This is a genomic window from Sphingomonas paludis, assembly GCF_053502515.1.
In genome coordinates, this window is record NZ_CP187558.1 from 2,192,373 (window position 1) to 2,417,624 (window position 225,252).

A 225,252-nucleotide genomic window follows, 5' to 3' on the forward strand; every position below is an offset into this window, starting at 1 on the left:
AAACCCTGTCGCTGATCGAAACCGGCGAAGCGCTGGAACGCAATGATGAACCGTCGCCCACCCGTTCGGCGGTGCTGGTGCGGCTGAGCCATGGGCATATCCGCATCGGCATGTTCCAGCGGCTGGCCTATGAGCGGGATGCGGAGCGCATGACACGGCTGGCCAACTATGTGCTGCGCATCTATTTCGGGGAGCAGCCGGGCCACGATGCCGCCGCGCGCCTGCTGGCGCTGGTTGCCGAGCGGACCGCCCGGATGGCGGCCAGCTTCATGGCGTCCGGATTTGTGCACGGCGTCCTGAATTCGGACAATATCAACGTCACTGGCGAGAGCTTCGATTACGGGCCATGGCGCTGGACGGGCAGCTGGGACCCGGCGTTTACCGCAGCCTATTTCGACCATGCAGGCCTCTATGCCTTTGGCCGGCAGCCGGAGGCGATCCACTGGGACGTGATGCAGCTGGCTGTGGCGCTCAGGACCATTGCGCCGGCCGAGCCGCTGATCGAGGCGCTGGAAGGATTTCCGGACGCCTATCAGCGGGCGATCGCACCGGCGATCCTGTGGCGGCTTGGCGTCAAACCGGGCGATCCCGCTGACGATGCGGCACTGGTCCAGTCGATCGAACACGCCTTGCGCGAAACACAGTGGCCGATCGACCGGTTCTTCTTCGATGGATTTGGCGGCACCCTGCCCGATCATTATCCGCCGCCCTTTGCACCCGTGCGCGGTGCGCTGGACGGGCGGGTCGCCCGCAAGGATCGGGAACACCCCTATTGGTCCGACGCCGGACCGAACACGCTGCTGATCGATGAAGTCGAACAGCTATGGGCCGCAATCGATCAACGCGACGATTGGCAGCCGCTGACCGACAAGGTCGCGCAGATCCGGCGGATGGGCGACGCGCTTCGATAACGGGCATCCGGATGGGCGGCATCCGGGCGGGTGTGGCGCGCGCCGATGTTTTCTGGCAAGCGCGACAGCGGAAATGGGTTTGGACACAGGTCGATGAGCGACAAGATGTTTTCGTTCGAACCGGCAACAGGGGCAACCCTGTGGACCGGCGTTGCGGGCGATGCCGATAGCGAAGTCGCCGCAGCCCGTCAGGGCTGGGCCGCATGGGCGGCACGCCCCGTCACCTATCGCATCGAAACACTGCGGCGGTTCGCCAATGTCGTCCGCGCGAAGCACGAGGCGTTTTCCGACATCATCGCGCGCGAAACTGGCAAGCCCCTGTGGGAGGCGCGCACCGAAGTGGACACCGTGATCGCCAAGGTGGACATTTCGGTCACCAGCTATTCCGACCGGACCGGCCAGCGGCGTGTGGAACAAGCGATGGGCGGTCGGCTGGCTGTCCGGCACAAGCCGCACGGCGTGCTGGCGGTGCTCGGCCCCTATAATTTCCCTGCGCACCTGCCCAATGGCCATATCGTCCCCGCCCTGATCGCGGGCAATGCCGTGGTGTTCAAGCCATCGGAAAAGACACCGGCGACCGGCGAGTTTTTGGTCAAATGCTACCGGGAGGCGGGCGTGCCGGAGGCTTGCATCCGATTGCTTCTGGGCGGCCCCGACATGGGCAAGGCGCTGTCGGCGCATGCGGATATCGACGGCCTGTTGTTCACCGGGTCGGCCGGTACCGGCATTGCGCTCAACCGCCAGTTCGCCGAACGACCGGAAAAGATCCTTGCCCTGGAAATGGGCGGCAACAACCCCATTCTGGTATTCGACACCCCCGATCTGTACGCCGCAGCTGTGCTGGTGATCCAGTCGGCCTTTACCTCTGCGGGGCAGCGCTGCACTGCGGCCCGGCGGCTGATCGTCGACCAGAAGATCTATGATCCGCTGATGGCAGAAATCGACCGGCTGGCCGGCCGGCTGATCGTCGCGGAACCGCATGCCGACCCGCAACCCTTTATGGGCCCGGTGATCGACAATGACACGGCGGACATGCTGCAGGAAAGTTTCCTGGGGCTGCTCACCCGTGGCGGACGGCCGGTGCGGTACCTGGAGCGGCCGATCGACAACCGCCCGTTCCTGTCGCCCGCGATCATCGACATGACCGACGCGCGGGAACGCCCCGACGTCGAACTGTTCGGCCCCATCCTGCAGGTCGTCCGGACGGACAGTTTCGAAGCGGCCATCCACGAGGCAAATCAGACCCGATACGGCCTTTCTGCATCCCTGGTCAGCCAGAATCCGGGGCTGTACGACCAGTTCTGGGCCAATATCCGGGCCGGCATCGTCAACTGGAATCGCCCCACCAACGGCGCGTCGTCCGCCGCGCCCTTTGGCGGGATCGGCTGGTCCGGCAACCACCGCCCAAGCGCCTATTACGCCGCCGATTACTGCGCCTATCCGGTCGTGTCATCGGAGGTCGAGCAGGCCCGGGTATCGATCGGGATTGGCTTGCGCGACGGTTGACGATAGGTCCTGGCCCCAGAACATATCTGGTGCAGGAGGGGGCACGATGGTCACGCGGCGGGAAATGATTGCGGCGACAGCGGCAGGGGCCGCCCTGACCTCGCTGCCGGACGTGGCGTCGGGTCAGCGCCGGGCAAGTTCACCGCCGCGCGGCTTCGTCCAGCGGCAGGGCATCCGCTTCACCCTTGACGGCCAACCCTATCGATTTGTCGGGGCGAACATCTGGTACGGCGCCTATCTGGGCGCCGAGGCTGCGTTCGGCGACCGCGAACGGCTGAAGCGCGAACTCGATCGTCTGGTCGGGCTAGGGGTCACCAACCTGCGCCTGCTGGCATCGGCCGAACAGGGACCGCTAAAGGCCTCGGTCAAGCCGGGGTTCCGGGATGCCGGCTCTGTCTGGAATCCCGCACTCCTTGGGGGGCTGGACTATTGCCTGGCCGAAATGGGCAAGCGCGGGATGAAGGCAGTCCTCTATCTGACCAATTTCTGGGAATGGTCGGGGGGGATGCAGACCTATCTCTATTATGTCACCGGCCGGTATATCGACATGAACGACCCGGCTCACCCCTGGCCGGCCTTTCCCAACGCCAATGCCGCCTTTTACGGCAATGCGCGGGCGGTTGCGCTGTACCATGATTGGGTCCGGGCGCTGGTCGGGCGAACCAACGGCATTACCGGCATCGCATATCGGGACGACCCGACCATCATGAGTTGGCAGCTGTGCAACGAACCCCGCCCGGCCGGTGATGCAGCCACCGCCGCATCGTCGAAGGCCCCCTTCCTCGCCTGGGTGCAGAACACGGCCAAGCTGATCAAATCGATCGATCCGCACCACCTGGTTTCGACCGGTTCGGAAGGGGTTAAGGGAACGGTGGAGGATGGCGATCTGTATCTGCAGGAACACGCCTTTCCCGAAATCGATTACTGCACGGCCCATATCTGGCCGCTCAACTGGAGCTGGGTCAGCGACCGCGACCTGGCCGGAACCGCAGCGGCGGGCAACAGGCTGGTCGCCGACTATATCGACCAGCACAGCCGTTTCGCCAGCCAGCTGGGCAAGCCATTGGTGATCGAGGAGTTCGGATATCCGCGCGATGGCGGCGGATATGACGATCACGCGACAACGCAGTTCAAGGACGCCTATTACCGCACCATTTATGACGCGGTCGCCGCCAGCATCGCCAGGGACGGCCCGATCCAGGGCAGCAATTTCTGGGCATGGAACGGCGAAGGCCGGGCAGCGCATGGCAATCACCGCTACCGCGACGGCGACCCCTTCGTCGGCGATCCGCCGCACGAACCGCAGGGATGGTACGGCGTGTACGACAGCGACGAAACGACGCTGACGATCGTGCGGTCGCATGCAGCGCAAATCCGGGCAGCATAGCTGGACTAAAGCCGGTCAAAGCAAGCTTGCGTTGCGGTTGCCCGGACCAGGGCGCATTTCGTTTCAATGCATTGCACCTCTGCTCAATCGCCGGAACCGCGCGCCCCTGGCCAGGTGATCCTGGTCGGTGCCGGGCCGGGCGACCCGGACCTGCTGACCGTTGCTGCGTACCGGGCGATTTGCGAAGCTCGCATCGTGGTGCACGACGGACTGGTCGGACCCGACATCATGGCGTTGATCCCGGCTGATGCCCGGCGGATCAGCGTTGCGAAGCAGCGCTCACGCCATGCGCTGCCGCAGGAGGGTATCAACGACCTGCTGGTGACCTTGGCCCGGACCGGTCAGGATGTCGTTCGGCTGAAAGGCGGCGACCCATTCATCTTCGGGCGTGGCGGCGAAGAGGTGGAGGCCGTGCGCGCCGCCGGTATCGATGTCCGAGTCATCCCGGGCATTTCGGCCGCGATCGGCGGCGCGGCCGGAACGCTGCTGCCGCTGACTCACCGGGACCATTCCAGCGCCGTTACCTTTGTGGCCGGTCAATGCCGTGGCCTGTCCGATCAGAACTGGTCCGGGCTGGCGGGCAAGGGGCGGACGCTGGTCATCTATATGGGTGTCGCCACCGCGGGCGAGATTACCGAGAAACTGATTGCAGACGGGGTGTCGCCGGCCATTGCCGTCGCCGTGATCGAACGGGCCACGCGCCCGGACCAGCGGGTGCTGCGGACGCTGCTGACCGATCTGGGCGACATGATCGTGCGCGAAGGCGTGGCCAGCCCGGCGATCATCGTGGTGGGCGAGGTTGCGGCGCTGGCGCAGGCGACCGATTCGCTCGATCAATTGGCAGCCAAGGCGGAGGCGATGGCGTGAAACTGGTGACCGGAAATGACCTTGGCACTGGCGACGTGATCTGGTGGACCGGATCGGGATGGTCGCGCCATGTGGCGGACGCAGTGGACGTCGGCCCGGACGGCGAGGCGATCCTGGCCGCCGAACAGAGCGCCCGCCGCGTCAATTCCGGCTATCTCGTCGATGCCACGCCGACAGCCGATGGGCCGCGTCCCGACCATATCAAGGAACGGATCCGCGCGCTTGGCCCGACGGTCCGGCTGGATCTGAGCCTGGCTCCGGATGCCGATGTGGCGGCGGTACTGAAATGATGCGGACGCGGTTCAGCATCGTCTCGGCAATTTCGGCCTGGAACGGCCGCATCGGCGGCTCCAATCCCCTTACCCGCAACGGCCTCAACCGTCCGCGTCAGGAACAATAAGCCATGTATCGTTACGATCAGTACGACCAGTCCATCGTCGAGGCCCGCGTCGCCGAATTCAGCGACCAGGTGCGCCGCCGGCTGGCCGGGGAATTGACTGAGGACCAGTTCAAGCCGCTGCGGCTGATGAATGGCCTGTATCTGCAACTGCACGCTTATATGCTACGCGTCGCCATCCCCTATGGGACGCTGAATGGTCGGCAGATGCGGATGTTGGGCCATATCGCGCGGAAATATGATCGCGGGTACGGCCATTTCACCACGCGTCAGAACATCCAGTACAACTGGATCAAGCTGGAAGACGCGCCGGACATTCTGGCCGAGCTGGCCACGGTCGAAATGCATGCGATCCAGACCAGCGGCAACTGCATCCGCAACATTTCGTCTGACCAGTTCGCCGGCGCGGCTGCGGACGAAATCACCGATCCACGGCCCTGGGCCGAGCTGCTTCGGCAATGGAGCACCTTCCACCCCGAATTCAGCTATCTGCCGCGCAAGTTCAAGATCGCGGTGATCGCTTCGCCGGTGGATCGCGCGGCGATGCGGCTGCACGATATCGGCATCGAAATTATCGAGCGCGACGGCGCGCATGGTGCCCGCGTCTTCGTGGGCGGGGGCATGGGCCGCACGCCGATGATCGCCCATGAAATCCGCGACTTCGTTCCGTTGAGCGATCTGCTGTCGTATCTCGAGGCGTGCCTGAGGGTCTATAACCGCTATGGCCGCCGCGACAATCTGTACAAGGCGCGGATCAAGATCCTGCTGCACGAGATTGGTCCGGATGCCTATCGCCAGCAGGTCGAGGAAGAATTCGTCGCGGTGAAGGCGCTGGGGATCGACCCGCCCCAGGCGGAGTTTGATCGGATCGCGGCGTATTTTGCGCCGCCCCCGTTCGAAGCCGGCCTTGTCGATACGGTGGACCGCAGCGATCCCGACTTCGCGGTCTGGTTCGACCAGAATGTGTCCGCGCACAAGCGGCCGGGCTATGCGGTCGTGACGATCAGCCTGAAGCCGAAGGGCGGCATCCCCGGCGATGCGACGGCAGACCAGATCGACATCATGGCAGGGCTGGCGGAACGCTACAGCTTTGACGAACTGCGCGTTACCCATGCCCAGAACATCGTGCTGCCCCATGTGCGCAAGGGCGACCTTCATGCGCTGTGGCAGGCCTTGGTCGAGGCTGGGCTGGCCGAGCCGAACCTCGACCTGATCAGCGATATCATCGCCTGCCCGGGTCTCGATTATTGCTCGTTGGCGAACGCCCGGTCGATCCCCGTCGCGCAAAAGATCGCCGCCCGCTTCGCCGACATCGATCGCCAGCGCGAACTGGGCGAATTGAAGCTGAAGATTTCGGGCTGCATCAATGCCTGCGGGCACCACCATGCCGGCCATATCGGCATTCTGGGCGTCGACCGGAAAGGGGTTGAAAACTACCAGCTGCTGCTGGGCGGTTCCGGCGCCGAGGACGTCAGCCTGGCCGCGATCACCGGGCCGGGTTTTGACGAGGACGGCATCGTCAATGCGGTCGAGACCGTGACCAACGTCTATCTGCGCGACCGGCAACAGGGCGAGCGCTTTGTCGACACCTATCGCCGCATCGGCATGGCCCCGTTCAAGGAGGCGCTTTATGGCTGAGTTGCTCCGCTTTCGTGACGATCCCGCGCCACAGGAACAGCCGGTGCCGCTGGAGGCGTTCCTTGGGCAGTCCAATGCCACCGCCGTCCGGATGGAGCCGGGCGATGATGCGCGCACGCTGATCGCGCATCTGGAACGTTTGGCGCTGGTGGAAATCGCGTTTCCGACATTCCGGGATGGCCGCGGCTATTCCGCCGCCCGTATCCTGCGGGAAGCCGGGTTTGTCGGCGAATTGCGTGCCGAAGGAGACGTACTGGTCGATCAGTTGAACGTCATGCGGCGTTGCGGGTTCGACAGCTTTGCCCCGCGCGCTCCGATCGATCCGGCGGTGGCGCACCATGCGCTGACCGTCCTGCCCCATGTCTATCAGCCCGCTGCCGACGCCGCGGTGCCGGTGTGGAAGCTGCGTCATGGCTAAGGCCATTGCCGTCCGCCCGGTCGACCGGATCGACAGCGCGCCGCGGTTCGTCGCCGCCGATGCGCATCGGCTGAACAACCTGTTCCGGGGTACCGAAACCCCGGAAATGCTGCGCACCGTCCTGGGTGAGCGCATGCTGGGCGATACGGCCGTCGTGTCGTCCTTCGGGGCGGAATCGGCGGTGTTGCTGCATCTGATCGCTCAGGTGGATGCGGCGACTCCGGTCATCTTTCTGGATACGCTGAAGCATTTCCCGGAAACCATCGCCTATCGGGACACCCTGACCGCATATCTCGGCCTGAAGGATGTGCGCATCATTCAGCCCGATCCAGAAACACTGGGTAAAAAGGACGAAAGCGGCCTGCGCTGGTCCTATGATCCCGATGGGTGCTGCGAAATCCGCAAGGTCATTCCGCTGGCACGTGCCCTGGCTGATTTCGATGCCAGTATCACGGGCCGCAAGGCATTCCAGGCATCGACCCGTGCAGCACTGCCCCGGTTCGAGCTGGATGCGTCCGATGCGCAGGGGCGGATCAAGTTCAACCCGCTGGTCACCTGGACGTCCGACGACCTTCAGGCCTATCTGGCCACCCACGACCTGCCCCGGCATCCGCTGGTGGAACAGGGGTATCCCTCGATCGGATGCGCACCGTGCACTGCGCGCGTGGCACCCGGTGAAGATGCCAGGTCGGGGCGATGGTCCGGGTGGGACAAGACCGAATGCGGCATCCACCTGCCCGTGCCGGACGGCGATCCGGAACAGCCGAGCTTCTGAACGGCGGGTTCAGGGCTGAAGGGTCAGGGTTTTCTCCCGCACCCGGATGGCACGTCAGTCTCCACCGCCCGAATAGCCTGGCCCGTCATAATCGCTGAACTTGGTGATGTTCGATTCGAACCGAAGCATCACGCGGCCGGTTGAGCCGTGGCGCTGCTTGGCGACGATCAGTTCGGCCAGGCCGTGGACGCGCGACATCTGTTCGGCCCAGGCGGTATGCTTGTCGTCCCCCGGCTCGCCCGGCTCCCGCATCGCCAGATAATAATCCTCGCGATAGACGAACCAGACCATGTCGGCATCCTGTTCGATCGATCCGGATTCGCGCAGGTCCGACAGCTGGGGCCGCTTGTCCTCCCGACTTTCCACCGCACGGCTCAACTGGGAAAGCGCGATGACCGGGACATTCATTTCCTTGGCCAGCGTTTTCAGCCCGCGACTGATTTCAGAGATTTCCTGAACGCGGTTATCCCCGGAATTGCGCCCCGACCCCTGCAGCAACTGCAGATAATCGACAACGATCAGGCCCAGCTGAAAATTCAGCTTGGATTGAAGGCGGCGGACACGGGTGTGCAGCCCTGAAATCGTCAGCCCGGCCGTGTCGTCGATATACAGCGGCAGGTTGGACAGATCGACGGCGGCATCGGCCAGCTTGGCGAACTCCAGCTTGCCGATATTGCCCATGCGCAGGTCTTCGGAATTGATCCCCGACTGTTCGGCCAGGATACGCATGGCCAGCTGGTCGGCGGACATTTCCAGGCTGAAAAACGCGACCTTGGCGCCGGCCGATTTGGAAGGATCGATTCCCCGGCGCTCGTCTTCCATGAATCGCTGGGCGGCATTGAAGGCGATGTTGGTGGCCAGCGACGTCTTGCCCATGCCGGGTCGCCCGGCCAGGATGATCAGGTCGGATCGTTGCAGACCGCCGGTCCGGCCGTTGACCGATTCGAATCCGGTCGTGACACCGGACAGGCCACCGCCGGCATTGCGGGCGCGCGTGATCAGTTCGATCGCGGCCTGGCTGGCGGAATGGAAGGATTTGACCGCCTGCAGTGCGGCGCCCTCGCCCGCCACGCCGAACAAGGCGGCTTCGGCTTCGTCGATCTGCTTTTTCGGATCCACGCTTTCGCTGGTGTCCATTGCCCTTTCGACCAGCCCGCGACCGACCTGGATCAGGGCGCGCAGCATCGCCAGATCCTTGATCTGCCGCGCGAACTGCTTGGCACCGATCAACGCCGCGCCACTGCCGGTCAGCTGCGCCAGATAGCCCGGCCCGCCCAGCTGGGCCATGCCGGTATCCTCGGCGAACAGCGGGCGCATGGTCACCGGATTGGCCAGCATCCCGTCCCGGCGCAGGCCCGCGATGCGCTCGAAAATGCGGCCATGCACCGGTTCGTAGAAATGCTGCGCCTCCAGCATCTCGACCACGTCGTCGGCCAGGTTGTTGTCGATCATCATCGCACCCAGCAGCGCGGCCTCTGCCTCGACATTCTGCGGCAGCCGCTGGGTTTCGGGATCGGGGCGAACGGGGGAATCGATATCGGCCATCCTGTTCCTTTAAGGCCGGCGACCGCTGGCTCAAGCGGTGCGACCTGTGGATATCCGGCAAAACCCACGATTGATTTTGCGCGCCGATCGCGGCACGGACAATGGCCCATGGCGGACACGCGCATCATTGATATCTCGCTGGACGAGCGCACCATCCTGTGGCGCAGTGCGGAAATCGAGCAGGAGCGCCGCATCGCCATGCTCGATCTGCTCGAATCCAATCATTTCTCGCCGATGCGTGCCTATCCCGACGGATATGCCGGCCCCTATCGTATCGCGCTGCGGGTCGAGGACGGGCGGCTGGCCATCGAGATCCAGCGCGAAGACGGCGAACTGCTGGAAAGCCTGCTGCTCGGTCTGGCGCGATTTCGTCGGATAATCCGCGATTATTTCGCCATCTGCGACAGTTACTACAAGGCGCTGCGTAGTGCGACGCCGGAGCAGATCGAAACCGTCGACATGGCGCGAAGGGGAATCCACAATCAGGGTGCCGAATTGCTGATCGAGCGGCTGGCGGACAAGATCGAGGTCGATTTCGACACCGCGCGCCGATTGTTCACCCTGATTTGCGTCCTGCACATCCGCGCGTGATTGCGATGGCCAAGTCGCGCCTCCGGCCCGCAACCTGGGCATTGTTCCTGATGCTGGGCGCCGTCGTGGCGGGGGCTGCCCTGATCTGGACGGCCGCTGCAAGGTGGCGCCCGGCGTCCGACCAGTTTCCCATCCAGGGCGTCGCCGTCGACGCATCGAACGGCCCGGTCGACTGGTTTGCGGCGCGGACCGATGCCGTCGATTTTGCCTATGTCCTGGCCACCACCGGTGCCGGCATGCGCGATCCGTTGTTCGAACAGCATTGGCAGCAATTGTTCGACGCATCGATCCGGCGCGGCGCGATCCATCGGTTCTCGCCCTGCCAAGCGGTCGACGAACAGGCGCGGCTGTTCATCAGCACCGTCCCCCGCACCGCCGACGCCCTGCCCGCCATCCTGCACATCGACCGCGATCCGGCTTGCCCGCAAGCGATGGCCCGTCAGGACCTGCTGATGTCGGTGCGCACCTTTCTGAGCCTTTCCGAACGGCATCTGGGCAAGCCGATGCTGTTGTCCATCACCGCCGAGGCCGAGGACGAATGGCAGGTCAGCGCGGCGATAGAACGGCCCGTCATGGCGACCCGGCGGCTGTTCATCCCCGATTACCTCGCCCGGCCGTGGCGCATCTGGCAGGCAAGCGACACGCGGCGAATTGCGGGCGCGAAAGGGACTGTTCGCTGGCTGGCCGTTGCGCCATGACGTCGGCATGAGCGGTTCATCCATCCCCGAGCGGCTGATCGCGGCAGCCCGCGAAGCGGCGCGCAATGCCCATGCCCCCTATTCCCGATATGCCGTCGGCGCTGCCTTGCTGTTGACCGACGACACGGTCATCACCGGATGCAATTTCGAAAATGCCAGCTACGGCCTGTCGCTTTGTGCCGAAACCGTGGCGACGGCCAGTGCCAATGCACAGGGCCGGCTGGCCGATATCGTGGCGGTCGGCATCGTGGGCGGAACGATGGACGGCGGCAGCACGGATCCGGTCCGTCCATGCGGCCGCTGCCGTCAGGTGCTGAACGAGTCGGCACAGATGGGGCGCCGCGATCTGGACATCTACTGTTCGGGCCTTGATGGCGGCGCGATCGAACGGCACCGATTGTCGGAACTGCTGCCCCACGCGTTCGGCCCGGCCAGCCTGGGCATCGGCTGACACGACGTCGCACCGCTCTAATCGCCGGGTCAACCGGCGGCGTACTTGCGCACCGGAAGAAATCCAGCAAAGGGTTTGCAGCCAATCGACCGCTGGAGCGCCAATGACGATCTTGTCCGACATCTGGATCCGCGAACAGGCTCGCAATCACGGCATGATCGAGCCATTTGTCGAGGGGCAGCGGCGCGAAGGTTGTATCAGCTATGGCCTGTCCAGCTATGGCTATGACGCGCGGGTCGCAGACGAGTTCAAGATTTTCACCAATGTCGACAGCGCGGTCGTCGATCCAAAGAACTTCGCATCGAACAGCTTTGTCGATCGCCAGACCGATGTGTGCATCATTCCGCCCAACAGTTTTGCGCTGGCTCGCACCGTCGAATATTTTCGGGTGCCGCGTGATGTGCTGGTCATCTGCCTCGGCAAATCGACCTATGCGCGGTGCGGCATCATCGTGAACGTGACGCCCCTGGAACCCGAATGGGAGGGGCATGTGACGCTGGAATTTTCGAATACGACGCCGCTGCCAGCGCGCATCTATGCCAATGAAGGTGCGTGCCAGTTCCTGTTCCTGAAGGGCGATCAGCCCTGCGAAACCAGCTATGCCGACCGGGCGGGCAAATATATGGGGCAGCGCGGCGTGACCCTGCCGCGCTTATAACAAGCGGGCCGTCGGGACAGGCGGCCCTGTCCGGTCGCAGCGACGATCCGCGCCGCGACCGGCCCCCGGATTAATCAGCGTGCGGCCATGGCCCGCTGTTCGGGCTTGTCGGCCATCGCCCGCCCAGTGCGCGCAATCGCATGGGCGCTGACGATCCGACCGGCGGACAATTCCATCGGCGCGTCCGGCCCGGCCAGGATGGCGTCATACAGCGCCCGTGCCTGTGCGTAGCGGCCAGTCTGCACCATCACTGCCGCCAGATTGAGCTTGATTTCCGGCCGGTCTGGATTGAACCGCGCCTCCCGCTGCAGCGCGCGCTCCGCGCCTTCATAATCCCCCTGCATGATGGCTGCATGGGCGACGGGCAAAGCCTGTTCCTCGGCAAGCGCCGGCACCGAAACGGTCAGTGCCAGCGCTGCTGCAGGGATGAGCGACTTCCAAATAGACATGGCAATCCTTCCTACAATGACGTTGTGATTGCAGGATGATGACACATTGATGACGGTTCGCAAGCAAAATGTCATCGATATGTAACATTACGGAGATCCCATTCACGGTCGCATTTTAGGGAGGAGGGGGTAAGCCTGACAGGCTAGCGATAGGACCACCGCGCCGCGTGTCAGTCTGTGCCGGGATGAAACAGATCGGCTGAATTGACCACCGGCCAAGCCCCAGCGAGCAAGTGGCTGTCCGGGCGCCGGAACTTGAACGGTATTTAGGCTGCATCGGAAAGCCTGCCCGGCGTGGCGCATTGGCGAACCAGCAATGCAGGGCAGATGCGGAGCAGGACGGCACGCATCGTACAATCGACGTGCATGGCCTGTTCGACGAAGCCGGTTGCGATGCGCTGGATCACCATTGCACCGATTGGGGCGAGGCAATTCCTTTGGCGATTTTGAGCGTCGGCAACCGCGATCACCAACGAAAAAGGGGCGCCCGCCAGGGCACCCCTTGAACGATCAGCAGGATCGATTGAATCAGAAGTCGTTGCGGTACTGTTCGTTGCCGACGAAACCCAGCTTGGTGACGTTCGACCGCTTGATGATCGCCAGCACCTCATCGACCTTTTCATACCGCGCTTGCGCATCCGGCTGGAAATGCAGTTCGGGTTCGGGCTGGATGCTCTTCGACTGTTCCAGGTAATTGGCCAGCGTCGGTTCATCGACCGGGCTGCCGTTCCACAGGATGGTGCCGGCCGGATCGATGACGATCTTGTTCTTCTGCGTGTCGATGACATCGCGGCGATCGTTGGGATCAGGCTGCGGCAGATCGATCTTCACCGCATGAGTTTGCGGCGGGATCGTGATGATCAGCATGATCAGCAGCACCAGCATGACGTCGATCAACGGCGTCGTGTTGATTTCCATCATCGGATCGCTGGAACTGGCGCTCCCGGTGCTCATTGCCATGGCAAACTCTCCTTACTGGGCCTGCGAGCCGACGGGCGGCTGCGAGATGAAGCCGACCTTGGGGAAACCCGCCGCCTGCATGGTGTAGATGGTGCCGCCGATGCAGCGATAGGGCGTGTTCACGTCCCCGCGGATATGCACTTCCGGCAGTTCCAGATTGGGATTGCCCTTGCCACCCTGCTTTTCGATCTCGTCTTCCAGCGCCTTCACCGCGCGCTCGGTCAGTTCCTTGCTGTCGACCTGGGTCTGCAGCCAATAGACCTCGCAACCGCTGCCGTCGGGCGCGCCGCGAACGGCGAGCAACACGTTTTCCGGCTTGGTCAGGGTCGGTTCGAATGCCGTCTTCGGCAGTTCGAGTTCGACCGACTGGATCGCAACCGGGATCGCGATGAGGAAGATGATGAGGAGCACGAGCATCACGTCCACCAGAGGGGTGGTGTTGATGTCGGACATCGGCGCGCCTTCGTCGCCTCCGCCTACACTCATTGCCATTTACAAAGTTCCTGTCCTGATCGCAGCGCGCCCGGTGGCGCTTGCGAGACCGGAGCCGACGGCATCCCCGCCGCCGGCTCCGGCGTTAACGTCCTTAAACGGCGGGCTTGGCGGCCGGAGCGACCGGCTTGGCAGCAGGTGCAGCCGGTGCCTTCTTGGTCGCAACCGCCGGACGGACCGCACCGTCCGAAGCCAGGAAGCCCAGCACGTCGTTCGAGAACGCGCTCAGCTGTTCCTGGATGAACTTGTTGCGACGCTGCAGCCAGTTGTACGCCATAACCGCGGGCACGGCGACGACCAGACCCAGCGCGGTCATGATCAGGGCTTCACCCACCGGGCCGGCAACGGTGCCGATCGATGCGTCGCCCTCTGCACCGATCTTGATCAGCGCGCGGAAGATGCCGACCACCGTACCGAACAGACCGATGAACGGAGCAGTCGAACCGACGGTCGCCAGGAAGGCCAGGCCGGTGTTCAGCTGCGAGTTGATCTGACCTTCCGAACGGGCCAGCGAACCGTGCAGCCAGTCATGCGCCTCGACCGGGTCGGTCAGCTTCTTGTGCTGCTCCTGAGCATCGATGCCGTCATCGACGATCTGGCGGAACGCGGTGTTCTTTTCCAGCTTGGCCGCGCCTTCGCGCAGGTTGGAGATGTTGCTCCAGAAGGTGCCCTGAACGCGCTTCGCCTGGTTGATCACCTTCTGCTGCTCGAACAGCTTGGTGAACATGATGTACAGCGACACGAACAGCATCACCGTCAGGATGATGGCCGTCGACCAGGAAATGATGCCGCCTTCGTTCAGCGCGTGCAGGATGTCGAAATCGTTGGTTGCAGCGCCTTCGGCGTAGATGGTGGTCAGCATGTTTCAGTCTTCCTCTGAAAATCAGTCAATCGATGATCGGGCCCAGCCCGGGTTCAACAGGTTATTGCGGGATCCGCCACACGACGCGCCGCGATGAGCTGGACCGGATCGGAGCGCCGTTCTGGTCCTTCGCCGGTTCGTAGCGGCCGCGGCGCGTGATGGCCGCGCAGGCTGCACGATCCAGGGCGGCCGAGCCGCTGGAGCTGGTCACGCGGCAGTTTTCCACGCGCCCGCTTTCGTTGATGTCCCAGGAAATGGCGGTGGTGCCTTCCTCGCCGGCGTCCAGTGAGCGCGACGGATAGTCGTCGGTCGTCACCCACCTGCTGGGGTCACCCTTGGCACCGGCGGCCTTGCTGACCACAGGCTTCGGCGGTGCGGGCGGCGCCACGGGCGCTGCCGGAACCGGCGGTGCGGCGACCGGAACCGGCGCATAGTTCGGCGGCGGCGTGGTCACGGATTGAATGACGACCGGCGGCGGCGTGTTCGTCCGAACGATCGGCGGCGGCGTCACGACCGGCGGCGGCTGCGTCACTTGCTGCGGCTGCTCCGGCGGTGGAGGAGGAACTTCCTCCGGCGGCGGCGGCGGTTCCGCCACCTCGAAGACGTCGAGCTCTGTCGCCGCCTCCTTCACATATTTCATGGCGAGGCCGGTCACAAACGCATAGCCAAGAATGGCCATGAGAATGGATACCGTGACAATTGCCACGATCCGGCTGCCGCCTGCGTCCCGGTCAGCATAGGCCATTCCGCAACCACACTCCCTCTAAACCAGACATAAAAAAGGCAGAAGCCACCGATGCCCATCGGTGTCCCCGCCCCTCTCCGCGCCACAAGCCCTGACGGTCCGTTAACGCGTCGGTATTTCTCTATCGTGCCCTCCCACATGACGCAAACGCTTTGTCTGACGTAATAATCGTATAATGTCGCGTTCAGCCGGGAACGGCTATGACCCCCGCCAAACCGAAGCGCAGCGAGATGAAAATGCACGTATTTCCAACGAATCTAGGTTTGGCTGTTGCTGCCATCCTGCTGGTCCCGCCAGCCTATTCGCAGACAGCGCTGTCTATGGCCGAAATGGGGCAGGCCCCTTCCCCCTATCCGGAGATTGCCGATCTGAGCCTTCGATCGACCGTGGTGGTCGATGCCACGATTCGCAGCCTGGCCCGAATCACCGGCCCGGAAGCCGCCATGGTTCCGCCCGGTTGGCACCGCTATTACGTCACCGCCGACGTCGGTGCGCTGATCCGGGGTTCGGGAACGGTGCCCCCCCGCATCGGCTATGTGCTGGACGTGCCGCTGGATGCGCGCGGAAAGCCACCAAAGCTCAAAAAGTCGCGCGTCCTGCTGTTCGGTCGTCCCGTCGCTACCCGCCCGGATCAGCTGCAGCTGGTGGGCCTGAATGCGCAGCAGCCCTGGAGCCCGCGGGTCGATGAGATCGCCCGTTCGGTGATCCGCGAGATCCTGGACCCGGCTGCGCCGCCGGAAATCGTCCGCATCAGCAACATCTTTCACGTCCCCGGCAGCCTGCCTGGCGAAGGCGAGACTCAGATTTTCCTCGCGACAAGCACGGGCGAGCCGGTTTCGTTGCTGGTCCAGCGTCGGCCAGGCACGGAACGCCGCTGGGCCGTGGCACTGGGGGATATCGTCGATCAGGCAGCGGGGCCGCCACAGCCCGAAACGCTGCTCTATTATCGTCTCAGCTGCGGCCTTCCCCCAATGCCGCCAGCGGGCAGTCTGGCGACCGAGACGGCGGAGGCCGAACGTGCTGCGAAAGAGGATTATGCGCTGATCCGCAGCGAGCTCGGGCCGTGCGGGGCCAAACGCTGAACGCAGGGGCGATCAGTCGCGGGCGAGATGGACGAAATCCCGGTCGTACCGTGTAAGTGCCGCGCCGCCATCGACGAACAGGGTCTGGCCGGTTACGGACGGAGCGCCGACCAGAAACGCGACCGCATCGGCAATCTCGGTCGTGGTGGCCAACCGGGCGAGCGGCATCATCTGTTCCAGCCGCGCCATCTGCTGCGTGCCATATTCCGCGGTCGCCAGCGTTAGCCCAGGGGCGACCGCATTGACGCGAACGTGCGGGGCATAGGTCGTCGCCAGGGTCCGCGTCGCCTCTGCCAGCGCCTGTTTCGACACGGTATAGCCCAGCTGGTCCCTGGGGGGCTGCCGGATCCGCTGATCCAGGATATTGACCACGCTGCCCTGGACGCCAGCAGGCAAACCGGCGGCCATCGCCTGACTGAGCAGCACCGGCGCGACCAGATTTACCGCCAGATGGGCCATCAGGTCGGCATGGGTCGTCTCTGCCCCGTCCATCGCGGAAAAGCGGGACGCATTGTTGACCAGTATTGTGACCGGCCGGCCGAAATGGTCCGCCACCCGCCGGACCAGCCCGTCCGTGGCCGTCGGATCAGAGAGGTCAGCCGTAAACCAGGCATGACCGGGTGCGTGATCGGACAGCACCTCAACCAATTCGCCCTCCGGCGTGCCGTCATGCGAACCGTGCAACGCGATCGCATGGCCGGCCCTTGCCAGCCGCGCCGCGATTGCAGCGCCCAACCGTCGGCCGCTGCCGGTGACCAGCGCGACAGGCGCGTCGACCGCAGCGGGCGATGGCTGGATCATCGCCGGTGGCGGACCATGGTGATGCCGATCTGTTCGCCAGCCTCGGCAATGGCCAGCTTGACGATCTTGACCTCCACCCGCTGCACCCGGGCATCCTGGACGAACAGGGTCTGCGCGATGTGATCGGCCACCCCCTCGATCAGGGTGAAATGGACGCCGGCGGGCAGGCCGGTGGCCGCGTGTTTCAGGTCAAGGTAGCTTTTCGATGCATCCAGCGGGGTGTCGGGCGCATAATGGTCGGGGCAATCCAGATCGACGGAAATCGATATCCTGAGCGGCTGTGCCAGGTGCGTTTCTTCCGAATACACGCCGGTCAACACATCGACTTCCAGGTCGGAAACCTGCAACTGCAAACGATCCTGCACCGGCACTGCCTTTATCCCGCGAACCAAATTCGTCGCGCGAATAGGCCGAGCGGCGGTGCTCCGCAACCATCGGCAGCATAATTGCGGCATGTGGCCACCCTCCCCGATTTGAAAGCCTCTTTCGCCGCCGGTGGACGGGCGCTAAGGCGCGGCGCGCCGGGCGACCGACCCGACCGCTGAACAAAGGCCTGCGATGCCCGTGTCGTTGCTAGAACCCCTGGACCGTTTCAGCCACGCGCATCGCGAGGCGCTGCTCGACCGTGCGTTCGGACCGGACCGGCACGGGCGGACGGCCTATCGCATCCGGGCGGGCACCACGGCGATCGCATCGCTCAGCACGGGGCTGGCGGACGCGGGCGGACAACTGATCGGCATGATCCAGGCTTGGCCGGTCGCGCTGGCGCTGGATACGGGCGGATCGATCCCCATGACGATGATCGGCCCGGTGGCGGTCGATCCCGACCATCAAGGGCGCGGCATCGGGCAGGTTTTGATGGCGAAGTGCCTGGCCGCCGCCGACCAGTCATCGTTGCCGGGTACCGACGCACTGATGCTGATCGGCGATCCCGAATATTATGGCCGCTTTCACGGATTTACGGCCGACCGCACGGCACACTGGCGATTGCCGGGACCGGTCGAGGTCCGCCGGTTGCTGGCACGCGGAGCGGCCGTGCCGGATGCAACCGGATTGGTCGTACCCCGCATCGTCGCTGACTGAACGGCGCAACCACCCGGGCGAGCGGCCCTTTCCCGTAGCACGCGAAGCCGTTAGGACGACCGGGATGCCGATGCCCCCTCCCCCGGATCTTGCCAACCTGAGCATGGCCGACATCGCGCGATTGGTCGAACAGCGCGTCCTGCCGCCGGTCGATCGCTGGAATCCGCCCCATTGCGGCGACAGCGAGATGCGGATCGCCAGCGACGGCACCTGGTTTCATCAGGAACGGCCGATCCATCGCACGGAAATGGTGCGGCTGTTTTCGACGCTGTTACGGCTGGAGGCCGATGGTCGGCACGTCCTGGTCACGCCAGTGGAAAAGCTCGACATCGCGGTGGACGACGCCCCGTTCGTTGCAACCGAGATGGCAAGCGAGGGGGCTGGCGCCGAACGCCGAATCGCGTTTCGCCTGAATACCGGCGACCTAGTTCCGCTTGATGCCGATCATCCGCTGATCGTCACCGAAACCGCCGATGGCCCGCGACCCTATCTGTCGGTGCGGGGCGGGATGCGGGCGCTGATCGTCCGCCCGGTCTATTACGAGCTGGCGATGCTGGCGACCGAGGACGCCGCCGAACCGGCAGGCGTCTGGAGCCATGGCGAGCTTTTTCCGATGTTGCCAAGGTGACGGATACCTTGGCTGATCGGCTGGCGCGGGCATTGGCGGATACGGCGGACGATCCGGTCGCTACCCCGCATGCCGATGACGCCGAACCGCCATCCAGCGCCCCGCCAGTGGCGGCCGCCGTGCTGATTGCCGTAACGGACCGGCCGCAACCGGGCGTTATCCTGACCCGGCGAGCGGACCGGCTGAACCAGCATGCGGGGCAAGTCGCCTTTCCCGGCGGCCGGATCGATCCCGAGGATCGGGACGCCGTGGCCGCTGCGTTGCGCGAAGCGCAGGAGGAGGTCGCCCTGCCCCCGACTCGGGTATCGGTCGTCGGCCATATGCGAGAATATCGGACGGTCACGGGCTATGCCGTTCAACCGATCATCGGGGTGATCCCGCCCGATCTGCCCCTGATCGCAGCGGCGGCGGAAGTGGCCGATTGGTTCGAAGTGCCCCTGGATATACTGATCGACCCGAGAAGGCACCGGACCGTGCGGCGGGAATGGCAAGGGCGGATGCGCAGCTATGTCGAGATCGACTGGCCCGGCCATTATATCTGGGGAGCCACCGCCGCGATGATCGTCGCCCTGTCCAATCGCCTGCGGACATTCGCATGACCCGCCATCTGCCCGACGCGCCATGGCGCCATCGACCCGAACTGATCCGCCTGACCGAACTGCTTGGCGGTGCCGAGGGATTGTCGCGGTATGTCGGGGGAGCGGTGCGCGACACGCTGCTAGGGCTGGCGGTTGCGGATATCGACATCGCCACCCGGCTGGAGCCCGATGCGGTGCTGACCCGCCTGGCCGCAGCCGGGGTTCGCGCCGTGCCCACCGGTCTTGCACATGGCACGGTGACTGCGGTGCTGCCCGATGGCCCGATCGAGATCACGACCCTGCGGCGCGATGTCGCAACCGATGGCCGCCACGCCGTCGTCGCGTTTTCGACGGATTGGCGCGAGGACGCTGCACGCCGGGACTTCACCATCAATGCCCTGTCCGCCGAACCCCGCAGCGGGATCATCCACGATTATTTCGGTGGGCTGGACGATCTGGCCGCCGCGAGGGTCCGGTTCATCGGCGATCCTTTGACTCGCATCGCCGAGGATCATCTTCGCATCCTTCGGTTCTTTCGGTTCATGGCACGGTTCGGCGATACCCCCGATGCCGAGGGGCTGGCGGCATGTATCGTCCGTGCCAACGACCTGATGGCATTGTCGCGCGAACGCGTGGCTTCGGAATTGCTGAAACTGCTGGTTACCCCTGCGGCCGCGCAAGTGACTGCGTTGATGCAGGCCAACGGCATTTTTTCGCCGATCCTGCCCGAGATCGAGGCCAGCGGTATCGAGCGGCTGCATGCGCTGATCGGGCAGGAGGCGGCGGGCGGCGTCGCGCCGGATCCGATCCGCCGGCTGGCGGCACTGCTGCCGCCGCGTCCCGACATCGTGGCTGGCGTCGCCGCCCGCCTGCGCCTGTCCAACGCCAACCGCAAACGGATGGAAAGCGCCATCGGTCCCGTCGACGATTCGCCGCGGGGCCTCGCCTGGCGAATCGGGCCGGTGTCCGCCGTCGACCGGCTGCTGCTGAACGGTGATGCCGGATCGGTGGGCGAATTGGCGGAATGGGTGCCGCCGCGGCTTCCGGTCAATGGGGGCATATTGATCGAGATGGGGCTGACCCGCGGGCCGGATGTAGCCGCCGCGCTGCGTCGCATCGAGACGCAGTGGATCGATGCGGGCTTTCCCGATGGCGATGCCGCGCTGGTCATCGCCCGGAATGTGACGAATCAGATGTTGCGCGACCGCAGGAACGACAGCACGTCCGACGGCGGCAACGGCCGGGCATAATAATAGCCCTGCCCCATCGAACAGCCGAGCGCGGCCAGGGTCTGTTCGACCTCGCGGCTCTCAACCCCCTCGGCCGTCGTCGTCATATTGAGTGCCTGGGCCAGCGACAGGATCGCACGGACGATGGCGACCTTGTCCCGATCGGTCAGCATGTCAGTGATGAAGCTGCGGTCGATCTTGAGCGTGTCGATTGGCAGGCGCTGCAGATAGGCCAGGTTGGAATAGCCGGTGCCGAAATCGTCCATCGCCAGCGATGCGCCCAGCCCCTTCAGCGCGTCCAGTGTGGCGATTGCCCGGTCGGGATCGGCGATGATCGCGCTTTCGGTCAATTCGATGGTCAGGCGGTTGCCGTTGACCCCGTAATGCGCCAGCGCCTGTTGGACGAGGGGGACCACATCGTCGCGTTGAATCTGGATCGCGGACAGGTTGACCGCGACGGCGATGCCGCTTTCGCCGCCCATTTCGGCGTCCCATTGGGCGATCTGGCGCACCGCTTCATCAATCGCCCATCGGCCGAGCGGCACGATCAGCCCCGATTCCTCCGCAACCGGGATGAAAGTGGCCGGGGAAATCGGCCTCCCTTCTTCATCCGACCAGCGGGCCAGCGCCTCGAACGAACGGATGCCGCCGGTCGCCAGGTCGCAGATCGGCTGAAAAGCAAGCGAAAGGCCGCCATGATCGATCGCCCGGCGGAGCGCCGTTTCGATCCCGAACTCCGTATGCAGAACGGCAAAGGCACCCGGCGCGTAGATTTCGGTAACCCCGGTCTTTTTCGATCGCTTGACCGCAAACTGGGCGAACCGGATCAGCGTTTCGCCATCGCCGTCGCCCATATTGCCCAAGGCAATGCCGATCGAACAATCGATGCGGATATCGAAATCGGACAGGCGAAACGGGGTCGAAAGGGCGCTTTCGATCCGCCCGGCGACCTGCAGCGCATCGGCCGGGCCGACGTCCAGCCGCATCAGGATGGCGAATTCGTCACCGCCCGTCCTGGCCAAAACGTCGCCAGCGCGCAATGCGCCTTTCAGCCGCCGTGCGACGGAGATCAGCAATTCGTCGCCAACAATGCCGCCCATGCACGCATTGATCCGGCTGAACCGGTCCAGGTTCAGCGCCAGCACGGCAAAACGCGAGCCATCCTCCGTCCGGGCGCGATCGTCCAGCAGGTCCGCAAAGCCCGCCCGGTTCGGCAGGCCGGTCAGGCTGTCGGTCATCATTTCGCGGCGAAGCGACTGATCGGTGCGCAACTCGGCCGTGCGGTCGAGCAGCGTGATCAAAAACCGGCTGGCCATGTCGGGATCGAGGGGAGAAACCGTCACCTCGTAATGGCGGCTGTCGACGGTTTCGCCCGTCTGCCATTCAAACCGAACCGATGATCCTGCTCCATCCGCCGGTCCGTCGAACCGGTCGGCATGCTGATCCAGCAACCCCTTAAGCAAAGGGTCATCGCCAAAGACCAGCCGGAACGGGGCATTCCGCTCGGTGCAGTGCAATCCATCCGCCCGACGGTCGATCAGCGCAGCGGGCACCGGCAGCAAATCGATGAAACTGCTAGCTTCCCTCGCCCGGCGTGGCTGCAGCCATTCCTCCGACGCATCACGCGTCGACGGATCCGGGGTACGTGACCCGATCAGGCCCAGCAGGTTCATCACCCGACCGGCCTAGCCGCAATTCGTTAAGTTGCACTAAAGCCCAGGCAGCGGGATCAGTCGAAGCGGTTGTTGCGTGGAAATCCGCTGGGCGGCGTTCGCCCGGCTGCCCCCCGTGCCGCGCGCCATGCGGACAGGTCGGGTTCGGTGCGGGTCCGCCCCTGTTCCCCGCCCATGGTCCAGCTCAATCCCTGATCGAAGCGGAAGGTCCGGGCATCCGCCAGACTGCCCTCGCGGTACCGCTGCAACTGAACCCCCTGGCCGCGGGCCATTTCGGCAAGCTCGGCCAGCGGGAATACCAGCATCCTGCGGTTGTCGCCGATCACTGCGACATAATCGTCGCCCGGCGCGATCGGCCGCACGACGGCCAGCCGTCCGCCGGTGCGCGGGGACACGACCTGTTTTCCCTTGCGCGTTTCGGCCATCACGTCGCTGGTTCGCACCACAAACCCGCGACCATCGCTGGCCGAGACAAGCAGCCGTTCGCCGGCACTGGCGGGCAACAGGGCAGCGATTTCGCCCTCCAGATCGACCATCAGCTTCACCGGCTCGCCAAAGCCGCGACCGCCGGGCAGCTTGTCGGCAGCCAGCGTGTAAAACCGGCCATTATCGGCCGCCAGCAACAGCTTGTCCGTCGTCTGGGCATGAAAGGCCAGGCGCGGACCATCGCCCTCCTTGAACTTCAGCGCATCGGCGCTGCCCAGGTCGACATGGCCCTTCATCGCGCGGATCCAGCCGCGCTGGGACAGGATGACCGTGATCGGTTCGCGCTCGATCATCGCTTCCAGGGGAATGTCCCGCGCTGCGGCGGCTTCTTCGATCAGCGTGCGGCGGCGGCCCAGTTCGGTGTCGGGTCCGTACCGGTTGCGAATGGCCGTCAGGTCGCGCTTCATCCGGGTGCGCTGGCGCGCCTCGCTGCCCAGTAGGGTCGTCAGCTCGGCCTGTTCCTTTTCCAGTGCCTCCCGCTCGCGGCGAAGCTCCATTTCCTCCAACCTGCGCAGACTGCGCAGCCGCATGTTCAGGATGGCCTCGGCCTGACGATCGGTCAGCTCGAACTCGGCCATCATCACCGGTTTCGGCTCATCCTCCGTACGGATGATCTCGATCACCCGGTCCAGATTCAGGAAAGCGATGATATAGCCGCCAACAAGTTCCATGCGGTCGGCGATCCGGGCCAACCGGTGCTCCGTGCGCCGCCTGAGCACGACGAACTGATGATCGACCCATGCCCGCAACGCCTCGCCCAGACCCATGACGCGGGGGGTGCGATCCTTGTCGAGGACGTTCAGGTTCAACGGGAAGCGGTTTTCCAGATCGGTCAGGCGGAACAGGCCGTCCATCAGCACCTGAGCATCGACGGTCCGGCTGCGTGGTTCCAGCACGATGCGGATATCCTCGGCGCTCTCGTCGCGCACATCGGCCAGGATCGGCAGCTTCTTGTCGTTGATCAGGGTGGCGATCTGTTCGATCAGCTTGCCCTTCTGCACGCCGTAAGGAATCTGCGTGACCACCACCACCCAGGTGCCGCGGCCCTGATCCTCGATGCTCCACCGCGCCCGGACCCGGAACCCGCCGCGCCCCGTGGCATAGGCTTCCGCGATTGCGGCCGGACTGTCGATGATCTGGCCGCCGGTCGGAAAATCGGGCCCCTTCACATGCGCCAGCACATCGGCGTCGGGATTGTCGATCAGGCCGATGGCGGCATCCAGCAACTCGGCGGCATTGTGCGGCGGGATGCTGGTCGCCATACCCACGGCAATGCCCGCCGCGCCATTGGCCAGAAGATTGGGGAACAGCCCCGGAAACAGCTCCGGTTCCTGTTCCTCGCCATTATAGGTCGGGCGGAAATCGGCCGCGTCCTCGTCCAGCCCGGCCATCAGGTCGATGGCAACCTGGGTCAGGCGTGCCTCGGTATAGCGATAGGCTGCGGCGTTATCGCCGTCGACATTGCCGAAATTGCCCTGCCCGTCGACCAGCGGATAGCGAAGCGCGAAATCCTGGGCCAGGCGCACCATCGCATCATAGACGGACTGGTCGCCGTGCGGATGATATTTGCCGATAACGTCGCCGACCACGCGGGCCGATTTCTTGTAGGCTTGGTTGGGGTCGAGCCGCAGCTGGCGCATGGCCCACAACAGCCGCCGGTGAACCGGCTTCAATCCGTCGCGCACGTCCGGCAACGAACGCGCGGTGATCGTGGACAGGGCATAGACGAGATAGCGCTCGGACAACGCGCTGTCGAACGGGTGGTCTATGACATGATTGAAGGGGTCGGTCGGATCGCTGGGCATCTTATCCGCCCTTAACAGGGGTCAGCGCCGCGCGCGAGGGGGATGGCATTCAGTCCGCAACCTCAGTGTGGATATGCAAGTCGCCCGTCAGCGTGCGGTGCACCGGGCATTTATCCGCCACTTCGATCAGCCGCTCGCGCTGGGCGGTGGTCATCGCGCCGTGCAACGACACAGTACGCCAGATGGCCTGCATCCGTGCGCCCGGGTCGGCAGGGGCGGCCTCGCTGTCATGTTCGTGGTTGCGTTCGTGCCGCAACCGGACGGTCACCTGATCCAGCGGAATCTGCTCGCGCTCGGCGATCAGCCTGACGGTCATGCTGGTACAAGCACCCAGCGCCCCCAGCAGCAGGTCATAGGGGCCGGGCGCGGCGTTTTCGCCGCCGACATCCTCCGGCTCGTCCGCCAGCCAGTGATGATCGCGGGTGCGCAGCGTCGTGCCGAAGCGGCCATTGGCATTGCCCGCCATTACCTCGCCGGGGGCAAGATCGTCGACCATGTCCTGCTGGGTCGCAGACAGATAGCGCCCGGCCCAGGCCGCGATGATCGTGGCAGCATAGGCCGCATCGGCCTTGCCGGTCAGCAGATGGTCGGCGCTGTCCAGCGTGACGAAGCTTTTGGGATGGCGCGCGGCCTCGTAAATCTGGCGAGCGTTGTCGATGCCGACCAGTTCGTCGACCGGACTGTGCAATACCAGCAGGGCGCGGCCCAACCCACCGATATGGGTCGCAGGATCGGTCGAGCGCACCCCGTCGATGAACCGGCGGCTCAGCGTGAACTTCCGTCCGGCGATGGTCACCGGTCCCGACCCTTCCCGTTCGATCGTCGCAAGGTCGCCATCGATCCGATGAAGGACGTGCGCGGGATCGAAAGGCGCGCTGATGGTCGCCACCGCCCGCACTGACGCAATTCGGCCCGCCGCCGCCAATGCCGCTGCGCCGCCCAGCGAATGGCCGATCAAAATGGCAGGCGCACCGATCGTTTCCTCCAGATAGGTCGCGGCCGCCACCAGATCCTCGACATCGGCGGCAAATCCTGCCTCGGCAAAATCGCCTTCGCTGCCGCCCAGGCCGGTAAAGTCGAACCGCATCGTGGCGATCCCCTCTGCCGACAGCGCAGCCGTGATCCGCGTCGCGGCATGGCTGCGCATCGTGCAGGTGAAACAATGCGCGAACAGGGCCACCGCTCGCACCGGACCGACGGGCATTTCGATGGATGCCGCCAGCATGGCGCCCTGTCCCCCGGCGAATCGCACCGTCGTGGTCGCCATCCCGTCGATTCTCCCGTCCGCCGCTTGATTACGGCCAAGTTCCCCGTTCGCCGGTCACTTTGGCGCGGTTACCGGGCCAGAGCAACATGCTGAATCCGGCGCATATTCTGTCATGGTGCAATGACCATATGTCATTGCACCATGGCATTTAGTCAGGTCTTATTGACATAGACACGACTCGCTGTCATTTAGTCAGCGTTGCCTGACACAAGGTCAGGTGATAACGACACCGGAAGGACGTCGAGGTGTGGATGAAGAACCGGCTGAAAGTGCTGCGCGCCGAACGCGACTGGAGCCAGGCCGAACTTGGCGGCCGGCTCGGCGTCTCGCGCCAGGCAGTCAACGCGATCGAAACGGGGAAATACGATCCCTCGCTTCCGCTGGCGTTCCGGATCGCCCGGCTGTTCGGTCTGAATATCGAGGAGATATTCGATGATGAAAGGAGTGAAGGCGATGGCCGTTGAGCCGATGGATCCGACGCCCGGCATCGGCGAAACCGCCCAGAAGCAGCGTCGGCGCAGGATCGCCTGGATCCTTGCCGCGCTGATCGCATCGGGCTTTGCCGTCGGTTTTCTGTCCGCCCGGCTGGAAAAGCCGGATGGCGGGTTTCTGGAGGGGATACCCGCTTATTGGGCAATCGCTGCATCGGCGATCTGGTTGATCGCGGTCTGTTATGGCGGTTGGCGGCTGCACAAGGCGACGGACGAGCTGGAACGCAGCACCAACCGATTTGCCTCTGTCATCGCCCTGAACATCTATCTGGTCGGCTATCCGGTCTGGTTCTTCCTGTGGAAGGGCGCGCTGCTGCCCGAACCAAGCCACGAGGCCATTTTCGTGGTCATCTATCTGACGCTGATCCTGACCTATCTCTGGAAGAAACTGCGCACCTGAACCCGTGGGTTGCCACCCCTTATTTACTGGAGGAATGAGATGCTTCGTACGCTGCTGAATACTGGCGTTGCCCTGACGCTCGCCTATTTCCCGCCCGCCGCCCATGCCGGGCAGGCAGCCCCTGCCCCAGCCGCGCCCGCAGCGACTGAACAGGCAGCGCCGATGGAGGATGCAGACCCGGCTTTGTGGGTGGTCAAGGACGAGGATACGACGATCTACCTGTTCGGCACGTTTCACGCGCTGAAGCCGCGGCTGTCCTGGTTCGACGAGGCGGTGAAGACCGCGTTCGACACGTCCGACGAACTGGTCCTGGAAATCGTGATGCCGGGGCCAGAGGACATGGCGAAGGTGCAACAGGTGACGATGGCAAAGGGCGTAAACCCCACCGGTCCGTCGCTGACCGAAAAGCTGCCGGCCGAAAAGCGCGCGGATTATGCCAAGATGCTCGGCGAACTGGGCATTCCGGCCAATGCGCTCGACCGGCTGGACCCGTGGCTGGCATCGCTGACCGTGATGCAGGTGATGATGCCGAAAATGGGCTTTTCGCCCGAAAGCGGTGCCGAAGCGACGCTGACCGCCGCTGCAAAGGCCGCCAACAAGCCGATCAGCGCGGTGGAAACCATCGAACAGCAGCTCGGCTTTTTCGACGGCATGAGCGAGACGGCACAGCTCGCGATGCTGACCAGCATGATCGACGACCGCGACGAATTGCCGGCCGTCATGGACCGGATGCTGACGCTGTGGAAATCGGGCGATGCGGTCGAGCTGGCGAAGCTGATCGAGGAGTACAACGCCGCCTCGCCCGAAATGGCGTCGATTGTCTTTGACCAGCGCAATGCCCGCTGGGCCGATTGGATCAAGACCCGGCTGGACAAGCCCGGCACGGTGTTCATGGCGGTCGGCGCGGGCCATCTGGCGGGCGACGACAGCGTTCAGGAAAAGCTGAAGCCGATGAAGATCGAAGCCGAGCGCATCGCCTATTGATCGGCCGATCGCCCTGATTTTCCACTCACGCCGGGGCCGCTCCTGCCCCGGCGTTTCTTTCAGGCCATGCGCCGGATGCGGGTGTCGATGGCACCGCCTTCGATCCGCAATTCGTTGAAACTGGGGGGATCGGTGCGCAACCGCTCCGACAGCGTACCGGCACCGATCAGGCGGATGGTCCGCCCCTCGATTGAATGCGCGACATCGAACGGGTCGTGGACGTGACCGGTCAGCACCGCATCGGCACCGGCACGGACCAGTGCCGCCAGCGCCTCTGGACCGCGCCGGGTCCGTGCGTCCATCACCGTTCCGGCCTCGATCAAGGGATGGTGAGCGGTGACCAGGGAAACCGCGCCGGCCGGCCGTTTGCCGAGCTGATGGATCGCGCGGCCAAGGTGGCGCCGCGACACATGGCCCTTTGCCCAGTTCAGCCGCCACTGAAACCGCGCCGTCGTCCGCAACGGGACGATGGCGACGCCGTGGATGTTCAGCGGCCGTTCGATCATGCGTTCCAGCCGCAGGTATCGGCGATAGGGCATCATCATCCGGGCCAGCGGATTGAAAACCGGCAGGTCGTGATTGCCGACCTCTACCGTCACCGGAACGTTCAGGCCTTCCAGCCATTCGGCGGCCGCCGCGAACTCATGGCTGCGCGCCGATTGGGTCAGATCACCGGTCATGATGACGGCATCGGGGCGCTCATTCGCTACTGCGGCGGCAAACCAGTCCAGGGCAGACCGATCCTCTCGCCCGAAATGCAGATCGCTGACATGGAACAGGCGGATCACGCTACTTCGTCCACGGCCCTGGTCGCGACGAACCGCTCCTTGCTGAGCGCCCAGCGGATGGGGGCGCCCGGCGGCAAAGGCTGCGGCTCGCCATCGAACAATGCCAGCACCGGCTTGCGCCCGGCGACGCGCATGTCGCGGACGATCTGCTGGGTGACCGGACGGGCGGACACCCATTCTCCCGTCAGCCAATTCCAGCCGAGATCGAGGATGGCGCGCCAATCTCTTGCGTCGATGGCAGCGACATCCAGGCCGTCCATGTCCGGACGGACGAACACGGCCTGATAGCTGCCGGTCATGCCGACCACGCCACGCACCCGGATCCCGCGGCCAAAGGTGCGACGCCAGGCATAGCGGATCGCGGCGAACATTTGGCCGAATTTGCCGCGCCGCGCGCCTTCGCGTGCCCGGTACCATTGGCCGGCCGGACCAAGGATCAACCCGACAAAGGCACGGCCGACATCCGTATCGACCCAGGGCAGCGCGACCCGGCGGGCGGAGACATGGGCGGCGTGGATGATCTCGGCTGGGTCAAGGCTGTCGTGCAAAGCCTTTGCCAACAGGTTCATCGTCCCGCCCGGCAGGATCAGGAACGCACCCTCCCAGTCGTGCAGGGCACAAAGCGCGGTATTGATCGTGCCGTCGCCCGCAAACAGTACGAGCGTGTCGACCCGTTCCCCGTCCAGCTGCTCCGGCGTCGGCATGGGCTGTTCGGGAAAATCGGTCCGCCCGACCAGGGTAAGGCCGCGTTCGGCGAATACCGCGACGATCGCTTCGCATTTTTCGGCACTGGTGGTGCCGGACCCGGGATTGGTGACGAACCAAAGTCTTTCCATGCCCGCCAAACGCGCGCCGCGCCCCATGGTCGCATCGATTGCGAAACAAATTACGGGGCCGGAGCCAACGCCTTCAGCGGCGTATCGGCGTCGGCCAGCCGATCCGGCGGCACGGCCGCCGCGGTTTCGACCAGCTTGCGCCCCTGGACGTAATCCTTGGCCATGTTGACGCAATCGAGCGCAATTATTCGGCCCTGACGCAGATAGATGAGCGAAAAGCGCCCGGCGGCCGGATCGCCCCGGGTAACCGTCATGTCGTACCCGGCGGACAGGCCAACGGTCTGCAGCTTCAGATCATACTGGTTCGACCAGAACCAGGGCACGGCGTCATAGGCGAGGCCCGTCTCTCCGGTCAGCACGCGGGCAACGAGATTGGCCTGATCATGCGCATTCTGCACCGATTCCAGCCGGATGGGCGCTTCGGTTGCGGCAAAGCGATTGAGGTGGGCGGCACAGTCGCCGATCGCAAAGATGTCGGGCAGGCTGGTGCGGCATTCGCCATCCACCAGCACGCCCCCCGCTCCGCCCTGCGCCCCGGCGGCCAGAAGCGGTTCGACGGCCGGCACGATGCCGATGCCGACGACGATCATCTGCGCCGGGATGATTTCCCCATCGGCCAGCCGGACGCCCGTCGCCCGGCCATCCGTCCCCTCGATGCAGACAACGGCGCTGTTCAGGCGGAGATCGACCCCGTGGGCGCGGTGAGCCTCCTCAAAAAAGCGCGATAGCGGCTCGCCGGCCACGCGGGCGAGCACGCGGTCCAGCGCCTCGATCAGGACGACGCGGCGATCCAGCTTGGTCAGCACCGCCGCGGCCTCAAGCCCGATATAGCCGCCACCGATCACCACAATCTGCTCGACCCCCGGCAGCGCGGCGATCATCGCATCGGCATCGGCGCGGGTGCGGACGGTGAACACACCCGACAGATCGGCCCCGTCGCAGGTCAGCCGCCGGGGCGCACCACCCGTGGCCCAGACGAGCCGGCCATAGCCGATGGTTGCACCATCGGCGGTCGCCAGCGTTCTGGCGGCGGGATCGACCGACACCACGCGGCGGCCGGTCAGCATGGCAACCTGCCGTTCCTGCCAAAAGCCAGGCTGGCGGATCAGCATCCGTTCCCAGGGCTTTTCTCCGGACAGATATTCCTTGCTGAGCGGCGGGCGCTCATAGGGCTGTTCCGGTTCTTCCCCGATCAGGGCGATGGTCCCGTCATATCCGCGCTGGCGCAGCGAAATGGCGAGTTGCGCACCGCCATGGCCCGCGCCGACGATCACCGTATCATATCTGTCGTTCATTCCCGCCGCTCTATCATGTGCCAATCATCATGCCAGCAGATGCGACCCCATCCCAACCCCGTCTTGTCAGCTGGCGACCACAAAGCGGTAAGAAGGCCGTCAGTCCACCCTCTCGACGCGGACCAGCACGGTACCCTCGCTGACCTGTCCCCCTTCGGCAGCGTTCAGCTCGGCCACCGTCCCGTCGAACGGCGCGGTGAGCGCATGCTCCATCTTCATCGCCTCCAGCGTCAGCAGGCGCTGGCCCTTGGTGACGGATTGACCGGCGGTGACCTCGACGGCGGTGACCCGGCCCGGCATGGGGGCGAGGATGACACCGTCTGCGGCTGTGCCGGCGGCGGCGGCGCCCGCGCGGAATGCTTCAAACGGATGCGGCCACCCCTTTTGGACAATTAGAATCTGGCCGCCGTATTGCCAGAGTAGCGAACCCACTCCCAAGCGGGTCGATCCAATCGCAGCGCTGTGCGGCTGGCCATCGGCAAGCATCCAGACCGTCTTGTTGGCTGGCGCATTAGCGCGGAACCCCAGGAGGTCGGTCCAAGCATCGGCAAGCTCGTCACTGTATCTTTGCGGCGCGATCGCTACATCGGTGCCGCCTGCTTGCTTGAAGACATTGATCGCGCCCATTTCGAGAAGCGGTTCGGTCAGTTCGGCGCCAGCGACCAACGCATCGATATTGGCGGCAATAAAGCCAGTTGCAAGCGAGGCGGACCGGACACTGTCGTGGCGCAGCAGTGCCGACAGGAAGCCGGCATTGTTTTTCACTGGCCAAGTCAGAACAGAATCGCAGGTGTAGGCAAGGCGTTCGAGTGCCTCGGGCCGGTCCGCAGCTTTTACCACGAGCTTGGCGATCATCGGATCGTAGAAGGGCGAGACGGTGTCATGCTCCGCTACGCCAGTCTCGATCCGGGCAATGTCATCGTCGAGGTGGAAATTGCTCAGCGTGCCGGTGCTGGGAAGGAAGCCGGTGAGGGGATCTTCGGCATATAGCCGCGCTTCGATGGCATGGCCATTGATCGACAGCTCCTCCTGCCGCTTCGGCAGCGGCTCGCCGCTCGCCACGCGCAGCTGCCATTCGACCAGATCGACGCCGGTAATCTCCTCCGTCACCGGATGTTCGACCTGAAGCCGGGTGTTCATTTCCATGAACCAGGTGCGATCGGCGCGAAGGCCGTCGCTGGCGTCGGCAATGAACTCGATGGTGCCCGCACCGACATAGTCCACCGCCTGGGCCGCACGGACAGCGGCGGCGCAGATCGCGTCGCGCGCTTCGGCGCTCATCCCCGGTGCAGGGGCTTCCTCGATCACCTTCTGATGGCGGCGCTGAAGCGAGCAGTCGCGTTCGAACAGATGGACGACGTTGCCATGGGTGTCGCCGAACACCTGCACCTCGATATGGCGGGGCGACAGAATGTATTTTTCGATGATGACGCGGTCGTCGCCGAAGCTGGACGCCGCCTCGCGCTTGCAGCTGGCCAGTGCATCGGGGAAGTCGGCGCTTGCCTCGACGCGGCGCATCCCCTTTCCGCCGCCGCCCGCCACCGCCTTGATGAGCACGGGATAGCCGATCGCGTCGGCCTCGGCCTGCAGGCGGTCGGGCGATTGGTCCTCGCCGAGATAGCCGGGGGTGACCGGCACGCCCGCCGCCGCCATCAGCTTCTTCGCCGCGTCCTTCAGGCCCATGGCGCGGATCGAATGCGGCGTTGCGCCCACCCAGATCAGCCCGGCGGCGGTGACGGCTTCGGCGAACTCCGCATTTTCCGACAGAAAACCATAGCCGGGATGGATCGCCTCTGCCCCGGTGGCCTTTGCAGCAGCGATGATCTTGTCACCGCAAAGATAGCTTTCACGCGCAGGGGACGGTCCGATATGTACCGCCTGATCCGCCTGACGGACGTGCAGCGCGTTGGCATCGGCATCCGAATAGACCGCGACGGTGCGGATACCCATGGCCCGCGCGGTCCGGATGATCCTGCAGGCGATCTCGCCGCGGTTGGCGATGAGGAGGGATTGGATCATGCCGACGCCCCGTGAGAGTTGACAGTTTTGACGAAACGAATGGGTTTTGACGCGTGGTTGACAGGTGTCGGACGGGTTTCATGCGAGAGACAATGGCGGGTGAAGGGCGCGGCGGTCATGGGCGGAACCCTATCGGCTGAAGGCGGCGTAGGACAGGGCATCACTCAACCTCCCCGGCACGGGGAGGGGGACCATCCGCCATGGGCGGATGGTGGAGGGGTCTGGGGGCCTGGCAGGCTCTGACGATAACATTCACAACATCATCAGCGGATCGCATCACATCGCGCGCGGGGATGCGAAGGGTACGAAAACCACAAGCCATCAGCGTCCTGTCGCGCACCTGATCTTTGTCGAGAGCATTGCCGCGATCATGCGCCTCACCGTCAATTTCAATGGCAAGCCGAGCGCTGAGACACGCGAAATCGAGGCTGTATGGACCAATCGGATGTTGCCGCCGAAACTTGAAGCCGCCGGGGCGCAGCTTCAGTGCACGCCAGAGCAGCACTTCCGGTGGGTTGCCGGATCGACGTTCGCGACGCGCCATGCGGATGGTTTCGCGGGTTGTGGAGAAGACCCCTCCACCATGCTTCGCATGGTCCCCCTCCCCGTTCCGGGGAGGTTGATTGTCGTTCGTCACGCTCACATCCGGAACACGCCGAAGCGGGTGTCATCGACCGGTGCTTCGCGCGTGGCGGCGAGGGCGAGGCCAAGCACGTCGCGGGTCTGGACGGGATCAATGATGCCGTCGTCCCACAAGCGGCTGGTCGCGTGCCAGGGATTGCCCTCTTCCTCGTAGCGCTGGCGGATGGGGCCCTTGAAAGCTTCGGCTTCCTCCGCCGTCCACGTCGCCGCGTCGCGGTGGACGGTGGCGAGGACGCTTGCCGCCTGTTCGCCGCCCATCACGCTGATGCGGGCATTGGGCCAGGTGAACAGGAAGCGGGGGGAATAGGCGCGGCCGCACATGCCGTAATTGCCCGCACCGAAGCTGCCGCCGATCAGGACGGTGATCTTGGGGACGGTCGCAGTGGCGACGGCGGTGACCAGCTTTGCGCCATGTTTCGCAATGCCTTCCGCCTCATATTTCCCACCGACCATGAAGCCGGAGATGTTCTGCAGGAACAGGAGCGGGATACCGCGCTGCTGCGCGAGCTGAATGAAATGCGCGCCCTTCACCGCCGCTTCGCTGAACAGGACGCCGTTGTTCGCCAGGATGGCGACCGGCATCCCCCAGATATGGGCAAAGCCACAGACAAGCGTGGTGCCATAGAGCGCCTTGAACTCGTGGAATTCGGAGGCGTCGACCAGCCGGGCGATGACTTCGCGCACGTCATAGGGCGCACGCACGTCCTGGGGGATGATGCCGTACAGGTCTTCGGCCGCGTATTTGGGGGGGCGTACCACCCCTCCACCGCCCTGCGGGCGGTCCCCCTCCCCGTTCCGGGGAGGTTGCAAGTAGGAGACGATGTCGCGCACGATGGTCAGCGCGTGTTCGTCATTTTCCGCGACGTGATCGACCACGCCGGACTTGCGCCCGTGCAGATCGCCGCCGCCCAGATCCTCGGCGCTGATCTCCTCGCCCGTCGCGGCTTTCACCAGCGGGGGGCCGGCGAGGAAGATCGTGCCTTGGTTGCGGACGATGACGGTTTCGTCGGACATGGCTGGGACATAGGCACCGCCCGCCGTGCAGCTGCCCATGACGCAGGCGATCTGGGGGATGCCGCGTGCGCTCATATTGGCCTGATTGAAGAAGATGCGGCCGAAATGGTCGCGGTCGGGGAATACCTCGGCCTGGTGCGGCAGGTTGGCGCCGCCTGAATCGACCAGGTAGATGCAGGGCAGCCGGTTCTCCATCGCGATTTCCTGTGCGCGGAGATGCTTCTTGACCGTCATCGGGAAATAGGTGCCGCCCTTGACCGTCGCGTCATTGGCCAAGATCATCACCTGTCGCCCGGACACGCGGCCGATACCGGCGATCACGCCGGCGCCGGGGACATCACCATCGTAAAGGTCGAAGGCAGCAAGCTGACCGATTTCGAGGAACGGCGAGCCGGGATCGAGCAGGCGCTCCACCCGGTCGCGGGGGAGCAGCTTGCCACGGGCACTGTGCTTCGCGCGGGCGGACTCGCTGCCACCAAGCGCCGCATGGGCGACATCGGCGCGCAGCTTTTCCGCCAGCGCGCGGTTATGCGCTGCGTTGGCGCGAAAGGCTTCGCTGTCGGGCTGGATGGCGGTGGGCAGGACGGGGGCGGTCATCGGTTATTGCCTGTCCAGATGCGCCTGGAAAAAGGGCAGCACCTTCTTGCCGAACTGCTGGGCGATGCGATTGACGTGATCGCCTTCGTACAATTCCCACTCATGCTTTACGCCGAATTGCTGGAGCCCGGCTCGGAATTGCTGGACGCTGCCGAGCAGGAAATCCTTGTCGCCGATATCGATGGCGATCGCTTCATATTGGCCAAGCGCACCCAGATATTGCGGCAGCATCACCAGCGGAGCATTGGCGGAAATGCGGGCGGCAAAGACCGGATCGACGGTCCCGTCGGGGTTCAGCCCGAAATCGACATGAAAGGGAGCGTTGCCCGGCAAGGGTGCCCAGGCGGACAGGGTCGCAAATCCAGCCTTTTCGAAAAAACCGCCAGCCAGCGCCTGTTCCATCGTCATGCCCTTCATCCGGGCGAGCGCGTCGGGGACCGGAACCTGCGGCACCAGGCAGCAGGGGCTCATCGCATAGAGGCTGGAGAAGACCTGCGGATATTTCATGCCGATGCGCAGCGTGCCGTATCCGCCCATCGAATGACCGGCCAGGCCCCGGCTCTCGCGTCGCGCCAGGGTGCGATATTTGGCATCGATATGGGCCACCAGATCCTCGGCGATGAACCGCTCGAAATCGCCGGTAGTGGGCGAGTTGGAATACATGGCCCCCGCATGACGGGTGAAGGCGTCGGGCAGGACCAGGATGACCCCGCCGCCACCGTCCGCCAGCGCCGTATCCGCCGCGATGCCGCGCAAATTGTCGCGCGCGTTCGAGGTGAAGCCGTGCAGGTGATAGACGACCGGATAGCGTTTCTGCGGGTTGGTGGCATAGTCGGGCGGCAGCACCACGACGACCTCCCGATCGGCGGAGTTACCCTCCAGATTGCCTTCCAGCGATTTGCCATGGACGGTGATCGTCTCGACGATCGCTGGCGCCCTGGCGACTGACTGAGCGGTTGCGGACGAACGCGCCGCTGCCAGACCCGGCATCGCCAGCATGGCAATGCCGAGCATCATTCCGGCAGCCCGCACCCTTGATCGCATCATCATCATCCCCTGCCTTGATTGGTCATGCGCCGATCAGTTCGCGGCCGATCAGCATCCGGCGAATCTCGTTGGTGCCCGCGCCGATGTCGAGCAGCTTGGCATCGCGCAGATAGCGTTCGACCGGCCAGTCCTTGGTATAGCCCGCGCCCCCCAGCGCCTGCACCGCTTCGCCCGCTACCTTGAAGGCGTTTTCACTGGCCAGCAGGATCGCGCCCGCTGCATCGAAACGAGTGGTCCTGCCGGCATCGCACGACCGCGCGACGGCATAGACATAGGCCCGGGCGGAATTGAGCGCGACATACATGTCGGCGACCTTGGCCTGGATCAGCTGGAAACTGCCGATGGGCGTGCCGAACTGCTTGCGTTCGCGGACATAGGGGATGACGACGTCCAGACAGGCCTGCATGATGCCAAGCTGAATGCCCGCCAGCACCGCGCGTTCGTAATCCAGCCCGCTCATCAGCACGCCGACGCCGCCGTTGACCGGCCCCATCACCTGTTCGTCGGCAACGAAACAGTCGGTGAAGACCAGCTCGGACGTGGGCGAGCCGCGCATGCCCATCTTGTCGATCTTCTGACCGATGGCGAAGCCGTCGAACCCCTTTTCGATCAGAAAGGTCGTGATGCCGCGCGACCCTTCGCCGGTGCGGGCATAGACGACCAGCGTGTCGGCATAGGGCGCATTGGTGATCCAGAATTTCGTGCCGTTCAGCACATAGCCGCCATCGACGCGGTCCGCCTTCAGCTTCATGCCGACGACGTCGCTGCCCGCCCCCGCCTCAGACATGGCGAGCGAGCCGACATGCTCGCCGGAGATCAGCGGCGGCAGGTACTTCGCCTTTTGCTCGGGCGAGGCCCAGCGGGCGATCTGGTTGATGCACAGGTTGGAGTGCGCCCCATAGGACAGGCCGACCGAGGCGGAGGCGCGGCTGACCTCTTCGCACGCGATGACGTGTTCCAGATAGCCGAGGCCAAGGCCGCCATCTTCCTCCGCCACCGTGATCCCGTGCAGGCCAAGCTCGCCCATGGCGGGCCAGAGTTCGTCGCGCGGAAACCAGTCATCGGCATCCACCCGCGCGGCCAGCGGGGCGATCCGTTCGGCAGCGAAACGGGACACGCTGTCGCGGATCATGTCGGCATTTTCGCCGAGCGCGAAATCGAACTGGGGGAGGGTCAACGCATCTCTCCTGTGGTCCGTCGCCGGGCCGGTGGCCGGGCGATCGTATCATTTGTTACTACTACCCCCTAAGCGATAACCGGGCCACACCGCAACCGCGGAGCGACGATAGCGAACGCCTATTCGCCGCCCAGTCGGTCGATGCTGACATCGACGTCCAGCACCTCTTCTCCGTGCCCGATGCGCATGCCGGCAATCGGCGTCGCACTGGCGGCATCCAGGCCGATGGCGATGCGGACATAGCCCTGATCCGGCGACTTGCCGTGGGACGGATCGAAGCCGACCCAGCCCAGCCCGTCGACCCATCCCTCTACCCAGCCATGGGGACCGGGGGCGCCATGGGTGTCGGCAACGGCCAGGCTGTATCCGACGACATAGCGCGCCGGGATCGACAGTGCCCGGGCAGCGGACACGAACACCAGCGCCATGTCGCGGGCAGAGGCGGCGTCGGCGGCGAACATGGCGGCGGCATCGGTCCGGCCCGTCTTTTCAACGACATTCGGCCAGTGCGACTGCAAGGCGCGCGACAGCGCCCAGAGGCGGTTGAGCGTGCCGCCGTCCGAGGCGGTCACCCGTTCCGCGAACTCGATCAGTGCGGCATCGGGGCGGGTGGTGGGCGTGAGCCGCCGGTACAGCATCGGCGTCAAGGTTTCCGTGCTGCCCGACACCACGCCGCTGCCGTCGGTGGTCAGCACTTCGCCGGCCACGGTGATGGCGATTTCGTCCAGCGGCCCCTCGGCATAGAGCATGGTGATGGCATTGCCGAACCCGTCGGTCGCCTGGCGCAGCCGCGCATCGCAGCTGACGTCGATGCGCCAATGGACGATGGTCTGGTTGGCATCGTCCCGCGGGGTGAGTCGCAGCAACTGGACCAGACGCGCCTGCGGCTCCGAAAACCGGTAGTGCGTGGTATGTTCGATCGCCAGCCGCATCAGCCGAACCGGAACTGGCGGGCGATGACGCCGTCCAGCCTTTCGTTTTCCGCGATGAAGCCGGTCAGCCATTCGTGCAAGCCGCCGACGATCACGTCGCCGGACTTGGTCCGCTGCATCCGCGACATCCGCGCGCGGGCCATCCGGTCCGCCTCGCCCTGAAGCCCGGTGCGCCTGGCCAGCATGCTGAGCATCTCCACCGCCTCCTCCACGCACGCCGCCAGGCTGCGCGGCAATTCACCCCGCGTCATCAACAGGTCGATGACCAAAGACGGCTTCAGCCCCTCGGAATACAGCCAGCGATAGGCGGTGACCGCGGAAACCGTCTGCAGGATCGTGGTCCACTGATCGCGGTCGATCAGGCCGCCGACCTTTTCGCCCTCTGGCAGCAGCAGATGATATTTCACGTCGATCAGGCGCGCGGTGTTGTCCGCTCGCTCGATCGCGGCGCCGAGGCGGATGAACCATACCGCCTCGTTCTTCATCATGCGGTGTACGGCCCCTTCGAACCCGCGCGTTTCGGCCTTGACCGCCTCGACCAGCCCCAGCGTGACATTGGGATCGCCGGGATTTGCCGGATTGCCGAACAACAGCCAGGCGCGGTTGATCCCGGCCCATGCCTCCCGCGTCAGCGCGGTGCGGACGGCACGGGCATTGTCGCGCGCCATGTACAGGCAATGGACGATCGACCCGGAATGGGTGCCGTCGACCGTCAGGTAGCGGGCGACATCCGACGGGGACAGGCGGTGGCCGGCGGCGGCGAACCGTTCGTCGTTATAGGTGACCGCCAGCGCGCTGGCCCACGCGGCCTCCCCCGCCGGACGCGCGGACAGGGCATCGAGGCGGATCGTCGCCTCGACCAGACGCGCGGTGAAATCCGCGCGTTCGATATAGCGACCCAGCCAATAGAGCGAGGCAGCGGAGCGAGACAGCATCAACATCAGTCCGCCCCCCCGGACTGAACCTGCGACTGGGTGCCGATCGGCGTTTCGCTGACCAATGTCTGTTCCGGCACCTCGTTTTCGCTGGCCGGCAACAGGACGAAACTGTCCTTGGTGCCGCCGCCCTGGCTGGAATTGACGACGAGCGATCCCTGTTTCAGCGCGACACGGGTGAGGCCGCCGGGCACCACGCGCACCCCGTTGCTGCCGGTCAGGACAAAGGGGCGGAAATCGACATGGCGCGGGGCCAGTCCCTGTTCGGTAAAGGTGGGCACGGTGGACAGGGCCAGGGTTGGCTGGGCGATATAACGCTGCGGCTCGGCGATCAGCGCGGCTCGGAACCGTTCGATCTCTTCACGCGTGGCGGTCGGCCCGACCAGCATCCCGTATCCGCCCGACCCGTCGACCAGCTTGACCACCAGTTCGGGCAGCCGGTCGAGCACATAGGCCAGCGCCTCCGGCTCCCGGCACCGCCAGGTCTGGACGTTGGGCAGCCTGGCGTCGCTGCCCGTATAGAAGCGGACGATTTCGGGCATATAGCTGTAAATCGCCTTGTCATCCGCGATGCCGTTGCCCGGCGCGTTGATCAGCGCGACATTGCCCGCCCGGTACGCGGCCATGATCCCCGGCACGCCAAGCATGGAATCGGGGCGGAACACCAGCGGATCGAGGAAATCGTCGTCGATGCGGCGATAGATGACGTCCACCCGCACCCGGCCGCCGATCGTCTGCATATAGACGATGTCGTCGTCGACGATCAGGTCCGCCGCCTCGACCAGCGGCACGCCCATCGAATCGGCCAGAAAGCTGTGTTCATAATAGGCGGAGTTATAGTGGCCGGGGGTCAGCACCACACACAGGGGCGCGCGTTCGCGGCCGGCCGGGGCCACCGATTGCATCGTCGCCAGCAAAAGGTCCGGATAGCTGTCCACCGCAGCCACGCGAAACGCCCGGAACAATTCGGGGCACAGCCGGATCATCGCCTCGCGGTTTTCGAGCATGTAGGAGACGCCGGAGGGCGTGCGGGCATTATCCTCGAGCACGAAGAATTCGTCGGGGCCGGTGCGGACCAGATCAATGCCGCAGATATGCGCCCACACGTCGTGCGGCGGCCGCGTGCCGACGATTTCGGGGCGGAACTGTTCATTGCAGTGGATCAATTCGGGCGGGAGGATCCCGGCCCGCAAAATCTCCTGCGGCCCATAGATGTCGCGCAGAAAGGCGTTGATGGCGTCGACCCGCTGGATCAGCCCGCCGCTGAGGCTGGACCATTCGGCGGCGGTGAAGATGCGCGGCACGATATCGAACGGGATGATCCGTTCCGCCGCGTCCTGATCGCCATAGACAGCGAAGGTGATGCCGAGCTGGCGGAACATCGTTTCGGCGGCCTGCAGGCGGCGGCTGAGTTCTGCGGGCGGCGTCTGGGCCATCCAGTCGAACAGCGCGTCGAAACCGGGTCGTGCACCTGCGCCCCTGCTCAGGCCCCAGATTTCGTCGAACGCGCCGTCCACTCCCGATCGCCCCCCATTTGGCCGTTTCCACCGATAACGCCAATGCTGCACATATCGTTGCACCGCACAAGGGCCGGCGCAGGAAAATTACGGGGCAGCGCGTTCCGTCAGCATTGCCTGAGTGAGCAACTGGGGCAGTACTTCGGGCTGGGCGGCACCGGGGCCGTACCAGAGATACAGCGGCACGCCCGCCCGGCCGTTCGCCTCGATGAAGCGGCCGAGCGCAGGATCGCCATTGGTCCAGTCGCCGACCAGCACCGCCACCTTGCCGCCTGCCAGCGCATCCCGGACGGCATCGGTGTCGATGACGGCGCGCTCGTTCACCTTGCAGGTGACGCACCAGTCGGCGGTGAAATAGGCAAAGACCGGACGCCCCTCTGCCCGGAGCGCGGCCAGGCGCGCCTCGCTGAACGGTTCGGCCCCGGCAATGGCGGCGGACGGCGCGGCATCGGCGGGGGCCGGCTTGACCAGCGGCAGCGCGGCGAGCCCGGCGACCAGCGCCAGCGTGCCGGGCACCCAGGCGCGGGCGCTGAACCCCCGTTGCAAAGCCCCCGACCACCACAGGCCGAGCGCGAACAACATTGCTGCGCCCAGCCCCAGCGTCATGCCGCCAACCCCCGCCTGTTGCCCCAATACCCAGGCAAGCGCGAGCGCAGTGAGGAACATCGGCACGGACAGGATATGGCGCAGACGCACCATCCATGCCCCCGGCTTTGGCAGGCGCCGACGAAGGGCAGGCACATAGCCGAGCAGCAGAAAGGGCAGTGCCAGCCCCAGCCCCAGCCCTGCAAAGATCAGGAGGGCGACCGGCGTGGGCAGTACCAGCGCAGCGCCCAGCGCCGCCGCCATAAAGGGTCCGGTGCAGGGCGTGGCGACGAAAGCGGCGAGCGCGCCGGTCATGAAGGCATTGCCCGACCCGCCATCGGTCAGCCGGGCGAGCGGGCCGGGCAAGGTCATCTCGAACAGGCCCGCCAGATTGAGGGCGATGGCGGTGACCAGCAGCAACAGGACCAGGATCACCTGCGGATTCTGCAGCTGGAACGCCCAGCCGACACTGGCACCGCCCGCGCGCAGGGCAAGCAGCAGGCCGCCCAGCGCCAGGCAGACAGCGACGACCCCGGCGGTATAGGCCAGCGCCTCGCGCCGTGCCTGTCGCTCCTCGCCGCCGGCCTTGGCCAGGCTCAGCGCCTTGAGGCTTAGGATCGGGAACACGCAGGGCATGACGTTGAGCAGCACCCCGCCCGCCAGCGCCCCCAGGAAGGCAATCAGCGCAGCCGTCCAGTCCATCCCGCCGGATGGCAGCGCGGGCACCGGTCCGGGCGTGGCAGCGATGGCGAAGCCCCGCCCTTCGCCCGTCGACAACACGCCCTCGATACGGTCGACCGCCCCTGTCGCGCGGGTCTCGATCAGCACGCGGTCGCCGTCGCGCACGACCCGCTGGGCCGCGTCGTAATCCACGACATCGCCGGTCAGTGGAAAGAAATAGGGATCATCGAGCGGCTGATCGGCCGGAAAGGGGATCGCCAGGCGGATCGTCCGCCCCTCCCCTGCCCCTTCGAGCGCAAAGGCGGCGGGGCTGCCGATCGGCGGAGGGATGGCGCGGCGCCACGCATCGAATCGCGCGCGCATCGCCGGATCGACCGCGCCATCACCAACCGTCAGCGTGATCGACCGATCGGCCCGTTCGGGCACGCAGATCTCGTCGGTGCAGACGAGATAATCGAGCTTGACGCTGACCGGCAGCCTCGTGCCCGGAGCAAGGCCATCCGGCACCTTGAGCGTCACCAGCGGCGCGAACGGCCCTTCATAGACATAGTTCATGATGCCCGCGACGATCAGCCGGTGCGGCACAGGATAGCGCGGGGCGCCTGCCGTCACGCCCGGCGGCAGATTCCAGTCGTAGCGGGTGGCGACGCCCGCCGCGCCGGGGTTGAGCCAATATCCGTGCCATCCCGCATCCGGGCGGCTGTCGAACGCCAGCGTCACCTCGCTGCCCGGCGCGGGCCGATCGGTCTCCGCAATCAGATCGATGGCGATATGCGGACCGGGGCCGATGCCTTGCGCGGCAATCGGAGATACGAGGACGAGCGCGACGAGCGCCAGCAGCGCGCGCACTGTCATCATCCCGACATGGTTCAACCGCATTCGCCGTCCTTGCCTCATCCGCCGCACCGGCCTAGCCGTCGCGGCGATCCATCGGGAGCTTTTCTCATGCGCCGCCTGACCGCCGCCCTGCTGTGCCTGTCCGCCCTAGCGGGTTCGCCCGCCGCCGCGCAATCGGTTACCCCGGCTCCTGCAAGCGGCCCGCCGAAACTGATCGTTGCCATCTCGGTCGATCAGCTGGGCGGCGACCTGTTCGCCGGGTATCGCCAGCATTTTGCGGGCGGGCTGGCGCGATTGCAGTCGGGCGTGGTGTTCGCCGACGGGTATCAGGCGCAGTCGGCCACAGAGACCTGCCCCGGCCATTCGACGCTGCTGACCGGCAGCTATCCTGCGCGCAGCGGCATCATCGCCAACGACTGGATCGACCCGGCCAGCCCGCGCGCGGACAAGACGATCTATTGCGCCGAGGACGAGCGCGTGCCGGGCAGCACCTCGCGCAGTTACACGGTGTCGCCCGTCCACCTGAAGGTGCCGACGCTGGGTGACCGGCTGAAGGTCGCGAACCCCGCCAGCCGCACCGTCGCGGTGTCGGGCAAGGACCGGTCTGCAGTGATGATGGCCGGGCCGAACGCCGACGAAATCTGGTGGTGGGGCGGAAAGGGATTCGTCAGCTATGCCGGGCGCGCCGAGCCGTCGGCCGTCACGCGGGGCAATGCCGCCGTCGCCGCCCGGCTGGCGCAGGCGCAGGCGGCGCTGGACCTGCCCGAGCAGTGCCGCTCGCGCGACCGGGCGATCGACATTGGCGGCGGCAAGAGTGTCGGCACGGGTCGATTTGCCCGCGCCGCCGGGGACGCCCGCGCGTTTCGCGCATCGCCCGAACTGGATGCCAGCACGCTCGCCATCGCCGCCACACTGGTTCAGGACATGAAGCTGGGTAGTGGGGACGCGACGGACGTGCTGACTGTCGGGCTGGCCGCGACCGATTATGTCGGCCACACCTATGGCAATCAGGGCACGGAAATGTGCCTGAACCTGCTCTCGCTGGACCGCGACCTGGCCGGGTTCTTCGCGGTGCTCGACCGGACGGGCGTCGATTACATGGTGGTGCTGAGCGCCGATCATGGCGGGCACGACCTGCCGGAGCGGGTGCGGATGCAGGGCTTTGCCGATGCGCAGCGGGTCGATTCCGCGCTGAACCCCGTTGCCATCGGCGAGGCGGTGGCGCGCGAACTGGGCCTTACTGGCCGAATGCTGTGGGGCGGCAATAGCGGCGACCTGTGGCTGGACCCGGCGATCCCGGCAAAGGACCGTCCGCGCGCGCTGGCGGCGGCGGTTGCGAGGCTGAGCGCGCATCCGCAGGTGGAAACCGTGCTGACCCGCGAACAACTGTTCGCGATGCCGATGCCGACCGCCTCGCCGGAGCGCTGGACCATCGCCGAGCGCGCCCGCGCGACCTTTCATCCCGAGCGGTCGGGCGACCTGTTCATCGCGCTGAAGCAACGGGTGACGCCGATCGCCGACCCGACCGGCGGCTATGTGGCGACGCATGGCAGCGTGTGGGATTATGACCGCTGGGTGCCGATCCTGTTCTGGCGGCAGGGGATGCCCGCATTCGAACAGCCGCTGCCCATCGCCACCGTCGATATCCTGCCGACGCTGGCCGGGGTGCTGGGCCTGACGATCCCGGCGGGGGAGATTGACGGGGTCTGCCGCGACCTGGATGCGGGTGCGGGGACGAGTTGTCCGGCCAAATAGGACCAAGGTCCGCAACACCGCTCATGCTGAGCCTGTCGAAGCATTGTCCTGTTTGGTGCCGACAAGAGAAGGGCAGCGCTTCGACAGGCTCAGCGCGAACGGGTTGGATGTGCAGGATGAACCTCGACCGCGCTTAACGGCGGGGTGCAGCCCGGACTCCGCCCTCTCCAAACTGCGCTAGCCGCTGGATTGCTGCGCTTCGCTCGCAATGACTTATGACGGGCTTACCGCGTCTCGTACGGGCGGATGCCCTGGCCCAGCGTGTTCTGGCCGATGGCAAGCCGTTCGCCGCTGGCATTGGCGACGAAGACCGGGTTTTTCTCCACGCCGGGGGCCAGGCGGGCGTCATTGCCCTCGATCCTGAGACCAGCCGCGCGGTGTTCGCGGGCTTCCGGCGACACGGCGATGAAGGCGGTCCAGTTTTCCTTGTTCCGCCCCTGCACCATGGAGTTGCCCGCGATCACGCCGGTGCCGCCGACAGACAGGTCGATCATGTAATTGGTCTTGTCTCCGCGCGTGTCGTCGAAACTGTTGTCGCGGATGTCGACGCGCGGGCCGCGTAGCTTGATGTAATGCCCGCCCTCGCCCCGTTCGAAGCGCGACCGGGTGACGGTGATCAGGCCGGTGGTTTCCAGATAGATGGAATGCGCGCAGCTTTCGCTTTCGTCGCACTGGCCAAGGCCCGCAAAGGTCGAGCGGTCGATGGTGATGTCCCACGGCTCCTCTGTCGCGCCCAGGATCCCTTCCTGGCTATCCAGGAACATCGAATTGCGCACGATCAGGTTGCCGCGTTCGATGCGGATGCCGGCGCCATTGCCGTCGCTGACGCTGAACCCGCGAAAGACGATACCGTCCACGACCGAGGATTTCCCGCGCAGGACGAACGCCGCCTTGTCCTCGCAGGTCTCGCCCTCGAACACCACCGTCCCCGGCTCGCGCGCCTTGTAGGTAATGTTGCCGGTGATCTGCACCGTGCACTGGCGATAGACACCGGGGGCGATCAGGATGGTCGAATTGCTGTCATGCGCCTCCGTTACGGCAGCGTCGATGGTGTCGAACGCCTGGCCGGTCTGTTCGATGACGAATGCGCCCCGCGATTGCGAGACGACGGCGCTGGGCATGGTCAGGGCAAGGGCGGCGGCGAGCGGAACGGCAATGCGCATGGCGGTCTCCTGTCCGCCATCGCATGATCGCTGCCGCCCGGTTTGTGAAGGCAAATAGAGGGTTAACCGCCGCCCACGGCGCCCTTGAGTGCCTCTGCGACCAGCGGCGCGACCCGTGCGGTGACGCGTTCGATGCCGTCGGGATTGGGGTGAATGGAATCGTCCAGCATCAGCGCGCGGTCGCCGATCACGCCGTCGAGGAAAAAGGGATAGAGCGGCGCATCGTAATCCTTCGCCAGCGCAGGATAGATGGCGTCGAACCGCCGCTGATAATCAGGCCCCATGTTCGGCGCGGCGACCATGCCGGTCAGCAGCACGGGAATGTCCCGCCGCTTCAACTCGTCCAGCATCGTGCGCAGGTTGCGGTCGGTTTCCGCAGGATCAAGGCCGCGCAGCATGTCGTTACCGCCAAGACCAAGCACGACCAGATCGGGCTTTCGCGGCAACCCATCCAGCGTGAAGGCAAGCCGCTGAGCCCCCGCCTGCGTCGTATCCCCGGAAACACCGGCATTGCGGACGGTGGCGGCGATCCCCTGTTCCTTCAGCGTGCGTTCGAGGACCGAGGGAAAGCTTTGCTGTTGCAGGACGCCGTACCCGGCATAGAGGCTGTCGCCGAATGCGACGACCAGACGTGCGTCCGCTGCCTCGGCCGGGGCCGCAGCACTTGGCTGGGCAGTCGGTGCCGCGGCATTGCCCACCGCCGGCTCGCCGGAACAGGATGCCAGCAATTGCGCTGCAGCGCACAGCGCCACATATGTCGTTCCACGCCGAACCCAATTCAAACCCATGCCGGGGATTTCCTTATCCAATGCACGCACCCGTCGAGCCTGCCCATATTGCGATCCATGCGCGGAATGTCACCCTTACGCTCGGCACGAGCGCGGCCCCGACCGAGATTTTGAAGGGCATCGACCTTAGCATTCCGCTCGGCCAGAGCATCGCCATCCTTGGCCCGTCGGGTTCGGGCAAGTCGTCGCTGATGGCGATCCTGTCCGGGCTGGAGCGCGCCAGCGGCGGCGAGGTGCGCGTTGCCGACATGGATTTCGGCCCGATGGACGAGGATGGGCTGGCCCGCGCGCGGCGGGGGCGGATCGGCATCGTCCTGCAATCCTTTCACCTGCTCCCCACCATGACCGCGCTTGAAAATGTCGCGGTGCCGATGGAGCTGGCGGGCGTGGCCGATGCGTTCGAGCGCGGGCGGGCGGAACTGGAGGCGGTGGGCCTTGGCCACCGGCTGACCCATTATCCGGCGCAATTGTCGGGCGGCGAGCAGCAGCGTGTAGCCATTGCCCGCGCGGTCGCGCCCCGCCCCGCCATCCTGTTCGCCGACGAGCCGACCGGCAATCTGGACGGCGCGACCAGCGGCGCGATCGAGGACATTTTGTTCGACCGGCAGCGGGCGGCGGGCGCGACCCTGGTCATCATCACCCATGATCCCGCGCTCGCCGAACGATGCGACCGGGTGGTCGAGATGCGTGACGGCGTGATCGTGGCCGACCGGGTCCGCACATGAGTGAGCGGCTGAGCTGGGCAGCGCTGTGGCGGATTGCGCGGCGCGACCTCCATGCCGGGTTTCGCGGGCTGCGCCTGCTGTTCGTCTGCCTGTTCCTAGGCGTGGCGACGCTGGCAACGATCGGTGGACTGACCAGCGCGATTACCGGCGAGATCGCGTCCAAGGGTCAGTTGATCCTGGGCGGCGATGTCGAGATCGAGATGACCCAGCGCGAGGCGAGCGAGCCGGAAAAGGCCGCCTTCCGCACAGCCGGCCGCCTGTCGGAGACGATCCGGCTGCGCGCCATGGCGCAGCGGGTGGATGCGGGGACCAATGGTCCGTCAGCCGTGCTGACCGAGTTTAAGGGCGTGGACAACGCCTATCCGCTTTACGGTACGCTCACGCTGCAGGGCGGCGGCACGGCGCGGTTGAACGCGGACGACGTGGTGATCGGTGAGGCGCTGGCGGAGCGGCTGGCGCTGAAGCCGGGCGACACGCTTCGCTATGGCGAGGCGACTTACCGCATCCGCGACATCATCGCCGACGAACCCGACCGGGTGGGCGAAGGGTTCACGCTGGGGCCGGTGGCGCTCACCTCGCTCGACGGGCTGCGGCGCAGCGGCCTGATCCTGCCGGGCAGCCTGTATGAGAGCAAATACCGCATCCGCACGCCCGATGGCACGGACGCCAAGGCGGTGGCCGACCAGCTGAAGGCCGCGTTCCCGGAGGCCGGGCTGGACATCAAGACGCGCGATGGCGCGGCCCCAGGCACCAGCCGCTTTTTCGAGCGGATGGGGCAGTTTCTAGCACTGATCGGGCTGGCGGCGCTGGCGATTGCGGGGATCGGCGTCAGCAATGGCGTCGGCTCCTATCTGGCGATCAAGCGGAACGGCATTGCGACGCTGAAGATCCTCGGTGCATCGTCGGGCGATATTGCCCGCATCTATCTGATGCAGGTGGGCGCGGTGGCATTGCTGGCGATTGCGGCAGGGCTGGTGACAGGCATCGTCCTGCCCTTTGCACTGGTGACGGCGGTGCAGGACCTGTTGCCGGTAAAGCCGGGCTTTACCATCGCGCCGGGGGCGCTGGCGATCAGTGCGGGCTATGGCCTGTTGATCGCGCTGATCTTTACCCTGCCCCCGCTGGCGCGCGCGCGCACCCTACCCGCCGCCGCGATTTTCCGCGAGACGGTGGACCGGCGCGCGGGGATCGACCGGCGGACGCTTGGGCTGGTCGCGTTGGCCGGGGCGGCGGTGCTGGCGCTGGCGCTGGGCACGGCGCGCGATCCGCTGTTCGCGGCCGCCGTGCTGGGCGGCGTTGCGGGCACGATCCTGTTGCTGCTGGGGATCGGCGTTGCTGTCCGCTGGCTTGCCCGACGCCTGCCCTCGCCGCGCCGTCCGCTGGCGCGGCTGGCGGTGACCAACCTGTATCGGCCGGGCGCGCAGACATCGGCGCTGGTCGTGGCGCTGGGCCTTGGCCTCACCCTGTTCGTCACGCTGGCGGCGATCCAGTCGAGCCTGGCGAACGAAATCCGCAACACTGTGCCGAAAAAGGCGCCGGACCAGTTCGTGCTGGACATTCCCATCGAGCGGCAGGCGGCGTTCGGCGCGCTGGTGCAGGAACAGGCGCCGGGGGCGGCGCTTAACATCGTGCCCACCCTGCGCGGCACGATCGTCGCGTTTCGCGGGCAGCGGGTGGCGGACATGAAAACCCTGCCCGAAGGCGCATGGTTCCTGCGCGGCGAACGGGGCGTCACCTATGCCGATGTGCTGCCGGAGGGGTCGGAGCTGACGGCGGGCGAGTGGTGGCCGAAGGACTATGCCGGGCCGCCGCTGATCTCGCTGGATCAGGAAGCGGCAAAGGTGATGCAGGTCGGCGTCGGCGACACCATCACCGTATCCGTGCTGGGGCGCGAAATCGACGCGCGCATCGCCTCGCTGCGCCAGGTGAATTGGGAGACGATGGGCTTCAACTACATCATGGTGTTCACGCCATCGACGCTGAAGGCCGCGCCGCACAGCCTGGCGGCGACGATTACCCTGCCCGGCACGGTCCAGCCGGGGATGACGCGGGCGTTGCTGGCGGCATTTCCGTCGGTTTCGGTGATCGACGTGGGCGAGGTCGTGGCGCAGGTGAGCGTGTTGCTGGGCCAGATGTCGACCGCAATCCTGCTGGCCGGATCGGTCGCGATCCTGGCGGGCATTGCGGTGCTGGTGGGGGCGATTGCGGCATCGCGGCAGGCGCGGGCCTATGACAGCGTGATCCTGAAAACGCTGGGCGCGACGCGGTGGCAGGTGCTGGGCGCGCAGGCGATCGAATATGCGCTGCTGGCGAGCGTGCTGGCTGGGGTGGCGCTGGCGCTTGGCCTGGGTGCGGCATGGTTCGTGATCGTGCGGATTTTCGAGTTCGGTTGGTCGCCGGACTGGGTGCTTGTGCTCGGCACGCTGGGCGTGGGTGCGCTGGGGACGCTGGCGATCGGGCTGGCGGGGTCGATCCCGATCATGTCGGTGCGGCCCGCACAGGCGCTCAGGGGGCTGTGAGGTTGGTCCTCCTGCGAAAGCAGCAGCCCAGGGCGCAACGCGATGCCGGTGTGGCTCTGGGTTCCTGCTTTCGCAGGAACACGGTTCAATCCCTCGCCAGCATCCGGATGAGGCCGCTGAAATCCAGCGTGCCGTTTCCCTCGTCCACGAAGCGCTGATAGAGTTCGGCGGCGCGCTTGCCCATCGGCGTGGCCGCCCCCGCATCGTCGGCGGCCGCCATGGCGAGGTTCAGGTCCTTGAGCATCAGCTGGGCGGCGAACCCGCCCTGATAATCGCGGTCGGCGGGGGTTTCCGGGCCGACGCCGGGGACCGGGCAATAACTGGTCATCGACCAGCTCTGCCCCGACGAGACCGAGGCGATATCGAAGAAACGCTGCGCATCCAACCCCAGCTTTTCCGCAAGCACGAATGCTTCGCAGGTGGCGGCCATGGTCGCGCCCAGGATCATGTTGTTGCAGATCTTTGCCGCCTGACCCGCGCCGACGGCCCCTGCATGGATCACCGACTTGCCCATGGCGGACAGGATCGGCTCGGCCTTGGCAAAGGCCGCGTCCGTCCCGCCGACCATGAAAGTCAGCGTGCCGGCATTGGCCGCAGCGATGCCGCCCGATACCGGCGCATCTACCGCAAGCAGGCCGCGCGTCGCCGCCGCTTCGGCCACCGCACGGGCGGTCGCGACATCGATGGTCGAACAGTCGATCAGCAGCGTGCCGGGCGCGGCCAGAGGGATCAGCTGTTCGCGCCAGACCTGATCGACATGGGTGCCGGCGGGCAGCATGGTGACGATCGCCTCCGCCCCGCCAACCGCCTCTTCCACCGACAGCGCGACGAGGCATCCGGCAGCACGGGCGCGGTCGAGCGCGGCCTCCGACAGGTCATAGGCGCGCACGTCATGTCCGGCCCTGGCCAGATTGGCCGCCATGCCGCCGCCCATGTTGCCAAGGCCGATAAACGCGATGCTGGTCATACGATACTCCCATTCCTCGCCCCTTCAGGGGAGAGGATAGCGCAGCTTGCGAGCCCGCTCGCTAGCGAAGCCTGGAGAGGGGATTGCGCGCCTGCCCCTCGCCCAACCCTCTCCCCTGAAGGGGAGAGGGCTATTAACGCCCCGTCCACTTGCCGGGGCGCTTTTCCATGAACCCGGCCATGCCCTCTTTCTGGTCCGCCGTGCCGAACAGGCCGTTGAACAGGCGGCGTTCGAACTGAACCCCCTGAGCCAGCGTGGTTTCGAACGCGGCGTTGACCAGTTCCTTGTTCGCAAGGACCGCGAGCGGTGGCATGGCGGCGATGGCGGCAGCGGTCTTTAGCGCCTCGGCCAGCAGATCAGCGGCGGGGACGATGCGGCTGACCAGCCCTGCCCGTTCCGCTTCGGCAGCGTCCATCATCCGGCCGGTGAGGACCATTTCCATCGCCTTTGCCTTGCCCACTGCGCGGGCCAGCCGCTGCGACCCGCCCATGCCGGGGGTGACGCCCAGCTTGATCTCCGGCTGGCCGAACTTTGCGGTGTCGGCGGCAAGGATGAAGTCGCACATCATCGCCAGCTCGCAACCGCCGCCCAGCGCATAGCCGGCAACTGCGGCAATCACCGGCTTGCGGGTGCGGGTGAACGCCTCCCACCCACTGAAATGATTGCCGCCATACATGTCGGCAAAGCCCATCTCGGCCATTTCCTTGATGTCAGCACCCGCTGCGAACGCCTTTTCACTGCCGGTGATGACGGCGCAGCCCTGCGCCGGGTCGGCATCGAACGCAGCGAGCGCGGCCAGCAGATCGGCCAGCACCTGCGCGTTGAGGGCATTCAGCGCCTTTGGCCGGTTGAGCGTGATCAGCGTGACGCCGTCGGCGCGCGGTTCGACCAGGATGGTTTCGTAAGTCATTCCTGTTTTCCTTCCGTCACCCCGGCCTTGAGCCGGGCTCCCGCTTTACTGGCGGGTTGGCATGAGCTGGACCCCGGCTCAAGGCCGGGGTGACGATGAGGTCTAGACAGGCGTCCACGCCTCGTCGTCCGGCAGGGGCGCGAAGATGCGGTCGATCATGTGATCAGTCATTTCCTCGATCGCAGCGGGGTTCCATACCGGCGCATTATCCTTGTCGAGGATCAGCGCGCGGACGCCCTCGATAAAGTCGGGCCGCTGCACGACGCGGGTGGCGACGGCATATTCCTGTCGCATCTCGTCCTCGAACGTCGGCATGGTCGCCGCGTCGAGCAGCAGCTTGAGGCTGACCTTCATGGCCTGGGGCGACTTGGTACGGATCGTCGCGAGCGTGTCGCGGGCGAAATCGCTGTCGTCGGCTTCCAGCGCGGCGACGATCTCCTCCAGCCGGTCGCTGGCGAACAGGCGGTCGATGGCTTCGCGATGGGCAAGGATGCGCGGCTGTGACGCGGCGGCGGCAAGGTCGGCCAGCACCGCCTCGATCCCGGTCGGGTCGGCGATGATCAGCGCCTTGGCATCCTCCAGCGCGGTGGCGGGCAGATAGTGCGTGGCAAGGCCAAGGCCGAGGCATTCCGCGCCGTCGATCCTCACACCGGTGACCGCTAGATACTGGCCGATGCGGCCCGGCAGGCGGGAGAGATACCAGCCGCCGCCGACATCGGGGAACAGGCCGATGCCGGTTTCGGGCATGGCCAGCCGGGTGTTTTCGGTCGCCACGCGGTAGCGCGCAGGCTGGCTGATCCCGACGCCGCCACCCATGGTGATGCCGTCCATGAAGGCGACAATCGGCTTGGCATAGGCGAATAGCGCATGGTTCATGCGATATTCGATTCGAAAGAAATCGCGGGCCGCCGCGCCATCGCCGCCGCCGCTTTCCGCCAGCATCCGGATATCGCCGCCCGCGCAGAAGCCGCGGCCCTCCGCATGGTCGAGTATCACGGCGTGAACGTCGGCATCGTCCCGCCATTCGTCCAATGCGTCGAGGACGGCCTGGCACATGGCGGTGGTCAGAGCATGGATCGCTTTCGGCCGGTTGAGCCGGATGCGACCGACCGCACCGTTGCGGGTGATGAGGACGTCGCTCACTGGCGCAGCAAGTCCCGGCCAACGATCATGCGCATCACCTGGTTCGTCCCTTCCAGGATCGAATGCACGCGCAGGTCGCGCCAGAAGCGTTCGATGGGATAGTCCATCAGATAGCCGTATCCGCCGTGCAATTGCAGCGCGCGGTCGACCACGGCGCTGCCCGTGTCGGTCGCCAGCCGTTTGGCCATGGCGGCAAAGCGCGTCTTGTCCGGCGCATCCGCCGTCACCTTGGCCGCCGCCAGGTAAAGGAGCGCGCGGGCGGCCTCCAGCTCGGTGGCCATGTCGGCCAGCATGAACTGGGTGTTCTGGAAATCCGCGATCGGCTGCCCGAACTGCTTGCGGTCCTTCACATAGGCGATGCTTTCGTCGAGGCAGCGCTGCGCCCCGCCCAGCGAACAGGCGCCAATGTTGAGGCGGCCGCCGTCCAGTCCCATCATGGCGATGCGGAACCCCAGCCCCTCTGCACCCACCAGATTTTCGACCGGCACGCGCACGTCCTCCAGGATCACCTGCCGCGTCGGTTGCGAATGCCAGCCAAGCTTGCGCTCGTTCGCGCCGAAGCTGACGCCGGGCATATCCTTTTCGATGGCGAGGCAGGAAATGCCCTTCGGCCCTTCCTCCCCGGTACGGACCATGACGAGATACAGCTCGTTCTCGCCGCCTCCGGAAATGAACTGTTTGGTGCCGGTAACGACATAATGGTCGCCATCGCGCACCGCGCGGGTCTTAAGCGCCGCCGCGTCCGAGCCGGACGACGGTTCGGTCAGGCAATAGCTGGCGATCCAGTCCATCGTGACCAGCCGGGGCAGATACTTGTCCTTCACCGCGTCCGATCCGAAGCGGTCGAGCATCCACGCGGCCATGTTGTGGATGGAGATGAAGGCGCTGGTCGACGGGCAGCCATAGGCCATAGCCTCCATGATCAGCGCGGCCTCCAGCCGGCCAAGCCCGATGCCGCCCGATTCCTCGCTGACATAGATGGCGGCAAAGCCCAGTTCCGCCGCGGCCTTGATCGTGTCGCGCGGAAAAATGTGCTTTTCGTCCCATTCCGCCGCAAAGGGGGTGATGGCATCGGCGGTGAAACGGCGCGCAAGCTCCTGAATCTCGCGCTGATCGTCGGTTAGGTCGAACTGGGTCATTTTGCTTCCTTGAGCACCTGCTCCGCAAACCACCGGTTGGCGATCTCAGTGCTGTTGCCTTCATACCAGCGCGGGGGGGCCATACCCTTTTCCCACGCCAGCGCCTCGGTGAGGGTGCCCTGAGCCGAGGGCACGTCCACGGTCATGGCGAGGGGTGCGATGGGATCGGCATAGGCGGCATCGGCGGTAATGATCGTCCACCCCTTTGCCTGGAGCGCCGCAACCAGATCGGGAATGAACAGGGCGGCCAAGTCCGTCTCGTGCATCAGCATGACATGAGCGGGCGATCGGCCCAGCGTCTCGCGGGCGATGCGGTCATAGGTCTCCGCCGCGTCGACGTGCATCCGGACATAGAGATCGCGGAGCGCATCCATGTCCATCGGCTTGCCCGCCCGTTTGGCGGAAATGGTCAGCCCTTCCAGGTTCCAGTCGCTGGCGTCCGCCGTAACATAGCCGTTCGTCAGCCCGCGCTCACGCAGGCCCACGCGGACGGCATCGCGCTTCGCCTTGTCGGCGCGCCCTTCGTTGAGGAATGGGAAGCGGAACCAGGGGCGATGGCCGGGCTGTTGCTTCAACCATGCCTCGGCCCGGTCGATGTTCGCCAAATAGTCCGCCGCAGACAGGTCGGTGAGCGCCGGGTGAGAGAAGCTGTGATTGGCAAGCACATGGCCCGAGGCGACATAGGCGGCCAGCCGCGCTTCGCCCCCCTGCCCGTCCGGGTTTTCCAGAAAGCCGGGATTGACGAAGAACGCCGCCTGCTCAACGCCCGCTGCCTTTAACCCCTCGATCAGGCGCTCCGTCCGCTCGTCCGGCGTCAGGAAAGCGCCGCGGTCGCGGGGGGCATCGTCGAAGGTGATTGCGATCCGCTTGTCCTGCGCGATGGCGGGCATGGCGATGAGCAGGCAAAGGACGGAAAGCAGGCGGAACAGCATCTCTTGCTTACCCCATGGTCGGAATGACGAACGCATTGCTACCGTCAGGCGCGCCGTCGGGCCAGCGTTGCGTCACCGTCTTGACCCGGGTCCAGAACCGCACGCCCTCCATACCGTGCTGATTGACGTCGCCGAACGCGCTACGCTTCCACCCGCCAAAGCTGTGATAGGCGACCGGCACCGGGATCGGCACGTTGATGCCGACCATCCCGACATTCACGCGGGCAGCGAATTCGCGGGCGGCATGGCCGTTGCGGGTGAAGATGGCGACGCCGTTGCCGTATTGATGCTCGCTGGGCAGGCGCAGCGCCTCCTCGAAATCGGCAGCGCGGACGATCTGCAGCACCGGCCCGAAGATTTCCTCGCGGTAGCTCGCCATGTCGGGGGTGACGCGGTCGAACAGGCTGGGGCCGATGAAGAACCCTTGTTCATGCCCCTGCAGCTGAAAGCCGCGCCCGTCGATGACCAGTTCCGCGTCCTCGTCCACGCCGGTCTGGATCCATTGTTCGACCCGTGCGCGATGCGCGGCGTTGACCACCGGGCCGTAATGCGCCTCGGCATCGGTCGAAACACCGACCCGCAGCGCGTGGATGGCGGGGATCAGCTTTTCCCGCAGGCGGTCGGCCGTCTGTTCGCCGACCGGCACAACGACCGGCAGTGCCATGCAGCGTTCGCCGGCCGATCCGAATGCGGCACCGGACAGGTCAGCCACCACCTGATCCAGATCGGCATCGGGCATGACGATGCCGTGGTTCTTGGCCCCGCCCATCGCCTGCACCCGCTTGCCCGCATCGACGCCGCGCCGATAGACAGTGTGCGCGATGTCGGACGAGCCGACAAAGCTGATCGCGCCGATCGCTGGATGATCGAGGATCGCGTCGACCATTTCCTTGTCGCCATGGACGACCTGAAGGATCCCCGCCGGCGCGCCCGCCTCCAGCATCAGTTCGGCCAGGCGGACCGGGACCGAAGGGTCGCGCTCGCTGGGCTTCAGGATGAAGGCGTTGCCGCATGCGATGGCGACGCCGAACATCCACATCGGGATCATCGCGGGGAAGTTGAACGGGGTGATCCCGGCGCCGATGCCGATGGGCGTGCGCATCGAATAGACGTCGATGCCCGGCCCCGCGCCATGGGTATATTCGCCCTTCAGCGCATGGGGGATGCCACAGGCGAACTCGATCACCTCCAGCCCGCGCTGGATGTCGCCTTTGGCATCGGCAATCACCTTGCCATGTTCGGACGAAAGCAGATGCGCGAGCGCGTCCATGTTCGCCTCGACCAGTTCCTTGAAGCGGAACAGCACGCGGGCGCGGCGTTGCGGGTTGGTCGCTGCCCAGCCCGGCTGTGCCGCCTGCGCCGCCGCCACAGCGGTCTCCAGCACCGCCGCATCGCCCAGCGCCACCCGCGCCTGGACCGTGCCGGCATTGGGATCGAACACGTCGCCCCAGCGGGTGGCCGATACGGCTGGCCCAGCCAGGACATGGTCGATTATGCGCATCGCATCTTCTCCTGTGGCACCATGGCCGGTCTATCGCCGACTCATGCTCGCGTAATTTAATTGCGTTGTGCCACACCCGGCCGTGACTGTCAGCCCCGCCGGAAAGCTGATCTTTTTTCGTTCCCGCTACGTAATTTTATTTCAGCTTTGTTATGCCCGAGGCTCTGGAACGCGCAACATTGCGAGGGCGGCCAGCATGAACACGCCTGCGGCAAAGGCCATGGTCCAGATCGGCTGATTGGGAAAGAACGCCTTCATGATCGTGCCCATCACCGTCGCCACTAGCAGCTGTGGCACCACAACGAAGACGTTGAACAGGCCCATATAGATGCCGAGCTTTTGCTGCGGCAGGGCCGATGCGAGGATGGCATAGGGCATGGCCAGGATCGATGCCCAGGCGATGCCGATGCCGATTTCGCTGACGATCAGCCAGCGATGATCGGCGATGAAGAAGAAGCTGGCAAAACCCGCCGCCCCCGCCAGCAGCGCGATGATATGCGTGCGCACCCTGCCAATTCGCCGGGCCAGCATCGGCAGGAAGGTGAGCGCTGCCACCGCCGCGATGCCGTTATGAATAGCGAACAGCACGCCGGCCCAGTTGGCCCCGGCGTTGAATGCCGCGCCGCTGGTATCCGTCGCGCCGAAATAATTCGCGGCGACGACGGGCGCCGTATAGATCCACATGATGAACAGTGCCGACCAGCAGAAGAACTGGACCAGCGCCAGCCGCTTCATGATGCCGGGCATTCCCGAAAAATCGCCGACGATGCTGGCCAGCATGTTCCGGTCACGGCCCCGACGCGCCAGTGCGATCGCCGCGATGCTGGCGACGCCATAACCGATCAGCAGGCCGCCCAGCAGGAACATCTCCTTTTCCAGCGCGAACGCCTGAACCGCCGCGATCACGGCCACGCCAGCACCGACCCAGACGAGTGCGCTGCCGAAGGTACGGCTGGCCAGCGAGCGCGTCGGCTGTTCGTCGGCTTGGGCCTCGCCGTCGAAGGCGGCCATTTCGGCGGGCGAATATTCGCGGGTGGTGACGATGGTCCACAGCACTGCCAGAAACAGCGCAGCGGCCCCGGCCCAGAAACTCCAGCGCACAGTATCTGGCACCACGCCCGGCGCGGCCTCATTGGCGACACCCAGGCTGGTCAGCAGATACGGGAACATGGATCCTGCCACCGCGCCCATGCCGATGAATGCCGTCTGCACCGCGTATCCGGCGGTATGCTGATCCTTTCGCAGCATGTCGCCGACGAATGCGCGGAACGGCTCCATCGAGATGTTGAGCGAGGCGTCGAGCAGCCAGAGCATGACCGCCGCAAAGATAAGGACCTCTGCCAGCGGCATCAGGAACAGCGAGAGCGCAGCCAGCACCGCTCCGGCGAGGAAATAGGGACGGCGGCGGCCCAGTCGCCCGAGCCAGGTGCGGTCGCTCATATGACCGATAACGGGCTGGACGAGCAGCCCGGTGAGCGGGGCGGCGATCCAAAGCGCGGGCAGATTGTCGAGCGATTCCCCCAGTGTCTGGAAAATGCGGCTCATGTTCGCGTTTTGCAGTGCAAAGCCGATCTGGATGCCGAAAAAGCCGAAGCTGATGTTGAACAGGCCTGCCCAGCCCTGACGCGGCTTTTCCATGGCCCAATCCTCCCGATTATTCTGTCGTTGGCCGGGACCTTGCGAGCATTGGGTGACCAAGGGAACCGGTATTCGTATGCGCGGGGCAACGGGTGGGTCCCGGGATTGGCATCTGCGATCCAGCCTTCACGTCGGTCGCCGACCAATCTTTTCCTTGCGCGGCCATGGCTGCGGATTATGGTCGGGATGGCCATGTTCACGGTAACACGATCGACCAAGCACCCTTGGCGATGAAGGATGAGGAAGCCATGGAGCGGAACGCGACGACAGCAATTACCCGGCGCAGCCTGATGCTGGGAGTGACCGCAGCGGCTTTCCTGCCGGTCGGCTCCGGCTTCGGTCTGTTCGACGAAGCCCAGGCGGCACCGGCCGGTCGTTCGGCGATCGTCCTGATCGAAAAGGGCGTGCCGGCCAACATCCTGATCGATGGGGGTGCCGACAGCGCAGTGGACCGTGTCGCCCGCAGCTTCGCCAGCGACCTCGATCGGGTCAGCGGACGCCAGCCCGTGATGATGACCGACCGGCCCGGCACAGCGTCGCGCACGCTGGTCGTGATCGGGGTGCTGGGCCAGAGCGCCCTCATCGATCGGTTGATGGCGGACAAGCGGATCGACGCCGGCGGACTGGCCGGCGAATGGGAAGCCTATCGCCAGTTCGTCGTCGATGAACCCTTCCCCGGGATCGGACGTGCGCTGGTGATCGTCGGATCAGACCGGCGCGGCGCGGTGTTCGGCACCTACGACGTGTCGCAGCGCATGGGCGTATCGCCGTGGCACTGGTTTGCCGATGTGCCCGTCCAGCGGCGCTTCGATCTGGCGCTGACCATCGACAGCGCCGTCCAGCAACCGCAGGTTCGCTATCGCGGGTTCTTCATCAACGACGAGGCGCCGTGCCTGAGCGAATGGGCAAAGGCGAAGTTCGGCGGGGCCAATGCGGCCATGTATGCCCATGTGTTCGAGCTGCTGCTGCGGATGAAGGGCAATTATCTGTGGCCCGCCATGTGGGCGCCCCGCGCCTTTGCCGCCGACGATCCGCAGAACATGGTCCTGGCCGACGCGATGGGCGTCGTCATGGGCAATTCGCATCACGAACCGATGCTGCGCGCGCATGACGAATGGCATCGCGGCAAGGAAGCGGGCATCACCGGCGGGCCGTGGGATTATCAGAAGAATGCCGACAAGCTGCGCACCTTCTGGCGCGGCGGCATCGAGCGGATGATGCAGAAGGGCGACGGCCGGGGCTATGAAAGCGTCGTCACCATCGGGATGCGCGGCGACGGCGACGAGGCGATGTCGGAGGGCACCGCCATCCCGCTGCTGGAGCGGATCGTCGCCGACCAGCGGTCGATCATCGCGGACGTCACGGGCAAACCGGCCAGCGAAACGCCGCAGATCTGGGCGCTCTACAAGGAAGTGCAGGATTATTACGATCAGGGCATGCAGGTGCCCGACGATGTCATCCTGCTGTTCGCCGATGATAACTGGGGCCAGATCCGCCGCCTGCCCGCGCCCGGCGCCAAGCCGCGCACCGGCGGCTACGGCGTCTATTATCATTTCGATTATGTCGGCGGGCCGCGAAACTACAAATGGCTGAACACCAACCAGATCGAAAAGGTCTGGCAACAGATGGACTTGGCATACCGCCGCGACGCCCGGTCCATGTGGATCGTCAATGTCGGCGACATCAAGCCGATGGAATATCCGCTCAGTTTCTTCTTCGACATGGCATGGAATCCCGACGCGATGGGGCCTGCCGCCCTGGCCAATTATCCCAAGCGCTGGGCGGCGTCGACGTTCGGCACCGAGCACGCCGATGCGATCGGGTCGATGGTCACCCGCTACAGCCAATATGCCGCGTGGCGGAAACCCGAACTGATCGATCAGGACAGTTTCGCGCTTGGCGGCGTGACGCCAGACGGGCTGGACGGCGGGGAATTTGGCGAGATGATCGCCAAATGGGATGCGCTGGAAGCCGAAATGATCGCAGTGCGCGACCGGTTGCGGCCGGATCAGCGATCCGCCTATTTCCAGATCGTCGAACATCCCATCGCGGCGCTCGCCAACCTCTACCGGCTCTATTACGCGGCCGCGTGGAACAGGCGGCTGGCATCGTCCAACGATGCGCGGGCCAATTATTTCGCCGACCAGACCGAGGCCGCGTTCCGGCGGGACTCCGAACTGACCGACGCCTATCACCGGCTGAACGGCGGCAAATGGGACGGCATGATGGCGCAGGTGCACATGAGCTATGTCATCTGGAACGACCCCACCCAGCAGACCATGCCCAGCATCACCCGCGTCGGGGGCGATACGCCGGAGGCGCAGCGCAATCGCCGTCCGGCCTTTGTCGAGCATGCAGCGCGCCCGACCGGCGAGGTGCATGTGGCGGCGACGGCTTTCGACCGTGCGCGCGGTGGCAAAGGGCTGAGCTGGACCCCCATTGCCCATCTGGGCCGGTCAAAGGGCGCCGTCGTCGCCCTGCCCCAGGGAAGCCCGCCGACAACCGCGCAGGACGGCGTCGCGCTGGATTACCGGGTCGATGCGCCCAAAACCGGTCAGGCGAAACTGACCCTGTATCTGGCGCCGACGCTGGATACGATCGGGCCGGCCGGCGTGCGGATCGGCGTGTCATGCGACAATGGCCCGGTCCAGATCCTGCAGGCCGCGCTGGAGCCGACCGGCGGTGCACAGGACACGCCGGGCAAGAAATGGTGGGCACAGGCGGTCATCGACAATCTGGTCCGGCTGGACTGCGATCTGGGCATGGTGAGCAAGGGCGCGCATACCATCAGCGTCGTGCGCATCGACGACAATGTCGTGCTGCAGAAGCTGGTTCTGTGGATGGACGAACGGCCCACCGCCTATCTGTAGCGAAGCGGCCGGTCGGGTGCGCCGCACAAAGCGGTAGCGCCGATTGCCCGTCGCGGCTAGGCAAAGGCGGTTCCACGCACAGGATGACCGCCCCATGCCCAGTGGCCTGATTGCCCTGCTTGACGATGTTGCCGCGCTGACCAAGCTGGCGGCGACGACGATCGATGATGCCGGGGCTGCGGCGGCACGGGCGGGATCAAAGACGGTGGGCGTGGTGATCGACGATGCCGCGGTGACGCCGGGCTATGTCGTCGGCCTGCCGCCGCAGCGCGAACTGCCGATCATCGGCAAGATCGCGCTGGGATCGCTGAAAAACAAGCTGCTGTTCCTGTTGCCCGCTGCGCTGGTCATCAGCGCGTTCCTGCCCTGGCTGCTTACCCCGCTCCTGATGATCGGCGGTGCCTATCTGTGCTTCGAGGGCGCGGAGAAAGTGTTGCACAAGCTGTCCGGCCATCATGGCGGCGAGGGCGTCGAGGCGATCACCGATCCGGTCGAGTTGGAGAACCGGCAGGTTTCCGGCGCGATCCGCACCGATTTCATCCTGTCGGCAGAAATCATGGCCATCGCGCTGGCCGATATCGAAAGCGCGTCAATCGTGCAGCAGGCGATCGTGCTGGCGCTGGTCGGGGTCGCGGTTACCGTCGGCGTTTATGGCCTGGTGGCGGTGATCGTCAAAATGGACGATATCGGGCTGCATATGGCGCGGGGCGGTGGTGCGCAGGCAGCGTTCGGGCGCGGTCTGGTCGATTTCATGCCAAAGCTGCTGAAGACGCTGTCGGTCGTCGGGACGGCGGCAATGATCTGGGTCGGGGGCGGAATCATCGTCCACGGGCTGGCGGTGTTCGGGCTGGATGGGCCGGAGCACGTCATTCACGACATCGCGGTCGCAGCGGGCAGTGCGGTGCCCGCGGTTCGGGGATTGGTCGAATGGCTTGTCACGGCCATCGGCAGCGGGATCGTTGGGGCAGTAGTCGGTGCGGCGATCGTCGGCCTGTTGCACCTGTTGCCGAAGAAAAGCGATACCCAAGCGTCGGCGCATTGAGGGCCGCACGATCACCAACGCCCATCCTACCAAGCGACTGAACAACCGAAACAAATCCGCTAAGTTTTCCTGATCCTTCGAAACAAAGTATTCCAACATACTTCCAAAATGGAAGTCGATACGATATTGGAATGATCAAAGGTTATCGCGCCTGATCTGGGGGGATCATGAAAATGGCTGGCTTGATCGATCGCCGTTTCTTAAATGAAATGGGCAAGGGGAATAAGCGGACAAAAACCGTTATTGCGGTTGCGGCGGCATTGATGGTGCAAGCCTGTTCCTACAGCGTGCATGGGCCGATCCGGCCGTTCCAGGCAGGCTATCTGGGCGACACCCTGAGTTGCGACGATCCAACCGGGATACGAACGAGTGTTCTGGAGGATCGGTTTGTGGCTGCGGCATGTGCTTCGGCCGCTGCGTCATCCGATAACGATCTGGCAATTGCGATGCTGGAAACCAGTTTCAGCATGACCAACGCGCGCTGTACCGATTTTTTCGCGGACAAGGCCGGCAATCAGGCAAGAGCCAACATCGTGCGATCCAGTGTCGCGCCGGTGCTGACGTTGCTGACCGGGGTCCTTTCGATCGTGAATATCAAGAATGACGTCGACGGGGAAAAGCGGGCCGACTGGGAACGGGGCCTGACGCTGGCCTCGACCGCGACGTTGGCCGGGCTGACGGTCTATGAGGAAAACTTTCTGTTTTCAGCCGACAATATCGATGATGTAAGAGGACTGACCAAGCACGCGATGGCACAATATCGCCAGACGGTCCTGCGGATGACAAACCATACGTTCGACACCAGCGTCGATTACGCGCTGGAATATCACATGATCTGCACGCCTGGAAAAATCAAATCACTGGTCAAGCAGGCGATCAAGGACAAGAAAATCGAAGTCATCGACCGCGCTGCGCAACCCGTAGTCGCTGGCGTTGCGGCAACGCCACCCGATGCTGGGGCGAGCCTGACGATCAATTAAGCGCGGTCGGGCGCGGTGCCGGGCGATCAGCGGGGGTGATCGCTTGACCCCCGCACCTCCAGATGCACGGGCAGCACCTGATCCTGCGCGGCATCGCCGGCGATCAGGCGGATCAGCGTGTCGACCAGGGTCGCCCCCGCCGCCCGGCTGTCCTGCACCACACTGGTCAGCGGCGGCCGCGTCAGCCGAGCGGCGGTGATGTTGTCGAAGCCGACCAGCGCCACATCGCCCGGCACGTCCAGCCCCGCCGCCTGAAGCGTCCGCATCGCGCCGATGGCGATCAGATCGCTGGCACAGACCAGCGCATCGAAGCCATGGCCAGATTCGATCAGCGCAGCGGCTGCAGCCTCCCCGTCCGCCTCGTTCGACAGCGCATCCGCCTGTAGCCCAGGCTGGGCGGCCAGGCCGGCCGACGCCAATGCCGCTTCATAGCCCCGGTACCGCGCAAAGAATTCCGGGTAATGGGTGGATGCCGTGCCCAGAAACCCGATCCGGCTCCGCCCTCGTTCGATCAGGTGGCGGGTGGCGTCATGCCCGCCCTGAAAATTGTTCGATCCGATGGTGACTCCGGGCTGCCCGTCGCGGCTGGACCCCCACAGGACGAAATGCGTCCCCTGCTCCACCAGCTGTTCCAGCCGGCCGCGATAGGTTTCGTAATCGCCATAGCCGAGCAGGATGATGCCGTCCGCCTTGCGGCTGTCTTCATATTCCTTGTGCCAGTCGGTGCTGAACTGCTGGAACGAGATGAGCAGGTCATAGCCGCGCTGGGCGCAGGCACGGGTGATCGACCCCAGCATCGACAGGAAGAACGGATTGATCTGGCTGTCGTCCGGCGAGGGATCCTCGAAGAACAGCAGGGCAAGCGTATTGGAATGCTGGGAACGCAGGTTCGATGCGTTCTTGTCGACCTTGTAATTGAGCTGGGCGGCGATCGCCTCGATCCGCTTGCGCGTTTCCTCGCTGATCGCGCGACTGCCCCGCAGCGCGCGCGACACCGTCGGCTGGGAGACGCCGGCAAGCTCGGCGATGTCGAAACTGGTGATCTTTCGCGGTGCCGTCATGGCATCCTCCATCCTCCCCGGACCCGTTTCAAAAAACGGGTATGGCACCACTGGTGCCGAAAAGCCGCATCCACCCGCCCTTTGGCGGTCGTGCATACGAGTGCATAGGCGTATTCGTATGCACATTTGTTGCCCGCGCCAAGGGGCAGGCGTCATGCAGGGCCATCGGATGCATGGTGCCCGATCATGGTTCAGCACCCGCACGCGAAAGAAAAAGACACAGCACCGCCACACGAAGCGGGCCGCCGGGATCCTGGGGAGGATAGAATGAAAGTTGCAACGAATGCGCGCGGCCCGCACGGCCTGATCCGGCTTTGCCTGACCTCGAGCGCGCTGGCGATGGCACTGGCCGCCGCACCGGCCATGGCACAGGACGCAGCCCCCGCCGACGACGAGGCGGAGCAGACCGAAACCGACGAATCCATCGTCGTGGTCGGTTTTCGCGCGTCGCTGCAAAGCGCGGTTTCGGAAAAGAAGGATAGCGACCAGATCGTCGAATCGGTCACTGCCGAGGATATCGGCAAGCTGCCGGACAATTCGATCGGCGAATCCATCGCGCGCCTGCCCGGCGTCACGTCGCAGCGCGCCAATGGCCGCGCCAATGTGATCGCCATTCGTGGGTTCGGCCCCGATTTCTCCACAACGCTTTTGAACGGCCGCGAGCAAACGTCGAATGGCGACAATCGCGGGATCGAATTCGACCAGTTCCCGGCGGAAGTCGTCAATCAGGTCGTCATCTACAAATCGCCGACCGCCAATCTGATCGGCCAGGGTCTGGTCGGCACGGTGGACGTGCGCACCATCCGCCCGCTGGAATATGGCAAGAGCGTGCTGGCCGTGGGTGCTCGCGGCTCCTATGCCGATCTGGGCAAGCTCAATACCGGGTCGCGCGACCTGGGCTACCGCGTCAACGGCACGTTCGTGCGCCAGTTCGCCGAGGACACGATCGGCATCTCGCTTGCCGCATCCTATGTCGACGAGCCGTATCAGGTTCAGGAGTTCAACGCCTGGGGCTATTTCGACCCTACCGGCAACGGCAACCAGGCCCCGGCCGGGTCCAAGTCGTTCGTCACCTCGACCCAGCTCAAGCGGCTGGGGATCAACGGCACGATCCAGTATGAGCCGGCACCCAACTGGATGATCACGCTCGACGGTTTCTATTCCAAGTTCAAGGACGAGCAGATCAAGCGCGGCATCGAACTGCCCTTCAGCTTTTTCGGCACCACCTTCGATCCCACCGGCGCGACGGCCGAGGACGGCGTGTGGCGGACGGGCACGTTCCGCAACGTGCAGGGCGTGATCCGCAACGACCGGTTCGACAAGGAATCCGACCTGTATTCGGCCGGTTTCAACACCAAATATGAAGGGGACGACGGCTGGAACGCGATGATCGATTTCGGTTATTCGCGCACCAACCGCAACGAACTGTCGTTCCAGAGCTATGCCGGCACCGGCTATGACTGGGACGATCCGAACGATCCCAACGACAATTTCGCCGCCAACGATCGCACCGACACCATCCAGTTCGTCAACAACGGCCGCGGCATCTTTTTCACCCCGACGCTGAATTATGCCGACACCGGCTTGATCAAGCTGACCGATCCGCTTGGCTGGGGCGGCAGCCGCATCCAGGCGGGTTACTATAACGACCGCCGCGTCGAGGACGTGCTGAAGCAGTACCGCGTCGAAGTCGGCAAGGAGTTCGAGAACGGCAATTTCATCTCCGGCGTCCGCATGGGCCTTGCCTATACCGACCGTCTGAAGTCGCTGACCCCGGACGAGGCGTTCCTGGTGCTGCCGAACGGCGCACGCGAAGCGCCGGTGCCGCCAGGCGTGGTGCTGGAATCGACCAACCTGGCCTATCTCGGGCTGGGTCCGGTGCTGAGCTACGATCCGCGCGCACTGACCGAAAGCGGGCAGCTGCTGTTCGATCCCAACACGTCGCAGGACGTGCTGTCCAAGCTGTATTCGGTGGGCGAAGACCTGATGTCGGGTTATGTCCAGGCCGATCTGCGCAGTGAACTTGGTGGCGCGACGCTGACCGGCAATGTCGGCGTCCAGGCGATCTGGGCCGAACAGAAATCGACGGGTTTCATCTATCCGCCGACCGGGCCGGTCGTCACCACGCTTGGCACCGATTATTGGGACGTCCTGCCAAGCATGAACCTGTCGCTGCGGTTCGACAGCGATTTCGTGATCCGGTTCGCCGCGTCGCGCCAGATCATGCGCCCGCAGCTGGACGATATGCGCGTCGCAATCGGATACGGCGTCAACAACGACATCACGCCTGGCCGTCCCATCATTTCGGGCGGCGGCGGCAACCCGTATCTGCGCCCCTATCGCGCCAACGCCATCGATTTGAACTTCGAAAAATATTTCGGTCGGAACGGCTTCGTCGCAGTGCAGCTCTACTATAAGGACATCGTCAATTACATCGACGGCGGCCGGTTCACCTTCGACTATTCGGCCTTTCCGCTGCCAGCCAATGCGCCCCCGGGCCTGCCGACGATCGGGTTGCTGGATACCGAGATCAACACCGGCGGCGGGGATTTCTATGGCGCCGAGTTTGCCTTCACCCTGCCGTTCGAAGTCATCACCAGCGCGCTGGACGGCTTTGGCGTGACCGGCGGCGTCGGCTACACCGAAACCAAGGTCCAGAATGCGCAGGGGCAGATCGACCAGATCCCCGGCTATTCCAATTGGGTCGCCAACGGCACGGTGTTCTTTGAAAAATGGGGCATCAATACTCGTGGCAGCGTCCGCTATCGCTCCGGCTTCCTTGGCGATTTCGGCGCGTTCGACGGATCGATCGCCCGCAAGACCGCGCTGGAGGAACTGATCGTCGATGCGCAGGTCGGCTATGACTTCACGTCCGGCGCGCTGAACGGCCTGTCCGTCTATGTGCAGGGCCAGAACCTGACCGACGAGCCGTTCGCATCGGTGGCCGATCCGACCAAGCCCGCGACGGTGACCGATTACCAGACCTATGGTCGCCGGTTCCTGGCCGGCTTCACCTATCGGTTCTGACCCCTCCCCCACTTGCTGGACCGGGCGCATTCCGCCCGGTCCTGTGTGTTTTGAACCACCGCCCGAACAGGGGATGGCCATGCCGCATCGTTTCGCCCGCCCGCTGGCCGTACTGGCCGCCCTCAGCGCGCTGACCTCAGCCGCCCAAGCCCAGGACCTGCGCCAGCGATTGCCGCAGGACGAGGTCATCTATTTCCTGTTGCCCGACCGGTTCGAAAATGGCGACCGAACCAACGACACGGGCGGCATCCGGGGCGACCGGATGGCGCATGGCTTCGATCCTCAACACAAGGGGTTCTACCATGGCGGCGACCTGAAAGGGCTGATCCAGCGGCTGGATTATATCCAGGCGCTGGGCGCAACCGCCATTTGGGTGGCGCCGATCTTCAAGAACAAGCCGGTCCAAGGCGGACCGGGCCAGGAATCGTCGGGCTATCACGGATATTGGGTGACCGATTTCACGCAGGTCGACCCGCATTTCGGCAGCAACGCGGATTTCAAGGCGCTGGTCGATGAAGCGCATCGGCGCCGCATGAAGGTCTATATGGACATCATCGCCAACCATACGGCGGACGTGATCCAGTACCGCGAATGCGGCGGGTGCGATTACCGTTCCCGCGCGGACTATCCCTATTCGCGGCAGGGCGGCGTGACGGGCAAGCCGATCAATCCGGGCTTTGCCGGGGATCAGGTGATGACGGGCGAGAATTTCGCGCGGCTGACCGATCCGCGCTGGGCCTATACCCCCTTCGTGCCGAAAGCGGAGCGGAATGTGAAACTGCCCGCATGGCTGAACGATCCCATCCATTACCACAATCGCGGCAACACGACCTTCGAGAATGAAAGTTCGACCATGGGCGATTTCGTCGGGCTGGACGACCTGATGACCGAAAGCCCGGTGGTGGTGCAGGGGATGATCGACATTTTCGGCGGCTGGATCGACGAGTTCGGCATCGATGGATACCGCATCGATACCGCCCGCCATGTGAACCCGGAATTCTGGCAGAAGTTCGTGCCCGCGATGCGCGAGCGGGCACGCGCGAAGGGCATCCCGAATTTCCACATCTTCGGTGAAGTGGCGCTGGACGGGGTCAACCCCGGCGGCCTGGCGCGCTTTACCCATGTCGATCGCTATCCCGCAGTGCTCGACTTCGCATTCCGCAGCGCGGTGATCGAGGGGGTTGCGGGCACCGGCGGCACCGACCTGTTCGTGCGGTTGCTGGACGGCGATGCGCTCTATGCCGAGGGTGCGGACATCCTGCCCACCTTTACCGGCAATCACGATGGCGGGCGCTTCGGCCATTATGTGCGAAAGGCGTTCCCACAGGCGAGCGATGCCGAGGTGATGGCGCGCGTCGAGCTGGCCCATGCGTTCATGTTCGGCCTGCGCGGCGTGCCGACCCTGTATTCGGGCGACGAACAGGGTTTTGCCGGGGACGGCATCGACCAGGATGCGCGCGAGGATATGTTTCCAAGCCGCGTCGCCAGCTATAACGACAATCGCCTGATCGGGACCAAACGGACCACCGCCGACAGCAATTTCGATACGCAGCATCCCCTGTTCCGGGCCTTTGCCCGGCTGGCGGCGATCCGCAAGGACAGCGCGGCGCTGCGCCGGGGCAAGTCGCTGGTGCGCGCCTATGGCAAGGAACCGGGGCTGTTCGCGGTCTCGCGTTTCCATCCCGAGACGGGTGCAGAAACGCTGCTCTTGTTCAATACCAGCACCAGGCCGGTCAGCGGCAATGTCGAGATCGACCCGGCGACGCGGCAGTTCACGGCACTGCACGGGCCGTGCGCCAGCGTGACCGCACCGGGCAGCGCCCGCTATTCCCTCCCCGCGCTAGGCTATGCGATCTGCGAGGCCGCCAAGTGAGTGATGTCGACATGCCCGAATGGTGGCGCGGGGCCGCCATCTATCAAATCTATCCGCGCAGCTTCCAGGATGCGAACGGCGACGGCATTGGCGACTTGCCCGGCATCACCCAAAGGCTGGGCCATGTCGCGTCGCTTGGCGTGGACGCGATCTGGCTGTCGCCCTTCTTCACCTCGCCGATGAAGGATTTCGGCTATGACGTCAGCGATTATTGCGGCGTCGACCCGATTTTCGGGACGCTGGCCGATTTCGATGCGCTGGTCGCCCGCGCCCATGCGCTTGGCCTGAAGGTCATTATTGACCAAGTCTATTCGCACACCAGCGACGAACATCCATGGTTTGCCGAAAGCCGGTCGAGCCGGGCCAATTCCCGCGCCGACTGGTACGTCTGGGCGGACGCGCGGCCGGACGGCAGCCCGCCGTCAAACTGGCAATCCGTATTCGGCGGTCCGGCATGGACATGGGACGCCCGGCGCGGGCAATATTATCTGCACAATTTCCTGTCGAGCCAACCGCAGCTGCATGTCCATCATCCCGATGTGCAGGCGGCGCTGCTGGATACCGCCCGCTTCTGGCTGGACCGGGGGGTGGACGGATTTCGGATCGATGCGATCAACTTCGCCATGCACGACCCGGAACTGCGCGACAATCCGCCGGCGCCTGACACCGGGCGGCCGCGCACCCGGCCGTTCGATTTCCAGCAGCATCTGTACAATCAGTCGCACGCCGACATCCCGCTGTTCCTGGAGCGGCTACGTGCGGTGCTGGACGAATATGGCGCGACCTTTACGGTGGCGGAGGTCGGCGGGCCGGACCCGGATGGCGAGATGAAGGCGTTCACCGCCGGCACCGGACGGCTGAACAGCGCCTACAGCTTCGATTTCCTGTACGCCGACCGACTGGATGGCCGCCATCTGGCCGAGGCGATGGGCCGGTGGCCCCATGCTGCCGGCACGGGCTGGCCAAGCTGGGCGTTCGAGAATCACGACGCGCCGCGCGCAATCTCGCGCTGGGCCAGCCCCCAAGATGCAGCCGCGTTCGGCCAGATGAAGGCGGTGCTGCTCGCCTGTCTGCGCGGCAACGTGTTCCTCTATTTTGGCGAGGAACTGGGCCTGACCCAGGTCGATATCGCGCATGGCGACCTGCGCGATCCGGAGGCGATCGCCAACTGGCCAATGACCCTTAGCCGCGATGGCGCGCGCACGCCGATGCCGTGGGAGCAGTCGACACCGGGCCATGGCTTTTCCGATGCCAAGCCATGGCTGCCCTTTGGCGCGGATCATGCCGCGCTGGCGGTGGACAGTCAGGAGCGCGACCCCAATTCGCTGCTGGCCCGGACCCGCGCGGCGATTGCGATGCGCAACGGCCATCCGGCGCTGCGGCTGGGCGAACTGACCGTGATCGAGGCGGCAGAGGACCGGTTCATCATCGAGCGCCGGCTGAACGGCCAGCGGATGCGCTGCGCCTTCAATCTGGGCGGTCAGGCGCTGAGCTGGAGCGGCGGCAATGGCCGGGTGGCGATGAGCGTCAATGGCGCGACCGCCAGCGAGTTGCCCCCTTACGGGGCGATCGTGCTGGAATCGGATCAATAACCGTTGCAGGCATGATCGCAGCACAATCGGGGAAAAGGCTGATATGCTGGCAGTCATGCGATGGTTTATGACGATGGGAGTGGCAGCGGCGGCGATGGTGGCGATCGCCGGGCCGGCCAATGCCCAGGATCTGGCCAGCATCCGCGCGGCGGACCGCAACGGCACGCTGATCCATGTCCAGCCGATCGCATCGAAGCATACTGCCTCGCCCCGCCTGACCGTGTGGCTGCCACGCGGTTACGCGCAGAGCGGCATCCGCTACCGCGTCCTCTACATGCCCGACGGCCAGAACCTGTTCGATCCCAAGCTGTCGGGATATGGCAAGGTCTGGGCCGCGCATACCACCGCCCAGCGGCTGATCGACGAAGGCACCGTGCCGCCGTTCATCATCGTGGGTACGTGGAATGCAGAGGGCGACCGCTATCGCACCTATCTGCCCGACACGCTGTACCGCGCTGCCAGGGGCAAGGTGTGGGCGGAGATGATCCGAAGCGCGGGCGGAAATCCGGTGGTTTCGTCGGGGTACCTCAAATATCTGACCACGGAACTGAAACCGTGGGTCGACCGCAATTATCGGACGCTGGACGGCCCGGCTAATACCGCGATCATGGGGTCCAGCATGGGCGGCCTGATCTCGCTGGAGGCGCTGGCCAAACATCCCCGCGTTTTCGGCCGGGCCGGCGCATTGTCGATCCACTGGCCGATGGGCGATCCGCGCAACATGGACCCGGATGCAGCGGAGATGCAGGGGTTGTGGCGCAATTATCTGGCACGGACGGTTGGCGCGCCCAAGGGCCGCCGGCTGTGGATCGACCGGGGCACGGCAACGCTGGACCAGTATTACGGCCCCTATTTCGACCGGGGCGTTGCCACGCTGAAGGCGGCGGGATGGCGCGAGGGCAGCGATCTGAGGGCCGAGGTCTATCACGGCACCGAACATGACGAACGCGCCTGGGCGGAACGGCTGGACGAAGTGATGACCTGGGTCTGGGGCAGTCGGGAGTGAGTGAAGCCACCCACCGCATCGTCATATTGGGCGGGGGCACCGCGGGGTGGATGGCGGCGTGCCTGATCGCGCATCACTGGCGGGATCGCGGGGTCGCGGTGACGGTGGTGGAAAGCCCGGACATCGGCATCATCGGCGTGGGTGAGGGATCGACGCCGCATCTGAAGCAGTTGTTCGACACGCTGGGGATCGCCGAGCGCGACTGGATGGCGGCGTGCGACGCCACTTACAAGGCGGGCATCCGCTTTGCCGGATGGGGCAGCGCGCATGGCCCGGCGAGCTATTTTCACCCCTTTCCCACCGCCATCGATCTGCACACCGAGCGCGACTATTTCGCCGCCTGTGCCGCCAGGCGCCGCGGCGAGGACGTGCCCGCCCATCCCGATGACTGGTATCTGACCGCCTGGCTGGCAGCGCACGGCCGCGCCGCGATCGCGCCCGACCATTTCCCGTTCCGCATCGGATACGGCTATCATTTCGACGCGCACAAGGTGGGCGCTTTCCTGCGCGGCCACGCCCTTGCGCTGGGCGTCGCGCATCTGGCCCGGACGGTGGAGCGGGTGGAGGTGACCGGCGATGGCGTGGTTGCCGCATTGATGCTGGACGGTGGCGAGCGAGTGGCGGGCGAGTTCTTCATCGACTGTTCGGGCTTTCGCAGCCTGATCCATCAACAGGCGCTGGGCGTGCCATTCCGGTCCTTTGCCGACAACCTGTTCAACGACCGGGCGGTCGTGGCCCCCTCCTCGCTGCCGGACGGCGAGATCGCGCCCCAGACCGAGGCGACGGCGCTGTCCGCCGGATGGGCATGGCGCATCCCGCTGACGACCCGCGTCGGCAACGGCTATGTCCATTCCAGCCGGTACATCGACAAGAATGCGGCAGAGGCGGAGTTTCGCCGTCACCTCAATCTGCCCGACGATCAGCCGGTGCGGTTTCTGGACATGAAGGTCGGGCGCGTGGCGGACAGCTGGGTGTCGAACAGCCTGGCGGTCGGGCTGTCCCAAGGGTTTCTGGAACCACTGGAGGCGACCGCGCTCCACATCGTCCAGTCCACGCTGGAGGCGTTCATCCAGACTTATGGCGATGGCGGATTTACCCCGCGCCACCGCGATGCGTTCAATGCCAGCATCAATATGCGATATGAGGGCATCCGCGATTACATCGTCGCCCATTATGCACTGAACCGCCGCGATAGCCCGGGATATTGGCAGGATGCAGCCGGGATCGAGGCCCTGTCCGAACCGTTGAAACAGGTGATGACCGCGTGGTTCACCGGCGGCGACGTGGCCGCGACAGTCGAGCAGCTGGGCATCGCGCGCTATTACACGCCGATGAGCTGGCACGCGCTGTTCGCCGGATACGGGATCTTTCCCGAACGGCTGGTCCAACCGCGTGGCAGCGTCCGTCCGGTTGCGGAGGTGCGGTCCTTTATCGCGGCGTGTGGCCGCAACTTTCACGCGCACCGCGAAACGCTGAACCACATGGCGACCGAATAGATTACCCTGATCGGGAAAATAGGCTTGCACCACTTACCCGGTGGGGGTAATCCGCCCCGGCTATGATGACACTTGCAGGCTCAAAGATTCGCCGCTTCCGTGAGGAACGATCGCTTTCCCGCTCCGCATTCGGGGCATGGTTCGGCACGCCCGGATCGACCGTGCAGGGATGGGAAGAGGATGGCAAGCGCGCCAATCCCGCCGTCGTCAACCAGATTGCGGCCAATGGCATCGCCCATCATCAGGACTGGTATCTGGCAGCGCCCGAGCCGTCCCGCCGCACCGAATGGCGACCGGACAGCTGGACGGGCGACGCATTTCAGGCGTTGCAGATGCCGACTTACCCCGATGCCGCTGCGCTGGACGCGGCGACCACCCAGATCGCGTCGTTTCCGCCGCTGGTCTTCGCTGGCGAGGCGCGCAACCTGACCGCCGAACTGGCGCGGGTGGCCGAAGGGAAGGCATTCCTGCTTCAGGGCGGCGACTGCGCGGAAAGCTTTGCCGAGTTCCACCCGAACAACATCCGCGACACGTTCCGCGTCATCCTGCAGATGGCGGTCGTCCTGACCTTTGCCTCCAAGCTGCCGACGGTGAAGGTCGGACGGATGGCGGGCCAGTTCGCCAAGCCGCGCTCGGCCAATACCGAGACGATCGATGGCGTCGAGCTGCCCAGCTATCGCGGCGACAATGTGAACGACATCGCGTTCACGGCAGACGCCCGCATCCCCGATCCGCAGCGGATGATCCGCGGCTATTCGCAATCGGCGGCAACACTGAACCTGCTGCGGGCATTCGCCGGCGGCGGCTATGCGAACCTGCATCAGGTGCACCGCTGGACGCATGACTTCATGGGGCAAAGCGCCTGGACGGAGCGATACCGCGATGTCGCCGACCGGATCGGCGAGGCCCTGGACTTCATGGCGGCGTGCGGGATCGACGCCGACACCGTGCCGCAGTTGAAGGCGACGAGTTTCTATACCAGCCACGAGGCGCTGCTGCTCCCCTACGAACAGGCGATGACGCGGCAGGATTCGCTGACCGGCGACTGGTACGACACCAGCGCGCATATGCTGTGGATCGGCGACCGGACGCGGTTCGAGGGATCGGCCCATGTCGAGTTCCTGCGCGGCATCGGCAATCCAATCGGGATGAAGTGCGGTCCCAGCCTGGAGCCGGACGCGCTGCTGCGGTTGCTCGACGTGCTGAACCCCGGACGGGTGCCGGGGCGGATGACGCTGATCACCCGATATGGCCATGACAAGATCGAAGCCGCCCTGCCCGCCCTGGTCCGCGCGGTGAAGCGGGAGGGGCATCCGGTAGTGTGGAGCTGCGATCCGATGCACGGCAATGTCGTGAAGGCGGCCAATGGCTACAAGACGCGGCCGTTCGAGCGCATCCTGGCCGAAGTGCGCGGTTTCTTTGCCGTTCACCGGGCCGAGGGTACACACGCAGGCGGCATCCATACCGAGATGACCGGCCAGAATGTGACGGAGTGCACCGGCGGCGCGGTGGAGATTACCGAACAGGGCCTGGCCGATCGCTATCACACCCACTGCGACCCGCGGCTGAACGCCGGACAGAGCCTGGAGCTGGCATTCCTGCTGGCAGAGATGCTGAACGAGGAAATGGGCCAGCGACGGCGGGCGGCTTGACGCTTGCGGTGCTCCTGCGCAAGCAGGAGGCCAGGGCCGCGTGGACCATCGCTTGCTGCTCTGGGCTCCCGCTTTCGCGGGAGCATGGTTAGGGTGATACCGAGAAGACCTGCCATGTCGCTATACGCCATTGACGGGAAAGGGCCGGTGCTGGGTACGGACGCCTGGGTTGCGCCGAGTGCGGACCTGATCGGCGACGTCCGGCTGGGCGATGGTGCAAGCATCTGGTTCGGCGCGGTGGCTCGGGGCGACAATACCCCGATCCTGATCGGTGCGCGCAGCAATGTTCAGGAAGGCGCGATGCTGCACAGCGATCCCGGTGCCCCGCTGACCATCGGACAGGATTGCACCATCGGCCATCATGCGATCCTGCACGGGTGCACGCTGGGCAACCGAGTGCTGATCGGGATGGGGGCAATCGTGCTGAACAACGCGCATATCCCGGATGACTGCATCGTGGGTGCGGGCGCACTGGTGACCGAGGGCAAGACGTTCGAGCCGGGAACGCTGATCATCGGTTCCCCTGCCCGCGCCGTGCGGACGCTGGACGATGCCGCAAAGGCCGGGCTGATCGCATCTGCTGCGGGCTATGCTGCGCGCGCCCGGCATTATGCTGCGGGTCTGAAGCGGGTGGATTGAGTCCACCGCGCCGTCCGTCCGACACCCGAGCGGGCATCGCGCAGCCGTGCCGTAGCGGAGTCGACAGCGCCATTGCTCGCGCTAATCTCGCATCATGGCACTTCCTGCAATCCTCGACCGTCTGCGGCTTCCCGTCATCGGTTCGCCGTTGTTCATCATCTCCGGCCCCGATCTGGTCATTGCCCAATGCAAGGCCGGGATCGTCGGTTCCTTCCCGGCGCTGAACGCCCGGCCGCAAACCCAGCTGGACGAATGGCTGCACCGGATCACCGAGGAATTGGCGGCATGGGACCGGGACCATCCCGACGTGCCCGCCGCGCCCTTTGCCGTCAACCAGATCGTCCACCGATCGAACGACCGGCTGGAGGCGGACCTGATGACGTGCGCGAAGTGGAAGGTGCCGATCGTCATCACGTCGCTGGGCGCGCGCGAGGACCTGAACACCGCGGTGCATGGCTGGGGCGGCATCACCCTGCACGACGTCATTCACGACCGCTTTGCGCGAAAGGCAGTGGAAAAGGGCGCGGACGGCCTGATCCTGGTGTGCGCAGGCGCGGGCGGCCATGCGGGCACGCTCAATCCCTTCGCCTTTACGCAAGAGGTGCGGCAATGGTTCGACGGCCCGGTCGCCTTGTCGGGGGCCATCGCCAATGGCGGCGCGGTGCTGGCGGCACAGGCGGCGGGCGCTGACCTGGCCTATATCGGCTCGCCCTTCATCGCCACGATCGAGGCGCGGGCGTCGGAGGATTACAAGCAGGGCATTGTCGACGGACGGGCAGCGGACATCGTCTATTCCAACCTGTTCACCGGAGTCCACGGCAATTACCTGCGCCGCTCGATCGAGGCGGCGGGGCTTGATCCCGACAATCTGCCCGACAGCGACCCGAGCGCGATGAACTTCGGCGGCGGCGCTGCCAAGGCATGGCGCGACATCTGGGGATCGGGCCAGGGCATCGGCGCGGTGACGGCGGTGGAAAGCGTGGCCGAACGGGTCGCGCGGCTGTCGGCAGAATATGCGGCGGCGCGGGCGCGGGTGTGCAGCGCGGGTTGAGGCCACGAAAGCGGGAGACCCTCACCCTTCCCACCGCTTCGCGGCGGGCCCCTTCCCTCTCCCGTAAACGGGAGAGGGAGTGAGCGGCGTCAGCCGCGGAAGGGTGAGGGAGGCTTCTTCGACGCGGAAACGGCACTGGCGCACTGTCCCTTCATCGGATTAAGGATGATTGGACCATGTCCATCGTCTGCAACGTCCAATCCTCCGTCCTTGGCCAACCATGGCGCTGGCGCTCGCCCGCCAATGCCGCCGATCAGGGGTTTTCGCCCGATGACCTGACGACCCGGCTGCTGATGGCGCGGGGCTGCGCGCGCGAGGATGTGGAGGCGCACAAATCGCCGTCGATCCGCGCATTCATGCCGGACCCCTCCATCTTCCGCGACATGGACCGGGCCGCCGAGCGGCTGGCCGATGCGGTCGATCGGCGCGAGCAGGTGGCGGTGTTCGGCGATTACGACGTCGACGGAGCCACTTCGGCTGCGCTGCTGATCCGGCTGCTGCGCGATCTGGGCCTGGCCCCCCGCCCCTATATCCCCGACCGGCTGATGGAGGGCTATGGTCCGTCGGGCGAGGCGCTTGTCCGGTTGAAGGGCGAAGGCGCGGACCTGATCGTCACGGTCGATTGCGGGGCGCAGGCGTTCGACGCGCTGGCCATGGCGCGGGACGCCGGGGCCGAAGTGATCGTGGTGGATCACCACAAATGCGCGACCGAGCTGCCCGCCGCCTATGCGCTGGTCAATCCCAACCGTCTGGATGAGGCCGAGGGCGCAGCGCACGGCCATCTGGCGGCAGTGGGGGTGGCGTTTCTGCTCGGCGCGGCGCTGGTGCGGGTACTTCGCGGCCGTGGCTACTTTGCCAGCCGGGCGGAGCCGCGTTTGCTCGACCTGTTGGACATTGTCGCGCTGGGTACTGTGGCCGACGTCGCCGCCCTGCGGGGTCTCAATCGCGCCTTCGTGGCGCAGGGGCTGAAGGTGATGGCCGGTCGCCGCAATATCGGCCTGAATGCCCTGATCGAGGCATCGCGGCTGACACGGGCACCGAACTGTACCGATCTGGGCTTTGCGCTGGGGCCGCGCATCAATGCGGGCGGGCGGGTCGGCCGATCCGACCTGGGGGTCCGGTTGCTGACCACCAGCGATCCGGCAGAGGCGCGCAGCATTGCCGAGGAGCTCAACCTGCTGAACGAGGAACGCCGCGCGATCGAGGCCGAGGTCCAGCAGGCAGCGGAGGCAGAAGCCACGCATCATGGCGACCGGGCGGTCGCGGTCATCGCGGGCAATGGCTGGCATCCCGGCGTCATCGGGATCGTCGCGGGCAGGCTGAAGGAAAAGCTGGGACGGCCCGTGATCGTCATTGCCGTGGACGAAGCAGGCATCGGCAAGGGATCGGGGCGCAGCATCGCTGGCGTCGATCTGGGCGCGGCGATCCTGGCGGCCAAGGACATGGGCCTGCTGATCGCGGGCGGGGGCCATGCGATGGCGGCTGGCGTCACCATCGCTGCCGACCAGGTGCAGCGATTGGCCGATTTCCTGCACGAGCGGCTGTCGGCGACCGTCGATCGCGCAATGGGGGAACGCGCATTGCTGGTCGATGCGATGGTGACGCCGCGCGGATTGAACCCCGCGCTGGTCGATGCGCTGGAGGCGGCCGGCCCCTATGGCATGGGCTGGCCCGGCCCGCGCGTGGCGACCGGACCCGTCCGGATCGTCCGGTGCGACGTGGTGGGCAACGGCCATGTCCGCGCGATCGTGAACGGCGATGATGGTGCCAGCCTGAAGGCCATGGCGTTCCGTTCGGCGGACACGCCGCTGGGCCAGGCGCTGCTCGCGGCCCCTTCGCATCGCCGCCTGTGGCTGGCCGGTCGAGCGAAAACCGACGATTGGGGCAGTCGTCCGGCGGCCGAACTGCATCTGGACGATGCGGCATGGGCGAATTGAACGAAAATTTCGCTCCACCGGGTTGACCCCCGCCCGCCCCTGACATAGGGAGCGCGTCCGTCGTCTTCGACACGGCCCCTTCGTCTAGCGGTTAGGACGCGGCCCTTTCACGGCTGAAACACGGGTTCGATTCCCGTAGGGGTCACCATCGACCGGACGCCAGATCGGCGTCCTCGGGTCGCTTCATTCCGACAGCATCATCGCCGCGACCGCCATGGCGATGCCCGGCACCAGGACGCGGCCGGCACCGGGCAATCCCATTTCGCTCAACATGTTGGACAGGCCCGTCGTCATGGCGCGCTGCGGAGGTTCGCCCGGTACTTCCCATGCAGGGCGCAGCGCCGCTGCCAGCACCGGACTGCGTACGAACAGCAGGTCGACGATCGCCGGGCCGGGTTGTGCGCCCCATTCGGTCTTGTACCCGGTATCGCCGCATCCCCAGTCCACCGTTTCGACGCCCAGTGTGACGGCATGGTTCAAGGCATGGACCGTCACCAGCGCACCGGGGCTGATCCGGGCGAATGCCTGATCGTAGCTGCTGGCAACGGCATAGAGCATCGGCCCGCAAATCAGGTCGAAGGAAAAGGCAACCGGCCGCCCGTCGATCGTCAGGATCGTTGCGCACAGCCGGTCGGCCAGGTGGCGATCGCCAATCACCCGGTTCCAACAGGCAAGCGATTCCGGCTTCAGGAACTTGGCACCGCTATGATCGGTGCTGCTGCCGACCCAGCTGGCCGCTTCGATGTCGGCAAGCTGACGGAGCACGGCCGGGCTCCATTCCCGGCCTCGGACAATCCGGACGTCCGGCGTGCCGATTTCCTGGATCCGCCGCTCCGCAGTGCGCATCTTGCGCTTGAGGCTCGGACCGGGAAACGCTCCCGTGGCAAACTGCTCGGCAAGCGGCTGGCGGAAACTGACGCCAAGGCGACGTTCAAGCACCTGCCAGCCGAGCCGGCCGGCCGCGTCTCGCATCAGATTGGCCTGGCGATCGTCGGACAGCACCGGTCCGATGCGAAGCAGAGGCCCGATGCTTTGCTGGACCCGGCGTTCCCCAAGGACGGCCACCAGATGATCGACGGTCAGATCGGGGGATGCGGGAAAGCTGCGAAATGGCCAGTAACATCCCGCCATCGCCCGGCCTGCCGGGATCGAGCCATGCGCCGCCACCAACGGCAACGCAGCAAGCGGCACGCGCGACGGGCTTTCGATGAACAGGGTCTGGGATCGCTGGGCGGTGGGTCGATCGAACCAGGCACGGCGCAGGAACCGATGGCTTGGCTGGCCCTGCTCCGCCAACCGGTCGATCACCGCCGGAAAGCCCGACAACAGATGGACGACCGGCGGCCCGCAGGAAAATCTGCCAAAGTCCGATGCGGCGGGTGCCGTCGCCATGTCGTTTCTTCTTTCCCCTTACGCCCTGGCAATCCGGCCATAGCGGGGAAAGGATACCTGTTGGTAAACCCGCGATCGGAAACGAAGCCGTGGGTTTATGGCGGGTGCGGATCAGCGGCGGCGACGCGGCACCGACACAGGCTGCACCACCGGCCGGGCGGGCGCGAACGCCACTTCGCCGGGGGCAAGCGCGAACCAATTGGCCGCGACGACCCGGTTGAACCGTTCGTCATCGACCGCATCCGGCAGGATTTCGATCATCGGCGGCGGCAGTGCGCCGGGGGCCTGACGCAACAGGGCGATCGGTTGATCGGTCACCGCCACGCTGCCCCCCATTTCGGTTTCGCTGAACAGCCGCCGGGCAAATGCCAGCGGAAACCGGATGCAGCCATGCGATGCGGGATAGCCCGGCAAGGCACCGGCGTGCAGCGCGATCCCGGTCCAGGTCAGACGCTGCATATAGGGCATGGGGGCGTTGGAATAGAGATTGGACCGGTGAAACACCTTTTTCTGCAGGATGCTGAATTCGCCGATGGGCGTTTCCTTGCCCCGCTTGCCGGTGGATACCGTCGATACGCCGATCAGCGTGCCGTTGCGATAGACCAGCGCCAGTTGCATCGGGATGGACACGACCACCGCCACCGGCCCCTGGGTCGGGGCATCATCGAACCAGCGATGATCCCCCGGACGCATCCGCTCCACCCCGGCCAGGGGCACCGGCAACAGCCCGTCGGCGGCGGCCTCGGCCTGCGCCGGGCCAGTCATGGCGACCAATGCCATCGCCGCACTCAGGAGGATCAGGGACTCGCGCATGGCGCATTATTGCAAGTTTTTCGGGCCGATCCAATGCTGGTGAATGCGGCATTAACCCTGCCTGGCGCGCCGGGCCGTGCGGCTTGAGCGACCGACCGAAGGGCGCGGGGCGACTCGACCGGTACGACCTGCTACGCTGGATGCCACGGCGACGATGCGGAGCAGCATAGCGGTTTATGGCGCAGGCGGACGATTCCATTCAGCGGCGATTTGGACGACGGGAGATTCTGGCCGGCATCGGTCTGGTCGGATCGGGGCTGGTGGCGGGTTGCGCAAGTCAGCGGGCGACTGGCGCATTCAGCCTGCGCACGGCCGCCGCGCCGCACGAACCGGTGCCGGTGCCCGCAGGGGCGTTGCCCGCCGAACCGCCTGTGCTGGTCGCCAGACGGGATGCGCCGCAAGGCGTTAGGCCCGACCTGTATCGCCGTGCGCTGGCCGCGATGGAATGGCATGGACCGAAGATCGCGGTGCGCGACCGGATCGTCATCGCCGATTTCACGCCAGGTTCCGCCCGCCCCCGGTTGCAATTGATCAACCTAGAAGATGGACAGGTCCGTGAATTGCTGGTGTCGCATGGCAGCGGATCCGATCCCGGCCATACCGGTTTCCTGCAGCGTTTCTCCAACGTGCCGGACAGCGAATGCACATCGTCGGGCACCTATGTCACCCGCGATTATTATGTCGGCCAGCATGGCCATTCACAGCGGCTGATGGGACTGGATCCGACCAACAACCTGGCGTGGGAACGGGCGATCGTCATCCATGCCGCCTGGTATGCGAACGCCGACATGATCCAGAAGCACGGCAAGCTGGGCCGCAGCCAGGGCTGTTTTGCCGTGGGCGAAACCGAACTGGCCAACCTGTTCGGCGCGCTGGGCGAAGGCCGCATGATCTATGCCGGCAAATCGAACGAGGTTCAGGCCGCGGCCTGAACGGCGTTAGTGGCGCGTTCGCCACTTTGCGATTAAAGGCGGGGGATGACCGCCCTGCCCTTTTTCGACATCCATCGCCACGGCCTGATCCGCGTCGGCGCATGCACGCCGCGCGCGACGGTTGCCGATCCGATGGCGGCGGCGGAATCGATCATCGATCTGGCGCGGCGGGGCGACGCGGCCGGGGCCGATCTGCTCGTCTATCCCGAACTCAGCATCACCGGCTATGCCATCGACGATTTGCACCTGCAGGATGCGCTGTGCGATGCGACCGAACGGGCGCTGGCAGCGATCGTCGCGGCCAGCGCCGAATTGACGGCGGTGCTGGCGGTGGGCGCTGCCCTGCGCCACAACAACCGCCTGTACAATTGCGCGGTGGCCATCGCACGCGGCCGGGTGCTCGGCGTGGTGCCCAAGTCGTTCCTGCCCAATTACCGGGAATATTACGAAAAGCGCTGGTTCGCGCCCGGCAGGGGCGTGCCGATGGGAAGCATCCGGGTCGCGGGACAGGATGCACCGTTCGGCACCGACCTGATCTTTGCCGCGGACGACCATGCAGATTTCGTCTTTCACCTGGAAATCTGCGAGGATTTCTGGGCGGCCATCCCCCCGTCCAGTTACGGCGCACTGGCGGGGGCGACGATCCTGGCCAATCTGTCGGCTTCCAACATCACCATCGGCAAGGCGCGGGAACGCGCGCTGCTGTGCGCCAGCCAGTCCGCCCGCGCGGTCGGCGCCTATGTCTATTCGGCGAGCGGGCCGGGCGAAAGCACGACGGACCTTGCCTGGGACGGCCAGGGCATGATCCATGAACTGGGCGAGATGCTGGCGCAATCGGAACGGTTCGACCTGGCGAGCGAAATGGTGCTTGCCGATGTGGATGTCGAGCGTATCCGGCTGGAACGAATGCGGATGGGCACGTTCAACGACAGCGCGGCGGCCGCCGGTCATCCCGAAGCCCGGTTCACGCGCATCGCCTTCACCCACGGGGCAAGCGCGGCGGATCGCGGATTGATGCGGCACGTCCCCCGCTTCCCCTTCGTGCCCGACGATGCCGCGATGCTGGATGCCGACAGTTACGAGGCGTTCAACATCCAAGTCGAAGGGCTGCGTCAGCGGATCGTCGCATCGGGTGCGAAACGGCTGGTGATCGGCATTTCCGGTGGCCTCGATTCCACCCATGCGCTGATCGTCGCGGCAAAGGCGTTCGATCGGCTGGGCCGTCCGCGCACCGATATTCTGGGCTTCACCATGCCCGGCTTCGCGACCAGCGAGGGTACGAAAGGCAATGCCTGGGCGCTGATGCGCGCAATGGGCATTTCGGCGGAGGAAATCGACATTCGGCCCGCCGCCCGCCAGTTGCTCGGCGACATGAGCCACCCCTTTGCCAGCGGCGAGCCGGTGCATGATGTGACGTTCGAGAATGTCCAGGCAGGGCTTCGCACCGATTATCTGTTCCGGCTGGCCAATCAGCGCGAGGGGATCGTCGTCGGCACGGGCGACCTGTCCGAATTGGCGCTTGGCTGGTGCACCTACGGCGTCGGCGATCAGATGAGCCATTATGCCGTCAATGCCGGCGTGCCCAAGACGCTGATCCAGTATCTGATCCGCTGGACCATCGCCACTGGTCAGTTCGATGCGCAGACGAACAGCGTCCTGCAAGCCATTCTGAATACGGAGATATCGCCGGAGCTGGTGCCGCCCGGTGCGGATGGCGCGATCCAGAGCACGGAGTCGATCATCGGCCCCTATGCGCTCAACGATTTCTTCCTTCACCACATCGTGCGGTTCGGGATGCGGCCGTCGAAGGTCGCGTTTTTGGCCTGGCACGCATGGCACGATGCGGCTGCGGGCTCATGGCCCGCCGGTTATCCGTCGGACGGACGACCATCCTATGATCTGGCGACGATCCGGCACTGGCTGGAGAAGTTCCTGAAGCGGTTCTTCCAGACCAGCCAGTTCAAACGGTCCGCCCTGCCGAATGGGCCAAAGGTTTCGGGCGGCGGCGCCTTGTCCCCGCGCGGCGACTGGCGGGCGCCATCGGACAGTGTGGCAACGGTGTGGCTGGACGAATTGCGAAGCGGCCTGAGCGACACCTGAAAGCGTCAGCCGTTGGCGATCAGCGCGGCCAGAGCATCGCCGTCGATCGGCGGCGAACACAGGAACCCCTGATAGAGCTGGCATCCCTCTGCTGCGAGCAGGTTGCGCTGCGCCTCGCTTTCCACCCCCTCGGCGATCAGGGTCAGGCCAAGCGAGCGGGCAATGTCGATCACCCCGCGCACCACGACGCGGCCCCGCACCGATCCTTCGATGTCGAGAGTCAGCCGCCGGTCGAGCTTCAGATAATCGACCGGCAACGCCTTCAGATAGGCCAGGCTGGAATATCCCGTGCCGAAATCGTCGATCGCCACCCGGCACCCGCCGGAGCGCAGCCCCCCGAGCAGCGTCGCCGCCTGATCCAGTTCGGCGATCAGTTCACCCTCGGTCACTTCGATTGTCAGCCGGTCGCGGGGAAAGCCGCTGCGGTCGATCCGGTCGAGCAGCACGTCGGCTGTGCCCGCACGGGAAAGGTCGAGCGCGGTCAGGTTGATCGACAGGCGCAGCCCGGCCAATGAGGCTGGCCATGCGGCTGCCAGCGATAGGGCGCGGCGCTGAACATGGTCCGACAGGCTGAGGCTGACGCCGGCCCGCTCCGCCGCGGCGAACAGCGCGATGGCGCCGATTTCCCCGCGAACCGGATGTTGCCACCGGGCCAGCGCCTCCACCCCGGTGATGCGCCCGCTGGCCATTTCCACCTGCGGCTGGAACAGGATGTCGATGGCGCCGCCGTCGATGGCGGCAGTGACGTCGCGCGCCAGCTCGTCATCCGCATCCGGCCCGTCGCCCCCGCTGCCCCCGCCCTCGACCTGCGCCGCGCTCGCCCGGCGGAGCAGCGTGTCCGCCGTGTCACCGCCAACGCTCCATGCCAGGCCCGACTGGATCGCCAGCAACAGCGGGCGTTCGCTGATCAACACCGGTTCGCGCATCGTTTCGGCCAGCCGCTCGGCCGCATGGGCCGCGCGCGCATCGGTCAGTCCGGTTGCCGCCAGGATGAACCCGGCCGCGCCCTCACGCGCGATCACCATGTTGCGGCCCAGCAGTTCGCGCGCGACATGACCGATACGGCGGCCAAGGGTGGCCACGATCCGCTCGCGCGCCGCGGGACCATAGGCTTGGTCGATGGCATCGGCCTGGGCGATGGTCAGCCGCAGCGCCATGACCGGTCGCCCGTCCGCCAGTGCGCGGTCGATCCATCGATGGACAGCCGCCTCGTTCCGCGCAGCGGTCAGGGCATCGCGCAGTTCCTCGCGCGGTTGCGGGGCCGATCCCAGCGGCTCAACCAGGCAATGCCAGCGCCCCGTTGCGGCATCGTGCTGAACATGGCTGACCGTCCGACCGACGCCGATCAGCTCATGGGCAAAGGCAGTGATCCCGTCGCCGCGCAGGATGCGGCGAAAGGCGGTGCGGGCCAGCGCCCGGTCCTCCGGCGCCATACGGCGGATCAGGGCACCTGGTCCGGCATCTTCGGGCAGATCGACCAGCCTGGCGAGCGCGGGCGTCATCTGGAAACTTCGGGTCGCGGGGTCATATCGCCACCCCAGCGCATCGGTGCCGACGGTCGGGTTGCGCCAGCTGCCCCCAAGGCGCTGAACCTGGCGGCGGGCCAGATGCAATGACTGATCCAGCATCATGTCGCTGATCGGGCTGACCAGGAACTGCGTAGCGCCGGCGGCCACGAATGCCGCCAGCCTGTCATCGTCGCCGCGGGATACTAGTGCGATCAGCGCATGGCCCGCCCGTTCGATCAACGGCGCCAGTTCGGCCATGGCCCCCAGCCCGTCCTGAGCCGCGCCGCGCGCATCGACGATGGCGATGGCGGCACCGCTGGCCAGATAGCGCCGGGAAACGCCGTCGGCGCGGCGAGCCGCCGCCACCTGCCACCCCGTCCGCGCCAGTTGCTGCGCCAGTTCGTCGCGCTGCCGAAAGGACAGCAGGAACACCGGCATCGCCGCCGCCACCCCCTTGCCTGTCGCATCCTCGTCCAAAACCCGTTCCGCCCCCAACGCGCCGAATCACAGCCATAACCGCCCTTGTGCCTGCCCTCCATAGGGCCTAGCTGTTTCATTGATGGAAACGCAGTCCGCCCTTGTCGACCGGCATGGCCGGGCCATCACCTATCTGCGGCTGTCGGTGACCGATCGCTGCGACCTGCGCTGCCGATATTGCATGAGCGAGGCGATGACCTTTCTGCCGCGCCAGCAGCTGCTCGGTCTCGAGGAAATGGCGCTGATCGCCGAACGCTTCATCGCGCGCGGCGTGAAGCGCATCCGGCTGACCGGTGGCGAGCCGCTGGTCCGGCGCGACGTCGGCGACCTGATCCAGCGCCTCGGTCGCCATATCGGCACCGGCCTGGACGAACTGACGCTGACGACCAACGGGACCCAGCTGGCCACCCATGCGCCCATGCTGGCTCAGGCCGGGGTGCGGCGGATCAACGTCAGCCTGGACAGTCGCGATCCCGGGCGGTTCGCCGACATTACGCGCGGCGGCGACGTGAGCCGCGTGCTCGACGGGATCGATGCGGCACAGCAGGCGGGCATGTCGGTCAAGATCAACATGGTCGCGCTGAAGGGCGTCAACGAGGACGAGATCGCGGCGATGCTGGACTGGTGCGTGGACCGCGCGCTCGACCTGACGCTGATCGAAACCATGCCGATGGGCGATGTCGCGGGGGACCGGACCGACCAGTTCCTGCCCCTGACCGCCGTGTTCGACGGCCTAGCACAGGCATTCGAACTGGTGCCGGACGATCGCCGGACCGGTGGCCCGGCGCGGTACTGGCGAGTGGCGGGCAGCAACACCAGGATTGGCCTTATCTCGCCGCTGACCGCCAATTTCTGCGCCGGCTGCAACCGGGTCCGGCTGACGACAGAGGGAATGTTGTATCTGTGCCTGGGGCATGACGACCGGGTGGATTTGAAGGCGGCGATCCGTTCGGGCGGCCTGGCGGCGGTGGATGCCGCCATCGATATTGCCCTGGCGGCGAAACCCGCCGCCCATGCCTTTGCCATCGCCCCCGGATCGCGACCGGCAACCGCCCGTCACATGAGCGTGACCGGGGGATGAGCACCATGGTATTGCCGCAAAGCCGGGCGCTGGTCGCATCGCCCGCCCATGTCGCCAAGACGGCGCTGAACGACCTGCGCGATGCCTATGATTGGGTACCCGTCGACCGCGCCGACATCATCGTCGCGCTGGGCGGCGACGGTTTCCTGCTTCAGACGCTGCATTCGATGCTCGCCCGCCCCCGCATCGTGCCGGTGTTCGGGATGAACCGCGGCACGGTCGGTTTTCTGATGAACGACTGGCGGCTGGACGGGCTGGATGCGCGGCTGGCCCGGGCCAAGCCGTTCAAGGTCACGCCGCTGACGATGACCGCAACCACGCTTTCAGGCGAACAGGTGGTGTTGCCCGCCATCAACGAAGTGTCGATGCTGCGCGAAACGCGTCAGACGGCCAAGCTGGCGGTATCCGTGAACGGACGCCGGGTGATGCCGGAACTGGTGTGCGACGGCGTACTGGTGGCGACCCCGGCGGGATCGACCGCCTATAACCTTTCCGCCAACGGCCCCATCCTGCCGCTGGGTTCCGCATTGCTGGCGCTGACCCCGATCAGCCCGTTCCGTCCCCGGCGCTGGCGCGGCGCGATCCTGCCAGACAAGACCAGGATCACGATCGACGTGATGGAAGCGGCCAAGCGCCCGGTCAGCGCCGTGGCGGACCAGCGCGAGGTGCGCGACGTGGCGCGGGTGGAAGTGATGGTCGATCGCACGCGCGACCTGACTTTGCTGTTCGATCCCGAACATGCGCTGGACGAACGCATCACGATGGAACAGTTCATCGCCTGAAACCGCGACCGATTTTTTCGGGCATCGCCCTTGCCATGCGTCAAAACCCGCTGCTATAGGCGCGGCCTGCCCGGCGGAAGCGGGGCTGCTCCCCGATAGCTCAGCGGTAGAGCATTCGACTGTTAATCGAATGGCCGTAGGTTCGAATCCTACTCGGGGAGCCAGTTTCCTTCAGACCATGACGGAAAATATCGGCTTGGCTGCCGCCAGGCCAGACCTCCATTCGCAAGATCGCCGTCCTGCCGCTGCTTTGCGCGTTCGATCGGTTACGGGTGTACCAGCCGTCCGGCAGCGAAGTCGCGGGCGAGCGCGATGAACGCCTGAAAGGCGGCCGAGGAATTGCGGCGGTTGGAGTAATAGAGGCACAGGGGCGCGATCGGCGGTGTCCAGTCTTCCAGAATGCGGACCAGCCGTCCTGCCGCAAGGTCCTCTCGCACATCGGCTTCCATGAAATAGCCGATGCCCGTGCCATTCGTCGCTGCGATCCGGGCAAGCGACGCTTCGTCCAGCGTGATCGGTCCGTCGACGTCGATCTGCAGTTTCTCGCCGTCCTTCTCGAACCGCCACCGGAATAGCGCACCATTGGGAAGCCGGATGCGGAGACAGGGATAGGCGAGCAGATCCTGTGGCACCCGTGGAATGGGCCTGGCATCGAAAAAGGACGGGGCTGCGGCGACTGCCATGCTTCGCGCCTGGCCGAGCGGAATGGCGATCGCGTCGCTCGGCACTATGTCCGCGCTGCGGATGCCCAGGTCAAACCCGGCGGCCACGACATCGACCAGCCGCCCCTCGGTGACCAGGTCGATATGCACCTGCGGATACCGCTTCAGATAAGTCAAGACGAGGGGCGCCATGATCTCCCGCGCGGCGGTTGCAAAGGCGTTGATCCGCAGGGTGCCGGACGGCGTTTCCTGCTGGGACCGCGCCGTATTCATCGCCTTTTGAATGTCTTCCAGCGCCGGCTTGATCTGTGCGACGAAGATGCGCCCGGCATGGGTGAGCGAAACGCTGCGCGTGGTGCGGTTGAACAGGCGCACGGCAAGCTCGCGCTCAAGCTTGCCCACGGCATTGCTGATCGCCGTGGTCGACAGTCCGAGGTCCAGCGCCGCTGCCCGGAACGACCCGCACCGGACGATGGCCAGCACCGCCTCCAATTCAAGCAGCGAATGACGAATCATTATCCCGCTTTCCGTGACACGCCATGACGATTTGTCTCGATTATCAGGACCGAAGTCCATCGCTAAATTAGGTTCGTCACCAGCGAGGAGATGACCATGTCCCTGCACCTGCCCAAGCCGATCGCCGATTATGTGGGGGCAAACGCCCGGCTCGACATCGACGGCATGTTGAAGCCGTTCCATTCCGATGCCGTTTTCATCGATAACGGCAAGCTCTTTGCCGGACGGGCGGCGATCCGCCGGTTGCTCGAAACCGAGGTGATTCCGGTCAAGGCGATCTTCACGCCCGATACCGTGCGGGAAGCAGGCGACGACGTGATCGTCGATGGACCGGCGCATGGCGACTTTCCGGGCAGCCCGCTCCGCTTCACCTATCGCTTCACGCTGGCGAACGACGCCATCAAGGCGCTGGAGGTGTCGCTGTGAGCATCAAGTCAGATCCCACCGAGTTCGCCGGCAAGCGCGTCCTTGTCAGCGGCGGCACCAAGGGTCTGGGTCGCGCCACGGTCCAGCGTTTTCTGGCCGGAGGTGCGCGGGTCATCACCGCCGCCAGGGTTGTCCGGGACACCATCGACGGCGTCGACTATGTCCAGGCGGACCTGACCACGCCAGCGGGTGCCGAAACCCTGGCCGGTGCAGCGATCGACCGGCTGGGCGGTATCGACATTCTGGCCCATGTCGTCGGTGGATCGGCCTCGCCCGCCGGCGGCTTTGCGGCGCTGACCGACGCGCACTGGCTCGCCGAGCTGAACCTAAACCTGCTGGCGACCGTCCGGCTCGACCGCCTGCTGATTCCGCAGATGATCGAGCGGGGAGCAGGCGCGGTGGTCCATGTCACCTCGATCCAGTCCGTCCTGCCGCTGCCTGAATCCACGACCGGCTATGCCGCGGCCAAGGCTGCGCTCAGGACCTATAGCAAGTCGCTTTCGAAGGAGCTGGGGCCGAAGGGCGTGCGCGTCAACGCCGTATCCCCCGGCTGGATCATGACCGAAGCTGCGGATCACCTGCTACAGACCATCCAGTCCGCCCAGGGCGGCACGATCGCTGATGCGCGCCAATCCGTGCTCGATGCGCTGGGCGGCATCCCGATCGGGCGCGGCGCCGAGCCGGAAGAGGTTGCCGACCTGATCGCCTACCTCGCCGCGGACCGCGCGGCGGCGATCCACGGCGCCGAATTCGTCATCGACGGCGGGACCATCCGTACCGTCTGAACCAGACTGGCGGTCGGCCACCGGTCATGCCAGCGATCAGCCGTCGATTGCCAGCGGCCCCAGATCGCCAAGCCCAACCGTGCCACCTGCCATGGCCAGCATCCGGTCGAGGCTGCGCTTCGCCTTGATGCGCAAGCCTTCCTCGATCTCGATGCGCGGTGTCAGATCGCGCAGCGAAAGATACAGTTTTTCCATGGTGTTCAGCGCCATGTACGGACAGATATTGCAGTTGCAGTTGCCGTCGGCGCCCGGTGCACCGATGAAGCTCTTGGCGGGAAGCGCCTTTTCCATCTGGTGGATGATGTGCGGCTCGGTTGCCACGATCAGCGTGTCGCCCGGAAAATCCTGCGCAAAGGCCAGGATGCCGCTGGTCGACCCGACATAATCGGCGTGGTCCAGGATATGCGGCGGGCATTCCGGATGCGCGGCAACCGGTGCGCCGGGATGCTCAGCCTTCAGCTTCAGCAACTCCGTTTCGCTGAACGCCTCGTGCACGATGCACACGCCCGGCCAGAGCAGCATATCGCGGCCCATCTTGCGGTTGATATATCCGCCCAGATGCCGGTCGGGGCCGAAGATGATCTTCTGATCCTTCGGGATCTGGCTGAGGATCTTCTCCGCCGAGGAACTGGTGACGATGATGTCGGACAGTGCCTTCACCGCAGCCGAACAGTTGATGTAGGTCAGCGCGATGTGATCCGGGTGCTGCGCCCGGAACGCGGCGAACTGCGACGGCGGACAGCTGTCCTCCAGCGAACAGCCCGCATCGATATCCGGCAGCACCACGATCTTTTCGGGCGACAGGATCTTTGCCGTTTCCGCCATGAAGCGGACGCCGCAAAAAGCGATGACATCGGCGTCCGTGTCCGCCGCCTTGCGGCTGAGATCGAGCGAATCCCCGACGAAATCGGCCAGGTCCTGAATCTCCGGCTTCTGATAATAATGCGCGAGGATGACGGCATTGCGTTCCCGCTTCAGACGCATGATCTCGTCGAGCAGGTCGGTGCCGGTCGGCAGGGTCGGCGCGTTCATGTGGGATGCCCTCCTTGGTCGCCGCTCACATGGCCCGGATGGGCGCGGCGTTCAAGGCATTGGCGGAACCGGCGGATAGCCGAGCGGGGCGATGGCAGCACCGGGCGTGCCCGCCGTGACCGCCCGATAGACGAAGTCGCCGATCGGGCTGTACACGATCGCCTCCCATGCCAGCATGGTGCCGACAAGCGTCGCCATCCCCCACCACCAGGCCGGATGCACCCGGCCGCTTTGACGCCAGTCGGCGATCATTCCCGCGACCGAGAAGAGGAGACCGGCGGCAAAGGCGACCTGAAATCCATAAGGAATCATCAGCGGCAGGGGGAGCAGCCGCCCGATGCCGGGGCCCATCAACATTGCCATGCCGCACAGATGCAGCCGCTTGTGCCATTCGGGACGCCGCCGGTTGACGACAGCGGCGACGGTCAGCCCGGCAAAGCCCAGGACCGTCATCGGGTTGGCGATCAGGAAATGCTGGGGCGTGAAGAAGAACGGAACGGTACCGGTCTGCGCGCGCGACGCCGTGATCGCGATGCCGAGGCCCACCATCGCCACCACCCAGCCAAGCGCAACCCAGCCCAGGATACGGTGCACCCGAAGTGCGCCCGTGCCACCAAGCAGCGTTTGCACGAGGAACAGCGTCACCCAGCCAAAAAAGACCACCGCATGCGCATGCACCAGCGGCGGCGCGGCAAAGGTCGAGCGGCCAAAGGCTAGCTGCACTGAAAATCCGGCCACCATGACCGCCGTCATCACCAGTGCCGAACCGATAAAGAACCCGTCGCCGCGCCGAATCCATACGCGCTGCGCGCCAGCCAATGTCGCCATCGTTCATCCCCCCGAATGCCCATGGCCTTCTTACGATGATTCGGGGTCTTTAGCTATGCTGCGATGGACCGGTCTGGCCGACCGGCGATACCGCCGGCGCCTATTGCCGGTTGGCGAGCACTTCCTCGACAGACCGCGTCACGTCCCAGCGTTCGCCGTCGCTCGTCACCCGTTCGGGGGGAAAGGTGACGACGATCCGCGCATCGTCATAACCCAGCGCCTCAACCGGCAGCCCGACGAAGCGAATGAGCGCCCGACGGGCGTTTTCCCGCGCCTGCGCAATTCGCTCCGGCGATCGGGCGGCAGCGGTCGCCTTGCCCTGCGCGGCCACCGATGCGCGCCTGGCCAGTTGCTGGCTTGCCTCCCGCGTCACCAGGATGCCGTCCGTCCGCACCAGCGAAACCGCGCCTTCGTCGACATTGGCAGCCCCGACCATGACATCGGGCGCATTGACGATCAGCGTGCGCGATGCCGGCACCCATTCCAAATCGTCGGCACCGATGGCAGAGACATCGACGAAATAATCGACGCTATAGGGCGCCTTCATCACCTGCCCCGAACGCAGGAAACCGAACCAGCGCACGTCCTGGGCGCTCGCCTGAATGGTGCCGGACAGGGTGGCGACGCGCAGATTGCTGGTACCGGCCAAACGGGCGGTGATGACGCGAGTCACGGCCGATCCGTCGTCTTCCTGCGTCACCACGGCGCGTTCCTGATGGTCCTGCCATGCGCGCCAGCCGAGCAGCGCGACGCCAATGGCGAGCAACAGGGCGATGATCGCCAGCAGCGCGGTGCGGTTCATGCCCGCTGCCATTGCCCGTCCCTCGAAATGGCCAGCCCACGGCCGCTCAGGTCGATCAGATGGGCCAGGACCGACCGTTCGGCCGCTCCGGTCAGGCGTGGGTCCAGCCCGACATACATGCGTTCGACCATCGCGGGGACGGCGACGACGCCTTCCCCCATCAACCGAAGGATCTGTCCCTCCCGCTGCTTGCGGTGGCCGAGCAGGCCACGCACGAAGCGCTGCGGTCGCTCGATGGGGTCGCCATGCGCGGGGTAATAGACGCGGTCGTCCCGCGCCATCAGCCGTTCCAGACTGGCCATATAGGCGGTCATGTCGCCATCGGGCGGGGATACCACGCTGGTCGACCAGCCCATCACGTGATCGCCGGTGAACAACGCGCCCGCTTCCTCCAGCATGAAACACAGATGGTTCGACGTATGGCCCGGCGTCGCCAGCGCCGTCAGCGTCCAGTCCGCTCCGGCAATCCGGTCGCCGTCGGCCATCACCCGGTCAGGCACATAGTCACGGTCGAACGCGGCATCGGCGCGCGGGCCGGCATCGTCGAGCGCAAGCGGCGCGCATCCGACGATCGGCGCGCCGGTCGCGGCTTTCAACGGGCGGCTGGCCGGGCTGTGGTCGCGGTGGGTGTGGGTGCACAGGATCGCCACGAGCCGACGTCCGGCAATGGCGGCGTGGATCGCATCCAGATGGGCGGGATCGTCGGGGCCGGGATCGATGACCGCTGCGTCGGTCGCACCCCCGACCAGATAGGTCTGGGTTCCGGTATAGGTATAGGGCGAGGGATTGGGGGCCAGCACGCGCGTCACCAGCGGCTCCATCCGCATCGCCACGCCGGTGGGACGATCGGTCATGGATTGCACATGGTCACGGGGGAGCGGCGAAGCAAGGGCGGGCCGGTCGCGAGCAGCCGAACGGGGCCGACCCGCGAAGGATCGGGCCGGCCCCGCCGGAAACCGGCCAAAAGGCATCTGGGGTTGCTTTTGCTCCGGTCCCGCCCCTCCCCAGGGGTCGACGGCGCGCGCCTATTGCTCGGGCGAGCGCTGTTCCTGTTCAATCTCGCGAATGGCCTGATCGATGCCGGCCAGCGCCTCACGCTTCTGCTCGGCCGACAGGCTGTCCTGTTCCGCGATCGTCTCGCGCGCGTGCCGCAGACCCATCATGGCCGTGGACAGACCGGTCAACGCCATCACCCGGGCGCGCTCGCCATCAGCCATGGCAAGCTCGGCACGCTTCAGGGATTTGGCCGCCATGGTGTCGATACGATCGGTGCAGATCACCATCACCTGTCGCTTGCCATCGCGCTCGTTGCGGATGATTTCGGCCGTCCCCTTCTTGTCGGTACCGCATTTCTCCCGGCGCACCGCCAGCATCTCGGCATTCAGCGCCGCTGCGTCACCCGTTGTCGGGGGCACGAAGAACACGCGGGGCTTGCCATCGGGGCCGCTGCCCTGGCCGCGTTGAATGAACACCCGCCGCTTTTCCCGCCCGTCATCGGTCCGGGTGGTCGAGCTCCAGGTCCAGCTTTGGACCGGCTTGGCATCCGTCGGCGTTTCCGGGGGCATTGGCGGCGCAGGGGGCTGCGGCGCTTCCGGCACGGTGCTCGGTGGCAGCGGCGCATCCGCGACCTGGCCCGGCACCGGCGGGATCGGGATGGCGGGGCTGGACGGCGTGGTCGGTGCCAGCGGGGCGATCACAGCCGGCAGTTCGACGGCAGCCAGTTCGATGGTGGCCAGTTCGACCCCGGTCGCCTGTTCCACCCCGTCGCGCATCTTTTCGGCAGCGGCGGTCCCTGACGCGGTCAGGGCAAGCCCGGCCGTCGCCAGTCCCGCCAGTGCGATACCACCGGCCAGCAATCGGGCCTTGGGGGTCTTTTCGTGTTTCGTCAGCATTTTCAGCCTCCCTTTGACGTCATTGATCGTATGCAGGTGACATGCCGCCGAGACCGCGCCCCCATGCGCGCTCTTGACGATCGCGCGGCCATAGGCGTGCCGCAGCGATTGGGGACGGCCAGCGAGCACCAGGGCATCGCAGGCCATTTCCTGATCCGCGCGAAAGGCGCGAAACGCCCGCCACGCGACCGGATTGAACCAGTGCAGCGCGAGCACGGTCAGCGCCGCCCAGTTGGCGATCAGATCGCCGCGCGCATGGTGACCAAGCTCATGCGCCAGAGCGAGCGCGCGTTCCTGTTCGTCATAGCGTTCCGAAAAATCGCGCGGAAAGGCGATGGTCTTGCGCCAGATCCCGAACGCGAGCGGGCCGGTGGTTGCGTCGGTTTCGACCACCCGCACCGATCCTGCAGCCAGGACCGTCTGCGACCGCGCTCCGCTTAGCACTCGCGCAACGAACAGGGCATGGGCGATCAGATGATAGCCGATAAAGCCAACGGCACCGATGGCCCAGCCGAGGATCAGCCAGGGTGCGGCCTGTTCCGCCAGGCTGAGCGGCAGCGGGTCCAGCGCAATGGGCTCGACCGGCAGGACCAGCGGCGCCAGCATCGCCATCGGCACCTCGCCGCCCAGGTCGGACAGTGGCTCGACGGCGCGTTCGCGCCATTCGCCCGGCAAGGGGGGCAACACCATGCGCGCCAGCGGGATCGCCCACAGCGCATAGGCGAGCTGCGGTCCGAACCGCGCCCGCACCGGCGCGCGAATGGCGAGCACCAGCAGCATCAGCGCCGTGGTCGCGACCAGGGTTTCGACCGCCCAGCCGATCATTGCTTAAGGTCCCGCAGCAGGGCCTCGATCTCGGCAATATCGTCGGCGGTCAGTGCGTCGCGTTCGGCCATGTGCGCGACCAGCGGGGTCAGCCGTCCCCCGAACAGCCGGTCCATCAGGCGCCGGGATTCGCCAGCGACATAATCGTCGCGCGCGACCAGCGGGCGGTACCGGTATCGCCGCCCGTCCTCTTCATGACCGATGATGTTCTTGGCCAGCAACCGGCCCAGCAGCGTCTTGACGGTATTGGCGCTCCAGCCGCGATCGGCGGGCACCCGTTCCACCACATCCTGTGCCGTCAGCGGACTTTCGTCCCACAGCACCTCCATGACCGCGTGTTCGGCATCGCTGATGCGTTCGGACATGTTCGCTCCCCTACTGGACTACATCTGTAATCGTCGTGATTACATCTGTAGTCAACCGCCTGAATGCTGGATGAACGGGCGTCCGTCGAGGTTGCGGCGGCCTAGGTCATTGTGCGTTGCATCGGAGCAGGTTAGGTCGGCCCGACCGGCTCGGCCGGAGGGGCATCAGCGGATCGGAGCGACAGGAATGAATACCGAACACGTCAAGATCATACCGGTTATCCTGTCCGGCGGATCCGGAACCCGCCTGTGGCCGATGTCCCGGCCCGAAAAGCCCAAGCAGATGCTGGCGCTGACGGGCGACCATACGATGATGCAGATGACGGCACTGCGCACCGGCGCCGCCGACGGGTTCGATCGGCCGCTGGTCATCGCCAATGCCCGCCATGCCGAAATGATCGCAGCCCAGCTGGACGAGATCGGCGTCGATCCTCAGGCGATCGTCCTGGAGCCGATGGCGCGGAACACTGCCCCGGCCATCGCGCTGGCGGCGATCGCTGCCGGGCGCGGCGATGCGATGCTGCTGGTCATGCCGTCGGACCATGTGATCGCCGAACCCGCCGCCTTTCATGCCGCCATCGCGGCCGCCCGCCCGCTGGTCGAGCAGGGCTGGCTGGTGACGTTCGGCATCACTCCCGATGCCCCGGAAACCGGCTATGGCTGGATCAAGGTCGGCGAACCGGTCGGCGAAGGCGTCCACCGGGTCGAGCGGTTCGTCGAAAAGCCGCCGCTGGACAAGGCACAGGCCATGCTGGAAAGCGGCGACCATGCGTGGAACGGCGGCATTTTCCTGTTCCGCGCCGACGCCTATCTGGCCGCGCTGGATGAATTTGCCCCGGAGATGCGCGCTGCCGCACAGGCGGCGATGGAATCGGCGCAGCGCGACGGCGCAACCATTCACGCCGACGCCGAAGCCTTTGCCCGCTCTCCCTCCGATTCGATCGACTATGCCGTGATGGAACGCGCCGAGCGCGTGGCGGTGGTGCCGGTGGCGATGGGATGGAGCGATGTGGGCAGCTGGGATGCGCTGCACACGATCAGCGCCTGCGACGAGGGCGGCAATGCCTGCAAGGGCGATGTGGTGGCGATCGATGCCCGCAACTGCCTGATCCAGAGCGATGGTGCGCGGATCGCGGTGGTTGGGGTCGAGGATCTGATCGTCGTCGCCAGTGGCAACGATATCCTGATCCTGCCGCGCGGCCGCAGCCAGGAGGTCAAGCGGCTGATCGAGGCAATGAAGGACAAGGGCTGAACCGCGCGGCGTCGGGGTTTCTTACACAGCCCCTGCATCCCGCTCGCGCGTTAACCCTTTACTACCGCTGATTGTCGGCCAGCCCGGCATCTGGCACGCCGGATGCAATGCATGACGCAGCGAGCGAGCAAACGCTTCAAGGCGGGCCGTATGGTCTCTTCCGATCTCCCATCGGCCCGCCAACCCGCTCATCGACCATCCCTTTCATCGACCCTTAACGCGCAAGAAAAAAGGCCAGGCGCCTTGCCGAGCCTTTTTCGAAGTCGCTAGTGACCGGCGGGCCGTTCAATCGGCGGGCTGCGCCCCGATCAATTCCGCTAGTTCGCCGCTTTCGAACATTTCCATCATTATGTCCGATCCGCCGACGAACTCGCCCTTCACATAGAGCTGCGGGATCGTCGGCCACTCGGAATATTCCTTGATGCCCTGGCGGATGCCCTGATCCTGCAGCACGTCGACGCTTTCGAACTCGGTGTTCAGGTGGTTGAGGATCGCCACCGCCCGGCTGGAAAAACCGCATTGCGGGAACAGCGGGCTGCCCTTCATGAACAGCACTACGGGATTGGATTTGACGATGCCGTCGATGCGGCCATGGATGTCGTCGCTCATTGCTTCACTCCTTGTCGGGCACGGTCGTCGTCAGTTGCAGCGCATGGAGCACGCCGCCCATCCGGCCGCCCAGCGCGGCATAGACCGCCTGATGTTGTTTCACTCGGGGGATGCCGCGAAACGCCTCGCTCGTCACCCGCGCCGCGTAATGATCGCCGTCCCCGGCCAGATCGGTGATCTCCACGAGGGCGTCCGGCATGGCCTGACGGATCAGCGTTTCGATTTCCTGGGCGGCCATCGGCATCGAATCAGTCCTTCGCTTCCAGCAGCTGGCGACGGGCCTCGATCAGGTTCAACTCCATCGCCGCGCGGATCTCGGCATCGGTGATCTCGACGCCCGCACCGGTCAGGTCGCCCAACAGCTTGCGGATGACGTCTTCGTCGCCGGCCTCTTCGAAATCGGCCTGAACCACCGACTTGGCATAGGAATCCGCCTCTTCCGGGGTCAGCCGCATCTTTTCGGCCGCCCATTGGCCGATCAGGCGGTTGCGGCGGGCATTCACCCGGAACTGCATGTCGTTATCGTGCGCGAACTTGGCCTCGAATGCGCGTTCGCGGTCGTCGAAAGTCGTCATTAGGTCGCATCCCCTGTGCGCTGATCCTGTCACTTGTGGCAGATAGGCAGCATGGACGCCCCTGGCAACGGGCGGTTCAATCCATCGTCACCACAAGCTTGCCGACGGATTGCCGCGCTGCCATGCGGGCGATGGCATCCCCGCCCCTGGCCAGGGGAACGCGCTCGCCGATCCGGGGCGCGATCCGCCCGGCCTGCCACAGCTCGAACAGCGTGTCGACATGCGCGCGGTTGGCGGCCGGATCACGCATCGCAAAGGCGCCCCAGAACACGCCGCACACATCGCAGCTTTTGAGAAGCGTCAGATTGAGCGGCAGTTGCGGAATGCCTGCCGGAAAGCCGATGACCAGATAGCGCCCGCCCCAGGCGATGGCGCGCAGAGCCGGTTCGGCATAATCGCCGCCCACCGGATCAAAGACGATGTCCGCACCGGCGGGGCCGACCGCCGATTTGAATTGTTCGGCCAGCGCCCTGGAAGCAGCCTTGTCCAGCGGACCCTGCGGATAGATGAGGGTGGCGTCCGCCCCGGAACGGATTGCCGCCGCTGCCTTTTCCTCGCTGGAGACGGCCGCAACGACACGCGCGCCAAATGTCTTGCCCAGTTCAATGGCGGCCAGCCCCACCCCGCCCGCCGCGCCCAGCACCAACAGCGTCTCGCCCGATTTCAGCCTGCCGCGATCCATGAGCGCATGGATGGTCGTGGCATAGGTCAGGATCAATGCCGACCCCTCGGCAAAGTCCCGCCCCTCGGGCAGCCGGTAGAGCTGGTCGGCGGCAATGGAGATCCGTTCGGCCATGCCGCCATAGCCCGGCACAGCGATCACCCGGTCGCCGGGCCGCCAATCCGTCACCCCCTGCCCCACGGCTTCAATGACCCCCGCCACCTCACCGCCCGGCGAGAACGGGCGCGGCGGCTTCATCTGGTATCGATCCTCGATGATCAGGACGTCGGGGTAATTGACCGCACAGGCGCGGACTGCGATCACGACCTGACCCGGCCCCGCAACCGGATCCGGCACATCAGCCAATTCCAGTGTTTCAGGCCCGCCCGGCGCCCTCGACAGCAAGGCCCGCATCACCGCTCTCCCGCACGATCCACGGCCGCTGTGCAGCGACCATGGATTCATAATTGGTTATGGCGGCATCCCTTGCCAGCGTGAGGCCGATTTCGTCCAGCCCCTGCATCAGGCAATCCCGGCGGAACGGATCCAGCGCGAATTCAAACCGGTCCTGATACGGTGTCGTTACCGACATCGTTTCCAGATCGATGGTGACCGGATCGGTCCGCGCCACCTCGATCAGCCGATCGATCGCTTCCTGGGGCAGTTCGACGGTGATCAGCCCGTTCTTGAACGCGTTGCCGGAAAAGATGTCGGAGAAACTGGGCGCGATCACCGCCCGGATGCCCATATCGGCCATCGCCCATGCGGCGTGTTCGCGGCTGGAGCCGCAGCCGAAATTCTCGCCGGCGATCAGGATGGGCGATCCGACATGAGCAGGGTCGTCGAACACATTGCCCGGCTCGGCACGGACGGTTTCGAACGCACCCTTGCCCAACCCTTCGCGGCTGATCGTCTTCAGCCAATGGGCGGGGATGATGATATCGGTATCGATATTCTTCGCTCCCCAGGGATAGGCCCCGCCCGCAACGCGCGTCACTGGCTCCATCGGACGATCCCGCCGTCAGGCCGAAGGGTCGGCGACCGCCGGCGCGGTCGCGGCCCGGCTCTTCGCAGCCGATGCGGCATAGGCGGCGGCCATGCCGCTGATCAGGGTGCCGGCAACCAGCAGAACGATGACACGCTTCATGGACGATCCCCTCCCATCAACTCCCGAACATCGGTCAGCCGCCCGGTCACTGCCGCAGCGGCCGCCATTGCGGGCGACACGAGATGGGTTCGCGCGCCCGGCCCCTGGCGTCCTACGAAATTCCGATTCGAAGTGGAAGCGCAGCGTTCGCCCGGCGGCACTTTATCCGGGTTCATCGCCAGGCACATCGAACAGCCCGGTTCGCGCCATTCAAAGCCCGCTTCGACAAAAATGCGGTCCAGCCCCTCCGCCTCCGCCTGGCGCTTGACCAAGCCAGAGCCGGGCACGATCAGCGCCTGACGGATGCCGCTGGCCACGCGGCGGCCCTTCACCACCGATGCCGCCGCGCGCAGATCCTCGATCCGGCTGTTGGTGCAGCTGCCGATGAAGATATGCTCGACGGGCACATCCTGCATCCGCGTGCCGGGGGTCAGGCCCATATAGGCGAGCGACTTCCGCGCCGCTTCACGTTTAGACGGATCGGCGAAACTGTCCGGATCGGGCACGGTGCCGGTGATCGGCACCACATCCTCGGGGCTGGTACCCCAGGTGAGCGTGGGGGCGATTTCCTGTCCCTCGATCCGCACCACCCGGTCATATTCGGCGCCCGGATCGGTGGCGAGCGTGCGCCAATAGGCGACGGCCCGGTCCCATTGCTCGCCCTTCGGCGCCATTGGCCGCCCCTTCAGATAGGCGAAGGTCGCCTCGTCCGGTGCGATCAGGCCGGAACGCGCGCCGCCTTCGATCGACATGTTGCTGACCGTCAGCCGCCCCTCGACCGACAGATTTCGGATCACGTCGCCGGTATATTCGACGACATAGCCGGTGCCGCCCGCAGCCCCCGTGCGCCCGATGATGTGCAGCACCACGTCCTTGGCCGTGACCCCCGGACCCAGCGTGCCGTCGACGCGGATTTCCATGGTCTTGGATTGCTTCAAGAGCAGCGTCTGGGTGGCCAGCACATGCTCCACCTCGCTGGTACCGATGCCGAAGGCTAGCGCGCCCAGTGCGCCATGCGCGCTGGTATGGCTGTCGCCGCAGACCAGGGTGGTGCCCGGCAGGGTGAATCCCTGTTCCGGGCCGACGACATGGACGATCCCCTGCCGCTCGCTCAGCGCGTCGATATAATCGATGCCGAATTCCGGCGCGTTGCGGCGCAAGGCCGCCAGCTGCTGGGCAGAGGCGGCATCCGCGATGGGCAGTTCAGCGCCGCTGGTATCGACGCGTGCCGTCGTAGGCAGGTTGTGATCGGGCACCGCCAAGGTCAGGTCCGGCCGCCGCACCCGGCGTCCGTTGGCGCGCAGACCATCAAATGCCTGGGGACTGGTCACTTCGTGCACCAGATGCCGGTCGATGAAGATTAGGCAGGTGCCATCGTCCCGGCGCTCGATGACATGATCGGCCCAGATCTTTTCATAGAGGGTGAGCGGTTTCGATGCCATAATGCCGCTCCCTTAACCTTTTCGGTCGCGCGAGCAAGCATCGGAGACATTTTTGACCTACAAGCGCGGCTATTGCCCAGCCTCGACGATCGCATCGATCAGCGCCGGATAGGCCTCCGTCCCGGTCGCCCGGTTGAACAGGCCAAAGGCATGATTGGTCGGATAGCCATTGTCCCAGTACATCGGCACCAGTCCCCGCTGCCGCGCGGACCGGGTGACATAGCGGTTCCATGCGGTGCGATAGGTGCCGGCGGGATCATATTCGGTGCGCAGGATCGCGCCATATTCGCCCAGAATCACCGGCACGCCCCTGTCCAAGAACGCACTCTTCATCTTGTCGAACTGTGCGTCGGTATATGCCTCCCCGCCCCAATTCGGCGTGTTGGCCGAACTGGTCGCGCCCGAACCCCATTGCCACAGCGTGCTTTTTTCGTTCAGCGCGAAATCATAGGGGTCGTAATAATGCACCTCCATCATCATCCGTCCGTCTACGGTGTCGGTCGGCAGGGTCGCGTTGCACGACAGGGTGTAATCGATGTTGGTGTTATAGCCCTGAATCACCAGATACCGGCTGGCATTCGCCCCGCCGGTTGCCCGGACCGCCTCGACAAAGGCCTGGTTGAACCCGCGCTGGACGGCGCAATTCTCGGCGGTCGGTGCGCTATAGACATCGGTGACGGTGATCTCGTTGGTGCCCGCAAACAGTACGCGGTCGTCGGCATCGCGGAATCGCGTCGCAATCTGCGTCCAATAGGTCCGCAACCGCGCCGTCGCCTGGTCCCGCGCGGCATTGGTCGGCTGCAGCCAGCCGCCGTCCCAATGCACATTGATGATGACCGTCAGTCCGGCATTGCGGGCATAGCCCACCACCTGCGCCACCCGGTCGAGCCAGGCCGCGCTGATCCGGTCGCTGCCATCGGCATATTGCCGCCAGGCGACGGGGATCCGCACGCTTTTGAAGCCTGCAGCGGCAACACCGTTCAACAATGCCTGGTTGACCACCGGGTTGCCCCAATGGGTTTCCTGTGACGAGGCGAACAGCGCTCCGGTCTGGTTCACCGCCTCCAGCGAATTGCCCAGGTTCCAGCCCGGCGACAGCGTCGCGGCGAAGGCGAGTGCAGTGGCGGGCGTCGGTGTCGGGGAAGGTGATGGCGAGGGGCTGGGCGCAGGCGTTGGGCTGGGCGTCGGCGTTGGGGTCGGCATGGCGACGGGCGGGCTCTGGATCGGCCCGGCGCTGGCAGCACCGCCCGATCCGCCGCAACCGGCCAGAATCATCGCCAATCCTGCCATTGCGCCGTGCCGCATCGCGGTGCGCGCCTGTCGAGCCGTCATCTACCTCTCCCTCTTATAGAGGGTAATTTATCATATCTTTCAGGATTAGGAAGTCGTGACGGGCGAGACATAGTCCGGCCGGTGGTCGAACGGCAGCGCCTTCCCGCTGCGAACGGCCCCCAGCACCGATCCGAAATCCGTATCGAACCGGAACCCCAGGTCGCGCTGGATCGCCAAGCTGTCATAGACCCGACTGATGCTGTCGGGCAGCCGCCAGCCGCGCGCCGCATAGAGCGCCGGCGCATCGGGAAAATGCCGGGCGATGACGGAGGCGGCATCCCGCTTCAGTTCAGCGGCCTCTTCCCGGGCAAAGGGGGTCGGCGCGCTGACGATATAGGTGCCAAAGCCGATGCGCGGCGCAGCGTCCAGCGCGGCGACATGGGCACGGGCGGCATCCTCCACCGTCAGGCGACGGTTCAGGAACTCGTTGGCCTTCAGATTCTCACCCGGCGGATCGCCCAGCGTATCGTCGTCCTCTGGAAAGAAACGTCCCGTTCTCAAGGTGACGACGTTCAATCCTCGCGTCGCGTGATAAAGGCGCACCAGCTGTTCGGCGGCATATTTGGTGACGCCGTAGATATTGCGCGGCTCGATCGGGCCACTCGTCTCGTCCAGCCAGACCGCCGCATCGCCGGCTTCATCGCGGATCGCCTGGCTGATCATCAGCGAGGTGGTGGAGGTGAAGACGAACCGGTCGTTCCCGGCAGCGACCGCTGCCTCCAAGAGGTTCAGCGTGCCAGCGACATTGACGTCGATGAACGCCTGCGCCGGATACCGGGCGATGTCGGGTTTGTGCAGCGCGCCGGAGTGGATCACGGCGCTGATCCCCTGTTCGGCAAACACCCGGTCGATCAGCCCGCGATCCGCGACCGATCCGATCACCTGCGTATCCGCCCCCGGCGCGACATCCATTCCGACGACATGGTGCCCGGCATCGCGGAGCATCGGAGCGAGAAACCGGCCGAGCCAGCCGGAAGAGCCGGTAAGAAGGATCGTCATGGCGGCGCGTGTTGCAAAATCGGCAAAGCCTGTCGAGTTGGGTGCGACCATGTGTTCCTGCGAAAGCAGGAACCCAAAGCCTTAAGCGATGCCTTATGCTGCTCCAGGCTCCGGCTTTCGCAGGAGCACGGCAGGTTGATCTGATGCTCGCCTTTACCCTGGCGCCAAACTCCGCCTAACCTGCCGTCAACAACGGGGACCTTATCCGAATGCGCCTTATGATCCTTGCCAGCTGGCTTGCCGTCAGCTCCCTTGCCCTGCCCGCCGCCGCTCAGCCCGCGCCTGCCCCCAAGGCCGAGGCGAAATCCGAGGCCGCCATCGCACCCCCTGTCCGGTCCGAAACCCGCCACAGCGGCACCTTTGGCGGACAGCGGATCAGTTACCGCGCGATAGCCGGCGACACCTATCTGAAGGACAAGGACGGCAAGCCGCTCGCCTCGATCACCTCCTATACCTATCTGAAGGACGGGCCGGTCGATCCCAATCGTCCCGTGACCTTTCTGTGGAATGGCGGCCCCGGTTCGGGATCGTTGTGGCTGCACATGGGCGCGTTCGGGCCGAAGCGGGTCGTGGTGCCGGGGGATGCGCGGGACGACGGTGCCCCGCCCTTCCCCATCATCGACAATCCCGAATCGCTGCTGGACGTCACCGACCTGGTGTTCATCGATCCCGTCGGAACCGGGTTCAGCCGAACGTTGGGGCAGACCGATCCAAAGGACTATTGGGGCGTGACCCAGGATGCCCGGTCGATGGCGCAGTTCATCCGGCTCTGGCTGAACGAGCATGGACGCTGGAACGCGCCCAAATATATCGGCGGCGAAAGCTATGGCACCACCCGCTCCGCAGCGGTGATCCGCGAGCTGGAGGGCAGCTACACCGACGTGACGGTCAACGGCATCATCCTGATCTCCGCGATCCTGGATTTCAGCATCGCGGCGGAAACGCCGGGCAACGAACTGGCCTATGTCACCAACCTGCCCAGCATGGCGGCGACCGCATGGTATCACAACAAGGTCGCTGATCGGCCCGCGACGGTGGAAGCGTTCGTCGAGGAAGCGCGCGCCTTTGCCATCGGCCCCTATGCCGCCGCACTGCTCAAGGGCAACAGCCTGAGCGCCGGGGAGCGCTCGGCGATCCTGCCGCAACTGTCGCGCTTTACCGGCGTGTCCCAGGCCTATCTGGCCAATGCGGATCTGCGCCTGTCGCCCGGGCGGTTTTACAAGGAATTGCTGCGCGACCGGGGCCAGACCATCGGGCGGCTGGATACGCGCTATACCGGCCGCGACTATGACAATGCGGGCGAGGAGCCGGACAACGACCCCAGCTTCTACGGCATCGATGGTGCCTATACCGCCGCGATGAACCAGTATGCACGCGAGGTGCTCAACTATTCGCCCGACCTCACCTATTCCGCGATCGGCGGGGTGGGCGACTGGGACTGGAAGGTCGGCGGCCCGCGCGGGGGCGAGGGATATCTGAACGTCGCGCCCTGGATCGGCCGCGCGCTCAGGGAAAACAGCCAGCTGCGAGTCTGGGTAGGCCAGGGCTATTATGATTTCGCCACGCCCTTTTTCGGGGCGGAATATTCGCTGAACCGGACGGGCATGCCGACGGATGGCCGCATCCAGTGGCATTACTACCATGCCGGGCACATGATGTATGTCCGCGACGAAGACCTGAAAAAGCTGACGGCGGACCTGCGCGGGTTCATCCGCGCGCGATGAGCCAGGGTGCACAGATTGTCGCACGGACCCGTGTCTATGACGGTTGGTATCGGCTCGACCGGCTCAGTATCCGGCTGTCGGACGGGACGCTGGTCGAGCGCCACCTGCTTGACAACGGATCGGCCGTTGCCGTGCTGCCCTATGACCCCGATCGCCGCACCGCACTGTTGATCACCCAGCCGCGTGCTGCCGTGCTGGATGCTGGACTGCAGCCGCTGCTTGAGGCGATTGCCGGCAATCTCGATGCCGCCGATCCCGAGACACGCATCCGCCAGGAGGCGATGGAGGAAGGCGGCCTGGCGCTCGGCCCGCTGGAGCCGGTCGCCAACATCTGGCCGATCCCGCCGGTGTCGACGGAACGGGTGCAACTCTATCTGGCCCCCTATTCAGCCGCCGATCGGGTTGCGGGTGGCGGCGGTGCAGCCGACGAACATGAAGCGATCGAAGTGGTCGAAATCGGCCTGGACCGGCTTCGCAGGCTCGCTGAAGCCGGGGAACTGGTCGATGCCAAGACCCTGGTGCTCGCGCAGGCGCTGATGCTGCGCCACCCGGAGCTGTGGGGCGGCTGAAGGTCTACACCAGCTATGTCCGAACATTTTTTTGATCGTCGCCCCGGCCTTGAGCCGGGGCCGGGCTTTTTTTTCATCCGGCCAAAGAAGAAGAGAAGTGGAAGCCGAGCCCCGGCTCAAGGCCGGGGCGGCGAGATTTGAGGTGGGAAGGGCAATCGGCCAGCGTTCAAGCCGTGGCCAGCGCGACCTCGTAGGCAGCGGTCGTCTTGGCCGCCACTTCCTCCGCCGTGACGTCGGGGGCCAGTTCGATCAGACGGAACGGCGACTGGTGGTCGGTACGCTGGAACACGGCCAGATCGGTGATGATCATGTCGACCACATCCTTGCCCGTCAGCGGCAGGGTGCATTGGGGAATGAACTTGGCGCTGCCGTCCTTGGCCGTGTGCTCCATCACCACGATGATCCGCTTGACGCCTGCCACCAGGTCCATGGCCCCGCCCATCCCCTTGATCATCTTGCCGGGGATCATCCAGTTGGCGATGTCGCCGTCCTGGCTGACCTCCATCGCGCCCAGCACGGTCAGGTCGATATGGCCGCCCCGGATCATGGCAAAGCTGTCGGCGCTGCTGAAATAGACGCTGCTGGGCAATTCGCTGATCGTCTGCTTGCCCGCGTTGATCAGGTCGGGGTCCTCCTCACCCTCGAACGGAAAGGGACCGATGCCCAGCATCCCGTTTTCGGACTGCAGCGTCACCTCCACGCCCTCCGGGATGTGATTGGCAACCAGCGTCGGGATGCCGATGCCCAGATTGACGTAATATCCGTCCTTCAGCTCGCGGGCAGCACGGGCGGCCATGTCGTCGCGGGTCCAGGGCATGGGATCAGTCCTTTTCAGCGGGGGATACGGGGGACGGCGATACCGTCGGTGCAGGCGCGCGCGCCGGATCGCGCCAGCGGGTGGCGGCGGGAAAGACCGCGTCCATCCCGCCCTTGATCGCCGGTCCGTAAACGGGGTTGGGCAGGATGAACCAGCCGTCCCCCCACAGCGCGGCAAAGCGGGGCGATTCGGCAAGCGCCCGGCGCTGCGCAGGGTCCAGCGCTGGGGCATTGAACAGGTCGGAAAAATCGCCCAGCTGGTCGCCGACCATCGCAATGACGCAATAGGTCTGCTCGACCGCCTGGCGTCGCATATCCTTGCCCGAATCCCCGGTGCTGAGCAGCAGCGTCTTGCCGGGTTCACTGGCCCCGAAGCCGAGCCGTTCCAGCGCGGCGGCGGTATAGGCTGCGTTCAGCGCCGAGCGGTTTGAAATGAAGACGACGGTCAATCCCAGCGCGCGCGCGTTCGATACGCTGCGCACCGCGCCGGGCACCGCGACCAGCCGGTCGATGCCGGTCTGTTCCCATCGTTGCCACCGGTCCGACGAATAGCCTTCGCCCGATGCGATGCTGTCGCTCTCATAGCCGGCGTTCAGCACCAGGGTTTCATCGATATCCATCACCAGCGCCAGGGGACGATCGCCACATTCCCGGAACCTGGGATCCTCCGGGGTCGATCCGGCCTGTGGCACCATCGACATGACCAGGCTGCCGACCACCCGCTCATCGACGCGTTCGCGCAGGAACCGGTCGAGCGTGGCATAGACCTGCTGGCTGATCGCCGACGCTTCGGCGGACGCATACAGATATTGGGCGGATGCGGGCACGGGAACGTCCGCCTGCGCCTGTGACGTCGCGGTTGTCGGGGAAGGGCGCGTGGGCTGGGCCGCCGACCGGGACGCCGCCTGTTGCGGGTCCAGTGCATCGCGGCCCAGCTTGACCGCGGCGGCGGCCGGGACAAGCGCTGCGACGCAGCCACCCAGCATCACCGAACCGGCGAGCATCAGCCCAAGGACCGCCTGCCGCTTCACCCCGCCAGGGGCTCCGCACGGGGACGCGTCGTCCGAAACTCGATCTTCTTGTCATAGGGCGCGCCGACGATCATGCGTTTCACATAGATCCCGGGCAGATGGACGTGGTCGGGATCGATGCTGCCCACGGGCACCACCTCCTCCACCTCCGCCACGCAGATATCGGCGGCGGTGGCCATGGGCTGGTTGAAGTTGCGGGCGGTCTTGCGAAAGATCAGGTTGCCCGCCTCGTCCGCTTTCCACCCCTTGATGATGGCCAGGTCGGCGCGAATGCCGCGTTCCAGGATATATTCCTGTCCGTCGAACAGCTTCACCTCCTTGCCCTCGGCAACCTTGGTGCCCACGCCGGTCTTGGTATAGAAGCCGGGAATGCCCGCCCCGCCCGCCCGGCATCGCTCGGCCAGCGTCCCTTGCGGGCAGAACTCGACCTCCAGCTCGCCCGCCAGATATTGCCGCTCGAACTCCTTGTTCTCGCCGACATAGCTGGAGATCATCTTGCGCACCTGGCGGGTGCGCAGCAGCTTGCCCAGCCCTTCGCCGTCCACACCGGCATTGTTGCTGGCGATGGTCAGCCCGGTGACGCCGGCATCGCGGATCGCATCGATCAGCCGTTCGGGAATGCCGGACAGGCCGAATCCGCCGGCGCAGATCGTCATGTCGTTGCGCAGCAGCCCGTCGAGCGCGGCAGCCGCAGAGGGATAGAGCTTGTTCATCGGCGAATCTCTCCCATTACCTGCCGGGCGATAGGCAGCCGGGACGCCGGTGGTCAAGCGAACCTGAACTGCAATTCACCTTTGCCCAGTGCCGCCAAAGCATCCGAAACGGGCAGGTTGCTTACCGGTGATTAACGGGAATGGCGGTATGTTTCCGCGATGCAAGGAAGCTATTCGATCGAGATTGTTCCGGATCGGAACCTGGCGCGAATGACGTTGCGGGGGTTTTTCACCCCGGAGCTGCTGGCGGCGTTCATTGCCGATCGGAACCGCAGCTATCAAAAGCTTGCCCCTGGGCATCTGACCGTAGCGGACGTGCGCGACATGCATATTCAGTCGCAGCATCTGGTCGACGGGTTTCGCCGGTTGCTGGCCGATCCGAAACATCAATCGCGCAAGCTGGCGTTCGTCAGCGCCTCTTCGCTGGCGCGGATGCAATTGATTCGTGCCGCGGAATCGCGGGTCGCCCGATTGTTCGACACGATGGAGGCGGCCGAGGCCTGGCTGTTTTCCAACGACCCCGGCGAGCCGCTCGCCCCAAATCTGAAAAGCCTGGTCATCACCCGCTGAACGGCTTGGCGGGCGCTTGCCCCCTGGTTAGGGTCGCGCATGAGCCGTTCTTCGACGCCATCCCACCCCGCACCCCGAACCGGCGGGCGCATTCTGGTCGACAATCTGATGGCGCAGGGGTGCGACCGCATCTTCCAGGTGCCCGGCGAAAGTTTCCTCGCCGTTCTCGACGCGCTGCACGATACCCCCGCAATCGATGTAGTCACCTGCCGCCAGGAAGGGGGCGCAGCATTCATGGCCTGCGCCGATGGCGCGCTGACGGGGCGGCCCGGCATCTGTTTCGTGACCCGCGGGCCAGGCGCAACCAATGCCAGCATCGGCGTGCATGTCGCGCGTCAGGATTCCATCCCGATGATCCTGTTCGTGGGCGACGTCGATCGCGGGATGCGCGACCGCGAAGGCTTTCAGGAAGTCGATCTGGTGGCGATGTTCACCCCGCTCGCCAAGCTGGCGCTGCGGATCGACGATGCCGCGCGCATCCCGGAATATGTCGCGCGGGCCTATGCCGTGGCGATGAACGGGCGGCCCGGCCCTGTGGTCGTCGCGCTGCCGGAGGATATGCTGCGTGACGTCGTGGCGCCGGTGGATCGCCTTCCTGTGCAACGGGTGCAGCAGAAACCGGACCCGTTGCTGGTCGACGAGGCGGTTCGCCTGATCGGACGGGCTGAACGACCCGTGGCGATCATCGGCGGCGCTGGCTGGACCGATCATGCGGCACGATCTGTTGCCGTCTGGGCCGAGGGGGCGGGCGTGCCGCTGGCCTCCGCCTTTCGCCGCCAGGACGCGGCCGCCAACCGATCATCCGTCTGGGCCGGCAATCTGGGCTATGGGCCCAACCCCAAACTCGTCGACCGGGTCCGCAACGCCGATGTGCTGTTGGTGCTTGGCGCGCGTCTGGGTGAAGCGACGACCGATGGTTATGCGCTGCTAACGCCGGATCATCCGGGACAGACGCTGATCCATGTGCACCCCGATCCGGCCGAGCTCAACCGGGTCTATCGCGCCGATATTGCGATCTGCGCCGACACGGCGGCGTTCGCCGGGGCCCTGCCGACGAACTCTGGCAAGTTGAAACCTGTCGGTGCGGCTGCCCATGCGGATTACCTCGCCTGGTCCACTCCCAACCCGCGCGACGGCGTGGCACTGGACCTCGGCCAGTGCGTCATGGCCATGCGCGAACGGATGAGTGCGGATTCGACCATCATCTGCAACGGGGCGGGCAATTTCTCGGCCTGGTGGCATCGCTACTGGCGCTACGGCGAATATGGGACACAGCTTGCCCCCACATGCGGTGCGATGGGATACGGCGTGCCCGCCGCAATAGCGGCCGCGCTGCGCTGTCCGGACAAGACCGCAGTGGCGGTAGCGGGCGATGGCGACTTCCTGATGAACGGTCAGGAACTGGCCACGGCGGTTCAACATGGTGCGAACCTGATTGTCATCCTGGTCGACAATGGCGGATATGGCACGATCCGCATGCATCAGGAGCGGGAATATCCTGCACGCCTGTCCGGCACGACGCTCAACAATCCAGATTTCGCCGCGCTTGCCCGTGCCTATGGCGGCTGGTCGACCACAGTCGAGCGCACCCAGGATTTCGGCCCGGCGCTGGATCAGGCGCTGGCCCGCTCCGGCCTCCGGCTCCTGCATCTGCGCACGGACATCGAATTCATCACACCCGGCACCACCATCGAAGCGATCCGTTCGACCTGACCGCCAATGGCCGTCAGTTGAGCGGTAGGGCGCGCGTAGCTAGCAGCGGCGGCCGCTGAAATCCCGGACCACCCGCCGCGACCAGCGCCGCCTGTTCATCGCTGATCCGGGCGCGCGCCGACCAGTGGCGGTACCGGCCGGTGCCGATCAGGCTGCTGAGCGGCCGGCCCGTCGATCGCCAGAACGCGCCGGCGGCCAGGGGCGGATAGCCGGCATTGTGCAGCAACCACGGGGCCAGCTGGTCCGCCTCGGTTTCGGTCTGCCGGATCAGCCGCTTGCTGCGCCCGAAGATCGACCCCAGACCCCGCGAAATGCCGGCAGCGGTCAGCCGGTCGGGATGGTTCAGCACGACATGGGCCAATTCGTGCGACAGGATGGCGGCCAACCTGGCATCATCCTGTTCCGCATTCATCAATCCGGTGTTGATCTGGATCACATCTCCGTCGGTCGCTGCGTTGATCGAGGCCGCGGGCCGCAATTCGATGCGGGCCGTGCAGGCAGGAACGATCGCGGGTGTCACGGTGACGGTCTCGCCGCCTCGCTTGAGGGTCAGGACCGGTGCCTTGCCATCGGCCGGACCGTTCAGCCGGGCCATGAGCTCCGCCAGCCCCGCGATGCCGTTGGCAGCCGGTGGGGGCGTCCGATCGATCGCCACGATGGAATCACCGGCGCGGACACCCGCCCGGTCGCCGGGCGATCCGGCAACGACGCCCAGTACGGCAAACTCGGACTGGAACCCGAATGCCTGCTGCAGCGCGGCATCGTCGACGTCTGCGTAGGAAGAGCGGGCATGAACGACGAGCCCCGATTCCCCGCTGATCCGGTCGCATATCGGGGCATTGGCAGTGCGTAGCCGCCAGGCGATAGTCGCCAGCCGCAAATCCGCCGCCGCGAGGGCGCGTAGCGATTCGGTCGCTGCTGAATCGGCGGCGACATTCGCCCTGACCGACCCGTCAACGCCAGTCAGCGACAACAGGATCGCCGCGAACAACAGCATGATACGACGGGTCAACTCGGATTCTCCAAACGAATATTGTCGAGTCAGCGCGGTGTTTCCGCAACTTGTCGATTTTCGACCTGTCAAAACTGGACGTTTGCGGCCCGATGTGCAATCCGGCCCTCGCCTTTGGTGATGCGCGACGGAACTTTGAGTGCAGTGCATCATTTTTGGGTTGCCATTTCCGACCGTTCGGATATAACGGCATTGTAACTGAGCAAGAAAAGGGAACTCCCATGCGCGTTTCGAAACTGATGCTTGCGGCCGCTGCGGCCTCCATCGCAATGACTGCCACTGCAGCTTCGGCTGAAACCGTGACGCGCTCGGCCAAGGCCCTGCCTGCGGTTTCCAAGGCTCCCGTGACCAACGTCCGTACCGCTTCCAAGCTGAAGAAGACCAGCGGCGCCGGCGAAGCGATCGTGTACGGCGCGGCTGCGCTCGCGTTCGGCGCTGGTCTGTATGTCCTGATCGACGACAACGAAAGCGAGCCTGACACGGCGAACTGATCGCCCATAACAGGCTTTCGTTACAAGGGCGCCGGGCACTGCGTGTCTGGCGCCTTTTTTTGCGCCTTGTTCCGACGCTGTCCTGATCGTTCCCCGTATTCGGCAATGCCGTTTGGGACGTTTATGATTTTGCCATTGCATGTCGGGCGCGCTATGGCTGCGCCAATGCAATTGAGGGCCCTTGCATTGAAGATCCAGTCGTTCCTGCCGATCGCGCCGCTGTTGTTCCTGGCTGCGTGCCAGACCACCGCCGATCGATCGCTTCCGCGCGGCGCAGAGGCGTACAACCGGTTTCCGTCCGTCGACCAGAACGTGCCGCTGGAGGCATACCGGCTGGGGCCGCTCGACCTGATCAAGGTCACGGTGTTCCAGGAACCGGAACTCAGCTTCGATCAGCTTCAGATCGACGCGTCGGGCAATCTTTCCTATCCCCTGCTCGGTTCGGTCCGGGCGCAGGGCGAAACGGCCGAACAATTGTCGCTCAAGCTGGCGCAGCTGCTCAGCGTGCAATATCTGGTCAATCCCCAGGTATCGGTGACCGTCGTGTCTTCGACCTCGCAACGCGTGACCGTCGAAGGCAATGTGAACGATCCGGGCGTGTATGAGATCGGCGGCAGTTCGACCCTGCTCGAATCGCTTGCTCGCGCGGGTAGCCCGACACGCGTCGCCAAGCTGGACGAAGTGATCCTGTTCCGAACGATCAACGGTCAGCGATTCGGGGCCGTGTTCAACGTCGATGATGTCCGCAAGGGTCGCGCCCCCGATCCGCAGGTGCTGGGCGGCGACGTGGTCGTCGTCGGGTTCAGCGCGGTCAAGGGTGCGTTCCGTGACTTCCTGGCTTCCGCGCCGTTGATCGGCGTGTTCCGCACTTTTTGATTAGGAATGCCTTGGTGAACGTTGAATCTGCCCCGCCAGTGTCCAGGGCCGCTCCGATTGCGGGCGTTGACGACTATCTCGACCCTGCCATCCCCGGCGACGAGGGCAACGGGTTCGAAATCGATTTCCGGTCCATCTGGCTTGTCATCCGGCGCAACCTGATCCTGATCGTCGGGGTGGTTGCGCTCGCGCTGGCGATCGGCCTAGTCATCACGATGTTGATGACGCCGCGTTATTCGGCCCAGACCAGCCTGCAGATCGAACAACAGGCAGCCCAGGTGCTGGAAGGCGGCCAGGGCGTCGAGCCGGCGACATCGTTCCAGGATGTCGAACGCTATCTGCAGACCCAGGTGGATGTGCTGCAGAGCCGCGCAATGGCCGAACGCGTGGCCCAGTCGCTGAACCTGTTCAACAATTCCGATCGCTTCTTTCAGGAAATGGCGATCACCCCGCCGGAACCCAATCCGACCATCAGCCGTCCGGATCAGGTCCGCAACCTGATCGTCGGCAGCATCATGGACGGGCTGACCGTCGAATTGCCGCGCGATTCGCGCGTCGTCACGATCACGTTCGAAAGCGCCGGTCCGCGGATCGCGGCCCAGATCGCCAATGCCTATGCGAACGAGTTCATCAAGAGCAGCCTGCAGCGCAAGTTCGACAGCACGGCCTATGCCCGCAACTTCCTGGCCCAGCAGCTGGCAGAGGCCAAGACGCGCCTGGAATTGTCCGAGCGTGAACTGAACGCCTATGCCCGCGAAGCCGGGCTGATCCGCACCAACACCACGCAGCGCGGTCCGTCCGAAACCGGCGGCGGTTCAAGCGGCGCATCCGTGACGACGGCCACGCTGGTCCAGTTGAACCAGGCGGCCAACAACGCCACGACCTCACGCATCCTAGCCGAGGAAAAATGGCGGTCGGTGCAGGGCATCCCGCTGCTGAGCATTCCCGAGGTGCTCGGCAACGCGTCCATCCAGGGTCTGTTGCAGCAACGCGCCACCATTAGCGCCGAATTGAACGACGAGCTTGCCCGTCACCGCGAGGGGCACCCGACGGTGCTGCAGATCAAGGCCCGCCTGGCCGAGACGAATGTTCAGATCGAAAATATCGCCACCGGCATCCGCCAGTCGCTGCGCCAGCAATATGAAAGCGCGCGCGAGCAGGAACAGTCGCTGGCAAGCCAGGTCGATACCCTGAAAAGCGATACTCTGGCCGAACAGGATCGCAGCGTTCGGTACAATATCCTGCAACGCGAAGCGGACACCAACCGCACCCTGTATGACGGTCTGTTGCAGCGCTTTAAGGAAATCAGCGCATCGGCCGGCATCACGGCCAGCAACATCTCGATCGTCGATGCGGCAACCATCCCGCGCGGCACGTCGTCGCCCAAGGTGTTCCTGAACCTTGCACTGGCGTTGCTGGCCGGTCTGGCCATCGCCGGGATCGTCGTGTTCGTCCGCGAACAGCTGGACGATGCGATCCGCGGTCCGGAGGACATCGAACGCAAGCTGGGCCTGTCGACTTTGGGTCTGATCCCCATTTCGCAGGAGCCGTCCATTCTGGACGAGCTGGAAAATCCGCGATCGGCCGTGGCGGAGGCGTACAACTCGCTACGGGTGTCGCTGCTCTATTCGACGCCGAACGGCCTGCCGCCCTTGCTGCACGTCACCAGCACCGAACCGGGCGAAGGCAAATCGACCACCAGCTTCGCCCTGTCGCGCGGGCTGGCCCGGCTCGGCAAGCGCGTGGTGTTGATCGACATCGACCTGCGTCGTCCGGCGCTGCACAACATGATGGCAACCGAATCCTCGCCGGGCCTGACCGATCTGCTGATCGGCAATTTCAGCCTGGATGCAGTGGTTCGCCCGACGGACCAGGAGGGCTTGAGCTTTATTCCCGCCGGCCTGATCCCGCCCAGCCCGACCGAATTGCTCGGCCATCCCCGGCTGCAGGAACTGCTGACCGAATGTCGCAAGCGGTTCGATGTCGTCGTGCTCGATGGCCCGCCGGTGCTTGGCCTGGCCGATTCGCCGCTGCTGGCTGCGTTGACCCGGGCAACCATTTTCGTGGTGGAGGCGGACCGGGGCCGGTTCGGCGCGACCAAGACGGCGCTGCGTCGTCTGCAGAACAGCCAGACCCATGTGATCGGCGCCGTGTTGACCAAGTTCGATCCGAAGAAGACGGCCGGCGGATATGGTCATTACGGCTATAGCTATTACCATTACGGCAGCGAAAAAGCCGACGCCTGATGGTCAGTCCGTTCCGAACGGCCCGTTTGGTGGCTTGTCTGGCCGCGCTTGCCGTGGCCGGGGGCCTTTGCACAGTCTCGGCGCTCGATCGGATCAACGAACGCCGATCCACGACGACGCGGTTCTGGCTGGGTGCCGACGCGGCAGGCAGGGTTGCGCTGAACCGGACCCGCGACGAGGATCTGGATGGCGCACTTGCGGCCGCCCGCGCCTATGTACGCACCGACCCGCTCGATCCCGACGCGACGGCTGTTCTGGCGACCATTCTCGTTGAACAGTCTGCCTTTGCAGAGGCGGATGCGGCATTCCGGGTCGCCGGGCAGTTGGGATGGCGCAATGTTCCGACGCAACTTTACTGGCTCAGCCAGTCGCTTGCGGCGGATGACATCGACAATGCCCGGCTGCGGCTGGACGCGATCCTGCGACTGCGCGTGAACAATCCGCTGGTCGCATCCGGTTTGTTGCAGATGGAACAGACCGAAGCGGGCACGGAAGCGCTGATCGAATTGTTGCAGAACGATCCGCCATGGCAGGACCGATTCGTGCGCGGCGTCAGTCAGCTACCGGATGAACCGATGCAACAGCGGATCAACCTGCTGGTCGCTGCACGCCGGGCGGGGGCACCGATCAACTGCACCTCGGTGGCGGCACCGGTGACGACCCTGCTCAACAAGTCGAAATCAGCGGCGGCCCGGCAATTGTGGGACGGGACCTGCGGCCAGCCCGGCAAGGGACTGGTACGCAACGGCGATTTCGAATCCACCGACCAGGAATCGGCAAGTCCGTTCGCATGGACCTTCTTTGCCGAGGGCGGAGTCGATGCCAGCATCACCGCTGCCCCCGCCCCGCTTTCCGGCCAGGCGCTGACCGTTCAGTCGACGCTGCCGCGTGAAGTTCAGATAGTGGCCAAGCTGCTCGACCTGGAACCCGGCAGCTATCGCCTCGCGTGGCAGTCGGTCGATGAAAATGGCGAGCGCGATGACGGATTTCGGGTCGGCATCCTGTGCAATCAGTCGCGCCAGGTGCTGATCGATCCGGGCAGCAGCGTGACCCGCACCGGCCGAACCAGCGCGGTGCAGTTCAGCGTTCCCGAAAACTGCATCGTTCAGCGCTTGACGATCCATCGGGTCGCGGGGGGCCTGGGCAGCGGGGGCCGCGGCTGGATGGACGATCTTTCGATCACGCGCACAGGTGCCGCGTCATGAGCCGGCCAATGGACCGTCGCATCGGCGACAATGCCGCATCATCGATACCGGATCGGCACCGGCTGATCATCGCAGCGGTCGTGCTGTCAGCGTCGATCCTGTTCGGCGGCGGTGGCACCCCTGCCCCGCTCAGCGAACTGGTGGTGCAGCTGGTGGCGATCCTGGGGCTCGCGCTGTGGGCGATCCTGCCGAACCGGGGGCCTGACCAGTCGGTCGACCGCTGGATCATGCTGATCGTGGCCGGTCCGGCGATCCTTGCCGGCCTGCAGCTGATTCCGCTGCCGCCCGCCATCTGGCAGAGCCTGCCCCAGCGCAGCGTCGAGGCAGAGGCGCTGGCGCTGGTCGGCGGCGCATCGCAGTGGATGCCGCTCAGCGTGACCCCGGTCCGCACGCTCAGCGGCCTGTTGTCGATCATCCCGCCGATGATCCTGGCCTATATGACGATCAAGCTGTCCGAACGGTCGCGCACCTGGCTGTTGCTCGTCTTTGCCTGTCTGGGTGCCCTGGCGGCGATGGTGGGAACGATCCAGATCGCCAGCGGCAACGGCAATCTGCTGCGCTTTTATGCCAGCACCCATTACGGCTATGCGACCGGGTTTCAGGCCAGCCGCAATCTTCAGGCGGACGTGCTGCTGATGGCGGCAATGGCGACCATGGTGCCGATCGCGGCAATGGCATTGCGCCGCAACGACCGGAACCGGCAACTACTGGCGATCGTTCCTGCGCTCGTCCTGCTGCTGTCGGTCGTCCTTACCGGATCGCGCGCCGGCTTCGTCTTCATCCCTTTGGCGGCGTTGGGATCGGCCCTGATCCTGATTCGCCCGAGCCAGTTGCGGAACCGGAAAGTGATCGGCGCAGGGATCGGCGTGATCGTCCTGACCGGCATCGCCTTTCTGGCGCTGCAAAACAACAACCAGATCGCCCGGACGCTGGCCCGGTTCGAGGAACAGGACGCGGTGCGGCCGCAAATCTGGGAAGACAGCCGGTTCGCCGCCGAACAATATTGGCCGCTTGGCGCCGGTGTCGGCAGTTTCCAGACGGTATTTCCGACCGCAGAACGGCTGGAATATCTGCGCCCGACCTATGCCAATCGGGCGCATAACGACTATCTGGAAATCGCCATCGAAACCGGCGCCGTCGGTCTGGCGGGGCTGTTGCTTGCCGCCATCCTGTTGCTTGCCCGGATGATCGGCATTGCCAGGTCCAGCCCGTCGCGTGAGCGATATGGCCATATGATCTTTACGGTGTTCGTGCTGGCGATCATCGGCCTGCATTCGCTGTTCGATTATCCGCTTCGCACCATGTCGATTGCCTGCATCGCGGCCGTCGCGGTCGCCTTGCTGTCGAAAGCGCAAACGGTGCGCGCCAGCCGCCGATCCGCTCTAACCGATGCCGTTGCAGACGCCGACCGTGCCGCGCGGACGTCGCGTATCGAGTAACTATATGCTGCAGGAATGCCGCACCGCCCGATCTGTGCGATATGGGGTCATCCGGCAGGTCAATTTTCTATTGTGCTCTGCACCATAGACCTCATAAGACGGCCGTCGAGCGTTAAGGGGGAACGCTCCTCGGCTGATGCCCACACCCCTAGCATTGCTATCGAAAAGGTGTTGACCATGACTGACAAGATCGCCCTCGTTACGGGAGTGACCGGCCAAGACGGCGCTTATCTTGCGCAACTGCTGCTGGATAAGGGGTATCAGGTTCACGGCATCAAGCGGCGGTCTTCGTCCTTCAATACCGGCCGCATCGAGGACATCTATCAGGATCCGCACGAACAGAACCCGCGGTTCCACCTGCATTATGGCGACATGACGGACAGCACCAACCTGATCCGCATCGTCCAGCAGGTAAAGCCCACCGAAATCTACAACCTGGCGGCGCAGAGCCACGTCGCGGTCAGCTTCGAAACGCCGGAATATACCGCGAATGCCGACGCCATCGGCACGCTCCGCCTGCTTGAGGCGATCCGTATCCTGGGCATGGAAAAGACCTGCCGCTTCTATCAGGCATCCACGTCCGAGCTTTACGGCCTGGTCCAGGAAGTGCCGCAGCGGGAAACCACGCCTTTCTATCCCCGTTCGCCCTATGCGGCGGCAAAGCTCTATGCCTATTGGATCGTCGTGAACTACCGCGAAGCCTATGGCATCCACGCGTCGAACGGCATCCTGTTCAACCACGAAAGCCCGCTGCGCGGTGAAACCTTCGTGACCCGCAAGATCACCCGCGCTGCGGCCGCGATCAAGCTGGGCCGCCAGGAAAAGCTGTGGCTGGGCAACCTGGACGCCAAGCGCGACTGGGGTCATGCGCGTGAATATGTACGCGGCATGTGGCTGATGCTGCAGCAGGAAGAGGCGGACGACTATGTCCTCGCCACCGGCGAGACGACCCCGGTGCGCACCTTCGTCGAATGGGCGTTCGAAGATGTCGGCATTACGCTGCGCTGGGAAGGCGAAGGCGTCGATGAAAAGGGGTACTGCACCGAAACCGGCAAGTGCCTGGTCGAAGTCGATCCCCGCTATTTCCGTCCGACCGAGGTGGAACTGCTGATCGGCGATCCGGCAAAGGCCAAGGAAAAGCTGGGCTGGTCGCATGAAACGCCGGTTCGTGAACTGGCTCGCGAAATGGTGCTGTCCGATCTGGAAACGATGAAGTCGGCACCGATTGCCAAGGATGCCTGAACAAATTGTCAGTTCCCGATCGGATTTTATTGGGGACTCAGCAATTTCCACAGTATCTAATCTGACTATAGTAGCTTAGCGTAACACGAGTTCGGGCACTGGTTCAAAATGAGCCGGTGCCCGATGTGTGACCGGCAACATTCGACAGTACAGGGTAATGATGATGCGGGGGCGTTTGTGGGTTAGCTCGCTGGTTAGTGCTGCCTTGCTTGTGGGCTGTAGCGGTGGCGGCGGAGGCGGTTCGATCGGCGCGCCGGCGCCAACCCCGCCAATCGGCTCGCCTGCTCCCGCACCGGCCCCGGCTCCAACCCCGACGCCTACCCCGGCACCCACGCCGCCGGTTGCGGCGATCAACGACAGTTATGTGCGGGTCGCGGCCGTGCCCAGCATGGATTCGGCCACCTATGGCCGCCGGTCGTTTCAGGGCATTCCCGCCATTGCCCGCACCGGCAAGCGCATCTGGACCGTCTGGTACGGCGACGTCCGGGTGCCGTGGGTCGGGGAGGCAGCGGGCAACTTCCTGATCCTGCGCTATTCGGACGATGGCGGCAAAGCCTGGTCGCGGGATTTCTATCTGTTGCCGGCCAATCCGGCGACCGACCGCGCATTCGATCCGCAACTGTGGACGGCGCCCGACGGCAAATTATGGGTGCTCTATGCCCAGTCGGGCAATAACCAGACCTATGACGGGCAATTCGGCGTCTGGGCAAATGTCATCACCGATCCGCTTGCCGCGACGCCGACGTTCGAGCCCGGGTTCTGGATGGCCGACGGCGTGCCTGGCCGGCCGTTCCTGATGAACGGGCAGTGGCATATCCCGATCGACGTCTGGCGGGACAAGCCCCGCTTTCCTGCGCGTGCGGGCATTTTCCTGTATCGGCTGAACTGGCAGGATCGCACCGCCACGCCGGTATCGCGCCTGCCCAACGGACCGGCGGCGAGTTTCGACGAAACCACCATGGTCCAGTTGCGCAACGGCCAGATCCTGGCGCAGTGGCGGACCGGCGGCGGGGTGTATCAGAATATCGGGAGCTCGAACGGCCTGTCCTGGGGCACGCCCGCTCCCTTCACCGCCTTTCCCACCGCATGGAGCCGCCATATCCTGGTGCGCAGTCCCAGCGGACGGCTGATCATGGCGTTCAACCGGCTGGCCCCGAACCGCGTTCGCACCGACCTGACCCTGGCGATCAGCGAGGATGAGGGCCTGACCTGGCCCCATTCCGTCGTCATCGATAACCGGCATCAGATTTCCTATCCGATCATCGATTTCGACGAAAATGGCGACGTGCTGGTCGTCTATGACTTCCAGCGCGCGGCGGGGCGTGAAATCGTGCTGGCGCGCACCACGGAGGCGAACATCATTGCCGGCAATGCCACGGTCACGCGGACGCTGGCATCGATCTACGGCCAATAGGCCGCCGCGCCTGCCTTTCAGTCGATTGCGCCCAGCACGATCGACTGAAATGCCGCGCCGAACGCCTGCACCCGCCGGGGCATCGCCGCCTCCGCCTCGGCACGGGCGGCAGCGCGGTCGCGGGTGGCCGACCATTCGGCGGCCATGGCGTCGGCCAGCGATTCCGCCGAATCCGCCTGGAAAAAGCGGCCATGCGGCGGGGCTTGCTCCAGATGGACGGGAATGTCGGACAGGATGATCGGCAGACCCAGCGATTTCGATTCCTCGACCGTGGTGCTCCACCCTTCGAAATTCGACGGATTGATCAGCGCGCGCGCGCCCAGCATCAGCGATCCCAGCTCGGCCAGGCTGACGATTCCCAACGGCCGGAACCGGTCGGCGACGCCCAATTCGGCCGCCCGCGCCATCAGGCGCGGGAAATGATCGGGGTTACGGCTGTCTTCCGTCTTGCCGGTGCACAGCACCAGCGGCACCGGGCCGCGCGTGGCCAGGATGCCCAGCGCCTCGATCACCAGCGCGTGATTCTTGTGCGCCCAGAACTGGTTGGGCAGATGGTAATAAGGCTCGTCAAAGCCGAACCGCTGCTGCAGCTCGGCGACCGGCACCACCGGCCCCGCGCTTTCGAACCCCGATACGAAGTGCAGCACACTCACCTTGTCCGCCGCATCGGGCGCGAAGCGGAGCAGATCGCCGCCCGCATCGGCACTGGACACCAGGATACGGCGGCTGCCGTCGATCAACCGTCGGAACTGGCCGTCCCGGTCCGCACATTCGGCGGGCGAAAAGAATTGCGGCATCCGGACATGCTGGAAATCGGGAATCCAGTTGAGCGACGGCCAGCGGCTTGCCGGACCGAGCGTGCCGGAATGGGACAGCAGGTCAATGCGATGGGCAGTCATCAGCCGTTCCAGCGCCAGATCGCGGCCGATCAACCGACGCGAAACCTTGCCCGCCTTGCGCATCACGCTCTGCGGATCGGCCAGCGGCGTGCGCACGACCTCCACCGCAGGAAACCCGGCCAGCATTTCCGGCGGCTGATCGGGCGGCACCATCAGCACGGGTTCGATGCGCCGATCGGGCACGGACAGGATCGCCGAAATGAGGTTGCGCCGGTAATTGAGGCCCCCAAGCCAGCCAGTCGAGCGATCCGCAATCACAAAGCCGACCCGGATCATGGCGCACCGTCCGCGAACCAGCGGGCATAAAGGTCCAGTTCCTCGCCCAGCACGCGTTCCGCCCGCCAGCCGAGCGCATGGGCGCCCGATACGTCGCCAACCAGGTGCGGCGGATCGCCGGGCCGCGAATGGCCGGAAAAGGAAAACGCCCCCGGACGGCCAAGCGCCGTCGCCAGCGGGGCGATGATGTCGCGGATCGCCGTCCCCTGCCCCGTCGCGCCGTTGACGATGGGGCATTCGGTATTCGCCGCCTGACCCGCACGCAGCAGCAGATCGGCCGCATCATCGACGTGCAACCAGTCGCGGCTTTCATCGCCCGTGCCGCCGAACTGTGCGGCACCGCGCGTCAGCTTGTCACAACTGTCCCACAGCAACTGTTTGCGCAGGCCCCGGCCATAGACCGAAAACAGCCGGACGATCGCGGCCGAAACGCCGAAATGCGCGGCATAGGACCGGCACAGATCCTCGCCCATCCGCTTGTGCAGACCATAGGGGGACATTGGCCTGAGCGGCGCATCGACGGGGATCGGCAATTGATCCACCGACCCATAGACCCCGGCGCTGGACGGCAGCACGACCCGCGCCGACGGCCGGTGCAGCCGGACATATTCCAGCACGTCGCGCGTCGTCAGGACCGAACGGTCGAAATCCTGCGCCGGATGCGACATCGAAAAGGATACCGCGCCGCTGCCCGCGCAGTGCACGATCAGGTCGGGATCGCCGCCATAGGAAACGATGGAGTCCAGCGAGACATTGGCGGCATGCCATTCGGACAGGCCCCATTCCCGCCATTCCGTCCGCGTCCATGCGCCGTGACCGATGCCGCGCACGACATGACCGGCCGCTGCGGCTGCGCGGGCGACGTGCCGCCCGACAAAGCCGAACGCACCGGTGACCAGAACCGTTTGCGGCATCAGCGGGGTTTGCGCGCGATAAAGCTGTACAGCCGGCCGGGCGCCGTCATCCGCGCACCGCGCATCGCCAGCAGTGCATCGGGCACGAGTTCGCCCAGCGGCGCCAGCCCGAGCTTGCCCGCCCAGCGGCGCTTTATGTCCGCCATCGATGCCGGGGCCAGATTGACGTCGCTTTCCATGGGGTTCAGCGTGCGTTCCAGCCGCAGCCCGGCCTGGGTGATCGCATCCTGATATTCGGTCACCAGATAGGCATATTCGCCGCCATACAGGTCGTGCAGCGGATGCGACGCCTGAAACGCCGGGATGTCGGCATGGCTGGACACCACATGTTCGCGGGTGCCGGCAAAGGTGCCGCCGGGCTTCAGCACACGCGCCACCTGTTTCATGAAATCCTTCAGGTCATGGGCATGGTGCATCACCGCCCGGCAATGGACGACATCGAAGGACGCGTCGTCGAAGGGCAATTGTTCGCCCCAGGTTTCGACGACCGAAATGGTCACGCCGCCCGCCTGGGCCAGGCCGCGGATCGCGCCCGCGCCCACAATGTCGCTGGGGTCGGGTTCCAGCGCCGTGGTCGCCCAGCCATCGCTGGCAAAAGCAAAGGCGGAAATGCCGCGCCCGGAACCGATGTCCAGCGCCGTGCCGCCCGGCGCCGGCAACAGGCGGCGCAGCGCCCGCCATTCGGTGCTGGCATGAAAGCGGCGCGCCGCATCGATCAACGGATCGTCATAATAACAGGCCCGCACCAGTTCCGCCTGATCCGGCCGGTCCCGCAGCGATTGCACCGCCTGTTCCCACGTCATCGTGCTGCTCATCCGTCCATTCCCCTCGCTGGGCCGTCACGCCCCGTATCCGCCATGCCATCCGTGCCGTTCAGCCCCGTGCGGATCAACCGCGCGGGATTGCCCGCAACTACGCTGTTCGCCGGCACGTCGCGCGTCACCACGCTGTTGCACCCGATCACCGCACCCTCACCGATTGTAACGCCAGCCAAAATGGTGGCGTTGAAGCCGATCCAGGCCCGGTTACCGATATGGATCGGCGCCATGCGGACATGGCTCCAGTCCTTTTTGCCGACATACCAGTCCCGCACGTCGTTACACCGTTCATTCCATTCCAACGAATGCGAATGATGGTCAACGATCGTGCATCCCCACGAAATCAGGACATCATCGCCGATGCTGATTCGGTTCGCGGAAATGATGTTCGAACTGCCGATAAAGCTGTTCGCGCCGATGCTCACATGCGCTTCCGGCCGGTCGGCGACGATGGCGCATTCCAGCATGGTGCCGGGGCCGACCGTAAGAACGGCCGGAATGCGCCCGGCCAGCTTGGCGAAACGGACCTTGGCCGTCGGATCGATCGACACGCCGGACCGCGCCAGCACCCGCTTTCGCGCAGCATTTTCGCGGATCGAGCCGAGCATCGCACGGGGATTCAGCGCCTTCATGCGTGCCTCTTAAGGAAAATGGCCATTGGGAGCGCAGTCGTGACCAGATAGACGCAGATGGTGGCCCACGGGACCACGGCGATGCCATAGATCGGCAACAGCCACAGCTTGGCCGAAATCGCGCCCGCTGCCGTCAGGATTGCGGTAACGACCTGAAACCGCACGGCCCGCATGCCGTTCAGATACATGGACGACGCCCCCACCGACGCCTCGATCGTGCGCCAGACGGCAAACCCGACCAGCAGCATGAACGGCACCTCTACAATGGAGGTGCCCACCCACAGTCGGATGAGGGTCGGCCCGGCAATGACGAAGATCAGACCGATGGATGCAGCGATACCTGCAGAAATCAGCGTGGCGCGGACAAGCATCCGCCTTGCCCATGCCTTGTCGCCCCGCGCCAGCGCTTCGCCAAAGGCCGGCCACAGCGGCGTCACGGCCAAGCCGACGATCATCGATGCCATGGCGAACAGGCGGTCGGGCACGGCATAGCTGGCGACGGCGGACGCGCCCAGCTTTTGCGCGATCAGCACACTGTCCGACGTATAGGCAATCGCCACCACGATCTGCAGCACGAAAAACAGCATGCCGGTGCGGGCCAGGTCGGTGCCGTGGATCCGCGACACGCTGGCGCGGCGGGGGGCACAATCGGGGCGGATGCGAGTGAAGAAGATCAGGCTGTTGATCAGCGCGATCAGCACCGGTGCCCCGACATAGGCCGCGACCAGCCAGGGAAGCCCCGCCTGCATCCAGATCGCCAGCAACACCCCGCACAGCGCGGTCAGGCTGGCCACGCACTGCCACAGGCTCGACATGAACCCCATCTGCAGGCCCAGCTGCACCCGCTGAACCACCGTCAGCGGCAGCATCAGCGCGAAACAGGTGATAAAGACAGCGATTGCCGGCCCGGACTCAGCTCGTGCAAGCGGGGTGGCCACGTTGAACACGCGGAACCAGTCGACCAGGCCATAGGATGCCGCCAGCACCGCCAGGATCGCCAGCGCGATCATGCCGAGCATGGCAAAAGCGGACGAGACATAGGCGCGGATGCCATCCTGTTCGTCGCGCCCGCTCGCCTGCGACACGGCGGTCAGCACGCCGTTGCCGATGCCGAAATCGGCAAAGGACAGCATGGCGGTGATCGCCGACATGGTCATCCACATGCCATAGCGTTCGGCGCCCAGATAATGCAGCGTCAGCGGGACGGAAATCAGGGCGGTGGCGATCGACGTGCCCTTGGCCAGCGCCGATGCGAGCGCGGTCAGCAGGACGCGGCGCATCCGTTCCTTGGCCCGCCCGTCCGCCGTGCTGACGTCGAATCCGCGCAGCCGCAACAGGGGCAGCATTTCGCGGGTGCGGCGAAAGACGGCGGCGGACATGCCGCGCTCTATGCCCCAACACCCCATGGGTGTCCACTATGCTGCAGCGCATCATTCTGGTGCATCTCGCACCTGCACAACACAGTGGTTGTCACGGGCGAGCGCACCGCATATCCTGGGGTGACGCTCACCGGAGACCCATGCATGACCATCGCCGCCCCCTATTCCCTGTCGGGAAAGCGTATTTTCGTTGCCGGGCATCGCGGCATGGTGGGATCGGGAATCGTCCGCCGCCTGGCCCGTGAAGGGTGCGAAGTGCTGGTGGCGAGCCGCGCGGAACTGGACCTGAAGGATCAGGCTGCGGTCCGCCAGTGGTTCGAAGCGCAGCGGCCGGACGCGGTGGTGCTTGCCGCGGCCAAGGTCGGCGGCATCAACGCCAACAACAGCTATCCCGCCGATTTCCTGTACGACAATCTGATGATCGAGGCGAACGTCATCGAAGCGGCATTCCGAACTGAGGTGGAAAAGCTGCTGTTTCTGGGTTCGTCCTGCATCTATCCGAAACTGGCGCCCCAGCCGATCGTCGAGGAAGCGTTGCTGACCGGCCCGCTGGAGCCGACCAACGAATGGTATGCCATCGCAAAGATCGCCGGGATCAAGCTGGCCCAGGCGTATCGCCGCCAGCACGGCGTCGATTACATCTCGGCCATGCCGACCAATCTCTATGGCCCGGGCGACAATTACGACCTGGCCGGCAGCCATGTCCTGCCCGCCCTGATCCGCAAGGCGCATGAGGCCAAGCTGGCCGGCGCGCCGTCGATGACGCTGTGGGGCACGGGCACGCCGATGCGCGAATTCCTGCACGTCGACGACATGGCCGATGCGTGCGTCTTCCTGTTGCAGCATTATTCGGACGAGCCGCACGTCAATGTCGGCTATGGCGAGGACATCACGATCCGCGACGTCGCCGCATTGGTGTGCGAAGTAGTCGGGTTCGAGGGCGAGTTGCTGCTGGACAGCACCAAGCCCGACGGGACGCCCCGCAAGCTGATGGACAGCGGCAAGCTGCGCGCGATGGGATGGGAACCCCGCATCGGCCTGCGCGAAGGGATTGCCGACGCCTATCGCGACTTCCTGGCGCATATGCAGGATGCGCGCGGCATGGCCCCCGCCCACGCCTGAACCCGGCCGTCCGGCTGCCCGCGCCACGGGTCTGTCCTACAGGAACAAAATGCGTACATAGACCGCCTCCCCGTCACGCGGCGATTCGCGTGGCCTGCTGTGGAGGCTGTCCATGTCCAATCCAGTCGTGCGTGCTCCCGCCCGGTTCGTGCCGGTCGCGGCGCTTGCTTACGGCGAACGCGATGCCGATGCGCAGTTCGTCGATCCCGCCCGTCCCCTGCCCGTCGCGCTGGGCCGCGCTGCCGCCCGGTCGACGCCGCTGGCGGGGACGGCATCGTCCAGCCAGCTGATCGGCCCGTTCCTGCCCGAATGCGACCGGCAGGTCATGCTGACCCTGTCGGGCAGCTGGACCGGACAGGTGATCGTACAGCGTTCCGACGATGGCGGCGCCACGCGGCACCCGCTGACCCTGGCCGGGGAACCCTGGGCGCGGTTCGCCGGCAACGCCAACGAACCGGTGTGGAGCGAAAGCGCGACCGGCGTTTCGCTCTATCTGGATTGCACGATCACGGGCGGCACCCTGAACTATCGGATGGCGCAATGAGCGGGCCGGACCTGATCGCGCGCGGCCTGGCCAGCCGGGCGAACAGCGCCGCCGAACGCCTGGTCCGGCTGAACCAGCTACGCCAGCTCCGCTACGGCGATGCCATGCCGATCATGGCGAACCCGCCCCGGCTGACGCAGAGCGCGGGGTTCACCAGCAGCATCGCTGACGGCGAAACCATCCCCTTTACCGATCGCCGCGTGCGGATGGCGCATGGCGCGGCGGTGCAGGGCGTCGGCGTGCCCTATAACGGGTCGGTATCCAATGGCTGGGTCACCACGCCCGGCGGGCCGAACCAGGCGGGCGGCGTGTGGTCGCAGCGCTTCGTAACGGACGCGCCGGCGTTCGAGATCGAGGTGGGCGACTGGCTGGGCAGCAGCAGCTTCTGGATCACCGTTGATGGTCAGGCAATGGCGCGCTCCGCATCGATCGTGATGCCCAATGCCGGGGGCAGCCGCTACATCCGCGTCGATTTCGGCACCGATGTCCAGGGCGAAGTGGCCAGCCAGACCCTGGTATCGGGCGGCACCGGCCATGCCGTCGGCGATGTGCTGACCGTGCTGGGCGGCACAAACAATGGCCGGGCGATGAAATTGGTGGTCACCGGCGTGGATGGCGGCGGCGCGGTGCAACGCTGGTATGTCCGCGATTATGGCAGCTATACCGCGCTGCCGGGCGCCGCCGCCGCCACCCAGTCGAGCGGCGCGGGCAGCGGGGCCACCTTTACCCTGGCTATCAACAACCCCCGCTTTTCCAACCACAGCAGCCGCCGGGTCCGGCGGATCGAGATGTTCGGCGCGAATGCCAAGTTCAAGGGCGTCCGCGTGCCGGCCCATTCGGTCGTTCGCCCATGGCCGGTGGCCGGGCCGCGCCTTTTCTTCATGACCGACAGCTATGGCGACACCTTTACCCTGCATCCCGCCGGCGGCTATCCGTGGCGGATCGGCCAGCGGCTGGGGGTGGAGGATGTCTGGCACAATGGCCGGGGCGGCTCCGGCTTTCTGGCGACCAATGGCGGCACCGTGTCCACCTATCGCCAGCGGCTGGGCGATTTTGCGCAGCGACTGCCCGACAACCGGCTGACCGCTGCGATGCTGGTGACGCAAGCATCGATCAACGACAGCGGCGCCAGCGACGCCGACCTGCAGGCCGAAGTCGCCGCCTATTGGCATCAGGCGTTCACGACCCCGGCCTATGCCGATCTGTTCCTGGTGCAGACCGGGATCCTGCGCGCCGCACTGGTCAACCCGGCCGATGGAAAGGATGCCGCAGTCCGGGCCGGGTTTGCCGCCGCTCAGGCGGTGCACGACCCCCAGGGCCGCCGGTCGGCGTTCCTGACGCTCAGGGGGCCGGGATATGAGGTCATCACGCCGGGGGGCCGGGCGGGGACCGTGACGGGCACCGGCAACAGCGATTTCTGGAACACGTCGGACGGTGCGCACCTGACCCAGGACGGGCAAGATTTCCTGGGCGACATGATGGCGGCCGATCTGATCGACCTGATCGCCCGCTGGCGCTAGAGTCGGATCGGCACCGGCCCGTGCCGCTTCAGCGAAGCTGAAACCGACTGCAGGGCGCGGCAGGGCGAGCGTCCGGGGCGACGGCCGGTCGCCCTGCGTTCAGGAATGACGCTATAGGCTGGAATCATGCATGATTCCGCCCTTGATCGCCGGTCGCTGCTGGCCGCCCTGCTCGCCCTGCCCCCGCTCACCGCGGCCCGCGCCGCCCATGCGCTGTCGGCAGCCCCGGATGAGCCGACCGACTGGCAGGCGATCGGCGAAATCGCCCGCCAGTTCGTCGCCGCCGAATCCCCGGCCAGCGCCTTTCCCTTCGCCCCTGGCCGGACGGGACAGGGTGGTACGCTAGTCATCGGACATTATTTCCCCTTCTACCGGCCCAATATCGACAACCGCCCGACCGGCGCCGATTATTACGACCGGCATTTCCTCAATCCGGAGGGCGAAGGCGGCAAATACCGGCTTCAGCGCGGATCGCTACGCGAACGGCCATTGCCGGTTCCGGTTCGATCGCTGAACAGCTTCAACCAGATCAACTTTGCCATTGATGTCGCCCGAGCCGTCCGGATCGGTATCGATGCATTCGGCATCGACATTCTGTCGATCAACAAGAACAGTGTGTTCAGCAGCACGGCCACCATGATGCTGGACGCTGCGGCGGCGGTCGACCGTAGCTTTTCGATCATTCCCGAAATCGATTTTAATGGGCTTGACGGTGTTGCGCTCGAAACGATCGTCGATCTGATCCAGACTTTCTCCCGGCATCCATCCGCCCACCGCGTCGATGGCGGCAAATTGATGGTTATCGCCATTTCGCCTGACCGCAGGCCACAGCAATTCTGGTCCCGGTTTTTCAGCCTGATCAGGCAAAAGGGCATCGATATGGCCTTCGTGCCCCTTTACATCGACACGGCAAAATCGCGCGACCTGATCGATCAAGCATGGGCCATTTCGATCTGGGGGGATCGGACCCCCAACGCGGCAAAATCGCATCTTGGCTATCAGCGTGACTATGCGAACATGGGGGTCCGGCGCTGGATCGCCCCAATCGCCACCCAGGATTATCGTCCCAAGGATGGCCTGATCAGCGAATCGCACAACAGCCTGTCGTTCCGGCGGCAATGGGATGCTGCGCTGAGCACCGGCACACCTTTTGTCCACCTGATCACCTGGAACGATTATTCGGAATCCAGCCAGTTCGCCCCGTCCACGTTCAGCCAGTTCGTCTGGTATGACCTGAATGCCTATTACATTGCCCGCATGAAGGCCCGTCGTGCGCCCACCCTGCTCCGCGACGCTCTTTATTACATTCATCGTCGGCAAATCGTATCCATCAACGATTCAACGCGCGGACCACGCCAGCTGATAGCGGGTTCTTATCCGCTCCAAAACGAGATCGAGGTCATCGCGATGCTGACGCGGCCCGGGACATTGACCGTGGAATTGGCCGGAAAAACAAACCGGTTCGATGTGGGGGCTGGATTTCAGACGATACGGGTACCGGCAGCGCCCGGCAGGCCCCGTTTCGGTCTGGAGCGCGAGGGAAAAATGGTGTTGAGCGAAGTCGGGGATTGGCAGATTGAGGCCAAGCCGAATAGGCACGATGCGACCTATGGCGGCGGTTCAACAACCCGTCGGCCTGCGCGCTGACGGGGGAACTGATGCATGTCGATTGATCAGGGCAAACAATCGACCGTCACGCTGTTTGAACAATCGAGCGACGGCCACCGGCTGAGTTACATTGCCTATTTTGCCGCGCATTGCGATCGCATGGGCCGGAATATGAACGTCGAAACCGTGTTGCGGAACGCGGTTCTCGCGCCTGGCCCGTTGATATTGCCCATGCTGGAACAGCGCACGCTGACCAATCTGGCGACCATGGCCTTTCGGTCGATCATGGGCCGCCCGACGCTCTGCCTGGTGTTTCGCGCAAGCTATGCCGTGCGTTCGACCAGCATGTCGCTTCGCATCAAGCGGGCGTTGATGCGGCTGGTCCGGTCGCTTCCCCGCGCCGGCCTGGTGTCCATCGTTCCCGTGGATGCAGACCCGGCAATCGCGCCCTACGTCAATGATTGGATTTACGATCCCGAGCTTTGCGACCTCTCGAACGAGCAATTGATGCGAGAGCCAGGTGAAATGGCGGCGCGGCTTCGCGCACTTGCTGGACGTCGGATGATTGTGACGGCCATCGGCACGCAATCTGCGGACAAGGGGTTCGATTACTTTGCGAACCTTTGGCACCAGGTTCCGTCGCTGCGCGACAGGTTTCTGTTTGTGTCGGCGGGACGAGTGGTCACGGGATCGGACGGCGCAGCAGCACAGTTCGAATCTGATGGCGGTATGTTGATCAACCGGCGCATCGATGACGATGAGCTTTTGGACCTTTACAAGGCGTCTGACCTGATCTGGTGCTGCTACGCCCCATCCTATGACCAGGCATCCGGCATATTTGGCCGGGCGGTGCAGTTCGCCAAAACGGCAATCCTGCGCCAGGGATCGATCAGCCAGTCCTTTGCAACCGTGATCGATCAGCCTTCAATTGCGCTGCCGTGGAATCAGGCCGACGAAGCGGCCCGGCAGTTGTCACAATACAATGCCAGCGACATGCCAAAGGGAGAAAAAGGGCATCGCAACGACGAAATGCGCAAGCATAACGAATCCGTCATCAACCGGTATCTTGAACCGGGGCACGACTGACCTGCTGCAACCTCTACCTCGCCGGCAGGGGTCCGCGATTGGATCGGCGGTAGAACCCCCAGCCATTGATGATCCAGATCAATGCGGCCAGCACGGCAATGGGCGCCACGACGCCGATCAGCGTTCCTCTGTACAAGGCAATGGCGTATCCGACCGAAGCACCCGCCACCAGTCGACCCTTGGCATTTGCGTGCCAGTTCGCATTGATGAAATGGTCAATTCGGCACAGGATCCAGCCCACCACCAGACCGCCCGCAACGACGCCACCGATACCGAAATCCACGTAAAATTCGGCAGGCAGCGGCATCGAGACGTTGACGAACTTGTATCCTGCAAGATCAGCGGCGACGGCACCTGTCGGGTCGGCCTTGCTGGGCCATATCAAGCGTGGCACGAAAAAGAAAATCGCCGACAATAGCTGCAAACCCCATTGATATCCTTCAAACTCGGTGAACAAAATGGCGTTGTTCATCGACTGCAATCCGTCGAAGTCGCCGGAGATGACATAGACGGAAAAGATGTCGGAAAAAGACAGATCGAACAGCGACTGCTCGCCACGCGTGATGGCGTTTACGACCGGCATTGCGATCACAGCGCCGCCGAAATAGACGATGCTCAAGAAAAGCCGATTATTGATTTTCGAGAAATCGATGAAAAGCATCGAAATCAACAGGATGAACCCAAACAGGGTACTGCGCGGCAGGATCGGCGGCCACAATGCAATGATCCCGGGCAACAGGCTGGCCATCGTCAGGACGATGCCCAACTGGCGTTTCTGAGTGAATCGCCAGATGGAAATCGAATAGGCGAGCGCGACGACGCAGATGATGCGCGGCATTGCGATCAGCAAACCGCTACCCGCCGCATTGACGTTCACGAGCTGGACATCGCCGCGCAGACTGAACACCTGACCAATGCCCACAGTCGCAACATATCCTATGGTGCCGATATAGGCGGCCATCACGATGCCGGTTGCGAGCAGCTGGTTCGGGAAAAGCCGATTAGCAGCAGCTAAGCCTCTCGGCGCGGCACGACCGACAAACCTGGAAGCCGCAATATATCCCCAGGTGCTCGCAACCAGGAACAGGATCAGGATGAACGACGATTGCCGGATGATGTCGTTGGAATAGCGCGTGCTGACGAACGGAAACTGGTTGTGCATCAGATGCGAATAGCCGGGCAACGCCAGGAAAATGGCGAAATACAGCATCATCGTCTGCATCGAAATCGCCATCTTGGACGAAACCGATGTCCATCCGACCACCATCAGCGCAAAGATGAACGACAGCCCGACCATTCCGGCGACAACAGGGTCCGCTGACCTGGCCGTGGGCGTGTTTCCGATGATCGCTAATGCCACAAAACCGATGGACGCCAGGATCATGGCGACCACAAATCCGCTCAGTTGCTCGTTTCTATGCGGGATAGTGCGCGTGGCCATAGTGGGCCGACGACCAGTTACGCCAGCTACCATGAATCGATCCACCGGCGCGCGGGCGTTTCAATCAGGGTCCACGACAGATAGCTCACCGCGAACACCAGGGCATAGCACAGCATCGCCAGCCCGATCATCGGGAACAGGGACAGCTTGAGCAGCTTGTCGCCGATCGCGTTCATGACGACGATGATGATCAGCGCATGCCACATATAGATGCTGTAGGTCAGTTGCCCCAGCGGCGCAAACCGGGTGACCATCGCCCCCGGCGCGCCGTTCATGTCCGCTGCCACGGCCAGTGCCGCGATCAGGTAAACACCCGCCAGCACGATCAGCTGCGGCGCGCCGCTGCTCATCAGGACGAAGGTGACGGCGACCGCCGCCAGCACCGCCCATGATCCGTGGTTCAGTGAACCCAGCCGGTCGCGCCACCGGCACAGCGCCATGCCCAGCATGAATGCGGGCAGGCCGCGCAGAGGCGGATAGATCTTGTCCCATTCCACATCCAGCGCGACCGATTGGGCGATGCCGCCGCCCAGGGCCGCAAGCCCGATTGCCGCGAACAGGATCGGAAACCGCAGCAACAGCCCCAGCAGCGGGAACAGGAGGTACAGCACCATTTCCGTGCTGATCGACCAGCTGACCCCGTTGGGCGAACTGCCACCCGCGCAATTGACGATGGCATGGGTCAGGAACGCCGTCTGGCCCAGACAGGTGGCCGACAGGTCGACCGGATGGTCGGTGCCGATGTTCATGCGGGCGATGATGCTCCAGAACGCCCAGGCCAGTGCCAGCGTCAACCAGTGCAGCGGCACCAGCCGCCCCACCCGCCGCTGCATGAACCGTCCGAACTCGCCCGGCGAACGGACCCTGTCGCGGTAGACATAGGCGATGACGAAGCCGGAAATCACGAAGAACAGGTCGACGAACAGCGCCATCGCCTGGGACTGGCGCGTGATGATCGCCCGCTGAGCCTCGGGATAGAAGAATTCGTGGGAATGGTGCCACATGATCCCGACCGAAGCGATGAACCGCAACAGGTCCAGCCTCAGCATTTCACCCGAATGGGCGGTCAGCGGGGCAAAGCGCATCAGGCGGCCTCTCCCGCCCGCTCGGCCGCGCGGATGCCGGTCAGGCCGCACACGCCATCGACGAACGCGCTGACATCGGCCAGCGGCGCTCGCTCCGCCGAATGCGCGGCAAAGCGTTCCCACAAGGGCCGGTCGGTCGCGATCAGGTCCATGGCGTCGGCCCATGCGGCGGCATCTTCGGGATCGAGCACGAACCCGTTGCCCAGCGGACGGACCAGCGTGTCGATCGCGCCGACATTGTTCGACACCAGGATGGGCAGGGAAAACGCCAGCGCCTCGTTCACCACCAGCCCCCATTGTTCCTCGCGGCTGGGCAGCAACAGGCACAGGGCACCGGCCATCGCATCGGCAATCGCCGGCTGCGGCAGGAATCCCATGAAATCGACGTGATCGGCAATGCCGAGCCTATCCGCCTGCGCCCGCAATTCCCCTTCAAGCTGTCCGCCACCGCACAGGTTGAGCCTGCGGGGCGACTGGGGATGACGCTGGCGAAACTGGGCATAGGCGGCGATCAGCGTTCCCAGGTTCTTCTTGGGAATGAACCGCGCCACCGCCAGGAATGGCCGCTGCTCCCATGCCGGGGGCGGCGCACTGGCCAGGGTGCGCAACCGGTCGAGCGACACGGTGTCATACCCCTCCGTCACCCGGCGGCGGCGCAGGCCCAGGAAGTTCAGATATTCCCGCGCCCGGCGTCCCGCCGCAAACCCGCCGCGATAGGGCAGCAGCAGCATGGCCTTGACCAGCTCGAGCGGCAACCGGCGCGGCTTGTCGTCGAACTTGGAATCCAGCGTCACATACACGCGCACGCCCATCAGCGTCAGTGCGATGGCCGCGGCAAAGATGTCGGGCCGCTCATATCCGGCCAGGAACATGTCGGTGATCCGCCGCCGCCGGGTGATGGCGATGATCTTGCGCAGCCGCGCCATTCCGCCGATTCGGTCCGCCACCTGTCCGGGGAACAGCGTTTCCTTGGTGAAATGCCTGCCCTGGCCGCTTTCGCCCCAGCCGTAATTCACGCTGGTGCTGGCCACTTCCAGCCCGATCACGTCCGCCTCGCCCGCCAGCGCCTGGCCCAGCGCCTCGCACCGGTCCATGTGATAGGCGGAGAAATGATGCCAGTAAAAGCCGATGGCGCGGCGCGGTGCCCTGCTCATTTACGCCTCGATCACCTCGACGCCGAACTTTCGAAAGACCGCCAGGATGTCGGCGGGATCGCGCCGTTCCTGAATCTGGCGGAACGCGGCCGGATCGAACGCGACCGACCGGATGGTGTCGCCCAGCATCGATTTGACGGTCATCAGCGCCGTGCTGTTCGCCGACGCGATGACGCCGTAATCGCTGTCGCCGATCATCTCCTCGATCGGCACCGGCGGATCGACCAGGATGCAGCTGCGATCGGTGTACAGCGCGATTTCCTCGGGCGACTGGAAATGATGGGGCTTGATGTGGATGGTGCTCACCCCCTGCCCGCGCAGCCAGCCGAGCGCATGATCGACAAAGGCGGCCATGCGCGGCGCGCCGTAATCGCGCAGATAGGGCTGGCCGACGAACACCGCCCGGGCCGGATCGCGGCTGCCCGCCTGCGCCAGCCGGGCATCGGGCGGGACGACGCGGTACCGGTCGCCGCCATCGGTCGGTACCACCCGGTCGCTGCCGACAAAGATCGTGCGGACATCGGGCTGGTCCAGTCCCAGCGGATGCCCGGAAAACAGCGTGCGGGCCGGCGCGCCGCGCACCCGCCCGATCAGTTCCAGCGCAATACTGCGCAGCATCCAGTTGCCGGACTGGCCGGATCGCAGATAGGTCGACAGCCCGTCCTCGCTCAGTGCGATGCGCACGCCCGGTCGGCGGCGCCAGCGGGTATAGACCATGTTGTTGAACGGCCACGCCAGCGATGCGCACAGAAAGGTGAAGGGCCGGTCGCCGACCATCGCCTCGATCCGGGCCATCGCATCGCGGATGCGGGCCAGGTTTTCCGGCTGCATCACATTGCCGTCGATGGTCAGGGATATGATCTTCGCATCGCCCAGCCGGGGCGCGCGTCCGTCGCGGAACTTGGCCGGGCGCTGATCGATCAGCAGCATCGGTCGCGGCGCCAGCACCGCAACCAGCCGCTCCAGGAACATCAGCTGGTAAGGGGTGGTGACGGATGCGACGATAGGCGCGTCGGATGCTGCATCCGCGAAGCAATCGTTCAGATCGGCGCGGATATCGGTCATGCTCGGCTGCTGCTCCCTCATGGCGCGCGTTACAAAACCCGCTGGCGCAGTGCAACAGAAACTGCCCCGAAACGGGGTGCAGGCCCGATTGCCGGGCGTGCAACGGGCTTCGCATCGGCGAAATCTTGGTGTAGGGGATGACGGATCGCGGCTTGGTCTTCCTTGCCGGATTGCATGCCTTGACCCTGCGGAGAAGACGATGTCGTATCAAATCCTGGACTGCACGCTGCGCGACGGCGGGTATTACACCAACTGGGATTTCGACGAGGATCTGGTCGAGGAATATCTGCATTCGGTCGCTCGGGTGCCGGTCGAGCATATCGAGATCGGATATTGCAGCCCGCCAAAGCCCGGCTATCGCGGCGAATGGTGCTATCTGGACAGGACGCGGCTGCAATGGGTCAAGGATCGGCTGCGCGCGGATCAATCGCTGGTCGTGATGCTGGATGCCAAGGATTGGCAGCCCGACATGATCGAACCCTATCTGAAGCCGCTGGTCGGCATCGTCGACATGGTGCGCATGGCCATCGCGCCCAGCGAGTTCGTCAAGGGCCTGGCCCTGTCGCGCGCGCTGAAGGCCTTGGGGTTCAAGGTCGGGTTCAACACCATGTACCTGTCCAAATATTCGCCCGACCTGCGCGAACTGGATCCGCTGCGCGGCAATGCCGACTGCATCGACATCCTGTCGCTGGTGGACAGCTTCGGCGGGTGCACGCCCGACGATGTGTCGGCAAAGATCGCCCTGGCGCGCGAAGCATTTCCGGGCACGCCCATCGGCTTTCACGGCCATGACAATACCTGCCTCGGCTATGCCAACGCGCTCGCCGCCCTGTCCGCCGGGGCCGAGGTGATCGATGCGACCTTTGTCGGCATGGGTCGCGGGGCGGGCAACACCCGCACCGAAATGCTGATCGTGCACAAGGCCGCCGACGATGGCGACGCGCTGGAGGCGACGGCCCATATCGTCGACCGGTTCGAACAGCTGCGCACCATCTACAAATGGGGCACCAACCTGCCCTACATGATGTCGGGCGCGGCCAATCTGCCGCAAAAGGACGTGATGGATTGGCTGGGCAAGAACCGCTACGGCCCCGTCACCGTCATCCGCGCGCTGCAGCAGCAGAGCAGCGGATCGGTCGACCAGACCACCTATCCCGAACTGCGACAGAACAGCCTGCCCGCCGATGCCGGCCGGGTGACGCTGATCATCGGTGGCGGCCCGAGTGTCCAGCGGCACGGCGCGGCGATCCGCCGGTTCGTCGAAACTTCGGGTGCGGCGGTAATCCATGCCAACACCCGCTATGCCGACCTGCTCGGCGCGTTCGGCACCTATGAACTGCTCTGCCTGCCCGGCGATGCTGCGCATCACCTGCCGGACGGCGCGGTGGACGGCAAGATCGCAGGGGTGGTCGTGCCCAATCCGCCCCGTTTCCGTGGCTCGGTTCCGGCCAATATCGGCTGCCCCATCTTCCAGGCCGCACCGTTCGGCCCGGCGGGCAGCGACCAGCTTGGCCCGATTTCGGACATCGGCCCGCTTGCCCTGGCCGCCGGTGCGGCACGGGCAATCGCCGCCAGCACGATCTTCCTGGTCGGGTTCGACGGGTATGACGATGCGACCGTGGCTCAGCAGGAATTGATGAACGAGATTCAGGCGACTATCGACGGCCTGGCCGCCGACGGGTCGATCACCATCGCCAGCCTGACGCCGACCCGCTACGCGCTGCCGGTGCGGTCGGTCTATGCCGAGGCGCAAGCGTTGGTCGCGTGAATCGCGGCATGGCCGGGGTGCCGTCCCTGCTCAACGGGTATGCCGTCGTCGTATTCGATTGCGACGGCGTCCTGCTCGATTCCAACCGGTTCAAGATCGATGCCTTTCGCACAGTCGCTGCCGATGCCGGGTTCGATCCGGCCGTTGTAGAGGCGTTTTCCGCGTTTCAGGCCGCCAATTTCGGTACATCGCGCTATCGGCTGTTCGAACTGTTGTTGTCGGGCCAATTCGGGCCGACGGTGCCGGTTGCCCTGGATCAGCTGCTCGACGCCTATGGCGCTGCCTGTCGCAGCGGCTATCTGAAGGTCGCGGAAACGCCGGGGATGCGCGACGCGCTCGATCGGGCGGGGCAAGGCCGCGGGCTTTATGTCGTGTCGGGCAGCGACGAGGCGGAATTGACCGACACTTTGGTCGCACGCGACATGGCCCGGTATTTTCAGGCCATTTACGGCTCGCCCCGAACCAAGGTCGAAAATCTGGCGCGCGTCAGGGCGCACCGGGCGGATGCGGGCGGGCGGCCCGACGAACGGCTGTTGTTCGTGGGGGACGCGCTGGCCGACCTGAAAGCCGCCACGGAATCGGGCGCCGACTTTCTGTTCATGTCGGCCTATTCCACTGTCCGCGAGGCACTGGCCACCGCCAGCGCCGAAGCCGGATGGCCAGCGATCGAGGATTTGCGCGCGCTGGCTTAACCCGCCAGCGCCGCCTCGGCCCGCGCCACATCCTCCGGCAGGTCGACCGGGATCGACTTGTCCGACATCTCGATCATCCGCACCGGCACGCCCAGTTCCAGGAAGCGAAGGATTTCGATGTCCTCCGCCTCTTCCAGCGGGGTCTTGGTCGGATGCGCGCGCAACCTGGCCAATGCGGTGGCGGGAAAGGCATAGGCGCAGACTTGGCGGTACCCAAAGCGGAACTCGCCGCTCTTGCCGCCCGGGATCGGTGCCCGGCTCATGTACAGCAATCGCCCTTCGGTATCGAATACCACCTTGGGCACCATGCGGCTGGCATGTTCCTGGGCGTCGTGGATCGGGCAATAGCCGTTGATGATCGAATGGGGATCGCCGGCCACCGCTGCCAGCAGCTTGGTCAGGTCCTCCGGATTGAACACCGGTTCGTCGCCCTGAACGTTCACGAACACGTCCCCGCCCAGGATCTGCGCCACTTCCGCCACCCGGTCGGTCCCGGTCGCATGGTCGTCCCGCGTCATCACCGTGGCGATGCCATGGGCGGCACAGACATCGGCGATCTCGGCCGAATCCGTGGCCACGAAAATCCGGTCCGCCGGCATCACCGACACGCACCGCTCGAACGTCCGAACCACCATCGGCTTCCCGGCAATGGACACCAGTGGTTTGCGCGGCAGCCGTGTCGATTGGATCCGCGCCGGAATTACGATCTTGACGTCCATGCCCACCTCCGAATTGCGGCGTCTTTGCATGGCGGCTTTTCGCAAACAAGGGGCCGCGCAAAGTCATGCCGCGTTGCAAAATGATTGCACCACGATAAGGAAGCAGCGTCGCCGGGGCAGCCGGCACCGTGGGGCAAAGGGACGACCATGCTGCTGAACACTGCAGGGCGCGGGGGACGGCCGATGCGCATCGGGCTGTTGTCGGCCTGGGCGTCCCGCCTGGGCGGCGGCGTGTTCGAGGCGGTGGTGGGCCAGGGCCATGCGATCGCCATGCAGGGCGGCGTGCCCTTGCTCTTCGCACTGTCCGATCGGTTCAGCGATACCGACCGGCACCGGTTTCCGGGTGAGGTAAACGCATTTCCGGTGATCGGGCCGGCTCAGATCGGGTTTGCGCCCGCGCTGATCCCGGCGCTGTTGGCCGCCGATCTGGATGCGCTGCATCTGCACGGCATCTGGATGTATCCCTCGCGAGCGGCGGCGCGCTGGTCAGCGCGGACGGGTGGACGTCCGGTCATTTCGCCGCACGGCATGCTCGACCCGTGGATCACGGCGCGCGGCCGGGCGAAAAAGGCACTGGCGCGACTGGGATATGAGCGGGAAAGCTGGCGCAGGGCGGCGCTGTTTCACGCGCTGACCCCGGCCGAAGCGGACGACATCCGGCGCGAAACGGGGCGCGCACAAGTAGAGGTCGTCGCCAATCCGGTGGCAGCGGCCGAGGTCGTGGTGGACAAGCCCGATCCGCCCTATGTGCTGGCGCTGGGCCGGATTCACCCGAAAAAGAACCTGATCGGGCTGATCGACGGCTGGCACGCGTCATCGGCTGCGAAGGCCGGGTGGTCGCTGGTGATCGCCGGTTGGGGCGAACCGGCCGACATGGCGGCATTCGAGGCGCATCTGGCGGCAAAGGCGTCGTCGAGTATCCGGTTCGTGGGTCCGGCCTATGGCGAGGACAAGGCCAGGCTGCTGCGCGAGGCGCGCTATCTGGCGCTGCCGTCGTTCAGCGAAGGGTTGCCGTTGGCCATCATCGAGGCATGGGCAGCGGGCACGCCGACGATCCATTCGGCCGGCTGCAACCTGCCTCAGGGCTTTGCCGAGGGCGCGTCGATCGAAACCGGCACCGGAGCGGCCGACATCGCCGCCGCCATCGACGCTGCCGTCGCGCTGGACCCAGCCCGCCACCGGGCGATGGCACAGGCGGCGGCAACGCTGGCTGCCCGCGATTATTCGCTGTCGGCCATCGGCGCACGCTGGGCATCCATCTATGCATCGCTTGGCAACGGGGGTGCCGCCGCATGACCATTCTGGATTCGTCCAAATCCAACCAGGCGGAGGGCGGCCCCAGCTTCAGCCTGTCGCACCGGCTGTTCCGGCTGGTCTGGAACCTGGTCTGGGCCATTGCCGCCGCCTGGACGCCCCCGCCCCTGCACCGCTGGCGCGCGATGCTGTTGCGCCTGTTCGGGGCGAAGCTTGGCCACGGCGTCCGGGTCTATGGCAAGGCGCGCATCTGGTATCCACCCAATCTGCTGATGGAGGATCATGCGGTCGTCGGCCCGGGCGCAACCATCTATAACCAGGGGCGCATCGTCATCGGCGATCATGCCATCGTGTCGCAGGGCGCGCATCTGTGCGCCGGTACGCACGACATCAGCGACCCCAATTTTCAATTGGTCACCCGGCCGATCACCATCGGCCGCCGTGCCTGGATCGCTGCCGAAGCCTTTGTCGGTCCTGGCGTGACCATTGGCGAAGGGGCGGTGCTGGGTGCGCGCGCCGTGGCGATGCGCGACCTGGCGGCGTGGCAGGTGGCAACCGGCAACCCGGCGACGGTCATCAAGGAACGCCGTTTTCGTGACAGCCCCAAGGCGGATTGAGCCAATGAAGATCCTGATCGTTTCCCTGAACTATGCGCCAGAGGAAATCAGCATCGCCGTCTATTCCTCCGGCACGGCCCAGGCGTTGAAGGCCGCCGGGCACGAGGTGCGAGTGATTTCGGGCAAGCCCTATTACCCGCAATGGCGCGTTTATGACGGGTATCGCGGCCTTGGCTACCGACGGGCGGTCGAGGCGGGGATTCCGGTGACGCACTGCCCGCATTATGTGCCGGCTAGTCCGGGCGGAGCAAAGCGCATCCTGCATCATGCCAGCTTTGCCGCCAGCCTGGCCCCCGCCGCAATCGCCGCTGCCGTGTCGTTCAAGCCCGACCTGGTCTGGACGACGGCGCCGTCGCTGATCGGCGCGACGGCGGCGCTGGCTGCCGCCCGGCTGTGCGGTGCCCATGCCTGGCTGCACGTCCAGGATTTCGAGATCGATGCCGCGTTCGCCACTGGCCTGCTGAACGGCGAATCCGGCGTCGGGCGGGCCGCACGGTCGTTCGAGCGGGGGGTGCTGAACGCGTTCGACACCTGCAGTTCGATCTCGACCGCGATGCTGGACAAGCTGCGCGAGGCGGGCATCCCCGACCGGCGGATCGTCGAGTTCCGCAACTGGGCCGATATCGACCTGATCCAGCCGGTGACGGGCGTTTCCTCCTATCGCACCGACTGGCCGGACCTGCCGCCGAACATCGCCTTTTATTCCGGCAACATCGCCAATAAACAGGGTATCGAGATTTTGGTCGAAGCGGCGCGCCACCTGGCGCATCGGCCGGATATCGGCTTTCTGATCTGTGGCGACGGCCCGCAACGCGCCAATCTTCAGGCAAGTGCCGCCGGCTTGACCAATATCTGGTTCAAGCCGCTGCAACCGCGCGAACGGCTGAGCGATCTGCTCGGCCTGGCCAGCGTGCACATGCTGCCGCAGCTGGCGGACATGGCCAATCTGGTGCTGCCGTCCAAATTGTCGAACATGTTGGCGTCCGGCCGCCCGGTCGTCGCCACCGCCGCTCCCGGCACGGCGTTGCATGCAGAGGTGGACAGCTGCGGGGTGAATACGTCGCCGGGCGATTCGGCAGCCTTCGCCGCCGCCATCGAACAGTTGATCGACGATCCGGCCCGCCGGGAACGCCTGGGTGCCGCCGCGCGGGTCCGTGCGGTCGAACGCTGGTCGCGCCAAGGCGTTTTGGCCGGCTTCATCGACACGGCTGTTGCGCGGGTGCACGCGCATCGGCATGAAAATATCGGCGGATAAACATAATCTAGATCGTCCGACCGGCATCGTTGTGCCTATGGCTGCGGCATGACGGGCACGACGTTTGAGCAACCGACGCTATCGGCACAGCGGCTGACGCATCTTCAGCGGCTGGAGGCGGAATCCATCCACATCCTGCGCGAAGTGGCTGCAGAGGCCGAACGGCCGGTGATGCTGTATTCGATCGGCAAGGATTCGGCGGTGATGCTGCACCTGGCGCGCAAGGCATTCTATCCCGCGCCGCCGCCCTTTCCCCTGCTGCATGTCGATACCACCTGGAAGTTCCGGGCAATGTACGACCTGCGCGAAAAGGCGGCGGCGGCAGCGGGGATGGAATTGCTGGTCTGGCAAAATCCGGACGCGCAGGAGCGCGGCATCAATCCGTTCGACCATGGCGCGCTCCACACCGACCTCTGGAAAACCGAGGGGCTGAAGCAGGCGCTCGACCATTACGGCTTCGACGCGGCATTCGGCGGCGCGCGCCGGGACGAGGAAAAGAGCCGGGCCAAGGAGCGGGTGTTCAGTTTCCGCACAGCCGCCCACCGCTGGGACCCGAAGAACCAGCGGCCGGAGCTTTGGCACCTTTACAACGCCCGCAAGCATCAGGGCGAAAGCATCCGGGTCTTTCCGATCTCGAACTGGACCGAACTCGATATCTGGCAATATATCATGGCCGAGGGGATCGAGATCGTACCGCTCTATTTCGCACAGGAACGCCCGACCTTCGAATGGCAGGGCCAGATGCTGATGGCGGACGACCCCGAACGGCTCGAGCGCGTGCTCGGTCGGATGCCGGACATCACCATGCGGTCGATCCGGTTCCGCACGCTCGGCTGCTTTCCGCTGACCGGCGCGGTCGAAAGCAGCGCAGCGACGCTGAGCGACGTGGTGCAGGAAACGCTGCTGACGACCACCAGCGAACGCCAGGGCCGCGTGATCGACAAGGATGCCGGCGGCGCTGGCATGGAGAAGAAGAAGCAGGAGGGGTATTTCTGATGTCGGACGCCCCCGCCTATACCCCCGATGCGCTGATCGCCGAGGATATCGACGCCTATCTCGACCTCAACCAGCGCAAGTCGCTATTGCGGTTCATCACCTGCGGCAGCGTGGATGACGGCAAGTCCACGCTGATCGGCCGATTGCTCTACGATTCCAAGATGATCTTCGAGGATCAGCTGGCAAGCCTGGAGGCCGATTCGAAGCGGGTCGGCACGCAGGGCGGCGCCATCGACTTCGCGCTGCTCGTCGACGGGCTGGCCGCCGAGCGCGAACAGGGCATCACCATCGACGTCGCCTATCGCTTCGAAGAAGATGCCATGCCATGCCATGCCATGCCATGCCATGCCATAGAAAAAAAAAAAAAAAAAAAAAAAAAAAAAAAAAAAAAAAAAAAAAAAAAAAAAAAAAAAAAAAAAAAAAAAAAAAAAAAAAAAAAAAAAAAAAAAAAAAAAAAAAAAAAAAAAAAAAAAAAAAAAAAAATAATTTTTTTATTTTTTTTTTTTTTTTTTTTTTTTTTTTTTTTTTTTTTTTTTTTTTTTTTTTTTTTTTTTTTTTTTTTTTTTTTTTTTTTTTTTTTTTTTTTTTTTTTTTTTTTTTTTTTTTTTTTTTTTTTTTTTTTTTTTTTTTTTTTTTTTTTTTTTTTTTTTTTTTTTTTTTTTTTTTTTTTTTTTTTTTTTTTTTTTTTTTTTTTTTTTTTTTTTTTTTTTTTTTTTTTTTTTTTTTTTTTTTTTTTTTTTTTTTTTTAAAAAAAAAAAAAAAAAAAAAAAAAAAAAAAAAAAAAAAAAAAAAAAAAAAAAAAAAAAAAAAAAAAAAAAAAAAAAAAAAAAAAAAAAAAAAAAAAAAAAAAAAAAAAAAAAAAAAAAAAAAAAAAAAAAATTTTTTTTTTTTTTTTTTTTTTTTTTTTTTTTTTTTTTTTTTTTTTTTTTTTTTTTTTTTTTTTTTTTTTTTTTTTTTTTTTTTTTTTTTTTTTTTTTTTTTTTTTTTTTTTTTTTTTTTTTTTTTTTTTTTTTTTTTTTTTTTTTTTTTTTTTTTTTTTTTTTTTTTTTTTTTTTTTTTTTTTTTTTTTTTTTTGAAGAAGAAGAAGAAGAAGAAGAAAAAAAAAAAAAAAAAAAAAAAAAAAAAAAAAAAAAAAAAAAAAAAAAAAAAAAAAAAAAAAAAAAAAAAAAAAAAAAAAAAAAATTTTTTTTTTTTTTTTTTTTTTTTTTTTTTTTTTTTTTTTTTTTTTTTTTTTTTTTTTTTTTTTTTTTTTTTTTTTTTTTTTTTTTTTTTTTTTTTTTTTTTTTTTTTTTTTTTTTTTTTTTTTTTTTTTTTTTTTTTTTTTTTTTTTTTTTTTTTTTTTTTTTTTTTTTTTTTTTTTTTTTTTTTTTTTTTTGAAGATCGGGGCGCAGACGGTCAGCGCGACGGTGCAGCCGCCGAAATGCGCCATCGACGTCAACACGATGCAGCGGCTGTCGGTAAAGACGCTTGGCCTGAATGACATCGGCGATGCAGAGGTCTATCTGGACCGCCCCGTCGCGTTCGAGCCCTATGCCGACAACAAGGCGCTGGGCGGGTTCATCCTGATCGACAAGCTGACCAACGCGACGGTCGCAGCCGGCATGATCCGCTTTGCGCTCCGCCGCAGCCAGAATGTCCACTGGCAGGCCGTCGACATCAGCCGCGAGGCGCACGCCAGGCAAAAGGGTCAGGAGCCGCGCCTGCTCTGGTTCACCGGCCTGTCGGGATCGGGCAAGTCGACCATCGCCAATCTGGTCGAAAAGCGGCTGTTCGCACTCGGCAAGCACAGTTTCCTGCTCGACGGCGACAATGTGCGCCACGGCCTCAATCGCGATCTGGGCTTTACCGACGCCGACCGGGTGGAGAACATCCGCCGCGTGGGCGAGGTCGCCAAGCTGATGACCGATGCAGGGCTGATCGTGCTGACCGCATTCATCTCGCCCTTCCGCGCCGAACGGGAGCTGGTGCGTGCGATGATGGGCGACGGCGAGTTCATCGAAATCTTTATCGACACGCCGCTGGCGGTGGCAGAGGCGCGGGACGTCAAGGGCCTGTATGCCAAGGCGCGCGCGGGTCAGCTCAAGAACTTCACCGGCATCGACAGCCCCTATGAACCGCCGGAGCAGCCCGAGATCGTGGTGGACACGACCCGCGAGACGCCGGAGGCTGCGGCCGAGCGGATCGTCGATCATATCCTGGGCGCCTGGATGCCGGTGATATGATGGACGATGCGGCCCTTGCCCGGTCGCTGGCGATGGAGGCTGGGTCGGCGCTGATGGCGCTCCGCGCCGACGGAGCGCATCAGGGCAAGGCGCTGGGACAGGCGGGCGATGTTCTGGCCAATCGCCTGATCCTGGACCGGCTGGCCGCCGAGCGGCCGGACGACGCCGTGTTGTCCGAGGAATCGGACGACGGCCCGGCCCGGCTGACCAGTCGCCGCGTCTGGATCATCGATCCGCTGGACGGGACACGCGAATATGCGGAGGGGCGGGACGACTGGGCCGTGCATATCGGCCTGGCCATCGACGGCGTCGCCGCGATCGGCGCGGTCGCCTTGCCCGCGCTCGACCGGGTGTTCGATACCGCAACCGTCGCCCCTGCCCCCGCTCCTGCCCCGCGCCTGCGCATGCTGGTCAGCCGGACCCGGCCGGGGGCAGAGGCGCTGGCCGTTGCCACCGCGCTGGATGCCGAACTGGTGCCGATGGGCTCGGCCGGGGCAAAGGCGATGGCGGTGGTCGCCGGCACCGCCGACATCTATCTGCACAGCGGCGGCCAGTATGAATGGGACAATTGCGCGCCCGCTGCCGTCGCCATGGCCGCTGGCTTGCACGCCAGCCGGATCGACGGTTCGCCCCTTGCGTACAACCGCGCGGACGTGTCGCTGCCCGATTTCCTGATCTGTGCGCCCGCGCTCGCCGCGCCGATTATCGAGATGGTAAGGCAAGGGCGCTAGCGCACTTGGCCAACAGCCGCGCGCTTGCCATGGGCCGACCGCGTCGGGCATGGCGGATGCGCAGCCCCGTTGCGGGCATTAGTCGGGAATGACGTGATGAAGATTGTGATGATCGGCTCTGGATATGTCGGGCTGGTTTCGGGGGCCTGCTTTGCCGATTTCGGTCACGACGTGGTCTGCGTCGACAAGGATCAGAGCAAGATCGACCTGCTGAAATCTGGCGGCATCCCCATCTATGAACCCGGGCTGGATACGTTGGTGGCAAAGAATGTCGCTGCCGGTCGGCTGACCTTTACCACCGATCTGGCCGGCCCCGTTGCCGATGCCGCCGTGGTCTTCATCGGGGTCGGCACGCCGACCCGGCGGGGCGACGGCCATGCCGACCTGACCTATGTCCATGCCGCTGCACGCGAGATCGGGCAGGCGCTGGGCGATCACTTTACCGTCGTCGTCACCAAATCGACCGTGCCGGTGGGCACCGGCGACGAAGTGGAGCGCATCATCCGCGAGGTGAACCCCACCGCCCGCTTCGCGGTCGCATCCAACCCGGAATTCCTGCGCGAAGGGGCGGCGATCGAGGATTTCAAGCGCCCCGACCGGATCGTGGTCGGGATCGAGGACGATGCGGCCCGCAAGCCGATGGAGGAGGTCTATCGCCCGCTGTTCCTCAATCAGTCGCCGCTGCTGTTCACCCGCAGGCGGACCAGCGAGCTGATCAAATATGCCGCCAATGCGTTCCTGGCGATGAAGATCACCTTTATCAACGAAATCGCCGACCTGTGCGAACGCGTGGGCGCTGACGTGCAGGACGTGTCGCGCGGCATCGGCCTGGACAAGCGGATCGGATCGAAGTTCCTGCATGCCGGGCCGGGCTATGGCGGCTCGTGCTTTCCAAAGGACACGCTGGCGCTGGTCAAGACGGCGCAGGATTACGACAGCCCCGTCCGGCTGATCGAGACGACCGTCGCCGTCAACGACGAACGCAAGCGGGCGATGGCGCGCAAGGTCATCGATGCGGCGGGCGGCGATGTGCGCGGCAAGACGATCGGCGTGCTCGGCCTGACCTTCAAACCCAACACCGACGACATGCGCGAGGCACCGTCGATTTCGATCATCCAGGCGCTGCAGGACGCGGGCGCGACGGTCCGTGCCTATGATCCGGAGGGGATGGAAGCGTCACGCACCCTGATCTCCGGCGTCGATTATGCGGGCGATGCCTATGCCGTGGCGGAGGGGGCGGTCGCCGTGGTGATCGTCACCGAATGGGATGCGTTTCGCGCGCTCGACCTCTCCCGACTGAAAACGGCGATGGCCGATCCGTTGCTGGTGGATCTTCGCAACATCTATCAGCGCGCGGAGGTGGAAGCCGCCGGCCTGCGCTATGTCAGCGTCGGGCGCGAGACCCCTTCGGCCGATAACGCCGACTGACCGGACGAGCGGCTGCCATGCGTTACCTGATCACCGGCACGGCCGGATTCATCGGCTTTCACCTGGCCCGCCGGCTGCTGGATCAGGGGCATTTCGTCACCGGTTTCGACGGCATGACCGCCTATTACGACCGGCGGCTGAAAGAGGCGCGGCTGGCCATCCTTCAGCGATCGAACGGCTATCGCCACGTTACCGGCATGCTGGAGGATCGCGCCACACTCGACCGGGCAGGCGACGAGGCCCAGCCCGATATCATCATCCACCTGGCCGCACAGGCCGGTGTCCGCTATTCGATCGAAGCGCCGCAAACCTATCTCGACAGCAATGTGATGGGATCGTGGAACGTGCTGGCGCTGGCCGACCGGCTGCGCCCGCAGCATCTGATGATGGCATCCACCTCGTCGATCTATGGTGCCAATCCCGACATCCCGTTCAGCGAGGGCCACCGCGCCGACGAACCGCTCAGCCTCTATGCCGCGACCAAGAAAGCGATGGAGGCTATGGCTCATGCCCAATCGCACCTCAATCGCGTGCCGATGACGATGTTCCGGTTCTTCACGGTCTATGGCCCCTGGGGGCGGCCGGACATGGCGCTGTTCAAGTTCGTCGATGCCATGCTCAACGACCGGCCGATCGACGTTTACGGGCACGGCGACATGGCGCGCGACTTCACCTATATCGACGATCTGGTGGACGGCATCCTGGCTTTGGCCGCCGTCATCCCCGACGAAGGCAACCGGATCGCCGAGCCGGTCGGGCTGGACAGCCTGTCCGCCCAAGCCCCGTACCGAGTCGTCAACATCGGCGGCGGCCAGCCGACGCCGCTGATGGCGTTCATCCGGGTGATCGAACAGGCGACCGGCCGGACCGCGCGGCTGAACATGATGCCGATGCAGCCAGGCGACGTGCCGCGCACCTATGCCGATCCCCGCCTGATTCGCGCGTTGACCGGATATGTGCCGGCCACCGGAGTCGAAGCCGGAGTCGCGGCATTCGTCAGCTGGTACCGCGAATGGTTAAAACGCTGAAATCACTCGCCTGATCGATTGCAGTTTTGACAATCGGCGCGAATTGTCCCAATTGGGCACCGTCGAACGACCGGACGTGCTCGATTTTCGCTGCACTGCATCATTTTTATGCAGCACAGCTGGACGAAATGAGCTAGATGTGAGCGTGGCGTATCGGATTGAGTGTCGGCAAGAGGGGATTCCATGAATCTGGAAGTCGGTCAGATCGGCGCGGCAGGGACGCGCGACTTGAACCGGTCGCGTGGCAAGACGTCGCACAAGGCGCTGCGCACGCAGATGCTGGCGGGCATGGTGGTCATCGATGTGGTGGCGGTGTTCGTCGGCTTCCTGATCGGTGAATGGATCTATGCCTCCCTCTCCGGCGAAGGGCAGATGCGCGGCATCTTCTCGCCGACGCTGGCGATCCTGCCCATCTATGTCGCTGCGGCGGTAAACGCCCGCGCCTATTCGAGCGGCATTTTCTCGAACCGTGGAAGCGGCGTTGCCCGCGCCGTTCAAGCGCTGGTGCTGGCCATCGGCGCAACGACCTTCATCGCCTTTTACATGAAGATCGGCGAAAGCTTTTCGCGGGGCGCCTTTGCCATCGGATCGGTGGTCGCGCTGGTCAGCCTGATCGTCGGGCGCAATCTGTTGTTGCGGATCATCCGGCGTCGGCACGGCAATGCGATGTTCAGCACGATCCTGATCAGCGACGGGCAGCAGCTGGCGGCGACCGGCGATTATTCCATGTATGTCTGCGCCGACACCTGGTTCACGCCGGAAACCGATTGCCCGCTGATGTACGACCGACTGGCCCGTGCATTGAGCGAGGCCGACCGCGTGGTCGTGGATTGCACCCCGGATCGACGCCATGCCTGGGTCAACGCGCTGAAGGGCGCCAATGTCCGCAGCGAGATCGTTGCCCCGGAACTCCAGGGCCTTGGCCCCATCGGTGTGGGCGGCTGGGGCGGCAAGCCGACGCTGGTCGTGGCACAGGCACCGCTCAGCGGCCCGGAAATGGCGATCAAGCGCCTGTTCGACGTCTGCTTCGCCGGTGTCGCGCTGATCGCGCTGCTGCCGCTGTTCGCGATCGTCAGCCTGATGATCCGTCTGGAAAGCGCCGGTCCGATCTTCTTCGTCCAGACCCGCATCGGCCTGGGCAACAAGATGTTTGCGATGTACAAGTTCCGCAGCATGCGGACCGAAATGTGCGACGCCAACGCATCGACGCTGACTGCGCGCAACGACAGCCGGGTCACGCGGGTCGGCAAGTTCATCCGCAAGACCAGCATCGACGAATTGCCCCAGCTGCTCAACGTCCTGAAGGGCGACATGAGCGTCGTCGGACCGCGTCCCCACGCGCTGGGCGCGCGCGCGGCCGACAAGCTGTATTGGGAAATTGACGGCCGCTACTGGCACCGCCATGCGGTGAAGCCGGGCCTGACCGGTCTGGTCCAGGTTTCCGGCTTCCGCGGCAATACGGAAAATGCCGCCGATCTGGAAAACCGGCTGCAGGCTGATTTTGCCTATATGAAGAACTGGTCCTTGTGGAATGACCTGCTGATCATTTTCCGCACCTTCAAGGTCGTGGTGCACAGCAACGCGTTTTGACGGCGTCGGCATTGCGGTTGGCACCGTAAGCGTGGCAGGATCGCCGGGCGCAGCGATTGGCGCTGCCGGGATTGCCATTCGGATATGACCCTGCCTGTGCTGGTTGCGCGTTCACTGTTGTTTGCTCCGGGCGATTCGGCGGCAAAGCTTGCCAAGGCTGCGGCCAGCGAAGCCGATATCGTGCTGTGCGATCTCGAGGATTCGGTCGCACCCGCCAACAAGGCTTTGGCGCGCGAACTGACCGCCGCCCATCTGCGATCCAGCGGCCATGCCCAGCCGCAATGGGTCAGGATCAATCCGCTCGACGGCGATCTGGCCCTGGCCGATCTGGCCGCAATCGTCCCGGCGGCGCCGGCAGGTATCGTGCTGCCAAAGGCGACCCCGGCGGATTGCAACCGCCTCCACCATTATCTGACGGCGCTGGAAGTGGCGGCCGGAATGACGCCGGGCGGCATCGCGGTCATGGCCATCGCCACGGAAACCGCGCAATCGATCTTTGCGCTCGGCGATTATAGCGGCACCCCGCGTCTGACCGCCCTGACCTGGGGCGCGGAGGATATCGCCACCGCGCTCGGTGCATCCGACAACCGGATGCCAGATGGCAGCTATGCCCTGCCCTTTCAGATGTTCAGAGCGCTCGCCCTCACCGGTGCAGTCGCGGCCGGGGTGACGCCCATCGAAACCATCCACGGCGATTACCGCGACCTGGCGGGCCTGGAAGCGGTCGCCACGGCGGCCAGGCGGGCGGGTTTTCGCGGCATGATGGCGATCCATCCGGCGCAGGTGGCGGTAATCAACCGCTGCTTCACGCCCGATGCGGCAGAGGTTGAGCATGCCGAACGGATCGTCAGCGCCTTTGCCGCCGATCCGTCGCTGGGAACGGTCGGGCTGGACGGCCAGATGCTCGACAGGCCCCATCTGGAGCGCGCCCGCACGGTGCTGGCCCTGGCACGCCGGGGCGAGTGACGACAGTGCCGTTCAATGCGGCAGCGTCAGCCGCTTTGCCTAAAATCTAGGCAATGGCCCGCGCATATCGGCTACCGAATCCGCCTGCCATCGCCCTTCGCAAGCATGGCACAATTGTTGTAAGGTCGACCGCGAGGCAGAGGGTAGCGGACCGTTTCCGCAGAACAGGGAAAAGCCAGTGAAAAAGATCGAAGCCATCATCAAGCCGTTCAAGCTGGATGAGGTGAAGGAGGCGCTGCACGAAGTCGGCGTCAGCGGCATCACCGTGACCGAGGCAAAGGGCTTTGGCCGACAGAAGGGCCACACCGAACTGTATCGCGGTGCCGAATATGTCGTCGATTTCCTGCCGAAGGTGAAACTGGAAGTGGTGGTCGAGGATGAATTGGCCGAACGGGTGGTCGAGGCGGTCGCATCCGCTGCGCAGACCGGTCGGATCGGCGACGGCAAGATCTTCGTGATGCCGGTAGAGGCGGCGCTGCGCATCCGTACCGGCGAGCGCGACGACAACGCGATCTGACCGGATCGTCCCGAATGTTGCAGCCATTTGACGCGTCGCAACAATCTTGTGCATGAGTATCCCGCATCCACGCAATTTGCTTGCGCGATTCGCGGGGCGTTTAATCTGAAACGAAAGGGCAGTTCCGATGGCCAATGACGCTGCAAGCGTTCTGAAGACGATCAAGGACCAGGAAATCGAGTGGATCGACCTGCGGTTCACCGACCCCAAGGGCAAGTGGCAGCACCTGACCATGGTGGCTGGCGTCATGGGCGAGGATGAGCTGAACGAAGGCCTGATGTTCGACGGATCGTCGATCGAGGGCTGGAAGGCGATCAACGAATCCGACATGATCCTGAAGCCCGATCTGGGCGCGGTCTATGTCGATCCGTTTTCGGCGACGCCGATGCTGATCATCTTCTGCGACATCGTCGAGCCGTCGACCGGCGAGCTTTATGCCCGCGACCCGCGCTCGACCGCCAAGCGTTCCGAAGCGTATCTGCAGACGCTGGGCATCGGCGACACCGTTTATGTCGGCCCGGAAGCCGAATTCTTCATGTTCGACGATGTGCGGTTCGAAACCAGCTACAACACCAGCTATTTCTCGATCGACGACATCGAACTGCCCACCAATTCCGGCAAGGAATATGAAGGCGGCAACCTGGCCCATCGTCCCCGCGCAAAGGGCGGTTATTTCCCGGTCGCGCCGGTCGACAGCGCCGTCGATATCCGCGCCGAGATGGTTTCGACCATGCTGGAAATGGGCCTGCCCTGCGACAAGCATCACCATGAGGTCGCCTCGGCTCAGCATGAACTGGGCCTGACCTTCGGCACGCTGGTGCAGACCGCCGACCGGATGCAGATCTACAAGTATGTCGTGCATCAGGTCGCTGCCGCTTATGGCAAGACCGCGACGTTCATGCCCAAGCCGATCAAGGAAGATAACGGTTCGGGCATGCACACGCATATCTCGATCTGGGACAAGGGCACGCCCCTGTTCGCCGGTGAGGGCTATGCCGGCCTGTCCGACATGTGCCTCTATTTCATCGGCGGCGTGATCAAGCATGCCAAGGCGCTCAATGCCTTCACCAACCCGTCGACCAACAGCTACAAGCGGCTGGTCCCGGGCTATGAAGCGCCGGTGCTGCTCGCCTACTCGGCGCGCAACCGCTCGGCCTCGTGCCGCATCCCCTATGGTTCAGGTGCCAAGGCAAAGCGCGTCGAATTCCGCTTCCCCGACGCGCTGGCCAATCCGTATCTCTGCTATGCGGCGCTGCTGATGGCGGGCCTGGACGGCATTCAGAACAAGATCCATCCGGGCGACCCGATGGACAAGAACCTGTATGATCTGCCGCCGGCCGAACTGGCCGAAGTGCCGACCGTCTGCGGCTCGCTGCGCGAGGCGCTGGACAGCCTGGAGGCCGATATGGACTTCCTGCTGAAGGGCGACGTGTTCACCAAGGACCAGATCGAAGCCTATATCGAAATCAAGCGTGCCGATGTCGCCCGCTGGGAAATGACGCCCAGCCCGGTCGAATACGACATGTATTACAGCGCTTAATCGTTCCTTCATGGCGGGCCGCTATCGGCGGTTCCGTCAAAGGACAGCGGGACGCCCGGGATGGATCACCATCCCGGGCGTTTCGCGTTTGGGGACCGGTGCCTTTTCGCTCAGCCTGCCGAAGGCTTGCGACGCGCCTTTGCCGCCGCATCGGCGATCGGCCGCAACCGGACGCCCAGGCTGAGCACGAATGGCCAGAACAGCGTGTTGACAATGTCGCTGGTCGTGTCCGGCCAGCGCCAGCTGCCGTGATTGATCCTGTCGATCCCCTCGTTCAGCAGTTCCAGCACCAGTACGACCAGAAACGGGATGAACGTGCCAAGCGGCTTGCGAGTCGCCATCCGCGCCGCAATCAGGATCAGCAGTCCGCCATGCAGGTGCAGCAGGGTGTTGGCCAGGCCGGTATCGTCCTGGATCGCTTCCTTGAGCACGGCATAGAATTGCAGGGACATGAACCGAGCCTCCTGTTCCTCGCCAGTCCTTTTGGCCATCGCGCCTGATTGTGCAACTGCGAAAAGAATGGCGGGGTCAGGGCTTGCCGATGCGGCGGGTCAGCCACTAGCCTCCGTTCATGCGCCAAATCCTTTGCTCGCTCATCGCTGCACTCGCCCTGGCAGGCGCCATGCCGTCAGTCACCCATGCCCAAGCCCGTGCCGACCGGGCGATGGCCGCCGCCGCCGATGCCGACAGCGCCTATGGCCAGGCACTCCTCAAGGATCTGGTCGAACAGAATAGCGGCTCGTTGAACCTGGACGGCGTGAAAAAGGTCGGCGACCGGATCGGCGCTGAACTGACCAAGCTGGGCTTCGATGTCCGCTGGGTCGATATGCGGGAAACGGGACGCGCCGGGCACATCGTCGCCACGCATCGCGGCAACGGCCGGGGCAAACGCATCCTGCTGATCGGTCATCTGGATACCGTATTCGAACCCGATAACGGCTTTACCGGCTGGCGGGTCGATGGCGGACGCGGCATCGGCCCGGGAGCGGTTGACGACAAGGGCGGAATGGTCGTCATCATCCAGGCACTGCGCGCGATGAAGGCCGCCGGCACCCTCAGCGACGCCGACATCATGGTGGTGATGACCGGCGATGAGGAAGCGACCGGCAAGCCGCTGGACGTGGCGCGGCGCGACCTGCTGGCGGCCGGCGACTGGGCCGATGTCGCGCTGGAATATGAGGGGGTGGCGAGCGAGGATGGGCGGGAATACGGCACCACCGCCCGCCGGAGCTCGACCAGCTGGACCTTGACCGCAACGGGGCGCACCGGCCATTCCAGCGGTATTTTCAACGACAAACTGGGGTACGGGGCCAATTATGAATTGGTCCGCATTCTCGATGCGTTTCGCCGGGAACTGCCGGAGCAGTATCTGACCTTTAATGTCGGGATCATGGCGGGCGGCGCGCCGGCCGCCATGGCCGACAGCGGCGATGCGATGACCGCCAGCGGCAAGACGAACATCATCGCCGATCAGGCCTTTGCTCGAGGCGACCTGCGCGCGCTGACCCGCGAACAGAATGAGCGGGCAATGACGCGGATGAACGCGATCGTCGCCGCGCACCTGCCCGGTACCGATGCGAAAATCGTGTTTTCGCAAAGCTATCCGCCGATGGCACCCACCGCCGGCAACCGGGCATTGCTGGCCGAGTTGAACGCCGTCAACCGACAGCTTGGCCTGCTCGAAATGGCGGAATTCGATCCGGCCAAGCGGGGGGCGGCCGATTCCAGCTTTGTCGCTGACCTGGCCGACACGCTGGGCGGCATGGGGCCGGCGGGCGGCAACAGCCATGCAGCCGGAGAATGGGTCGAGCTGGCCAGCATCCAGCGACAGGCAAAGCGATCCGCGCTGCTCCTGACTCGCCTGTCCCGCACGCCGCGGGGGAACTGATCGGTCGGCTCGTTCGTCTGTTCGGTCGGCGGGGGCCGATCGGAGAAACCGGATGCCGCTGACCGCCATTGCCCTGAACTGCACGTTGAAAGCCGATACCGGCACCGCATCCAGCACCGATGCCATGATCGCCGTGCTCGCCGATGCCTTTGCCGAGCACGACGTCACGATCACCGAAACCGTTCGCATCGCCGCGCACGACGTCAAACCGGGCGTGACATCGGACGAGGGCGCAGGCGATGCCTGGCCAGCGATCCGGGAAAAACTGCTTGCCGCCGACATCCTGATCATCGGAACGCCCATCTGGATGGGCCAGATCAGCAGCGTCGCCAAACGCGTGCTCGAACGGCTCGACGCGTTCATTTCCGAAACGGACGATCAGGGGCGGATGCCCAGCTATGGCAAGGTTGCGGTCGCCGCGATCGTCGGGAACGAGGACGGGGCGCACTTCTCGTCGGCGCAATTGTTCCAGTCGCTGAACGATGTCGGCTTCACCATCCCGGCGGTCGCCGCCTGTTACTGGGTGGGCGAAGCAATGGGGTCGACCGATTTCCAGGACCTGGACAAGACGCCGGAAAAGGTGACGAAGACCGCCGCCATGGTGGCCGGCAACGCAGCGCATCTGGCCGGCTTGCTGAAAGGCTCGCCCTATCCCGGATGACCTGCACGGTGCTCGTGGGCCGGCCCGGTACCGGCTCACGGCACCAGCAGAGTCGACCCCATCGTATGCCCGCCCTCGATCAGCCGGTGCGCATCGGCAGCGCGGTCGAGCGGCAGGCGCTGGCCGATCTCGACGGTCAGCACACCCTGTTCGATCAGTTCGAACAACCGGGTAATGCCCTGCGCCCGCTCATGCGGCAGGGTATAATAATCGAACAGCTTCGGGCGAGTAACGAACAGAGATCCGTGCTGGTTCAGCGTTGCCAGGCTCACGCCCTCGACCGGACCGGACGCATTGCCATAGCTGATGATCAGGCCGCGCGGCGCCATCGCCGCCAGCGAAGCCTGCCAGGTCGCGGCCCCCACCCCGTCGAAGCAGACGGCAACCCCGGTGCCCCCGGTCAGTGCCCGGACGCGGCGCGCGACATCCTCCTTTTTGTAGAAGATGACGTGATCGCATCCAGCGGCCCTTGCGCGGTCTGCCTTTTCCTCGCTGCTGACCGTACCGATGACGATCATGCCCAGATGATTGAGCCACTGGACGAGCAGATGGCCCACGCCGCCAGCCGCCGCATGGACCAGCACCGCATCGCCCGGCAACAGGGTCGCGCAGCGCTCGACCAGAAATTCGGCCGTCGCACCCTTCAAGAGCGCCGCAGCTGCCACCTCGTCCGTAATGGCTGCAGGCAGCCGAAACAGCGTATCGGCGGCCAGGTTGCGGACATCGCTATATGCCCCCAGCGCTGGCCCGAACGTCGCCACCCGGTCCCCCAGCGACACGGATGTCACGCCCTCTCCCACCGCCTCGACGACCCCCGCCGCCTCCAACCCCAGGCCGCTCGGCAGCGGCACGGGATACAGGCCCGACCGGTGATAGGTGTCGATGAAATTGAGGCCGATGGCATGGTTGCGCATCCGCACCTCGCCCGGGCCAGGCGCTGGCAGATCGGCATCGACCATGCGGATCACCTCCGGCCCGCCATGCGCGTCGATCACTGCCCGTCGTGCCATGCCCGTTCCCTTTTCATCCAATCGTCGCCGCGCCCGTCCGGCAACCGCCCGCCAGGCAGGCCGTCGTTTGACAGAAATTGGCAGGATCGCTCGCGCTCATAGCCCCGCGTGCTCGGGCTGGAAAGTCGATTAGGAACGAAGCGAGCGCCGCCTCATGCCAGAGGCGATGCTGGCCTTGACCATACCCGCATGACCGGCGATTCAGGCACCTATTGCCCGTGGATCAGTCGCGAACGCCAGTCCAGCTAACGGTGTCGCCGGGCGAGATCCCCAATTCCGCTGCGCGTCCGCCGCGCAATTCCAGCACCGCGCCCACCGGCTCCCCGGACGGAATGGGTGAATCGGAAAACGGGACCGTGTTTTCGGCAATCCGGGCAATGCTGCCATCCGTGCGGATGAACAGGATATCGAGCGGCGACGGCGTATTGCGCATCCAGAAACTCGCCTCGCGCGGGCCACCGCCTTCGGCCGGATAGGGATAGAAGAGCATCCCGCCATTTTCCGGAATGTCGGTCCGGAACATCAGGCCCTGATTCTGCTCTTCGCGCGTGCGGGCCTGTTCCACCCGGAAATTGTGCTTGGTGCCGTCCATGGTCGTGACCGTCACCGATACCGTCGCGCGTTCGGCCCCGGCCTTTGCCCCCTCGGCCGCGCCGGGTTCGGCACAGCCGCCAAGCATCGGCACACCCATCGCGGCCGCGATGGCCAACATCAACACCGGCAAGTTACGCATCGTCACTCGTCCATCTGCTGCACGGCGACCGCCAGCGGCCCCTTGCTACCCTCCACAATGCGCGCGAGCAGGGGCTGTTCCGGTTCGACCTCGACGATCCCCGCGCTGCGCAGGGTTTCCATATGCACGAAGATATCGGCATTGTCGCGGGGGCGGACCAGAAATCCATATCCCTTCAACCGATTGAACCATTTGACGGAAACCGGCTCGAACGGCCCGGCATCCGCGATCAACCGGGTGCGATCCTGTCGATCGCCTGGTTTCGGACGGGTAATCTCGATTGCGGTGCTCAGATCGATTTCCAGGACTTCACGGGCCTGCAATCCGCGGTTGCGCGGCGTTGCGATGCACGAAACCCGCGCGCCTTCCGGCAGGCTGCGGCGGCCATGCGGTTGCAGGACGGTAAAATGCAGCAGGATGTCGCCCAGCGACGGATCATCCGCCACGATGAATCCGAAACCGCGCGTCACATCGAACCATTTCACGACGCCCGCAGCCTGCAATCCGGCCTGGCCCGTCGCTTCGTCTGTTCCCTGATCGTTGTCGGGAACAACGTCCCCGTCAACGCGCTGCTGTTCAGCCCGCATAGTTCAACCCCCGAAACGACCTTAACACAGGCGTTACGCTAAGGTGAACAATTGTTTCGCCTACGCATTATCCACAGGGTCGAAACGTTCATCACCCGGCTGGGCGCGCACGATTTGTGCGGCCAATCGGGGTTCGTGGCCCGCCCGGACCATCGCCGCGATCTGGCGGCGCTGCCGGTCCGGATCGGCGGGAGCTGGCGAGAATGGCCCAAAACGGCGCTTTCTGGCATAGACAAGCGCGCTTTCCTGTGCGTCGTCGACAAATGGCTGGATCGTTTCGGTGCGCAATTCCTCGGCGATCCCGGCCTGGCGCAACGCCTGATCGATCCGTCGCCCCCCCATCCCGCGCCGGGACAGGGCGGCCGAACGCGCATCGGCAAAGGCACGGTCGTCGACATAACCCAGCCGGACCATCCGGTCGGCAATCGCATCGGCATCCGGATGCGGATCACCAGCCCCCCGTTCCCTAAGCTTTCGGCGCAGATAATCGACCAGTTTCGCCCGCGAAGTCGCAAATCGCTCCACATAGCGCAGTGCCAGCCGCTCGAGCGCGGGCTGGTCCAACGGTGCCTGATTCGGGGTGCGGCGCGACATGCGCCATGTTTGTGCCATAGTGATTACCGATTTTGAACGGTAGTGCGGCGCAGTTTCGCTGACCGGCCACGCCGGAAGACAGCGGAACGACCGCAAACGGGGCGCGAGAGAGTGACGATGACGAACGATCATGCGGTGCTGACCGCAGCGAATGCAAACGAACCGGCCCTGGTGCCGACGCCGGTGGAAGATGCGCTTCCCCGGCGCATGGCCGATTTCGCCACGCTGGGCGAGGCGCTGGATTACGCGGCCCAGGGTGTGCGCGGCCTGAACTTTCACGATGCACGCGGCCAGCTGGCCCGGCCCTATCCGTTCAGCGAACTGCGTGCGGACGCGCTGGATCAGGCGCGGCGGCTGATCGCGGCGGGCATCAAGCCACAGGATCGCATCGCCCTGATCGCCGAAACCGGGCCGGAATTCGCCAGCCTGTTCTTTGGCGCGGTCTATGCCGGGGCCTGGCCCGTCCCCCTGCCGCTGCCGACGAGCTTCGGCGGGGCGCAGAGCTATATCGACCAGCTGACGGTCCAGTTGAACAGCTGCGATCCAGCGCTGCTTGTCTATCCGGAATCGCTCGACGCGATGTGCCGGGACGCGGCCCAGCGGTGCGGCGTCGATGCAGTCGCATGGGAAGCGTTCGGCGAGCGCCCGGCTCCCGATGCGCCCCTGCCCCAGGCGATGCCGGACGACATCGCGTATCTGCAATATTCCAGCGGATCGACCCGCTTTCCCCACGGCGTCATCATCACGCACCGCGCGCTTTTGAACAACCTGTCGGCGCACAGCCACGGCATGAAGGTGGAGCCGCGCGATCGCTGCATTTCCTGGCTGCCCTGGTATCACGACATGGGCCTGGTCGGCTGTTTCCTGTCGCCGGTCGCCAACCAGGTATCGACCGATTACCTGAAGACCGAGGATTTCGCCCGCCGTCCGCTCGCTTGGCTCGATCTGATCAGCCGCAACCCCGGCACCTCGATCAGCTATTCGCCGACCTTTGGCTACGACATCTGCGCGCGCCGCGTGTCCAGCCAGACGCGCCCCGGCGAACGGTTCGACCTGTCGCGCTGGCGGCTGGCCGGCAACGGCGCCGACATGATCCGGCCCGACGTGATGCAGAGCTTCGTCGATGCCTTTGCCGTCGCCGGGTTCAAGGCGTCGGCCTTCCTGCCCAGCTATGGCCTGGCAGAAGCGACGCTCGCCGTATCGATCATGCCGCCGACCGAGGGCATCGTCGTCGAACTGGTCGAGGAAACTCAGCTGTCCGGCGGCAGCCATGCCCAGGCGAACCGGCCGCAGCGATACCGCGCCATTGTGAACTGCGGGAAACCGGTGAAGGACATGACCGTCGAGATCCGCGACGAATATGGCCAGCCCCTGCCCGAAAAGGCGATCGGCAAGGTGTGGTGCACCGGCCCGTCGATCATGCAGGGCTATTTCCGCGATGCAGAGGCCACCGCCGCGTGCATGGCGGATGGCTGGCTGGACACCGGTGACATGGGCTATCTGTCCGACGGCTATATCTACATCGTCGGCCGCGCCAAGGACATGATCATCGTCAATGGCAAGAACCATTGGCCGCAGGATATCGAATGGGCGGTCGAACAGCTGCCCGGGTTCAAACAGGGCGATATCGCCGCGTTCGCCATCACCACGCCGGGTGGCGAGGAAACCCCCGCCGTGCTGGTTCAGTGCCGGACGAGCGACGAGGCGGAACGGCTGCGGCTGCGCGAGGAAATCCGCGAGCGGGTGAAGTCGGTGACCGGCATGAACTGCGTCATCGAACTCATCCCGCCGCGCACCCTGCCGCGCACCAGCTCGGGCAAGCTCAGCCGGGCAAAGGCCCGCAACCTGTATCTGGCCGGTGAGATCAAGCCCTATGCCGTCGCGGCCTGATCCGGCGAAATTGTGCGATTTGCACGATTGATTGCCGGCGGGGTCTAACTTCTCGCTAACCAAGGCTGCGTTACACCGGTTCGGTGAGCACCGCCGCCAAATCGCAGTTTCCGCATCCGCGGATCGACAATCGCGCGCTGTTGGGTCTGTATGACCCGACGGACCATACCGATTGGGGCCCGATCCGGGCGGCACAGTTGAATGCCGGCCGCCAACTGGCCCTGTTGATGATGGGGACCAGCGTCCTGACCGCGACGCTGGTGATCCTGCTGTTCGGTTCAGATCAGCCGCTGTGGCAACTGGCCTGCTGGGGCGCGTTTGTCGCCGCGATTTCGGCCGGCGTCGCGTTTCGCAGGCTGTCCGCAGGCCAGGGCGGCCTCGCCACCGCGAATGTCGGTCAGGTGCGCGATACGGTGCTGGACGGCATCGCGCTTGCCGCCGTCTGGTCGGTCCCGCCGCTTGCCTTTGCGCCGGGATCGACGACCGAAACCATATTCGGCCTGTGGCTCGTGCTGGCGATGCTGATGGCGGCTGCTGCCTTTGCCATGGCTGCATTGCCGCTCGCCACATTGGTCTTTCTGGCGATTGTCGGCAGTGCCGCCGCAGCCATGCTATGGCTGATGGCGGGCACGGCCTTCGCCACCGTCAGCGCGGTGTTTACCGTGCTGCTGATGCTGGCATGCCATGGGCGGGGCAAGGCGCTGGTGGTAATGCGCGCCAACCAGATCGCCCTTACCGAGCGCGACGAAACCGTCAGCCTGTTGCTGCGCGAGTTCGAGGATGACGGATCCGACTGGCTGTGGGAAATCGATCCCCAGCGCCGCCTGTCGCGCGCCAGCCCTCGTTTCGCCCGATCGATCGGTGTCGAGCCTGAGGACATCCACGGCAAATCGATCCTGGAGGTATTGGCCGGTCCATCGTGGGAAGCTGCCAATTTCGACCCCGGCCTGCGAAAAATGGCCGAGCACATCAAGCAGCGCGATGCCTTTGCCGATCTGCTGCTGCCCGTCCATGTCGGCGGCGAACAGCGCTGGTGGGAAATGACGGCCAGCCCGCGCTACGACGAACGCGGCGCGTTTCTCGGCTATCGCGGCGTCGGCTCGGACGTGACGGAGGCGCGTGCCTCGGCCGAAAAGATCAGCCGCCTTGCCCGCTATGACCTGTTGACCGGACTGCCCAACCGGTTGTCGGTGAACGAATGCCTGGCCCGCGCCCTGGAACAGGCCGAAAGCTGGCGGCGGCGCTGCGCCATGATGATGATCGATCTGGACCGGTTCAAGGCGGTGAACGACACGCTGGGCCATCCGGTGGGCGACCGCCTGCTCGGCCGGGTTGCCGAACGGCTGGGGCAATTGGCCGGCGAAAATGCGGTTATCGGCCGACTCGGCGGGGACGAATTCGCGCTGATCATTCCGGATGCCAGCGATTCGTCGGCGGTCGAGCGGCTGGGCCTCAAGATCGTGGAAAGCCTGTCGCAGCCCTATGAGGTGGATCGCAACACGCTGTTCATCGGTGCCAGCATCGGCCTGGCCTATGGTCCTCGCGATGGGCGAACCGCGGAAACGCTGATCCGGTCAGCCGATCTGGCGCTGTACCGGTCAAAAGACGCGGGCGGAGGCGGCGTCCACGTCTATGAACCGCAACTGCATGTCGAGGCAGAGGAAAAGCGGCGGCTGGAAATCGCCTTGCGTAGCGCGCTGGACCTGGATGAGTTTCACCTCAACTACCAGCCGGTGGTCGATGCGGCCTCGGGTCGGCTGACCGGGTTCGAGGCGCTGCTGCGTTGGCAGAACGCCGAACATGGGCTGGTATCGCCCGCGCGGTTTATCCCCCTGGCCGAAGAAGCGCGTCTGATCCCCCAGATCGGCGCCTGGGTCCTTCGCAATGCCTGTGCCGAGGCTGCACGCTGGCCAAAGGGTGTGCGCATCGCCGTCAACGTCAGTGCCGAACAGCTGTATGACAGCGGCTTTGTCGGGCTGGTGTCCCGGACGCTGAACGAAACCGGCCTTGATGCCTCGCAGCTGGAGCTAGAGGTGACCGAAAGCGTGTTCATGCGTGAGGGAACATCGGCGGTGCAGGTGCTTGAACGCATCCTCGACCTGGGCGTCCGGCTCAGTCTCGACGATTTCGGCACCGGCTATTCCTCGCTCGGCTATCTCAGCCGGACGCGATTTTCCTCGATCAAGATCGACCGCAGCTTTGTCCAGGGCGCGTCGCGCGGGGAAAAGGAAGCCATCGCCATCATCCGCGCCGTCGTTGCGCTGGCCCAGTCGCTCGACATGGCCACTACGGCAGAGGGAGTCGAAACCGAACAGGAACACGACCTGATCCGAGCCATGGGATGCACCAAGGTCCAGGGCTATTATTTCGGTCGCCCGCTGCCCGTGACGGAGGCGCGCGCGATCGCATTCAACAGCGGGTCCGCCACTGCCGCCGCCTGACCCCGTTTAATCCCTTGCCCTTGCCCGATTGGATTTGTAGGAGCGCAGTCCGGCATACGAGTGTAGCTCAGTTGGTAGAGCATCGGTCTCCAAAACCGAGGGCCGCAGGTTCGAGTCCTGCCACTCGTGCCAGCTTGCGCTTCGCCATCAAGGGCGCTAAGCGAAGCACAATCCGATAGCGTTGGATCATTCGCCCCGGCTCCTCTTGCAAAGGACCGGGCGGAGGGCCCATGTCCGGCAGCGGAGCAATTCGAAGGATATCAGAAACGTGGCCAAGACCAGCCCCGGCGAGTTCGTCAATCAGGTAAAGGCGGAAGCCAGCAAGATCGTGTGGCCCACGCGGCGCGAAACGATCATGACCGGCGTGATGGTGATGATCATGGCCAGCATCCTTGGCGTCTTCTTCTTCGCGGTCGATTCCGTGTTCAAGCTGATCGTCGACACGCTGTTGACGCTCGCCAAATAAGCATCCGGCCAAGTAAGAAAGACACGCCCATGAGCCGCTGGTACATCATTCACGCCTATTCCGGTTTCGAGAACAAGGTGCGCGAGGCAATCCTGTCCGAGGCGACGCGCCTGGGTCTGGAACCGATGGTCGAGGCCATCGAGGTGCCGGTCGAGACGGTGACCGAGGTACGCCGTGGCAAGCGGGTGCAGTCCGAACGCAAGTTCATGCCCGGCTATGTCCTCGCCAAGCTGGAACTGAACGACGATGTCTATCACCTGGTCAAGAACACGCCCAAGGTAACCGGCTTTCTGGGATCGATGGGCAAGCCGCAGGCGATCAGCGAGACCGAGGCCAAGCGGATGCTGAACAGCAAGGAAGAGGCCGCCGCTGCGCCGAAGCAGAAGGTCAAGGTGGATTACGAGATCGGCGACGCGGTCAAGGTGCTGGAAGGCCCGTTCGCATCGTTCAACGGCGTGGTCGAGGAACTGGATTTCGACAAGTCGAAGGTCAAGGTGTCCGTCAGCATCTTTGGCCGCGCAACGCCGGTCGAACTGGATTTCGACCAAGTAGAACGCAGCAAGTAATTTCCCCAGACAGGGCAGCATCCGCTGTCCGGCGATGGCCGTGAGCGCACCCGCGTTCGCGGCCATGCCTGTTTTTGGGCCAATTTTCGGAGAAATTGCTGCTGAACGTCAGTGGCCGGTAGCCATCGCCTGTTGGCTCAACCCTCGATCCGGGCCACCAGAACGGCGACGCTGACTGACGCACTGCCGGACAATTGCAGTAGGTAACGACCGGGGGCGAGGTCGTAATCGACTATCTTGCGGATACCGGTGCAGGCCGGACCGTGGCCATGACTAACGGATGCGATAGCCGCGCCGGACCCGATCACGTCCACCCAGGCAGCCGATCCCAGTGCGACGCGGTATCGGCCCGCCTGTTCAACCTGAATGATCACCATGCCGCCGCGGGTCGATGGGTCGAACGATCGTTCCGGCGGCACCGCGAAGGAAACCTCATCGGCCGGGAGCAGCGCAATCTCCGCCCGCTCGCCGAGCACCAATCGCTGCGCCTGGTCAGCGGGCCGGGCAGCGCCGGCGGCAGCGCCCGCTGCAGTCCAGCCAGCCAGACCAGCGGGCGGCGGCGCAACGCCTGTACAAACAGGGTGATGCGGCGTCGTCTGCGCGACCGCATTGCCCCAGCCCACCGACAACAGTGCCACCGTGATCGTGAATCCGGACATACAGGTTACCCCTATTGCTGCGAAACTATGCCCATGATCGTCGCTCGGGCGCCAGTGGCTTTCGACCGCGATTGCAGGCAAGACCGCAGATGGCTGCATGCAGCGCGAGCCGCAAACCTGTCCCCCGCTTGCGGAACTGTCTGACACGGCAGGGGTTGGTTGGATGGGGCTGACATGAGCGGGCGGGCAACAGGGTGAACCACCATGTCCGGTACCGATTTCCTATCCTCGCTCAATCTCACCACGTTGGTCGTCGTTGCGTTGATCGCGGCGATCGGCCTGGCGCTGTTCCTGCGCCGGCGGAGCAACCGTCATTCGCTGGACGGTAAGCAGGAGCGCAACGTCGCGGCCGATCTGGACGCCGGGCGAGCGGCACCCGACCACCTGCCCCCGGCCTGATCATCGATCAATAGTCGCGCTGGACGCGGACGTTTATGCTTTGGCGGCCGATGGTGCTGATCGACCCGAGCAGCGACAGCCAGCGGGTGACCCGGAACTCCGCCCGCGTGGCGCTGTATCCCTGTCCGTCGGTGATGATTTCGACATAGGCGCGGCGCGTCAGGAACTTGCCGGCGGCGATCGAGGTTTCGGCACCCGTCTGCGGATCGGCGGGCAGGATACGCAGCCGGTCAAGACCTATGGCAGACCGGACCGCGTTGATGGGGTTCAGGCCCCCGTCGCCATCTCCCTGCAACGCGGCCACTGCGGCGGCCAGCTGCAATGCCTCAGGCGCAGACAGGTTGGTGATCGACGTGCCGAACAGCAACCGGGACAATAGCTCATCCTGTGGCAGGGCCGGCGTCGATGCAAAGCTGATTTCGGGTTGCAGGGCATTGCCCCGCACCAGAATCGACGCATTCAGATTGTCGGCATCCGCCGCCGCGACGATATCCAGCGACGGATTGGCCGGGGCGCGCCCATCAAAACGGATGATGCCGCGCTGCAATTCGAAATCGCGACCGGCAAATTCGTAATCGCCCCGATCCAACGTCGCTTCGCCTGAAATGGCCGGATTGGTCGGCTCCCCCCGGATGACCAGATCCGCCCGCCAGATGCTGTCCAGGCCAAGCCCTGTGACTGCCAGATTGTTGGTGCGGGCGCGCAAGTCCAGCCGCCACGGTTCGTTGGGAACCGTTTCGTCCTCGCGCCCGAACGGCAGATTGATCTCGCGCACGTTCAATCGAGGCAGAGGCGTGGCCAGCGCGGCCGCATTGCCCAGCTGATACCGGGCGCGGTTCAACCGCACCTCGCCGCTGATCGTGCCACCGGAACCATCGGACCGGATGCGGATGGGGCCGGTGACGGTCGCACCCAGATTGTCCAGATTGATCAGCTCTGCATTTTCCGCCTGTGCATTCAGGTCGAAGGCAAAGGCGCGGGCCGAAAAGGTAAAGCTGCCGGTGCCGGTCACGTTACCGCCGTTGCGGGCGCGCGCCTGGAACTGGTCGAGCACCAGCTGCGATCCCGTGAACCGGCCGGTCGACTGGATGTCCGACAGCACCGTACCGGTCAGTCCGCTTTCGATCCGCGCGCCGTTGGTGCGCAGCGATCCACGGATATTCGGGTCGTTCAGCGTACCGCCGATATCGGCACCGATGGCCACCGGTCCTGTCAGGTCGAACAGCTCCAGTCCCGTCAGCCGCCACAGTGTATCGGCGGGGCCGCTATAGCGCAGCTGGGCAAAGAGCGGCGCGGCGGCCAGCTGGGTCATCAGGTCACCCTGGCCCGACAGCGGCGCCAGGCGCATCTGCGCCCGCCCGATGGTCTGCCCCCCGCTGGCGATGACGGCGCGTGCCGCCGCCCGGCCGCTGTCGATCACCCCCGTCAGCCCCATGTCCACCGCGCGGGAGGACAGGACCAGCCCGGCGCGAGTCAGGCCCCGCACCCGCGCATCGATCCGCCCGGTCGGTCGGCCGTCGCCCCGATCGGTCAGTGCCAGCGTCCCCGAAACCGTGCCGCCCAGCCCCAGCCCCGGATAGGCGATGTCCAGCAACGACAACGGCAGGGCCGACGCCTGGATATCGGCCTGGGTCACGCCGTTGTCGCGGGTGGCGGCGATGGCCGTGCTGCCCCCGGCAAAGGTCAGCCGGGTACGGGACAGCCGCCAGCCGGTGTCGGTAAAACGAAGTTCGGCCGGCGAATCGAACTGGATCGGCCGACGATCGACGGTCCCGGTCATGGCGATGCGGTAAACGCCGTCGCTGACCTGGGTCACCGTTTCGATTTCGAAGCCCCGCCCGCGTGCACCGGCAATGGTCGCACGGACTTCTCCCTCACCATTCACCAGCCGCGCCGTTCCCTGCGCCCGCGCGATGCGCAGGCTGCCGTTGGAGATGCCGAACGCGCGCACCTCCGCCTCGACGCTGGGCGCGCCCGGGGTCAGGACGACGGCAAAACTCGCCCGCCCGCGCCGGATGGCATACCGGTCGGCTAGCACAGCCTCTCGTGCTTCCAGCGACCCGTCGATCCGCTGCACGCCGTTCTGGGGCGCGAAGCGGGCTTCACCCGACAAGCCGCCACCGGCCAGCGACAGCGTACCCTGAAAGCCGCCGGGGACGACATCCAGCGTGCCGGTTGCCCGCCCGCCGCTGACGTCGATGCGATCGAACCGGATGCGCGTGGTGCCGCCCGGGGGCAGCAGGATCGCGCCGTCGCTGATGAAACGCCCGGCCAGCGACTGTCCGGTGGCGGCGAAATCGAACCCGTCGGCCGTGGGGTCAAGCGTGGCATCGACCCCTTTCAGCCCCAGGCCCAGGCCCGGGGCGGCCAGACGCAGCCGGATCGCGGGCCGCTGGATCGGACCGTCCAGCACCAATTGAACCGGGCCATAATCGACATGGCGTCCCGTCGCCTCGACATGGAAACTGCCGTCGTTGCGGCGATAGCCATTCCCTGCCAGCGTCAGGCCGGGCGAGGTCAGCCGGGCATTTCGGAAATAGATCACCCCGTCATTGCCGCGTTCCAGCTCGGTTTCGATGCGCGGCAGTCCCTTGGCCAGGGTCAGCAGGAACGCATTGTCCAGCCGGCGGACCTGCGCGACCCCCCGCCCCACGATCCGCACCCCTCGCCCGGCGCGATCGGGCACGACGGTCAGCCGCGACTGGACGTCGACGATCCCCAGCCCGGGGATCAGCAATCGCGTAAGCCCGCCGTTCAGCATGACCTCATACCGGCCGCTCGGGAAATCGACGACCAGCCCGGCGCGGGCATTGAGCTTGTCGGAACGGACGATCAGGTCGCTGGCGGTCAGGGTGCGCGCCGTCACCTGCAGCGCGCCCTGAACCGACAGGTTGGTCAGGATACCGCCCGCGACTTCGCCGACCCCGGTTACCCGCGCGGCGGACAGGCGAATCGGTACCGTCACCGGCGCGCGGGACAGCCGCCCCTGCCCCGCCGCAAGCACCCGGTCGAACCCGGTATTGCCGAACGCCACCCGCTCCGCCGCCAGCCGATAATCGAACCGCGCGCTGTCGAACGCGCCGTCCAGCACCAGCCGCAGCGTCACCGGCGTGCCCGCCATGCCCGGCAGCAGCGCGGCGGGCCGGGCCAACCGCACTTCGGTCCTGAGGTTGCGAAAGGCACTGGTGCGCAGGTCGATGCCGCCCTGGCTGTCCACCGCCAGCGCATCGGACCGCACCGTCATCCGCCCCTCGATCCGGCGATTGGCAACCGTGCCCGCCGCCACCAGTGTCAGGCGCGGGCTGACCAGCGCGCGCAGGCGACTGCCGATCAGGGGCGCAGGCGACAGGGTGCCGTTCAACCGATAGTCGCCGGCCTGATTGGCCAGGGCGAGGTCGATCAGCGGGACGTTGCCCGAGCGCAGCCGGGCCGTGCCGCGCCAGCGCCGCCAGCTGCCATCGCCCCTGATTTCAGCCAGGACCGGCCGGCGAAGCCCACTCAACCGCGCGATCACGCCATTGGCACTGGCCATTGCCGCGCCGTCCAGGTCGAACCGGTCCCGGTCCGGCTCGACGTCCAGCCTCAGGCGCAGCCGGTCGCTGCCTGCGACCAGCGCGGTCACATCGACCAGGGCGCGCCCGTCGCGGATGTCTGCGCGGCCGGCCAGCATCCCCTGGCGCACCCGCCCGCCGATCCGCCGCCCGATCAGCACCCGGTCGGCTTGCAGCCGGGCAATGGCAATGTCGAAGCCCGGCAGGATGGGTCCGGTCCTGCCGGTCGGCACCGGTTCGGGCAGTTTCAACAGGACGGATTCCGGCACGACCAGCGACCGGATGTCCAGCCGGTTTGCCAGTCCTGCCAGCGGGCGCCAATCCAGGTCGGCACGCGGGGCGTAATAGACCAGTCCCTTGGGGTCGCGGATGGCGACGCCGTATAGCCGGGCGCGGCCATAGATCGAACCTTCGATCCGCTGCACGGAATAGGTCAGCCCGTTGGCCGGGCGGATCGCGGCGATGCGCTGAGCGATCAGGCGGTGCCCGCCCGGCGTGTCGATCCACAGAGCGATGCCGACAATCGCAGCGACCACCAGCATCGCCAACAGCACGAGCCAACGGCCCCATCGGATGCGGGCGGCAGTCGCGGGCCTCCGCCCTTCCCCGGTCGCCTCGCTCAAAATGCCTGTCCCAGCGAGACATAGACGGCGATGCGGCTGTCGCCGGGTTGCGGATTGAGCGGCGTGCCGACATCGATGCGGATCGGGCCGAAATTGGAATAATAGCGCAGGCCGATGCCGGCCCCATATCGGAAATCGCTGATCCCCGGCGTCGTGGATGTATAGATGTTGCCGCCGTCCAGAAAGGCGACGGCACCGAAATTGCCCCACACCTTCGCGCGGGCCTCAAGCGAGAACTCGGTCAGGCTCAACCCGCCAATCGGGTCGTCATTGGGGTCGCGCGGACCGATCGCCTGAAATCCGTATCCGCGCACCGATGCCCCGCCCCCGGCATAATAGCGCCGCGACGGGGCGATGCCGTCGCGCGGCGCGCCAAGGATCGATCCGATCCGGATGCGGGCGGCGGCGACCACCGTGTCGCTGACCGGCTGATAATAGCTCCCATCCAGCTGCAGCTTGGCATAGCCGAACACCGTGCCCGACAGCGATACTTCCGGGCTGAGCCGACCGCCCAGCCTGAACCCGCGCGTCGGGTTCAGCAGGTCGTTCGACGCGTCATGGGTCAGCGTCAGGGGCAGTGCCCCCACGAAATAGGTGCGGCGGCGGAATTCGCCCGTGTTGACGATGGTGTCGCGTTCGTCGGTGGCGACCAGTTCGGCACCGACCGACCAGGTCCAGGGTTTCTGGAAAAAGATGTTCGATTGCCGCTCCAGCGTGCCGAACAGCTGAAAGCCGGTTGCCTGAAACGCCTCGCGCCGAAGCGACGTGGCGGCGATGCCCAAAGTCAGCACCCGGTCGCGCTGGCCGAAATTGTTGAAGCGCAGCGTCGCCGCCGCCACCTGTTCCAGCGTGCCCAGCACGCCGCGCAGGTTCAGCGCCCCTTCGGGCTTCACGAAATTGCGGTGGGTCCAGTCGCCCTCGATCCGCGCGCCTTCGCCCGTGCCATAGCCGATTTCAGCGCCGATCGACCGGAACGGGGCCGGCTCCATCGCCAGCGACAGATCGACGGTGCCGGGCGTCTGTCCCTCGACCGGGGTCAGCGTGACGGACGAAACCAGGCCTGTCTGGATGATCGCGCGTTCCAGATCCTCGACCTCTGCGGCATCATATCGCTGGCCGGGGCGGAACCGGGCGATATCCTGGGCATGATCCCCGTCGAAGATGCGGGTATCGGTCGTCAGGATGCGGCCGAACCGCCGTTCCCCGCCCGGTTCGACCGACAGGGTCAGGGTGGCGGTACGGGTGTCGTGATCGACGACGAGTTCAGGCTCGCCTACCTCGGCAAAGGGATAGCCGACGCTGCCGATGGTGCTGCGCAGACGGTCCTCGGCCGCCACCACCTTGTCCGCGTCCACCGGATCGCCGACCGCAACCGGCAGGGCAGCGCGCAGTTCGTCGGAACGGTCGCCCGCAGCCGCCAGGCCGGGCAGTTGCACCGTTTCAAAGGTATAGCGGGTGCCCGGCACGACCTCCAGCGTGACCAGGATGACGTCGCGGTCGGTTCCGATACGGGGGCGGATGCGGGCGTCGTAATAGCCCGCTGCCCGCATCAGTTCGTCGAGCAATTCGACATCCTGCCGCGCCCGCCGCTCGATCTGGGCGGCGTTGGAGGCTTCGTCGTCATGGGCGTCCAGCGCCGATCCCTCGCGGAACCGCTGCAGGAACAGCGCGTCCGCCACCCCGTCCAGCCCCTCCAGCGCATAGCGATAGCGGCGCTCCGCCGCGCCCTCGACCACAATCGCCTCGGGATCAGCGGCATCGGCCTGTTCGCCGGCGAGCGGCAGGTTCAGATCGGGCCAATCGACCCCGAAATCGGGCAGGTCCGCCATCGGCGAATCCGGGTCGAGATCGGATGGGGGCGGCGTCGGCTGCTGCGGCTGCGCCGGTTGCACCGCGGGCGGCGGCCTGTCCTGGGCCAGGGCGGGCGCATGGGCGGCCAGCGCAATCAGCGCCGCCGCGCCGAACCATCCCCCGCAAAGGCCATTCGCACTCGCCATCCGGTCGATCCATGCCGCAAGCCGCCCCTAGTCACAATGACTTGCGCGACGGGATCCCCGTTTTTCGGCCGGGATGCGTCAATTCGGTTGCGAGGGCGTCAGCCGCCGCGATCAGTGGACGGTGCCGACCGGTTCGTCGGTTGCCAGGACCAGGATCAGCCGCTCGATCTGACGCCAGCGACAGAAGTGGAGGTGATTGCCCACCTGTCGGCTGTGGTCGGCCCGTTCCGCAGCCTCGAATCCGGCATCCGCGCCATATTCGGCGATCAGCTGCTGCGCCAGCATGACTTCGGACCGGTCGGACAGATAGAAAAGTTCGTGCATGACGCTCCAGGTCGTGGCGGAGCATCGCCCCGGCATTTCCCGGAATAGCGCGCAATCCTGCCCGGACGGTGCAAAGGCAGGGTAACCGGCATCTTTACCAACCCGTCAGGATACGGGTCATCCAGACGACCCGCCCGACCGGATCGACCGCAGCCGCCGGATGATCGACCGGCGGCCAGGCGGGATGTTCGCTGATCAACCGGACCCCGCCTGGGATCAGCGCAATCCGTTTGACCACCAGCATGCCGTCGATGCGGGCGACCATCAGCCGGGGCTGATGCGTGATGCGGCGCTCGGCCCGATCGACCAGGATTTCGTCGCCATCAGCCAGCAAAGGCTCCATCGATTCGCCCAGCACCCGCAACAGCGCCGCGTTCCGTGGATCCACGCGCAGCGCACGCATCAGGTCCGCCGGGATGCTGGTCAACCGGCCCGGCTGCGCCGATGACTCCATCCCGCCCGACCCGGCGGCAACGGCAATGTCCAGGCGCGGCACCGCCACCGATTCCGGCGGCGCAGGCCCACCAAGGGCTGATTCCGGGACGCCGAGATACCGGGCCAGGGTCCCCCTTTCCGCCTCCGGCAGGCGACGGGGCGATCCGCGCCGCAGATATTGCTGAAGATAGGCGTCATTGCGCCCGATCAGCCGCGACAATGCGGTCAGGCTTTCCCCCCGCCCGGCGATCAGCCGGTCCAGCGCAGCGCGTTGCTCGTCCTCGGTCATGCCGCTTCTTAGTCAAAGGAATTATCCTCGACAAGTTGGATTTTGCAGAACACATCATGAACACAAGCAATCGACTCATGGGGTTGGACGATGACGGTCTTGTGGAAAATCGAACGGTTTCTGCGCGAGCGGGAAATGCCGCCGACGAAGTTCGGCCGGCTGGTCGCGCGCGATCCCCGGCTGGTGCTGGACATGCGCAACGGGCGCGAACCGGGCGCGGCGATGCAGGCGCGCATTGACGCCTTCTTGGCGACGGAGCAGCAGCAATGAGCCGGGGACCGGATGCGATGACCGCCTTGGGCCGCGCATTGGAGGCAAGCGCCGCAAGGGCGGGCGTGGCGATGACCATCGGCCTGCGGCAAAGCACCGCCTGGTCGAGCGCAACGTTCGAAGGGTCACGGCTACGCTTTGCGATCGAGGCACCCTGCTCCGATGCCCTTGGCGCATGGCTGGCGGCGCTACCCGATGCCGAATGGCGGCTGCCGGGCCATCTCGTCGCCGATATCTGCGCGACCGACCGACAGGAAGCGGCTGGCCGGGCCACCGTTTCGCTGGAGGCGCTCACCCTGATCGAGGGTTAGGTCAGCGGGTGGCCATACGCCGCAACTGGATCAAAGCATCGTCGATTGCGCGGGGGCGCGGCGCGGGCGAGCGGGTCGTGCGGCGGGCCACGCCGCGTTCCAGCCGGTCGAGCAGGCTCTGGATCGTGGCATCGGTGCCGGGGGCGACCAGCGGATCATCGGCGGGTTGGGCTGCTGCGATGGCGATGGCCACCGCCTGCTCGCGCGCCGGTGGCGGCGGCGTCAGCTCAAAGGTCTCGATGCGTTCATGCGCGGCAAAGCGCGGCATCGGCATCGGCTTTTCGGGGATGGCATCGGGATCGAACGCCGCCAGAGGTTGATCCAGGTCATCGGGCAGCGACCGTTCGATCGGCGCGGCGACGACCGGAGCCGGCGTTGGTGCTGGCGCATCGTCCCACAAGGGAACGCCGAGTTCGCTGGCGGCAAGCACCGGCGGGCGCGGCGCGGCATCGGGATGGGCGTCGGCGCGGCGGATCGCGGGCGGCGGCGCGCTCGCATCCAGCACGGGGCGCTTGCTGCGCGGACGCCGCACCTTTGGCCGCACCTCCATCGCCAACCGCGTGGCCAGCCAGCCGCCCCCGCCGATCAGGACTGCACCGAAAAAGCCTATCGCCGCGCGTGCCGTCGCGCCCAGCGGCGGCGCTGCGGCGGGCAGCACCGCCGGCAGGCCCGATTCGGATACGGCCTGTTCCAGCCGCCAGCCGGGTAGGGCCAGCGCCAGGACGAACATGATCATCGCCAGTGCGGCGCCGATGATCGTTGGCAGGGAAAGCGACGGAATTACGCCTTTACGGGCAAGATACGCGACCATGTTCCATCCATGCGACCGGCTTTGATCAGCCTTTGGTAAACGGGGTGATATCGGGAAACATTTGACGACCAGTTACGCTCGGCATCGACGAATGCGCGGGCGCGTTCCCGCCGGGCGTCCCATCCGCTGCGGTCGGACAGCAGCGCGGCTAGGGCTGCCGCCATTGCTGGCGGGTCGTCGGCCGGGAACAGGGTGCCGGTGTCGCCGTCCCGGATCAGTTCGCGGTGCCCGCCGACATCCGACGCGGCAACCAGCCGACGCTGCGCCATCGCCTCCAGGGGCTTGAGCGGGGTCACCAGTTCCGTGACACGCATCCGCTTGCGCGGATAGCAGAGGATATCGGTCAGGCTGTAATAACGCTCCACCTGGTCGTGCGGCACCCGACCGACGAACCGGATGGCATTGGCGACGGGCGAGGCCGCGGCCTGAACCCGCAGCGCATCGGCGACCGGGCCGCCGCCGACCAGCAGCAACCGGGCGCGCGGTCGGGTCGATACCAGGTCGGGCATGGCCGCGACCAGATGCTCCAGCCCCTCATAATCGTAGAAACTGCCGATATAGCCGATGACCTCGTCGGCATCGTCCAATCCCAGTTCTCCGGCCAAGGCGTCATCGCGCGGGGCAGGCTCCCCGAACAGGGTCAGGTCGACGCCATTGGGCGAAACCATGATCTTGGCCGGATCGATGCCACGCGCGATCAGATCGCCGCGCAGCCCTTCGCAGATCACGGCGACGGCATCGGCCCGCCGGACCTCGCGCGTTTCCAGCCAGCGGGTCAACCGGTAGCGGACGCTGCCTTCCGTCCCGGTGCCGTTGCCGACGGCCGCATCCTCCCAGAATGCGCGGATTTCATACAGCAGCGGCAGGCCGAGCCGCTTGGCCGCCAGCCGGGCGGCAACCGCGTTCAATACCGGCGAATGGGCGTGAATGATGTCGGGTCGGAATGCTTGCGCCGCAGCCACGATCCGGTCGCGGAACGCCGCGATTTCGCGCCATTCGCCAAGCGGCGTCGGCGCTGGTCCGACGGCGGCCGTGCGATGAAAGGTCAGGCCATCGGCCGTGTCCGTGGTCGCCCGGTCCGGCGCCCCCGGCTGGCGCGGGCCGGACACCCCTGCAACCACCCAGCCCAGCCGTTCCTGGGCCTTCAGGATGGCGCGGGTTCGAAAGGTATAGCCGCTATGGACCGGCAGGCTGTGATCAAGGACGTGCAGGATCCGCATGGCGACCGTCCTGCCACGATACTGTTTAACGCCGCGTCAACCGGGTGGGGAATATGGGGTGACCGACCGGGTTTCATCCGTTCGCGTCGGCACGCGGATGTTGGCCCGGCACGGCGCGGCGTTAACTTCTGGGCGGAGCAGGCGAATGATCGACAATTTCTCGCTTGGCCTGGCCCATGGGCTGATGCTGCTGGCGGCATGGCTGCTGCTGCGCCGGAACGATCTGGACCGCGAGGCGGGACCGCGCGACCCCCGCCCCCGCGCCCGGCGCACCGACGGAGAATCGACCGGTGCGTGACCTGGTCTTCATTGCGTTCCTGGCCGCATTGTTTGGGGCGGGCGTAAAGCGGCCGTTCCTGTTCGTCCTGACCTATGTCTATATCGATATCGTGTCGCCGCAGCGGCTGACCTATCTGCTGCTCAACTCCGTCCCGATCTCGATGATCGCCGTGGCTGCTGCGGTCGGTGGCTGGTTGATGTTCGATGACAAGCGCGACACGCGAATCGCCCCTCGCCAGTTCCTGATCCTCGCGCTGCTGGCCTATGTCGCCTACACCACCCGCTACGCCGATTTCCCGGTGGAGGCGCTGGATAAATGGGAATGGGCCTGGAAATCCCTGGCCTTCGCCATTTTCCTGCCGCTGACGCTGCGCACCAAATTGCGGATCGAGGCGCTGTTGCTCTTCATGATCCTGTCGGCGGCGTCGATCATCATCGTCGGGGGCATCAAGACCTTGGGGTCGGGCGGCGGCTATGGCCAGCTCGACCTGATGGTGAACAACAACAGTGGCCTGTACGAAGGATCGACCATCTCGGCGGTCGCCATCACCATCATCCCGCTGATCCTGTGGTTCAGCAAGCACGGAACGGTGTTTGCCCCGGACTGGAAGGTCAGGACCTTCTGCTACGCGCTCTGCTTCGCCTGCCTGCTGATCCCCATTGGCACGTCGGCGCGGACCGGGCTGTTGTGCATCGGCCTGCTCGCCATGCTGATGCTGCGCGATGCAAAGCGGCGGATGCTGTATCTGTCGCTGGCGGCGATCATCGGCCTGGCCGCCGTGCCGTTCCTGCCCACCGCCTATACGCAGCGGATGGAGACCATCAAGGAATATAAGGGCGACCAATCGGCGAGCACCCGGCTGGCGGTCTGGAAATGGACGCTGGATTATGTCCGCGACAATCCCGTGGGCGGCGGGTTCGAAGCCTATCGCCAGAACCGGTTGAGCTTCGATACCGTCACCGTCGCCGAACAGGGCGCAACGGCGACGGTGGAACGAAAGGCGGTGGTCGATGCCGGTCGCGCCTATCATTCCAGCTATTTCGAAATGCTGGGCGAACAGGGCTATGCCGGGCTGGCGCTGTGGCTGATGATCCAATTGGGGGGGATCATCCGCATGGAGGTGATCCGCAGGCGATATTGGCGGCCCGAACCAGGCGAGGAATGGGTCAGCCCGCTGGCGACCGCGCTTCAACACGGGCATCTGATCTATCTGCTGGGCGCCGCCTTCGTCGGCATCGCCTATCAGCCGTTCGTCTATATGCTGATCGGCGCCCAGATCGGCCTGGACACCTATCTTGCGCGCAAACGCGCCGAGAAAAGCTGGCGGCCGATGCGGCGATCAGGGGGTGCCGCCGCCCCCGCAGGCACGGCGACGGCGGCAACCGCCTGATCCCGAAATGTACCGGCCCTTTGCCGGCCCGATCACCGATTAATGCGCATCCGCCATCTGGTCGGCCAGCGCCTGGATCATCGCCTTGCTGAACGCAGGGATATCGTCCGGATTGCGGCTGGTGATCAGGTTGCCGTCGACAACGACTTCGCGGTCGACGACATTGGCACCGGCATTGGCCAGATCGGTGCGAACCGAAGGCCAGCTGGTGACGGTGCGCCCATCGACCACATCTGCCTCGACCAGCAGCCAGGGGGCATGACAGATCGCGGCGACCGGCTTGCCGTCGTCGGCAAAGGTGCCGACGATCTCGACCGCCCGGTCGTTCATGCGCAGCGTATCGGGATTGGCCACGCCGCCCGGCAGCAGCAGCCCGTCATAGTCGCCAGCGTCCACCGCATCCAGCGTCAGGTCGGGCGTGATCGTCCGGTCGCCCGGCTGGTCATGCACCACGCCGCGAATGGGGTCGGTTGCGGGCGACGCCAGGGTGACGGTCGCCCCTGCATCGATCAACGCCTGACGCGGATCGAACAGTTCGGACTGCTCGAACCCGTCCGTCGCCAGCATCAATATCTTCACGCCTTCAAGCTTGCTCATCATCGGTCCTCCATTGGGTGAATGATCCAGCAACCAGCCGGGCTGGCCGAAGTTCCGGAACGAAGCGATTGCCCGGGCATTGTTGCGGTGAACAGAAAGACGGCGATGGGCGACACCACACTCAGTTATTGCGACGACGGCCAACCCGGCATCACCAGGGAGCGCGATGGAGACGGCCCATGGCGGTATCGACGCCCAGACGGCCGACTGATCCGCGACAAGCGCGACATCGCTCGGCTCAACGCCATCGCCCTGCCGCCGGCCTATCGCAATGCATGGTTCTGCGCCGACCCGAAGGGGCATATCCAGGCGACCGGCATCGACGAGCGCGGGCGCAAGCAATATCGATATCACACTGATTTCCGTGCAGCGCGCGAGGCGGAGAAGTTCGCTGCCTGTGCTGCATTCGGCCAGGCCCTGCCTCGGCTGCGCGCTCAGGTCGTCCGGGATCTGGCCCGCCGCGATCTGTGCCGCGAGCGCGCCGTTGCCGCCGTCGTCCGCCTGCTCGACCTCGGCCGCGTGCGGGTGGGGAACGAGGGATATGTCCGCGCCAACAAGAGTTTCGGCGCGACGACCCTCCGCCGGCGCCACGCCAAGCTTACCGGCCAGCGGATCAAGCTCAGCTACACCGCCAAATCGGGGCGTCGGCGCGTGCTGACCATCACGGACGGCTCGCTCAGCCGGTTCGTCAAACGATGCCAGGACCTCCCTGGCCAGCATCTGTTCGCATGGCTGGACGATACGGGTCAGGCGCACCCCGTCACCTCGTCCCATGTGAACGAATATATCCGCGCGGCGATGGGCGATGGATTTACCGCCAAGCATTTCCGCACCTGGGGCGCCAGCGTCATCGCCTTTGAAACGCTGGTGCTGGCGGGCGACCGGGTTCCCACCCTCAAATCGCTGCTGGAACCCGTCGTGGCGGCGCTGGGCAACACGCCCGCCGTCGCGCGCAAATCCTATGTCCACCCCGCCCTGCTTGACCGCTGCCTCGCCGGATCGGGCGCGGAAGGGCCGCCATTGGCGCTGCCCCGGTCCACGCGCCACCTGTCGCGGGCCGAACGGGGCTTGATCGCGTTTCTGCAGGCATGCGATGCCCTGGCCCTGCCGAAGCGACAGGCGGCGTAACACCGGGACCGATGATGACCAATACAGCGACCGAAGGCGCGTTCGCCGCCGATTACATGCAACGCAGCGCCCAGGCGCTGGCTGACTCCAGTGTGGCGTGGTTGACGACCTATTGGTTGCAGGCGCTGATCGGTCTGGGCTTTGCCATATTGATCTTTTTCGTGCTCCACGGCGTTCGCCGATGGGGCATGACCCTGTGCCAACGCGCGTCCGGGCCGATGGGCTGGGGCACGATCGCCGGGCGGGCCATTGGCAAGACCGGGCATTTCTTCATCACCATGGTTTCGGCCGAACTGGTGGTCGAATATGCCCATGCCCCCCAGCCTGTCATCGCCACCGTCCGGTTCCTGTTTACCATCGCGGCCGTTTTCCAAGGGGCGATCTGGGCGCGCGAAATCATCCTGGGCGTGGTGGAAAAACGCACGGAAGGCGATCATTCCAGCGAAACGCTGGGCACGGCTATCGGCATTATCCGCCTGTTGGTGACGGTTGCCCTGTTCGCCATCGCGCTGATCGTGGTGCTGGACAATCTGGGGGTCAACGTGACCGGCCTGGTTGCGGGCCTCGGCGTCGGCGGCATCGCCATCGGCCTGGCCGCGCAGGGCATCTTTGCCGATCTGTTCGCGGCGCTTTCGATCATCTTCGACAAGCCGTTCCGGCGGGGCGATGCCGTATCGTTCGACACGACCAGCGGAACGATCGAGGCCATCGGCCTGAAATCCACCCGCATCCGCGCCCTGACCGGTGAGGAATTGATCATCAGCAACAAGAATCTGCTGGAAAAGCAGATCGGCAACAACACGCAGCGGATCCATCGTCGCCAGAAATGGACGCTCGGCCTGATCTATCAGACCCCGGCCAACCGATGTGCCGAGGTCCCGGCCATTCTGAAACAGGTGGTCGAGGCGAACGGCGCGATCTTCGTCCGGGCGGGTTTCGTCGGCTTCGGTGCGTCCAGCCTCGATTTCGAACTGGAGTTCGATACCGACGGCCCGGACTTCCAGCATTTCTACGACGCGCGGTCGGCGATCGGCCTGGCCATTCTGGGCCGGTTCAATGATGAGGGGCTGGAATTCGCCTATCCCACGCAGACGACGTTCACCGCCGCGCCGGATGGAGCCATGATCATGCCCTATCCGGCGGTGCAGCAAATCCGAACCACGGATGCACGTAGCGCAAGTTAGCGCTATCTTAACGCCATATCCGCATAACCCACTGTCAATTAGTGATAATGTCGACAGAGGATGCAGCATGAACGACCCCGGTGACCCGCCGCGTCTGGCGGTTTCCGTCGGCGAAACCCAGATTCGGCTGGCCTGGGTCAACCCGGCCGGGCGGCCGGTCGGCGAACATAGCTGGCCGATGGCATCCTTTCCCACCCTGACCGATGCGCTGATGCGCTTCGAACGGGAAACCGGACAGCCGCTCACGGGCGCTGACGCTGCCATCGCCATCATCGGTGCGACGCACGGCGATACCATCTCGATCGCCCGTGGCCGGTGGATGATTACCCGTTCGGGCCTGCACTCCATCTTTCGCCGCGAACCCCAGATCATCAATGACGTCGCGGTCCACGCCTGGGCGGCGGTGGGCGGACATGGCGTCCGGTTCGATGCGATGTCGCGGGCGGCACCACCGCCCGATCTCGGGCGCCAGGGCCGCTGGCTGATCGCCCATCTGGATTTCGGCGTCGGGCTGGCGTCGATCGATGTTGACGGACGGGGCGGGCTGCGGGTGCTGGAGGCGGAAATGGGCCATTGCGGCTTTCCCCCCGAAACCGATCAGGAATGGGCTTTGGTTCAGGCGATGCGTACCCGGTTGCGTGGATCGGTTTCCTGGGAAGCCGTGCTGACGCTGGCGCTGGACGATCCGATCTGGAACGCGCCCGCCCTGCCGAACAGTCGGGCAGACCGGCTGGCGATGCTGGCGCGGTTGATCGGCCGGTTCGCCGGTGACGCGGTGCTCGCCCATGGTGCCTGGAGCGGCGCGTTCCTGATGGGCCGGCGCATCAGCGAGCTCACCGGATCCGCGCTGACCGACCAGTTCAACAAGGGGTTCGAGGCCAAGCCCAAATTCGCCAGGCTGGTCGGCATGACGCCGCGCTGGCGGCTGTCGGGCCATGACCTGACGATGGAGGGGCTTGCCTATGCCTTGACCCACCGGACGGAACGGACCGACCCGCCTGCCGCTCTGAGTCCCGCAATCCCCCGTGCAGCCGTGCCCGAGGGAAGCTCATCCGGCTGGCCATCGCTGTTCCCCCCGGCAGCGTCGCCGGGACCGACGCCGCGCAGCGATTATATGCCCGTCCGCTGATCAGTCCTCCAGGCTGAGCAGGCTGGCATTGCCGCCAGCGCTGGTGGTGTCGACGCTGATCGCGCGTTCGACGCAGAACCGGTGCAGGTAATGCGGGCCACCTGCCTTGGGTCCTGTGCCCGACAATCCCTCGCCACCAAAGGGCTGGCTGCCGACGACCGCGCCGATCATGCTGCGGTTGATGTACAGGTTGCCGGCCCTGCCCTGTGCCTCGATCAGGTCGGCGGCACGCGCGATGCGGCTGTGCAGGCCCATGGTCAGGCCGTAGCCGCTGGCATTCACCCGGTCGATCGTTTCGGCCAGCGCCCCTGCCTTCCAGGTGGCGATGTGCAGCAGCGGGCCGAACCATTCGGCGGTCAGGTCCTCCGGCCGGTCGAGGCGAATGATCGTCGGCGGCACGAACAGGCCTTGGCCCGGCGCAGGGACCGTGTGCACCCAGCGCGCCTGCTGGCTCTCCCGGTACGCCATCAGCCGGTCATAGGCCGCGAGGTCGATCACCGGGCCGATATCGTTCGCGGGATCCCCCGGATCGCCCAGCCGCAACTGGTCCATCGCCCCTTTCAGCATCTCGATCATGCCATCGGCAATCTCTTCCTGCACCAATAGCAGCCGAAGCGCCGAACAGCGCTGGCCCGCCGAGCGGAAGGCGCTGGTCAGCACGTCGGCCGCCACCTGTTCCGGCAGGGCGGTCGAATCGACGATCATCGCGTTGATCCCGCCCGTCTCCGCGATCAGTGGGACGATGGGCCGGGCGTCGTCGTCCAGCAGGCTGCGCGCGATCTTTTTGGCTGTCGCAGTGGAGCCGGTAAAGGCGACCCCGGCGATGCGCGCATCCGCGACCAGCGCCGCACCGACCTCTGGCCCGCCGGTCACGATCGCCAGGGCATCCTTCGGAATGCCCGCCTCATGCGCCAGTTCCACGGCCCGCGCGGCGATCAGCGGCGTCTGCGGCGCAGGCTTTGCCACAACGCAGTTGCCAGCAACCAGTGCGGCCGCATTCTGCCCGGTGAAGATCGCCAGCGGAAAATTCCACGGCGCCACCGCCGCCCAGACACCCCGCCCGGCAAAGCGCAGTTCGTTGCGCTCGCCGGTCGGCCCCGGCAGGATGACCGGCGTCAGGCCGGTACGCGCCTGATACGCGTAATAGCGGCAGAAATCAGCCGCCTCGCGGATTTCGCCCAGCGCGTCGGGGATCGTCTTGAACGCCTCCTTCACGCACAGCGCCATCAATTCGATCCGGTTCGCCTCGATCAGGTCGGCATAGCGCTCGAGGATCGCGGCGCGGGTTTCCATCGGCGTCGCTGACCAGGCCGAGAAGGCGCTGCGAGCGCGGGCGACTGCGGCCCGCACAAGCCCCTCCCCTTCAGGGGCGTCGGGTGAACCGCGGGCCGCGCGGTTCAGGTCAGTCTGGGAGACTGACCGACCCGATGCCGGGTTGGGGTGGGGTGGAGGGGAGGACAGGCCGTCGCCCTGCCATCCCCCACCCCCAACCCCTCCCCCAAGGGGGAGGGGTGAGGATTTGATTGCTCCCGCCACCTCCGCCAGCACCGTGCGATCGTTCAGGTCGATCCCCGCGCTGTTGCGCCAAGCGCCCATCAGGTCGCGGGGCAGCGGGATGCTGGGATGGCGGGCGCCGCCGACGGCCGCCACCTTCTCCACCGGATCGGCAAGCAGGTCGGCGTCCGATGTTTCCGCATCGGCAAGCTGGTGCACGAAACTGGAATTGGCCCCGTTTTCCAGCAGTCGCCGGACGAGATAGGCGAGCAGGTCGCGGTGCCCACCGACGGGCGCATAGATGCGGCAACGATAACCGCGATCGCGCACCAGCCCCTCATACAGCCCCTCGCCCATGCCGTGCAGCCGCTGGAACTCGAAGTCGCGGGCATCGCCCGCCCAGTCCAGGATGGTCGCTACGGTCAGTGCATTGTGGCTGGCAAAGGCCGGCCGGATGTTTTTCGCGGCCAGCATGTCGCGCGCGCAAGCGAGATAGGATACGTCCGTTGCGGCCTTGCGCGTGAACAGCGGATAGTCGGACAGCCCCTCGACCTGGGTCCGCTTGATCTCACTGTCCCAATAGGCGCCCTTGACCAGCCGGACGTCCCAGCGCTGGTCCAGCTCGCCCGCTAGCTCATCAGCCCAGCTGATAACGGCCCGTGCGCGCTTGGAATAAGCCTGCACGGCCATGCCGAAACCGTTCCAGCCTCTGAATTGCGGCTGGCGAACGGCGCGCGCGATGACTTCAAGGCTTAATTCCAGCCGCTCGGACTCCTCGGCATCAACTGTGAGGTAAATGCCGACCTCGCGCGCCAGATTGCACATCATTTCAAGCCGCGCCGCTAGTTCAGGGACGCAGGCGTCCCACTGCGCCACCTCATAGCGGGGGTGCAGCGCCGACAATTTTACCGATACGGAATGGCTTGATCCCTGCTCCCTGCCGATCTCGACAATGGCACGCTTGTAGGCGGAAAAGTACTTAGCCGCATCCTCCTCCGTCCGCGCCGCTTCCCCCAGCATGTCGAAACTGGCGGTGAAGCCCTTATTCTCCGGCTTCTTCATCCGGCGCATGGCCTCGTCGATGGTGCGGCCCATCACGAATACCTCGCCCATCATCTTCATCGCCGCGCCCACCGCCTGGCGCACAAAGGGCTCGCCCGCGCGCGCCAGCAGGCGGCGGAGCGGCCCGCCCTCCCCCTCGCCCACCAAAGCGCGGCCCATGACGAGGCCCCAGGTGGCACTGTTGACCAGCGCGGAATTGGACCTGCCGGCATGCGCGCGCCAGTCGGCATCGCCCAGCTTGTCGGCGATCAACAGGTCGGCGGTTTCCGGGTCCGGCACGCGCAGAAACGCCTCGGCCAAGCTGAGCAGCGCGACCCCTTCCGATGAGTTCAACCGATATTCCTGCAGGAACTGGTTGACCCAGCCCCGCGTCTGCGCCGCGCGCAGCTCAGCGATCAGTCCGGAAGCCTCCCCAACGATCCGGCCGCGCGACTCAGGCGTGGTTCGCGCCCGCTCGATCAGGGGTTTTAGAACATCGGGTTCGCTGGCGCGGTACAGGGCAGCCATGGATTCGAGGGACATTGACGCTAGGACTTTCTATGCTTTCGTGGCTCCGGTCAGCCAAGGCTTGCCACAGCGCCCCGGCCCGACCTAGATCATGGCAACGCGCTATGCGACGAAAGCGCCGCCAGGAGAAGATTGCCATGCGTTCCGCCGTCATCGTTTCCACCGCCCGCACGCCGATCGGTCGCGCCTATCGCGGGGCGTTCAACAATCTGCCCGCCCCCACCCTGGCCGCCCATTCGATCCGGGCTGCGGTGGATCGGGCGGGGATCGATCTGGACGAGGTGCAGGACGTGGTGCTGGGCGCGGCGCTGCAACAGGGCAGCCAGGCGGGGAACATCGCCCGCAACGCCCTGCTGCGCGCGGGCCTGCCCATCTCGGTTGCCGGCATGTCGGTCGACCGGCAATGCGCATCGGGGCTGATGGCCATCGCCACGGCCGCCAAGCAGATCATTACCGACAACATGGATATCGCCATCGGCGGCGGGGTGGAAAGCATCAGCCTGGTTCAGACGCCGCAGATGCGGATCGCGCCCGATCCGGAGCTGCTGGCGATGCACCCGGACATCTATATGCCGATGCTGCAGACGGCCGAAATCGTCTCCACGCGCTATGGCATCGGCCGCGACCGTCAGGATGCTTACGGCCTTCGCTCGCAGCTGCGGACGGCTGCGGCCCAGGCGGCGGGCAAGTTCGATGACGAGATCATCCCCGTCACCGCGACGATGAACATCGTCAACAAGGAGACCAAGGAAGTCACCCAGAAGGAGGTGACGCTGACCCGGGACGAGGGCAACCGCGCCGACACGACGGCGGAGGGTCTGGCCGCGCTGCAGCCGGTGATGGGGCCGAACGCACATATCACGGCGGGCAACGCCAGCCAGTTGTCCGACGGGTCGTCGGCGGCCGTGCTGATGGAGGAAAAGGTCGCGGAACGTCGCGGCCTCACCCCGCTCGGCCGCTATGTCGGCATGGCGGTGGCGGGCACCAAGCCCGACGAAATGGGCATCGGCCCGGTCTATGCCATCCCCGCGCTGCTCGACCGCTTCAACCTGAAGATGGACGATATCGGCCTGTGGGAGCTGAACGAGGCATTCGCGGTGCAGGTACTGTATTGCCAGGACAAGCTGGGCATTCCCGACGAGCTGCTGAACGTGAATGGCGGGGCCATTTCCATCGGTCATCCCTATGGCATGTCGGGTGCGCGCATGACGGGCCATGCCCTGATCGAGGGCAAGCGACGCGGCGCGAAATATGTCGTGGTGACGATGTGCGTCGGCGGCGGCATGGGCGCGGCGGGGCTGTTCGAGGTGCTCTAAGCCACTCGTGCGTTTCAGGCATAGGGAGTGGCTATTGCCATAAGCGGCGCCTTTGAGGATCGCGGTACGGCGGGATGAGTTAAGGCAAGGTCAGGCACCCCGAAAGAGGGTGCCGTAACCGCAGGAGCCAATACTCATGTTCATGCTTGTGAACGCGCTGATGCTTGCCGCATCCGCCGTGCCGCTGCCCGCGCATCAGGTGACCATCGACCATCGCGGCAATTCCGTCACCGCCAGCTACCGCGCCGACATCGCCATCGATACCCGCCAGCGCGGCACCTCTGCCGGGTTGCGGCCCAGCACCAGGCGGTGCGACTGGCAGGCCGTGGTTCAGGTCGGGCGGACGGTGAACGGTTCCACCCTTCCGGCGCGCATCGTCGCCACCGACCGCAGCCAGAAAGGATCGCTGGCCGGCGATTGCGCGGTCCTGAAGGATCAGATCAACGCCGCTGTGGCCAGGCGTACCCCCGCAATCGAGCAACGGCTGGCCGCGATTGCCGCCGACGACCGCGCGACTTTGCTTGCCGAGATCGACCGGCTGGCAGTAGTCGCGTCGAATGATTGATCGATTGACGTTCGCAGCCGCCGCCGTCTGCCTGACGGCGGCGCTGCCCCCCGCCCCCGCCGCCGCGCAGGACCGTGCCGATCTGGCCGTACTGGTCGAAGCGACTACCGATCATCGTCGGCGCGGGCTGTCGTGGAGCGATGGGGATCCGGCGCTGGACGCCTATGCCGCATTGACCGTCAGCGGCGTCGATATTGCCGCCCGCGCCGTCACCACCCGCGACAGTGCCCGGCACGGCGGCGCCGATGCCGCCATCGATGCCATTGTCGGCATCAGCCGGAACAGCGGCCCCTTCACCTTTCGCGCCCGGGCCATCGGCCATTTCTTTCCGGGCAGCGACGATACCGCCTATGGCGAGTTGAATGGCGAGGTCGGCGGCTCGCTCGGCCCCGCCCAGCTCGACCTGTCGGCCAGCTATGCCCCGGCCCAGTCCAGCATCGGCGGCGACAATCTGTATCTCTCCGCCCGCGCCAGCGCAGGCATCCCGGCTACGCCCTGGACGTTCGGCGCGCATGTCGGGCGGTCGTCGGGATCGGTCGACGATCCCGTTCGTGCCAACCGGCTGCGCCCCGGCGGCACCTATCACGACTGGGGGATCAGCGCCGAATATGTGATCGGCCCGGCGACGGTCGGGGCGCGCTATACCGGCACCGATATCGATACCGACGCCGCCCTGCCCGTCATCGCCGACTGGGCGAATGCAGGCGACCGGGTGGCCCTGTTCGCCTCGATCGGATTTTGACGAAAGGGAACCGCAGTTCGTCCCGCCCGTTCCCGGGGTACCCCTCATCAAAGGAATCCCCGATGGACAAGATGGACAACAGCGACACCGCCGAAGTTCGCACCCGCATGTGGAAAAAGATGGCGGACAGTCCGTTCGTCATGGTCCGGCGCGATCAGGGCCAGGATCATGCCCTGCCGATGACGGCCATCCTCGACGAGGACGCGGACGGCGCCTTCTGGTTCTACACCACGCGCGACAACCGGCTGGCCGCCGGCGGCCCGGCAATGGCGCAGTTCGTGTCAAAGGATCACAAGCTGTTCGCCTGTATCTCGGGCAAGCTGGTCACCGAAACCGATCCTGCCGTCATCGACCGTTATTGGTCGAACATGGTCGAGGCATGGTTCGACGGCGGCCGTCAGGATCCGATGCTGCTGATGCTGCGCTTCGAGCTGGACGATGCTGAAATCTGGGAAGGCGATGAAAGCCTGGCCGGCAAGCTGAAGATGCTGACCGGCATGAAGATCAAGCCGGAAGAGGCCGGTCGCCACGTCGAAACCGCGCTTTAAAGGTCACATCCGGGCCGGGCATCAACCGATGTCCGGCCCGGTGCTTGACCTGGCATCGCGGGCAAGCAAAACCGGGCGGGTGCACGGACCCAGCCTGGCCCACCGTATCCGCGTCGAAGCGCACGCAGTCTGGCTGGCGGCCCGCGATCCGCGCACGCCGCTTGCGGCACGGCTGCTTGGGCTGTTCATCGCGGCTTATGCGCTGTCGCCCATCGATCTCATCCCCGACTTTCTGCCGTTTATCGGCCTGCTGGACGAGGCCATCCTGATCCCCGCCGGCATATGGCTGATGGCGCGGATGATCCCACCCGCACTGATGGCCGAACATCGCGCCGCCGCCGAGCTGGCCGCAAGACGGCCAGTGTCTTGGGGCGGGGCCCTGGTCGTCCTTGCGCTATGGGCGCTCATCGCCTGGCTGGCATGGGCGTGGATCGCCACCGGATTCGATTGATCGGCACCGACGCGCCGGTGGTGCGTTCAACTGGCATCCCCTTCACGACAAAAGGAAAACAGGATGCTCGTTCAGATCAACAGCGATAACCGGGTCGATGTCGGCAGCGACCGGATCGAACCGCTCGAGGCGCGACTGACCGAACGGCTGGGCCGCTTTGCCGACCGGCTGACCCGGGTGGAGGTGCATCTGTCGGACAGCGACGGCGATCGCAATGGTCCGGACAGCATCCTTGCGGTGATCGAGGCTCGCCCATCGGGCGACCGTCCAGTTTCGGTATCGGGCACCGGCGGCGACGTCGAGGGTGCGTTCGCCGCCGCGCTGCGCAAGCTGGTCGATGTTCTGGACCGTCAGTTCGCCAAGGCCGACGCCGTCCGCTGACGCGATGATCGATCCTTCGACCGTCAGGGCTGGCCGATCGGTCAGCCTTGGTGGCGGCCCATCCATTCGATCATCACCGGCGCGATCCGCGTCCGCCACTTGCTGCCGTTGAAGATGCCGTAATGGCCCACGCCTTCGGCCATGTGGTACTTCTTCATCGCCGGTTTCAACTTGGTGGCCAGCGTCAACGCGGCCTTGGTCTGGCCCAGACCGGAAATGTCGTCGCGCTCGCCCTCGATCGCCAGGATCGCGGTATCGGTGATGGCCGCGGGATCGACCGGCCGTCCGCGATGGGTCATTTCGCCCTTGGGCAGGGCATGGCTCTGGAACACGATGTCGATCGTCTGCAGATAGAATTCGGCGGTCATATCGCAGACGGACCGGTATTCCTCATAGAATCGCATCGTGGAATCGGCGCTGTCATCGTCGCCCGCCACCAGATGCTTGAACATTTCCCAATGGGAAATCATGTGATTGCCCAGGTTCATGGTCATGAACCCCGCCAGCTGCAGGAACCCCGGATAGACGCGGCGCCCTGCCCCGGGATAGGTCATCGGCACCGTGGCGATGACATTCTGTTCGAACCAGGCATGGGGCCGTTCCGTCGCCAGCGTGTTGACGGCCGTGGGCGCTTCCCGCGTGTCGATCGGGCCGCCCATCATGGTCAGGGTGCGCGGCCGGTTCGGATGCTTGTCGGCATTCATCAGCGCGGTTGCGGCATAACAGGGCACCGATGGCTGGCAGACGGCCAGCACATGGGGCCGGGCATCGCCCTCTGCCCCGATATGCGCCAGAAACTCGACCAGATAGTCGATATAATCGTCCAGATCGAACCGGCCTTCGCTCAGCGGCACCTGACGGGCATCGCGCCAGTCGGTGATATAGACATCCGCCTCCGGCAGCATCCGCTGCACCGTGCCCCGCAACAGCGTGGCGAAATGGCCGGACATCGGCGCAACGATCAGCAGTTTTGGCCCGCCCGTCACGCCTTCGCGGACGAAGCGCTTCAGCTGGCCGAACGGCTTGCGCAGCACGATTTCCTCGTGAACCGCCACCGGCTTGCCGTCGATTTCGGTCTCGGTCAGGCCGAATGCCGGCTTGCCGCGCGGGGCGGATGCGTGGGCGAACACCTCCAGGGCGCTGGCCAGCACCGGGCCGCCACCGAAATAGGCAAACGGGTTGGCGGGATTGTTCAGCCAGCCCGCGCCGAAATTGGCCAGCGCGCTGGCCCCGGCCAGCATCGACCGTTGCAGTTCATAGGCGTTGTACAGCATCAATTCCTGCCTTTGACCCCGAGTGCCGCCTTTGCGGTCTGCCACCGGGTTATACGCGGACAATATCGCGGTGCAATGCACTGCTTTACGCGGGTGCACCATTGGGGTTCCCCGCACCGGCTTTCCGAGCGCCCGTCTGCTGCCTATCTGAACGGCTATGCAGTCGATGCCGCCCTATGCCGACGATCTGGACGCCACCCTGGCAGAGGCGTTCACGCTGCTGCGGCGCGGCGTCGTCGACCGCAAAAGTCCGTTCCGCACCCTCAACCTGGCAACGGTCGCGCTAGACGGCACGCCCAGCGTGCGCACCGTCGTTCTGCGCGACTTCGACCCGGCGACACGGACCGCGCGGTTCCATACCGACCGGCGCAGCGCCAAGCCGGCGGAAATCGCAGCAGAGCCCCGGGTCGCGCTGCATGGCTATGATAGGGGCGCACAGTTGCAAATGCGCATGTCCGGCGTGGCAACACTCCACGACCGGGATGCCGTTGCCGATTCGGCCTGGGCGCGATCCGGCCCTGGGGCACGTGCCTGCTACGCCATCCAGCCTTCGCCCGGCACCCCGGTTGCGGCGCCCGTGCCCGCGCCGACGCTGGACGATACGGCCCGTGACCAGTTCCTGGTGGTGCAGGTGCTGGTTCACCGACTGGAATGGCTGTGGCTGTCCTCCGCCGGGCATCGCCGCGCCCGCTTTTGGTGGAACGGCACGGGTTGGGACGCCGATTGGCTGGTGCAATAGCCGGACGGCACAATCACCCGGTTCCCACCCGTCCCTGCTTGGGCTAGGCGATGGCCATGTCCGAACCCGTTCCGACCGCCACTCCGACGCCCCCCTCCAAAGGCAAATTGAGCAACCTGACGATCGTGTGGGGCTACACCGCGCGCTATCCGTTGCATCTGCTGGCCGCGCTGGTTGCGCTGACACTGGCGGCAACGGCGACGCTGTATATCCCCTACACCTTCAAGCAGGTCGTCGATAACGGCTTTGCCACCGGAGCCGATCCGGCCGCGATCGCCCCGTTCTTCTACCGCCTGCTGATGGTCGTCGGCATGCTGGCGGTGGCCACGGCCATGCGGTTCTTCTTCGTTTCCTGGCTGGGCGAACGGACCGTCGCCGACCTGCGCATCGCGGTGCAGCGCAACCTGCTGCGCCTGTCGCCCGGCTGGTTCGAGGAAAATCGACCGTCCGAAATTGCGTCGCGCCTGACAGCCGATACCGCCGTGGTCGAACAGGTGGTCGGAACCACGGTGTCGGTCGCGCTGCGCAACCTGCTCGTCGGGGTGGGCGGCGTCATCTATCTGTTCGCCATTGCGCCCAAGCTGGCGGCGCTGCTGATCCTGGGACTGCCGGTCGTCATTCTGCCGATCGTCTGGCTCGGATCGAAACTGCGGCGGTTCAGCCGCACCAGCCAGGACCGGGTCGCCGATATCGGATCGACCGCCGCAGAGGTGCTGGGCGCGATGAAGATCGTTCAGGCATTCGGCCAGGAAAGCCGCGAGGCTGCGCGCTTTGCCGATGCGGTAGAGCGGGGGTTCGCCGCTGCGCGTCAGCGTTTTGCCACCCGCGCGGTCATGACGGCACTGGTGATCGGCATCCTGTTTTCCGCCGTCACCCTGATCATGTGGGACGCGGTGACCGATGTCGCTGCCGGGCGACTGACTGGGGGGGACATCACTGCGTTCGTGCTGACCGCCGGGCTGGTGACGGGTGCGTTCGGCGCGCTGACCGAAGTGTATGGCGATCTGCTGCGCGCATCGGGTGCCGCTGCCCGGCTGGCCGAGCTGCTGGCCGAACAGCCCCAGATCGCGCCACCGGCCGTCCCCGCCCCGCTGCCCGAACCCGCGCTCGGCGCCATCGCATTCAACGGCGTCACCTTTCGCTATCCCACCCGCCCCGAACAGGCGGCGCTGCACGATTTCACGCTGGACATCCGGCCGGGCGAAACGGTCGCCGTGGTCGGCCCGTCCGGTGCGGGCAAATCGACCCTGTTCCAGCTTGCGCAGCGCTTTTACGACCCGGAGGCGGGCGAGATCAGCGTCGACGGCGTGCCGATCCGGCTGGCGGACCCGCAGGCGGTGCGGCGGCGCATCGCCGTAGTGCCCCAGGAAACCGTGATCTTTGCAGCATCAGCGCGCGACAATCTGCGCTATGGCAACTGGGAAGCCAGCGAAGAGGATATCTGGACCGCCGCCGCCGCCGCCAATGCCCAGGATTTCCTGAAGGCGCTGCCCGCCGGGCTGGACACCTATCTGGGTGAGGGCGGCGCGCGACTGTCGGGCGGCCAGCGGCAACGCATCGCCATCGCCCGCGCGCTGCTGCGCGATGCCCCCATCCTGCTTCTCGACGAAGCGACCAGCGCGCTGGATGCGGAGAGCGAACGCCTGGTTCAGGACGCGCTCGACCGGCTGGTCAGGGGGCGCACTACGCTGGTCATCGCGCACCGGCTGGCCACCGTGCGCTCCGCCGACCGCATCATCGTGATGGATGGCGGCCGCATCGTTGAAACGGGAACCCATGCCGAACTGATCGGCCAGCACGGCCTCTATGCCCGCCTGGCCAGCCTTCAGTTCAGCGAAGCGGCCTGAGACCGCCGCAGCCCTAGCGTCAGCCGCACGCCGCTCGACTTGACCCTTTTCCGCGCGTTACACTGGCGGAAAAGGAGAGGAACATGGCGCGCGATTTGGACATCATCGTTTATGGCGCGACCGGCTTTACCGGTCGTCTGGTCGCGGAATATCTGAACCAGCATTATGCCGACGGGTCCGTGAGCTGGGCGATGGCTGGCCGTTCGCTGACCAAGCTGGCCCAGGTCCGCGACGAAATCGGCGCGCCCGCCGATCTGCCGCTGATCGCCGCCAATGCCGACGATCCGGTTGCGCTCCGCGCGATGGTCGATCGCACGCATGTCATCATCACCACCGTCGGTCCCTATCAGCTGTACGGCGAACCGCTGCTCGCCGCCTGTGCCGATGCGGGCACGGCCTATGTCGATCTGTGCGGCGAACCGGCCTGGATGCGGCACATGATCGACCGGTACGATGCCGCCGCTGCCAATTCGGGTGCGCGCATCGTGTTTTCCTGCGGATTCGATTCGATCCCCTTCGACCTCGGCGTCTTTACCCTGCAGGAAGCGGCGCGGACCAGGTTCAGCCGCCCCGCACCCCGCGTCAAATGCCGCATTCGCACGATGAAGGGCACGTTCTCCGGCGGCACCTTCGCCAGTGCAAAGGCGACGATGGCGGCGGCGGCGCGCGATCCGGGGATCCTTAAGCTGATGCTCGATCCCTTTGCCCTGACCCCCGATTTCCGCGGCCCGGATCAGCCGCGCGGACTGCTGCCCGAATATGATCCGGCGGTCGGCGGCTGGGTCGCGCCCTTCATCATGGCGACGATCAACACCAAGAATGTGCATCGGACCAACGCCCTGCTGGGCCATGCCTATGGCAGCGATTTCGTCTATGACGAGATGGTCGTGGCGGGCCTTGGCGACATGGGCAAGGCAGCGGCGGAGGCACTGGCCAAGCTCAACCCGATGGCCGGAGACAAGGGCCCGAAACCCGGCGAAGGCCCCTCGCGGGAAGAACGCGAAAGCGGGCATTACGACCTGTTGTTCATCGGCGAAATGCCGGACGGCCAGCGGGTCGATGCAGTCGTCACCGGCGACCGCGATCCCGGCTATGGCTCGACCAGCAAGATGATCGCGGAAAGCGCGCTCTGCCTGTTGAACGACCTGCCGGCAGAGGGGAATGGCGGCATCTGGACTGCAGGCGGCCTGATGGCGGAGCCACTGCGCAAGCGGCTGATCGACCATGCGGGGCTGACCTTCACGGCGGGGTAATACCAACCAGCGTCACCCCGGCCCCTGAGCCGGGGTCCAGCCGTTCTACCGGCAAGAGGCTCGGCAGGCTCTCAAACCCACCGCGCTCCCGCGAAAGCGGGAGCCCAGAGCCAAGCAGCGACTCATTGTGAAGCTCTAGGCTCCCGCTTTCGCGGGGGCACGTTTGGAGCCACGTCCTCACAACCGATAAAGGAACAATACCCCCACTGCGACCAGCAGCGACAGGGCAATGGCGATCGGCACCTTGTTCACCTCGCGTCGCTTCAGTTCCGCACCCAGCCGGTCCATGTCGAGCCAGTAATGGCCGGGTGCTGTCTGGCGGATCACCCCCGCCTGCGCGAGTTTCTGAAACTCCTTCAACTCGCGAGGCCCCGGCGGGCGATATTCGATCGCATCGCCCGGCGTGATCGCGTGCAGCGCCATGAAATGCGCGCGCACCCGGTGGCGGGCGGTTGCGGCGGCATTGACGATGCCCGTGCGGATCGGATCGGCATCGCTCACCGCTTGCGCCCCTGATGCCGGATATTGCCGGGGCGGCCGCGCCGGTGCAGCACGCGCTTCGGCCCCCTGCCCGGACGTTCCGGTGGTGCCTCGCCCGCCGAACCCTTGCCGTCGGGCAGCTCGAACCGGAGCGCGCCCGACACCGGATTGGCCTCGACCAGCCGCAGCTTCAGCCGCTGGCCGAGCGAAAACGCCTCGCCGCTATGTTCGCCGACCAGCTGCTTCGCGCCCTCGTCATAGCGGAAATATTCGCGGCCAAGATCGCGGGCGGGGACCAGCCCGTCGCCCCCGATCCCGTCGACCGTCGCAAAGAAACCGAATGGCTGAACGCCCGTGATCCGCGCATCCAGCACTTCGCCGACATGGGTCGACAGATAGGCGGCGACATAGCGGTCGATGGTATCCCGCTCCGCCTCCATCGCGCGACGTTCCAGCGCGCTGATCCCCTCCCCCACACGCTCCATTTCCGCCGGATCGGGCAGGCTGCCGCCCGGTCCCAGCCGATAGGCCTCGACCAGCGCACGGTGCACGACCAGATCGGCATAGCGGCGAATGGGCGAGGTGAAATGGGCATAGCTGCCCAACGACAGCCCGAAATGGCCGTGATTGGCGGGCGCATAATAGGCTTGCGTCTGGGTGCGCAGGATCTGCTCCATCACCTGCGGCCGGTAATCGGCCTCGCCGATGCGATCGATGATCCGGTTGAACGTCGCGGGCCGGATCACCTGCCCCAGCGCGAACGGCACGTCGAAAGTTTCCAGATAGTCCTTGAGCGCAGTCAGCTTTTCGCGCGCAGGCGGTTCGTGCACGCGGTACATGCACGGCGCCTTTTTCGCCTCCAGCGCCTTGGCCGCGGCCACGTTGGCGGCGATCATGTAATCCTCGATCAGCCTGTGCGCATCCAGCCGCTCGCGCGGCGCGACCGACAGGATGCGCCCCTTCTCGTCCAGCACGATGCGCCGTTCCGGCAGGTCCAGGTCCAGCGGCTCACGCGCAACGCGGGCCTTGTTGAGCGCTGCCCAGCAGTCCCAGAGGGGTTTTAGGATGGGCAGCAGGTGGCTCCCCTCCCCTTCAGGGGAGGGGTTGGGGGTGGGGGCAGTTGAAGGACCGTCGTCCGCCCCATCCCCCACCCCAACCCCTCCCCTGAAGGGGAGGGGCTTTCGGTCGATCGCCGCCTGCGCATCCTCATAGGCGATGTTGGCCGCCAGCCGGACGACCGCGCGGGTGAAGCGCCAGCCCTTCAACGTCCCGTCCTTGCCGATGGTCAGGTGACAGGCGAGCGCCGCGCGGTCGACGCCTTCCTTCAGCGAACAGACATCGGCCGACAGGATTTCCGGCAGCATCGGCACTACCCGGTCGGGGAAATAGACCGAATTGCCCCGCTTGCGCGCTTCGCGGTCGAGCAGCGATCCGGGGCGGACGTAAAAGCTGACATCGGCAATGGCGACGATCGCTTTCCAACCGCCGGCATTGGCGGGATCGTCGTCGGGCGCGGCCCAGACGGCGTCGTCATGGTCGCGCGCATCGGCGGGGTCGATCGCCACGATGGGCAGGTGGCGCAAATCCTCCCGCCCCTCGCCCAGCGGCTGGCGAGCGGATTTCTCCGCCTCCTCCAGCAAATCCTCGGCAAAAACATGGGGAATCTCATGCTTGTGGATCGCCACCAGCGAGAAACTGCGCGGGGCGAACGGGTCGCCCAGCCGTTCCACGACCTTGGCGGTAATGCGCGGGGGCCGCCCGGCCTTTTCCGCCAGCACAAGGTCGCCCGCCTCCGCCCCGCCCGCATCGGATACGGGGAAATCGCGCCGTTCCTTTTTCTCCACCCCCTGCAGCCACATCCGGTCGCCATCGCGGTGGAGCACGCCCAGCATCAGCGCCTGGGACGGGGCCAGCTTCTTCATCGGATGAGCGATCCAGCCCTTCCCCGCCTCTTCGGTCCGGGCGAGCACCCGGTCGCCCACGCCCAGCGCCGACGATCGACTGCGTTCGCGGATGCGCACGCGGGGCGTCGGCACGGCCTCCGCCTCCCACCGTTCGGGTTCCGCCCAGATATTGCCACCGTCATCGACATCGACGATGCGCAGAACCGTCACCTTGGGCAGGCCGCCCATGGCGTGAAAGGCGCGGCCCGGCGCGCTGTCGATCAGCCCCTCGTCGCCCATGTCCTTCAGCAGCGCCTTCAGCGCGATCTTCTCATTGCCCTTCAGGCCGAATGCGCGGGCGATCTCTCGCTTGCCCGCCGGCGTGTCGGACTTGGCGATGAAATCGAGGATCTGCTGCCGCGTCGGCAGGCCGGGGGGAAGTGCCATTGGCCAGACATAGGCAGTCCGCGCCCCGCCGTCACCTCCATGCGCCAACGTCAACGATTGATAGCGTAAACAAGCACGCGGTTCTGCTGATCGGGACGGAACCACAACAGTCAATTGTTAACCAGCGCGCCTTATTGACACCGTTTACTGCGGAAGCATCGACAAACCGGGTGGACATATCGATCGTGTTTGATTGGCTGAACGATCGTCAGGGGACCGTCGGCGTCATCGGCGCATTGTCGTTGACCGCGGTCATCGGCATGGGCGGCATGGCCGTCGACCTGAACCGGGGATATGACCAGCGAATGACCAACCAGCGGGTGGCCGACATGGCTGCGCTGGCCGCCGCACTCGCCTACAAGGCGAACAGCGCCACGTCCGTGCTGAACCCGACGGCCGTGGACGTGACCAGACTGAACGGCCTGTCCAACGCCAGCGTGACCGCAGAACTGGTCAACGACTATCCGACCAGCGGCAGCAAGGCGGTCAAGGTCACGCTCTCAACCCAGGTTCCGATCGCGATGGCGGCGGCGATCGGTTTTTCCGGTACCTATACGGTCCGGGTGACCTCCTATGCCGCGCTCAATTCCAGCCTGCCGACCGCCCCCATCTGCATCCTCGGCCTGTCCACCAGTGGCGATGCCGTCTCCACCTCTGGCGGGGCGACGATCGATGCGCCCGAATGCGCGGTGGTCGGCGTGGGCAATGTCAACAATGGCGGCACGCGGATCAATGCCAGGAACATCATCTCCGGCTCCGGTTCGATCACGAACAACTATGGCACCTTGACGACGGAATCGCTGCGCTATGCCGGCAGCTTCAACAATCCCGCCTGGAACGGCAATGTGCCCGCTGCCGACAAACGGCTGCAAACGGCGACCGGGATCGTCGATCCGCTGGCGAACAATGCCGCACTGGCGGCCGCCCGGTCGCTGCTTGGCAGCACCACCGCACCCGACGCGCTGACCAATCCGGTGACGCCGGTGGGCAGCAACTGGACGTTCAGCTCCAGTCCCGATTCGACCGTCGCCGGATTTCGCCAGGGCAATTCCGCCAAATACACCGTGCCCGCCGGCACCTATACCATCGGCACGCTGACCGTGGCCGGCGGGATCGAGGTGACCTTTGCCCCCGGATCGACGATCACCATTGCGGGCGGGGTCAACAATGGCGGCAACAAGCTGGAATTCGGCAACGGCGACATCCGCATCAACGGGGGGCTGAATGTCGGCTCGTCGGGGATCAAGTTCGGCAATGGCAGCCTGCATGTCGGCAGCGGCCCGGTGACGGGCGGCGGCACCAATGTCATCGGGGACGGAACCGTCATCTTCAACACCGACCTGAATGTCGCGGGCGGAGCGTCGCTGGCGATCGGCAACGGGACGCACCAGTTCCGCAGCCTGGCCGTCGGAGGCGGAAGCTGGCTGCGCATGGGCACGGGCAATGTCAGCGTCAGCAACGGCATCACGGTCGGCGGCAATTCGACGCTGGCCATGGGCAACGGGGATTACCGGTTCGGCAGCGGCTCGGGCGATGCGATCAACCTGAGCGGCAGCGCGGTGATGATCATGGGCGACGGGCAATTCAGCGCCAATGGCAACATCACCACCGCAGGCGGCAGCCGCATCGTGTTCGGACGGACCACCAACCACCTCATCAACGGCAACATGACCATCGCCGGATCCGCGCTGTTCGGGACCAGCCGATATACGATCAACGGCAATTTCACCAACGGCACCGGCGGGACCACCTGGCCCTATACATCGCCAGTGACGGGACAGACCTATGGCAACACGCTGGAGGGAGTCAGCGTCACCGGGTTCGACATGGCGGGCGTCAACGTCACCTTCGTCCTGAACGGTACGTTCAACCTGGCAGGCGGGGCCAAGACCAAACTGATGGCCAACCCGTCCAGCGTGTCGGGCGGGGCCATCGCCGACGTGCTGATCCATTCGCTGACCAGCAGCGCCACCAACTGGGCGGCAGGGGCGCAGAACGTGTTCGTGGGCGCGGTCCACCTGCCCAATTCGGATGTCACCATGAGCGGGGGCACCACGACGCTGTCGGCTGGCCAGTGCTTCATGCTGATCGCAAACCGCGTCACCGCAACGGGCGGGGCCGCGGCCGGGTCGGCGTGCGCGGGGGTGGCGTACAGCGCCAATTCGGGCGGCACCGGCACCGGATCGATCGGACTGGTGAATTGATGCGCCTGCCCCGAATGCTGACAGCCGATCGACGCGGTTCGGCAACCGTGGAATTTGCGCTGCTCACGCTGTTCTTCCTCGGCGTGATGACGGTCGTGCTCGATTATGCGTTCTTCTTCATCCAGCGCAGCCAGCTGGGGACGGCAGTCGAAAGCGCATCGGTATCCGCCTTTTCCAACCGCGATACCGTCACCTATTCAAACATCCCGACCTTCGTGCAGCAGGCGGCAAAGCCGCCTGCGGGCACCAGCATCACCGTCACCACGGGGTGCAATGGCGGCAGCAACAATTGCGTCAACACCAGCCGCAGCTGTTCCTGCCTGACCACGACGGGTACCTTCGTCGCGGCGGCATCGTGCGGCGCGGTGTGCAGCGGCGCCAACATGACCAGCGGATCGACCGCGGGCTATTATCTGAAGATTACCGCCAGCTATGCCTATCAGCCAATCGTGCTGCCCCAGGGTGCGCTGGACGACCGCACGATTAGTCAGTCGGCGACGGTCCGGCTGCAATGATCCGACGTCCGTCCCCCCTGGTCGCCGCCCGTAACCGGCGCGGCGCCACCGCCGTCGAATTCGCCCTGCTCGCCCCCGTATTCCTGGGCATGATGTTCTTCATCATCGAGGGCGGCCGGATGCTCTATATCAAGCAGGCGCTGCGCGAAGTCGCGTTCTCGACGGCGCGCTGCATGTCGGTCAGCGCCAATTGCAGCAATAACGGCCTGCGCCAGAATTTCGCCAGGAACCGCGCCGGCGGCTACGGCGTCGATGTGCAGGCGAGCGAAGTGACCGCCAGCAGCAACGTCACCTGCGACGGCAATGCCGGACAGAACCGGATCGTCATCACCATCGACTTCCGCTCCCCCGCATCGGGCCTGCTCGGCGTAATGCCGACGACGATCAGCGGGACGGCCTGTTACCCGAAGCTCAGCTGAAGCACGGCCTCAATAGGCGCGGGCGACCAGGATGCGCTCGACCGCCGGTTCCCCGGTAAAGATGCAGGCACCCGTTGCGGGCGTGGCATCGCTGGGCACGTTGCGGAAGGTGAGCTTCAGCGCTTTCAACCGCTCGACCACCTTGTCCAGCGCAGCGCCGGTCGGCCGCGACCAGCTGACTTCGACCCAGCCGGGATAGCGGTTGCCCTCGGCGAAATGGGCTTCGATCTGGGCAAAGTCGGTCACGTCGCGGCGGATGTTCGCCGCCAGCCGCTCGCGCGCCTGTCCGTGCAGCGATGCCTGGATTTCGGCCAGCAAGGCCGAAGCGCCAGCCACGAAATCCTCGCGCGGCTGGACGGCGCTGTCCAGCTTGCCGTCCGGCCGGTACAGCCGGTCGCGCCGAATGACGGACACATTGCCGCCCGCCTGGTCGCGCGGTCCGACCTCGACGATCACCGGCGCGCCCTTCTTCACCCAGCCCCACCGCTTGGTCGCCGCCTTGGCAGGCTTCAGGTCGAGCAGCGCGCGCACCGGCTCGCCCAGTGCCGACTGCTTGGCCAGCGCTGCCTGCAACTCTCGGCAATAGGCGATCACCGCCTCATCCTCCGGCCCGTCGCGCAGCATCGGCACGATCACCACCTGCCACGGCGCGATTGCGGGCGGCACGCGCAGGCCGTCATCGTCGCCGTGCACCATGATGACGCCGCCGATCATGCGGGTGGAAACGCCCCAGCTTGTCGTCTGCGCCAGCTCAAGCTCGCCCGACGCATTCTGGAACCGGATATTCTGCGCGCTGGAAAAGGTCGTGCCCAGAAAGTGCGACGTGCCGGCCTGCAGCGCCTTGCCATCCTGCATCATCGCCTCGATCGAATAGGTGGAGACGGCACCCGGAAACCGCTCATTCTCGGGCTTTTCACCGGCGACGACGGGCAACGCAAGGCAATCCTCGGCGAAGCTGCGATAGACCTCCAGCATCTTCATCGTTTCCTCGCGCGCCTCGTCCACCGAAGCGTGCGCGGTATGCCCCTCCTGCCACAGGAATTCGCTGGTGCGCAGGAACATGCGGGTGCGCATTTCCCAGCGCACGACATTGGCCCATTGGTTGATGAGGACCGGCAGGTCGCGCCACGACTGCACCCAGCGGCTGAAGGCGGCGCCGATCACCGTTTCCGACGTCGGCCGCACAACCAGCGGCTCCTCCAGCTTCGCCGCCGGATCGGGCACCAGCCGCCCGTCCTGCTGGATCAGCCGGTGGTGCGTGACGACCGCCATTTCCTTGGCAAAGCCGTCGACATGCTCGGCTTCCTTCTCGAAATAGGAAAGCGGGATGAACAGCGGGAAATAGCAGTTTTCATGCCCCGTCGCCTTGATGCGATCGTCCAGCAGCCGCTGCACCCGTTCCCAGATGCCATAGCCCCATGGCCGGATGACCATGCACCCGCGCACGCCCGATTCCTCGGCCAGGTCGGCCTCGGCGATGACTTGCTGGTACCAGGCGGCGAAATCGGCTTCGCGCGTGACGGACAGGGCGTGCTTGATCATGGCCTGCGGATAGCAGCGCAGACGAAGGGGGCAAGGGGTTGCAGGCGCCAGCGGCGCGGCCTAGGCGCCGTACGAGACTTACCACCCGTTCGTGCTGAGCTTGCCGAAGCACTGTCCTTGCCCTTGAAGAATGACAGCCCTTCGACAAGCTCAGGGCGAACGGTTTGCAGGAGCGCATGCGCCGACCCATGCCCGCCGAACGCATCCTGACCGGCATCGGCCTGCGGTTGCTGGCAATCTTCCTGTTGTCGGGGATGACCGCCCTGGTGAAGCTCAGCGTGGAACGCGGCGCGACCCTGCCGGAGACGATGTTCTTTCGTCAGCTTGCCTCGCTGCCCGTCGTGCTGGCCTTTGTCGCGGCAGGGCCGGGCCTGGCCAGCCTCAGGACCCAGCGCTTCGGCGCGCATCTGCGGCGGGCGATCGTCGGGACCATCGGCATGGTATTCACCTTCGGCTCGGTCCTGTTGCTGCCGCTGGCGGAGGCGACGGTGGTGTCATTCACCGTGCCGATCTTTGCGACGATCCTGGGCGCTCTGCTGCTCGAGGAACGGGTCGGTCGCCACCGATGGGGGGCGGTCCTTATCGGCTTTCTGGGCGTCCTGATCGTTGCCCAGCCGGCCGGTGGACATTTCCCGGTGATGGGCACGATCGTCGGCCTGCTGGCGGCGCTGTTCGTGTCGCTGGTGTCGATTCTGCTGCGCCAGATCGGTCAGACCGAACCGGCCGGGACGACCGTGTTCTGGTTCGCCTCCATCTCGCTGGTGCCGCTGTCCATCGCCTATGCCACGATGGCACGGCCGCACGATCCGCTCACCTGGGCGCTGCTGGTGGCCACCGGACTCGTCGGCGGGATGGGCCAGCTGGCGCTGACGGGCGCGGTCCGCTTTGCCCCGGTCAGCGCCGTCGTGCCGATGGACTATTCGGGCCTGATCTGGGCCACCCTGTTCGGCTGGACGCTGTTCGGCGCGTTGCCGACGTCCTGGACGTGGATCGGCGCGCCGGTCATCATCGGGTCGGGCCTGTACATCGCCTGGCGCGAACATCGGCGCGGGCGGCCGGTCAGCGGCGGCGGAACACCAGCATGAGGTTGTTGGCAGGCATCTCGATCTCGGCTGCCAGCATCAGACCCTGTGCAGCGGCGGCATCCGCGACCGCAGCCACCGAACGCAGACCCCAGCGCTCGTCCCGATCCTTCAGCGACCGGTCGAACGCCAGATTGGACGGTGCCGTCGCAACGCCATCCCGGACGAACGGGCCATAGAGGATCAGCGGCGCGCCGGTGCCCAGCACCCGCCCGGCCTCCGCCATCAATCCAAGCGCAGCCTCCCATGGCGCGATATGGACCATGTTGGCGCAAAACATCGCATCGGCCCGATCGACCGGCCAGTCGGCCGCGGCGGCATCGATCATCACCGGCGGGCGGACATTGGCCATGCCGTCCGTCCAGGCTGCGATCGATGCCAGCGCTGCCGCATCGGGATCGCTCGGCTGCCAGGTCAGCGCGGGAAACAGCGGCGCGAAATAGGCGATATGCTCGCCCGATCCGCTCGCCACCTCCAGCACCGTGCCGCTGGCGGGCAACAGGTCGCGTAGCTCGATCAGGATTGCATCGCGGTTGCGCAGCGTGGCTGGCGCGTGCTTTCGGACGTCGGGGCCGGCATCGCCGGGGGTCCATGGCGCGGGTTCGGTCATGCGATTATGCTTGGCGCAGCAGGGAGGCGAATGGCAATGGCGAAGGAACGGGATCACGCCGGGGTGCGCTTTCCCCCGCCTCTGGTCTTTCTCGGCCTGATGCTGATTGGCCAGGGGCTGGAACCGCAGCTTGGCCTCGGCGGATTCGGCATACCGCTGCCCGGTCTTCGCATCGCGGCAGGCGCACTGCTGGCGCTTGGCGGGGCCATGGCGATTGCGCTGGCGATCACCGGCTTTCGGCGCGCAGGCACCGATCCCGAACCGTGGAAACCGACCAGCGCCATTGTCGATGGCGGCATCTACGGCGTGACCCGCAACCCCATGTATCTGGGCATGGCACTGGTTCAGGCCGGATTGGGCGTGGCGACGGACAGTTTGCTGACCCTGGTCCTGACCCTGCCCGCCCTGGCCGCGATCCGCCTGTTCGTGATCGCGCGCGAGGAACGATACCTGATCGGAAGGTTCGGCCAGCCCTATCGCGACTATATGGCCAGCGTCCCCCGCTGGCTCTGATCGCGCACGAACCGCGACAGGCACAGGTGCAGCAGCAGCCCTGCCGGTCCGGCGAGGAAGCACAGCACCAGCGGCACGACCTGCACCCACCGCGCCATGCCGCGTCGGTCGGCATCGGCCGCAATCCACAGCCCAGCCATCAGGTCGAACGCCAGATAGTGAATCCACCCGATCACCACGCCGCCATCCGTGGCAAAGATCGATCGGATGCCGGCAATCGTGCTGAAATCGGGTGCCGGGCCGGGCGACGCCCCAAAGCCGCCTGCCAGCGCGGTGCCGATCAGCGCGGCATAGAGTGCGCTCAACCCGCCGACGACGCCGAAGCGGAGCGCCGAGCAAAGCCATGGCGGGCGCGGCGCAACCACCAGCGGGATCCACGCGATAAGCGCCACCAGGTTGACGATGCCGAACAGCGTATCCCACGTCATCGGCATCGCCTTTTCCCGTTACGCGTCCGGTTACTCCGCCGCCTCGGCCAGCGGGGCTTCCTTCCACACCAGCACCGGCTTGCGCGCCGCCTGAGTTTCATCCAGCCGCCGGCGCGGGGCGAAGTGCGGCGCGGATTTCAGGCTGGCATCGCCCGCCTTTGCCCGTTCCGCGACGCTGCGCAGCGCGCCGATGAACTGATCCAGCGCCGCCTTCGACTCCGTCTCGGTCGGCTCGACCAGCATCGCACCGTGCACGACCAGCGGGAAATAGACCGTCATCGGGTGATAGCCCTCGTCGATCAGCCCCTTGGCGACATCGAGGGTCGAGAACCCCTCGGCCAGATTGTCGTCGCTGAACAGCGCCTCGTGCATGCACGGGCCGCTGGCGGCGAACGGCGCGTCCAGCACGCCCTCAAGGCTGCGCAGGACATAATTGGCGTTGAGGACGGCATCCTCGGCCACCTGCTTCAGCCCGTCGGCGCCGTGGCTCAGGATATAGCTGAGCGCGCGGGTGAACATGCCCATCTGGCCATGGAACGCGACCATGCGGCCAAAGCTGTCGGCATGATGCTCGCCCGCCGTTTCTTCCTCGACCAGGCGAAACCCGTCCTCGGTCTTTTCCACGAAGGGCAGCGGCGCGAACGGCGCCAGCGCCTCCGACAGCACGACCGGGCCGGAACCGGGGCCGCCGCCGCCATGGGGCGTGGAAAACGTCTTGTGCAGATTGATGTGCATCGCATCGACGCCCAGGTCGCCGGGGCGAACCCGGCCGACGATCGCGTTGAAATTCGCGCCGTCGCAATAGACGTAGCCGCCCGCCGCATGCACCGCGTCCGAAATCGCGCGCAGGTCGCGCTCGAACAGGCCGCAGGTATTGGGGTTGGTGATCATCACCCCCGCTACGTCCGGCCCCAGCCGCGCCTTCAGCGCCTCGAAATCCACGCGGCCTTCAGGCGTTGCGGGAATATCCTCGACGGTGAAGCCCGCAAAGGCGGCGGTCGCCGGGTTGGTCCCGTGCGCGCTTTCCGGCACCAGAATCACTTTGCGCGGATCGCCGCGCTTTTCCAGCGCCGCCTTGATCGCCAGGATGCCGCACAGCTCGCCATGCGCGCCCGCCTTGGGGCTCATCGCCACCGCGTGCATGCCGGTCAGCGTGATCAGCCAGTGCGCCAGTTCGTCGATCAGGCCGAGTGCGCCCTGCACCGTATCCACCGGCTGCAGCGGATGGATGTCCGCAAAACCGGGCAACCGCGCCATCCGTTCATTAAGGCGCGGGTTGTGCTTCATCGTGCACGACCCCAGTGGGAACAGGCCCAGGTCGATGGCATAATTCTGGCGGCTGAGGCGGGTATAGTGACGCACCGTCTCCGGCTCCGCCAGACCGGGCAGACCGATATCGGCACGGCGGACAAGGCCACCCAGCCGGTCGGCGACTTGCGGCGCCGGGGCGATATCGACGCCGGTCGTCTCGGTCGACCCGATCTCGAAGATCAGCGCCTCTTCAAGCATCAGCGCGCGGTTGCCCGTAAAGGTCGCCCCCGCCCCACCGGCCGCACCGCTACCCATTTCCGGGCGCCATCCGCTCTGATTGATCGCGTTCATCTGCTCAAATCCCGTTCGGGCTGAGCTTGTCGAAGCCCTGCCCTTGTTTTGCAGTGGAAAGAAAGTGCAGCGCTTCGACAGCCCCGGATTCAGTCCGGGGGCGAACGGTGTAATGGGTCATTCCGCCAGCACCTCGGTCAGACCGCTTGCCAGCGCCTCGATATCCTCGTCCGTCACCGTTTCGGTCACCGCCACGACCAGGCCGTTGGCCAGGCCGTCATGGCCGGGATACAGCCGCCCCAGCGATACACCCGCCAGCACGCCGCGATCGGCCAGCGTCCGCACTACCGGCCGCGCCTCGACCGGCAGCTTCACGGTGAACTCGTTGAAAAAGGCGGAGTTGACGATCTCGACCCCCGGCACTTGCGCCAGCCGGTCGGCCACCTGCACCGCGCGGGCATGGTTCAGCGCCGCCAGGTCGCGCAGCCCCTTTTCGCCCAGCAGCGTCATGTGCACGGAGAATGCCAGCGCACACAGGCCGCTGTTCGTGCAGATGTTGCTGGTCGCCTTTTCGCGGCGGATATGCTGTTCGCGCGTCGACAGCGTCAGCACGAAACCGCGCTTGCCGCTGGCATCCACCGTCTCGCCGCACAGCCGGCCCGGCATCTGCCGCACCAGCTTGTCGGAACAGCCGAACAGCCCGACATAGGGACCGCCGAACTGCAGGCCGACGCCCAGCGACTGGCCCTCGCCCACCACGATGTCCGCGCCCATCTCGCCGGGCGAACGGATGGCACCCAACGCCACCGGCTCGGTGACGACCACGATCAGCAGCGCCTTGTTGGCATGGCACGCCTCGGCCAGCGGGGTCAGATCCTCGATCCGGCCCAGAATGTCCGGATATTGCACGACGACGCACGACGTATCGCTGTCGATCTGGCCGATCAGTTCGTCCTGATCCGTTTGCGGGGTCAGCGCGGGCAATCGCGTGATCAACTGGTCGCCGGTATATTTCGCCATGGTCTGGGCAACCGACACGTAATGCGGATGCAATCCGGCCGACAGGATCGCCTTGCCCCGCCGGGTCACCCGTCGTGCCATGCCGATCGCTTCCCAGCACGCGGTCGAACCATCATACATCGATGCATTGGCGACGTCGGTTCCGAACAGGCGCGCGACCTGAGTCTGGAACTCGAACAGCATCTGCAGCGTGCCCTGGGCGATTTCCGGCTGATAGGGCGTATAGGCGGTCAGGAACTCGCCGCGCTGGATGATGTGATCGACCGTCGCCGGCACATGGTGGCGATAGGCACCGCAGCCGAGGAAGAACGGGCCGTCCCCCGCCACGGTGTTTTTCGCAGCCAGCGCCTTCAGATGGCGTTCGACGGCCATTTCGCTGGCATGATGGGGCAGGCCGTGGATCGGGCCGTCCAGCCGGGCCTGTTCCGGCACGTCGACGAACAGGTCGTCGATCGTGGCCGCGCCGATGGTAGCCAGCATCGCCGTACGATCGGTATCGGTAAGGGGCAGGTAGCGCATTTCTTTTCCTTCCCCCTCCCGGTTCGGCGAGGGGCAATGATTGGGTTAAAGCTTGCTGACGAATTCCTGGTACTTCACCTCGTCCATCAGCGCGTCCAGCTCGGACGGATCGGACAGGGTCATCTGCCAGAACCAGCCATCGCCCTCAGGGTCCTCGTTCACCAGCGCGGGATTGTCCTCCAGCGCCGGGTTGCCCTCGATCACGCTGCCGCTGGCGGGGGAATAGACGTCGCTGGCCGCCTTCACGCTTTCGACCACCGCCGCATCGTCGCCCTTGCTCAGTTCCTTGCCCGCATCCGGCACCTCGACGAACACGATGTCGCCCAGCTGGCTCTGCGCATATTCGGTGATCCCGACCGTGGCGACTTCGCCGTCCAGTTCGATCCACTCATGGTCTTCGGTAAAGTAACGGCTCATTTCGCGGCTCCTGTGCGAACATAGCGGTGGGGGACGAACGGCATGGGCGTGACGGTGGCGTGATGCACCTTGCCCCGCTGGCTCAGCTGGATGGACGTGCCCGGCACGGCGAGCGCCGCCGGGACATAGGCCATGGCGATCGGCTTGCCGACGCTGGGTGCAAAGCCGCCGCTGGTCACGCGGCCGATCTCTCCGCCCTCGGCATCGATCACGGTCGCGCCCTCGCGCACCGGCTGGCGACCTTCGACGATCAATCCGACGCGCAACTGCGCCGCGCCATTGGCCAGCTGCTCCGCAATCCGCTCGAAACCGGCATAGCCGCCCGTGTCCCGCCGCTTATTCGAAAGCGCAAAGCCCAGATCCGCCTCGACCGGCGTGGTATCGGGATCCAGGTCGTGACCATAAAGCGGCAGCCCCGCCTCCAGCCGCAGCGAATCGCGCGCGCCAAGGCCGATCGGCTTCACCTCCGGCTGCGCGCACAGCGCATCGGCCAGTGCCGCGACAACCTCTGCGGGCACCGAAATCTCGAACCCGTCCTCGCCGGTATAGCCCGAACGCGACACGCCGATGTCGATGCCGCGCCAGCGATAGGGCGACGCCTGCATGAAGGCCAGCTGCTCGACCCGCGGCCAATCGGCCTGCAGCGGCTCAAGGCCCAGCCGCGCCAGCGCGTCCACCGCCTTCGGCCCCTGCAGCGCCAGCAGCGCATGATCGTCCAGATGGTTGAGCGTGATCTCGTCGGGCAGGTGTTCGCGCAGATGGGCGATATCGTCCCACTTGGTCGCGCCGTTGACGACTAGGTACAGGCCGTGCCCGGTATTGGTGACCATCAGGTCGTCCAGCACGCCGCCATTGTCGGCCATCAGCAGCGTGTAGCGGATGCGTCCAGCCTTCAACGCCGAGATATCGCCCGGGACCAGTGCCTCCAGCGCCTCGGCAGCGCCCTCGCCGCTCAGGGTCAGCTGGCCCATATGGCTGACGTCGAACAGCCCGGCGCTTTCGCGTACCCACAGATGTTCGGCCATGATCCCGTCGAACTGCACCGGCATCCAGTATCCGGCGAACGGCACCATCCGGCCGCCCCGCGCGCGGTGCCAGTCGTCCAGCGGCAGGCTGAGCGTGTCGGGCACGGCGTCTCCGCCAGCAGCCTCGTCGATTTCGATGACTTCGCTCACTCGATCGGTTCCCGCGCGACGGACGATGAACGGCCCGATCCGGCGCGTCGCATCGGCGCCCGATCATGCCGCCCCCTCTGTCACGGGACCTGAGAGCTTTGATCCGATCGGCCAGGCCGCGCGGACTTACCCCTTCGGTGGCCCCGGACGGATCCGGGACGCTTTCCAGAGTGTCGTGGCAGTCGCGGTCCGCTTTGCCTGAGAGTTTCCGGGGCGGTTGCTCCTTCGGCGGTGGGGATAAACCCACACTCTCCCGCGCTGCCGATACCGGTTGCCCGGCGCCGACGCCCAACCTGTGACGCGGTGCAGCACGCGAGTCAATCGACGATCTGGACGGTCCGCGCGATTCTGTGGACGGGCCGTGCCGACGCCTACGCGATCAGCGGGTGACGTTGTACATCAGCTGCGCCTCGGTCAGCTGAAATCCGACCAGCGCCTCGAACGTCGCGGCACGCACCGCGTCGCGGATGGCGGGCTGGCTCAGCGGATCGACGGCGGCATCCTCTTCGCCCGCACGGCGACGGCGGGTCAGCTGCTGGCGCACCTCTTCGGGCAAGGTCGCGGCCGACAGGTTGATGACCGCCGTGCCCTGGCCGCTGGTCTGGGCGCGATTCTCGCCTGCGGCGAAATTCAGCGTCGCCTCGGCCACGCGCTTGGTGCTCACCTGGTTCCCGCCGCGCAGCACCGTGACGAAATAGGGCAGGGTCACGACGCGCGGCGCATCGGTCCGCATCCGGCTGGCCAGGATGTCGAAGGTGATGGTGCTGACCACCTCTCCGCCCACCGTCCCGCAATTGGCGCGCACATTGGTGATGACCGCCGTCAGGTCGATCGCGTTCGATTCCTGGCTGCCGGCCGGATCGAACAGCGTGATGTCGCCCGCGCCCGCCACGACGCCGACGCCCGGACAGGCGCTGCGGACCGCAGACACGCCGACGCCCTGGCCCAGGTCCAGGTCGCCGGTGCGGGAACATCCGGCCAGCGCGATCGCCAGCGTCAACAGGGCGGGCATGGCGATTTTGGCGCGGGTCACGGGTGATCGGTTCCTTAACGACTATGACTCGGACGAACGGGACCGGCATCGACCGGCTGGATCGCTGACCGGGCCTTGCCCCGTTCGGGCGGCGCGCACAATAGGAACCGGCTTTCCCCTTCGCAAGCAATCGCGTAATGCAGCGGCATGACCGAAGCCATCGCCGCGAAACCCGCCATCGACCTGCTCATCGCCGCCCCGCGCGGCTTTTGCGCGGGCGTGGACCGCGCCATCCGCATCGTGGAGCTGGCGATCGAGAAATACGGCGCGCCCGTCTATGTCCGCCACGAAATCGTCCACAACCGGTTCGTTGTCGACACGCTGAAGGCGCAGGGCGCGGTGTTCGTCGACGAACTGGACGAGGTGCCGGACGGCGTGCCGGTGGTGTTCAGCGCGCACGGCGTGCCAAAGGTCGTGCCGGCAAAGGCACAGGAACGCGGCCTTTCCTATCTCGACGCCACCTGCCCGCTGGTGTCGAAAGTGCACCGCCAGGCGGAACGACTGGTCGCCGCCGGGCGTCACATTCTGTTTGTCGGTCATGCCGGCCACCCGGAAGTGATCGGCACCTTCGGCCAGGTGCCGGCCAGATCGATGACGCTGATCGAGACGGAGGCGGATGCAGAGGCGCTCGTCCCGGCCGATCCGAACAATCTCGCCTTTCTGACCCAGACCACCTTGTCGGTGGACGATACGGCCGCGGTTCTCGAAGTGCTGATGCGCCGCTTTCCCGATATCGTCGCGCCCAAGGCGGACGACATCTGCTATGCCACGTCCAACCGCCAGTCGGCGGTCAAGGCGATTGCCTCGTCCGTCGATCTGGTGCTGGTCATCGGCGCGCCCAATTCGTCCAATTCGCTGCGGCTGGTCGAAGTGGCCAAGCGCGAGGGCACCGATGCCAAGCTGATCCAGCGGGCGTCCGACCTCGATTTCGAATGGCTGGCGGGCGTCGGCGCGCTGGGCATCACCGCCGGCGCCTCCGCACCCGAAGTGCTGGTGCGCGAAGTCGTAGACCATATCGCCACGCGCTTCGACGTGACCGAGCGCGAGGTTGAGACCACGCGCGAGGACATCGCCTTCAAGCTGCCGCGCGGGCTGGAAGAAGCGGCCTGACCGCCAGGACACGGACGGGGACATGGCAGTCTATACACAGGTGTCGGCCGAGGCGCTGGCCGCGTTTCTCACGCGCTTCGACGTCGGCGAACTCGTCTCGGCCAAGGGCATTGCCGAGGGCGTCGAAAATTCGAATTACCTCGTCGATACAACCACTTCCCGGTATATCCTGACCCTGTATGAAAAGCGGGTGGCAGCGGGCGACCTGCCCTATTTCATGGCCCTGCTCGACCATCTGGCTGCCCGGGGCCTGCCGGTGCCCCCGGCGATCAAGGACCGCGAAGGCCGCGAAATCCACGAGCTTCAGGGTCGCCCAGCCTGTCTGATCCGCTTCCTGCACGGCGTGTCGGTCAGCCACCCGACCGAGGTGCAGGCGCTGGCGGCGGGCGCGGCGATGGGCCGGATGCACGGCGCGCTTGCCGATTTTCGGATCGACCGGCCCAATTCGATGGGCGCCGATACCTGGCGCGCGCAATATGAGCGGTGCGGCCGCGATCTCGACCGGATCGAGCCTGGCCTGTTCGACCGGGTCGGTGAAGCACTGGACAGCGTGCTCGCCCGCTGGCCGACGGACCTGCCGACCAGCGCCATCCACGCCGACCTGTTCCCCGACAATGTGCTGATGCTGGGCGACCGCATCACCGGCCTGATCGACTTCTATTTCGCCTGCACCGACATCCGCGCCTATGACCTGGCGGTGATGCACGGGGCGTGGTCGTTCGATGCCACCGGCCGCGACTTCTATCCGCCCATCGGCCGGGCGCTGATCGCAGGCTATGCCGAAACCTTCGGCCTGAGCGACGCCGAGCGCGCGGCGCTGCCCGTGCTGGCGGAAGGGGCGGCGCTTCGCTTCCTGCTCAGCCGCGCCTGGGACTGGCTGAACACGCCAGCCGATGCGATGGTCACGCGGAAGGATCCGCTCGCCTATCTGCGGCGCTACGACTTTTACCGGGCTGCGGGTGCAGACCTGTTCGCATGACCGAATTGCCGCTGGTGGAAATCGCGACGGACGGCGCGTGCAAGGGCAATCCGGGGCCGGGTGGCTGGGGCGTGCTCTTGCGCTTCGGTGACGTGGAAAAGGAACTGTCCGGCGGCCAGGCGGATACGACCAACAACCGCATGGAGCTGATGGCCGCGATCTCCGGCCTCAATGCGCTGACCCGCCCCTGCCGCGTCACCCTGTCGACCGACAGCCGCTATGTGATGGATGGCCTCACCAAATGGATCCACGGCTGGCGCAGGAACGGCTGGAAGACTGCCGACCGCAAGCCGGTGAAGAACGCCGATCTGTGGCAAGCATTGCTCGAAGCCGCCGCCCCCCACCGCGTCGAATGGCAATGGGTCAAGGGCCATGCCGGCCACCCCGACAACGAACGCGCCGACAAACTGGCCAGCGACGCGGCGATGGCAGCGGGACGGCAGAAGTAGCTTGGACGTCGCCCCGGCCTTGAGTCGGGGTCCAGCTTGCCGCCCCTACCCCTTTTCCCCCAGCAGATCATGCCGCCTGAGCGCGTGGCGCAGCTGGTCGTAGCTCAGGCCCAGCGCCTCTGCGGTATGCCGCTGGTTATAGCGATTGTCCGCCAGCGCGCGGGTCAGCAGCGATCGTTCGTAATTGTTCACCCGCGTCTTGAAATCGACTGCCCCGTCGAACGGGCTGTCCTCCAGCGCGGTCGAGGGGATGGGCGCCGGATCGCCGTCCGGCGTTGTCGCCGCTGCCCGCGCCGGGGCCTGCCCGCGCGGTCGATAGGGCGAGGCGAAAGGGTCGATCTCGATGGCATCCACCGGACCCGGCTGGTCCCACCGGTACACCGCCCGCTCGACGCAGTTGCGGAGTTCGCGGACATTGCCGGGCCAGCGATGGGTGGTCAGCACTTCGGTCGCGTGCAGGCCGAATCCCGGCCAGCGGTCACGCCCCAGTTCGGCCGCCATGCGCCGCCCGAAATGATCCGCCAGCACCATGATGTCGCCCGGCCGCGCGCGTAAGGGGGGCAGCGTCACCACCTCGAAGCTCAACCGGTCGAGCAGGTCGGCCCGGAACGTGCCCTGGTCCACCCGGTCGGGCAGGTGCTCGTTCGTCGCCGCCACGATGCGCACATCGACGCGGATCGGCCGCGACGATCCGATCCGGTTGATCTCGCCATATTCCACCGCGCGAAGCAGCCGTTCCTGCGCCCCCATGGACAGCGTGCCCAGTTCGTCCAGGAACAGCGTGCCGCCGTCCGCTTCCTCGAACCGGCCGGTCCGCGCCTTGGTCGCGCCGGTGAACGCCCCCGCCTCATGCCCGAACAGTTCCGCCTCGATCAGCGTTTCGGGCAGCGCGGCACAGTTCATCACGACCAGCGGCTGGTCCCATCGCGGGCTGAGGCGATGCAGGCGTTCGGCCACCAGTTCCTTGCCGGTGCCCCGTTCGCCGATCACCAGCACGGGCCGGTCCAGCGCAGCGGCGCGGCTGGCGCGTTCCAGCGCGTCCATGAACGGGCCGGACTGGCCGATGACCTGCGTCGTGCGCTCCATTCCCTACAATTGGCGCAAATCACCAACTCTTGGCAAGCGGCATTTGCCATCCCGTTTATCCAGGGTTCAGCTTTGGCGGATTTGGGCCATTCTCGAAATTGGCACGGGCCGTGCAGAGTGTTCGGCATCACCCGCAAGCGGTGAACGATACAAACTCAGGTTCAGGGAGAACCCAATAATGAAGAGCATCAACGCCAGTGCCAACCAACGCTTCGCAGCGATCCTGCTCGCCTCCTTCGGGACCAGCGCGCTGATGATCGGTACCGTCACCCCGGCCAAGGCCGAGGAAGCGGCCCGCAACACCCGGCAGTGGGAACGGCTGGTGTCCAACCGGCTCGACCAGAAGCTGCCGTTCGTGGACGGCGTCTCCGCCGCCCGCAAGCGGGATCGTGCCGCGATCGTCGCGGTCCGGTTCAATGCCGAAGGCCATGCCGAAGGGTTCGAACTGGCCCAGTCGACCGGCCATGCAAAGCTCGACCGGACGGCCATCCGCGCGGCCCGGTCGGTCAACTATCCGCAACTGCCCAAATCGCAGCGCGGACGGGCACAGACGGTGGCGGTCGAGGTGTTCTTTTCCAATCCGAACGAGAACCCAGAGCGGGCGAAGATCCGCGACCGGGCAATCCAGGTGGCGATGCTGTCGCCGAACTAACGGGTCTTTCCCGCCGCCCTTCCCCAGGGGGCGGCGGGGGAACGGCCGGAGCGGAGTGCCCCAGACCCCGCCCCGGCCGATTTTTGAAGTGATTTGACGAAGGAGCATTACCGATGGGTATCTTTTCCCGCACCCGCGACATCATCGCAGCGAACGTCACCGACCTGCTCGACAAGGCGGAAGACCCGGCCAAGATGATCCGCATGATCATCCTCGAAATGGAGGAGACGCTGGTCGAGGTGCGCGCCAGCGCCGCCCGCACCATCGCGGATCAAAAGGAAATCCGCCGCCACATCGCCAAGCTGGAAGGGCTGCAGGCGAACTGGACCGAAAAGGCCGAGCTGGCGCTGTCCAAGGGCCGCGAGGACCTGGCCAAGGCCGCGCTGGTCGAACGGCAGAAGGCGGCCGACATGGCCGAGCAGCTTTCGGCGGAAATCGTGGTGCTGGACGATGCGCTGAAGGCGTCGGAGGCGGACATCACCAAGCTGCAGAACAAGCTGCGCGAAGCGCGTGCCCGTCAGTCCTCAATCGTCACTCGCCTGGAAAGCGCGAACAACCGCGCCCGGATGCGCGAAGTCTATTCGGGCAGCCGCATCAACGAGGCATTCAGCCGTTTCGACGTGCTGGAGCGCCGCGTGGACATGGCCGAGGGCCGCGCCGACGCGATGGGCATGGGCCAGCCCGCCAAGACGCTGGACGAGGAAATCGCCGAGCTGAAATCGGCCGAAAAGGTCGATGCCGAACTGGCCGCGCTCAAGGCCCGCCTGAACAAGGAGGGCTGATGCGATGGAGGACGTCTTTCTCCCCATCGTCATCGTCGGGATGCTGTTCATCGGCCTTCCCTGGGTCATCATGCACTATGTGACCAAGTGGAAGCAGGCGGCGACCATCACCGGCGAGGACGAGAAGCTCCTCGACGAGCTTTACCACACCGCCCGGCGGCTGGATGAACGGCTTGAAACCATCGAGCGCATCATCGCCGCCGACAACCCCGACTTCCGCCCCGCTCAGCCGAGCCAGCCGGAAGACCAGCCATTCGATTACAGCAGGAGGAACTGAAATGTCCGCCAGCCGCACCAAATTCTACACCGACAAGCATAATGGCAAGTGGATGGGCGTCTGTGCCGGGCTTGCCGACTATACCGGCTTTGACGTCACCATCATCCGGGTCTCGACCGTGATCCTGACCCTGGCGACGAGCGGATGGGTGCTGATCGGTTACCTGGTCATGGGTTGGGTGGCCCCCAAAAAGCCGCTCGGCCTGTATGAAACCCGCGAGGACGAGAAGTTTTGGCAAGGCGTGCGCAGCAACCCGCGCCGCTCGACCAGCGAGGTCCGGTCTAAGCTGCGCGACATCGACCGCCGCCTGGCCGACATCGAAATCTTCTACACCAGCCGCAACCGTCGCCTGGCCGACGAAATCGACAGCCTGCGCTGATCGACGGCACGAACAGGGAGGAACAGGATCATGAGCTGGAGCGGACCGGGTTTCGTCATCGCCATCATCGCGATCTCGACGATCGGATGGGTGATCAACAGCTGGATCAGGGCCAGGCATGGCTATCCGGTGGAAAATGAATGGGGCGGCACCACCGCCCGGGGGTATGACGGACTGGAGGAGGATTATCCGAATGCCGTCCGTCAGATCGCGCTGCTGAACAGCGAGAATGAAAAGCTGAACGGCAAGGTGTCGCGACTGGAGGAACGGATCGCGGTCCTCGAACGGATCGCCACCGATCCCGCCCAGCGGATCGCCCGCGAAATCGACAGCCTGCGCTGAACCGGCACACAGGGAGAACCGACATGATTGCCGATCAACTCGCCCCCAACCTACCCTGGATCATCGGCTCCGGCCTGTTGATCGGCGCCCTTGGCCTGGTCGCCTGGATGTTCACCACCTGGCTTCGCGTGAAGAACGGCTACCCGCTCGACGGGGCCTGGGGGCAGGCCATCTATCCCCAACGCAACGACGAGGCGATGGAGCGGATCAAGTTGCTCAGCCAGGAAAACGCCCAGCTTCGCGCCGAACTGGGATCGATCAAGGACCGCCTCGCCAATGTCGAGCGGATCGTCACCGACGGCGCCCACAGCCTCGACCGCGAGATCGAGATGCTGCGCGGCAAGACCAACTGAGGAGCTTATCCCATGGACGCCACCTGGATTCCCATTCTTGGCATCACCTTTGGCACGATGATCCCGATCACCGCGCTGGTCGCCAAACAGATCGTCCAGCCGATGCTGGAGCATCGCCGCCTGCAAATGGAGCTTGAGGCAAAGCTGCTGGCGGAAAAGACGGCTCAATATGCCGCCGGCACCGAACGGCTGGAACAGCGGGTGCGCGTGCTCGAACGGATCATCACCGACCGCGGCATGGCCGTCGCCGACGAGATCGAGCGGCTGCGCGACGCCCCGCTGAACTGACCCAACCCACAGCGTTTACCGACGCATCGAACAAGAAAGAGAACAGGATGCTTATCTTCACTGGCGTCATCGCCATCATCGCCGCCGGCCTGTGCTGGATCGCCGAACGCCGCGACCGCCCCCGCCGCCGGGCCATGCGGATCGCTGCCCTGGCCCGCCCCGACCTGCAGCCGGCCGAATAAGCGCCGGACCGACCCGCGAAAGGAACCGACATGGGCCCGTTTGAAATGGTCGTCGCCATCGTGATCGTCGTGACGATCGGCGGCATCGTCAAATCCCGGATGCAACGCAGCGATGAAGCGGCCCCGGCGGTCGATACCGCCGATGCGGCCCGGATGCGGGAGGAAATCCGGTCCCTGCGCGAACGGGTGCAGGTGCTGGAACGGGTCATCACCGACAATCATTCGTCGAGCAGCCTCGATCGTGAAATCGAGCGGCTGCGCGGCGACCAGGCGAAGTGACGAAGAGGACGTGATCATGTTCGATCCCAACTCGACCGCGATCCTGGCCACGGCCGGGCTGACCGGGCTGGCGATGGTGACGGCGGCCGGCCTTGCCGGATGGCGGGGCTGGCTGGCGCTCAAGCAGCAGGAACTGGCGCTTTCCGCCCGCGGGCCCCGCCATGAGGACCAGGGCGACACCGGCAACGCCAGCGCCCGCATCGAAATCGCCGATCTGAAGGAACGCATCCGCAAACTGGAAGCGATTGCGGCAGGCGTCGATCTTTAGGGTTCAGCAGCCATTCCGGGGGCGGCGGCGACCGCCTCCGCACCAATCGCGACCCACCCCGGCATCGGGGCTTTTGTCCGGGCGATCAACCGCTATATCGCCCCCCATGACCCAGCTTGCCGACATCGAAGCGGAATATGCGTTCCTGGAAGCCGACGACCGATATCGTCTGCTGATCGATCTTGGCCGTCAGCTCGAACCCATGCCGGATGCCCTCAAGACCGACGCCACGCTGGTGCGCGGCTGTTCGGCCAGCGTCTGGGTCTATCCCGTCGATCGCGGCGATGGCACGCTGCATTTCCTGGCCGACAGCAATGCAGCGATCACCAAGGGGGTGATCGCGCTGGTGCTCGCCACGGTTCAGGACCAGCCCGCCGCCGACATCGCGACTGCCGATATCGATGCAGCGCTGGCCCCGTTCGATCTGAAAGCGCAGCTCAGTTCCAACCGGACCCAGGGCATTCCCAACATGATCGCCCTGATTCGCGCCAGCGCTGCCCGTGTTGCAGCGCAGTAACGCTCAAGTATCCGACTGACAGCGCAAGCATCAAGTCACGCTGCCGCAAGGCAAACTGCGAAGGCCCTTTACAGCGCGAACCACCCTTGCCTAAAGCAAAAGGGGGGATGGCAAAAGTGTTCAATCGTGCTGAAAGGCTGTTGCGTACCCTATGAAACCCGGTCCTTCCTGCCCCAATTGCGGGCGGTTCATTCCTGTCACCCGAAGTTTTGCAAAGCTCGGCCGGGTGTTTATTTGCCGTAAATGCAGCGAACGACTGGTCGTCCCGCGCGGCTTTACCGCCGCGGCGATCCTGCTGGCGACGATTGCGGTCGTGCTGACCCTGTTCCTCGATCAGCGCCAGCATCTGGCCCTGGCGATCCTGGGCCTGATCGTTCTGGTGCCGCTGCTCATCTATCTGGTCACTCCGGTCCGCAAGTTTCGCTGACCAAGGGGGGCGATGCCGGCCGGACGGATCGGCGTCGCCTCCAATGACTCTGGCCCGATGACACTGGCGCTCGGCTCGGCTATGCGCGCGCCATCATGACCGAATACAGCTCCGATCTGCTCCGCCTGCTCTCGACGCGCGGCTATGTCCACCAGATGACCGACGCCGCCGCGCTCGACGCGCTGGCGACGAAACAGGTCGTGCCGGGCTATATCGGCTTCGATCCCACCGCACCGTCGCTGCACGTCGGCAGCCTGGTTCAGATCATGCTGCTGCGCCGCCTGCAACAGACGGGGCACAAGCCCATCGTCCTGATGGGCGGCGGCACCGGCAAGGTCGGCGACCCCAGCTTCAAGGACGAGGCGCGCAAGCTGATGACGGCCGAGACGATCGCCGCCAACATCGCCTCGATCAAGACCGTTTTCGAACGCTTCCTGACCTTCGGCGACGGTCCCACCGACGCGGTCATGCTCGACAATGCCGAATGGCTCGACGCGCTCGAATACCTCCCGTTCCTGCGCGATTACGGCCAGCATTTCAGCGTCAACCGGATGCTCAGCTTCGATTCAGTCAAGCTGCGGCTCGACCGGGAGCAGTCGCTCAGCTTCCTCGAATTCAACTACATGATCCTTCAGGCGTACGACTTTCTGGAGCTGTCGCGCCGGATCGGCTGCCGGCTTCAAATGGGGGGATCGGATCAGTGGGGCAACATCATCAACGGCGTGGAACTGTCCCGCCGCGTCGACGGGACCGAGGTGTATGGCATCACCACCCCGCTGATCACCACCGCCGATGGTGGCAAGATGGGCAAGACCATGTCCGGCGCGGTCTGGCTCAACGAAGACGCCCTGCCCGCCTATGACTACTGGCAGTTCTGGCGCAACACCGACGACCGCGACGTCGGCCGCTTCCTGCGCCTGTTCACCGACCTGCCGCTGGAAGAGATCGCTAGGCTGGAGGCGCTGGAGGGCGCCGAGATCAACGAAGCGAAGAAGATGCTGGCGAACGAGGCGACCGCCATGTGCCGGGGCCGCGCGGCAGCGGACGCCGCAGCCGAAACCGCGAGACGCACCTTCGAGGAAGGCAGTGCCGGCGGCTCGCTGCCGACGCTTGCCGTCAGCGGTTCGATCGCGCTGGTCGATGCTCTGGTCGGCCTTGGCTTCGCCGCATCCAAGGGTGAGGCGCGGCGGCTGATCAAGGGCGGCGGCGCCCGCGTCGACGGCGAAAAGGTGGCGGACGAGGCAGCCACGGTTGCCGTCATCGGCGAGGTGCGCATTTCGGCGGGCAAGAAGCATCACGGCCTGCTCACTGCGCAATAGCCGCAGGCGCACGGCAAGGGTTCGTTAAGTCCGTTTGTTGCCGATGCCTTCATCGTCGCCCCGCCAAGGTTGCGCGGGACGCAACCGCCTGTGGGGACAGGAAAAACGATGAGAGCCGCAACCAGCCTGGCCTATGTCGACAACCGCGCGGTGGACCGGGACGAAGTCCATTTCCGCGCCCGCGCCACCGGCCCCGGCGGCCGCCCGCTCACCCTGCTGATCGTCAACCTGTCCCCCCACGGCCTGATGGCGCGCACCGATGCCGTCATCGAACCCGGAACCGCGCTGCGCGTGCACCTGCCGGTGGTCGGCCAGGCCATGGTCGATGTCCGCTGGTCGCTCGGCGGTCGCATCGGCGGCCAGTTCGACACCCCCATCGACCGCGCCACCTATTACCAGCTCCTGGCGCAAGTGATGCGCGGCTAAGGATTTGAAGCCATCAAAGCGGCCGGTAGGCTTCCGATCCCATTGCGGGCGTTCGACGGCGCACCTACAAAACCCGTAAGGTGCCAAAGTCATCCGTGTGCGGGAGTTATATATGAGAGAATCCGAGCACGCTCATAGGCTAGGCACTGTCTCCCGCAAACAGGGTTTAACCGTTGGCGTGGGGGCAGCAGCGCTATTTATCGCGTCACTGTTCATTTGGCAGGAGCCAGTTGCGACGACCCTGTCGTTGTCATTCGTAATCGTTTGCTGCGTGTCGATAATTTGCTGGCCCCTCCGGCATGAAAAGGCGTTCTCTCCTTACATGATCAGCATTTCGATTTTGCATGTTGCAGCTTCCTTCATGATTTCACCTTATGTTGAAGGTAAGCTCACCTATCTCCTTACCCCGTTCGTTTTCCTCGACATTTTCGCTAACGTATATGCGCTGAAATGGATGATTGGCAGCCAGCTGAAAGGTCGGGCCAAAGAATAAGGCGCGGTGCGGCCCCGCCCAACTGCCGAGATGAGCATGATTTTTCGGGTCACTCTCCGAACCGCATGCTGACATTTCGTTTTCCACCCATAGTCGGTCATTCAGCCACCTTGCTCAAAGCTGCCGTTCATAACTCTCAACCGAATGTGAGTTCAGCCCAAACCCCCGCTCGTCCTGAGCCTGTCGAATGACGGATAGCCAAAACCCCGTTCATGCTGAGGAGGGGCGCAGCCCCGTCTCGAAGCACGGCCCCATAGCACTTCGAGACGCCGCTGGCGCGGTGCCTTAGTGCGAACGGACAATGTGCCATGTCAGGCAAATATCCTTCATTAAGCCTGAAGATCAGCCAGCAGGCGCTTCACCCTCACCCCGACCGCAGCAGCGCCACCGCCGCATCCCGCTCAAACAGATAGAGCGCGATCCGTGCCGCCTGCCCCCGCTCGCCCTGCAACCCGCCGTCCCGGTCGATCAGCAGCCGCGCGTCCTGATTGGCGGCGGGCAGCAATTCGGCCATTTGCTCCGGGCTGGCCAGCCGGAACGCCATCTCCCCCGATTGCCGCGTGCCCAGCAGTTCGCCCGCACCGCGCAGCCGCAAATCCTCCTCGGCGATCCGGAACCCGTCATTCGTCTCCCGCATCAGCGCCAGCCTCGCGCGCGCCGTCTCGCTCAGGGTCGAACCGCGCAACAGCAGACAGATCGACTTGCCCCCGCCCCGCCCCACGCGCCCGCGCAACTGGTGCAGCTGCGCCAGCCCGAACCGGTCGGCATGTTCGATCACGATCAGCGTTGCGTTGGGCACGTCCACGCCCACCTCGATCACGGTCGTCGCCACCAGCACGCCCGCCGCCGCCGACTGAAACCGCGCCATCTGCGTGTCCTTTTCCGGCGGCTTCATCCGGCCATGCACCAGCGCCACCGCCGCGTCGCCCAGTCGCGCCCGCAGGCTCTCCGCCCGCGCCTCCGCCGCCGCCAGGTCGGACTTCTCGCTCTCCTCGACCAGCGGGCACACCCAATAGGCCTGCCCCCCGCCCGCCAGATGCCGGGCCAGCCCCTCGACCACCTCGGCCAGTCGATCCTCGGAAACCACCCGCGTCTCGATCGGCTCGCGCCCCGGCGGCATCTCGTCCAGGCGGCTGACATCCATCTCGCCATAATTGGCTAGCGTCAGCGTGCGCGGGATCGGCGTTGCGGTCATCACCAGCAGGTGCGGTGGTCGCTGCGCCTTGGCCTGAAGCAGCATCCGCTGGGCAACGCCGAACCGATGCTGCTCGTCCACCACCACCAGGCCGAGGTCGCGGTAACTGACTGCCTCCTGAAAGATCGCATGCGTGCCGATCAGGATCTGGATCGACCCATCCGACAAGCCCATCAGCGTCGATTCGCGCACCCGCCCCTTGTCCCGCCCGGTCAGCACCGCGACAGTGACGCCGGTCGGCGCCAGCATCCGGCTCAGCGTCTCATAATGCTGCCGCGCCAGGATCTCGGTCGGGGCCAGCAGCGCGCCCTGCGCCCCCGCCTCTGCAGCGATCAGCAGCGCCATGGCTGCCACCAGCGTCTTGCCCGATCCGACATCGCCCTGCAGCAGGCGCAGCATCGGCCGGTCCTGCGCCATGTCGCCCTCGATCTCGCGGATCGTCCGCGCCTGCGCGCCCGTCGGCGCATAGGGCAGCTTCAATCGCGCCCGAAGTGCGCCATCACCCATCAGCGACTTGCCCCGCTTCGACCGCGCCTCGCCGCGCACCAAAGCCAGCGCCAGCTGGTTGGCGAACACCTCGTCATAGGCCAGCCGCTCGCGCGCCTTGGCCTCCGCCGGATCGGCATGAATGCGGCTCAATGCCTCGCGCCAGCCCGGCCAGCCGCGCGCCGCTTTCACCCCCGGCTCGATCCATTCGGGCAGCACCGGCGCTCGCGCCACCGCCTGTTCGGCAAAGCCCGCCAACCGTTTCGACGTCACCCCCTCGGACAGGGGATAGACCGCCTCGCGCTCGGCCAGCCCGTCCGCTTCCTCCAGCGGCAGCACATGATCGGGATGAATGATCTGCAATTCCTGGCCGTATGTTTCCAGCTTGCCGGACACGCGCCGCGCCTCGCCGATCGGCAACAGCTTCTTCACCCACCCGCTCGATCCGCCGAAATAGACGAGGGAGACGATATTCCCGCGCGCATCCTGCGCATGCACCCGCGTCGGCCCGCGGCCCGCGCTCACCCGGTAATCCAGCGGCACCAAAGTGATCGCGATCACCCGCCCCGCATCCGCCGCATCCAGTTCCTCGCGCGGCAGTCGGTCCACCCATCCGGTCGGCAAGTGGAACGCCATGTCCACGATCCGGCCCAGCCCCAGCCGTTCCAGCGGCTTGGCCAACTGCGGCCCAACGCCCTTCAGCACGGTGATTTCCGCGAACAATGGATTGAGGATATCGGGACGCATGACGCAGCCATAGGCCAGCCGACGGCCTGAACAAACACCCCGTGCTTATGTGCAGCCTACGCTCCTGCCCCGCCCGCGCTCTTGCGAAAGCAGGAGCCCAGAGTAACAATGCGACGTCCTCGACACTCTGGGCTCCTGCTTCCGCAGGAGCACGAAGCCGCCGGCATCTCGACAGCCCTATCCCGTCGCCCCGGCCTTGAGCCGGGGTCCAGCTATCTCCGGCCGCTGAAGAAGCGGGATCCCGGCCCAAGGCCGGGATGACGTGAAGGATGAACCTTGCCTTCACCGGATCAAACCTGCCCGTTCCGGGGAGGATTGGGCTGGCATCGGCGCGGATCCGACCCTATCTCCCACCGGCCAGCCGACGGCGCATTCCCGCGCCGCCGGTCAATCGCCTATGGAGCCTGTTCCGCCATGGACCGCGAAACCCGCCTGAAGCGCCTGAAGTTCCGTGCCTGGCATCGCGGCACCAAGGAGGCCGACCTGATGATCGGCGGGTTCTTCGACGCCGCGCACGCGGCATGGAACGATGACGAGATCGCGCTGTTCGAGGAACTGATGGAGGAACAGGATGTCGACATCATGGCCTGGGCACTCGGCGTCGCGCCCGTCCCGCCCCGTTACGCAGGCGGCATGTTCGACGCCATCCGCAAGCTCGATTTCATGAAAATCCCCGACTGATCCCCCTCTCCCCTTCAGGGGAGAGGGCCGGGGAGAGGGGGCGCGCCCCAAGCGATCCGCCCGCTGCCTCCCCCTCTCCCAACCCTCTCCACTGAAGGGGAGAGGGCTTTATGCGAGCCCCCCAATGCCCGACCTCTCGACGATCCTCCGCGCCACCCAGCCGCTCACCCTTGCGGGCGTCCCCGCCGGGTTCCTCCCGTGGCTTCTCGCCGACCTTGCGCGGGCGGCGGATGGCGGCGCGGTCTATATCGCCCCGGACGAGGCGATGATGCGCGCGGTCGCCGCCACCGCGCCCATCTTCGCGCCGGAGCTTGAGGTCATCGCCTTCCCGGCCTGGGATTGCCTGCCCTATGACCGCGCCAGCCCGACGCTGCGCGTCATGTCGGAACGGCTGGCCGCGCTGCATCAGCTGCAACAGAAACCCCGCGGCCCGCGCCTCATCGTCACCACCGCCAACGCCGCGACCCAGCGCACCCTGACCCGCTTCCGCATCCGTCAGCTCGTCGCCCGCCTCGCCTCGGGCGAGCGCATCTCTACCGACCGGCTGGTCAAGCTGCTCGCCGCCAACGGCTACAACCGGGTCGATACCGTGCATGACGCGGGCGAATTTGCGGTGCGCGGTGGCCTGGTCGATCTCTACCCCTCCGGCGCGGAACAGCCGCTCCGCCTCGATTTCTTCGGCGACGAGATCGAGACGGTGCGCACCTTCTCGACCGAAGACCAGCGCACCACCGGCCGCCTCGACGGCTTCACCCTGCTCCCCGCGTCAGAAGCCCTGCTGGACGAGGACAGCGTCAAGCGCTTCCGTGCGGGCTATCGCGAGCGCTTCGGCGCGACCGCCACCGGCGATCCGCTCTATCAGGCGATCAGCGACGGCCGCCGCCTGGCCGGCATGGAGCATTGGTTGCCGCTGTTCGAGGAAAAGCTCGAAACCCTGTTCGACCATCTGCCCGACGATGCGGTGGTGGTCCGCGACCCCGGCGTCCCCGCCGCCGCCGAACAGCGGATCGAGGCGGTGAACGACTATTTCGCCAATCGCGAGCGCGCCCAGTCCAAGGATCCGGGCAGCTACCGCCCCCTCGCCCCCGCCTCGCTCTATGTCATGGCCAAGGAATGGGCCGAACTGACCGCCAAGGCCAAGGCGCATCTGGCGACCCCCTTCCATGAACCCGACAGCGCCACCGCGCTCGACTTCGGCGTCGACAGCGCCCGCGATTTCGCCCCCGAACGCGCCGGGGGACAGAATGTCTATGAGGCGGTGGTCGCCCACCTCGACGCCCTGCGGAAATCGGGCAAGCGCCCAATCCTCGCCAGCTATTCCGAGGGTGCGCGCGAACGGCTGAAGGGGCTGCTCGCCGACCATGGCCTTACGCAAATCACCCTGGTCGACAGCTGGCAGGAGGCGATGGGCGCGTCGAACAAGGCGGTCGCGCTGATCGTCCTGCCGCTCGACCATGGCTATACCACGCCCGACGTTGCCGTCCTCACCGAACAGGACATGCTCGGCGACCGCCTCGTCCGCCGCCGCAAGCGCAAGAAATCGACCGACGCCTTCCTGAACGAACTGGCGACGCTCACCCCCGGCGATCTGGTCGTCCATGTCGATCACGGCATCGGCCGGTACGAGGGGCTGATGCAGATCCCGGTGCAAAAGGCACCGCACGACTGCGTCGCATTGAGCTATGCGGGCGGCGACAAGCTCTACGTGCCGGTAGAAAATCTCGAGGTCCTCTCCCGCTTCGGGGCCAGCGAAGAGGGTGCGACGCTCGACAAACTGGGCGGCGAGGCGTGGCAGCGGCGCAAGTCGCGGATGAAGGAGCGCATCCGCGAGATCGCGGGTGAGCTGATCGCCACCGCCGCCAAGCGCGCGCTCCGCCCGGCCGAGGTGATGCAGCCCGATCCCGGCGGCTATCCCGCCTTTGTCGATCGCTTCCCCTATGAAGAAACCGACGATCAGGACCGCGCCATTTCCGAAGTCATCGACGATCTCGGCGCGGGCCGCCCGATGGACCGCCTCGTCGTCGGCGATGTCGGCTTCGGCAAGACCGAGGTTGCACTTCGCGCCGCATTCGTCGCGGCGATGGCCGGGATGCAGGTCGCGGTCATCTGTCCCACCACGCTCCTCGCCCGCCAGCATTACCAGAACTTCAAGGCCCGCTTCGAAGGCTTCCCGATCGAGATCGGCCGCCTCTCCCGCCTCGTCGGCACCGCCGAGGCAAAGGCGACCAAGGAGGGGCTGGCGAACGGCCAGATCGACCTCGTCGTCGGCACCCACGCGCTGCTGGCCAAGGGGATCGAGTTCAAGCGCCTGGGCCTGGTCATCGTGGACGAAGAACAGCGGTTCGGCGTGACCCACAAGGAACGGCTGAAGGCACTGAAGACCGACGTCCATGTCCTCACCCTCACCGCCACGCCGATCCCGCGCACGCTGCAGATGGCGATGTCGGGCCTGCGCGAACTCTCGGTCATCCAGACGCCGCCGGTCGACCGCCTGGCGGTGCGCACCTATGTCATGCCCTGGGATCCGGTCGTGGTGCGCGAGGCGCTGCTGCGCGAGCATTATCGCGGCGGCCAGGCCTATTTCGTCACTCCGCGCATCGCCGACCTGCCGGAGATCGAGGAGTATCTGCGCACCGACGTCCCCGAAATCCGCTACATCGTCGCGCACGGCCAGATGGCGCCTAGCGAGGTCGAGGAACGGATGAGCGACTTCTACGACCGCAAGGCGGACCTGCTCGTTTCCACCACCATCGTGGAAAGCGGCCTC

General features: G+C 65.2%; 212 protein-coding genes, 3 tRNA genes, 5 pseudogenes and 1 riboswitch (2 of these 221 running past the window's edge). Of the genes and pseudogenes, 125 read left to right on the forward strand and 95 right to left on the reverse strand.

What is annotated here, in order from left to right; all coding sequences use genetic code 11:
- The 8 genes from ACPVPU_RS10540 to ACPVPU_RS10575 form a co-directional block, all read left to right on the forward strand.
- Positions 1–911, forward strand: partial view of a protein adenylyltransferase SelO family protein gene (locus tag ACPVPU_RS10540; protein WP_448657900.1) — the 3' portion only. The gene continues 484 nt to the left of window position 1, outside the view; the window shows 911 of its 1,395 coding nt (coding positions 485–1,395); its start codon lies beyond the left edge, outside the window; it ends in the stop codon at positions 909–911.
- A 93-nt stretch (positions 912–1,004) separates the two neighbouring features.
- Positions 1,005–2,417 carry a succinylglutamate-semialdehyde dehydrogenase gene (gene astD / locus ACPVPU_RS10545; protein ID WP_448657901.1) on the forward strand — a complete coding sequence of 471 codons (1,413 nt, stop codon included), beginning with the start codon at positions 1,005–1,007 and terminating at the stop codon, positions 2,415–2,417.
- 46 nt (positions 2,418–2,463) lie between these two features.
- On the forward strand, positions 2,464–3,804 hold the full coding sequence (locus tag ACPVPU_RS10550; protein ID WP_448657902.1) for a glycoside hydrolase 5 family protein: 1,341 nt from the start codon (positions 2,464–2,466) through the stop codon (positions 3,802–3,804).
- Between the two features lie 66 nt (positions 3,805–3,870).
- Positions 3,871–4,671 carry a uroporphyrinogen-III C-methyltransferase gene (gene cobA / locus ACPVPU_RS10555; RefSeq protein WP_448657903.1) on the forward strand — a complete coding sequence of 267 codons (801 nt, stop codon included), beginning with the start codon at positions 3,871–3,873 and terminating at the stop codon, positions 4,669–4,671.
- Positions 4,668–4,961, forward strand: coding sequence for a DUF2849 domain-containing protein (locus tag ACPVPU_RS10560; RefSeq protein WP_448657904.1), 294 nt, complete (start codon positions 4,668–4,670; stop codon positions 4,959–4,961). The genes cobA and ACPVPU_RS10560 overlap by 4 nt, the downstream gene beginning before the upstream one ends.
- 113 nt (positions 4,962–5,074) lie before the next feature.
- Positions 5,075–6,706: a nitrite/sulfite reductase gene (locus ACPVPU_RS10565; protein WP_448657905.1), complete on the forward strand. Its 1,632-nt coding sequence runs from the start codon at positions 5,075–5,077 to the stop codon at positions 6,704–6,706.
- Positions 6,699–7,124 (forward strand): DUF934 domain-containing protein, encoded by a 426-nt coding sequence (locus ACPVPU_RS10570; protein ID WP_448657906.1) that lies wholly within the window; start codon positions 6,699–6,701, stop codon positions 7,122–7,124. The genes ACPVPU_RS10565 and ACPVPU_RS10570 overlap by 8 nt, the downstream gene beginning before the upstream one ends.
- The gene (locus tag ACPVPU_RS10575) at positions 7,117–7,899 is read left to right on the forward strand and encodes a phosphoadenylyl-sulfate reductase (protein WP_448657907.1); all 783 of its coding nucleotides are present in this window, start codon (positions 7,117–7,119) and stop codon (positions 7,897–7,899) included. The genes ACPVPU_RS10570 and ACPVPU_RS10575 overlap by 8 nt, the downstream gene beginning before the upstream one ends.
- Before the next feature lie 54 nt (positions 7,900–7,953).
- Here the strand turns inward: ACPVPU_RS10575 and ACPVPU_RS10580 are convergent, their stop codons facing one another.
- Complete coding sequence (locus ACPVPU_RS10580) at positions 7,954–9,444, reverse strand: replicative DNA helicase (RefSeq protein WP_448657908.1); 1,491 nt, start codon at positions 9,442–9,444, stop codon at positions 7,954–7,956.
- Positions 9,445–9,552: 108 nt separating this feature from the next.
- Here ACPVPU_RS10580 and ACPVPU_RS10585 point away from each other — a divergent pair, with 108 nt between their 5' ends.
- From ACPVPU_RS10585 to dcd, 4 genes are all read left to right on the forward strand, one after another.
- A complete protein-coding gene (locus ACPVPU_RS10585) occupies positions 9,553–10,035 on the forward strand; it encodes a UPF0262 family protein (RefSeq protein WP_448657909.1) in 483 nt (160 codons plus the stop codon).
- Between the two features lie 5 nt (positions 10,036–10,040).
- Positions 10,041–10,733: a GH25 family lysozyme gene (locus tag ACPVPU_RS10590; RefSeq protein ID WP_448657910.1), complete on the forward strand. Its 693-nt coding sequence runs from the start codon at positions 10,041–10,043 to the stop codon at positions 10,731–10,733.
- Positions 10,734–10,740: 7 nt separating this feature from the next.
- Positions 10,741–11,184 (forward strand): cytidine deaminase, encoded by a 444-nt coding sequence (locus ACPVPU_RS10595; protein ID WP_448657911.1) that lies wholly within the window; start codon positions 10,741–10,743, stop codon positions 11,182–11,184.
- A 103-nt stretch (positions 11,185–11,287) separates the two neighbouring features.
- Positions 11,288–11,842 (forward strand): dCTP deaminase, encoded by a 555-nt coding sequence (gene dcd, locus ACPVPU_RS10600; RefSeq protein ID WP_448657912.1) that lies wholly within the window; start codon positions 11,288–11,290, stop codon positions 11,840–11,842.
- Positions 11,843–11,916: 74 nt separating this feature from the next.
- Here the strand turns inward: dcd and ACPVPU_RS10605 are convergent, their stop codons facing one another.
- The 6 genes from ACPVPU_RS10605 to ACPVPU_RS10630 form a co-directional block, all read right to left on the reverse strand.
- Positions 11,917–12,291, reverse strand: coding sequence for a tetratricopeptide repeat protein (locus tag ACPVPU_RS10605; protein WP_448657913.1), 375 nt, complete (start codon positions 12,289–12,291; stop codon positions 11,917–11,919).
- Positions 12,292–12,557: 266 nt separating this feature from the next.
- A complete protein-coding gene (locus ACPVPU_RS10610) occupies positions 12,558–12,698 on the reverse strand; it encodes a hypothetical protein (RefSeq protein ID WP_448657914.1) in 141 nt (46 codons plus the stop codon).
- A gap of 121 nt (positions 12,699–12,819) precedes the next feature.
- On the reverse strand, positions 12,820–13,251 hold the full coding sequence (locus tag ACPVPU_RS10615; RefSeq protein WP_448657915.1) for an ExbD/TolR family protein: 432 nt from the start codon (positions 13,249–13,251) through the stop codon (positions 12,820–12,822).
- A gap of 12 nt (positions 13,252–13,263) precedes the next feature.
- On the reverse strand, positions 13,264–13,743 hold the full coding sequence (locus ACPVPU_RS10620; RefSeq protein WP_448657916.1) for an ExbD/TolR family protein: 480 nt from the start codon (positions 13,741–13,743) through the stop codon (positions 13,264–13,266).
- 94 nt (positions 13,744–13,837) lie between these two features.
- Complete coding sequence (locus ACPVPU_RS10625) at positions 13,838–14,605, reverse strand: MotA/TolQ/ExbB proton channel family protein (protein ID WP_448657917.1); 768 nt, start codon at positions 14,603–14,605, stop codon at positions 13,838–13,840.
- A 61-nt stretch (positions 14,606–14,666) separates the two neighbouring features.
- Positions 14,667–15,350 (reverse strand): TonB family protein, encoded by a 684-nt coding sequence (locus ACPVPU_RS10630; protein ID WP_448657918.1) that lies wholly within the window; start codon positions 15,348–15,350, stop codon positions 14,667–14,669.
- A gap of 263 nt (positions 15,351–15,613) precedes the next feature.
- Here ACPVPU_RS10630 and ACPVPU_RS10635 point away from each other — a divergent pair, with 263 nt between their 5' ends.
- Positions 15,614–16,432: a hypothetical protein gene (locus ACPVPU_RS10635; RefSeq protein ID WP_448657919.1), complete on the forward strand. Its 819-nt coding sequence runs from the start codon at positions 15,614–15,616 to the stop codon at positions 16,430–16,432.
- Between the two features lie 12 nt (positions 16,433–16,444).
- On the opposite strand, the gene ACPVPU_RS10640 is transcribed toward ACPVPU_RS10635, so the two are convergent.
- Together ACPVPU_RS10640 and ACPVPU_RS10645 are read right to left on the reverse strand one after the other, a co-directional pair.
- A complete protein-coding gene (locus ACPVPU_RS10640; protein WP_448657920.1) occupies positions 16,445–17,233 on the reverse strand; it encodes an SDR family oxidoreductase in 789 nt (262 codons plus the stop codon).
- Positions 17,230–17,598 carry a dihydroneopterin aldolase gene (locus tag ACPVPU_RS10645; protein WP_448657921.1) on the reverse strand — a complete coding sequence of 123 codons (369 nt, stop codon included), beginning with the start codon at positions 17,596–17,598 and terminating at the stop codon, positions 17,230–17,232. The genes ACPVPU_RS10640 and ACPVPU_RS10645 overlap by 4 nt, the downstream gene beginning before the upstream one ends.
- A gap of 199 nt (positions 17,599–17,797) precedes the next feature.
- On the opposite strand from ACPVPU_RS10645, the gene ACPVPU_RS10650 reads away from it, so the two are divergent.
- The 4 genes from ACPVPU_RS10650 to ACPVPU_RS10665 all read left to right on the forward strand — a co-directional run bounded on the left by ACPVPU_RS10650 (position 17,798) and on the right by ACPVPU_RS10665 (position 20,772).
- Positions 17,798–18,316, forward strand: a complete 519-nt coding sequence (locus ACPVPU_RS10650; RefSeq protein ID WP_448660489.1) for a GNAT family N-acetyltransferase — start codon at positions 17,798–17,800, stop codon at positions 18,314–18,316.
- 64 nt (positions 18,317–18,380) lie between these two features.
- A complete protein-coding gene (locus tag ACPVPU_RS10655; RefSeq protein WP_448657922.1) occupies positions 18,381–18,944 on the forward strand; it encodes a DUF1285 domain-containing protein in 564 nt (187 codons plus the stop codon).
- Complete coding sequence (locus tag ACPVPU_RS10660; protein ID WP_448657923.1) at positions 18,941–19,543, forward strand: CoA pyrophosphatase; 603 nt, start codon at positions 18,941–18,943, stop codon at positions 19,541–19,543. Before ACPVPU_RS10655 ends, ACPVPU_RS10660 begins: the two co-directional genes overlap by 4 nt.
- Entirely contained in the window at positions 19,540–20,772 is a 1,233-nt protein-coding gene (locus ACPVPU_RS10665) for a CCA tRNA nucleotidyltransferase (protein ID WP_448657924.1), read from the forward strand. The genes ACPVPU_RS10660 and ACPVPU_RS10665 overlap by 4 nt, the downstream gene beginning before the upstream one ends.
- Here the strand turns inward: ACPVPU_RS10665 and ACPVPU_RS10670 are convergent.
- The 3 genes from ACPVPU_RS10670 to ACPVPU_RS10680 are packed head-to-tail and all read right to left on the reverse strand — an operon-like array spanning position 20,712 to position 25,982.
- Positions 20,712–22,424, reverse strand: a complete 1,713-nt coding sequence (locus ACPVPU_RS10670; RefSeq protein WP_448660490.1) for a putative bifunctional diguanylate cyclase/phosphodiesterase — start codon at positions 22,422–22,424, stop codon at positions 20,712–20,714. The two genes, ACPVPU_RS10665 and ACPVPU_RS10670, sit on opposite strands and share 61 nt — an antisense overlap.
- Positions 22,425–22,480: 56 nt before the next feature.
- Positions 22,481–24,715, reverse strand: coding sequence for a DNA topoisomerase IV subunit A (parC, locus tag ACPVPU_RS10675; protein ID WP_448657925.1), 2,235 nt, complete (start codon positions 24,713–24,715; stop codon positions 22,481–22,483).
- A gap of 49 nt (positions 24,716–24,764) precedes the next feature.
- A complete protein-coding gene (locus tag ACPVPU_RS10680) occupies positions 24,765–25,982 on the reverse strand; it encodes a bifunctional alpha/beta hydrolase/OsmC family protein (RefSeq protein ID WP_448657926.1) in 1,218 nt (405 codons plus the stop codon).
- A gap of 251 nt (positions 25,983–26,233) precedes the next feature.
- Between ACPVPU_RS10680 and ACPVPU_RS10685 the strand changes: the two genes are divergently transcribed.
- From ACPVPU_RS10685 to ACPVPU_RS10695, 3 genes are read left to right on the forward strand one after another with little or no spacing between them, the layout of a single operon-like run.
- Positions 26,234–26,446 (forward strand): helix-turn-helix transcriptional regulator, encoded by a 213-nt coding sequence (locus ACPVPU_RS10685; protein ID WP_448657927.1) that lies wholly within the window; start codon positions 26,234–26,236, stop codon positions 26,444–26,446.
- On the forward strand, positions 26,415–26,873 hold the full coding sequence (locus tag ACPVPU_RS10690; RefSeq protein WP_448657928.1) for a hypothetical protein: 459 nt from the start codon (positions 26,415–26,417) through the stop codon (positions 26,871–26,873). Before ACPVPU_RS10685 ends, ACPVPU_RS10690 begins: the two co-directional genes overlap by 32 nt.
- Positions 26,874–26,912: 39 nt before the next feature.
- Positions 26,913–27,857: a TraB/GumN family protein gene (locus ACPVPU_RS10695; protein WP_448657929.1), complete on the forward strand. Its 945-nt coding sequence runs from the start codon at positions 26,913–26,915 to the stop codon at positions 27,855–27,857.
- 59 nt (positions 27,858–27,916) lie between these two features.
- Here the strand turns inward: ACPVPU_RS10695 and ACPVPU_RS10700 are convergent, their stop codons facing one another.
- From ACPVPU_RS10700 to ACPVPU_RS10755, 12 genes are all read right to left on the reverse strand, one after another.
- The gene (locus ACPVPU_RS10700) at positions 27,917–28,645 is read right to left on the reverse strand and encodes a metallophosphoesterase family protein (protein ID WP_448657930.1); all 729 of its coding nucleotides are present in this window, start codon (positions 28,643–28,645) and stop codon (positions 27,917–27,919) included.
- Positions 28,642–29,481: a diacylglycerol/lipid kinase family protein gene (locus ACPVPU_RS10705; RefSeq protein ID WP_448657931.1), complete on the reverse strand. Its 840-nt coding sequence runs from the start codon at positions 29,479–29,481 to the stop codon at positions 28,642–28,644. The genes ACPVPU_RS10700 and ACPVPU_RS10705 overlap by 4 nt, the downstream gene beginning before the upstream one ends.
- A gap of 50 nt (positions 29,482–29,531) precedes the next feature.
- On the reverse strand, positions 29,532–30,776 hold the full coding sequence (locus ACPVPU_RS10710) for an NAD(P)/FAD-dependent oxidoreductase (RefSeq protein ID WP_448657932.1): 1,245 nt from the start codon (positions 30,774–30,776) through the stop codon (positions 29,532–29,534).
- A 99-nt stretch (positions 30,777–30,875) separates the two neighbouring features.
- Entirely contained in the window at positions 30,876–32,795 is a 1,920-nt protein-coding gene (locus ACPVPU_RS10715) for an acetyl/propionyl/methylcrotonyl-CoA carboxylase subunit alpha (protein ID WP_448657933.1), read from the reverse strand.
- A 160-nt stretch (positions 32,796–32,955) separates the two neighbouring features.
- Positions 32,956–33,339, reverse strand: a complete 384-nt coding sequence (locus tag ACPVPU_RS10720; RefSeq protein ID WP_448657934.1) for an endonuclease domain-containing protein — start codon at positions 33,337–33,339, stop codon at positions 32,956–32,958.
- A gap of 95 nt (positions 33,340–33,434) precedes the next feature.
- A complete protein-coding gene (locus tag ACPVPU_RS10725; RefSeq protein WP_448657935.1) occupies positions 33,435–35,048 on the reverse strand; it encodes a carboxyl transferase domain-containing protein in 1,614 nt (537 codons plus the stop codon).
- Between the two features lie 3 nt (positions 35,049–35,051).
- Complete coding sequence (locus tag ACPVPU_RS10730) at positions 35,052–36,080, reverse strand: alpha/beta hydrolase (RefSeq protein WP_448657936.1); 1,029 nt, start codon at positions 36,078–36,080, stop codon at positions 35,052–35,054.
- 37 nt (positions 36,081–36,117) lie between these two features.
- On the reverse strand, positions 36,118–37,227 hold the full coding sequence (locus tag ACPVPU_RS10735; protein WP_448660492.1) for an acyl-CoA dehydrogenase family protein: 1,110 nt from the start codon (positions 37,225–37,227) through the stop codon (positions 36,118–36,120).
- Positions 37,228–37,391: 164 nt separating this feature from the next.
- Entirely contained in the window at positions 37,392–38,204 is an 813-nt protein-coding gene (locus ACPVPU_RS10740) for a transglutaminase family protein (RefSeq protein ID WP_448657937.1), read from the reverse strand.
- Positions 38,204–39,139: an alpha-E domain-containing protein gene (locus ACPVPU_RS10745; RefSeq protein WP_448660493.1), complete on the reverse strand. Its 936-nt coding sequence runs from the start codon at positions 39,137–39,139 to the stop codon at positions 38,204–38,206. Before ACPVPU_RS10745 ends, ACPVPU_RS10740 begins: the two co-directional genes overlap by 1 nt.
- A gap of 5 nt (positions 39,140–39,144) precedes the next feature.
- Complete coding sequence (locus ACPVPU_RS10750) at positions 39,145–40,656, reverse strand: circularly permuted type 2 ATP-grasp protein (protein WP_448657938.1); 1,512 nt, start codon at positions 40,654–40,656, stop codon at positions 39,145–39,147.
- An 87-nt stretch (positions 40,657–40,743) separates the two neighbouring features.
- Positions 40,744–42,780 carry a protein-disulfide reductase DsbD family protein gene (locus tag ACPVPU_RS10755; protein ID WP_448657939.1) on the reverse strand — a complete coding sequence of 679 codons (2,037 nt, stop codon included), beginning with the start codon at positions 42,778–42,780 and terminating at the stop codon, positions 40,744–40,746.
- Positions 42,781–42,867: 87 nt separating this feature from the next.
- Here ACPVPU_RS10755 and ACPVPU_RS10760 point away from each other — a divergent pair, with 87 nt between their 5' ends.
- Positions 42,868–44,514, forward strand: coding sequence for an alkaline phosphatase family protein (locus ACPVPU_RS10760; protein ID WP_448657940.1), 1,647 nt, complete (start codon positions 42,868–42,870; stop codon positions 44,512–44,514).
- 224 nt (positions 44,515–44,738) lie between these two features.
- On the opposite strand, the gene ACPVPU_RS10765 is transcribed toward ACPVPU_RS10760, so the two are convergent.
- Both ACPVPU_RS10765 and ACPVPU_RS10770 read right to left on the reverse strand, forming a co-directional pair.
- On the reverse strand, positions 44,739–45,677 hold the full coding sequence (locus ACPVPU_RS10765; protein ID WP_448657941.1) for a right-handed parallel beta-helix repeat-containing protein: 939 nt from the start codon (positions 45,675–45,677) through the stop codon (positions 44,739–44,741).
- A 62-nt stretch (positions 45,678–45,739) separates the two neighbouring features.
- Positions 45,740–46,465, reverse strand: coding sequence for an arylesterase (locus tag ACPVPU_RS10770; protein WP_448657942.1), 726 nt, complete (start codon positions 46,463–46,465; stop codon positions 45,740–45,742).
- A gap of 20 nt (positions 46,466–46,485) precedes the next feature.
- Here ACPVPU_RS10770 and ACPVPU_RS10775 point away from each other — a divergent pair, with 20 nt between their 5' ends.
- Together ACPVPU_RS10775 and ACPVPU_RS10780 are read left to right on the forward strand one after the other, a co-directional pair.
- A complete protein-coding gene (locus ACPVPU_RS10775) occupies positions 46,486–47,190 on the forward strand; it encodes an ABC transporter ATP-binding protein (RefSeq protein WP_448657943.1) in 705 nt (234 codons plus the stop codon).
- A complete protein-coding gene (locus ACPVPU_RS10780; protein ID WP_448657944.1) occupies positions 47,187–49,709 on the forward strand; it encodes an ABC transporter permease in 2,523 nt (840 codons plus the stop codon). The genes ACPVPU_RS10775 and ACPVPU_RS10780 overlap by 4 nt, the downstream gene beginning before the upstream one ends.
- 85 nt (positions 49,710–49,794) lie before the next feature.
- Here ACPVPU_RS10780 and mmsB read toward each other — a convergent pair whose 3' ends face one another.
- The 7 genes from mmsB to ACPVPU_RS10815 all read right to left on the reverse strand — a co-directional run bounded on the left by mmsB (position 49,795) and on the right by ACPVPU_RS10815 (position 57,939).
- Entirely contained in the window at positions 49,795–50,676 is an 882-nt protein-coding gene (gene mmsB / locus ACPVPU_RS10785) for a 3-hydroxyisobutyrate dehydrogenase (RefSeq protein WP_448657945.1), read from the reverse strand.
- A 133-nt stretch (positions 50,677–50,809) separates the two neighbouring features.
- Positions 50,810–51,586, reverse strand: coding sequence for an enoyl-CoA hydratase (locus tag ACPVPU_RS10790; protein ID WP_448657946.1), 777 nt, complete (start codon positions 51,584–51,586; stop codon positions 50,810–50,812).
- Between the two features lie 102 nt (positions 51,587–51,688).
- Positions 51,689–52,729, reverse strand: a complete 1,041-nt coding sequence (locus ACPVPU_RS10795; RefSeq protein ID WP_448657947.1) for an enoyl-CoA hydratase/isomerase family protein — start codon at positions 52,727–52,729, stop codon at positions 51,689–51,691.
- On the reverse strand, positions 52,726–53,868 hold the full coding sequence (locus ACPVPU_RS10800) for an acyl-CoA dehydrogenase family protein (RefSeq protein WP_448657948.1): 1,143 nt from the start codon (positions 53,866–53,868) through the stop codon (positions 52,726–52,728). Before ACPVPU_RS10800 ends, ACPVPU_RS10795 begins: the two co-directional genes overlap by 4 nt.
- Positions 53,865–54,800: a polysaccharide deacetylase family protein gene (locus tag ACPVPU_RS10805; protein WP_448657949.1), complete on the reverse strand. Its 936-nt coding sequence runs from the start codon at positions 54,798–54,800 to the stop codon at positions 53,865–53,867. The genes ACPVPU_RS10800 and ACPVPU_RS10805 overlap by 4 nt, the downstream gene beginning before the upstream one ends.
- 7 nt (positions 54,801–54,807) lie before the next feature.
- Complete coding sequence (locus tag ACPVPU_RS10810; RefSeq protein ID WP_448657950.1) at positions 54,808–56,301, reverse strand: CoA-acylating methylmalonate-semialdehyde dehydrogenase; 1,494 nt, start codon at positions 56,299–56,301, stop codon at positions 54,808–54,810.
- Positions 56,302–56,451: 150 nt separating this feature from the next.
- Positions 56,452–57,939 carry an MFS transporter gene (locus tag ACPVPU_RS10815; protein WP_448657951.1) on the reverse strand — a complete coding sequence of 496 codons (1,488 nt, stop codon included), beginning with the start codon at positions 57,937–57,939 and terminating at the stop codon, positions 56,452–56,454.
- 164 nt (positions 57,940–58,103) lie between these two features.
- On the opposite strand from ACPVPU_RS10815, the gene ACPVPU_RS10820 reads away from it, so the two are divergent.
- From ACPVPU_RS10820 to ACPVPU_RS10830, 3 genes are all read left to right on the forward strand, one after another.
- On the forward strand, positions 58,104–60,809 hold the full coding sequence (locus ACPVPU_RS10820) for a glycosyl hydrolase 115 family protein (protein WP_448657952.1): 2,706 nt from the start codon (positions 58,104–58,106) through the stop codon (positions 60,807–60,809).
- Between the two features lie 94 nt (positions 60,810–60,903).
- Positions 60,904–61,851, forward strand: a complete 948-nt coding sequence (locus ACPVPU_RS10825; RefSeq protein WP_448657953.1) for a DUF808 domain-containing protein — start codon at positions 60,904–60,906, stop codon at positions 61,849–61,851.
- Between the two features lie 173 nt (positions 61,852–62,024).
- The gene (locus ACPVPU_RS10830) at positions 62,025–62,831 is read left to right on the forward strand and encodes a hypothetical protein (RefSeq protein WP_448657954.1); all 807 of its coding nucleotides are present in this window, start codon (positions 62,025–62,027) and stop codon (positions 62,829–62,831) included.
- 26 nt (positions 62,832–62,857) lie between these two features.
- Here ACPVPU_RS10830 and ACPVPU_RS10835 read toward each other — a convergent pair whose 3' ends face one another.
- Positions 62,858–63,892 (reverse strand): LacI family DNA-binding transcriptional regulator, encoded by a 1,035-nt coding sequence (locus ACPVPU_RS10835; protein ID WP_448657955.1) that lies wholly within the window; start codon positions 63,890–63,892, stop codon positions 62,858–62,860.
- Between the two features lie 267 nt (positions 63,893–64,159).
- Here ACPVPU_RS10835 and ACPVPU_RS10840 point away from each other — a divergent pair, with 267 nt between their 5' ends.
- The 10 genes from ACPVPU_RS10840 to ACPVPU_RS10885 all read left to right on the forward strand — a co-directional run bounded on the left by ACPVPU_RS10840 (position 64,160) and on the right by ACPVPU_RS10885 (position 78,313).
- Positions 64,160–66,919, forward strand: coding sequence for a TonB-dependent receptor (locus tag ACPVPU_RS10840; protein WP_448657956.1), 2,760 nt, complete (start codon positions 64,160–64,162; stop codon positions 66,917–66,919).
- 79 nt (positions 66,920–66,998) lie between these two features.
- Positions 66,999–68,792: an alpha-amylase family glycosyl hydrolase gene (locus ACPVPU_RS10845; protein ID WP_448657957.1), complete on the forward strand. Its 1,794-nt coding sequence runs from the start codon at positions 66,999–67,001 to the stop codon at positions 68,790–68,792.
- A gap of 11 nt (positions 68,793–68,803) precedes the next feature.
- A complete protein-coding gene (locus ACPVPU_RS10850; RefSeq protein WP_448660495.1) occupies positions 68,804–70,384 on the forward strand; it encodes an alpha-amylase family glycosyl hydrolase in 1,581 nt (526 codons plus the stop codon).
- A gap of 67 nt (positions 70,385–70,451) precedes the next feature.
- Positions 70,452–71,390, forward strand: coding sequence for an alpha/beta hydrolase (locus ACPVPU_RS10855; RefSeq protein ID WP_448657958.1), 939 nt, complete (start codon positions 70,452–70,454; stop codon positions 71,388–71,390).
- Positions 71,387–72,886, forward strand: coding sequence for a tryptophan halogenase family protein (locus ACPVPU_RS10860; protein WP_448657959.1), 1,500 nt, complete (start codon positions 71,387–71,389; stop codon positions 72,884–72,886). The genes ACPVPU_RS10855 and ACPVPU_RS10860 overlap by 4 nt, the downstream gene beginning before the upstream one ends.
- A 62-nt stretch (positions 72,887–72,948) precedes the next feature.
- Positions 72,949–74,538: a class II 3-deoxy-7-phosphoheptulonate synthase gene (locus ACPVPU_RS10865; protein ID WP_448657960.1), complete on the forward strand. Its 1,590-nt coding sequence runs from the start codon at positions 72,949–72,951 to the stop codon at positions 74,536–74,538.
- Between the two features lie 114 nt (positions 74,539–74,652).
- Positions 74,653–75,177, forward strand: coding sequence for a gamma carbonic anhydrase family protein (locus ACPVPU_RS10870; protein WP_448657961.1), 525 nt, complete (start codon positions 74,653–74,655; stop codon positions 75,175–75,177).
- Between the two features lie 94 nt (positions 75,178–75,271).
- Entirely contained in the window at positions 75,272–76,228 is a 957-nt protein-coding gene (locus tag ACPVPU_RS10875; RefSeq protein ID WP_448657962.1) for an NAD(P)H-dependent flavin oxidoreductase, read from the forward strand.
- Between the two features lie 176 nt (positions 76,229–76,404).
- Positions 76,405–78,165: a single-stranded-DNA-specific exonuclease RecJ gene (gene recJ, locus ACPVPU_RS10880; RefSeq protein WP_448657963.1), complete on the forward strand. Its 1,761-nt coding sequence runs from the start codon at positions 76,405–76,407 to the stop codon at positions 78,163–78,165.
- Positions 78,166–78,238: 73 nt separating this feature from the next.
- A tRNA-Glu gene (locus tag ACPVPU_RS10885) sits at positions 78,239–78,313 on the forward strand.
- 35 nt (positions 78,314–78,348) lie between these two features.
- Here the strand turns inward: ACPVPU_RS10885 and ACPVPU_RS10890 are convergent.
- Positions 78,349–79,557, reverse strand: a complete 1,209-nt coding sequence (locus tag ACPVPU_RS10890; RefSeq protein ID WP_448657964.1) for a GNAT family N-acetyltransferase — start codon at positions 79,555–79,557, stop codon at positions 78,349–78,351.
- A gap of 111 nt (positions 79,558–79,668) precedes the next feature.
- Entirely contained in the window at positions 79,669–80,370 is a 702-nt protein-coding gene (locus ACPVPU_RS10895) for a L,D-transpeptidase family protein (protein WP_448657965.1), read from the reverse strand.
- A 176-nt stretch (positions 80,371–80,546) separates the two neighbouring features.
- Between ACPVPU_RS10895 and ACPVPU_RS10900 the strand changes: the two genes are divergently transcribed.
- The gene (locus ACPVPU_RS10900) at positions 80,547–81,302 is read left to right on the forward strand and encodes a murein L,D-transpeptidase catalytic domain family protein (protein WP_448657966.1); all 756 of its coding nucleotides are present in this window, start codon (positions 80,547–80,549) and stop codon (positions 81,300–81,302) included.
- 45 nt (positions 81,303–81,347) lie between these two features.
- Positions 81,348–83,402 (forward strand): NAD(+) synthase, encoded by a 2,055-nt coding sequence (locus tag ACPVPU_RS10905; RefSeq protein WP_448657967.1) that lies wholly within the window; start codon positions 81,348–81,350, stop codon positions 83,400–83,402.
- Between the two features lie 5 nt (positions 83,403–83,407).
- Here ACPVPU_RS10905 and ACPVPU_RS10910 read toward each other — a convergent pair whose 3' ends face one another.
- Positions 83,408–85,387 carry an EAL domain-containing protein gene (locus tag ACPVPU_RS10910; protein ID WP_448657968.1) on the reverse strand — a complete coding sequence of 660 codons (1,980 nt, stop codon included), beginning with the start codon at positions 85,385–85,387 and terminating at the stop codon, positions 83,408–83,410.
- 82 nt (positions 85,388–85,469) lie between these two features.
- Between ACPVPU_RS10910 and moaA the strand changes: the two genes are divergently transcribed.
- From moaA to ACPVPU_RS10925, 3 genes are all read left to right on the forward strand, one after another.
- Positions 85,470–86,468 (forward strand): GTP 3',8-cyclase MoaA, encoded by a 999-nt coding sequence (moaA, locus tag ACPVPU_RS10915; protein WP_448657969.1) that lies wholly within the window; start codon positions 85,470–85,472, stop codon positions 86,466–86,468.
- Between the two features lie 5 nt (positions 86,469–86,473).
- The gene (locus ACPVPU_RS10920; RefSeq protein WP_448660497.1) at positions 86,474–87,250 is read left to right on the forward strand and encodes an NAD kinase; all 777 of its coding nucleotides are present in this window, start codon (positions 86,474–86,476) and stop codon (positions 87,248–87,250) included.
- A gap of 89 nt (positions 87,251–87,339) precedes the next feature.
- A tRNA-Asn gene (locus ACPVPU_RS10925) sits at positions 87,340–87,414 on the forward strand.
- Positions 87,415–87,516: 102 nt separating this feature from the next.
- On the opposite strand, the gene ACPVPU_RS10930 is transcribed toward ACPVPU_RS10925, so the two are convergent.
- Positions 87,517–88,428: a LysR family transcriptional regulator gene (locus tag ACPVPU_RS10930; protein WP_448657970.1), complete on the reverse strand. Its 912-nt coding sequence runs from the start codon at positions 88,426–88,428 to the stop codon at positions 87,517–87,519.
- 96 nt (positions 88,429–88,524) lie between these two features.
- Here ACPVPU_RS10930 and ACPVPU_RS10935 point away from each other — a divergent pair, with 96 nt between their 5' ends.
- A complete protein-coding gene (locus ACPVPU_RS10935) occupies positions 88,525–88,854 on the forward strand; it encodes a nuclear transport factor 2 family protein (protein WP_448657971.1) in 330 nt (109 codons plus the stop codon).
- A complete protein-coding gene (locus ACPVPU_RS10940) occupies positions 88,851–89,639 on the forward strand; it encodes an SDR family oxidoreductase (protein ID WP_448657972.1) in 789 nt (262 codons plus the stop codon). Before ACPVPU_RS10935 ends, ACPVPU_RS10940 begins: the two co-directional genes overlap by 4 nt.
- 36 nt (positions 89,640–89,675) lie before the next feature.
- Here the strand turns inward: ACPVPU_RS10940 and nadA are convergent, their stop codons facing one another.
- The 6 genes from nadA to ACPVPU_RS10970 form a co-directional block, all read right to left on the reverse strand.
- Entirely contained in the window at positions 89,676–90,671 is a 996-nt protein-coding gene (gene nadA, locus ACPVPU_RS10945) for a quinolinate synthase NadA (RefSeq protein ID WP_448657973.1), read from the reverse strand.
- A gap of 51 nt (positions 90,672–90,722) precedes the next feature.
- The gene (locus ACPVPU_RS10950) at positions 90,723–91,499 is read right to left on the reverse strand and encodes a hypothetical protein (protein ID WP_448657974.1); all 777 of its coding nucleotides are present in this window, start codon (positions 91,497–91,499) and stop codon (positions 90,723–90,725) included.
- Between the two features lie 100 nt (positions 91,500–91,599).
- On the reverse strand, positions 91,600–92,301 hold the full coding sequence (locus tag ACPVPU_RS10955; RefSeq protein WP_448657975.1) for a DUF4230 domain-containing protein: 702 nt from the start codon (positions 92,299–92,301) through the stop codon (positions 91,600–91,602).
- Positions 92,298–93,155, reverse strand: a complete 858-nt coding sequence (locus tag ACPVPU_RS10960; protein ID WP_448657976.1) for an MBL fold metallo-hydrolase — start codon at positions 93,153–93,155, stop codon at positions 92,298–92,300. The genes ACPVPU_RS10955 and ACPVPU_RS10960 overlap by 4 nt, the downstream gene beginning before the upstream one ends.
- 171 nt (positions 93,156–93,326) lie before the next feature.
- Positions 93,327–95,018, reverse strand: coding sequence for a M56 family metallopeptidase (locus ACPVPU_RS10965; RefSeq protein WP_448657977.1), 1,692 nt, complete (start codon positions 95,016–95,018; stop codon positions 93,327–93,329).
- Complete coding sequence (locus ACPVPU_RS10970) at positions 95,015–95,383, reverse strand: BlaI/MecI/CopY family transcriptional regulator (protein ID WP_448657978.1); 369 nt, start codon at positions 95,381–95,383, stop codon at positions 95,015–95,017. The genes ACPVPU_RS10965 and ACPVPU_RS10970 overlap by 4 nt, the downstream gene beginning before the upstream one ends.
- Positions 95,384–95,570: 187 nt before the next feature.
- Here ACPVPU_RS10970 and ACPVPU_RS10975 point away from each other — a divergent pair, with 187 nt between their 5' ends.
- Entirely contained in the window at positions 95,571–96,635 is a 1,065-nt protein-coding gene (locus ACPVPU_RS10975) for a mannose-1-phosphate guanylyltransferase/mannose-6-phosphate isomerase (protein ID WP_448657979.1), read from the forward strand.
- 285 nt (positions 96,636–96,920) lie between these two features.
- Here ACPVPU_RS10975 and grxD read toward each other — a convergent pair whose 3' ends face one another.
- The 9 genes from grxD to ACPVPU_RS11020 all read right to left on the reverse strand — a co-directional run bounded on the left by grxD (position 96,921) and on the right by ACPVPU_RS11020 (position 103,400).
- Complete coding sequence (gene grxD, locus ACPVPU_RS10980) at positions 96,921–97,244, reverse strand: Grx4 family monothiol glutaredoxin (RefSeq protein WP_448657980.1); 324 nt, start codon at positions 97,242–97,244, stop codon at positions 96,921–96,923.
- Positions 97,245–97,248: 4 nt separating this feature from the next.
- Positions 97,249–97,488 carry a BolA/IbaG family iron-sulfur metabolism protein gene (locus tag ACPVPU_RS10985; RefSeq protein WP_448657981.1) on the reverse strand — a complete coding sequence of 80 codons (240 nt, stop codon included), beginning with the start codon at positions 97,486–97,488 and terminating at the stop codon, positions 97,249–97,251.
- Between the two features lie 4 nt (positions 97,489–97,492).
- On the reverse strand, positions 97,493–97,819 hold the full coding sequence (locus tag ACPVPU_RS10990) for a DUF1476 domain-containing protein (protein ID WP_448657982.1): 327 nt from the start codon (positions 97,817–97,819) through the stop codon (positions 97,493–97,495).
- A 76-nt stretch (positions 97,820–97,895) separates the two neighbouring features.
- Positions 97,896–98,894 (reverse strand): NADPH:quinone oxidoreductase family protein, encoded by a 999-nt coding sequence (locus ACPVPU_RS10995; protein ID WP_448657983.1) that lies wholly within the window; start codon positions 98,892–98,894, stop codon positions 97,896–97,898.
- Positions 98,857–99,486 (reverse strand): 3-isopropylmalate dehydratase small subunit, encoded by a 630-nt coding sequence (leuD, locus tag ACPVPU_RS11000; protein ID WP_448657984.1) that lies wholly within the window; start codon positions 99,484–99,486, stop codon positions 98,857–98,859. The genes ACPVPU_RS10995 and leuD overlap by 38 nt, the downstream gene beginning before the upstream one ends.
- Before the next feature lie 15 nt (positions 99,487–99,501).
- Positions 99,502–99,627 carry a hypothetical protein gene (locus tag ACPVPU_RS11005; protein ID WP_448657985.1) on the reverse strand — a complete coding sequence of 42 codons (126 nt, stop codon included), beginning with the start codon at positions 99,625–99,627 and terminating at the stop codon, positions 99,502–99,504.
- The gene (gene leuC, locus ACPVPU_RS11010) at positions 99,624–101,069 is read right to left on the reverse strand and encodes a 3-isopropylmalate dehydratase large subunit (protein ID WP_448657986.1); all 1,446 of its coding nucleotides are present in this window, start codon (positions 101,067–101,069) and stop codon (positions 99,624–99,626) included. Before leuC ends, ACPVPU_RS11005 begins: the two co-directional genes overlap by 4 nt.
- A 69-nt stretch (positions 101,070–101,138) precedes the next feature.
- Positions 101,139–102,401 (reverse strand): glycoside hydrolase family 5 protein, encoded by a 1,263-nt coding sequence (locus ACPVPU_RS11015; RefSeq protein ID WP_448657987.1) that lies wholly within the window; start codon positions 102,399–102,401, stop codon positions 101,139–101,141.
- A gap of 45 nt (positions 102,402–102,446) precedes the next feature.
- Positions 102,447–103,400: an NAD-dependent epimerase/dehydratase family protein gene (locus ACPVPU_RS11020; RefSeq protein WP_448657988.1), complete on the reverse strand. Its 954-nt coding sequence runs from the start codon at positions 103,398–103,400 to the stop codon at positions 102,447–102,449.
- A 209-nt stretch (positions 103,401–103,609) separates the two neighbouring features.
- On the opposite strand from ACPVPU_RS11020, the gene ACPVPU_RS11025 reads away from it, so the two are divergent.
- A complete protein-coding gene (locus tag ACPVPU_RS11025; protein WP_448657989.1) occupies positions 103,610–105,124 on the forward strand; it encodes a S10 family peptidase in 1,515 nt (504 codons plus the stop codon).
- Positions 105,121–105,693, forward strand: a complete 573-nt coding sequence (locus ACPVPU_RS11030; protein WP_448657990.1) for an ADP-ribose pyrophosphatase — start codon at positions 105,121–105,123, stop codon at positions 105,691–105,693. Before ACPVPU_RS11025 ends, ACPVPU_RS11030 begins: the two co-directional genes overlap by 4 nt.
- Before the next feature lie 166 nt (positions 105,694–105,859).
- Here ACPVPU_RS11030 and ACPVPU_RS11035 read toward each other — a convergent pair whose 3' ends face one another.
- Genes ACPVPU_RS11035 through ACPVPU_RS11045 form a run of 3 tightly spaced genes read right to left on the reverse strand, consistent with a single transcriptional unit; the run spans position 105,860 to position 108,253 of the window.
- Positions 105,860–106,510: a CoA transferase subunit B gene (locus ACPVPU_RS11035; RefSeq protein ID WP_448657991.1), complete on the reverse strand. Its 651-nt coding sequence runs from the start codon at positions 106,508–106,510 to the stop codon at positions 105,860–105,862.
- Positions 106,511–106,514: 4 nt separating this feature from the next.
- Entirely contained in the window at positions 106,515–107,540 is a 1,026-nt protein-coding gene (locus tag ACPVPU_RS11040) for a 5'-nucleotidase, lipoprotein e(P4) family (RefSeq protein ID WP_448657992.1), read from the reverse strand.
- A complete protein-coding gene (locus tag ACPVPU_RS11045) occupies positions 107,537–108,253 on the reverse strand; it encodes a CoA transferase subunit A (protein ID WP_448657993.1) in 717 nt (238 codons plus the stop codon). Before ACPVPU_RS11045 ends, ACPVPU_RS11040 begins: the two co-directional genes overlap by 4 nt.
- 210 nt (positions 108,254–108,463) lie before the next feature.
- Here ACPVPU_RS11045 and ACPVPU_RS11050 point away from each other — a divergent pair, with 210 nt between their 5' ends.
- Positions 108,464–108,823, forward strand: coding sequence for a hypothetical protein (locus ACPVPU_RS11050; RefSeq protein ID WP_448657994.1), 360 nt, complete (start codon positions 108,464–108,466; stop codon positions 108,821–108,823).
- 39 nt (positions 108,824–108,862) lie between these two features.
- On the forward strand, positions 108,863–110,536 hold the full coding sequence (locus ACPVPU_RS11055; RefSeq protein WP_448657995.1) for a thiamine pyrophosphate-binding protein: 1,674 nt from the start codon (positions 108,863–108,865) through the stop codon (positions 110,534–110,536).
- 13 nt (positions 110,537–110,549) lie between these two features.
- Here ACPVPU_RS11055 and ACPVPU_RS11060 read toward each other — a convergent pair whose 3' ends face one another.
- On the reverse strand, positions 110,550–111,548 hold the full coding sequence (locus tag ACPVPU_RS11060) for a M48 family metalloprotease (RefSeq protein WP_448657996.1): 999 nt from the start codon (positions 111,546–111,548) through the stop codon (positions 110,550–110,552).
- Between the two features lie 50 nt (positions 111,549–111,598).
- Here ACPVPU_RS11060 and ACPVPU_RS11065 point away from each other — a divergent pair, with 50 nt between their 5' ends.
- The 7 genes from ACPVPU_RS11065 to ACPVPU_RS11095 all read left to right on the forward strand — a co-directional run bounded on the left by ACPVPU_RS11065 (position 111,599) and on the right by ACPVPU_RS11095 (position 120,461).
- A complete protein-coding gene (locus tag ACPVPU_RS11065) occupies positions 111,599–112,039 on the forward strand; it encodes a hypothetical protein (RefSeq protein ID WP_448657997.1) in 441 nt (146 codons plus the stop codon).
- A gap of 165 nt (positions 112,040–112,204) precedes the next feature.
- Positions 112,205–112,915, forward strand: coding sequence for a polysaccharide biosynthesis/export family protein (locus tag ACPVPU_RS11070; RefSeq protein WP_448657998.1), 711 nt, complete (start codon positions 112,205–112,207; stop codon positions 112,913–112,915).
- 14 nt (positions 112,916–112,929) lie between these two features.
- Positions 112,930–115,161, forward strand: a complete 2,232-nt coding sequence (locus ACPVPU_RS11075; RefSeq protein WP_448657999.1) for a GumC family protein — start codon at positions 112,930–112,932, stop codon at positions 115,159–115,161.
- Positions 115,161–116,366: a tetratricopeptide repeat protein gene (locus tag ACPVPU_RS11080; RefSeq protein ID WP_448658000.1), complete on the forward strand. Its 1,206-nt coding sequence runs from the start codon at positions 115,161–115,163 to the stop codon at positions 116,364–116,366. The genes ACPVPU_RS11075 and ACPVPU_RS11080 overlap by 1 nt, the downstream gene beginning before the upstream one ends.
- Positions 116,363–117,805, forward strand: a complete 1,443-nt coding sequence (locus ACPVPU_RS11085; protein WP_448658001.1) for an O-antigen ligase family protein — start codon at positions 116,363–116,365, stop codon at positions 117,803–117,805. Before ACPVPU_RS11080 ends, ACPVPU_RS11085 begins: the two co-directional genes overlap by 4 nt.
- 177 nt (positions 117,806–117,982) lie before the next feature.
- Entirely contained in the window at positions 117,983–119,047 is a 1,065-nt protein-coding gene (gene gmd, locus ACPVPU_RS11090) for a GDP-mannose 4,6-dehydratase (protein WP_448658002.1), read from the forward strand.
- 388 nt (positions 119,048–119,435) lie between these two features.
- Positions 119,436–120,461: a sialidase family protein gene (locus ACPVPU_RS11095; RefSeq protein ID WP_448660499.1), complete on the forward strand. Its 1,026-nt coding sequence runs from the start codon at positions 119,436–119,438 to the stop codon at positions 120,459–120,461.
- Positions 120,462–120,478: 17 nt separating this feature from the next.
- Here the strand turns inward: ACPVPU_RS11095 and ACPVPU_RS11100 are convergent, their stop codons facing one another.
- From ACPVPU_RS11100 to ACPVPU_RS11125, 6 genes and pseudogenes are all read right to left on the reverse strand, one after another.
- On the reverse strand, positions 120,479–121,636 hold the full coding sequence (locus ACPVPU_RS11100) for a glycosyltransferase family 4 protein (protein ID WP_448658003.1): 1,158 nt from the start codon (positions 121,634–121,636) through the stop codon (positions 120,479–120,481).
- Entirely contained in the window at positions 121,633–122,550 is a 918-nt protein-coding gene (locus ACPVPU_RS11105) for an NAD-dependent epimerase/dehydratase family protein (RefSeq protein ID WP_448658004.1), read from the reverse strand. Before ACPVPU_RS11105 ends, ACPVPU_RS11100 begins: the two co-directional genes overlap by 4 nt.
- Positions 122,550–123,365: a class I SAM-dependent methyltransferase gene (locus tag ACPVPU_RS11110; protein ID WP_448658005.1), complete on the reverse strand. Its 816-nt coding sequence runs from the start codon at positions 123,363–123,365 to the stop codon at positions 122,550–122,552. The genes ACPVPU_RS11105 and ACPVPU_RS11110 overlap by 1 nt, the downstream gene beginning before the upstream one ends.
- Before the next feature lie 68 nt (positions 123,366–123,433).
- Positions 123,434–123,586, reverse strand: a pseudogene (locus tag ACPVPU_RS11115) (DapH/DapD/GlmU-related protein); the annotation flags it as partial.
- Positions 123,587–123,703: 117 nt separating this feature from the next.
- Positions 123,704–124,000 (reverse strand): annotated as a pseudogene (locus ACPVPU_RS11120) (hypothetical protein); the annotation flags it as partial.
- On the reverse strand, positions 123,997–125,379 hold the full coding sequence (locus ACPVPU_RS11125) for an oligosaccharide flippase family protein (protein ID WP_448658006.1): 1,383 nt from the start codon (positions 125,377–125,379) through the stop codon (positions 123,997–123,999). The pseudogene ACPVPU_RS11120 and the gene ACPVPU_RS11125, both read right to left, overlap by 4 nt.
- 144 nt (positions 125,380–125,523) lie before the next feature.
- Between ACPVPU_RS11125 and fcl the strand changes: the two genes are divergently transcribed.
- The 5 genes from fcl (at position 125,524) to ACPVPU_RS11150 (ending at position 131,259) form a co-directional block, all read left to right on the forward strand.
- Positions 125,524–126,501: a GDP-L-fucose synthase gene (gene fcl, locus ACPVPU_RS11130; protein WP_448658007.1), complete on the forward strand. Its 978-nt coding sequence runs from the start codon at positions 125,524–125,526 to the stop codon at positions 126,499–126,501.
- A gap of 112 nt (positions 126,502–126,613) precedes the next feature.
- Positions 126,614–127,045, forward strand: coding sequence for a hypothetical protein (locus tag ACPVPU_RS11135; RefSeq protein WP_448658008.1), 432 nt, complete (start codon positions 126,614–126,616; stop codon positions 127,043–127,045).
- Entirely contained in the window at positions 127,042–128,565 is a 1,524-nt protein-coding gene (locus ACPVPU_RS11140) for a hypothetical protein (protein ID WP_448658009.1), read from the forward strand. Before ACPVPU_RS11135 ends, ACPVPU_RS11140 begins: the two co-directional genes overlap by 4 nt.
- A 126-nt stretch (positions 128,566–128,691) precedes the next feature.
- Positions 128,692–130,212: an endo-1,3-alpha-glucanase family glycosylhydrolase gene (locus tag ACPVPU_RS11145; RefSeq protein WP_448658010.1), complete on the forward strand. Its 1,521-nt coding sequence runs from the start codon at positions 128,692–128,694 to the stop codon at positions 130,210–130,212.
- 15 nt (positions 130,213–130,227) lie between these two features.
- The gene (locus tag ACPVPU_RS11150; RefSeq protein WP_448658011.1) at positions 130,228–131,259 is read left to right on the forward strand and encodes a hypothetical protein; all 1,032 of its coding nucleotides are present in this window, start codon (positions 130,228–130,230) and stop codon (positions 131,257–131,259) included.
- Between the two features lie 13 nt (positions 131,260–131,272).
- Here the strand turns inward: ACPVPU_RS11150 and ACPVPU_RS11155 are convergent, their stop codons facing one another.
- The 4 genes from ACPVPU_RS11155 to ACPVPU_RS11170 all read right to left on the reverse strand — a co-directional run bounded on the left by ACPVPU_RS11155 (position 131,273) and on the right by ACPVPU_RS11170 (position 136,004).
- Positions 131,273–132,643, reverse strand: coding sequence for a hypothetical protein (locus ACPVPU_RS11155; protein ID WP_448658012.1), 1,371 nt, complete (start codon positions 132,641–132,643; stop codon positions 131,273–131,275).
- 83 nt (positions 132,644–132,726) lie between these two features.
- Complete coding sequence (locus tag ACPVPU_RS11160; RefSeq protein ID WP_448658013.1) at positions 132,727–133,785, reverse strand: acyltransferase family protein; 1,059 nt, start codon at positions 133,783–133,785, stop codon at positions 132,727–132,729.
- On the reverse strand, positions 133,785–134,939 hold the full coding sequence (locus ACPVPU_RS11165) for a glycosyltransferase (protein ID WP_448658014.1): 1,155 nt from the start codon (positions 134,937–134,939) through the stop codon (positions 133,785–133,787). The genes ACPVPU_RS11160 and ACPVPU_RS11165 overlap by 1 nt, the downstream gene beginning before the upstream one ends.
- Entirely contained in the window at positions 134,940–136,004 is a 1,065-nt protein-coding gene (locus ACPVPU_RS11170) for a hypothetical protein (protein WP_448658015.1), read from the reverse strand.
- 199 nt (positions 136,005–136,203) lie between these two features.
- Between ACPVPU_RS11170 and ACPVPU_RS11175 the strand changes: the two genes are divergently transcribed.
- Both ACPVPU_RS11175 and ACPVPU_RS11180 read left to right on the forward strand, forming a co-directional pair.
- Positions 136,204–137,772: a hypothetical protein gene (locus tag ACPVPU_RS11175; protein WP_448658016.1), complete on the forward strand. Its 1,569-nt coding sequence runs from the start codon at positions 136,204–136,206 to the stop codon at positions 137,770–137,772.
- Positions 137,769–138,464 (forward strand): HAD family hydrolase, encoded by a 696-nt coding sequence (locus ACPVPU_RS11180; RefSeq protein ID WP_448658017.1) that lies wholly within the window; start codon positions 137,769–137,771, stop codon positions 138,462–138,464. Before ACPVPU_RS11175 ends, ACPVPU_RS11180 begins: the two co-directional genes overlap by 4 nt.
- Here the strand turns inward: ACPVPU_RS11180 and ACPVPU_RS11185 are convergent.
- Positions 138,461–139,183, reverse strand: a complete 723-nt coding sequence (locus ACPVPU_RS11185; RefSeq protein WP_448658018.1) for a 3-deoxy-manno-octulosonate cytidylyltransferase — start codon at positions 139,181–139,183, stop codon at positions 138,461–138,463. The genes ACPVPU_RS11180 and ACPVPU_RS11185 overlap by 4 nt on opposite strands.
- A gap of 147 nt (positions 139,184–139,330) precedes the next feature.
- Here ACPVPU_RS11185 and ACPVPU_RS11190 point away from each other — a divergent pair, with 147 nt between their 5' ends.
- The 14 genes and pseudogenes from ACPVPU_RS11190 (at position 139,331) to glnA (ending at position 153,327) form a co-directional block, all read left to right on the forward strand.
- Positions 139,331–140,479, forward strand: coding sequence for a glycosyltransferase (locus ACPVPU_RS11190; RefSeq protein WP_448658019.1), 1,149 nt, complete (start codon positions 139,331–139,333; stop codon positions 140,477–140,479).
- The gene (locus ACPVPU_RS11195; RefSeq protein WP_448658020.1) at positions 140,476–141,054 is read left to right on the forward strand and encodes a putative colanic acid biosynthesis acetyltransferase; all 579 of its coding nucleotides are present in this window, start codon (positions 140,476–140,478) and stop codon (positions 141,052–141,054) included. Before ACPVPU_RS11190 ends, ACPVPU_RS11195 begins: the two co-directional genes overlap by 4 nt.
- 4 nt (positions 141,055–141,058) lie before the next feature.
- Positions 141,059–142,309 (forward strand): WcaI family glycosyltransferase, encoded by a 1,251-nt coding sequence (locus ACPVPU_RS11200; protein ID WP_448658021.1) that lies wholly within the window; start codon positions 141,059–141,061, stop codon positions 142,307–142,309.
- 48 nt (positions 142,310–142,357) lie between these two features.
- Positions 142,358–143,305, forward strand: a complete 948-nt coding sequence (cysD, locus tag ACPVPU_RS11205) for a sulfate adenylyltransferase subunit CysD (protein ID WP_448658022.1) — start codon at positions 142,358–142,360, stop codon at positions 143,303–143,305.
- Positions 143,305–143,613, forward strand: a pseudogene (locus ACPVPU_RS11210) (GTP-binding protein); the annotation flags it as partial. The gene cysD and the pseudogene ACPVPU_RS11210, both read left to right, overlap by 1 nt.
- Positions 143,614–144,073: 460 nt before the next feature.
- Positions 144,074–144,682, forward strand: a pseudogene (locus ACPVPU_RS11215) (hypothetical protein); the annotation flags it as partial.
- Positions 144,673–145,527, forward strand: a pseudogene (cysC, locus tag ACPVPU_RS11220) (adenylyl-sulfate kinase); the annotation flags it as partial. The pseudogenes ACPVPU_RS11215 and cysC, both read left to right, overlap by 10 nt.
- On the forward strand, positions 145,527–146,258 hold the full coding sequence (locus ACPVPU_RS11225) for a 3'(2'),5'-bisphosphate nucleotidase CysQ (protein WP_448660500.1): 732 nt from the start codon (positions 145,527–145,529) through the stop codon (positions 146,256–146,258). The pseudogene cysC and the gene ACPVPU_RS11225, both read left to right, overlap by 1 nt.
- Positions 146,259–146,354: 96 nt before the next feature.
- The gene (locus tag ACPVPU_RS11230; RefSeq protein WP_448658023.1) at positions 146,355–147,686 is read left to right on the forward strand and encodes a UDP-glucose dehydrogenase family protein; all 1,332 of its coding nucleotides are present in this window, start codon (positions 146,355–146,357) and stop codon (positions 147,684–147,686) included.
- A 17-nt stretch (positions 147,687–147,703) separates the two neighbouring features.
- Positions 147,704–148,714 (forward strand): NAD-dependent epimerase/dehydratase family protein, encoded by a 1,011-nt coding sequence (locus tag ACPVPU_RS11235; protein WP_448658024.1) that lies wholly within the window; start codon positions 147,704–147,706, stop codon positions 148,712–148,714.
- Between the two features lie 183 nt (positions 148,715–148,897).
- A complete protein-coding gene (locus tag ACPVPU_RS11240) occupies positions 148,898–150,304 on the forward strand; it encodes an exopolysaccharide biosynthesis polyprenyl glycosylphosphotransferase (protein ID WP_448658025.1) in 1,407 nt (468 codons plus the stop codon).
- Positions 150,305–150,388: 84 nt separating this feature from the next.
- Entirely contained in the window at positions 150,389–151,270 is an 882-nt protein-coding gene (locus tag ACPVPU_RS11245) for an HpcH/HpaI aldolase/citrate lyase family protein (RefSeq protein ID WP_448658026.1), read from the forward strand.
- 178 nt (positions 151,271–151,448) lie between these two features.
- Positions 151,449–151,787, forward strand: coding sequence for a P-II family nitrogen regulator (locus ACPVPU_RS11250; protein ID WP_448658027.1), 339 nt, complete (start codon positions 151,449–151,451; stop codon positions 151,785–151,787).
- Positions 151,788–151,914: 127 nt separating this feature from the next.
- Positions 151,915–153,327, forward strand: a complete 1,413-nt coding sequence (gene glnA, locus ACPVPU_RS11255) for a type I glutamate--ammonia ligase (protein ID WP_448658028.1) — start codon at positions 151,915–151,917, stop codon at positions 153,325–153,327.
- A gap of 110 nt (positions 153,328–153,437) precedes the next feature.
- Here the strand turns inward: glnA and ACPVPU_RS11260 are convergent, their stop codons facing one another.
- On the reverse strand, positions 153,438–153,779 hold the full coding sequence (locus ACPVPU_RS11260; RefSeq protein WP_448658029.1) for a hypothetical protein: 342 nt from the start codon (positions 153,777–153,779) through the stop codon (positions 153,438–153,440).
- Positions 153,780–153,898: 119 nt separating this feature from the next.
- Here ACPVPU_RS11260 and ACPVPU_RS11265 point away from each other — a divergent pair, with 119 nt between their 5' ends.
- Positions 153,899–155,215: a M20/M25/M40 family metallo-hydrolase gene (locus ACPVPU_RS11265; RefSeq protein ID WP_448658030.1), complete on the forward strand. Its 1,317-nt coding sequence runs from the start codon at positions 153,899–153,901 to the stop codon at positions 155,213–155,215.
- A gap of 52 nt (positions 155,216–155,267) precedes the next feature.
- Positions 155,268–155,876: a flavodoxin family protein gene (locus tag ACPVPU_RS11270; protein ID WP_448658031.1), complete on the forward strand. Its 609-nt coding sequence runs from the start codon at positions 155,268–155,270 to the stop codon at positions 155,874–155,876.
- A gap of 35 nt (positions 155,877–155,911) precedes the next feature.
- Here the strand turns inward: ACPVPU_RS11270 and ACPVPU_RS11275 are convergent, their stop codons facing one another.
- The 4 genes from ACPVPU_RS11275 to ACPVPU_RS11290 all read right to left on the reverse strand — a co-directional run bounded on the left by ACPVPU_RS11275 (position 155,912) and on the right by ACPVPU_RS11290 (position 158,800).
- A complete protein-coding gene (locus ACPVPU_RS11275; RefSeq protein ID WP_448658032.1) occupies positions 155,912–156,886 on the reverse strand; it encodes a quinone oxidoreductase family protein in 975 nt (324 codons plus the stop codon).
- Between the two features lie 223 nt (positions 156,887–157,109).
- The gene (locus ACPVPU_RS11280; RefSeq protein WP_448658033.1) at positions 157,110–157,619 is read right to left on the reverse strand and encodes a DUF192 domain-containing protein; all 510 of its coding nucleotides are present in this window, start codon (positions 157,617–157,619) and stop codon (positions 157,110–157,112) included.
- A gap of 2 nt (positions 157,620–157,621) precedes the next feature.
- Positions 157,622–158,206 carry a cold-shock protein gene (locus ACPVPU_RS11285; RefSeq protein ID WP_448658034.1) on the reverse strand — a complete coding sequence of 195 codons (585 nt, stop codon included), beginning with the start codon at positions 158,204–158,206 and terminating at the stop codon, positions 157,622–157,624.
- Positions 158,207–158,266: 60 nt separating this feature from the next.
- Entirely contained in the window at positions 158,267–158,800 is a 534-nt protein-coding gene (locus ACPVPU_RS11290; RefSeq protein WP_448658035.1) for a regulatory protein RecX, read from the reverse strand.
- Between the two features lie 117 nt (positions 158,801–158,917).
- On the opposite strand from ACPVPU_RS11290, the gene ACPVPU_RS11295 reads away from it, so the two are divergent.
- The 5 genes from ACPVPU_RS11295 (at position 158,918) to nusG (ending at position 164,163) form a co-directional block, all read left to right on the forward strand.
- The gene (locus ACPVPU_RS11295) at positions 158,918–160,690 is read left to right on the forward strand and encodes a fatty acyl-AMP ligase (RefSeq protein WP_448658036.1); all 1,773 of its coding nucleotides are present in this window, start codon (positions 158,918–158,920) and stop codon (positions 160,688–160,690) included.
- Positions 160,691–160,773: 83 nt separating this feature from the next.
- Entirely contained in the window at positions 160,774–163,131 is a 2,358-nt protein-coding gene (locus tag ACPVPU_RS11300; protein ID WP_448658037.1) for a putative bifunctional diguanylate cyclase/phosphodiesterase, read from the forward strand.
- A 56-nt stretch (positions 163,132–163,187) separates the two neighbouring features.
- Positions 163,188–163,263: transfer RNA gene (locus tag ACPVPU_RS11305), tRNA-Trp, on the forward strand.
- 136 nt (positions 163,264–163,399) lie between these two features.
- Positions 163,400–163,597 carry a preprotein translocase subunit SecE gene (secE, locus tag ACPVPU_RS11310; protein ID WP_448658038.1) on the forward strand — a complete coding sequence of 66 codons (198 nt, stop codon included), beginning with the start codon at positions 163,400–163,402 and terminating at the stop codon, positions 163,595–163,597.
- A 29-nt stretch (positions 163,598–163,626) separates the two neighbouring features.
- Positions 163,627–164,163, forward strand: coding sequence for a transcription termination/antitermination protein NusG (gene nusG / locus ACPVPU_RS11315; RefSeq protein WP_448658039.1), 537 nt, complete (start codon positions 163,627–163,629; stop codon positions 164,161–164,163).
- Between the two features lie 137 nt (positions 164,164–164,300).
- Here nusG and ACPVPU_RS11320 read toward each other — a convergent pair whose 3' ends face one another.
- On the reverse strand, positions 164,301–164,822 hold the full coding sequence (locus tag ACPVPU_RS11320; protein ID WP_448658040.1) for a homogentisate 1,2-dioxygenase: 522 nt from the start codon (positions 164,820–164,822) through the stop codon (positions 164,301–164,303).
- 204 nt (positions 164,823–165,026) lie between these two features.
- Between ACPVPU_RS11320 and ACPVPU_RS11325 the strand changes: the two genes are divergently transcribed.
- The gene (locus tag ACPVPU_RS11325; RefSeq protein WP_448658041.1) at positions 165,027–165,221 is read left to right on the forward strand and encodes a hypothetical protein; all 195 of its coding nucleotides are present in this window, start codon (positions 165,027–165,029) and stop codon (positions 165,219–165,221) included.
- 7 nt (positions 165,222–165,228) lie between these two features.
- On the opposite strand, the gene ACPVPU_RS11330 is transcribed toward ACPVPU_RS11325, so the two are convergent.
- The 4 genes from ACPVPU_RS11330 to ACPVPU_RS11345 all read right to left on the reverse strand — a co-directional run bounded on the left by ACPVPU_RS11330 (position 165,229) and on the right by ACPVPU_RS11345 (position 172,440).
- Positions 165,229–169,326, reverse strand: coding sequence for a translocation/assembly module TamB domain-containing protein (locus ACPVPU_RS11330; RefSeq protein WP_448658042.1), 4,098 nt, complete (start codon positions 169,324–169,326; stop codon positions 165,229–165,231).
- 65 nt (positions 169,327–169,391) lie between these two features.
- A complete protein-coding gene (locus tag ACPVPU_RS11335) occupies positions 169,392–171,392 on the reverse strand; it encodes an autotransporter assembly complex protein TamA (RefSeq protein WP_448658043.1) in 2,001 nt (666 codons plus the stop codon).
- A 111-nt stretch (positions 171,393–171,503) separates the two neighbouring features.
- Complete coding sequence (locus ACPVPU_RS11340) at positions 171,504–171,716, reverse strand: hypothetical protein (protein ID WP_448658044.1); 213 nt, start codon at positions 171,714–171,716, stop codon at positions 171,504–171,506.
- A gap of 94 nt (positions 171,717–171,810) precedes the next feature.
- Positions 171,811–172,440 (reverse strand): S24 family peptidase, encoded by a 630-nt coding sequence (locus tag ACPVPU_RS11345; RefSeq protein WP_448658045.1) that lies wholly within the window; start codon positions 172,438–172,440, stop codon positions 171,811–171,813.
- 90 nt (positions 172,441–172,530) lie between these two features.
- Between ACPVPU_RS11345 and ACPVPU_RS11350 the strand changes: the two genes are divergently transcribed.
- Both ACPVPU_RS11350 and ACPVPU_RS11355 read left to right on the forward strand, forming a co-directional pair.
- A complete protein-coding gene (locus ACPVPU_RS11350) occupies positions 172,531–172,710 on the forward strand; it encodes a hypothetical protein (protein ID WP_448658046.1) in 180 nt (59 codons plus the stop codon).
- Entirely contained in the window at positions 172,707–173,021 is a 315-nt protein-coding gene (locus ACPVPU_RS11355) for a hypothetical protein (protein WP_448658047.1), read from the forward strand. The genes ACPVPU_RS11350 and ACPVPU_RS11355 overlap by 4 nt, the downstream gene beginning before the upstream one ends.
- Position 173,022: 1 nt before the next feature.
- On the opposite strand, the gene ACPVPU_RS11360 is transcribed toward ACPVPU_RS11355, so the two are convergent.
- Entirely contained in the window at positions 173,023–173,832 is an 810-nt protein-coding gene (locus tag ACPVPU_RS11360; protein WP_448658048.1) for a hypothetical protein, read from the reverse strand.
- Complete coding sequence (locus ACPVPU_RS11365) at positions 173,802–175,052, reverse strand: TIGR04063 family PEP-CTERM/XrtA system glycosyltransferase (RefSeq protein ID WP_448658049.1); 1,251 nt, start codon at positions 175,050–175,052, stop codon at positions 173,802–173,804. The genes ACPVPU_RS11360 and ACPVPU_RS11365 overlap by 31 nt, the downstream gene beginning before the upstream one ends.
- Positions 175,053–175,197: 145 nt before the next feature.
- Here ACPVPU_RS11365 and ACPVPU_RS11370 point away from each other — a divergent pair, with 145 nt between their 5' ends.
- Together ACPVPU_RS11370 and ACPVPU_RS11375 are read left to right on the forward strand one after the other, a co-directional pair.
- Positions 175,198–175,350, forward strand: coding sequence for a hypothetical protein (locus ACPVPU_RS11370; protein WP_448658050.1), 153 nt, complete (start codon positions 175,198–175,200; stop codon positions 175,348–175,350).
- A complete protein-coding gene (locus tag ACPVPU_RS11375; RefSeq protein WP_448658051.1) occupies positions 175,343–176,722 on the forward strand; it encodes a putative O-glycosylation ligase, exosortase A system-associated in 1,380 nt (459 codons plus the stop codon). The genes ACPVPU_RS11370 and ACPVPU_RS11375 overlap by 8 nt, the downstream gene beginning before the upstream one ends.
- 39 nt (positions 176,723–176,761) lie before the next feature.
- Here the strand turns inward: ACPVPU_RS11375 and ACPVPU_RS11380 are convergent, their stop codons facing one another.
- A complete protein-coding gene (locus tag ACPVPU_RS11380) occupies positions 176,762–177,319 on the reverse strand; it encodes a type 1 glutamine amidotransferase domain-containing protein (RefSeq protein WP_448658052.1) in 558 nt (185 codons plus the stop codon).
- A 105-nt stretch (positions 177,320–177,424) separates the two neighbouring features.
- Here ACPVPU_RS11380 and ACPVPU_RS11385 point away from each other — a divergent pair, with 105 nt between their 5' ends.
- The 3 genes from ACPVPU_RS11385 to ACPVPU_RS11395 all read left to right on the forward strand — a co-directional run bounded on the left by ACPVPU_RS11385 (position 177,425) and on the right by ACPVPU_RS11395 (position 180,760).
- Entirely contained in the window at positions 177,425–178,447 is a 1,023-nt protein-coding gene (locus tag ACPVPU_RS11385; protein WP_448660501.1) for a DNA topoisomerase IB, read from the forward strand.
- A gap of 14 nt (positions 178,448–178,461) precedes the next feature.
- On the forward strand, positions 178,462–179,631 hold the full coding sequence (locus tag ACPVPU_RS11390) for a mechanosensitive ion channel family protein (protein WP_448660503.1): 1,170 nt from the start codon (positions 178,462–178,464) through the stop codon (positions 179,629–179,631).
- 67 nt (positions 179,632–179,698) lie between these two features.
- Positions 179,699–180,760, forward strand: a complete 1,062-nt coding sequence (locus tag ACPVPU_RS11395) for a glucokinase (protein WP_448658053.1) — start codon at positions 179,699–179,701, stop codon at positions 180,758–180,760.
- On the opposite strand, the gene putA is transcribed toward ACPVPU_RS11395, so the two are convergent.
- Positions 180,761–183,823 carry a bifunctional proline dehydrogenase/L-glutamate gamma-semialdehyde dehydrogenase PutA gene (gene putA, locus ACPVPU_RS11400; RefSeq protein ID WP_448660504.1) on the reverse strand — a complete coding sequence of 1,021 codons (3,063 nt, stop codon included), beginning with the start codon at positions 183,821–183,823 and terminating at the stop codon, positions 180,761–180,763.
- 137 nt (positions 183,824–183,960) lie between these two features.
- Here putA and ACPVPU_RS11405 point away from each other — a divergent pair, with 137 nt between their 5' ends.
- From ACPVPU_RS11405 to ACPVPU_RS11430, 6 genes are all read left to right on the forward strand, one after another.
- Positions 183,961–185,139: an acetyl-CoA C-acyltransferase gene (locus ACPVPU_RS11405; RefSeq protein ID WP_448658054.1), complete on the forward strand. Its 1,179-nt coding sequence runs from the start codon at positions 183,961–183,963 to the stop codon at positions 185,137–185,139.
- Positions 185,140–185,275: 136 nt separating this feature from the next.
- The gene (locus ACPVPU_RS11410) at positions 185,276–185,704 is read left to right on the forward strand and encodes a hypothetical protein (protein WP_448658055.1); all 429 of its coding nucleotides are present in this window, start codon (positions 185,276–185,278) and stop codon (positions 185,702–185,704) included.
- Positions 185,697–186,446 (forward strand): TorF family putative porin, encoded by a 750-nt coding sequence (locus tag ACPVPU_RS11415; protein WP_448658056.1) that lies wholly within the window; start codon positions 185,697–185,699, stop codon positions 186,444–186,446. The genes ACPVPU_RS11410 and ACPVPU_RS11415 overlap by 8 nt, the downstream gene beginning before the upstream one ends.
- Before the next feature lie 62 nt (positions 186,447–186,508).
- Positions 186,509–186,994 (forward strand): pyridoxamine 5'-phosphate oxidase family protein, encoded by a 486-nt coding sequence (locus ACPVPU_RS11420; protein WP_448658057.1) that lies wholly within the window; start codon positions 186,509–186,511, stop codon positions 186,992–186,994.
- A 79-nt stretch (positions 186,995–187,073) separates the two neighbouring features.
- Positions 187,074–187,445 carry a YkvA family protein gene (locus ACPVPU_RS11425; RefSeq protein ID WP_448658058.1) on the forward strand — a complete coding sequence of 124 codons (372 nt, stop codon included), beginning with the start codon at positions 187,074–187,076 and terminating at the stop codon, positions 187,443–187,445.
- A 63-nt stretch (positions 187,446–187,508) separates the two neighbouring features.
- Positions 187,509–187,826, forward strand: a complete 318-nt coding sequence (locus ACPVPU_RS11430; RefSeq protein ID WP_448658059.1) for an HPF/RaiA family ribosome-associated protein — start codon at positions 187,509–187,511, stop codon at positions 187,824–187,826.
- Between the two features lie 41 nt (positions 187,827–187,867).
- Here the strand turns inward: ACPVPU_RS11430 and ACPVPU_RS11435 are convergent, their stop codons facing one another.
- Entirely contained in the window at positions 187,868–189,100 is a 1,233-nt protein-coding gene (locus ACPVPU_RS11435) for a polyhydroxyalkanoate depolymerase (protein WP_448658060.1), read from the reverse strand.
- A gap of 157 nt (positions 189,101–189,257) precedes the next feature.
- Here ACPVPU_RS11435 and ACPVPU_RS11440 point away from each other — a divergent pair, with 157 nt between their 5' ends.
- The 3 genes from ACPVPU_RS11440 (at position 189,258) to ACPVPU_RS11450 (ending at position 192,939) form a co-directional block, all read left to right on the forward strand.
- The gene (locus ACPVPU_RS11440) at positions 189,258–189,839 is read left to right on the forward strand and encodes a pyridoxamine 5'-phosphate oxidase family protein (protein WP_448658061.1); all 582 of its coding nucleotides are present in this window, start codon (positions 189,258–189,260) and stop codon (positions 189,837–189,839) included.
- Between the two features lie 56 nt (positions 189,840–189,895).
- Positions 189,896–191,686: an ABC transporter transmembrane domain-containing protein gene (locus ACPVPU_RS11445; protein WP_448658062.1), complete on the forward strand. Its 1,791-nt coding sequence runs from the start codon at positions 189,896–189,898 to the stop codon at positions 191,684–191,686.
- 83 nt (positions 191,687–191,769) lie between these two features.
- On the forward strand, positions 191,770–192,939 hold the full coding sequence (locus ACPVPU_RS11450; RefSeq protein WP_448658063.1) for a saccharopine dehydrogenase family protein: 1,170 nt from the start codon (positions 191,770–191,772) through the stop codon (positions 192,937–192,939).
- Positions 192,940–193,116: 177 nt separating this feature from the next.
- Here ACPVPU_RS11450 and ACPVPU_RS11455 read toward each other — a convergent pair whose 3' ends face one another.
- Together ACPVPU_RS11455 and ACPVPU_RS11460 are read right to left on the reverse strand one after the other, a co-directional pair.
- The gene (locus ACPVPU_RS11455) at positions 193,117–193,440 is read right to left on the reverse strand and encodes a hypothetical protein (protein ID WP_448658064.1); all 324 of its coding nucleotides are present in this window, start codon (positions 193,438–193,440) and stop codon (positions 193,117–193,119) included.
- Positions 193,437–195,749: a ribonuclease R family protein gene (locus ACPVPU_RS11460; protein WP_448658065.1), complete on the reverse strand. Its 2,313-nt coding sequence runs from the start codon at positions 195,747–195,749 to the stop codon at positions 193,437–193,439. The genes ACPVPU_RS11455 and ACPVPU_RS11460 overlap by 4 nt, the downstream gene beginning before the upstream one ends.
- A gap of 185 nt (positions 195,750–195,934) precedes the next feature.
- On the opposite strand from ACPVPU_RS11460, the gene ACPVPU_RS11465 reads away from it, so the two are divergent.
- Genes ACPVPU_RS11465 through ACPVPU_RS11475 form a run of 3 tightly spaced genes read left to right on the forward strand, consistent with a single transcriptional unit; the run spans position 195,935 to position 198,887 of the window.
- Positions 195,935–197,953: a hypothetical protein gene (locus ACPVPU_RS11465; protein WP_448658066.1), complete on the forward strand. Its 2,019-nt coding sequence runs from the start codon at positions 195,935–195,937 to the stop codon at positions 197,951–197,953.
- The gene (locus ACPVPU_RS11470; RefSeq protein WP_448658067.1) at positions 197,953–198,468 is read left to right on the forward strand and encodes a TadE/TadG family type IV pilus assembly protein; all 516 of its coding nucleotides are present in this window, start codon (positions 197,953–197,955) and stop codon (positions 198,466–198,468) included. Before ACPVPU_RS11465 ends, ACPVPU_RS11470 begins: the two co-directional genes overlap by 1 nt.
- Entirely contained in the window at positions 198,465–198,887 is a 423-nt protein-coding gene (locus tag ACPVPU_RS11475) for a TadE/TadG family type IV pilus assembly protein (protein ID WP_448658068.1), read from the forward strand. The genes ACPVPU_RS11470 and ACPVPU_RS11475 overlap by 4 nt, the downstream gene beginning before the upstream one ends.
- 9 nt (positions 198,888–198,896) lie before the next feature.
- Here ACPVPU_RS11475 and proS read toward each other — a convergent pair whose 3' ends face one another.
- Positions 198,897–200,429: a proline--tRNA ligase gene (proS, locus tag ACPVPU_RS11480; protein WP_448658069.1), complete on the reverse strand. Its 1,533-nt coding sequence runs from the start codon at positions 200,427–200,429 to the stop codon at positions 198,897–198,899.
- A 176-nt stretch (positions 200,430–200,605) separates the two neighbouring features.
- Here proS and ACPVPU_RS11485 point away from each other — a divergent pair, with 176 nt between their 5' ends.
- Positions 200,606–201,514, forward strand: a complete 909-nt coding sequence (locus ACPVPU_RS11485) for a DMT family transporter (protein ID WP_448658070.1) — start codon at positions 200,606–200,608, stop codon at positions 201,512–201,514.
- On the opposite strand, the gene ACPVPU_RS11490 is transcribed toward ACPVPU_RS11485, so the two are convergent.
- Positions 201,489–202,121, reverse strand: coding sequence for a DUF938 domain-containing protein (locus ACPVPU_RS11490; protein WP_448658071.1), 633 nt, complete (start codon positions 202,119–202,121; stop codon positions 201,489–201,491). The genes ACPVPU_RS11485 and ACPVPU_RS11490 overlap by 26 nt on opposite strands.
- Positions 202,122–202,157: 36 nt before the next feature.
- Here ACPVPU_RS11490 and ACPVPU_RS11495 point away from each other — a divergent pair, with 36 nt between their 5' ends.
- Positions 202,158–202,634, forward strand: a complete 477-nt coding sequence (locus tag ACPVPU_RS11495) for a methyltransferase family protein (RefSeq protein WP_448658072.1) — start codon at positions 202,158–202,160, stop codon at positions 202,632–202,634.
- Here the strand turns inward: ACPVPU_RS11495 and ACPVPU_RS11500 are convergent.
- From ACPVPU_RS11500 to ACPVPU_RS11525, 6 genes are all read right to left on the reverse strand, one after another.
- Complete coding sequence (locus tag ACPVPU_RS11500; protein ID WP_448658073.1) at positions 202,604–203,068, reverse strand: ABA4-like family protein; 465 nt, start codon at positions 203,066–203,068, stop codon at positions 202,604–202,606. The genes ACPVPU_RS11495 and ACPVPU_RS11500 overlap by 31 nt on opposite strands.
- A 24-nt stretch (positions 203,069–203,092) precedes the next feature.
- Entirely contained in the window at positions 203,093–204,664 is a 1,572-nt protein-coding gene (gene gcvPB / locus ACPVPU_RS11505) for an aminomethyl-transferring glycine dehydrogenase subunit GcvPB (RefSeq protein ID WP_448658074.1), read from the reverse strand.
- A 117-nt stretch (positions 204,665–204,781) separates the two neighbouring features.
- A complete protein-coding gene (gcvPA, locus tag ACPVPU_RS11510) occupies positions 204,782–206,143 on the reverse strand; it encodes an aminomethyl-transferring glycine dehydrogenase subunit GcvPA (protein WP_448658075.1) in 1,362 nt (453 codons plus the stop codon).
- Positions 206,144–206,188: 45 nt separating this feature from the next.
- Positions 206,189–206,560: a glycine cleavage system protein GcvH gene (gene gcvH, locus ACPVPU_RS11515; protein WP_448658076.1), complete on the reverse strand. Its 372-nt coding sequence runs from the start codon at positions 206,558–206,560 to the stop codon at positions 206,189–206,191.
- Positions 206,557–207,735 carry a glycine cleavage system aminomethyltransferase GcvT gene (gene gcvT, locus ACPVPU_RS11520; protein ID WP_448658077.1) on the reverse strand — a complete coding sequence of 393 codons (1,179 nt, stop codon included), beginning with the start codon at positions 207,733–207,735 and terminating at the stop codon, positions 206,557–206,559. The genes gcvH and gcvT overlap by 4 nt, the downstream gene beginning before the upstream one ends.
- 174 nt (positions 207,736–207,909) lie before the next feature.
- Positions 207,910–208,001, reverse strand: a riboswitch (glycine riboswitch).
- Positions 208,002–208,114: 113 nt separating this feature from the next.
- A complete protein-coding gene (locus tag ACPVPU_RS11525) occupies positions 208,115–208,768 on the reverse strand; it encodes a hypothetical protein (protein ID WP_448658078.1) in 654 nt (217 codons plus the stop codon).
- A 147-nt stretch (positions 208,769–208,915) separates the two neighbouring features.
- On the opposite strand from ACPVPU_RS11525, the gene ispH reads away from it, so the two are divergent.
- Genes ispH through rnhA form a run of 3 tightly spaced genes read left to right on the forward strand, consistent with a single transcriptional unit; the run spans position 208,916 to position 211,306 of the window.
- The gene (ispH, locus tag ACPVPU_RS11530; protein WP_448658079.1) at positions 208,916–209,878 is read left to right on the forward strand and encodes a 4-hydroxy-3-methylbut-2-enyl diphosphate reductase; all 963 of its coding nucleotides are present in this window, start codon (positions 208,916–208,918) and stop codon (positions 209,876–209,878) included.
- Positions 209,879–209,900: 22 nt separating this feature from the next.
- Positions 209,901–210,857 (forward strand): homoserine kinase, encoded by a 957-nt coding sequence (gene thrB, locus ACPVPU_RS11535; RefSeq protein ID WP_448658080.1) that lies wholly within the window; start codon positions 209,901–209,903, stop codon positions 210,855–210,857.
- Entirely contained in the window at positions 210,854–211,306 is a 453-nt protein-coding gene (gene rnhA / locus ACPVPU_RS11540) for a ribonuclease HI (RefSeq protein ID WP_448658081.1), read from the forward strand. Before thrB ends, rnhA begins: the two co-directional genes overlap by 4 nt.
- A 45-nt stretch (positions 211,307–211,351) precedes the next feature.
- On the opposite strand, the gene pspF is transcribed toward rnhA, so the two are convergent.
- Entirely contained in the window at positions 211,352–212,392 is a 1,041-nt protein-coding gene (gene pspF, locus ACPVPU_RS11545) for a phage shock protein operon transcriptional activator (protein ID WP_448658082.1), read from the reverse strand.
- Positions 212,393–212,570: 178 nt separating this feature from the next.
- Here pspF and ACPVPU_RS11550 point away from each other — a divergent pair, with 178 nt between their 5' ends.
- The 15 genes from ACPVPU_RS11550 (at position 212,571) to ACPVPU_RS11620 (ending at position 219,376) form a co-directional block, all read left to right on the forward strand.
- Positions 212,571–213,044 (forward strand): energy transducer TonB, encoded by a 474-nt coding sequence (locus ACPVPU_RS11550; RefSeq protein WP_448658084.1) that lies wholly within the window; start codon positions 212,571–212,573, stop codon positions 213,042–213,044.
- Positions 213,045–213,157: 113 nt separating this feature from the next.
- The gene (gene pspA, locus ACPVPU_RS11555) at positions 213,158–213,826 is read left to right on the forward strand and encodes a phage shock protein PspA (RefSeq protein WP_448658085.1); all 669 of its coding nucleotides are present in this window, start codon (positions 213,158–213,160) and stop codon (positions 213,824–213,826) included.
- A gap of 4 nt (positions 213,827–213,830) precedes the next feature.
- Entirely contained in the window at positions 213,831–214,103 is a 273-nt protein-coding gene (pspB, locus tag ACPVPU_RS11560; RefSeq protein WP_448658086.1) for an envelope stress response membrane protein PspB, read from the forward strand.
- 1 nt (position 214,104) lies between these two features.
- Positions 214,105–214,482 (forward strand): envelope stress response membrane protein PspC, encoded by a 378-nt coding sequence (gene pspC / locus ACPVPU_RS11565; RefSeq protein WP_448658087.1) that lies wholly within the window; start codon positions 214,105–214,107, stop codon positions 214,480–214,482.
- Positions 214,483–214,512: 30 nt separating this feature from the next.
- On the forward strand, positions 214,513–214,824 hold the full coding sequence (locus ACPVPU_RS11570; protein ID WP_448658088.1) for a hypothetical protein: 312 nt from the start codon (positions 214,513–214,515) through the stop codon (positions 214,822–214,824).
- A 23-nt stretch (positions 214,825–214,847) separates the two neighbouring features.
- Positions 214,848–215,177 (forward strand): hypothetical protein, encoded by a 330-nt coding sequence (locus tag ACPVPU_RS11575; RefSeq protein ID WP_448658089.1) that lies wholly within the window; start codon positions 214,848–214,850, stop codon positions 215,175–215,177.
- A gap of 12 nt (positions 215,178–215,189) precedes the next feature.
- Entirely contained in the window at positions 215,190–215,465 is a 276-nt protein-coding gene (locus tag ACPVPU_RS11580; RefSeq protein ID WP_448658090.1) for a hypothetical protein, read from the forward strand.
- Positions 215,466–215,512: 47 nt separating this feature from the next.
- Positions 215,513–215,647 (forward strand): hypothetical protein, encoded by a 135-nt coding sequence (locus ACPVPU_RS11585; protein ID WP_448658091.1) that lies wholly within the window; start codon positions 215,513–215,515, stop codon positions 215,645–215,647.
- Between the two features lie 30 nt (positions 215,648–215,677).
- Complete coding sequence (locus ACPVPU_RS11590) at positions 215,678–215,926, forward strand: hypothetical protein (protein WP_448658092.1); 249 nt, start codon at positions 215,678–215,680, stop codon at positions 215,924–215,926.
- Positions 215,927–215,942: 16 nt separating this feature from the next.
- Positions 215,943–216,194: a hypothetical protein gene (locus ACPVPU_RS11595; RefSeq protein WP_448658093.1), complete on the forward strand. Its 252-nt coding sequence runs from the start codon at positions 215,943–215,945 to the stop codon at positions 216,192–216,194.
- A 106-nt stretch (positions 216,195–216,300) separates the two neighbouring features.
- Positions 216,301–216,711, forward strand: a complete 411-nt coding sequence (locus tag ACPVPU_RS11600; protein WP_448658095.1) for a SufE family protein — start codon at positions 216,301–216,303, stop codon at positions 216,709–216,711.
- Positions 216,712–216,937: 226 nt separating this feature from the next.
- Positions 216,938–217,138 carry a hypothetical protein gene (locus ACPVPU_RS11605; protein ID WP_448658096.1) on the forward strand — a complete coding sequence of 67 codons (201 nt, stop codon included), beginning with the start codon at positions 216,938–216,940 and terminating at the stop codon, positions 217,136–217,138.
- A gap of 95 nt (positions 217,139–217,233) precedes the next feature.
- Positions 217,234–218,457, forward strand: coding sequence for a tyrosine--tRNA ligase (gene tyrS, locus ACPVPU_RS11610; RefSeq protein ID WP_448658097.1), 1,224 nt, complete (start codon positions 217,234–217,236; stop codon positions 218,455–218,457).
- 108 nt (positions 218,458–218,565) lie between these two features.
- Complete coding sequence (locus ACPVPU_RS11615) at positions 218,566–218,883, forward strand: PilZ domain-containing protein (protein ID WP_448658098.1); 318 nt, start codon at positions 218,566–218,568, stop codon at positions 218,881–218,883.
- Positions 218,884–218,995: 112 nt separating this feature from the next.
- Positions 218,996–219,376: a hypothetical protein gene (locus ACPVPU_RS11620; protein ID WP_448658099.1), complete on the forward strand. Its 381-nt coding sequence runs from the start codon at positions 218,996–218,998 to the stop codon at positions 219,374–219,376.
- Between the two features lie 364 nt (positions 219,377–219,740).
- On the opposite strand, the gene recG is transcribed toward ACPVPU_RS11620, so the two are convergent.
- Positions 219,741–221,804 carry an ATP-dependent DNA helicase RecG gene (recG, locus tag ACPVPU_RS11625; RefSeq protein WP_448658100.1) on the reverse strand — a complete coding sequence of 688 codons (2,064 nt, stop codon included), beginning with the start codon at positions 221,802–221,804 and terminating at the stop codon, positions 219,741–219,743.
- 414 nt (positions 221,805–222,218) lie between these two features.
- Between recG and ACPVPU_RS11630 the strand changes: the two genes are divergently transcribed.
- Positions 222,219–222,485, forward strand: coding sequence for an FAD assembly factor SdhE (locus ACPVPU_RS11630; RefSeq protein ID WP_448658101.1), 267 nt, complete (start codon positions 222,219–222,221; stop codon positions 222,483–222,485).
- A 124-nt stretch (positions 222,486–222,609) separates the two neighbouring features.
- Positions 222,610–225,252, forward strand: the 5' portion of a protein-coding gene (mfd, locus tag ACPVPU_RS11635) for a transcription-repair coupling factor (protein WP_448658102.1). 816 nt of this gene lie beyond the right edge of the window; 2,643 of the gene's 3,459 nt are visible here — the first part of the coding sequence; its start codon is at positions 222,610–222,612; the stop codon falls past the right edge of the window.

What these genes read in the sequence shown, in the direction of transcription:
- astD (WP_448657901.1), top strand. Translation starts at nt 1,005, where the DNA reads ATGAGCGACAAGATGTTTTCGTTCGAACCGGCAACAGGGGCAACCCTG.
- ACPVPU_RS10550 (WP_448657902.1), top strand. Translation starts at nt 2,464, where the DNA reads ATGGTCACGCGGCGGGAAATGATTGCGGCGACAGCGGCAGGGGCCGCC.
- cobA (WP_448657903.1), top strand. Translation starts at nt 3,871, where the DNA reads ATGCATTGCACCTCTGCTCAATCGCCGGAACCGCGCGCCCCTGGCCAG.
- ACPVPU_RS10565 (WP_448657905.1), top strand. Translation starts at nt 5,075, where the DNA reads ATGTATCGTTACGATCAGTACGACCAGTCCATCGTCGAGGCCCGCGTC.
- ACPVPU_RS10570 (WP_448657906.1), top strand. Translation starts at nt 6,699, where the DNA reads ATGGCTGAGTTGCTCCGCTTTCGTGACGATCCCGCGCCACAGGAACAG.
- ACPVPU_RS10575 (WP_448657907.1), top strand. Translation starts at nt 7,117, where the DNA reads ATGGCTAAGGCCATTGCCGTCCGCCCGGTCGACCGGATCGACAGCGCG.
- ACPVPU_RS10580 (WP_448657908.1), bottom strand. Translation starts at nt 9,444, where the DNA reads ATGGCCGATATCGATTCCCCCGTTCGCCCCGATCCCGAAACCCAGCGG.
- ACPVPU_RS10585 (WP_448657909.1), top strand. Translation starts at nt 9,553, where the DNA reads ATGGCGGACACGCGCATCATTGATATCTCGCTGGACGAGCGCACCATC.
- ACPVPU_RS10590 (WP_448657910.1), top strand. Translation starts at nt 10,041, where the DNA reads ATGGCCAAGTCGCGCCTCCGGCCCGCAACCTGGGCATTGTTCCTGATG.
- ACPVPU_RS10595 (WP_448657911.1), top strand. Translation starts at nt 10,741, where the DNA reads ATGAGCGGTTCATCCATCCCCGAGCGGCTGATCGCGGCAGCCCGCGAA.
- dcd (WP_448657912.1), top strand. Translation starts at nt 11,288, where the DNA reads ATGACGATCTTGTCCGACATCTGGATCCGCGAACAGGCTCGCAATCAC.
- ACPVPU_RS10605 (WP_448657913.1), bottom strand. Translation starts at nt 12,291, where the DNA reads ATGTCTATTTGGAAGTCGCTCATCCCTGCAGCAGCGCTGGCACTGACC.
- ACPVPU_RS10615 (WP_448657915.1), bottom strand. Translation starts at nt 13,251, where the DNA reads ATGGCAATGAGCACCGGGAGCGCCAGTTCCAGCGATCCGATGATGGAA.
- ACPVPU_RS10620 (WP_448657916.1), bottom strand. Translation starts at nt 13,743, where the DNA reads ATGGCAATGAGTGTAGGCGGAGGCGACGAAGGCGCGCCGATGTCCGAC.
- ACPVPU_RS10625 (WP_448657917.1), bottom strand. Translation starts at nt 14,605, where the DNA reads ATGCTGACCACCATCTACGCCGAAGGCGCTGCAACCAACGATTTCGAC.
- ACPVPU_RS10630 (WP_448657918.1), bottom strand. Translation starts at nt 15,350, where the DNA reads ATGGCCTATGCTGACCGGGACGCAGGCGGCAGCCGGATCGTGGCAATT.
- ACPVPU_RS10640 (WP_448657920.1), bottom strand. Translation starts at nt 17,233, where the DNA reads ATGATCCAGCCATCGCCCGCTGCGGTCGACGCGCCTGTCGCGCTGGTC.
- ACPVPU_RS10655 (WP_448657922.1), top strand. Translation starts at nt 18,381, where the DNA reads ATGCCGATGCCCCCTCCCCCGGATCTTGCCAACCTGAGCATGGCCGAC.
- ACPVPU_RS10665 (WP_448657924.1), top strand. Translation starts at nt 19,540, where the DNA reads ATGACCCGCCATCTGCCCGACGCGCCATGGCGCCATCGACCCGAACTG.
- ACPVPU_RS10670 (WP_448660490.1), bottom strand. Translation starts at nt 22,424, where the DNA reads ATGAACCTGCTGGGCCTGATCGGGTCACGTACCCCGGATCCGTCGACG.
- parC (WP_448657925.1), bottom strand. Translation starts at nt 24,715, where the DNA reads ATGCCCAGCGATCCGACCGACCCCTTCAATCATGTCATAGACCACCCG.
- ACPVPU_RS10680 (WP_448657926.1), bottom strand. Translation starts at nt 25,982, where the DNA reads ATGGCGACCACGACGGTGCGATTCGCCGGGGGACAGGGCGCCATGCTG.
- ACPVPU_RS10685 (WP_448657927.1), top strand. Translation starts at nt 26,234, where the DNA reads ATGAAGAACCGGCTGAAAGTGCTGCGCGCCGAACGCGACTGGAGCCAG.
- ACPVPU_RS10690 (WP_448657928.1), top strand. Translation starts at nt 26,415, where the DNA reads ATGATGAAAGGAGTGAAGGCGATGGCCGTTGAGCCGATGGATCCGACG.
- ACPVPU_RS10695 (WP_448657929.1), top strand. Translation starts at nt 26,913, where the DNA reads ATGCTTCGTACGCTGCTGAATACTGGCGTTGCCCTGACGCTCGCCTAT.
- ACPVPU_RS10705 (WP_448657931.1), bottom strand. Translation starts at nt 29,481, where the DNA reads ATGGAAAGACTTTGGTTCGTCACCAATCCCGGGTCCGGCACCACCAGT.
- ACPVPU_RS10710 (WP_448657932.1), bottom strand. Translation starts at nt 30,776, where the DNA reads ATGAACGACAGATATGATACGGTGATCGTCGGCGCGGGCCATGGCGGT.
- ACPVPU_RS10715 (WP_448657933.1), bottom strand. Translation starts at nt 32,795, where the DNA reads ATGATCCAATCCCTCCTCATCGCCAACCGCGGCGAGATCGCCTGCAGG.
- ACPVPU_RS10720 (WP_448657934.1), bottom strand. Translation starts at nt 33,339, where the DNA reads ATGGCGCGTCGCGAACGTCGATCCGGCAACCCACCGGAAGTGCTGCTC.
- ACPVPU_RS10725 (WP_448657935.1), bottom strand. Translation starts at nt 35,048, where the DNA reads ATGACCGCCCCCGTCCTGCCCACCGCCATCCAGCCCGACAGCGAAGCC.
- ACPVPU_RS10735 (WP_448660492.1), bottom strand. Translation starts at nt 37,227, where the DNA reads ATGATCCGCGACAGCGTGTCCCGTTTCGCTGCCGAACGGATCGCCCCG.
- ACPVPU_RS10740 (WP_448657937.1), bottom strand. Translation starts at nt 38,204, where the DNA reads ATGCGGCTGGCGATCGAACATACCACGCACTACCGGTTTTCGGAGCCG.
- ACPVPU_RS10745 (WP_448660493.1), bottom strand. Translation starts at nt 39,139, where the DNA reads ATGCTGTCTCGCTCCGCTGCCTCGCTCTATTGGCTGGGTCGCTATATC.
- ACPVPU_RS10755 (WP_448657939.1), bottom strand. Translation starts at nt 42,780, where the DNA reads ATGATGACAGTGCGCGCGCTGCTGGCGCTCGTCGCGCTCGTCCTCGTA.
- ACPVPU_RS10760 (WP_448657940.1), top strand. Translation starts at nt 42,868, where the DNA reads ATGCGCCGCCTGACCGCCGCCCTGCTGTGCCTGTCCGCCCTAGCGGGT.
- ACPVPU_RS10765 (WP_448657941.1), bottom strand. Translation starts at nt 45,677, where the DNA reads ATGCGCATTGCCGTTCCGCTCGCCGCCGCCCTTGCCCTGACCATGCCC.
- ACPVPU_RS10770 (WP_448657942.1), bottom strand. Translation starts at nt 46,465, where the DNA reads ATGGGTTTGAATTGGGTTCGGCGTGGAACGACATATGTGGCGCTGTGC.
- ACPVPU_RS10775 (WP_448657943.1), top strand. Translation starts at nt 46,486, where the DNA reads ATGCACGCACCCGTCGAGCCTGCCCATATTGCGATCCATGCGCGGAAT.
- ACPVPU_RS10780 (WP_448657944.1), top strand. Translation starts at nt 47,187, where the DNA reads ATGAGTGAGCGGCTGAGCTGGGCAGCGCTGTGGCGGATTGCGCGGCGC.
- mmsB (WP_448657945.1), bottom strand. Translation starts at nt 50,676, where the DNA reads ATGACCAGCATCGCGTTTATCGGCCTTGGCAACATGGGCGGCGGCATG.
- ACPVPU_RS10790 (WP_448657946.1), bottom strand. Translation starts at nt 51,586, where the DNA reads ATGACTTACGAAACCATCCTGGTCGAACCGCGCGCCGACGGCGTCACG.
- ACPVPU_RS10800 (WP_448657948.1), bottom strand. Translation starts at nt 53,868, where the DNA reads ATGACCCAGTTCGACCTAACCGACGATCAGCGCGAGATTCAGGAGCTT.
- ACPVPU_RS10805 (WP_448657949.1), bottom strand. Translation starts at nt 54,800, where the DNA reads ATGCTGTTCCGCCTGCTTTCCGTCCTTTGCCTGCTCATCGCCATGCCC.
- ACPVPU_RS10810 (WP_448657950.1), bottom strand. Translation starts at nt 56,301, where the DNA reads ATGCGCATAATCGACCATGTCCTGGCTGGGCCAGCCGTATCGGCCACC.
- ACPVPU_RS10815 (WP_448657951.1), bottom strand. Translation starts at nt 57,939, where the DNA reads ATGGAAAAGCCGCGTCAGGGCTGGGCAGGCCTGTTCAACATCAGCTTC.
- ACPVPU_RS10820 (WP_448657952.1), top strand. Translation starts at nt 58,104, where the DNA reads ATGGCTGCGGATTATGGTCGGGATGGCCATGTTCACGGTAACACGATC.
- ACPVPU_RS10825 (WP_448657953.1), top strand. Translation starts at nt 60,904, where the DNA reads ATGCCCAGTGGCCTGATTGCCCTGCTTGACGATGTTGCCGCGCTGACC.
- ACPVPU_RS10830 (WP_448657954.1), top strand. Translation starts at nt 62,025, where the DNA reads ATGGCTGGCTTGATCGATCGCCGTTTCTTAAATGAAATGGGCAAGGGG.
- ACPVPU_RS10835 (WP_448657955.1), bottom strand. Translation starts at nt 63,892, where the DNA reads ATGACGGCACCGCGAAAGATCACCAGTTTCGACATCGCCGAGCTTGCC.
- ACPVPU_RS10840 (WP_448657956.1), top strand. Translation starts at nt 64,160, where the DNA reads ATGAAAGTTGCAACGAATGCGCGCGGCCCGCACGGCCTGATCCGGCTT.
- ACPVPU_RS10845 (WP_448657957.1), top strand. Translation starts at nt 66,999, where the DNA reads ATGCCGCATCGTTTCGCCCGCCCGCTGGCCGTACTGGCCGCCCTCAGC.
- ACPVPU_RS10850 (WP_448660495.1), top strand. Translation starts at nt 68,804, where the DNA reads ATGCCCGAATGGTGGCGCGGGGCCGCCATCTATCAAATCTATCCGCGC.
- ACPVPU_RS10855 (WP_448657958.1), top strand. Translation starts at nt 70,452, where the DNA reads ATGACGATGGGAGTGGCAGCGGCGGCGATGGTGGCGATCGCCGGGCCG.
- ACPVPU_RS10865 (WP_448657960.1), top strand. Translation starts at nt 72,949, where the DNA reads ATGATGACACTTGCAGGCTCAAAGATTCGCCGCTTCCGTGAGGAACGA.
- ACPVPU_RS10870 (WP_448657961.1), top strand. Translation starts at nt 74,653, where the DNA reads ATGTCGCTATACGCCATTGACGGGAAAGGGCCGGTGCTGGGTACGGAC.
- ACPVPU_RS10875 (WP_448657962.1), top strand. Translation starts at nt 75,272, where the DNA reads ATGGCACTTCCTGCAATCCTCGACCGTCTGCGGCTTCCCGTCATCGGT.
- recJ (WP_448657963.1), top strand. Translation starts at nt 76,405, where the DNA reads ATGTCCATCGTCTGCAACGTCCAATCCTCCGTCCTTGGCCAACCATGG.
- ACPVPU_RS10890 (WP_448657964.1), bottom strand. Translation starts at nt 79,557, where the DNA reads ATGGCGACGGCACCCGCCGCATCGGACTTTGGCAGATTTTCCTGCGGG.
- ACPVPU_RS10895 (WP_448657965.1), bottom strand. Translation starts at nt 80,370, where the DNA reads ATGCGCGAGTCCCTGATCCTCCTGAGTGCGGCGATGGCATTGGTCGCC.
- ACPVPU_RS10900 (WP_448657966.1), top strand. Translation starts at nt 80,547, where the DNA reads ATGGCGCAGGCGGACGATTCCATTCAGCGGCGATTTGGACGACGGGAG.
- ACPVPU_RS10905 (WP_448657967.1), top strand. Translation starts at nt 81,348, where the DNA reads ATGACCGCCCTGCCCTTTTTCGACATCCATCGCCACGGCCTGATCCGC.
- moaA (WP_448657969.1), top strand. Translation starts at nt 85,470, where the DNA reads ATGGAAACGCAGTCCGCCCTTGTCGACCGGCATGGCCGGGCCATCACC.
- ACPVPU_RS10920 (WP_448660497.1), top strand. Translation starts at nt 86,474, where the DNA reads ATGGTATTGCCGCAAAGCCGGGCGCTGGTCGCATCGCCCGCCCATGTC.
- ACPVPU_RS10930 (WP_448657970.1), bottom strand. Translation starts at nt 88,428, where the DNA reads ATGATTCGTCATTCGCTGCTTGAATTGGAGGCGGTGCTGGCCATCGTC.
- ACPVPU_RS10935 (WP_448657971.1), top strand. Translation starts at nt 88,525, where the DNA reads ATGTCCCTGCACCTGCCCAAGCCGATCGCCGATTATGTGGGGGCAAAC.
- nadA (WP_448657973.1), bottom strand. Translation starts at nt 90,671, where the DNA reads ATGAACGCGCCGACCCTGCCGACCGGCACCGACCTGCTCGACGAGATC.
- ACPVPU_RS10950 (WP_448657974.1), bottom strand. Translation starts at nt 91,499, where the DNA reads ATGGCGACATTGGCTGGCGCGCAGCGCGTATGGATTCGGCGCGGCGAC.
- ACPVPU_RS10955 (WP_448657975.1), bottom strand. Translation starts at nt 92,301, where the DNA reads ATGAACCGCACCGCGCTGCTGGCGATCATCGCCCTGTTGCTCGCCATT.
- ACPVPU_RS10960 (WP_448657976.1), bottom strand. Translation starts at nt 93,155, where the DNA reads ATGACCGATCGTCCCACCGGCGTGGCGATGCGGATGGAGCCGCTGGTG.
- ACPVPU_RS10965 (WP_448657977.1), bottom strand. Translation starts at nt 95,018, where the DNA reads ATGATCGGCTGGGCGGTCGAAACCCTGGTCGCGACCACGGCGCTGATG.
- ACPVPU_RS10970 (WP_448657978.1), bottom strand. Translation starts at nt 95,383, where the DNA reads ATGTCCGAACGCATCAGCGATGCCGAACACGCGGTCATGGAGGTGCTG.
- ACPVPU_RS10975 (WP_448657979.1), top strand. Translation starts at nt 95,571, where the DNA reads ATGAATACCGAACACGTCAAGATCATACCGGTTATCCTGTCCGGCGGA.
- grxD (WP_448657980.1), bottom strand. Translation starts at nt 97,244, where the DNA reads ATGAGCGACGACATCCATGGCCGCATCGACGGCATCGTCAAATCCAAT.
- ACPVPU_RS10985 (WP_448657981.1), bottom strand. Translation starts at nt 97,488, where the DNA reads ATGCCGATGGCCGCCCAGGAAATCGAAACGCTGATCCGTCAGGCCATG.
- ACPVPU_RS10990 (WP_448657982.1), bottom strand. Translation starts at nt 97,819, where the DNA reads ATGACGACTTTCGACGACCGCGAACGCGCATTCGAGGCCAAGTTCGCG.
- ACPVPU_RS10995 (WP_448657983.1), bottom strand. Translation starts at nt 98,894, where the DNA reads ATGCGGGCCTTGCTGTCGAGGGCGCCGGGCGGGCCTGAAACACTGGAA.
- leuD (WP_448657984.1), bottom strand. Translation starts at nt 99,486, where the DNA reads ATGGAGCCAGTGACGCGCGTTGCGGGCGGGGCCTATCCCTGGGGAGCG.
- ACPVPU_RS11005 (WP_448657985.1), bottom strand. Translation starts at nt 99,627, where the DNA reads ATGAAGCGTGTCATCGTTCTGCTGGTTGCCGGCACCCTGATCAGCGGC.
- leuC (WP_448657986.1), bottom strand. Translation starts at nt 101,069, where the DNA reads ATGGCATCGAAACCGCTCACCCTCTATGAAAAGATCTGGGCCGATCAT.
- ACPVPU_RS11015 (WP_448657987.1), bottom strand. Translation starts at nt 102,401, where the DNA reads ATGACGGCTCGACAGGCGCGCACCGCGATGCGGCACGGCGCAATGGCA.
- ACPVPU_RS11020 (WP_448657988.1), bottom strand. Translation starts at nt 103,400, where the DNA reads ATGACGATCCTTCTTACCGGCTCTTCCGGCTGGCTCGGCCGGTTTCTC.
- ACPVPU_RS11025 (WP_448657989.1), top strand. Translation starts at nt 103,610, where the DNA reads ATGCGCCTTATGATCCTTGCCAGCTGGCTTGCCGTCAGCTCCCTTGCC.
- ACPVPU_RS11030 (WP_448657990.1), top strand. Translation starts at nt 105,121, where the DNA reads ATGAGCCAGGGTGCACAGATTGTCGCACGGACCCGTGTCTATGACGGT.
- ACPVPU_RS11035 (WP_448657991.1), bottom strand. Translation starts at nt 106,510, where the DNA reads ATGCCCTGGACCCGCGACGACATGGCCGCCCGTGCTGCCCGCGAGCTG.
- ACPVPU_RS11045 (WP_448657993.1), bottom strand. Translation starts at nt 108,253, where the DNA reads ATGAACAAGCTCTATCCCTCTGCGGCTGCCGCGCTCGACGGGCTGCTG.
- ACPVPU_RS11050 (WP_448657994.1), top strand. Translation starts at nt 108,464, where the DNA reads ATGACGTTGCGGGGGTTTTTCACCCCGGAGCTGCTGGCGGCGTTCATT.
- ACPVPU_RS11055 (WP_448657995.1), top strand. Translation starts at nt 108,863, where the DNA reads ATGAGCCGTTCTTCGACGCCATCCCACCCCGCACCCCGAACCGGCGGG.
- ACPVPU_RS11070 (WP_448657998.1), top strand. Translation starts at nt 112,205, where the DNA reads ATGCAATTGAGGGCCCTTGCATTGAAGATCCAGTCGTTCCTGCCGATC.
- ACPVPU_RS11080 (WP_448658000.1), top strand. Translation starts at nt 115,161, where the DNA reads ATGGTCAGTCCGTTCCGAACGGCCCGTTTGGTGGCTTGTCTGGCCGCG.
- ACPVPU_RS11085 (WP_448658001.1), top strand. Translation starts at nt 116,363, where the DNA reads ATGAGCCGGCCAATGGACCGTCGCATCGGCGACAATGCCGCATCATCG.
- gmd (WP_448658002.1), top strand. Translation starts at nt 117,983, where the DNA reads ATGACTGACAAGATCGCCCTCGTTACGGGAGTGACCGGCCAAGACGGC.
- ACPVPU_RS11095 (WP_448660499.1), top strand. Translation starts at nt 119,436, where the DNA reads ATGGATTCGGCCACCTATGGCCGCCGGTCGTTTCAGGGCATTCCCGCC.
- ACPVPU_RS11100 (WP_448658003.1), bottom strand. Translation starts at nt 121,636, where the DNA reads ATGATCCGGGTCGGCTTTGTGATTGCGGATCGCTCGACTGGCTGGCTT.
- ACPVPU_RS11105 (WP_448658004.1), bottom strand. Translation starts at nt 122,550, where the DNA reads ATGCCGCAAACGGTTCTGGTCACCGGTGCGTTCGGCTTTGTCGGGCGG.
- ACPVPU_RS11110 (WP_448658005.1), bottom strand. Translation starts at nt 123,365, where the DNA reads ATGAGCAGCACGATGACGTGGGAACAGGCGGTGCAATCGCTGCGGGAC.
- ACPVPU_RS11125 (WP_448658006.1), bottom strand. Translation starts at nt 125,379, where the DNA reads ATGTCCGCCGCCGTCTTTCGCCGCACCCGCGAAATGCTGCCCCTGTTG.
- fcl (WP_448658007.1), top strand. Translation starts at nt 125,524, where the DNA reads ATGACCATCGCCGCCCCCTATTCCCTGTCGGGAAAGCGTATTTTCGTT.
- ACPVPU_RS11135 (WP_448658008.1), top strand. Translation starts at nt 126,614, where the DNA reads ATGTCCAATCCAGTCGTGCGTGCTCCCGCCCGGTTCGTGCCGGTCGCG.
- ACPVPU_RS11140 (WP_448658009.1), top strand. Translation starts at nt 127,042, where the DNA reads ATGAGCGGGCCGGACCTGATCGCGCGCGGCCTGGCCAGCCGGGCGAAC.
- ACPVPU_RS11145 (WP_448658010.1), top strand. Translation starts at nt 128,692, where the DNA reads ATGCATGATTCCGCCCTTGATCGCCGGTCGCTGCTGGCCGCCCTGCTC.
- ACPVPU_RS11150 (WP_448658011.1), top strand. Translation starts at nt 130,228, where the DNA reads ATGTCGATTGATCAGGGCAAACAATCGACCGTCACGCTGTTTGAACAA.
- ACPVPU_RS11155 (WP_448658012.1), bottom strand. Translation starts at nt 132,643, where the DNA reads ATGATCCTGGCGTCCATCGGTTTTGTGGCATTAGCGATCATCGGAAAC.
- ACPVPU_RS11160 (WP_448658013.1), bottom strand. Translation starts at nt 133,785, where the DNA reads ATGCGCTTTGCCCCGCTGACCGCCCATTCGGGTGAAATGCTGAGGCTG.
- ACPVPU_RS11165 (WP_448658014.1), bottom strand. Translation starts at nt 134,939, where the DNA reads ATGAGCAGGGCACCGCGCCGCGCCATCGGCTTTTACTGGCATCATTTC.
- ACPVPU_RS11170 (WP_448658015.1), bottom strand. Translation starts at nt 136,004, where the DNA reads ATGACCGATATCCGCGCCGATCTGAACGATTGCTTCGCGGATGCAGCA.
- ACPVPU_RS11175 (WP_448658016.1), top strand. Translation starts at nt 136,204, where the DNA reads ATGTCGTATCAAATCCTGGACTGCACGCTGCGCGACGGCGGGTATTAC.
- ACPVPU_RS11185 (WP_448658018.1), bottom strand. Translation starts at nt 139,183, where the DNA reads ATGGACGTCAAGATCGTAATTCCGGCGCGGATCCAATCGACACGGCTG.
- ACPVPU_RS11190 (WP_448658019.1), top strand. Translation starts at nt 139,331, where the DNA reads ATGCTGCTGAACACTGCAGGGCGCGGGGGACGGCCGATGCGCATCGGG.
- ACPVPU_RS11195 (WP_448658020.1), top strand. Translation starts at nt 140,476, where the DNA reads ATGACCATTCTGGATTCGTCCAAATCCAACCAGGCGGAGGGCGGCCCC.
- ACPVPU_RS11200 (WP_448658021.1), top strand. Translation starts at nt 141,059, where the DNA reads ATGAAGATCCTGATCGTTTCCCTGAACTATGCGCCAGAGGAAATCAGC.
- cysD (WP_448658022.1), top strand. Translation starts at nt 142,358, where the DNA reads ATGACGGGCACGACGTTTGAGCAACCGACGCTATCGGCACAGCGGCTG.
- ACPVPU_RS11225 (WP_448660500.1), top strand. Translation starts at nt 145,527, where the DNA reads ATGGACGATGCGGCCCTTGCCCGGTCGCTGGCGATGGAGGCTGGGTCG.
- ACPVPU_RS11230 (WP_448658023.1), top strand. Translation starts at nt 146,355, where the DNA reads ATGAAGATTGTGATGATCGGCTCTGGATATGTCGGGCTGGTTTCGGGG.
- ACPVPU_RS11235 (WP_448658024.1), top strand. Translation starts at nt 147,704, where the DNA reads ATGCGTTACCTGATCACCGGCACGGCCGGATTCATCGGCTTTCACCTG.
- ACPVPU_RS11240 (WP_448658025.1), top strand. Translation starts at nt 148,898, where the DNA reads ATGAATCTGGAAGTCGGTCAGATCGGCGCGGCAGGGACGCGCGACTTG.
- ACPVPU_RS11245 (WP_448658026.1), top strand. Translation starts at nt 150,389, where the DNA reads ATGACCCTGCCTGTGCTGGTTGCGCGTTCACTGTTGTTTGCTCCGGGC.
- glnA (WP_448658028.1), top strand. Translation starts at nt 151,915, where the DNA reads ATGGCCAATGACGCTGCAAGCGTTCTGAAGACGATCAAGGACCAGGAA.
- ACPVPU_RS11260 (WP_448658029.1), bottom strand. Translation starts at nt 153,779, where the DNA reads ATGTCCCTGCAATTCTATGCCGTGCTCAAGGAAGCGATCCAGGACGAT.
- ACPVPU_RS11265 (WP_448658030.1), top strand. Translation starts at nt 153,899, where the DNA reads ATGCGCCAAATCCTTTGCTCGCTCATCGCTGCACTCGCCCTGGCAGGC.
- ACPVPU_RS11270 (WP_448658031.1), top strand. Translation starts at nt 155,268, where the DNA reads ATGCCGCTGACCGCCATTGCCCTGAACTGCACGTTGAAAGCCGATACC.
- ACPVPU_RS11275 (WP_448658032.1), bottom strand. Translation starts at nt 156,886, where the DNA reads ATGGCACGACGGGCAGTGATCGACGCGCATGGCGGGCCGGAGGTGATC.
- ACPVPU_RS11280 (WP_448658033.1), bottom strand. Translation starts at nt 157,619, where the DNA reads ATGCGTAACTTGCCGGTGTTGATGTTGGCCATCGCGGCCGCGATGGGT.
- ACPVPU_RS11285 (WP_448658034.1), bottom strand. Translation starts at nt 158,206, where the DNA reads ATGCGGGCTGAACAGCAGCGCGTTGACGGGGACGTTGTTCCCGACAAC.
- ACPVPU_RS11290 (WP_448658035.1), bottom strand. Translation starts at nt 158,800, where the DNA reads ATGTCGCGCCGCACCCCGAATCAGGCACCGTTGGACCAGCCCGCGCTC.
- ACPVPU_RS11295 (WP_448658036.1), top strand. Translation starts at nt 158,918, where the DNA reads ATGACGAACGATCATGCGGTGCTGACCGCAGCGAATGCAAACGAACCG.
- nusG (WP_448658039.1), top strand. Translation starts at nt 163,627, where the DNA reads ATGAGCCGCTGGTACATCATTCACGCCTATTCCGGTTTCGAGAACAAG.
- ACPVPU_RS11320 (WP_448658040.1), bottom strand. Translation starts at nt 164,822, where the DNA reads ATGTCCGGATTCACGATCACGGTGGCACTGTTGTCGGTGGGCTGGGGC.
- ACPVPU_RS11325 (WP_448658041.1), top strand. Translation starts at nt 165,027, where the DNA reads ATGTCCGGTACCGATTTCCTATCCTCGCTCAATCTCACCACGTTGGTC.
- ACPVPU_RS11335 (WP_448658043.1), bottom strand. Translation starts at nt 171,392, where the DNA reads ATGGCGAGTGCGAATGGCCTTTGCGGGGGATGGTTCGGCGCGGCGGCG.
- ACPVPU_RS11340 (WP_448658044.1), bottom strand. Translation starts at nt 171,716, where the DNA reads ATGCACGAACTTTTCTATCTGTCCGACCGGTCCGAAGTCATGCTGGCG.
- ACPVPU_RS11345 (WP_448658045.1), bottom strand. Translation starts at nt 172,440, where the DNA reads ATGACCGAGGACGAGCAACGCGCTGCGCTGGACCGGCTGATCGCCGGG.
- ACPVPU_RS11350 (WP_448658046.1), top strand. Translation starts at nt 172,531, where the DNA reads ATGACGGTCTTGTGGAAAATCGAACGGTTTCTGCGCGAGCGGGAAATG.
- ACPVPU_RS11355 (WP_448658047.1), top strand. Translation starts at nt 172,707, where the DNA reads ATGAGCCGGGGACCGGATGCGATGACCGCCTTGGGCCGCGCATTGGAG.
- ACPVPU_RS11360 (WP_448658048.1), bottom strand. Translation starts at nt 173,832, where the DNA reads ATGGTCGCGTATCTTGCCCGTAAAGGCGTAATTCCGTCGCTTTCCCTG.
- ACPVPU_RS11365 (WP_448658049.1), bottom strand. Translation starts at nt 175,052, where the DNA reads ATGCGGATCCTGCACGTCCTTGATCACAGCCTGCCGGTCCATAGCGGC.
- ACPVPU_RS11370 (WP_448658050.1), top strand. Translation starts at nt 175,198, where the DNA reads ATGATCGACAATTTCTCGCTTGGCCTGGCCCATGGGCTGATGCTGCTG.
- ACPVPU_RS11380 (WP_448658052.1), bottom strand. Translation starts at nt 177,319, where the DNA reads ATGAGCAAGCTTGAAGGCGTGAAGATATTGATGCTGGCGACGGACGGG.
- ACPVPU_RS11385 (WP_448660501.1), top strand. Translation starts at nt 177,425, where the DNA reads ATGGGCGACACCACACTCAGTTATTGCGACGACGGCCAACCCGGCATC.
- ACPVPU_RS11390 (WP_448660503.1), top strand. Translation starts at nt 178,462, where the DNA reads ATGACCAATACAGCGACCGAAGGCGCGTTCGCCGCCGATTACATGCAA.
- ACPVPU_RS11395 (WP_448658053.1), top strand. Translation starts at nt 179,699, where the DNA reads ATGAACGACCCCGGTGACCCGCCGCGTCTGGCGGTTTCCGTCGGCGAA.
- putA (WP_448660504.1), bottom strand. Translation starts at nt 183,823, where the DNA reads ATGGCTGCCCTGTACCGCGCCAGCGAACCCGATGTTCTAAAACCCCTG.
- ACPVPU_RS11405 (WP_448658054.1), top strand. Translation starts at nt 183,961, where the DNA reads ATGCGTTCCGCCGTCATCGTTTCCACCGCCCGCACGCCGATCGGTCGC.
- ACPVPU_RS11410 (WP_448658055.1), top strand. Translation starts at nt 185,276, where the DNA reads ATGTTCATGCTTGTGAACGCGCTGATGCTTGCCGCATCCGCCGTGCCG.
- ACPVPU_RS11415 (WP_448658056.1), top strand. Translation starts at nt 185,697, where the DNA reads ATGATTGATCGATTGACGTTCGCAGCCGCCGCCGTCTGCCTGACGGCG.
- ACPVPU_RS11420 (WP_448658057.1), top strand. Translation starts at nt 186,509, where the DNA reads ATGGACAAGATGGACAACAGCGACACCGCCGAAGTTCGCACCCGCATG.
- ACPVPU_RS11430 (WP_448658059.1), top strand. Translation starts at nt 187,509, where the DNA reads ATGCTCGTTCAGATCAACAGCGATAACCGGGTCGATGTCGGCAGCGAC.
- ACPVPU_RS11435 (WP_448658060.1), bottom strand. Translation starts at nt 189,100, where the DNA reads ATGCTGTACAACGCCTATGAACTGCAACGGTCGATGCTGGCCGGGGCC.
- ACPVPU_RS11440 (WP_448658061.1), top strand. Translation starts at nt 189,258, where the DNA reads ATGCAGTCGATGCCGCCCTATGCCGACGATCTGGACGCCACCCTGGCA.
- ACPVPU_RS11445 (WP_448658062.1), top strand. Translation starts at nt 189,896, where the DNA reads ATGTCCGAACCCGTTCCGACCGCCACTCCGACGCCCCCCTCCAAAGGC.
- ACPVPU_RS11450 (WP_448658063.1), top strand. Translation starts at nt 191,770, where the DNA reads ATGGCGCGCGATTTGGACATCATCGTTTATGGCGCGACCGGCTTTACC.
- ACPVPU_RS11460 (WP_448658065.1), bottom strand. Translation starts at nt 195,749, where the DNA reads ATGGCACTTCCCCCCGGCCTGCCGACGCGGCAGCAGATCCTCGATTTC.
- ACPVPU_RS11470 (WP_448658067.1), top strand. Translation starts at nt 197,953, where the DNA reads ATGCGCCTGCCCCGAATGCTGACAGCCGATCGACGCGGTTCGGCAACC.
- ACPVPU_RS11475 (WP_448658068.1), top strand. Translation starts at nt 198,465, where the DNA reads ATGATCCGACGTCCGTCCCCCCTGGTCGCCGCCCGTAACCGGCGCGGC.
- proS (WP_448658069.1), bottom strand. Translation starts at nt 200,429, where the DNA reads ATGATCAAGCACGCCCTGTCCGTCACGCGCGAAGCCGATTTCGCCGCC.
- ACPVPU_RS11485 (WP_448658070.1), top strand. Translation starts at nt 200,606, where the DNA reads ATGCGCCGACCCATGCCCGCCGAACGCATCCTGACCGGCATCGGCCTG.
- ACPVPU_RS11490 (WP_448658071.1), bottom strand. Translation starts at nt 202,121, where the DNA reads ATGACCGAACCCGCGCCATGGACCCCCGGCGATGCCGGCCCCGACGTC.
- ACPVPU_RS11495 (WP_448658072.1), top strand. Translation starts at nt 202,158, where the DNA reads ATGGCGAAGGAACGGGATCACGCCGGGGTGCGCTTTCCCCCGCCTCTG.
- ACPVPU_RS11500 (WP_448658073.1), bottom strand. Translation starts at nt 203,068, where the DNA reads ATGCCGATGACGTGGGATACGCTGTTCGGCATCGTCAACCTGGTGGCG.
- gcvPB (WP_448658074.1), bottom strand. Translation starts at nt 204,664, where the DNA reads ATGAACGCGATCAATCAGAGCGGATGGCGCCCGGAAATGGGTAGCGGT.
- gcvPA (WP_448658075.1), bottom strand. Translation starts at nt 206,143, where the DNA reads ATGCGCTACCTGCCCCTTACCGATACCGATCGTACGGCGATGCTGGCT.
- gcvH (WP_448658076.1), bottom strand. Translation starts at nt 206,560, where the DNA reads ATGAGCCGTTACTTTACCGAAGACCATGAGTGGATCGAACTGGACGGC.
- ispH (WP_448658079.1), top strand. Translation starts at nt 208,916, where the DNA reads ATGACCGAAGCCATCGCCGCGAAACCCGCCATCGACCTGCTCATCGCC.
- thrB (WP_448658080.1), top strand. Translation starts at nt 209,901, where the DNA reads ATGGCAGTCTATACACAGGTGTCGGCCGAGGCGCTGGCCGCGTTTCTC.
- rnhA (WP_448658081.1), top strand. Translation starts at nt 210,854, where the DNA reads ATGACCGAATTGCCGCTGGTGGAAATCGCGACGGACGGCGCGTGCAAG.
- pspF (WP_448658082.1), bottom strand. Translation starts at nt 212,392, where the DNA reads ATGGAGCGCACGACGCAGGTCATCGGCCAGTCCGGCCCGTTCATGGAC.
- ACPVPU_RS11550 (WP_448658084.1), top strand. Translation starts at nt 212,571, where the DNA reads ATGAAGAGCATCAACGCCAGTGCCAACCAACGCTTCGCAGCGATCCTG.
- pspA (WP_448658085.1), top strand. Translation starts at nt 213,158, where the DNA reads ATGGGTATCTTTTCCCGCACCCGCGACATCATCGCAGCGAACGTCACC.
- pspB (WP_448658086.1), top strand. Translation starts at nt 213,831, where the DNA reads ATGGAGGACGTCTTTCTCCCCATCGTCATCGTCGGGATGCTGTTCATC.
- pspC (WP_448658087.1), top strand. Translation starts at nt 214,105, where the DNA reads ATGTCCGCCAGCCGCACCAAATTCTACACCGACAAGCATAATGGCAAG.
- ACPVPU_RS11570 (WP_448658088.1), top strand. Translation starts at nt 214,513, where the DNA reads ATGAGCTGGAGCGGACCGGGTTTCGTCATCGCCATCATCGCGATCTCG.
- ACPVPU_RS11575 (WP_448658089.1), top strand. Translation starts at nt 214,848, where the DNA reads ATGATTGCCGATCAACTCGCCCCCAACCTACCCTGGATCATCGGCTCC.
- ACPVPU_RS11580 (WP_448658090.1), top strand. Translation starts at nt 215,190, where the DNA reads ATGGACGCCACCTGGATTCCCATTCTTGGCATCACCTTTGGCACGATG.
- ACPVPU_RS11585 (WP_448658091.1), top strand. Translation starts at nt 215,513, where the DNA reads ATGCTTATCTTCACTGGCGTCATCGCCATCATCGCCGCCGGCCTGTGC.
- ACPVPU_RS11590 (WP_448658092.1), top strand. Translation starts at nt 215,678, where the DNA reads ATGGGCCCGTTTGAAATGGTCGTCGCCATCGTGATCGTCGTGACGATC.
- ACPVPU_RS11595 (WP_448658093.1), top strand. Translation starts at nt 215,943, where the DNA reads ATGTTCGATCCCAACTCGACCGCGATCCTGGCCACGGCCGGGCTGACC.
- ACPVPU_RS11600 (WP_448658095.1), top strand. Translation starts at nt 216,301, where the DNA reads ATGACCCAGCTTGCCGACATCGAAGCGGAATATGCGTTCCTGGAAGCC.
- tyrS (WP_448658097.1), top strand. Translation starts at nt 217,234, where the DNA reads ATGACCGAATACAGCTCCGATCTGCTCCGCCTGCTCTCGACGCGCGGC.
- ACPVPU_RS11615 (WP_448658098.1), top strand. Translation starts at nt 218,566, where the DNA reads ATGAGAGCCGCAACCAGCCTGGCCTATGTCGACAACCGCGCGGTGGAC.
- ACPVPU_RS11620 (WP_448658099.1), top strand. Translation starts at nt 218,996, where the DNA reads ATGAGAGAATCCGAGCACGCTCATAGGCTAGGCACTGTCTCCCGCAAA.
- recG (WP_448658100.1), bottom strand. Translation starts at nt 221,804, where the DNA reads ATGCGTCCCGATATCCTCAATCCATTGTTCGCGGAAATCACCGTGCTG.
- ACPVPU_RS11630 (WP_448658101.1), top strand. Translation starts at nt 222,219, where the DNA reads ATGGACCGCGAAACCCGCCTGAAGCGCCTGAAGTTCCGTGCCTGGCAT.